Here is a 215853-nt window from a genome sequence, read left to right on the forward strand (position 1 = left end):
CGTGGGTGGCGGGCGGGAGTGGGACTGTCCGCCGGAGTCGGTGGGGCCCGCGTCGCCGGGTGAGGTGCTGCGGGAGCGGGTCGGGCGGCTGAACCGGCAGGCCCGGCTCCGGGAGGCGGTCGAGTCGCCGGCCCGGGATGTGCCCCGAATCACATGACGTCCTGTCCGGGCGCGGAATGTGCGACGCTGCGAGAGCGGTTTACTTAAGAAGCTTCACCAATGCGTATGCACATACCCGCCGGTTAACCGAGCCCTTCACGAGGAGCCCCCCACGTGACCGTCACCACGCCCGCCGCCTCCCGTGCGGCCCAGATCCTTTCCCGGCCGATCGCGCTCAACGGACTCACCGTCCCCAACCGGATCGTGATGGCCCCGATGACCCGCATGTTCTCGCCGGGCGGCATACCCGGCGAGGACGTGATCTCGTACTACGCCCGCCGCGCCGCCGCGGGCGTCGGCCTGGTCGTCACGGAGGGCACCTACGTCGGCCACGACTCGGCCGGCCAGAGCGACCGCGTACCCCGGTTCCACGGCGAGGAGCAGCTGGCGGGCTGGGCGAAGGTCGCCGAGGAGGTGCACAAGGCGGGCGGCACCATCGTCCCGCAGCTGTGGCACATCGGCATGGTCCGCAAGGACGGCGAGGCGCCCTTCCCGGACGCTCCCGCGATGGGCCCGTCCGGCCTGGTCACCGAGGGTGCCGAGGTCACCGGTAAGGCGATGACCCAGCAGGACCTGGACGACGTCGTCGCCGCGTTCGCCGAGGCCGCCGCCGACGCCGAGCGCATCGGCTTCGACGGTGTCGAGCTGCACGGCGCCCACGGCTACCTCCTCGACCAGTTCCTGTGGGAGGGCACCAACCGCCGCACGGATGCGTACGGCGGCGACCCGGTGGCCCGTACCAGGTTCGCGGCGGAGATCGTCGCGGCGGTCCGGAAGGCCGTGTCCCCCGAGTTCCCGGTCATCTTCCGGTACTCGCAGTGGAAGCAGCAGGACTACGCCGCCCGTCTCGCCGAGACCCCGGAGGAGCTGGAGGCGATCCTCACGCCGCTGGCCGCCGCCGGTGTCGACGTCTTCCACGCCTCCACCCGCCGCTACTGGGAGCCCGAGTTCGACGGCTCCGACCTGAACCTCGCGGGCTGGACGAAGAAGATCACCGGCAAGCAGGTCATCAGCGTCGGCTCGGTCGGCCTCGACGGCGACTTCATCAACGCCTTCCAGGGCGAGGGCTCCCCGGTCAAGGGCATCGACAACCTCCTGGACCGCCTGGAGGCGGACGAGTTCGACATGGTCGCCGTCGGCCGCGCGCTGCTCCAGGACCCCGAGTGGGCGGCCAAGGTGCTCGCCGACCGCTTCGAGGAGCTGAAGCCGTACGACGCCGCCGCGATCAAGACGCTGAGCTGACGCGGCGCGCCGGTCCGGGCACTCGTGATCGCCGTCGTGCGTTCTCCTGACGACCAGTGAGGAGTGAGCGTGACGATGAGTGAGTCCCGGGTGCCGGGGACCGAGACCGCCGGACCCGTGGTGCGCACCGCCTCCGGGGCGGTGCGCGGCCGCCACGAGGACGGTCTGGCGGTCTTCCGGGGCATCCCCTTCGCCGAACCGCCCGTGGGCGACGCCCGTTTCCAGGCCCCGCGCCCCGCCCGGCCCTGGGACGGCACCCGGGAGGCTTACGCGTTCGGTCCGCCGCCCCCGCAGGAGCCCGGCATCATGGGCCGCAAGGACGTCCCGGTAGCGGGCCCGACGGGCGACGACTGGCTCACGGTGAACGTCTGGACCCCCGACCCCGACCCGTCGTCCGCCCGCCCGGTGATGGTGTGGATCTACGGCGGTGCCTTCAAGATGGGCCACGCCGGCCAGCCGGGCTACGACGCACAGCACATCGCCAGGGACGGCGACGTCGTGGTCGTCACCTTCAACTACCGCGTGGGCATGGAGGGTTTCGCCCTGCTCGACGGCGCCCCGGCGAACCGGGGACTGCTGGACCAGCTGGCGGCCCTGGAGTGGGTGCGGGAGAACATCACGGCGTTCGGCGGCGACCCCGGGCAGATCACCGTCTTCGGCGAGTCGGCCGGAGCGGGCTCGGTGGCCTCGCTGATGGCGATGGAGCGGGCCCGCGGCCTGTTCCGGCGGGCGGTGGCACAGAGCGTGCCGGGCACGTTCTTCTCCGAGGCGCTGGCACGCGACATGGCGGCGGCCCTCGCGGCCGAGGCGGGGCGCCGTCCGACCGCGGCCGACCTGGCGACCGTGGACCCCCGCCGGCTCACCGCCGCGGGCCAGTCGCTGAGCGCCAGGATGCTCGGATACACGGACCGATGGGGGCAGGCGGCGCCCACGGTGACACCGTTCGCCCCGGTCGTCGACGGCGACGTCCTGCCCACGACCCCCTGGCAGGCCCTCGCGGCGGGCGCGGCCCGGGACGTGGACCTCCTGGTCGGACACAACCGCGACGAGTTCCGCCTGTTCCTGGCGATGGGCGGCCTGCTCGACGAGATCACGGAGGACCAGCTGACCGCCGCCCTGCGGCTGCTGGCCCCCGGCGGCGGCGCGGGCGAGCGGGCCTACCGCGCGGCCTTCCCCGAGGACACCCCCAGCGACCTGTACGAACGCGTGCAGACCGACTGGCTGTTCGCGATGCCGTCGCTGCACCTCGCCGAGGCCCAGCGGGCGGGCGGCGGCAGGGCGCACGTCTACGAACTGGCCTGGTCGGCCCCCGGCAGCCGGTACCTGGGAGCCTGCCACGGCCTGGACATCCCCCTGCTCTTCGGCACCTTCCGCGCCGACCTGGGGATGCTGCTCTTCCCGGGCGCGGACGTCCCGGACGCGGCGCAGGAGCTGTCGTCCCGCTTCCGCCGCTCGTGGACGGCGTTCGCCAGGACCGGCGACCCGGGCTGGCCGGCCTACGACCCGGAGGAACGCCTGGTCCAGGTCCTGGACGAGAAGCCGACGGTCACGGCGTACCCGAGAGAGACCAGCAGACGCATCTGGGAAGGGCACGCATTCCTGCCCCTGCCGCTGCTGGGCTGAACGGCCTGCCCTAGAGGTTGCCCATGGGCTCGATGTCCACCTGGACCGGCGTCCCCCAGATCCGCAGCACCTCGTAGTCGGTGAACTCGTGCACGAGCCGGTACGCCATGGCGGCCCGCGACCCGCGCCGCTGAGCGGCCAGATACGCCTCGGCCTCCCGCCGGTCCCGCCGGGGCGTGCCGCACAGCTGCCACTCGCGCCCGTTCCACGCCTCCGGCAGCCAGCGCTGCTGCGGCTGCGGACGGTCGGCACGCACGCCGTACCGGGACGGGGCGGTGGCGACCGGCTCCACGGCCTGCGGCCTGCCCTGGAACTCCGAGCGGCGGGCGGCCCGGCGCCGGGTCTCGCAGAGCAGGCATCCGTCGGGGGCGCTCTCGTCGACGGGCCCCTGCGGATGCTCGGGGCACCGGGTGGTGGGCGCGCCGGCCCCGACGCTCTCGTCCAGCAGGTCGAGGGCCCGCCGCAGATCGGCCTTGATCTCGTGCAGCCGGGCGTCCGGGGCGTCGGCCGTGAGGGCTTCTCCGTGCTCCCCGAGGAGCCGGAGCGCTCGGCCGAGAGCGGTGAGCTGGGCGTGGTTCATGTCAGCCTGCGCAGTCCTTGAGTGTCTCGCGGTCCTTGTGCGTCTCGCGGTCGTCGAGATCCTCGCGGTCCCTGAGTCCTCCGAGTCCCCTGTGGCCACCGATGGTACTGAGTCACGGAGCCGCGGCGCCTGTGCTGGACTGGGGCGGTGAAGACGATCTCCGTGGCCCGCCTCCTCGACGCCCTGAACCGCTTCAACGCCGCGCACCCGTGGTCGCACAACGCCCACTACCACCCCTGGCTGCTACGACAGCTGCCCCGCCGTTTCCCCGCGGCGCTGGACGTGGGCTGCGGCAGCGGCGATCTGGCGCGGCTGCTGGCCGGCCGGGCCGAGCGGGTCCGGGCCGTCGACGCGGACCGGGAGATCCTGGACCGCGCGCGGGAGTCGACCGCCCCCTCGGCCCCCGTCACCTACACCCTGGCCGAGGCCCCGTACGGCCTGCCCGCCGGCCCCTACGACGTCATCACCTGTGTCGCCGTCCTCCACCACCTGCCCTTCGCCGACACCCTGACCCGGCTCCGGGCGGAGCTGGCCCCGGGCGGGACCCTGGTCGTCGTCGGCTGCGCCCGGGCCGAGAGCCCCGGGGACCATGCGCTCGGTCTGCTCGCCCTGCCCCTCAACGCGGCCATGGGGTGGCTGAGGAACCGCGGCCGCACCCGGCCCGCGCCCCTCTCCATGACCGCTCCCACCCGCGACCCCGAGATGACCTTCGCGGAGGTGTCGCAGCAGGCCGGCCGGCTGCTCCCCGGGGCCCGTCTGCGCCGCCGGCTGTTCTGGCGCTACACCCTCGTGTGGCGCGCTCCCACGGTCGGCTGAGCCGACACTCTGCTGCGGCCGGCCGAGTCGGCGGGGCATGCGGGCTCGGCCGACTGGGCGGGTCACGTGAGTTCGGTCGACCGGGTGGGGCGCGTGGGCTCGGCCGGCCGGCCGGGTTGCGGGGGCTCGGCCGAGCGGGGGCGGCGGGTGAAGCCGAAGACGTACGTGGCCGCGAAGCCCACCGCATAGCCGGTGAGCAGCCCGCCCCCGTAGACGGCCGCCGCCACCCACGGACCGCGGTTCCCCGCCAGCAGCGGGAACAGCGCCCAGCCCGACGGGCCGATCGCCGTCGCCCCGACCTTGTCCCCGAGCATCGCGAAGAAGCCGACGAAGGCCCCGCCGGCCGCGCCGCCCGCGCAGGCCGTCACGAACGGCCGGCCCAGCGGCAGCGACACCCCGTAGATGAGGGGCTCGCCCACGCCCAGCAGGCCCGCCGGGAGCGCCGACCTGATCGTCGTGCGCAGCGACGTGTCGTGGCGCAGGCGGACGTACACCGCGAGGGCCGCGCCGACCTGCCCCGCGCCCGCCATGGCCAGCAGCGGGAGCAGCACCGTGTAGCCCTGCTGCTCGATGAGGGTGGTGTGGATCGGGATCAGCGCCTGGTGCAGGCCCAGCATCACCAGGGGCAGGAACAGGCCGCCCAGGACCAGCCCGGCGAAGGCACCGGTCGTCGTCAGGAGCCAGTCGGCCGCCGTGCCGATCGCCGACGCGACCGCGCCCGCCGCGTACATCAGGCCGTAGAGGGTGACCAGACCGGAGACGAGGACGGTCACCGTCGGGGTCAGCAGGACGTCCAGCGCGCCCGGCACCCGGCCCCGGCACCACTTCTCCACCCGCGTGGCCAGCAGGGCCGCGGCGAGCGCACCGAGCACCCCGCCCTGTCCCGGAGCCAGCTGGACACCGAACGCCGTCACCTTCGCCACGCCCGGATACACGACCACGGCCGCCACCGCCCCGCCGAGCACGGGAGTGCCGCCGAACTCCTTCGCCGTGTTGTATCCGACGAACACCGCGATCAGCGCCATGAAGGCGGAGGCGACGGCGGCCAGCGCGGGGGTCAGGCCGGGCAGCCACCCCGCGTTCAGCAGCAGCCCGTTGAGCCCGGCGAGGATGCCGCAGCCGATCAGGGCGGGGATGAGCGGCACGAAGACGGCAGCGACTCGGCGCAGGGCGGTCTTGAAGGGGGTGGCGTTGCGCCTTTGGAGCTGCTCCTTCAGCCGGTCGCCCGTGTCACCGGGCCGCTCCGCCGCATGGCCGGCCGCCGCGTCACCGGGCTGCTCCGCCGCCTGGTGGCCGGCGCCCACGGGCTGCTTGGCCTCCCGGTGGCCGGTACCCACGGGCTGCTCCGCCTCCCGGTGGCCGGCATCGACGGGCTGCTCCGCCACCCGTTCCCGGACCGCGGCCGTGACCTCCACGACCACCCCGGGACCCAGGACGACCTGCAAGGACGACTCCCCGTCCCGTACCAGTCCGAGTACCTCGGGCAGCGCCCGCAGCCCCTCCTCGTCCACCGCCGCCGGATCCGCGACGCCGAGCCGCAGCCGGGTCATGCAGTGGGTGACGGACAGGACGTTCGCAGGACCGCCGACCCGGGCGAGGACGGCGGCTGCGGTGGAGGCGGTGGAGGCGGGGTCGTTGCGCACGCCCCGAGCGTGCGGGTCAGCCGCCCGCGATCGCCAGCGCGGCACGCAGATGTCCGCCGGACTCCTCCAGAAGGCGGGCGGCCGTCGGGCCGTCGACACCGGCGAGAAGGGTCAGAACGGCGTTCTTCACCTCGCCGCCGGTCTCGGTGAGCGCCGCGTCGATCTCCTCGTCGGACGCTCCCGTGGCGAGGGACACGATGCGGCGGGAGCGGGCCCGGAGCTTGTCGTTGGAGGCGCGCACATCGACCATCAGGTTCCCGTACGTCTTGCCGAGCCGGATCATCGTGATCGTCGAGACCATGTTGAGCACCAGCTTCTGCGCCGTGCCCGCCTTCAGCCGGGTGGACCCGGTGAGCAGCTCGGGGCCGACGACGACCTCGATGCCGTGCTCGGCGGCGGCCGCGAGCGCGCTGTGCTCGTTGCAGGCCAGCCCGATGGTCAGCGCGCCCAGGGCGCGGGCGTGCTCCACGGCGCCGATGGCGTACGGGGTGCGGCCGGAGGCGGAGATGCCGACGACGGTGTCGTCGGGCGTGAGCTTGAGCGCGTCCAGGTCCCGCCCGGCCAGCTCCCCGGAGTCCTCGGCACCCTCGACCGAGGTGACCATCGCTTCGGGCCCGCCCGCGATCAGGCCGACGACCTGGGCCGGGTCGGTGTTGAAGGTGGGCGGGCACTCGGAGGCGTCCAGCACACCGAGCCGGCCGGCGGTACCCGCGCCGGCGTACACAAGGCGACCACCGCTGGCCATGCGCTCGGCTACGGCGTCGATGGCGGCGGCGATCTCCGGCAGCCGCGCGGCGACGGCGGCGGCCACACCCGCGTCCTCACCGTTCATGAGCCGCGCGATGTCCAGGGTGGGCAGCCGGTCGATCTCGGCGAGGTCGGGACGGAAGGCTTCGGTGGTCAAGGAGGCGAGTTCGGCCTGCAGCCGACGGGGGGTGGAAGTCATGGGTAACGGCTCTTTCCAGTGGGGGGTCCTGCAATTCCCTGAGGGGCGCGGGGAACTGCGCGACAAGCCACGACGGACCCGCAGATCCCCACAACATGTCAGTCCTACGGTCTACCGCGGAGCACTCCGGTGCCGATGCGCCAACGCCTCGTAGGAGGCGGCCAGCGCGGGCGCCGCATCCTCGTAGGTCCGCTGGGCGACACCCACGAACAGGCAGTCCACCACCAGCAGCTGGCTCGTCCGGGAGGACATCGCGGCGGGCCGCAGCTCACTCTCGCGCGAGGTCGACGTCGCCAGTACGTGATCGGCGTACTGCGTCACCGGCGAGTCGGGCCGCCCGGTGATCGCGACGGTGGTCGCCCCGTGCTCGAACGCCACCCGCAGCGGCTCTATGACGTCCCCCGTCGAACCGGAATGCGTGATCGCGATCGCCACGTCGCCCGACCGCAACTGCACCGCGTTGGTCACCGCGAGATGCGGGTCGCTGTGCGCGTGGGCTATGAGCCCTATGCGCAGCAGCTTCTGCGTGAGGTCCTGGGCGACCAGACCGGACGCACCGATGCCGTACACATCGGTGCGGCGGGCGCCGGCGAGCGCGGTGACGGCCGCATCCAGCTGGACGGTGTCGAGCCCGGCGGCCGTGTCGGCGAGGGTCTGCTGCTCCTCGTAGGCCAGTTTGGTGACGACGTCGGCTATGGGGTCGTCGACCGCGATGTCCGTGGTGATCGCGGGTGCGCGGCCGGACTGCTGCTGCGCGGCGAGACCCGCGAGGGCGAGGCGCAGATCGCGGTAGCCCGGATAGCCGAGCAGCCGCGCGGTGCGGACGACCGTCGCCTCGCTGGTGCCGGTCAGCTCGGCCAGGCCGGTGACGGTGAGCGCGGCGCAGCCGGCGGGGTCGTGCGCCACGGCCTCGGCGACACGCTGCATGGACCGGGTCAGGGACGGGGCGAGGGTGCGCACCTTGGCGGCGAGCGAGCCGCCAGGACTGCCGAAAATTTCCTTCACGTCCTGGGTCACTCATGAAAGATATTTTCGGTTCGATGCCGCGGTCAAGAGTGCGCACAATGGGACCATGAAGTCCCTGAGCCCGCTTGAACAGACGCTGCACGCTGCCCGCGCGCTGGTGCTCTCCGACCTGATCGCGGGCGGCGTCGCAGAGGCGGACGTGGTCTCCATGGTCGAGGACTCCGTCTCCCAGCGGCGCTGGTGGGTCGAGCAGTGGCCGCAGGGCGCCCACTACGTGGCCGGGCTGGTCGCACAGGACGTGCAGGACGCCCTGCTGGAGCGGTACGGCCGCTGGCCGCTGTGCCCGGTGTGCGGCTCGGGCGACCCGCACGCGCTGGACGTGGAGCCGGAACTGGGCCCCGATCCGCACTGGGTGTGCCACAAGGCGGGGGTGAAGGTCGCCGCGGTGGGCGGGCTGGGGCGGGCCGCGGGCGGGACGGCGTCCTCGTGAGGCGCCCGTGACGCTGTACATCGACCCGCCGACCTGGCCCGGCCACGGGCGCATGTGGTCGCACCTGGTGAGCGATGCGTCGTACGCCGAACTGCACCTGTTCGCCGAGGAGCTGGGCGTACCCCGCCGGGCCTTCGAACGCGACCACTACGACCTCCCGTCCCACCGGTACGCGGACGCGGTGGCCGCCGGGGCGGTGCAGGTCAGCAGCCGTGAGGTGGTGCGGCTGCTCCAGGCGTCGGGACTGCGCAGGCGCAAGGGGCGCCGGGCGCGGCGGGCGTAGCGGCGCGGCGGCGTACCGGACGTGCAGGGCGGGTGTGTCAGGCGCGGCGGATGTAGAGCAGGAGCCCGGCCTCCATGTCGTACTCGTCCTGCGCGATCCGCTCCTCGTCCACGGTCGCCCGGGTGAACCCCGCCCGGGACACCACGCGCTGCGAGGGGATGTTGGCGTGCTCGATCGTCGCGAACACCATGTCGACGTCCTCCCGGGCCAGCGCCCACTGCGCCAGGGCGCCCAGGGCCTCGGTGGCGTAGCCCCGGCCGCGGGCGCCCTCCACGAGGTCGTAGCCGATCTCCACGCGGCCCTCCTCGTCCGGGACACCGTGGAAGCCGATGCCCCCGATCGCCCGGCCGTCCTCGTGCCGGACCAGGGCGAAGATCCCGAACTCGGGCCGGTGCACGCCCGATTCATACGCCTTCACCATGGAGGACGAGGCCTCCCGCGTGCCCTCGTACGGCTCGCCGTCGAGCCACTCGAAGCCGCCGTCGCCGCCGAGGCGCAGATCGCGGGCGGCGGCCGGGCGGATGCCGGTCAGGGTGAGGCGTTCGGCGGGGATGACCAGGTTGTTGCGCCAGCGCCAGTCCGTCACCGGCGCCCGGCCGGGCAGCTCCCCGCGGCCGGTCGCCCACAGCAGCGTCGGCCAGGGCGCGGGGCCGGGCTGCACATGCGGAAAGAGCGAGGTCAGGACGGACTCGGCGAGCTCCTCGGACGGCTCGTAGGGCAGCCCCAGGCCCAGGGCGACGTCATACGTGTGCAGCAGCACCTCGGCGACACCCATCGCGGCGAAGCCCTCGCGGTCGGCGCTGCCGAAGGGGTACGGGTGGAAGGCGCGGGCCCCGCGCGGGGCGGCACGGACGGTGGCGGCGAGGAGGGCGCCGGTCGACCGGATCACGTCCAGCACACCGGCGTTGTCGGTGTCCTCCTGGATGCTGACGCCGAAGGGGAGACGGCCCTGGGCGCCGACGGCGAGCCGGCCGGCGTAGCCGATCATGTCGTCGGCGATGTGCTCGGCCGCCCTGCGGCAACTCCACTCCAGCCGACCGGCCCTGACGCCTTCCCAGTCCCGGTCCACCGCCGCCCGCAGCGCCGCCACGCACCCCGCAACGGCTTCGTCCACCTGGTCCCCGCTCAACGGTCGCATGCGCGCACAGTACGGCGTGGGCTCACCCGTGGCGACGGCATTTCCGGCTCGGCCGGATATCGCGCCCCTGAAGCGCGAGGCGGCCTGAGTCCACCCAAGCCGTGCATGGCGCTCGGGGCCGGGAGGTTCGCCTCAGGCCGACAGCATTTCCAGTTCCGTCGTCAGGTTGTAGCGCGCGGTTGCCTCCCAGTGCTCGCGGCCGTGCGGCGTGCGGAACAGGTGTGGCAGGCCGAGGAGTTGGCGCAGGATCGCCGCGCGGCCCTCGTGGAAGGCGTCGTTCGGGACGAAGTGGTATTCCTGGCGGACCTCGGCGGTGTAGGTCGCGTAAGCCGACGGGGGCGCTGCCAGGATCGCGAGGTCCGCGTCGCACAGGACCTGGCCGTCGCGGTCGTCGTCGGCGGGGTCGTGGGTGACGGTGAGGCGGACCAGGCGGGCGACCTCGGCCGTCCTCGCCGCCGACACGCCGGCCTCCGGCAGCGCGCGCTCCGCGAGGTGCGCGGACCGCTCCTCGTTCTCGGAGCGGTCGGGGAGGTAGACCGCGTCGTGGAACCAGGCGGCCAGGCGTACGACGTCCGGGTCGGCCGCGTGCTTCTCCAGGACGTCGATGTGGTCGAGGACCGCGGTGAGGTGGGTCAGCGTGTGGTAGTGACGTTGCGGCTCCTGCCAGCGGGTGAGGAGGTTGCCGGCGTAGGGGGCGGGGTCGGGGCCGCCGCCGGGGGCGCGGGCTCCCTCCAGGGCGCGGGCGAAGCGGAGGCGCAGGGCGTCGAGGTCGGCCATGCGCTCATTCTTCCGTTCTTCCGCGACGAGTGCTTCCGTTGTTTCGGGGGCGAGTGCGTCCGTTCTTCCCTGACGGGCGCTTCCGTTCCTTCGCGACGGGTGTGTCCGCTCTTCCGTAACGGGTGCTTCCGTTCCTTCGCGACGGGTGCCTCCGTTATTTCGCGCTTCCGTGACGGGTGCCTCCGTTATTTGGCGACGAGGTCCGTTCTTTCGCGACGAGGTCCGTTCTTTCGCGACGGGGCCTTTCGATCCTCCGCGGCGGGGGGCGATTCCTTCGTGACGTGTGCCCGGCGTCGCCCCTAGCGTGGTTTCCATGACTCACGCAGAGGAAGCACGTGACCCCGAACCTCCCGGCCGGCTGCTGTCCGTCGAGCGGGACGCCCTGATACCGCTGCTGCGTTCGCGCCCCGACGCGGACTTCGCGCTGCCGACCGCCGCCTGTCCGGGGTGGACCGTGCGGGACGTGCTGGCGCACTGTTCCACCGCGTTGACGCGGGTGGTGGAGAGCCGGTTCGAGAAGGGGGTGTTCTCGCCCGAGTCGAACGACCGGGACGTCGCCGAGCGGGCAGGCTGGACGAACGCGCAGGTCGTGGACGAGCTGGAGTGCGGGATGACCGAGGCCGGGCCCGTGATCGCCAAGGCGGGCGGGGTGCTGGACATGATCGCGCTGGGGTGGGGGTCCCCCCACGCCTTTGAGGCAGTGGGGGAGGGTGCACGCCGGTGACGTGCGGGACGTCTTCGGTGAGCCGGGGGCGTACGCGGGGGCCGGTCTGCCGGACGCTCTGACCCTGCTCGCCCGCGTCACCCGTGAGAGGGAGCACACGCCGTTGCACGCCGACCTCGACGACGTGGACGAGCCGCTGCGGCTGGGCGCCGCGCGGGCGGGAGGCCCGCCCGCCCGGTACATCGGCGACGCCGCCACCCTCGTACGGCTGTACTCGGGGCGTCCGCTGGACGGGGCGGCGTACGAGCTGGTGGGTGCGGCGGCGGGGGAGCTGAACATCTTCGGGTGAGGCGTGGCCCGGGCCGGCGCGGGGCAGGCGTAGTCTTGAATTAGACTAGACCTGTAGTCGGCCGATGAATGGGGTGCCATGAGCAAGCGTGCAGTCCTGGAGGTGATCGCCCTCGGCGTCGAGGACGCGGTCGCCGCCCAGGCCGGAGGCGCGGACCGGCTGGAGCTGGTCACCGACATGGCGGCCGACGGGCTCACCCCGTCCGCCGCCACCGTCGCCGGGATCCGGGCCGCCGTCGGCATCGATCTGCGCGTGATGCTGCGGCCGGCGGACGGGTTCGCGGCCGGAGACCCCGAGGACGTCGAGCGTCTGGTCCGGGTGGCGGGCGAGCTGCGGGAGGCCGGGGCCGATCAGTTCGTGCTGGGCTTCCTCGGCGCGGACGGCGAGCCCGACCTGGCGGCCATGGAGCGGATCGTCGGCGCGCTCGGCGGCTGCCGCTGGACCTTCCACCGGGCCATCGACCGGGCCGCCGACCGGGACGCCCTGCGCAAGCAGCTCGCCGACCTGCCCGGCCTGGACACCTACCTCACGGCCGGGGCGGCCGAGGGCGTGGACGAGGGCCTGCCCACCCTGCTCGCCGAGGCGGCCCGGCAGGGCGAGCCCGGCTACGAGCAGACGATCCTCGTCGGCGGCGGCCTCCGCCTGGACCACGTCCCCGCTCTGCGCCGCGCCGGCATCGACGCCTTCCACATCGGCGGGTCGGCGCGTCCGCACGGCTGGGACAGACCGGTCTCGGCGGAGGCGGTCGCACAGTGGCGTGCGGCGCTGGACGGCGAGTCCGCCTGAGGCCATCGCAGGCACGGCCCTACTTCAGCGGGTGCAGGCACAGCGTCTTGTCGCCGCTGCTGCTGTACTCCGGGTACGCGAGATAGTCCCCGGACGGACAGGAGCCGGTCCCCGGGTCGGTGACCCGGAGCTGGGCGAGAGCGGAGTCGCAGGACACCGGTGCGAGGTCCTGGTGGGGCCAGTCGTCGTTGTTGAGGGCGCACGAGCCGACCTTCAGGGTCGGGTGGCTGCTCGTGTCGTCACTTCCGCTCGGCCCGGCCACCAGACCGATGAGCATGAGGATCGGCACGGCCAGGACCAGCAGGGCGAGCCCGGTCAGCGGGACGAGGGCCAGGAGACCGGCCGGACGCCGGAACACCGGCCGGCCCGGGTCCAGCGGCGGCCGCCAGCCGGCCGTGACCGGCTCCGGGATCCGCTTGATGCCCGACAGGGCACCGAGGTTGACCAGCAGCGTGAACGGGGTGATGAGGACCGACAGCGGTCCCCACCAGCCCTGGATCATGGTGTCCGCCTGCATGTCCCGGAAGACGGCCAGCGCACAGGTGCGGCAGAACGTCCCCTGCCGGCGCAGGAACCGCATGATCACCAGCATGCCCTGGTGGCCGCGGACCGACACGGGCGCGGCGGGCGACGCCCCGCACAGCTGGCACCCCGCCGGCACCCCGCCCATCGGCATCGCGCCCGCCGGCATCGCGCCCATCGGCATCCCGCCGTCGTACGGCTGCTGCTGCGGCGGCGGCCAGGCGGAGCCGGGCGCATGCGGTCCGGGTGCCTGCGGGTACGGCCCAGGTGCCTGCGCGTACGGGGCGGGTGCCTGCGGGTACGGCCCAGGAGCCTGCGGGTACGGTCCGGGAGACTGTGGGTACGGTCCGGGGCCCTGCGAGTACGGGCCAGGTGCCTGCGGGTAGGACCCGGGACTCTGCTGGGGCGGGGGCTGCGGCGGGTAGGTCAACGCGGGCCTTTCCCAAGGGGACATGACAGAACGGCTCAGCACCCTACTCGGCGAGTTGCGAGGGCAGCGGCGCCGCATGCGTCACGATCAACCCCGACACTGCCCGGGTCAGCGCCACGTACAGGCGTCGCAGGCCCGTGCGTTCGTCGGGCTCGCCGTCCACCACCGCCCGGGGCTCGTCCAGGACCACGTAGTCGTACTCCAGACCCTTGGCGAGGGAGGCCGGGACGAGGGTGAGGCGGGTCTCGCGGGTCGTCTCCTCGCCCGGGGCCAGGCAGGTGATCCCGGCCGCCGTCAGGGCCTCGGCGAGCGCCGGGACGCGCGCGTCGGCGGCGATCAGGCCCGTCGAACCCTCGTTGCGCAGCAACTCCTCGCAGGCGGCGACCACTTCGGCCGTCTCCGTCGCCGTGCGGACCTCGAAGAAGCCCGGGTTCTCACGGACCGAGGCGACCGGGGTGAGGCCGGGCGCGATGTGCGGGAGGAGGCGGGAGGCGTAGGTGATGACGTCCGTGGGGACGCGGAAACCCGCCGTCAGCTCCTCGATGATCCCCTCGCGCTTGCCGAGATGGGCCAGCGCCTCGTCCCAACTCCGGGTCGCCCAGGGGGTCGTGCCCTGCGCCAGGTCGCCCAGGACGGTCGCGCTGCCGGTGGTGCAGCGGCGGCCGACGGCCCGGTACTGCATGGGGGAGAGATCCTGGGCCTCGTCCAGGACGACGTGCCCGAGCGAGTGGGTGCGCTCGGTCAGGTCGGTCGCCTCGTCGATCAGCACCGCGTCGGCCGACGACCACTTCGCGGACTTCACGCTGCGCACCGGCTTGGCCCACAGGATCGTCTTCTGCTCGTCCTCGTCCAGGATCCCCTCGGCGTGCGCGGCCAGGAAGTCGGCCTCCGTCAGCAGGCGCAGCACCAGCTTCGCCGGGTCGACGGCCGGCCAGAGGGCCTTCACGGCGGCCTTGACCGCACTGTTGCGGGCCACCGCGTCCTGCACCCGGTCGTCGGGCGCCTCCCCGGCCCGCTCCATCTGCACCAGCACCGTGTGCGCGATGCGCTGCGGCAGGGCCTCGCGGGCGGCGCCGTAGCGGATGTCCCGGTCCAGCAACTCGCGGACGATGTCCTCCAGTTCGTGGGCCGCAACGCGCCAGCGCCGCGAACCGCGCACCACGACGACCGCCTCGGTCGGCATGGTCACGTGCGCGTACAGGGCCCGGCGCAGCACCTCGGCCATCCGGGCGTCGCCCTTGACGACGGCGGCGGCCGCGTCGTCCGTCCCGCGCACCTCCACGTGGGCGACCAGGTCGTCCACGGTCGCCTGCTGCACGGTCAGCTCGCCGAGGGCCGGGAGGACCTGCTCGATGTAGTGGAGGAAGGACTTGTTCGGGCCGATGACGAGCGTGCCGGTGCGGGCGAGCCGCTCCCGGTGGGCGTAGAGGAGGTAGGCGACCCGGTGCAGGCCGACGGCGGTCTTTCCGGTGCCCGGGCCTCCCTGCACGCACACGGTCCCGCCCAGACCGCTGCGGACGATCTCGTCCTGCTCGGGCTGGATGGTGGCCACGATGTCCCGCATGGGGCCGACGCGGGGCCGCTCGATCTCCTGCTGGAGCAGCTTGCTGGTGGTGGCGGCCTCCGACGGACCGGCCGGGTCGGACAGGTGCTCGTCCTCGTACGCGGTCAGGTCGCCGCCGGTGTAGCCGAAGCGGCGGCGCAGCCCGATGTCCATCGGGTCCTTCTTGGACGCACGGTAGAACGGCTGCGAGACCGGGGCGCGCCAGTCGATCACCATCGGGTCGCCGTCGGCGTCGTGCACGTGCCGCCGCCCGATGTAGAACCTCTCGCCCTCGGCTCCCTCGGCCTGCTCGGCGCCCGGGGCGTGCTGGTAGTCGAGCCGCCCGAAGAAGAGGGGGGTGTCGCTGAGGTCGGCGAGCGCCTTGATGCGGTCGTCGATCTGGCGGGCGAGCACCTCGGCGTTGACCCAGTTCGCGGTGACGTCGCGGATGTCCAGCGCCTCGACGTCCTCGCGCATGGCGCGCAGGGCGGCCCGGGACGCACCGAGGTGGGAGCGCTCGCGGGCGAGGGGATTCGCGGGGGAGGCGTCGAGCGGTTCGTGGGCGCGCGTGGACAAGGGGGTGCCTCCGGTCGGCCTGCTGGTGCGGAGCGAGCGTGCTGTGACGAATGCCGTCCGGTTTCCGGCCGGACGGCGGCTCTCCATGAGGAGGCGGGCAAGAGCGGAGATTTTAGGTGAAGTGGCCGGGAGGGGGCCAACGAATTTCCGTGGAGTGTCCCGCACCGGGCCCCGGAGGGACCGTCCGCCGGCCATGAGGGTCTGTCCGGCGGCCTTGGAGGGTCTGTCCGCCGACCCTGTATGTTCCGTCCACAGGCCCGGAGGCTCCGACCGCCGCCCCTGCACCCCTGCCCACCGGCCAGGAGGCCTCGTCCCCTAGGGGGCATGGCACTACCGGTGGAGGGGTGCGGTCCACCCGGAGATCTACGCGGAGGTCCGCGGAATTGGACCCGGAGACCGATACCGGATCGATACCCGACGTTCCACCATGGAGACATGAGCGCAGCAACCGTCTCTCCAGCCCCTGTCCGGCCCCCGTCCGGTGCCACCGCCGTGGACGGCCCCCACCACCACCCGCTGGGCAACGCCCTGCGCGCCGTCAAGGTGTTCGTGGAGGCCGCGTTCAACGTCGTGATCCTCGGCGAGTACGGCGAGGAAGCAGGCATACACCGCAAGTAACGGCATAGGGTCACCTCCGTGCGGAAACGGACGGTGACGCCTCTCCCTGCCCTGCTGTCCCTGCTCCTCCTCGTGGTCTCTCTCGGCTCCTTCACCGCCCTGTGCGTCCTGCAGCGGGCCCCGATGGCCGACCTGCTGGTCTACCGGGCCGAGGGCGCGGCCGTCGCCCACGGCGGCGACCTCTACGGTTTCACGGTCACCGAGTGGCGGCTCCCGGCGACCTACCCGCCCTTCGCGGCGGTCCTGTTCGTGCCCACGGCCTGGATCCCGGTCGCGGCCCTGAAAGCGGTGTTCCTGGCGGGCAATGTGCTCCTGCTCGCCGGCCTCGTCGCCCTCTCCGCCCGCCTGGCCTCCCGCCCGCTGTCCCTGCCCCTCCTGTGCACGGCCACCGCCCTCGCCCTCTGGCTCGAACCGGTCTTCCAGACGCTTCTGTTCGGCCAGATCAACCTGGCCATCGCCTGCCTGGTCCTGTGGGACCTCACCCGCGCCCCCCGCACCCGCACCAGGGGCCTGGCCCTCGGCCTGGCGGCGGGGATCAAACTCACGCCGGCGATCTTCATCGCCCATCTGTTCCTGAGCGGACGCCGGCGGGAGGCGGCCACGGCGACAGCCGCCTTCACCGCCACGGTCCTCCTCGGCGCCCTGCTCCTGCCCTCCGCCAGCGCCGAGTTCTGGACCAGACGCCTCTACGAGACCGGAAGGGTGGGCAAGCCATGGATCGTGGACAACCAGTCGCTGCAGGGCCTGGTGGCCCGCGCGCTGCACGACCCGGCGCCGGGCCTCGCCTGGGCCCTTCCGGCGGTGGCCGTGGCGGCGGCGGGCCTGGGCCTGGCGGCCCGCGCCCGCGAGGACGGCCTCGGCATCCTGCTGACCGCTCTGACCGCCCTGCTGGTCTCCCCGATCAGCTGGTCCCACCACTGGGTGTGGTGCGTACCGCTGATCGCACTGCTCCTGGCTCGGTCACGCCCCCGCCTCGCGGCCCTGACGGCGGCGCTCTTCACCGCCCGCACCCTGTGGCTGATCCCCCACGCGGGCGACCGCGACCTGCATCTGCCCTGGTGGCAGCAGCCGCTCGCCGCGCCGTACCCCTTGCTGGCCCTGGCGCTCCTGGCGGGGACGGCGCTCGCGGTGGCTCAGCCGGTGCCGCCGGCGAGGATCTCGTCCGCGTCGACGATCCGGTAGGCGTAGCCCTGCTCGGCCAGGAAGCGCTGGCGGTGGGCGGCGAAGTCCTGGTCGATGGTGTCGCGGGCGACGACCGAGTAGAAGTGGGCCTGGTGGCCGTCGGCCTTGGGGCGCAGCACGCGGCCGAGGCGCTGGGCCTCCTCCTGCCGGGAGCCGAAGGTGCCGGACACCTGGACGGCGACCGTGGCCTCGGGCAGGTCGATGGAGAAGTTGGCGACCTTGGAGACGACGAGCACGCTGATCTCGCCCTCGCGGAACGCGTCGAAGAGCTTCTCGCGCTGCGCGTTGGACGTCTCGCCCTTGATGACGGGGGCGTTCAGATGCTCCCCCAGCTCGTCCAGCTGGTCGATGTACTGGCCGATGACGAGGATCTGCTGCCCGGCGAACCGGCGGACGATCGCCTCCGTGACCTTCCGCTTGGTCGCGGTCGTGGCACAGAAGCGGTACTTCTCCTCGGTCTCGGCGGTCGCGTAGGCCAGCCGCTCGGAGTCGGTCAGGTTCACCCGGACCTCGACGCAGTCGGCGGGCGCGATGTAGCCCTGCGCCTCGATCTCCTTCCAGGGCGCGTCGAACCGCTTGGGACCGATCAGCGAGAACACGTCCGACTCGCGGCCGTCCTCGCGGACCAGGGTGGCGGTCAGGCCGAGGCGGCGCCGGGCCTGGAGATCCGCCGTGAACTTGAAGACGGGCGCGGGAAGCAGGTGCACCTCGTCATAGAGGATCAGACCCCAGTCCCGGGAGTCGAACAGCTCCAGGTGCGGGTAGATGCCCTTCCGCCTGGTCGTCAGCACCTGGTAGGTGGCGATGGTGACCGGGCGGATCTCCTTCCTCGTCCCGCTGTACTCGCCGATCTCGTCCTCGGTCAGCGAGGTCCGCTTCACCAGCTCGTGCTTCCACTGCCGGGCCGAGACGGTGTTGGTGACCAGGATGAGAGTGGTGGATTTCGCCTCGGCCATGGCTCCGGCACCCACCAGCGTCTTTCCGGCACCGCAGGGAAGCACGACCACACCGCTCCCGCCGTGCCAGAAGTTCTCCACGGCCTGCTTCTGGTACGGCCTGAGCGCCCAGCCGTCCTCCCGCAGCTCGATGGGATGCGCCTCGCCGTCCACATAGCCGGCGAGATCCTCGGCCGGCCAGCCGAGCTTCAGCAGCATCTGCTTGATCTGCCCGCGCTCGGAGGGGTGCACGACGACGGTGTCCGGATCGAGGCGGGCGCCGACCAGGGGTGTGATCCGCTTGGACTTCAGCACCTCCTCCAGCACCGGCCGGTCGGTGCTGGTGAGGACCAGCCCGTGTGCGGGGTGCTTGCTGAGGGTGAGCCGCCCGTAGCGGTCCATCGTCTCGGCGATGTCCACGAGCAGCGCATGCGGCACCGGATACCGGCTGTACTGCACCAGTGCGTCCACGACCTGCTCGGCGTCGTGCCCGGCGGCCCGCGCGTTCCACAGGCCGAGCGGTGTGACCCGGTAGGTGTGGATGTGCTCGGGGGCCCGCTCCAGTTCGGCGAAGGGCGCGATGGCCCGACGGCAGTCGTCGGCCCGCTCGTGGTCGACCTCAAGCAGCAGGGTCTTGTCCGACTGGACGATTAGGCAGGACACACATACCTCCGGAGATAAGGTCGTCTCATGACAGAAGCAACGCCTGTCACAGCACGGGCTATGCCCCGTGCCCGACGCCGGAAGGGCGTCCCGGCCAGCGCGCCGGGGATGCGCGCCGCTATCTATGTTCGCCTATCGCGCGAAACAGACGAGACGACTTCGCCGGAACGCCAGCGCGCGGCTTGTGAAGCGTTGTGCGAGGCACGCGGCTGGGAGGTCGTAGCCGCCGAGGAAGACATCGATGTCTCGGGCTTCTCGCGCGGGCTCGACCGGCCGGGACTGCAACGCATCCTGACCAGGCTCGCCGAGCTGGACGTGATCGTGTTCTTCAAGATCGACCGGCTTGCGCGCTCCACGGTCGACTTCGCGGAGATCATGAGACTCGCCGAGCACCAGAGCGTTGCGCTCGCGTCGGCGACGGAGCCGCTCGACCTCACGTCGTCCATGGGCCGGTCCATGGCAAAGGTGATCGCGGTCTTCGCCGAGCTGGAGTCCGACACCATCGGGATGCGGGTGTCCAGCGCGCACGAGCACCTGCGCCGCGAGGGCCGCTACACCGGCGGTCGGGTCCCGTACGGGTACATGGTCGTCCCCAACCCCAGCGGGGCGGGCAAGGTCCTTGCGGTCAACGAGGACGAGGCCAAGACGATCAAGCGGATCGTAGAGCGGGTCCTGTCCAAGGACTCGCTCATGCAGATCATCAACGACCTCAACAACGAGGGCGTCCCGTCGCCCGGCCACTCCTCACGCCAGACCACGGGCAAGCGCAGCGACTCCAAGCAGTGGTACACGACGACGCTGCGGACCTTGCTGGGCAACCCCCAGTTGCTCGGCCAGGTCATCGAGGACGGAAAGCCGATCCTGCGGACGGACGGCCTACCGCTGGTCAACCGGCCGCCGATCCTCGACACGGACACCTGGCAGGCGCTCCAGGACGATTTGGAGCGCCGGGCCAACCCCGGTGAGAAGCGCCGGGAGGGGACGTCGCTGCTGCGCGGCATCATGCACTGCGGAGTCTGCGGCGAGCGCATGTACACCTTCAGCGGGCGCAACGGTCAGCTTCGGTACCGGTGCATCGGCCCTCTGAAGTACCGCCAGCGGGCAGCCAAGGGGGAGGAGAAGCCAGGAGTGAAGTGCTACGGGCCGAGCGTGGCAGGGGTGACCTCCGAGGAGTACGTCACCGAGCAGTTCCTCGCGAAGTACGGGCACCTCGCCGTGATGCGGATGGTCCAGGAAGCGGGCGAGGATTTCCGCCCGCAGATCAGGCAGGCCGCGGAAGCGTTGGCCGATCTGCAAAAGGATCGCTACGACCGGGGCCTGTTCAGGGGCGACGACGGAGCGATTCGGTACGCGGAGCAGTACGCCAAGCTGGAAGAGCGATTGGCGAGCCTGAAGGAGAGGCAGCGAACGGCGAAGCCCGGCGGCGTGAAGGCGGAGCCGACCGGAGAGACGCATGCCGAGCAGTGGAAGCGCTCGGACGTGGCCGGTAAACGAGATTTGCTGTTGAACGCGGGCGGCTATGTGGAGGTGGCACCCGCGCGGCGTGGCGGCAAGAAGCTGGACACGTCACGTCTATCGGTGTACTTCGGCGAAGAGGGGCACATGCGGCGGGCGGCAGCGGCGAAGGAGAGCGAACAGGAGACCGAGGCGGCTGACAGCCAGGGCTGACGCCGACGTCACCGGACACACGCAGCGGCGCCCCCACCGGACGGACGAGTGGGGGCGCCGCTGTCGGTGTTCAGGTCAGGCGGCGTGCTGGTCGGGGTTGTGCCAAGGGCCGATGACCTTGATAGATGGGCGGCAATACGACAGCGCCGCACCGTCGCGGGTTGTGAACTCAACTGTCTCCGCAATGAGTTCGCAGAGGGCGTCCCCGTCCGTCTCGGACAGTGCCGTCCTCAGCGTGGGGACGGACTCTGCCAGGTCCCAGGAGGCGGAACTGAGGCGAAAGCCGCCGAGGGCGTGCGCTGGCGCATCGAGCACGACTACCGCGAGATGAAGCAGGCCCCTGACTTTCGGTGGCTCAGGACAGAACGGGGAACGGGACAACCGGACGCACGAGGGTGGCCAGCGGGGTGTCGGCGGGCAGGTTGGACAGCCAGAACTGGACGGGTGCAGGCTCGGTGGCGGGCCATTCGGCCAGCAGCCGGCGCACCGGCAGTTCCGGGCCGTCGGCGGCCTTGCGGATCTCGCGTCCGGCAGGCCGCAGGCGCAGGGCCACGAACCGTGAGTACATGCGCTTCACACCGCTGCGGCCGCTGCCGGGCCGGGAGCCTTCCCGCCACTGCACCGGTTTGGCGGCCCGCTTGCCTGCCTCGATGACCAGCTTCTTCACCGTCTGCGCCGACTCGGGGTAGGCGGGCTGAGGCCGTGGGCCGCGACCGTCATAAGGCGGGGTGTGCGGCCGTGCCGTTTCCGGCTGGGCGGTGGTCGTGGTGGAGATGCCCACCACATAGCCGAGCCCGCGTTCTTCCAGACCCAGCCGGAAGGCTGCCGCATCGCCGTAGCCGCCGTCGGCGACATCGACTGGCTGGTGTCGGTCGACTCCACCGTCGTCCGGGCCCACCAGCACGCGGCGGGAGCCCGAAAAGGGGGCTCCGCAGTCCCGGTCTCGGACGCTCTCGAGGCGGGCTGCGGATGATCGCTCCGGGCGCTGTGACCACGTGCCCCGGCGCGGGTGCCGGTCCGGGGCAGCGGCGCGGGGGCCGGTCCGGAACAGCGGCAGGGGGGGTCCCCGCCTCAATCGTCCGCCAGCTCCGCGACCCCGGTGATCCGGTGCAGCGGATATGTCCGCACCTCGTCGGCCGTGTGGTCGTACGCCGTCACGAAGCCGCCCTCCACGCGGATCGGGGCGATGACGCGCTGGCTGGCCGAGCCCTCGGCGTTGACGTAGCCGATCCACAGGGACCCGCCGGTCAGCACGGCGGCCTGCATCGTGGCCAGGGTCTCCGCGGAGGACGTGCGGGGCAGCTCGCCGCCCGCGAGCGGGGCACCCGCGGCCCCGGTGGACCCGGCCGCCTTGCGCGGGGCGGTGGCGGCCAGGTCGCCCGCCCGGATGGCACGGATCGCGGCCGACAGGAGCGTGGCGTCGGGCGGCGGCGGGCCGTCCGGCACCGGCTCGGGCGGGGTGCGCGGCGGGGTGCGGTGGGCGTTGGCGCGGGTGATCAGCACGTCGCCCTCGGCGGACTCGGCGGCGGGCGCGTAGCCCATCGCGCGCAGGCCCTCCAACAGGGCCGCCGGGTCCGACTGGGCGGCCAGGACGGTCGGGGCGAGACGGCGCAGCCGCAGGGCGGCGGCCCGCTTGTCGGCGAGGATCTCGTTCAGCAGGGCGTCGTCGTCGCAGCGCACGTACGCCGAGGCCGCGCCCACCCGTAGGTGGCCGTGCTTGCGGGCCACGTCGTCGATCAGGTACGCCAGCGGCTGCGGGACCGGCGTACGGGAGTGCGCGGTGAGGAAGGCGTGCAGGTCGGCGGCGGCCCGGCCGGCGTCCAGGGCGCGCCGGACCGAGGCCGGGGTGAAGCGGTAGACGGTCGCGCCGCCCTTGGACTCGACGTCCGCGAGGACGTCGAGCGTGTCGGCGAGCGGACGCCGCAGCGGGCCGGGTGCCACGGCCGTCAGGTCGGCCTGCAGCAGCACATGGTCGAGGGGTTCGGGCAGCAGGGGCGCGAGAAGGCGGGCAGCGGCGGCGGTGTCGACGGCCTGCTCTGCGGGCGAACGGGGCTCGACGGGAGGGGCGGGACGGTGGTGGACGGGGAGTTTGTCGCCGGGACCGAAGGACTCGGCGGAGGCGGCCGCGCCGGCCGATGCGGCCGAGGCAACTGATGCGGCCGAGGCAACTGATGGGGCCGATGCCGACGTGACTGATGAGGCTGATGTGACTGATGCGGCCGATGCCCCCTTCGACGCGCCGATCAGCGCCCGCCCGTGCGCGGACAGCGCCCCGCGACCGGTGACACCGAGCAGTTCCGCCTCCGAGAGGGTCCAGCGGGCCAGCCGGGAGCGCAGATCGTCGTCCCCGGCGTCCTGCTGCTGACCGCGCAGCGCCCGCTCCCAGCGCAGCCGGGCCAGCACCGCTTCGGCGCGGGGGGCCGCTCCCTGCGGCAGCGCGGCCAGCAGGGCCAGCACCCGGTGCCGTACCTCGGGGGCGGCGGACCGGTCGAGTCCCGGCCCCAGCGCGGACAACGCGCGGTCCTTCGCGTCCCGCCCGCCGACCAGTCCCGCCGTCCGGGTGGCCGACAGCCAGACCTCGGCGAGCCGGCCCCAGCGCTCGGCGGGAGGCCGCTCCAGCCACTCCTCGTAGAAGGGGGTGGCCGCGTACCGCTCGTCGGCCTCGCCGTCGGAGGCCAGCAGGCCGGCCGCGTACGCCAATTCGACCCAGAAGGCGGCGACCGGCTCCGGCACGTCCAGGGCGACGGCGGTCCGCTTCAGGTCCCGCACGCTCAGCCCGCCGGCCCGCAGCACGGCCGGGCCGCCCTCGTCCCAGTCCTTCAGCAGCTCCTCGACGGTGGCCAGCGCGGTGTACGCCTGTCCGGCGGCGGTGGCGTCCACCACCTGGGGGGCGTGGGTGGCGTCCGGTCCGACGGCGGGCGGCAGCGGCTCGGGCGCACGGTGGGCGCGGCCCTCGCGCAGATGCAGGGCCACCTCACGGGGCAGGACGACCGTGCCCGGGGCGGTCGGCAGCAGCAGGCCCCGGTCCAGCAGCCAGCGCAGATGGGCGGCGGGGTCGGCGGTGACCTGCCCGTACGGCGGCCCCCAGACCAGGCGGGACAGGACCTCGCGGGAGGCCTCGGGCGCCTCGCCGAGCAGCGCGGTCATCTTCTTCCGGTCCGAGAACAGGCCGGTGAGCGCGGTCACCGCCGAGACCGAGTCGTGGGTCGAGGCCAGCCCGGCGGCGGCGACGATCTCCTGGATCCGCCCCGGGGACATGCCCGAGGTGGCCTCCTGCACGGTCGGGCCGAGGCCGGTCGGCGAGGGGTGCTGCGCGGACGGCGCGAGCAGCTCCCGCGCGGTGCGCACCAGGCGCATCCGTTCGTCGTCGCCCCACACCAGGGCCTGTTCGCGCAGGGTGCCGACGGCGCGGGGCAGCGCGTCCGCCACGGTCTCGTCCCCGGCGTCCCCCGCCATCAGGCCGAGGAGCGTGCCGTACGACGCCGGGTCCGGGGCCACGGCCAGGGCCTCCGCGGCCTGCAGCGCGAACCGGTCCAGCCGCTCCAGCGCGCGCAGCACCGAGGCGCGGGTGCCCGCGCGGGTGGCCAGCTGGGTGAGGTCGGTGGGGACGGGGGTGATGAGATCGGGTCGGCTGCGCAGCAGCGCGGCCAGCGAGGCGTCGTCCCTCATACGGAGCGACTCGGCGAGGGACCGGGGGGCTGAGTGGGCCTCGGGGCTCATCCGGTCAACGGTAGCCGACGGGGCGGGCGCAGCGGCTCCGAGCGGCGGGGAAGAGGCGGTACCTTCCTCAGCGGGGTTCATCGGCACCACCCCGGAGGGGCTGCGTGGGGATCGAAAGCGACCAGGTCGTCTACGAGTATCTGAGCCGCGTCGGCGATGTCGCTCACCAGCGGCAGCTGCCGTCGTCCACCCGGATGCGGCTGGTGTCGGACCTGCGGAACGAGATCGACCGGTGCCGGGCCGGAATGACGGTGGACACTCCCGCCGCCGTGCGCCGCATCCTGGAGCGGCTGGGCACCCCGGACGAGGTGGTCGAGGCGGCCGGTGGCACCGCGGGCGGTGGCACCACGGGCGGCGCCGGCCGGCCGCAGCCTCCGTCGGCCTCCGTTCCCGTCCAGCGGGAGACGGACCGGCCGGACGCCGGGGAACGGCCCAAGGGGCTGCGCAGGATCGTCCCCCGGCCGCGCCCCGCCGAGCCGGAGCCGCCCGCGCCGCGCACCGGACCCTCCCCGCCCCACCTCGCCGCCGCCCACGAACTCGGCGACAGCGCGGTGCAGCCCGACTGGTGGCGGGTACAGGGCAGCCCGCTCGACGAGGCGGCCGACGCCGACTCCGTACCGGGCTTCGTCGGCGGGGTGGAGATCCCCGACCTGTTCAGGCAACCGCGCAGGGATCCGGAGGGCCCCGAGGTCCCGAAGGGGACGGGGGAGGCGCCGGAGAGGACGCCGGACCGCACGGACCAGCAGCCCGCCGCCCGGCAGCCCGCCCGGCGCCGCCGTCTGTTCGGCCGCCGCGCCGCACCCGTCGCCCCGGCCGCCCGCCGTCTGCTGCCGGGCCCCGCCGCCGGCTGGACCAACCCCCTCCTTCTGCTGGCCGCCGCCGCGCTGGTCGCCGGTGCGGTGCTCGGCAACTGGTTCGCGCTGGCCCTGGGCTGGCTGATCGCCTACGGCTCCCGGCGGCTGACTCCCGCGGAGACCAAGTGGGCGGTGCTCGGTGTACCCGGTCTCGCGCTCGCGTCCGGCGTGATCTGGCTGTGGGGCCGCGCGAGTGGGCACTGGGGTGCTCCCATACCCCAGGGCCACGTGAACGACGCGGTCGCCGGGACGTGGCCCTGGATGATCCGTGGCGCGGCGGTGGCCTCGGCGCTGTTTCTGGTCTGGCGATCCCAGCGGAAGCGGTAGGGGTTTCGCCGACAGGAAGGATTCGACCCGGCGGGCCGGTGGGGGCTGGTCGCGCGGGATCCGCGGGCCGGTGGGGGCTGGTCGCGCAGTTCCCCGCGCCCCTGGTGGGGCGTGTGGCCCCCGGCTCCTTGCGATGCGCAGGTTTGTCGCCTTCTCAGGGAGGATTTGAACCCGCGGGCCGGTGGGGGCTGGTCGCGCAGTTCCCCGCGCCCCTGGTGGGGCGCGGGTACCTTGGCGTCGTGCCGGATGCGGTGTCGCACAATGGGGCCCATGCCTTTCACCGTCGGCTTCGACCTGGACATGACTCTCATCGACTCCCGCCCGGGCATCCACGCCTGTTACGTGGCCCTGGCGGAGCGGACCGGGACGTACATCGACGCCGATCTGGCGGTGACCCGTCTCGGGCCCCCGCTCGTGGAGGAGCTGGTCAACTGGTTCCCGCCCGAGCAGGTCCCCGCGACGGCCGATCTGTACCGGGAGATGTACCCGTCCATCGCGGTCGCCGCGACCCCTGCCATGACGGGCGCCGCGGAGGCGATCGAGGCGGTGCGCGCGGCCGGCGGCCGGACGATGGTGGTCACCGCGAAGTACGAGCCGAACGCCAAGCTGCACCTCGGCCACCTGGGCCTGGAGCCCGACGTGGTCGTCGGTGACCTGTGGGCCGAGCAGAAGGCGCAGGCCCTGCGCGAGTACGGTGCGGGCGTCTACGTCGGCGACCACGTCGGCGACGTCCGCGGGGCCCGCACGGCGGACGCCCTGTCGGTGGCCGTGGCCACCGGCCCCTGCGACGCCGACGAGCTGCGGGCGGCCGGCGCGGACATCGTGCTCGACGACCTCACCGCCTTCCCGGCCTGGCTGACCGCCTACCGCGAGGCGCCCGGGGCGGCCTTCCGCGCCTGACGCCGCCCGGCGGCGACCGAGCGCAGCACGCCCGCCCCGGCCACCAGGAACCCGACGGCCATGAGCATGCTCAGGCCGTACATGTATGTCGGAAAAGGCTTCATACCGAGGAACAGCGGGACCACGGTGACGAGGGTGGCCACGGCTCCGAGGAAGAACACCACGGCACCGGCACGGATCAGTCCGTCACCGGGCCCGGCGGAATTGGTTTGGGTTTTGTCACGCACCGGACCAGGGTAGTTCCCAGCGCGAGAGAACAACCGGGGGACGTCTTGTCACCCGCCCGAAGACCATTAGCCTTGGTAGCGGCGGGTCATGGTCGACCCGCTCTAGTGCTATCAAGAGCCGTTTCCGAAGTAGTTTTCCCAACGAGGACGAGGACGAGGACAGACGTGCCTACCGGCAAGGTCAAGTGGTTCAACAGTGAGAAGGGCTTCGGCTTTCTCTCCCGCGACGACGGCGGTGACGTCTTCGTCCATTCCTCGGTTCTCCCCGCCGGAGTCGATGCTCTCAAGCCGGGACAGCGCGTGGAGTTCGGCGTCGTCGCCGGTCAGCGCGGCGATCAGGCGCTCTCCGTGACCGTGCTCGACCCGACGCCGTCGGTCGCGGCCGCGCAGCGCAAGAAGCCGGACGAGCTGGCTTCCATCGTGCAGGACCTGACGACCCTTCTGGAGAACATCACGCCGATGCTGGAGAAGGGCCGCTACCCGGAGAAGGCATCCGGCAAGAAGATCGCGGGCCTGCTGCGCGCGGTCGCGGACCAGCTGGACGTCTGAGCCGTACCCAGGAGCCGGCCGCAGGAGACCGTGAGCCCGGGCCGCAGGAGCCCGTAGAAACCCGGCCGCCGGAGACCGCAGAACCCCAGCCGCAGGGAGAACCGAAGCCCGGTCTCAGGGGAAAGCAAGAGCATCAGGGCCGAGGGGCGGCAGCAGCCCCTCGGCCGCCGCACGCGTGAGCAGCCCGCGCACGGCCGCGTAGCCGTCCTCGCCGAGGCCGGCGGTGAACTCGTTGACGTACAGCCCGATGTGCTGGTCGGCGACGGCCGGGTCCATCTCCTGGGCGTGCTCCATGACGTACGGCCGGGAGGCCTCCGGGTCGTCCCAGGCGGCCAGCACGGAGGCGCGGACGGCGTCCGCGAGCCGGCCCAGGACCTCGGCCCCCAGCGACCGCTTGGCGATGATCGCGCCCAGCGGGATCGGCAGCCCGGTGGTGCGCTCCCAGTGCTCGCCCATGTCGGCGAGCTTGTGCAGCCCGTAGTTCTGGTACGTGAAGCGGGCCTCGTGGATGACGAGTCCCGCGTCCACCTTCCCGTCGCGCACGGCCGGCATGATCTCGTGGAACGGCATGACGACGATCTCGCCGACCCCGCCGGGCACCGTGTCCGCCGCCCACAGCCGGAACAGCAGGTAGGCGGTCGACCTCTCGCTCGGCACCGCGACCCTACGGCCCGTCAGCCCCTCACCGCCCGCGGCGTGGGAGGTGCCCCCGACGCCGTCCTCCCGCGTGAGCACGAGCGGCCCGCACCCCCGCCCGAGCGCACCGCCGCACGGCAGCAGCGCGTACTCGCCGAGGACGTACGGCAGCACCGCGTACGACACCTTCAGCACGTCGAACTCGCCGCGCTCGGCCATGCCGTTGGTGATGTCGATGTCGGCGAAGGTCACGTCCAGCGCAGGCGCGCCGGGGACGCGGCCGTGGGCGAGGGCGTCGAAGACGAACGTGTCGTTGGGACACGGGGAGTACGCGATCTGCAGGGTCTGCTGCTCACTGGTCGTCATGCGGGTTCCAACTCTCCAATGCGGGCGCGAGCTTCCCGAAACCCTCGGTGAGGGCGGCGAGCGCGTCGCCGATGCGCCAGGCGGCGCGGTCGCGCGGGCCGACCGGGTTGGACACCGCGCGGATCTCCAGCACGGGTACCCCGTGGGCGGCGGCCGCCTCGGCCACGCCGAACCCCTCCATGCCCTCGGCGAGGGCCTGCGGGTGGCGGGTGCGCAGTTCGGCGGCGCGGGCGGCGGTGCCGGTGACGGTGGAGACGGTCAGGACGGTGCCGGGGCGGGCACCGATGGCCTCGGACACGCGCCGTACGAGTGAATTCGGCGGCAGATGGGTGACGGTTCCGAAGCCGAGTCCGGTGACCGGGAGGAAGCCGTCGGCGGTCTCGGCGCCCAGGTCGGCCACGGTGATCGCGTCTGCGACGACGAGCGAGCCGAGCGGCGCCTCCGGCTGGAAGCCACCACCGATCCCGGCGGACACGACGAGGTCGTACGGGGTGCCGGCCAGGGCGGCGGCGGTGAGCGCGGTGGCGGTGGAGGCGGCGGCGAGGGCGGGCCCGACACCGGCGGCCAGCACGTCGTACCCGGCGCCCGTCCGCACCACGGAGAGCCCGAGGACCTTGAGGACACCAGGGACCCCGAGGGCACCGGGGACCCCAGGGACCCCGGGGAGGTCAGTGGCGCCGGGGCCACGCGGACCTCTTGGATGTCCCGGACCTCCCGGGACTTCCGGGCCTCCCGGTACTTCCGGGACTTCCGGCGCCTGCCGGACCTCCGAGTTCTCGGAAGCCGCGGGAACCTCGGGAGACCGCCGATCGCCCAGCAGCCGTATCGCCTCGCCCGCGCCCGGAAACGCCCGTGCCACCGCGTCCCGTTCGGCCGGGACCGCGGTGGCTACGAGGGTGCGTACGGAAGGCGTGATCAGGCCTTGTTCAGCTTGAAGGACCACAGGCCCTTGGCCGGGGACTGGCCCATCTGGATGGAGAGCGTGTTCGTGTCGCCCTGGGTGCCGTACTGGGCGTTGAAGAACGCGCTGCCCGGGATGGTGGTGTAGGTCTTGGTGCTCTTGTCCGTGAACTGGCGGCCGTTCACGAGGAGGAACCAGCCGGAGTCCGCGATCTTCGGGTCGACCCCGACACGGACGGTCTGGTCCGGATCCACCTTGATCGACTTGATGTCGCCGGCCTTCTTGGCGCACTTCGCGAGCGACTTGGCGTCCAGCGCCTTGCCGTCGTTGTAGCAGATCGCCTCGGAGTTGACCGAGTTTCGGCCGACGGTGATCGTCGCGACGGGCGTCGGCTTCTCGCAGGCAGACAGGACGAGCAGTCCGGCGGAAACGGCGCCGGCGACGGCGACGGCGCGGCGGCGTCGCACAACGGATTGCAGCGTGGTCATGGCCGAAGGCTATCGGGCACCCGGAGCCGTCCGCCCATGTGGGGTGCGGCGTGCCCGGTTCGTTACGCCACTCGCGCCCGCGGCCTGGTTCCGTGCCGCGCCGAGGAGAGCAGTCCGCGCAGCGTGGCCAGCCACCCGGCGGCCACCATCGCCGCGGCGACCACCAGCCCCAGAGTGCCGTTGAGCGGCATCACGATCCCGACCGCGCCGCCGAACACCCACGCCATCTGCAGCAGTGTCTCCGACCGGGCGAAGGCCGACGTCCGCACCAGCTCGGGCACGTCGCGCTGGATCAGCGCGTCCAGGGACAGCTTGGCCAGCGCCTGCGCGAACCCGGCGACGGCGGCCAGGCAGGCCACGAGGACGGTCCCGAAGAACAGCGCGGCCACGATCGCGGTCCCGAGGGCCACCGCCACCACGGTCACGATGATGATCTCCGGCGCCCTGGATTTCAGCCAGGCGCCGACGGCCGTGCCCAGCGCGTTGCCCGCGCCCGCCGCCACGCCCACGATCCCCAGCGAGACCGCGGCGCTCTGCCCGGCCAGCGGGTGCTCGCGCAGCAGGAAGGCGAGGAAGAAGATCAGGAAGCCGGACAGGCAGCGCAGGGCCGCGTTGGCGCCGAGGGCGTGGGTGACGGCCGGCCCGACCGTGCGCAGCCCGGGCCGCTTGGCCTGTTCCTTGCGGTGCGGCCCGTGCAGATGCTCCTCGTCGGCCGCGAGCAGGGCCCGGGCCTCGCCCTTGGCGGAGTCCACCTTGGGCGGCAGCGAGAACGACAGGAACGTCCCTGCAACGAAGATCACGAAGGCGCCGTACAGCGGCCAGGGATCCCCGACGGTGTGCAGCCCCGCCCCGATCGGCGCGGCCACACCGGTGGCCAGGAGCCCCGCGAGAGTGACCCGGGAATTGGCCTTCACCAGGGAGAACCGGGGAGGCAGCAGCCGCGGCACGACGGCACTGCGCACCACCCCGTACGCCTTCGACGCCACGAGCACCCCGAGCGCGGCGGGATACAGCTCCAGACTGCCGCTGGCCACGGCTCCCGAGATGATCAGCGCGAGCAGGGCCCGGGCGAGCATCGCCCCGGCCATTGCGGCCCGTCGCCCGTGCGGCAGCCGGTCGAGGAGGGGGCCGATGACGGGGGCGAGGACGGTGAAGGGGGCCATGGTGATGGCGAGATACAGCGCGACGCGCCCGCGCGCCTCGTCGGTCGGCACGGAGAAGAAGACGGTCGAGGCCAGGGCGACGGTGATCATGACGTCACCGGCGCCGTTCACCGCGTGCAGCTCGATCAGTTTGCCCAGCCCCGACTCGCCGGCGCCATGGGCGTGGGTGGCTTTCCGGATCCCGCGCGCGGTGCCGGTCACGGGGAAGTGCAGGGCACGGCCGACCGAGCGGACGGCCCCACCGACCCGACCCGAACCGCCGCCCCGAACGCTCCCCCTGTCCGCGCCTGCCACGTGGTTCATAGTGCCCCGAGACACCGCCCGATAGTGCGGTTTGAACCCAAGCGAGTCGGGAGCAAGCCCCGCAGAGGAGTTTCTCCTTGACCGCCGACACCCCGCACCACCGGGGCTGTCCCTCGGAGACCGGGGACGAGGGGCGGGGGTGTTTCTCGGCGTCGGGGGGTGAGGCTGCGGTGCGTTTTCCGGCGGCGGCGCGGGCCGGATACGGGGTGTTTTCCGGTGCTAGGGGGGAGGCACTGGGCGTTTCTCGACGTTGGGGGACAAAACGCAGGGACGCTCTTCGGCTTTCGGGGCCCGGGCACGGGGGTCGCTTCCCGGTGGCGGGGCCCGTGACGCCGGGGCAACTTCCCGGTAGGCCGAGTCGAGTGGGTGGGTGGGAAACATCGCCGCGAAGCGGCGGACTGTCCCCGACCACCGACGACGGGGTAGCGTGCGTATCTCAGCCAGCCATCAAGCACAATAGATGGCAGAGGTGCGCCCGAGCGCGATCGGAGTGCAGACGTCGATGCGGTCCCCAGGTCCGCTCCGTCCGCTCCACCGCCGGAGGCAGCCGCACTCAGAGACGGCGTAGGAGAGAAGCGATACCTGTGAGCGCAGCGACAACGCGAAGCCGCACCCCCGACCGCCTGTGCGCCGAGGCCGTCGACCTCGCCCGCGCCGCCGCCGAGGAGGCGGCCGCCCCCGGCGTGGTGGGTGAGCACGTGGGCCTGGTTTCGGAGGGCGACCGTGTTGTCACGCACTTCTTCGAGTGCAAGGAGCTGGGCTACCGCGGCTGGCGCTGGGCGGCGACCGTGGCCCGCGCCTCCCGCGCGAAGATCGTGACCCTGGACGAGGTGGTCCTCCTCCCGGGCTCGGACGCCCTCCTCGCCCCCGAGTGGGTCCCCTGGAGCGAGCGCCTGCGCCCCGGCGACCTCGGCCCCGGCGATCTGCTCCCCACCGACCAGGAGGATCTGCGCCTGGAACCGGGCTACACGGGCGACGAGCAGCCCCCGTCGAACTCGGTCGTGTCCGAGGACATGGCGGAACTGGCGGAGGCCGAGGACGCGGACGTCACCCCGGGCACCCCGGCCGTCCAGCCGACGGCCCCCATGCGTGGCTCGATCGCCGCGCTGGCCGAGGAACTGGGCATGCGCCGCGCCCGGGTCCTGTCCCGCTACGGCCTGCACACCGCCGCCGACCGCTGGGAGGAGGCGTTCGGCTCCAAGACACCGATGGCCCAGGCGGCCCCGGCGACGTGTATGACCTGCGGTTTCCTCTCCCCGATCGGCGGTTCGCTCGGCCAGGCCTTCGGCGTCTGCGCGAACGAGTTCTCCCCGGCCGACGGCCGTGTGGTCTCCCTGTCGTACGGCTGCGGCGGCCACTCGGAGGCGGCGGTCATGCCGAAGCCGCCCCAGCCGGCCCCGCCGGTGATCGACGAGATGAAGGTCGACGCCTTCCCCCTCCGCCCGTCCCGCGATTCGGGCTCGGTGCCCGAGCCGGGCGACGCGGAGACGGCGGAGCTGGGCCACTCGTAGCGCCGCCCGGTGCGCGGGCGCGCCGGGCGGCCTGGGCCTCGCTGTCCGGGTCGGGCGGGAGCCGCGCATCCGGTCGTGCGTGTTCCCGAGCCGCCGCACTCAGCGCATCCAGCGCATCCAGATGCATCCAGGCGCAACCGGGTACTTCTGGTGGCTTCCGGGTGCTTCTGGGCGCTTGCGCGAGGGGCCGGAAAAAATTCTTGGCGGCGATGTCGAGAATCCCGTGACCGGCTCCGTCCCCGGGGTGAACGCGACGACAATGGGTCGCACCAGCACCGAGGAGAACCACCATGGCCAAGTACCTGCTGCTCAAGCACTACCGCGGCGCTCCGGCTCCGGTCAACGACGTGTGCATGGACCAGTGGACGCCGGAGGAGATCTCGGCGCACATGCAGTACATGCACGACTTCGCGGCCCGGCTGGAGAAGTCCGGAGAGTTCGTCGACGGTCAGGCGCTCGCGGCCGAGGGGGCGTGGGTCCGGTACGACGGTGAGGGGCGCCCGCCGGTCACCGACGGCCCGTTCGCCGAGACCAAGGACCTCATCGCCGGCTGGATGGTGATCGACGTCGACTCCTACGAGCGTGCCGTCGAGCTGGCCGGGGAACTGTCGGCCGCTCCCGGGGCGGGCGGGAAGCCGATCCACGAGTGGCTGGAGGTGCGCCCGTTCCTGGCCGCGCCGCCCACCATCACGGAGTGACCTCACCGATGGACGAGGCCCTGCTCAGGAGCCTCACGCCCGGCGTGCTCGCCATTCTCGTCCGCCGCGGAGCAGACTTCGCGGCGGCCGAGGACGCCGTGCAGGACGCGCTGGTCGAGGCGATCCGGGTCTGGCCGGCCGATCCGCCGCGGGACGCGAAGGGCTGGCTGGTCACGGTGGCCTGGCGCCGGTTCCTCGACGCGACCCGGTCGGACGCCGCCCGCCGTCGGCGCGAGGACCTCGTGGACGAGGAGCCGGCGCCCGGGCCCGCGCCCGCGGTGGACGACACCCTCCAGCTCTACTTCCTGTGCGCCCACCCGTCGCTGACGCCGGCGTCCGCGGTGGCGCTCACGCTGCGCGCCGTCGGCGGTCTGACCACCCGTCAGATCGCCCGGGCCTACCTGGTGCCCGAGGCGACCATGGCGCAGCGCATCAGCCGGGCCAAACGCACCGTCTCCGACGTGCGGTTCGACCGGCCCGGCGATGTCGCCACCGTGCTGCGCGTCCTCTACCTGGTCTTCAACGAGGGCTACTCCGGCGACGTCGACCTCGCCGCCGAGGCCATCCGGCTCGCCCGGCAGCTCGCGGCCCGGGTCGACCACCCCGAGGTGGCGGGGCTGCTCGCGCTCATGCTGCTCCACCATGCCCGGCGCGCCGCCCGGACCGCGCCCGACGGCAGCCTGGTGCCGCTCGCCGAGCAGGACCGCGGCCGGTGGGACACGAAGCTGATCGCCGAGGGCGTCGGGATCCTGCAGGCGGCTCTCGCCCGCGACCGGCTCGGCGATTTCCAGGCCCAGGCCGCCGTCGCGGCTCTCCACGCGGATGCGCCCACCGCCGAGGAGACCGACTGGGTGCAGATCGTGGAGTGGTACGACGAGTTGGCGCGCCTGAACGACAGCCCGGTCGTCCGGCTCAACCGCGCGGTGGCCGTCGGAGAGGCGGACGGACCGCGCGCCGGGCTGGCGGCACTCGCGGAGCTGGACCCTTCGCTGCCCCGCCACACCGCGGTGGCCGCATACCTCCACGAGCGCGACGGCGACCTGGTGACGGCGGCACGGCTGTACGCCGAGGCGGCCCGCAGGGCACCCGACCTCGCCGAGCGCGACCACCTGACCCGCCAGGCGGCCCGGCTCAACACCCGCCGGTCCCGCTGACCGTGCGCGCCCGCACTCTCCCGCAGCACGGATTCCCGGGTTCCGGTGCGAGGCCGATCTCCGCCCACACCGTCTCCCGTCACGGCCGCTTCCAACGGCGGCCCCCGGGAGTGCAGTTGCTCGCAGGCGAGGAGCCGGGCGAGGCGGGCGCCGCGGGGCGTGGGGGACAGACGCACGCAGAAGTCGGGGATGTGAGTGGAGATTTCCCCGTTCACATCACTCGGCGTGGCCGTGCATGCGTACGGCGAACAGTGGCGAAGCAGATGTGCACAGTCACTGTCCGGGGTTGGCCGGTGGTGTCCGGTCTGTCGTGACGGTGCGTACGGGCAGGGGGCGCGGCGGCGCGGCGGCGGGGCGTTCCGACGGCGCTTTCCACGGCCGCCCCTTCGAGCTACAGCAGTGGCCCCCAGGGCGACTCCTGCGGGGAGATGGCCCCCGCCCCCGAAACCCTCCACGTCCGCGGCTCCGAGCAGACCGGCGGAGCCGTCCTCGGGCTCGCGCCCGTCACCTGGACGGAGTTCCCGGCTCACGCCGCCGGGCACCGACCCGCACCGTCCTGACCTCTCCCTTCGGTCCACCGGCCGCCCGCGCTGTACGGTCATCCTCACGTCGACGAGGAGAGTGAACGTGAGCAAGTACGTGCGGCCGGCCGCCGAGGGCGCCGACCCCTTCGGCACCGCCCGTCTGCGCCGCGGTGTCCTCGACGCCTGGGCCACCAGCCCCGCCCGGTTCCGTGAGGACGCCAACGCCGAGGAGGACCTGGTCCTCGGCGGCTACCGGGACCGGCTCGTGGTGGAGCTGGCCCAGAACGCCGCCGATGCCGCCGCCCGGGCGAAGGTGCCGGGCCGGCTCCGTCTCACCCTCCGCGACGGCGTGCTGGTCGCGGCGAACACCGGTGCCCCGCTGGACGCGGCCGGTGTCGAGTCGCTGTCCACCCTGCGCGCCTCGGCCAAGAGGGACGTACAGGACACGCATGGTGCCGTCGGCCGGTTCGGTGTCGGCTTCGCCGCCGTCATCGCCGTCACGGACGAGCCCGCGCTCGTCGGCCGGCACGGCGGGGTCCGCTGGGCGCTGGCCGAGGCGCGGGAACTGGCCGCCGAGACCGCCCGGCACAGCCCCGGTCTCGGGGACGAGATCCGGCGCCGGGACGGGCACGTACCGCTCCTGCGGCTCCCGTTCGCCGCCGAGGGATCCGCCCCGGACCCGTACGACACCGCCGTCATCCTGCCGCTGCGGGACACGGCCGCCGCCGACCTCGCCGAGCGTCTCCTCACCGCCGTCGACGACGCGCTGCTCCTCGCCCTGCCCGGGCTGGAGGAGGTCGTGGTGGAGGTGGCGGACCAGGAGCCGCGCACCCTTCGGCGCCGCAGCGAGGGCGCCGTCACCGTCGTGGAGGACTCGCGGAACGGGGTCACCCGCTGGCGTACCGTCTCCGCGCACGGGCCGCTCACGGCGGACCTGCTCGTCGACCGGCCGGTCGAGGAGCGGCTGCGCCCGCACTGGTCGCTGACCTGGGCGGTGCCGGAGGACGCGGACGGCCGCCCGGCGCGGCCGCGGACCACCGCCGTCGTGCACGCACCCACGCCGAGCGACGAGCCCCTCGGCGTCCCCGCCCTCCTGATCGCCTCCTTCCCGCTGGACACCACCCGCCGGCACCCGGCACCGGGTCCGCTGACCGACTTCCTGGTGCAGCGGGCGGCCGACGCCTACACCGGGCTGCTCGCCGAGTGGCGTCCGGTGAGCGAGGGCGTCATCGACCTCGTACCGGGGCCGCTGGGCAAGGGCGAGCTGGACGGCGCGCTGCGCCAGGCGATCCTGGAGCGGCTGCCGCGGACCGCCTTCCTGCCGCCGGCCCTCGACTCCAAGGGCGACGACGAGCTTCCGGAGGTGCTGCGGCCGCGGGACGCCGAAGTGGTGGAGGGCGCGGGCGCGGACACCGTACGGGTGCTCGCCGAGGTGCTGCCGACGCTGCTTCCCGCCGGGCTCGAACGCCGGGTGGAGCTGCGCACCCTCGGGGTCGCCCGGCTCTCGCTCGCCGACGCCGTCGACCGGCTCGCCGGTCTGGAGAAGGACCCCGACTGGTGGTGGCGGCTCTACGACAGCCTCGCCGGCGTCGACCCCGACCGGCTCTCCGGGCTTCCGGTGCCGCTCGCGGACGGCCGTACCACCATCGGCCCTCGGCAGGTCCTGCTGCCCACCCCGGACGCGGCCCTCGTCCACCCCGACGTGCTCGGCCGGCTCGGGCTGAAGGTCGCCCACGAGGACGCCACCCACCCGCTGCTGGAGAAGCTGGGCGCGCTGCCCGCGACCCCGCGCGCGGTGCTGACCACCCCGCAGGTGCGGGCCGCCGTGGCCGCCTCGCTGGAGGACGAGGGCGGGGCGCTGTGGGAGGAGGACGCCCCGGACGCGGAGGAGCTGGCCGAGACCGTCCTCGCCCTGGTGCGGGACGCGGGTCTGGAGCCCGGTGACGAGCCGTGGCTGGGCGCTCTCGCCCTGCCCGACGAGGACGGCGAGCTTGCTCCGGCGGGTGAGCTGGTCTTTCCCGGCAGTGCCTTCGCCCGGGTGATCCGCCAGGACGAACTGGCCGCGGTGGACGGCGAGATGGCGGCCAAGTGGGGCGAGCAGCCTCTCACCGCCTGCGGGGTTCTCGCGGACTTCGCGCTCGTCCGCGCCACCGACGTCGTCCTCGACCCGGACGAACTGGAGCCCCGCGAGGGCGACTTCGCCGAGCCCGACGACGCGGGTCTGCTGGATGCCGTGGACGTGTGGTGCGAGGACATCCTCGACCGCTTCCCGGACAGCCCGGTGCCCCCGGTCGCCACCGAGCTCGTCGCCGTGCGCGACCTCGACCTGGTGGACGACGACCACTGGCCCGAGGCGCTCGCCCTGCTGGCCCGGCCGCCGCTGCGCGACGCGCTCACCCAGCCGGTGCGCATCCTGCTGCCCGACGGCACCCACGAGGCCGTACGGCCGTACACCGCGTGGTGGCTGCGCGGGCATCCCGTCCTGGACGGGCGCCGGCCCGCCGGTCTGCTCGCGGCCGGCGGGGACCCGCTCCTGCGCGGCCTGTACGAGGAGGCGGACGCCACCGGATTCGAGGACGAACAGGTGCTGCGCGCACTGGGCGTGCGGACCTCGGTGGCCGCCCTGCTGGACGAGCCCGGCGGCGCCGCCGAACTGCTGGACCGCCTTGCCGACCCCGAACGGTCCGTCACCCCGGCCCAGCTGCACGGACTGTACGGCGCGCTGGCCGAGACGGACCCGGAGCAGGTGACCCTGCCGGAGGACCTGAGGGCCGTGGTCGACGGCGGTGAGACGGTCGTGGACGCCTCCCGTGCCGTGGTGGTCGACTCGCCGGACCTGCTGCCGTTCACCTCCGGTGTCCCGCTGCTGCCCGTCCGGCCGTCCCGGGCCGCCGAGCTGGCCGAGCTGTTCCAGGTGCGGCGACTGAGCGAGTCCGTCACCGGCGAGGTGCACTCCGAGGGCGCCGAGCACGACGTACCGGAGTCGGTGCGGGTGCTGCTCGGTCCGCGCACCCCGGACACCTATGTCGAGCACGAGGAACTGGTCGTGGACGGCGTGGAGATCGACTGGCGGCTGACCGACGACGGCGTTCTGCACGCGGCCACCCTGGAGGGCGTCGCAGCGGGCCTGGCGTGGGCGGCGGGCCAGTGGCCGCGCCGCTTCGAGGTGGCGGCGCTGCTCGAAGACCCGTCGCGCGCCGAGGAGTTGGCGCGGGACCGCTGGTTCGACTGATCTCGACGACTCTCACAAGGAGAAGTCCGGTTCCTTGAAGTCGGTCAAGGCGGACTCCAGGGGCAACCTGAAGACCACGACCAAGGCCACGGTCGACGGCGACTACGGCTTCTCCTTCGCGGGCAACTCGTCCACCGCGGCGGTCAACGCCACGGGTGACTTCGTTCGACGTGCGATAGGTCCGGCGTCTCGGTATCTCCGGCATCTCGGGGGATGTCCTGCATCTCCGGGGCCCCGGCATCTCCGGCATCTCCGGCATCGCCGTCAGGGATGCGTAATTGGCTGGATTGATCCGAACGTCTGTACAACCATTGATCCATCTCGGGGATCTGATCATGGGAGCCGGACCGGCTCCCGTGATCACTCGGACCCTGTGTCCATCCAGCTTCACCCAGGGGAATACATGCGCATTCGTGCCACCGTGGCCGCCGTCTCCGGCGCCGTGGCCCTGTCCGCCTTCGCCATTCCGGCTGCCCACGCCGACGAGGCCCACGGCGACACCAAGATCTCGAACGTCGTGGTGAACGGCGGCAAGTCCGTCGTCGTCGGCGCGACCGGGAGCAAGACCTTCTCCGTGTCCTTCACCGTCACGGACAACTCGGGCGTCAAGTGGGGGCAGGCCGTCCTGTTCCACGGCTCGGACCTCGACCACGCCGACAGCGGTGCGGTCGCCAACACGAGCGACCACCGCTCCAGGTGCACCAAGGTCAGCGCCACCAAGTCGACCTGTACCGCGACCTACACGCTGAAGGCCGGCTCCAACCTCATCAACAAGGTGGCCGGCACGTGGAAGGTCTGGGCGATCGCCCAGGCCAACGACAACAACTACGTCCAGAAGGACGCCGTCAAGACCTTCCGGGCCCAGCGCCTGTCCAAGCTGACGGTCAACGCCGCCCCGGAGCCGGTGAAGAAGGGCAGGACCCTCACCGTCACCGGCGCCCTGACCCGGGCCAACTGGGACGCGGCCACGTACTCCGGCTACGGCTCGCAGTCGGTGAAGCTGCAGTTCCGCATGAAGGACTCCAGCAGCTACACCACCCTGAAGACCGTCAAGGCGGACTCCAGGGGCAACCTGAGGACCACGACCACCGCGACGGCGGACGGTTACTACCGCTTCTCCTTCGTGGGCGACGCCGGCACCCCGGCGGTCAGCGCCGCGGGCGACTTCGTCGACGTGCAGTAGGGCGCGGCGTAGTCAGGGTGTGAGCGTACGGGTGTTCCGGGGGCGGATTCGTCGGAACACTCGTACAACCATCAACCTTCTTCGCGGGTCTCACCGTCGAGTCAACAGACTCCACGATCACCTGGGCCTCGTGCCCACTCTTCTCCCTTCAGGGGAACACATGCGCATTCGTGCCACTGTGGCCGCCGTCTCCGGCGCCCTGGCTCTCTCCGCCTTCGTCGTGCCGGCCGCGCAGGCCGCCGACGCCGGCCCGTCCTACCGCACCGAGGTCGCGAAGGTGCTCTCGCACTCCGCCTCCGGCAGGACCGCGTTCACCGCCACCTCCGCTCCGGTGGGCGACCTGGACGTCTCCTTCTCCGACTTCAAGATGGTCAAGGCGATCAAGGTCGGCACGTCCGCCCACGTCAACACGTTCGTCACCTACACGCTGACCCACGGTGCCGACGTCGACATCACCGCCGACACCTTCCTCACCGGCCCGGTGCTCTACCGCGGCTCCTCCGACGACCCGGACAACGTCCTGGGCGGCGACGCGCCGGCGAGCTGCGTCAAGGTGACGGCGACCACCGCCTCCTGCAAGGGGCCGATCGACATCTACCCCAAGGGCGAGTTCAGCTCGGGGCTCCGGAACTCCGAGGCCGGCACCTGGCACGCCGCCGCGCTCGCGGTCGACGTCGACAGCGAGAAGAGCGCCATCCAGTTCGGCCTCGGCTCGACCCTGGTGCAGCGCAACTCCAGGCTGACGGTCAACGCCTCCCCGGAGCCGGTCCAGAAGGGCAGGACCATCACGGTCGCCGGCAAGCTGTCCCGGGCCAACTGGGAGGACCACCAGTACCACGGCTACACCGGCCAGGCGGTGAAGCTGCAGTTCCGCAAGAAGGGCTCCAGCACCTACACCACGCTGAAGACCGTCAAGTCGGACTCCACGGGCAACCTGAGGACGACGGTCAAGGCCACGGTCGACGGCTACTTCCGCTACAGCTTCGCGGGCACCTCGACCACCCCGGCGGTCAACGCCACGGGTGACTTCGTCGACGTGAAGTAGGCGAAACGGGCGGTACGGATCCGGACCCGGAGCATGTCCCCTCCGGGTCCGGAACCTCTCTTCTCACTTGTGTCATGGACTGGCAATGCGCGATCAAAATCCGGCCGGAAATCGTTTCTGACGTACAACCAGTCACGCCCCTCACGGATCTGATCGCGTGAGTCAACCGACTCCACCATCACTTCTCCCTCCAGGGGAACACATGCGCATTCGTGCCACCGTGGCCGCCGTCTCCGGCGCCCTGGCCCTCTCCGCCTTCGCCGTCCCGGCCGCGCACGCCGCCGCCGCGGCGCCGAACGTCACCTTCTCGAACATGAAGGTGAACAGCGGTACGGCCGTCACCCTCGGCGCGACGTCCACGGCCAAGGTCAAGGCGACCTACACCGTGACGCACCCCTCCACCGTCTCCATGACCAACATCCTGACCGGCCCGGTGCTCTACCGCGGCACCTCGGCCCAGGACGCCGACACGCAGGTCGTCAGCGACGACCCGGGCACCTGCACCAAGGTCAGCTCCACCACGCTGAACTGCTCGGCCACGATCACCCTCCCCGCGAACGAGCTGTACAACTCGGACGCCGGCACGTGGAAGACGGGCGGTGTCGCCTTCGACACCAAGGCCAACACCCAGAAGTGGCAGAGCGACCTGGGCACCATCCCGGTCCGCCGCGCCGCCAAGCTCACCGCCGACGCCACCCCCGAGCCGGTCAAGAAGGGCGCGACCCTCACGATCACCGGGAAGCTGACCCGTGCCGACTGGCAGCACGGCACGTACACCGCGTTCGGCGGCCAGTCCGTCAAGCTCCAGTTCCGCAAGGCGGGCACCAGCACCTACAGCACCGTCAAGACGCTCACGACGTCCTCCACGGGCGCTCTGAAGACCACGGTCACGGCCGGCTCCGACGGCTACTACCGCTACAGCTTCGCGGGCGTGTCGACGACGTCGGCGGTCAGCGCCGCGGGCGACTACGTCGACGTGCAGTAAGCCCGTCCCGCACGACAGACGGCCGCGCCACCGGAACCGTACCGGTGGCGCGGCCGCCTTGTTCGTCCCCGGCCCTCACGCCGGAAAGCGGCGGTCGACCCATCTCCAGAGGTACTCCAGAACGATCGCCGCCACCACCGCGATGCCGACCGCCGTCCACGGCATCGCCACGCCGACCAGCTTCAGCGCGAAGAAGGTCTGCAGGGCCGGTACGGCGAGAACGAACACGAACGCCACGCCCATCGAGGCCACCAGCAGGACGCGCCACCAGGTGTAGGGGCGGGCGATGATCACCAGGACCCACATGGAGATCAGGAACAGGGTCAGGGTCGCCGCACTGGTCTCCGCGTCCAGGGAACCCGGCCCCGTGTAGTAGTGCCGGGCGACCAGGTACGTCACGAAGGTCGCCGCTCCGGCCACCACCCCGCCCGGGATCGAGTAGCGCATCACCGTGCGCACGAAGTGCGGCCTGGCCCGCTCCCTGTTGGGCGCAAGCGCCAGGAAGAAGGCCGGGACGCCGATGGTGAGGGTGGACAGCAGGGTCAGGTGGCGTGGCAGGAAGGGGTATTCGACCTGCCAGCACACCACCAGCAGCGCCAGCAGCACCGAGTAGACCGTCTTGACCAGGAACAGCGTCGCCACCCGCGTGATGTTGCCGATGACCCGGCGGCCCTCGGCGACCACCGAGGGCAGCGTGGCGAAGCTGTTGTTCAGCAGGACGATCTGCGCGACCGCACGGGTCGCCTCCGACCCCGAGCCCATCGAGACACCGATGTCGGCGTCCTTGAGGGCGAGGACGTCGTTCACACCGTCGCCGGTCATCGCGACCGTGTGCCCACTGGACTGCAGCGCGCCGACCATGTCCCGCTTCTGCTGCGGGGTGACCCGCCCGAACACGGTCCCCTCGTCCAGCGCGCCCGCCATGCCCTCACGGTCGGCGGGCAGCCGGCGCGCGTCCACCGCCGTACCGGACAGGCCCAGCTTGGCGGCGACCGCGCCCACGGACACCGCGTTGTCACCGGAGATGACCTTGGCGCGCACCTTCTGCTCGGCGAAGTAGCGCAGGGTGTCGGCGGCGTCGGGCCGCAACCGCTGCTCCAGCACCACCAGGGCGGTGGGGCGGGCGCCGCGGGCCGGTTCGGGGTCGTCCAGGTCGCGGGTGGCACGGGCCAGGAGCAGAACCCGAAGCCCCTGTTCGTTGAGACGACCGGTTTCGGCCAGGGCCGGGTCGTCGGCGCCCAGGAGCACGTCGGGGGCGCCCAGCAGCCAGGTGCTGGCCTCGCCGTCGCCCTCGCTGAAGGCGGCACCGCTGTACTTGCGGGCCGAGGAGAACGGCAGCGACTCGATGCAGCGCCACTCCTCGCTGTCCGGGTAGGCGTCGATGATCGCCTGGAGGGAGGCGTTGGGCCGCGGGTCGGACTCGCCGAGCGCACCGAGCGCCCTGCGTACGTACGTCTCGTCGGCCCCGTCCAGCATCCTGAGGTCGGTGACGTCCATGCCGCCCTCGGTGAGCGTGCCGGTCTTGTCCAGGCAGACGGTGTCGACACGGGCGAGTCCCTCGATGGCCGGCAGCTCCTGCACCAGGCACTGTTTGCGGCCCAGCCGGATGACGCCGATCGCGAAGGCGACGGAGGTGAGGAGCACCAGCCCCTCGGGGACCATCGGGACGATGCCGCCGACCGTGCGGGCGATCGCGTCCTTCAGGTCGTTGTTCTTGACGACGAGCTGGGTGACGACCAGGCCGATCGCGGCCGGGACCATCATCCACGTCACGTACTTGAGGATCGTGGAGATGCCGCTGCGCAGCTCGGAGTGGACGAGCGTGAAGCGTGAGGCCTCCTCGGCGAGCTGGGCGGCGTACGCCTCCCGGCCCACCTTGGTGGCCTGGAACGCGCCGCCGCCCGCGACCACGAAGCTGCCGGACATCACCTGGTCGCCGGGGTGTTTGACGACGGGGTCGGCCTCTCCGGTGAGCAGCGACTCGTCGATCTCCAGGCCGTCGGCCTCGGCGCACACCCCGTCCACGACGACCTTGTCGCCGGGGCCTATTTCTATGAGGTCGTCCAGGACGATCTCGTTCGTGGCCACCTCGGTGGCGTTGCCGTCGCGGCGGACGGTCGGCCGGGACTCGCCGATCACGGCGAGGGAGTCGAGGGTCTGCTTGGCGCGCCACTCCTGCACGATGCCTATGCCGGTGTTGGCGAGGATCACGAAGCCGAAGAGGCTGTCCTGGATCGGCGCGACGAACAGCATGACCAGCCACAGGACGCCGATGATCGCGTTGAACCGGGTGAAGACGTTCGCGCGGACGATCTCGCCCAGGGAGCGGCTACTACGCACCGGCACGTCGTTGACCTGCCCACGCGCGATGCGCTCCGCGACCTGGGCACCGCTCAGACCGGCCGAGGGCGTGCCCGGCAGGGCGACCGGATGCACGGGGTCCAGCTCGGCGCCCGCGTCTATATGGGTCATGCAATCGACGGTACGTGCCCGTCTGCCCACCCGCCCACCCGACTCGGTCGGCTGGAAGGCGGGCGTTCGGGGCTGGAGGGGTGCGGTTGAGGCCGAGTGAGTCGGGTGCGCAGGTGGGCGACGGGGGTCCGGGGGGCGGAGCCCCCGGTGGGCCGGCCCGGCCGACGGCGCTGTTCAGCTCACGACGCTGTTCAGCCCAGGGCGCTGTTCAGCTCACGGCGCTGTTCAGCCCAGGGCGCTGTTCAGCTCACGGCGTTATTCGGCCGCCGCCGCCTTCAGCGAAGCGTCCCTCTTGATCGCCGCGTCCCGCCTGCGGACGTACCAGATGCCGATCAGGCCCAGCCCGCCGCCGGCCAGACAGGTCCACAGCCACCAGGTGCGGTCGTGGTCGGCGAACCAGCCGTAGAAGGGGAGCTGGACGAGGAAGAGGACGAACCACACGATCGTGCCGCCGGTGATGGTGGCGACCACGGGGCCTTCCAGGGGCTCCGGCGCCTCGTGCTTGGGGGTCCACTTAGCCATGGGGCACAGCTTAAGGGTCTGGCACGTCTACGCGCGGAGATAGCGATCTCGCGTTCATACGTTCATACTGAAACCGTTTGTCTTTGACCACTTCTGCTCGTATGAAACTCCAACGGTGCTCGGGGGAACCCCGTCGGTGATGAGGTCCCGCATGTCCACCCCGGCTCCCGCCAAGGTCCCCGCCCCTGAACAGCCAGGTGGCGAACCCGCCTACGGCGCCCTGGATCGCTACTTCAAGATCTCCGAGCGCGGCAGCTCCGTCGCCCGCGAGATCCGCGGTGGTTTCGCCACCTTCTTCGCGATGGCGTACATCATCGTGCTGAACCCGATCATCCTCGGTAGCGCGAAGGACATGTACGGGCATCACCTGGACAACGGTCAGCTGGTCACGGCGACCGCCCTGACGGCGGCCTTCACGACGCTGCTGATGGGTGTCATCGGCAATGTGCCGATCGCGCTCGCCGCCGGTCTCGGCGTGAACTCGGTCGTCGCGCTCCAGCTGGCACCCCGGATGTCCTGGCCGGACGCCATGGGCATGGTCGTGCTGGCCGGCTTCGTGGTCATGCTGCTGGTCGCCACGGGCCTGCGCGAGCGCGTGATGAACGCGGTGCCGTTCGGCCTGCGCAAGGCGATCTCCATCGGTATCGGCCTGTTCATCATGCTGATCGGCCTGGTCGACTCCGGCTTCGTCAGCCGGATCCCGGACGCCGCACAGACCACCGTGCCGCTCCAGCTCGGCGGCAACGGGCACCTCGACGGCTGGCCGGTGCTGATCTTCATCCTGGGCACGCTGCTGACCTTCGCCCTGATCGTCCGCAAGGTGCCGGGCGCGATCCTGATCTCCATCGTCGGGATGACGGTCCTCGCGCTGATCATCAACTCGGTCGCCACGGTCACCACCTGGGGCCTGACGGTCCCGAAGTGGCCGGGCAACCCGGTGTCCACCCCCGACTTCGGCCTGATCGGCCAGGTCAGCCTGTTCGGCGGCTTCTCCGAGGTCGGCATCCTGACCGGGATCCTCTTCGTCTTCACCGTCCTGCTGTCGTGCTTCTTCGACGCGATGGGCACGATCATGGGCGTCAGCGACGAGGCCAAGCTGACCGACGCCGAGGGCTACATGCCGGGCATCAACAAGGTCCTCTTCGTGGACGGTCTCGCGGTCGCGGCGGGCGGTGCCAGCTCCTCCTCGGCCACCACCGCGTTCGTGGAGTCCACGGCGGGCGTCGGCGAGGGCGCGCGCACCGGCTTCGCGAACGTCGTCACGGGCGCCCTCTTCGCGGTGGCCCTCTTCCTCACCCCGGTCGCCACGATGGTCCCGTCGCAGGCGGCCACCCCGGCCCTGATCACCGTGGGCTTCCTGATCCTGTCGAACTCCGTGAAGGAGATCGACTGGGCGGACTACACCATCGCGATCCCGGCCTTCGTCACCATGCTGATGATGCCGTTCACGTACTCGATCACGAACGGCATCGGCATGGGCTTCATCACCTTCGTGGTCCTGCGCCTGGCCGCCGGGCGGGGGCGGGAGATCCCGGTCCCGATGTACGTCGTCTCGGCGGTCTTCGCCTTCTACTACCTGATGCCGGCCCTGGGGCTGACCTGAGCCGTCCCCGGGCCGACCCGAGCCCCCAGGTGACTCAGGTGACCCCGTAGAACTTCTCCGTCTCCTCGACGGCGGTCTGGAACCGCTGGTCGAAGTCGTCCCGAATGAGCGTGCGGACCACATAGTCCTGCACGCTCATTCCTCTTTTCGCCGCGTGGTGGCGGAGCCGTTCGAGCAGCTCCCCGTCTATGCGCAGGCTGAACACGCTGGTCCCCATGGACACGAGGGTCGCGGCACCGATCCGGCCGGTGTGTCACGTTCCGCCTCTCGATCACCCAAATGAGTGATATCCCGGTTCAGTGGCCGGGGTCACGGGCACGCGGCCGTATCCCGCTGGTCTTTAGAGAGAGTAATGAGTTACTCTAAAGAACATGTCGGACCTTACCCATGGCGACGACGCTGCCGCCGTGAACGCCCTCCGCTCCTCCGTGATGCGGCTGTCCCGTCGGCTCAAGCACCAGCGGGTCGACGAGTCGCTGAGCCCGACCGAGATGTCGGTGCTCGGCACCCTCTCCCGCTGCGGCCATGCCACGCCGGGCGAGCTGGCCCGCAAGGAGCACGTCCAGCCGCCGTCGATGACCCGCATCGTGGCGCTGCTCGAGGCCAAGGGCCTGGTCCGTCTGGACCCGCACCCCGAGGACCGGCGCCAGAAGGTCGTCACCAGGACCGAACAGGCCGAGGCGATGCTCGAGGAGAGCCGCCGCAAGCGCAATGCGTTCCTGGCCGGCCTGGTCGAGGGCCTCGACGAGGACGAGTGGGCCAAGCTGCGCGCTGCCGCCCCCGTGCTGGAGAAGCTCGCGCACCTGTAGGAAACCGTCGCACCGCGAGTGAGCCGAAGGGCCGTGCCGGTGCCGGGAGGACGTACGCGCAAAAGCCCCGAGGGCTGCGCGCGAGGAGCCTGCCGACACCGGCCGACAGCGCCCGGCGGGCGAACGAGCAACCAGAAGAGGAGGCGAACCCCTTTGAGTACGGGACCCGGAGCACCTTCCGCCCCCGCACCGACACCTACTACCCCCGTATCCCGCAGGTCCTCGATGTTCAGCTCGCTGAGGATCAGGAACTACCGCCTGTTCTTCGTCGGACAGGTCGTCTCCAACACGGGCACCTGGATGCAGCGCATCGCCCAGGACTGGCTCGTACTCAGCCTCACCGGTTCCTCCGCGGCCGTCGGCATCACGACGGCCCTGCAGTTCCTGCCGATGCTGCTGTTCGGACTCTACGGCGGCGTCCTCGTCGACCGGCTGCCCAAGCGGCCCACGCTGCTCGTCACCCAGACGTCCATGGCCGTCACGGGCCTGGCGCTCGCCTTCCTCACCCTCTCCGGCCACGTCCAGGTCTGGCACGTCTACCTCGCCGCCTTCGCCGTCGGCATCGCCACGGTGATCGACAACCCGGCGCGGCAGTCCTTCGTCTCCGAGATGGTCGGCCCCGAGCAGCTGCAGAACGCGGTCAGCCTGAACTCCGCGAACTTCCAGTCCGCCCGCCTGGTCGGCCCCGCCGTCGCCGGCCTCATGATCACGGGCGTGGGCACCGGCTGGGCGTTCCTCTTCAACGGCCTGTCCTTCGTCGCCCCCGTCGCCGGCCTGCTGCTGATGCGCGCCCGCGAACTGCACGTGGTCGACCGCGCGCCGCGTGGCAAGGGCCAGCTGCGGGAGGGTCTGCTCTATGTCGCCGGCCGCCCGGAGCTGATCTGGCCGATCGTCCTCGTCGGCTTCATCGGCACGTTCGGCTTCAACTTCCCGGTGTGGCTGTCGGCCTACGCCGACGACGTCTTCCACGCCGGCGCCGGTGCCTACAGCCTCTTCAACACGCTGATGGCCGTCGGCTCCCTCGGTGGCGCCCTGCTGGCGGCCCGTCGCGGCACCGCCCGGCTGCGCGTCCTGATCGCCGCCGCGGTGGCCTTCGGCACGCTGGAGACCGTGGCCGCGCTGGCCCCGTCGTACTGGCTGTTCGCGCTGCTCATGGTCCCGATCGGGATCTTCGGCCTGACGGTCAACGTCACCGCCAACACCGCCGTGCAGATGGCCACCGACCCGGCCATGCGCGGCCGGGTGATGGCCCTGTTCATGATGGTGTTCATGGGCGGTACGCCGCTCGGCGCCCCGGTCGTCGGCTGGGTCACCGACACCTACGGCCCCCGGGTCGGCTTCGCCCTCGGCGGCATCGTCTCCGTCGCCGCGGCCGCCTCCGTCGGCCTGGTCCTCGCCCGCATCGGCGGCCTGCGCCTGTCGGTGGGCTGGTACCACGGCCACCCGCGGGTGCGGTTCGTCCCGCGGGACCGGGAGCAGCTGGCCACGGCGGCCTGAGCCCCACCCGGCACCACGGGGCAGGGCGCGAGGCCCGGAGGGCGCCCGCCGCGGTGCGCGGCGCGAGGCCCGGAGGACGGCCGCCGCGGGGCGGCACGCACGGCCCGCAGGACGCTAGAGCACTCTCCGGGCCAGTACCTGCCCCGGCCACGCGTCGTCCCCGGGCACGCCGACGGTGAAGGACTCGGTCGGGATGAAGCCGTTGCGCTCGTAGAAGGCGACCAGCTTGCCGTCGTCGCCCGCGTAGCAGTCGACGCGCAGCAGCGAGATCCCGGACCGGCGGGTCTCCTCGGCCGCGCGGGCGAGGAGCGCGGCACCCGTGCCGAGGCCCTTGAAGCGGCGGTCCGAGGCGAGGATGTGGATGAACCGCTCGGGCTCGTCGGCCGCCTCCAGGTACTCACCGGGCGCGTCGGTCAGCGTGAGCGTGGCCGCCGGGACACCGTCGTACTCGGCGATGTACGGGCTGCCCTCGGTGACGTACCGGGTGATCATGGCCACCGCTCTCGGGTTCTGCGACCAGGGGGTGGTGCCCCACTGCCGGGTGCGCCCCTGCGCCACCAGCCACTCCACGGCGCTGTCGAACATGCCGAGTATCACGGGGATGTCGTCGGGCCCGCCTTCTCTGATGCTGATCTTCCCGTTTTTCTCCATGCACCTGATCATTGCGGCCCGGGCGCCCCGGGGCAGCCGCTTTGTGCGTTCCGGCCCGTTCCCTGCCAGGGTGACGGCATGAGACTCTTCGCCGCGGTACTGCCCCCGGAGGACGTCATCGACGAACTCGCCGCCGAGGTAGCCCGGTTGCGCCGCCTGCCCGGCGCCGACGGACTGCGCTGGACGGGCCGGCCCGGCTGGCACTTCACGCTCGCCTTCTACGGTGAGGTCGGCGACGACCTCGTACCGGACCTGTCGGACCGGCTGGCGCGCGCGGCCGGGCGCACCGAGCGGTTCTCCCTCGCCCTCTCGGGCGGCGGGCAGTTCGGGCACGGGCGGGCCCTGTGGGCGGGCGCCGCCGGCGATCTGGAGACCCTCCGCCTGCTGGCCGACCGGGCGGAGTCGGCGGCGCGCAGGGCGGGGGTGCCGATGGGGGAGCACCGGCGGTACAAGGCCCACCTGACGGTGGCGCGCAGCCGGGACGCGGTGGACGTGCGGCCGTATGTGCAGCTGCTCGGCGAGTTCAGCGGCCGGACCTGGACCGTGGCCGACCTGGCGCTGGTCCGCAGCAACCTGCCCACGTCCGGGGTGCCCGGGGAGCAGCCCCGGTACGAGGTGGTCGACCGCTGGGCACTCGGCGGGGCCGGTTAGGCTCGGGGACGTGGAACCGAAAACCCGGAACCGGATCATGGCCGGTGTGCTTGTGCTGATGTTCGTGGTGGTTGCCGTGTCGGCGGCGCTCAGGTAGGTCCCCGGCGGTCATGGCCGGGGCCGGGGCTGGGGCACTGCGGCCTGTGCGTCGGCTGCGGGCCGTGTGTGGCCGGCCGCGCCCACGCGGCAGGGCCGCAGGTCGGTACCGCCCCGAGCCCCTGGCGGGGCGCTACCAGGCGAAGGCCTCCGGGGAGGGGCCCGGGCCCGGGAAGATCTCGTCCAGCCCGGCCAGCAGTTCTTCGCCCAGCTCCAGCTCGACCGCACGCAGCGCGGACGCCAGCTGCTCGGGCGTGCGCGGGCCGACGATCGGGCCGGTCACTCCGGGGCGGGTGAGCAGCCAGGCCAGGGCGGCCTCGCCGGGCTCCACGCCGTGCTTGTCGAGCAGGTCCTCGTACGCCTGGATCTGCGCGCGGGAGGCGGGGTCGGCGAGGGTGTCGGCGGCCCGGCCGGAGGCGCGGCGCCCGCCCTGCACCTCCTTCTTGATCACGCCGCCGAGCAGGCCGCCGTGCAGCGGCGACCACGGGATGACCCCGAGGCCGTAGTCCTGCGCGGCCGGGATGACCTCCATCTCGGCACGGCGCTCGGCCAGGTTGTACAGGCACTGCTCGCTGACGAGCCCGATGGTGCCGCCGCGGCGGGCGGCGATCTCGTTGGCCTGGGCGATCTTGTAGCCCGGGAAGTTGGAGGAGCCGACGTAGAGGATCTTCCCCTGCTGGATCAGTACGTCGACGGCCTGCCAGATCTCCTCGAAGGGAGTGTTCCGGTCGATGTGATGGAACTGGTACACGTCGATGTGGTCGGTCTGCAGCCGCTTCAGGCTGGCGTCGACGGCCCGCCGGATGTTGAGCGCGGAGAGCTTGTCGTGGTTGGGCCAGGGGTCGCCGTCGGCGGCCATGTTGCCGTACACCTTGGTGGCGAGCACGACCTTGTCACGGCGGTCGCCGCCCTTGGCGAACCAGTTGCCGATGATCGATTCCGTACGGCCCTTGTTCTCGCCCCAGCCGTACACGTTGGCGGTGTCGAAGAAGTTGATGCCCGCGTCCAGTGCCGCGTCCATGATCGCGTGGCTGTCGGCTTCATCGGTCTGCGGGCCGAAGTTCATGGTGCCGAGGACAAGTCGGCCGACCTTGAGTCCCGTGCGTCCTAGCTGTGTGTACTTCATGGTCCACCAGCCAACGGCTTGGAGTGGACTCTAGGCAAGCACCTCAGTCGTGGGGGAACTCGTCGGTGCTGAGGGTGAGGCCGACGACCGTGTCGGTGAGGTCCAGGTCGCTGCCGAACGGCACCGTGGTCTCGATCTCGTAGTCGCCCTCCTTGGGCTGGGTGTAGACGTGGCACCGGCGCTGGTAGGGGTCGGCGACGACGTAGACCGGGACCTCCGCTGTGGCGTATGCGGTCTTCTTGGGCCCGTAGTCGTTCGCGGCGGTCCCCTTCGAGATGACCTCGGCGACGAACTCGACGTCCTCGTGACGCCAGTGGCCGCCCTCCGTCTTCTCGGCGCCCTCGGCCATCACCGTCACGTCCGTGGCGAAGCCGTTGAGGTGGCCCGGGTAGTCGATCCGGACGTCGGACTTCACCCGTTTCCGGGGGTACTTGGTGCGCAACTGCTCGTAGAGGTCGGCGATGATTTCCCAGTGGGTGTCCCGCTGCGGCGACATGTAGACGGTCCCCTCGACGATCTCGACCTTGTATCCCTCGGGGGTGGTCCGCTCAAGCGACTCGAACAGTCCGTCCAGAGTCAGCTCGCCGCTCTCTTCGGCCATCTCGATCCTGTCTTCGAGGACGGTCATCGTGGCGCTCCTCCCCGGCTGCCCCACGCACGAGTGCAGCCGCGCGGTTCAACGATACGCACCGTGACCGGGAGGCGCCGGGATCAAGTCAACTTGTTCCAGCCGCGTACGCCTGTCCGAACCCCCACGCCTCCCACATCGCCCCCGCGAACGCCCCCGCGATCCGGTGCTCCCCGCTCGCGTTGGGATGCGTCCCGTCGTAGGTGTCGGCGTCGATGTCGTACGACTCCGGCGGCGAGGCGAGCAGGATCGGCGAGCGCGGCTCGTCCAGGTCGGCCACCGCCTTCGCGAGCAGGACGTTGAACCGGTCCACCTGTTCGGCGAAGGGCGCGTCCGTGAGGGCGCGGATGTTCGGGATCACCGGGAGGAGGACCATGCGGATGCGCGGCCTCGCTTCCCGGGCGGCCGCGACGAAGGCCCGCACGTTCTCCGCCGTCTGCTCGGCGTTCGTGTAGAACCCCAGGTCGATCAGGCCGAGGGAGACGAGCAGGACGTCGGCCCGGTGCTCGCGCACCGCCTCGCCGATCAGCGGGGCCATGTGCAGCCAGCCCTCGCCCCAGCCGGCCAGATGGGCGCGGGGGAAGCCGGGTTCGGCGTACGCGGACGACGTCGGTGCGTCGGTTGTTTTGTCGTACAGCTCCTCGCGCGGGCCGACGAAGGTGAACGGGCCGTCGTCCGCCTCGGACAGATGCCGCCACAGCCGGTAACGCCACGTGTGTTCGCCCGCGCTCCCGATCGTCATGGAGTCACCTACGGGCATGAACCTGAGCATCCGCTCATGATGGACGATCACGCGCGCGTGTGGGGTGTGAGGCCCGCCACGCCCCCTGAACCACCGCAGGCAATGGCACGCTTGATGCATGCGTCGACCGTTCGCCCTGCTCGCCGGGGCCCTGCTCGTGGGTGCCTGCGCGCTGCCCGCCTCCGCCGCCGACAGCCGCCGTACCGGTGACCAGGGGTTCACCATCAAGGACCCGAGGATCACCGAGTCCAGCGGGCTGGCCGCCTCCACCCTGCACCCCGGCATCTACTGGACGCACAACGACAGCGACGACGGGCCGTACATCTACGCCGTGGACAGCAGGACGGGCAAGACCGTCGCCACGCTGACCCTGCGCGGCATCGGCTCCCCCCGCGACGTCGAGGCCATCTCCATCGGGCCGGACCACCAGATCTACGTCGGTGACATCGGCGACAACCTCGGCGGCAAGTGGCCGTACGTCTGGATCTACCGGCTGCCCGAGCCGAAGGTGCTCAAGGACCAGACGGTCAGGGCCACCCAGTACGTCGTGAAGTACTCGAACGGGCCCCGGAACGCCGAGTCGCTCCTCGTCCATCCCCGGACCGGGCGCGTGTACATCATCGACAAGAACGAGGACGGCGGGCATCTGTACGAGGGGCCCGCGACGCTGTCCGCCTCCGGCGCGAACATCTTCAGGCCCGTCGCCACCGTCGACCTCTGGGCCACCGACGCGGCCATCTCACCGAACGGCCGGCAGCTCGCCGTACGGGGGTACTTCGGCGGCATCTACTACGACTGGAACGGCGGGAGCATCAAGCGCAAGGGGCGGCTCGACGTGCCCCTGCAGGGGCAGGGCGAGTCCGTCTCGTACTCTCCCGACGGCACCAAGCTGATGTACGGCAGCGAGGGCGCGGGCAGTTCGGTCGAGGCGAGGGACGCGCCGGGCGGGGCGTCGTCGGGCAAGACGCCCTCGGGGGGCGGCAGTTCCGCCTCCCGGGCGGGCGGCAGCGCCACGGTCGGCGGGAGTTTCAAGGTCGGCGCGGTCGTCGTCGCGGTCCTGGCCGCGGCCGTCTTCGGGCTGCGGCGGCTGCGGCGACGGGGCTGAACACCTCGCCGCGGAGCCGGAGGAACACGAGGGCGCCCGGTGCGGACACCGGGCGCCCTCATGCCTGTCACTGCTGCGTCCGAGAGGTCAGAGCTTCTCGATGACGTGGTCGATGCACTTGGTCAGGGCCTCGACGTCCGCCGGGTCGATCGCGGGGAACATGGCGATGCGCAGCTGGTTGCGGCCGAGCTTGCGGTAGGGCTCGGTGTCCACGATGCCGTTCGCGCGCAGGACCTTGGCGACGGCGGCGGCGTCGATCTCGTCGGAGAAGTCGATCGTGCCGATGACCTGAGAGCGCTTGGCCGGGTCCGTGACGAACGGGGTGGCGTACTTGGATTCCTCCGCCCAGCTGTACAGGCGGGTCGAGGAATCCTTGGTACGGCCGGTGGAGAAGGCCAGGCCGCCCTGGCCGTTGAGCCACTCCAGCTGCTGGTTCAGCAGGAAGAGGGTGGCCAGCGCCGGGGTGTTGTACGTCTGGTTCTTGCGGGAGTTGTCGATCGCCGTGGGGAGGCTGAAGAACTCCGGGACGTGACGGCCGGAGGCGTGGACGCGCTCGGCGCGCTCGATCGCGGCCGGCGAGAAGACGCCGATCCACAGGCCGCCGTCGGAGGCGAAGGACTTCTGCGGGGCGAAGTAGTAGACGTCCGTCTCGGCGATGTCGACGGGGAGGCCGCCCGCACCGGAGGTGGCGTCGACCAGGACGAGCGCGCCCTGGTCGGCGCCGGCGACGCGCTTGATGGGCATGGCGACGCCGGTGGAGGTCTCGTTGTGGGTGAGGGCGTAGACGTCCACGCCCGCCTCGGCCTGTGCTTCGGGGTGGGTGCCCGGGTCCGTGGAGACGACCGTCGGCTCGGCCAGCCAGGGGGCGAGCTTGGCGGCCTTGGCGAACTTGGAGGAGAACTCGCCGAAGCTGAGGTGCTGGGACTTGTTCTCGATCAGTCCGTGGGTGGCGATGTCCCAGAAGGCGGTGGAGCCGCCGTTGCCGAGGACGACCTCGTAACCCTCGGGGAGGGAGAACAGGGAGCTGATGCCTTCGCGGACCTGGCCCACGAGGTTCTTGACCGGGGCCTGGCGGTGGGAGGTGCCGAGCAGAGAGCTTCCGGTGGCGGCCAGGGCGTCGAGCGCCTGGGTGCGCACCTTGGAGGGGCCCGCGCCGAAACGTCCGTCGGCGGGCTTGATGTCAGCGGGAATCTGGATGTCGGCCACGGGTCGGAGGGTATCGGCTAGACGAAACGGGACGGAACCATGTCCGTCCGATGAGACGAGAGCGTCGAGCCCTGGACCCTGTGGAGTTGTACGACGATATGCGTGCTGCTGTGGACAAGTCCGGGTGACTGAGCGTGAGCGGATGCATCCTGGACGCATGACGGATCTCTCGGGCCTGGAGACGGAGCTGCGCGGGATCGTCCGGGGTGAGGTCGGCTTCGACGTCACCGCACGGGCGCTCGTGACCATGGACGCGTCCAACTACCGGCGTGTCCCGGCGGGGGTGGTGGCCCCGTGGGACGCCGACGACGTGGCGGCGGTGCTGGAGGTGTGCCGGGCGCGCGGCGTGCCGGTGGTGGCGCGCGGCGGCGGCACGTCGATCGCGGGGCAGGCGACCGGCACGGGCGTGGTCCTGGACTTCACCCGGCACATGAACGGGCTGCTGGAGCTGGACCCGGGCACGCGCACGGCCGTCGTGCAGCCCGGCCTGGTCCTCGACCGCCTCCAGGAGGCCGCCGCCCCGCACGGCCTGCGCTTCGGCCCCGACCCGTCCACCCACAGCCGGTGCACGCTAGGCGGAATGATCGGCAACAACTCCTGCGGCTCGCATTCGGTCGCCTGGGGGACCACCGCGGACAGTGTGCGGGAGCTGTCCGTCCTCACCGCGCGCGGGCAGCGGCTGCGGCTCGGGACGCAGTGGGCCGGCGCTCCCGACGGGCTGCGGGCCCTGGCCGAGGGCGACCTGGCCCGTCTGCGCACGGGCTTTCCGGAACTGCCCCGCCGTATCTCCGGCTACGCCCTGGACGCCCTGCTGCCCGAGAAGGGCGCCGACGTCGCCCGCTCCTTCTGCGGCTCCGAGGGCACCCTCGGCATCCTGACCGAGGCGGTCGTAGGGCTGGTGCAGGCCCCGCGCGCACGGGCCCTCGCGGTGCTGGCGTACGGCGACGAGTCCGGTGCCGCCGAGGCCGCCGCCGGACTCCTGCCGTTGGGCCCGCTGACGGTGGAGGGCATGGCGGCCGACCTGGTGCGCTCGCCGGCCGGGCTGCCCAGGGGCGGTGCCTGGCTGTTCGTGGAGACCGGTGGCCGGACGACGGCCGAGGCACACGCGCGTGCGGAGGCGATCGTCCGCGCGGCCGACGTCGTCGACTCCCTCCTGGTGACGGACGCGGCGGCCCAGCGCGCCCTGTGGCGCATCCGCGAGGACGCGAGCGGTACGGCCACGCGCCTGCCCGACGGCACGGAGGCCTGGCCCGGCTGGGAGGACTGCGCGGTGCCGCCCGCCCGGCTCGGCCCCTATCTGCGGGACTTCCGCGCCCTGCTCGGCGCCCACGGCCTGCGCGGCACCCCCTACGGCCACTTCGGCGACGGCTGCATCCACGTCCGCATCGACTTCGACCTGCTCACCGAGGCGGGCATCGGCCGCTTCCGGCGCTTCTCCGAGGAACTGGCCGACCTGGTCGTCGCCCACGGCGGCTCGCTGTCCGGGGAGCACGGCGACGGACAGGCCCGGGCGGAACTGCTGCCGCGCATGTACGGCGACGAGACGGTACGGCTCTTCGAGCGGGCCAAGGCGGTGTGGGACCCCGACGATCTGCTCAACCCCGGCATGCTGGTCCGCCCGGCCCCGCTGGACTCGGGCCTGCGCTTCTCCGTCCTGCCCCGCCGCCCGGTGGACGTGACCTTCGGATACCCGGCCGACGGCGGCGACTTCCGGGCCGCCGTCCGCCGCTGCGTCGGCGTCGCCAAGTGCCGTACGAGCACCGCGGCCGGGCCCGCCGTGATGTGCCCCTCCTTCCGGGCGACCGGCGAGGAGGAGCACTCCACACGCGGCCGGGCCCGGCTGCTGCACGAGATGCTCGCCGGTGAGCTGGTCACGGACGGCTGGCGCTCGGCACAGGTCCGCGACGCGCTGGACCTGTGCCTGTCCTGCAAGGGCTGCCGCTCGGACTGCCCGGTCGGCGTCGACATGGCCACCTACAAGGCCGAGTTCCTGCACCACCACTACGAGGGCCGGCGCCGACCGGCCGCCCACTACTCCATGGGCCGGCTGCCGCTGTGGCTGCGCTGGGTGGCCCGGACCCGCACCGCCCCGCTGCTCAACAGGCTCGCTTCCGTGCGGCTCCTGGCGCGGGCGGCGAGACGGCTCGGCGGGATCGCGGCGCAGCGGGAGATCCCGGCGATCGCGAGGGAACCCTTCAGCCGCTGGTGGCGACACCGGCAGCGGCGCACCACGGGGGACCTGCTCGTCCTGTGGCCCGACACCTTCACCGAGCACCTCTCGCCCTCGGTCGGGCAGGCGGCCGTGCGGGTGCTGGAGGACGCCGGGCTCAGAGTGGAGCTGCCCCCGTCCCGGCCGGTCGGAGGCCAGGTCTGCTGCGGCCTGACCTACGTCTCCACCGGCCAGCTCGACCGGGCCCGCGCGGTGCTGCGCCGCACGCTGGACCTGATGGAACCGGTGCTGCGCAGAGGCATTCCGGTCGTCGTCCTGGAGCCGAGCTGTGCGGCGGCCCTGCGCGGCGACCTTCCGGAACTGCTGCACGACGACCCGCGCGCGCCCCTGCTGGCCTCGGCGGTCCTCACCTTCGCCGAGGCGCTCGAACGGCACGCGCCCGGCTGGACCCCGCCCGCCGTGGACCGCCCGGTCGCCGGGCAGACCCACTGCCACCAGCATGCGGTCCTGGGCGACGGAGCAGATCGCGCACTGCGGACCGCCGCGGGCCTGACCGGCGAGCTGAGCGGCGGCTGCTGCGGCCTCGCGGGCAACTTCGGCTTCGAACAGGGCCACTTCGAGGTGTCGAAGTCCTGCGCGGAGGAGCAACTCCTGCCGTCGGTCCGGCAAGCGCCGAAGGACGCGCTGATCCTCGCGGACGGCTTCTCCTGCCGGACCCAGCTGGAACAGCTGGCCGGGATCCGGGGGCGGCATCTGGCGGAGGTTCTGGCGGAGGCGCTGGAGGCACCGGAAGGGAGACGCGGGCCGGGAAGCGAGTGAGAGTACGGCCGTTCGGCGGTCCTCCCGGCGGGGAGGGCCGGTCTTCTTAGAGTGAGGGGATCAGCGACCTCGAAGGAGTTCCGCGTATGACCTTCACCCTTCGCCCCATCAGCCGTGCCGAGCACCTGGACTTCGTGGCCTCCCTGCCCTCGGCCAGCCACATGCAGCTGCCGTCGTGGGGGGACGTGAAGCCCGACTGGCAGGCGGAGAGCCTGGGCTGGTTCGACGGGGCCGGGCGGCCGGCCGGTGTCGGGCTGGTGCTGCTGCGGCCCCTGCCGAAGGTGAAGCGGTATCTGGCCTATCTGCCCGAAGGGCCCGTCATCGACTGGCACGCGCCGGACCTGGAGCGTTGGCTGGAGCCGATGCTCGCGTACCTCAAGCGCCGGGGCGCCTTCTCGGTGAAGATGGGGCCGCCCGTGGTGGCGCGGCGGTGGAGCCCCGAGGCGGTCAAGGCCGCGATCGCCGACCCCGGCGCACACCGGCTGCGGGACGTGGAGGCGACGTCGTACGAGCCGGGCGCCGGGCAACTTGCCGAGCGGCTGCGCGGCCTGGGCTGGCGGCAGGCCGAGCCCGGCGGTGAGGAGGGCTTCGCCGCGGGCCAGCCCCGGTACGTGTGCCAGATCCCGTTCGCCGGGCGGTCGCTGGAGGACATCCACCGAGGGCTCAACCAGCAGTGGCGGCGCAACATCAAGAAGGCCGAGAAAGCGGGCGTGAAGGTCGTGCGCGGGGGCTACGAGGACCTGCCTGCCTTCTACGGCCTGTATGCCGAGACCGCCGAGCGCGACCGGTTCATCGCGCGCCCGCTGCCGTACTTCCAGCGCATGTGGACGGCCCTGGCCGCCGAACACCCCGACCGGATGCGCCTCTACCTCGCCCACCACGAGGGCGACGTCCTCGCCGCCGCCACCATGCTGATCGTCGGCGGCCACGTCTGGTACTCCTACGGAGCCTCCACCGGCCGCAAGCGCGAGGTCCAGCCCAACAACGCCATGCAGTGGCGGATGATGGCCGACGCCCATGAACTCGGCGCCCACGTCTACGACTTCCGGGGCATCACCGACACCCTGGAGGAGTCCAACCACCTGCTGGGGCTGCTCCGCTTCAAGGTGGGCGCGGGTGGCGAGGCCGTGGAGTACGTGGGCGAGTGGGACTTCCCGCTGAACCGCCTGCTGCACAGGGCACTCGACGTCTACATGGCCCGCCGCTGAGCACCCTCAAGCAATTCTCAGGTATTCCAAGGGCAATCACAGGGCACCTGTGTAGCTTCTTCGGTGTCGGGAGCCGGACACGGAATTCCCGGACCGAGGAACTACGAAAAAACAGGAGTAGGAATGAGCTTCAAGAAGCTGGCCCCGCTGCCCCCCAAGCCCAGGTCGAAGCAGCTTCCGCCGCCGCCGAAGCCGAAGCCGAAGAAGCACGCGCACAAGCCGCTGCCCAAGCCGCTGCCCGGCCGGGACCACTGATCCGACGCTGAGCAGGAAGGGGCCGACGGTGCACCGTCGGCCCCTTCCTCATGGGTTCCCAGATTACGGCGGGACCGGTGAAAGAAAGCGGAGGAAATGTGTATGGAAATCGATGAGATCGATACGGGCGAGGAATTCGAACGCGAGGACACCCCCACCATTCCCGCCCGCACCGCGTTCCGTCGTTTCTGGCCGCTGACCAGAGGGCTGCGGCGCCGGCTGCTCCTCGTCTGGGTGTGCACGGTGATCGCGGCGCTCGCCGAGACCGAGGCCGTCCTGCTCTTCGGCGACCTCACCGACCACGCCCTGCAACAGGGTTCGCTCGGCGCGTTCTGGGCCCCGGCCGTCAAGTGGCTGGGCGTCGCCGTGGTCGGCGCGCTGGTCGCGTACGCGGGCAACTCCCTGGCCGCGTGGGTGACCGAACGCTTCGTGATGCGGCTGCGCGAGCACGTCTTCGACCATGTCCAGCAACTGCCGCCGCACTTCTTCCAGCGTCACCGCCAGGGCGATCTGCTCTCCCGCCTGACCGGAGACGTCGAGGCGATCGAGACGATGGTCGTCTCCGGTCTGGTGGGCGCCGCCTCGGCCGCCTTCTCCGCCCTCTTCTACGCGGCCGCCGCGTTCTGGCTGCGCTGGGACCTGGCGGCCGCCACCTTCGTCCTCGCCCCCCTGTTCTGGCTGGCCGCGCGCCGCTTCTCCGGCTCCATCAAGGACGTCGCCCGCGCGGGCCGGGTCGCCGACGGCGCGATCACCTCCGTGGTCGAGGAGTCCCTCGGCAACATCGTGCTCACCCAGGCGTACGGCCGCCGGGACGCCGAGCGCCGGCGGCTGCGCCGGGAGGCGAACGCCTGGTTCCGCGCCTCGGTCCGCTCCACCCGGCTGGGCGAGGCCTACGAGCAGCTCGTCCAGGTCATCGAGACGGTCTGCGTGCTCGCCGTGATCGGCATCGGCGCCTGGGAGATCTCCACCGGCCGGATGACGCTCGGCCAGCTGCTCGCCTTCGCCGCGTTCCTCGGCTACCTCTACCCACCCGTGCGGGGCCTGGCCCAGCTCGGGCTCACGGTCACCGCGGCCACGGCGGGTGCCGAGCGGCTGATCGAGATCCTGGACGCGAGGCCCTCGGTCACCGACCCCCGGCACGGCACCGGGGCCGGCCGCCCGGACGGCACGGTCGAGGTGCGGGACGTCTCCTTCCGCTACCCCGGCGCCGACAGGACCGCCCTCGAAGGCCTGTCCTTCACCGTCAGCCCCGGCGAACTGGTGATCATCACCGGCCCGAGCGGCGCCGGGAAGTCCACCGTCTCCAAACTCCTGCTCCGCTTCTACGACCCGGACGCGGGAGACGTCCTCCTGGACGGTGTGCCTCTGCGCGACTTCCCGCTGGCCCGTCTGCGCGAGTACGTGACCCTGCTCCCGCAGGAGACCCTCGTCCTGCACGACACCGTCCGCGCCAACATCGCCTGTGGCCGCCCCGGCGCCAGCGACCGGGCGATCGTGGAGGCGGCCCGGGCGGCCGACGCGCACGACTTCGTCGTCCGGCTCCCCGACGGCTACGACACCGCGGTCGACCCCAACTCGGCCCGGCTGTCCGGCGGTCAGCTCCAGCGCCTGGCCATCGCGCGCGCCATCCTGCGCGACGCGCCGGTACTGGTCCTGGACGAGCCGACCACCGGCCTGGACGCGATGTCCGCCCGCCGCGTGGTCAAGCCACTGCGCCGGCTGATGGCGGGCCGTACGACGATCATGATCACGCACGACCTCAACCTCGCCCCCGACGCCGACCGCATCCTCGTCGTCGACCGTGGCCGCATCGTCGAGACCGGCCGCCACGAGGAACTGCTCGCGCGGGGCGGGGCCTACGCGCGGCTGCACCGTTCGCAGAACAACGCGTCCATGGACACGGGCGAACTGCGGCTGCCGCTGTTCGAGGAGGAGCCGCCACCCGCGCCGGGACAGGCGACGGGGTATGCACACGCACCCGAACACGGCGGGGCGTACGGCTTCGGGGCGTACGGCTTCGGGACATACGACTCCGGGACATACGACTCCGGGCCGGACAACTCCGGGTCGTACGGTTCCGGATCGTATGGTTCCGGCCCGTACGCCGCCGCCCGGGAGCAGCCGTGGCCCGGTGGGTGAGGGCGGCCGGGGACCGGAATGTGAGAGGGGTCGGGGCCCGGTATCCGAGAGGGGCGCATCTCACCATCCAGGACAGTTCCATCAGCGGTTCACACCCCTGACGAAGTCCATTACCCTGGACTCGGTAGTACATGGAGATGCACATGATCTGATTCGAGCCAGCACAGGACCGCCGTGAGCACCGTCAACACCCCCAGCGCCGCCGCCCCGACGTCATCGACGCCGCCGCAGTCCCCGGGCACCCCCGGCCGCCCAGGCTCGCTGGGTTCCGTCGGCCTGGTGCTGGCCGGTGGCATCTCGGTGCAGTTCGGCGGCGCCCTCGCGGTGACGCTGATGCCGAGGGCCGGTGCCCTCGGAGTCGTCACCCTGCGCCTGCTCGCGGCGGCGGTCGTCCTCCTGCTGGTCTGCCGTCCCCGGCTGCGCGGCCACTCCCGCACCGACTGGGGCACGGTGATCGTCTTCGGTATCACCATGGGCGCGATGAACGGCCTCTTCTACGAGGCGGTGGCCCGCATCCCCCTCGGGCCTGCCGTCACCCTGGAGGTCCTCGGCCCCCTGACCCTGTCCGTCCTGGCCTCCCGCCGCGCGATCAACGCGCTCTGGGCGGGGCTGGCCCTCGCGGGCGTGTTCCTGCTCGGCGGCGGAGGCTTCAGCGACCTCGATCCCACGGGTGTCGCCTTTGCCCTGGGCGCCGGCGCCATGTGGGCGGCGTACATCGTCTTCAGCGCGCGTACGGGCCGCCGCTTCCCGCAGGCGGACGGCCTGGCGCTGGCCATGGCGATCGCGGCCCTGCTCTTCCTCCCCCTCGGCGTCGTCGAGGCCGGCAGCCGGCTCCTCGACCCCACGACCGTCGCCCTCGGCTCGGCAGTGGCCCTGCTCTCCTCGGTCCTGCCCTACACCCTCGAACTCCTGGCCCTGCGCCGCCTGCCGGCGTCCACCTTCGCCATCCTGATGAGCCTGGAGCCGGCCATCGCGGCGACGGCCGGATTCCTGATCCTCGACCAGGCCCTGTCCGCCGCCGAGGCCGCCGCGATCGCCCTGGTCATCGGCGCGAGCATCGGCGCGGTGCGCACCCAGGTGGGCCGGGGCAAGGTGCCGCCCCTTCCGGCCGAGGGCCAGTAACCGGGGATCGGCGGCAGCTCCGCCAGGAAGCCGACGGCCGGGTCCACGACGTCGGGGGCGAACATCTCCGCGGACGACTCGTCGTAGCGCGCCGCGACCGACTCTCCGAAGTAACCGTCGCCATCGAGCATCGCACGACGGTACTGCGCCGACTGCCCGCACCGCGGCCCGATTTCCGGCCCGTGCACCAAAGACCCGGACCCGGCGTCGTCCCGGCTCCCGCCCGGGCCCGACCGGCAGGGGACGGGCAAGGGGGACGGGCCAGGGAGAACGGGTGAGGGGACGGGCAAGGGGACGTACAGGGAGGCGGTCGAGGTGAAGCGCAGGGGGACGGGCAGGGGGACGGGTGAGGGCCGCGGGGATGATGGGATGACCGTCGGCGGGCCCCTCGCAGCGCTGTGCGAATCCTGATGAAAGGTCCTCATGAACATCGTCTCGGTCGTGACTCCTGTGCACGGCGACGCCGCGCGCTTCCTTCCCGACGCGTACGCGTCCCTGCTCTCCCAGGACCTTCCCGACGGGTGGTCATGGGAGTGGTGCGTGCAGGAGGACGGGAGCGGCGTCCGTGCGCGGTCGCATCTCCCGGCGGACGATCCGCGCGTCCGGATCTCGGCGTCGCGGGCCGGCGGCCCGCACGTGGCGCGAACGATGGCGTTCGCCCGGTCGACAGGCGCCTACGTCAAGACCCTGGACTCCGACGACCAGCTCGCCCCGGGGGCTCTCGCGCGCGATGTCGCCGTACTGGAGGAGCACCCCGAGGTGGGCTGGACCACCTCCCGGGTCGTGGATCTCCTGGAGGACGGCAGCACCGTGTCGTTCGAGCTCAGCGATCCGCAGCCGGGCCGGCTTCCCCGGGGAAGCGCCTTCGGTTTCTGGGCCGAGCACCGTCGCCCTCAGGTCCACCCCGCCACCCTGTGCGTCCGGCGCTCTCTGATGGCACTGCTGGGCGGGTGGATGGCCCTGCCCGCCTCGGGCGACACCGGACTTCTCCTCGGTCTGGACGCACTGGCCGACGGATGGTTCCTCGGCGACACCGGATTGGTGTACCGCAAGCACGGCGGTCAGATCACAGCGCACCCTCAGCACCGCAACGGGGATGAGTGGGAGGCGCGCATGTCGTTGATCCGGGAGCACGCGGAGGCTCTGCGGGCCTGGGCCGGCGGCACGCCTTCCGCAGCCCCGCGTGCCGAAGGCGGCGGCCCGTCCCTCTGACACCGCCGCCTGCGACGGTACGTCACATTCGGTGCATGGCCCCCATGTTCGGGTGCCCGGCCGCGAGGCGCGCCCACCGAGGGCGAGGGACGAATGGACGCGGCAACCGTCATCGCGCGGCCGGTCCCGTATCGCGCCGCCGGCTCCGCGAAGGCGGACCCGCGCCGCGGCGGGGCAAAATGGACCAAGAGGGGTGAAGCCAGTGACCCCCAGCGCGACCCCGCACCCGCCGGTGGAAGCCGTGTGACGGGGTGGCCGCCGGTGGAAACGGCGTGGTGGAGAGGCCGGCGGTGGATGCGTGCGAGGGAGAAGCCGCTGGTGGAAGCCGTGTGACGGGGAGGCCGCCGGTGGAAGCCGTGTGACGGAGGCGTGGCGGGGGAGGGCGGCAGCGGCCGGCTTCCGGCCGAATTCATGCAAGCACGCTTGATTGTTTCTGGCGGCGCTGCCATGCTCCCCTCCATGTCCGACCCGACGCCCGTCTTTGACGACCTGCGTGAGGAAACCGAAGAACTCGACCGGCTGGTAGCCGAGTTGACCGAGGAGCGGTGGGCGCTCGCAACGCCCGCGCCACGCTGGACCATCGCCCACCAGATCGCCCATCTGCACTGGACCGACAAGGCCGCACTGCTCGCCGTGACGGACCAGGACGGATTCCAGGAGGCCGCGAAGCAGGCGCTCGCCGCCCCCGACACCTTCGTGGACGACGCCGCCGAGGAGGGCGCCCGGCTCCGGCCCGCCGAGCTGCTGTCCCGCTGGCGGGAGGGCCGCACCGCGCTGGACACGGCGCTCAGGGCGGCACCGGGCGGCACCCGGTTCCCCTGGTTCGGGCCGCCCATGTCGGCCGCCTCCATGGCCACCGGCCGTCTCATGGAGACCTGGGCCCACGGCCAGGACGTCGCGGACACCCTCGGTGTGGTCCGCGCACCCACCGACCGGCTCCGGCATGTGGTCCGCATCGGGGTGCGTGCCCGCGACTTCGCCTTCGGGGTGCGCGGACTGCCCGTGCCCCAGGAGGAGTTCCGCGTCGAGCTGACCGCCCCGTCCGGCGAGGTGTGGAGCTACGGACCGGCCGAGGCCCGCCAGCGCGTCACCGGCCCCGCCCTCGACTTCTGCCTCCTGGTCACCCAGCGCGCCCACCGCACCGACCTGGCCCTGACCGCCGAGGGCCCCGACGCCGACCGCTGGCTCGGCATCGCCCAGGCCTTCGCGGGCCCGCCCGGCACCGGCCGCCCGCCGAAGGAGAGCGCCCGGTGAACCCGTTGCGCATCGGCAACTTCTCCGGCTTCTACGGCGACCGCGCCGACGCCCTGCGCGAGATGCTCACCGGCGGCGAGGTCGACGTCCTCACCGGCGACTACCTCGCCGAGCTGACCATGCTGATCCTCGGCCGGGACCGGCTGAAGGACCCGGCCGCCGGCTACGCCCGCACCTTCCTGCGCCAGCTGGAGGACTGCCTCGGCATCGCCCACGAGCGCGGGGTGCGGATCGTCACCAACGCGGGCGGCCTCAACCCGGCCTCGCTCGCCGACGCCGTACGGCAGTTGGCCGGCCGGCTCGGCATCCCGGTCCGGGTCGCCCACGTCGAGGGCGACGACCTCGCCCCGGCCCTCCCCCAGGTTCTCGACTCCGCCCGACCAGGGGGGACCCCCACCGGCACCCTCGCCGCCCATGCCTACCTCGGCGGCTTCGGCATCGCGGAGTGCCTGCGCTTTGGCGCCGACGTCGTGATCACCGGCCGGGTGACCGACGCGGCGCTCGTCACCGGGCCCGCCGCCGCCCACTTCGGCTGGCAGCCCGGGGAGTACGACCGCCTCGCGGGCGCCGTCGTCGCCGGGCATGTGCTGGAGTGCGGGACGCAGGCCACCGGAGGCAACTACGCCTTCTTCGGGGAGGGGGACGTCCGCCGTCCCGGGTTCCCGCTCGCCGAGATCCACGCGGACGGCACCGCCGTCATCACCAAGCACCCCGGCACCGGCGGTTTCGTCGACGTCGGTACGGTCACCGCCCAGCTGCTGTACGAGACGGGCGGCGCCCGCTACCTCGGCCCCGACGTCACCACCCGGCTGGACACCGTACGGCTGAGCCAGGACGGGCCGGACCGGGTGCGGATCGAGGGCGTGCGCGGAGAGGCGCCCCCGCCGACCCTCAAGGTGGGGCTCAACCGGCTCGGCGGCCACCGCAACGAGGTCACCTTCGTCCTCACCGGACTCGACATCGAGGCCAAGGCGGCCCTCGTGCGCGAGCAGCTGACGGACGCGCTCGCCAAGTCGCCGCCCGCCGAGGTCCGGTGGGACCTCGTCCGCACCGACCGGGCCGACGCCGACACCGAGGAGAGGGCGAGCGCGCTGCTGCGGCTCGTCGTACGGGACCCGGACCAGCAGGTCGTCGGGCGCGCCCTGACCGGGGCCGCCGTGGAGCTGGCGCTGGCCAGCTACCCCGGCTTCCATGTGCTGGCCCCACCCGGAAAGGGCGCTCCCTATGGGGTCTTCGAGGATGTGTACGTGCCCCAGGGCGCCGTCGACCATGTGGCCGTCCTCCCGGACAACCGCCGGGTGAGTGTGACGCCTGCCCAGGACACCCTCGTACCCGAGGACGTACCGCGGCCGCCCCTGCCCGACCCGCTTGTGCCCGGGCCGGTCCGTCGTGCCCCGCTCGGCCTGGTCGCCGGCGCCCGCAGCGGGGACAAGGGCGGCAACGCCAACGTCGGCGTCTGGGCCCGCAGCGACGACGCCTGGCGGTGGCTCGCCCACGAGCTGACCTGCGAGCGCTTCCGGCAGCTCCTCCCCGAGAGCCGGGACCTGCCCGTCACCCGGCACCTGCTGCCGAACCTGCGCGCCGTCAACTTCGTCGTGGAGGGCATCCTCGGCGCGGGCGTCGCCGCCCAGCACCGCTTCGACCCGCAGGCCAAGGCCCTCGGCGAATGGCTTCGCTCCCGCCACCTGGACATCCCGGAGGCCCTGCTGTGACGGTCCTTTCCTCCGCCCTGGACATCAACGCCCCGGACTACCGGAGCCATCGCGAGGCCATGCTCGGCAGGCTCGCCGACCTGGAGGCCGAGCACGCCAAGGCCCTCGCGGGCGGCGGCGAGAAGTACGTCCAGCGGCACCGGGGGCGGGGCAAGCTGCTCGCCCGCGAGCGCATCGAGCTGCTCCTCGACCCGGACACCCCGTTCCTGGAGCTGTCCCCGCTGGCCGCCTGGGGCAGCGACTACACCATCGGCGCCTCCCTGGTCACCGGGATCGGCGTGGTCGAGGGCGTGGAGTGCCTGATCACCGCCAACGACCCGACCGTGCGCGGCGGCGCCAGCAACCCCTGGAGCCTGAAGAAGGCCCTGCGCGCCAACGACATCGCGCTCGCCAACCGGCTGCCCTGCATCAGCCTGGTGGAGTCCGGGGGCGCCGACCTGCCGTCCCAGAAGGAGATCTTCATCCCGGGCGGCGCCATCTTCCGCGACCTCACCCGGCTGTCCGCCGCCGGCATCCCGACCATCGCCGTCGTCTTCGGCAACTCCACCGCCGGCGGCGCCTACGTCCCCGGCATGTCCGACCACGTGATCATGGTCAAGGAGCGGGCGAAGGTGTTCCTCGGCGGGCCGCCTCTGGTGAAGATGGCGACCGGCGAGGAGAGCGACGACGAGTCGCTGGGCGGCGCGGAGATGCACGCGCGCGTGTCGGGCCTCGCCGACCACTTCGCCGTGGACGAGCAGGACGCGCTGCGCCAGGCCCGCCGCGTGGTCGCCCGCCTCAACCACCGCAAGGCGTACGAGGATCCGGGCCCGGCGGCCCCGCCCGAGTACGACCCGGAGGAGCTGCTCGGCATCGTCCCCGGCGACCTGAAGATCCCGTTCGACCCGCGCGAGGTCATCGCCCGGATCGTCGACGCCTCCGACTTCGACGAGTTCAAGCCGCTGTACGGCACGAGCCTCGCCACCGGCTGGGCGAGCCTGCACGGCCACCCCGTCGGCATCCTGGCCAACGCCCAGGGCGTCCTGTTCAGCGAGGAGTCGCAGAAGGCCGCCCAGTTCATCCAGCTCGCCAACCAGCGGGACATCCCCCTGCTCTTCCTGCACAACACCACCGGCTACATGGTCGGCAAGGAGTACGAGCAGGGCGGCATCGTCAAACACGGCGCGATGATGATCAACGCGGTGAGCAACAGCCGCGTGCCCCACCTGTCCGTCCTCATGGGAGCCTCCTACGGCGCCGGGCACTACGGCATGTGCGGGCGGGCCTACGACCCCCGCTTCCTGTTCACCTGGCCCAGCGCCAAGTCGGCCGTCATGGGCCCCCAGCAGCTCGCGGGCGTGCTCTCGATCGTCGCCCGGCAGTCGGCGGCGGCGAAGGGCGCGCCGTACGACGAGGACGCGGACGCGGCCCTGCGCGCCATGGTGGAGCAGCAGATCGAGTCCGAGTCGCTGCCGATGTTCCTGTCCGGGCGGCTGTACGACGACGGCGTCATCGACCCGCGCGACACCCGCACCGTCCTCGGCCTGTGTCTGTCCGCCATCCACACCGCCCCCTACGAGGGCGCGCGCGGCGGCTTCGGCGTCTTCCGGATGTGAGGAATCACGTGATTTCGACCGTACTCGTCGCCAACCGGGGCGAGATCGCCTGCCGGATCTTCCGCACCTGCGCCGAGCTGGGAATCCGGACGGTCGCCGTGCACTCGGACGCGGACGAGAACGCGCTGCACGCGCGCGTGGCCGACACCGCGGTGCGGCTGCCGGGGGCGACGCCCGCCCAGACGTATCTGCGCGGCGACCTGATCGTGAAGGCGGCCCTGGCCGCCGGCGCGGACGCCGTGCACCCCGGATACGGCTTCCTGTCCGAGAACCCCGAGTTCGCCCGCGCCGTCCTCGACGCCGGCCTGCTGTGGATCGGCCCGCCGCCGGAGGCGATCGAGGCGATGGCGTCCAAGACACGCGCCAAGGAGCTGATGGGGCTCGCGCCCCTGGGCGAGGTCACCGAGGCCGACCTGCCCGTGCTGGTGAAGGCCGCCGCGGGCGGCGGGGGGCGCGGCATGCGGATCGTGCGCCGCCTTCAGGACCTGCAGACCGCGCTGGACGGCGCGCGCGCCGAGGCCGCGAGCGCCTTCGGCGACGGCGAGGTCTTCGTCGAGCCCTACATCGAACAGGGCCGCCACGTCGAGGTGCAGATCCTCGCCGACACCCACGGCACGGTCTGGACGCTCGGCACCCGCGACTGCTCCCTCCAGCGCCGCCACCAGAAGGTGATCGAGGAGGCACCCGCGCCGGGTCTGCCGTCCGAACTCACCGAGGAGCTCTACGCGCTGGCCGCCCGCGCGGCCGGCGCCGTCGCCTACGTCGGCGCCGGCACCGTCGAGTTCCTGGTCGCCGACGGCAGGGCCCACTTCCTGGAGATGAACACCCGCCTCCAGGTCGAACACCCCGTCACGGAGGCGGTCTTCGGCCTCGACCTGGTCGCCGAACAGATCCGCATCGCCGAGGGCCACGCCCTCCCGGCCGACCCGCCCCGCGCCCAGGGCCACGCCGTGGAGGCCCGCCTGTACGCGGAGGACCCGGCCCACGACTGGGCCCCGCAGACCGGCACCCTGCACCGCCTCGCCGTACCCGGCGGAGTCCGCCTGGACACGGGCTACACCGACGGCGACGAGATCGGCGTCCACTACGACCCGATGCTCGCCAAGGCCGTCGCCCACGCGCCCACGCGTGCCGAGGCGCTCCGCAAGCTCGCCGGAGCCCTGGAACGGGCAGCGCTCCACGGCCCGGTCACCAACCGCGACCTGCTGGTCCGCTCGCTGCGGCACGCCGAGTTCGCCGGCGCCCGGATGGACACCGCCTTCTACGACCGCCACCTGCCCGAGCTGACCGCACCCGCCACCGACCCCTTCGCGCCCCTCGCCGCGGCCCTGGCCGACGCCCACGCCCGTTCCCGCTTCGGCGGCTGGCGCAACGTGCCCTCGCAGCCGCAGGTCAAGCGGTACGCGATGGCGGCGGAGGAGCACGAGGTCCGCTACCGGCACACCCGGCAGGGCCTTTCCGCCGACGGGGTACGGGTCGTGCACGCCGACGCCCGTCTGGTCGTCCTCGACGTGGACGGCGTCCGGCGGCGCTTCGAGATCGCCCGCTACGGCGACCAGGTCCACGTCAACTCCACCGCTCTCACCGCCCTGCCCCGCTTCCCCGACCCCACGGACCAGCCGGTCCCCGGCTCCCTGCTGGCCCCGATGCCCGGCACGGTCGTCCGCATCGCCGAGGACCTCACCGAAGGCACCCCGGTACAGGCTGGCCAGCCCCTGATCTGGCTGGAGGCGATGAAGATGCAGCACCAGATCTCGGCACCGGTCGCAGGCACACTGACGGCCCTCCCGGTAGCTCCTGGACAGCAAGTGGAGGTGGGGACGCTCTTGGCGGTGGTCGAGAGCAGCCAACCCTAGGGGCCCGGGGCCGTATCGATATGCGGCTGCCGCCGCGCGAGCGCGAGCAACCACACACCACCCGCACGCGGAGGAATCGCATGACCACCCTCATCGAGTCCGAAGAGCACCAGGCACTACGCGAAGCAGTGGCCGCCCTCGGCAAGCGCTACGGCCGCGACTACCTCACCCGCACCGTCGCCGCAGGAAAACCCCTCACCGAACTCTGGTCCGAGGCAGGCAAACTCGGCTACCTCGGCGTCAACCTCCCCGAGGAGTACGGCGGCGGAGGCAGCGGCATCGCCGAACTCTCCATCGTCCTGGAGGAGCTGGGCGCCGCCGGCTCCCCCCTCCTCATGCTCGTCGTCTCTCCTGCCATCTGCGGCACGGTCATCTCCCGCTTCGGCACCGAGGAGCAGAAGCGCGCCTGGCTGCCCGCAATAGCGGACGGCACCCGCCTCATGGCCTTCGGCATCACCGAACCCGACGCCGGCTCCAACTCCCACCGCATCACCACCACCGCCCGCAGGGACGGCGCCGACTGGATCCTCACCGGCCGCAAGGTCTTCATCTCCGGTGTCGACATGGCCGACGCCGTCCTGATCGTCGGCCGCACCGAGGACGCCCGCACCGGACGCCTCAAGCCCTGCCTGTTCATCGTCCCCACGGACGCGGAGGGCTTCCACAAGAACCCCATCGACATGGAGCTCAACGCCGCCGAGAAGCAGTTCGAGCTGGTCCTGGACGACGTACGCCTGCCCGCCGATGCTCTCGTCGGCGACGAGGACGCCGGTCTGCTCCAGCTGTTCGCCGGGCTCAACCCCGAGCGCATCATGACCGCCGCCTTCGCGATCGGCATGGGCCGCTACGCACTCTCCAAGGCCATCGAGTACGCCCGCGACCGCACCGTCTGGAAGGCCCCCATCGGCGCCCACCAGGCCATCGCCCACCCCCTCGCGCAGGCGCACATCGACCTGGAACTGGCCCGGCTGATGATGCAGAAGGCGGCCCATCTGTACGACGCGGGCGACGACGTCGGCGCGGGCGAGGCGGCCAACATGGCCAAGTACGCGGCGGGCGAGGCCTGTGTGAAGGCCGTCGACCAGGCCGTGCACACCCTCGGCGGCAACGGCCTCACGCGCGAGTTCGGGCTCGCCTCGTTGATAACGGCCTCGCGCGTGGCTCGTATTGCTCCGGTGAGCCGGGAGATGATTCTCAACTACGTTTCCCACCAGACCCTGGGCCTGCCCAAGTCGTACTAGGTCGCCGCAGCCGCTTGGAGGAACCGTGTTCCGCAGCGCGTACGCAGACGTTCCGCCCGTAGAACTGCCCATCCACGAAGCCGTCCTGGGCCGCGCCGCCGACTTCGGCGACCGGCCGGCCCTCGTCGACGGCACGGACGGCACCACCCTCACGTACGAACAAGTGGACCGGTTCCACCGGCGGGTCGCCGCCGCGCTCGCCGACGCCGGAGTGCACAAGGGCGACGTCCTCGCCCTGCACAGCCCCAACACGATCGCCTTCCCGACCGCCTTCTACGCCGCCACGCGCGCGGGCGCCTGTGTCACCACCGTGCACCCGCTCGCCACCCCCGAGGAGTTCGCCAAACAGCTCGCCGACAGCGCGGCCCGCTGGATCATCACCGCCTCCCCGCTGCTGCAGTCCGCCCGCCGGGCCGCCGAGATCGCGGGCGGGGTACGGGAGATATTCGTGTGCGACAGCGCGCCCGGACACCGCTCGCTGATCGACATGCTCGCCTCGGCCGCCCCCGAACCACGGATCGGCTTCGACCCTGCCGAGGACATCGCCGCACTGCCGTACTCCTCCGGCACCACCGGCGTCCCCAAGGGCGTGATGCTCACCCACCGGCAGATCGCCACCAACCTCGCCCAACTGGAGCCCCCCGTCCCGACGGGCCCGGGCGACCGCATCCTCGCCGTACTGCCGTTCTTCCACATCTACGGCCTGACCGCCCTCATGAACGCGCCCCTGCGCAAGGGCGCCACCGTCGTCGTCCTGCCCCGCTTCGACCTGGAGACCTTCCTCGCCGCCATCGAGAACCACCGCATCACCGGCCTGTACGTCGCCCCGCCGATCGTCCTCGCCCTCGCCAAGCACCCGGCGGTGGCCCGCTACGACCTCTCCTCCCTGAAGTACGTCATCAGCGCCGCCGCCCCGCTGGACGCGGCGCTCGCCGCCGCCTGCTCCGAACGGCTCGGCCTGCCGCCCATCGGCCAGGCCTACGGCATGACCGAACTCTCGCCCGGCACCCACGTCGTCCCGCTGGACGCCCTGCACGAGGCCCCCGCCGGCACCGTCGGCAGACTCGTCGCCGGCACCGAGATGCGGATCGTCTCCCTGGACGACCCCGGCAAGGACCTCGGCACCGGCGAGGACGGCGAGATCCTGATCCGCGGCCCGCAGGTGATGAAGGGCTACCTCGGCCGCCCCGACGCCACCGCCGCCATGATCGACCCCGAGGGCTGGCTGCACACCGGGGACGTCGGCCACGTGGACGCCGACGGCTGGCTCTTCGTCGTCGACCGGGTCAAGGAACTCATCAAGTACAAGGGCTTCCAGGTGGCCCCCGCCGAACTGGAGGCGCTGCTGCTCACCCACCCGGACATCACCGACGCCGCCGTCATCGGCGCCTTCAACGAGGACGGCAACGAGGTCCCGCACGCCTTCGTCGTCCGCCGGCCCACCGCCGACGGCCCGAGCGAGAACGAGATCATGCTCTACGTCGCCGAGCGCGTCGCGCCCTACAAACGCATACGCCGGATCACCTTCATCGACACCGTGCCCCGCGCGACCTCCGGGAAGATCCTGCGCCGACAGCTCAGGGAGCACACGTGAGCACACCGATCGGACGCACGCGCACGCGCGGCGTCGAAACCCTCAGCCTGGACGCCACCGACACCCGCAACGCGCTCTCGTCGGCGCTCGTCAACGACCTCGCGAAGGCCCTGGCCGACTGCGCCGAGGACCCCGAGGTCCGGGCCGTCGTCCTCACCCACACCGGCACCACCTTCTGCGCCGGGGCCGACCTGCGCGACCCGCCCGACCCGGACGCGCTGGTGGGCCTGCTGCGGCAGATCGTGGAACTGCCCAGGCCCGTTCTCGCCCGGGTCACCGGACACGTCCGCGCGGGCGGCCTCGGCCTGCTGGCCGCCTGCGACATCTCCGCCGCCGCGACCGGAGCCACCTTCGCCTTCACCGAGGTCCGCATCGGCGTGGCCCCCGCGGTGATCTCCCTGCCGGTCGTCCCCCGCGCCGACCCCCGCGCACTGGCCCGCTACTACCTCACCGGCGAACGCTTCGGCCCCGCCGAGGCCGTACGCCTGGGTCTGCTCACCGTCACCGGCGACGACGTGGACGACGCCCTCGCCCCCGTCCTGGACGGCCTGCGCCGCTCCTGCCCCCAGGCCCTGGCCGAGACGAAAGCGCTGCTCACGGCTAGGGTGCTGGAGACATTCGACCGGGACGCGGCGGAACTGACCGCGCTCTCGGCCCGGCTGTTCACCTCCGCCCAGGCCCGGGAGGGGATGACGGCCTTCCTCCAGAAGCGGGACGCGGCATGGGTGGTGTGAGGACGTGAGCACGACGGCGGAACGCGACCGCCTGCCCGGACAGGACCCGAAGCCGGACCGCAGCCCCAAACAGGACCGCAGCCGGGCCACCCGGCAGCGGCTCCTGGAGGCCGCCGTGGCCTGCCTGGCCGAGCACGGCTGGGCAGGCTCCACCGTCGCCGTCGTCGCCGAACGCGCCGGTGTCTCCCGGGGCGCCGCCCAGCACCACTTCCCGACCCGCGAGGACCTGTTCACGGCAGCCGTCGAGTACGTCGCCGAACAGCGCTCCACCGCCCTCAGGGAACTGTTCCCCGACGGCGCCGCCGACCGCCGCGCCGTCGTCCTGGCCCTCGTCGACCTCTACACCGGCCCCCTCTTCCGGGCCGCCCTGCACCTGTGGGTCGCCGCCTGTGACGAGGAGCAGCTGCGCCCGCGGGTGACCGAGCTGGAGGCCCGCGTGGGCCGCGAGACCCACCGCATCGCCGTCGACCTCCTCGGCGCCGACGAGAAGCGCCCCGGCGTCCGCGAGAGCGTCCAGGGCCTGCTCGACATGGCCCGCGGCCTCGGCCTCGCCAACCTCCTCACCGACGACACCGCCCGCCGCGAGCGGGTGGTGGCCCAGTGGGCCGTGCTCCTGGAGGAAGCACTGGGCTGAGAGGGACGGCACCGGGCCGGGGAGCAACTGCGGGAGCGAGTTACTCTTGGCCCCATGCCTCTGATGCTCGTTCGCCGTCGCCACGTGGACTACGTGCGCGTCACGAGCATGGGCTGTCGGCTTTCGGCCTGATTCAGCCCTTTTTTCTCCCTCTTCTTACGGCATTCTGGGCGCCGCCCTACCCTCGGCGGCCTGCCCGTGGCCCACACACCCTGTGGACGCATTCATGACGACGCACACCGCGACGACCCCGTCGTACGAACAGCTCCCGATCATCGACCTGTCGGCCGCGGACCGCGGTCCCCAGGCCCGCGCCCTGCTCCACGCCCAGCTGCACAGCGCCGCCCACGACGTCGGCTTCTTCCAGCTCGTCGGACACGGCGTGCCCCGGGCCGAGACCGACGCGCTGGTCACCGCCATGCGTGCCTTCTTCACCCTCCCCGAGGCCGACCGGCTCGCCCTCGACAACGTCAACTCCCCGCACTTCCGCGGCTACACGCGCACCGGCGACGAGCGCACCCGCGGCGCCCGCGACTGGCGCGACCAGCTCGACATAGGCGCCGAACGCCCCGCGCACGTCCCCGGCCCCGGCGAGCCGCCGTACTGGTGGCTGGAGGGCCCCAACCAGTGGCCGGCCGCCCTCCCCGAGCTGCGCACGACGGCCCTGGCCTGGATCGACAGACTGAGCGCGGTCTCCCAGCGCCTCCTGCACGAACTCCTCACCGCCATCGGCGCCCCCGCCGACTTCTACGACCCGGTCTTCGGCGCGCACGCCCACCCGCACCTCAAGCTCGTCCGCTACCCGGGCAGCGCGGGCGACGGCACCGACCAGGGCGTCGGCGCCCACAAGGACTACGGCTTCCTCACCCTGCTCCTGCAGGACACCGTCGGCGGCCTCCAGGTCCAGCGCGAGGACGGCCTCTTCCACGACGTGCCCCCGCTGCGGGACGCCTTCGTCGTCAACCTCGGCGAACTCCTCGAAGTGGCCACCAACGGCTACCTGATCGCCACCAACCACCGGGTGATCAGCCCGCCCGGAGCCACCGAACGCTTCTCGGTCCCGTTCTTCTACAACCCCCGCCTGGACGCCAAGGTCGAGCCCCTGCCCTTCCCCCACGCCTCCGCGGCTCCCGGCATCACCACCGACCCGGCCAACCCCCTGTTCGCCGAGTACGGCTACAACGAACTGAAGGGCAAACTGAGGGCCCACCCCCTGGCAGCCGAGCGGCACCATGCGGATCTGCTCGTGGTGGCGTGAAAATCAGGGCGCGAAGCGCCCGAATTCCAGGGGCGCGGGGCTGTGCTGAGGTGCGGCTCCGCCGCGTGGGCGCGACAAGCCACAACGCAACCGCAGTCGCCCGCGCTCCGCAGCCGCCCCTCCACCGCACGCGTGCGGCCCCGGCAGCCTCTCAGGGACTCAGCCGCTCCGCCATCCACCCCCCGTCCGGCCGAACCGCATACCGCACACGGTCGTGCAGCCGGTTCTCACGCCCCTGCCAGAACTCGACGGTCTGCGGCGCGATCCGGAAACCGCCCCAGTGCGGCGGCACCGGCACCTGCTCGCCCTCCGGGTAGCGCGCGCCCAGCTCGGCGTAGGCGGCCTCCAGCCCGTCGCGGGACGGGATCACCGAGGACTGGTCGCTGGCCCACGCGCCGAGCTGGGAGCCGTGCGGGCGGGAGCGGAAGTAGGCGGCGGTCTCGTCCCGGCCGGTGCGGCGGGCGATCCCCGTCACGATCACCTGACGGGCGACCGGGTGCCAGGGGAAAAGCAGCGAGATGTACGGGTTGGCGGCCAGCTCGCGGGCCTTGCGGGAGTGGTAGTTGGTGTAGAAGACGAAACCGTCGGTGTCGTACCCCTTCATCAGGACCGTGCGGGAACTGGGCCGGCCCGCCGCGTCCGCCGTGGAGACGATCATCGCGTTGGGCTCGTAGAGCGTGCCGTGCACGGCCGCCCGGGCGGCGTCCTCGAACCAGCGCGAGAACTGGTCCATCGGATGCGCGGCGAGGTCCTTCTCGTCGAGGCCCTGGGCCCGGTACTGCTTGCGCATGGCGGCGGGATCGACGACGGGGTCGAGGCTGAGGTCGCGGTCGGTCACCCGGTCATCCTGCCGCATCGCACGCATGGCACTCAGTGTCGTATGGCCTCCCCAACTATGGCACTCGGCGCTATCGTGCAGGTCCCCCCGCGGATTGGGTGACCACCGGTCGATCGGGGCATCACCGGGGTGACCGCCGCCGACACTTTCATGAGGAGCCGCCTGATGTCCGACTTCGTACCCGGGCTCGAAGGAGTCGTCGCGTTCGAGACGGAGATCGCCGAACCCGACAAGGAAGGCGGCGCCCTGCGCTACCGCGGCGTCGACATCGAGGACCTGGTGGGGCACGTGTCCTTCGGGAACGTGTGGGGACTCCTGGTCGACGGCGCGTTCAACCCCGGACTGCCGCCCGCCGAGCCCTTCCCGATCCCCGTGCACTCCGGCGACATCCGCGTGGACGTGCAGTCCGCGCTCGCCATGCTGGCCCCGGTCTGGGGCCTGAAACCGCTCCTCGACATCGACGTGTCCCAGGCCCGCGCGGACCTCGCGCGCGCCGCCGTCATGGCGCTGTCCTACGTCGCCCAGTCCGCACGCGGGCAGGGACTGCCGATGGTGCCGCAGCGGGAGATCGACAAGGCGAACTCGGTCGTCGAGCGCTTCATGATCCGCTGGCGCGGCGAACCGGACCCGAAGCACGTCGCGGCCGTGGACGCCTACTGGACCTCGGCTGCCGAGCACGGCATGAACGCGTCCACGTTCACCGCCCGGGTCATCGCCTCGACCGGCGCGGACGTCGCCGCCGCGCTCTCCGGAGCCGTCGGCGCCATGTCCGGCCCGCTGCACGGCGGCGCCCCCTCACGGGTGCTCGGCATGATCGAGGAGATCGAGCGGACCGGCGACGCCGAGGCGTACGTCAAGCAGGCGCTGGACCGCGGCGAGCGGCTGATGGGCTTCGGCCACCGGGTGTACAGGGCCGAGGACCCTCGCGCCCGCGTCCTGCGCCGCACCGCCCGCGAGCTGGGCGCTCCCCGCTTCGAGATCGCGGAGGCGCTGGAGAAGGCGGCGCTGGAGGAACTGCACAACCGGCGGCCGGACCGGGTCCTCGCCACCAACGTCGAGTTCTGGGCCGCGATCATGCTGGACTTCGCGCAGGTCCCGGCGCACATGTTCACGTCGATGTTCACGTGCGCCCGCACGGCCGGCTGGTCGGCGCACATCCTGGAGCAGAAGCGCACGGGGAGGCTGGTGCGCCCCTCGGCCCGCTATGTGGGCCCCGGACCGCGCAGCCCGCAGGACATCGAGGGCTACGTGGACATCGCCCACTGACCCCTCGCCCGGGCGGCCACACCGCACACACAGACGACCGGCGAGCCCGGCCGCACACACAGACGACCGGCGAGCCCGGCCGCACACACAGACGACCGGCGAGCCCGGCCGCACACACAGACGACCGGCGGGTTCGGCCGTACACGCAGACGACCCGCGAGCTCGGTTCCCTCCGCCTCGGCGGGGGAGCCGGCCGGACGTACCGGCGAGCTCGCGGGTCGGGTGACTGCGTTGGATTAGGCCGGCTGCGTGTTTGTCTCACACGCTGGTCCGGCACCGCACATGTGTGGTGGCAGGCCGCTAGCCCGCAGCCACCTCGCGCGTCCGGGTTTCACTCATTTACCCGATCACCTCCCTTCGACGTAAGGCCCACCCTAAGAAGCTGCCTGGGCGGGTTCAACTGTTTTTTGGGGGGCGCTGACGGAACTGCTTCCGGCCGGAGGCGGTAGCCGTACCCGTCGCCCCGCTGGAGCAGCCGCAGATACCGGTGAGAGACGTTGATCCGGCCGATGCGCAACTGCACGCCGTCGACCTGTCCAGGAACGGACCCCCGCTCATGCCCCGTCATCCCGCACGAGCCCGGGAACTTCTCCGGAAGGGGCGAGCCGCAGTCGTACGCCACGGTTGACGCACGATGTCCGTGGCGATTCGCTGCTCGCATGACCGATCTTCGTATCGAGGTCGTCGGCAGCGACCTCCAGCTCGAACACTGGCGGCACGTCCACAACGTGATCGTCCCGCCCGCCGCCATGTCGATGGAGGACGCCCGGCAGCGGCGTGCCCGGTACCGGCTGGAGAACGCGTATCTGGGGGACGTGCTCGTCGGCTGTTCGACCGTCCGGCCGCCGGAGGGCGAGGACGCCGTCGCCACGGTCATCGCACGCGTACTGCCCGGGTTCCGGCGGCGAGGCTTCGGTGCGGCCCTGTACGAGAACGGGCTCGCTCACGCGCGCGTGCTCGGTGCGAGGGCGGTCGAGACGTGTGTGCTGGCCGTGAACGAGGACGGGCTGGGGTTCGCCCGGAAGCACGGGTTCGTGGAGGTCGAGCGGTACGTGCTGGACGGGGAGAGCGACGAGTGGGTCGATCTGCGTCTGGAGCCCTGTCCGGAGCCGAATCCCGGCGGCGGGCATTGATTGCTGCAATCTGCGGGAACAGGATGTGGGCTGTGTCACGTTCCAGTTGAATGAAGGCCACTGAGCGAAACGAGCGCAGTACGTGCGCCGACGCAGCCTCCAGGGGGTCCAGGTGAGTGCTTCCCGGCGAAGTGGGACCACCGATGAGCTGGGGCCCGACGAGCCCGAGCCGGACGGTCCGCACAGCCCTGACGGGCCGGAGGAGTCCGGCGGCTCCGATCTGCTCGCCGCGCTCCTGGACGGCATGGACGCGGCTCTGTGCGCCTTCGACGCGGACGGGGTCGTCACGCACTGGAACCGCGAGGCCGAGCGGATCCTCGGCTGGAGCGCCGCCGAGGCGGTGGGGCGGCACGGGTTCGCCGGGTGGGCGGTGCGCAGTGCCGACGCCGAGGACGTCCAGGAACGCCTGATGTCGGCCATGCACGCGCCCGGCCGGCAGGTGCACGAGTTCGCCCTCGTCACCAAGGGCGGCGGCCGGGTGCTCGTACGGACCCAGTCCGCCGCCGTGCGCGGGCCCGAGGGGAAGCCGGCGGGTGTGTACTGCGCGTTCAGCGAGGTGCACGCGCAGATCGATCTGGAGCGGTCCATCGCGCTGAGCGAGGCGCTGTTCGAGAACGCGTCCTGGGGTGTGGTCCTGGTCGACGCCGATCTGCGGCCCGCCGTCGTCAACGCGCATGCGGCGCGGGCCCTGGGCATCGGGCGTACGTCCGCGCTCGGCCGGCCGCTCGGCGAGCTGCTGGCGCAAGGGGTGGAGGAGCTGGAGAGCGCGCTCACCCATGTCCTGGCCGAGGGCGCTCCGCCCGCGCCCGCCGAGATGTGGGTGTCCGTGCGCTCGGCCGAGGGCGAGAAACGGCGCTGCTGGCGCAGCGGGTTCGTACGGCTGGCCTCGCCGCTCGCCGAGGAGCCCGTACCGCTCGGGGTCGGCTGGCTGTTCCAGGACGTCACCGAGGCCAAGCAGGGCGAGCAGGAGGCGGCCCTGCTGCGCTTCCGCACCAACCAGCTGCACCGCGCGGCCCGTGCCGCCGCCGAGTGCGAGGATCCGGTGGAGGCGGTCACCGTCCATCTGGACTTCGCCCTCGCCGGTTTCGCCGACCACGCCCTGCTCGACCGGGTGGCGAGCGCCCCGCGCGCGGAGGGCGACGAGGAGCTTCCGGTACGGCTGGTCCGGTTCGCGGCCACGCCCGCCGGGGCACCCGGGCCGAGCGCGCTCACGGGCGCGGCCGGGCTGCCCGTGCGTTACGAGGAGGGGCACCCGGCGCTGAGCTGTGTCGAGCGGGCGGGCAGCGTGCGCGCGGACGCCGGGTCGGTTTCGGCCGAGCGGGCGCGTGAGTGGGCGCTGGCCCGGCAGTGGCCCGGCGACACCGTGCACGCCCTGTGCTCCGTGCTGCGCAGCCGGGGCCGGACGCTGGGGGCGGTCACCTTCCTGCGCGGGGCCGGCCGCAGCCGCTTCGAGCGTGCGGACGCGGCCTATGCGGAGGACGTGGCCGTACGGATCGCGGCGGCGCTGGACCTGGCCGAGGTGCTGCGGGAGAAGCCGGAGGGGTGAGTCCTGCGGGGTGCGGCCGTGGGAATGCGGCCGGCGGAGTCTGGCCGGCGGTGGTCGGGGGAGGCCGCGCCGCCCGCCGCCCGTCGGCCCCACACACAGCCTCAGGCCATGAGCTTCAGGGCATGAGCTTCAGCGCCACGAGCTTCAGGGCGTGACCGTTTTGCGCCATGAGCCTCAGGCCGTGCCGGCTCAGCGCCGGTAGAAGATCCGGTCCCCGTACTCCTCCATGACCCGTGCGTTCCAGTCGTGGCCGCCGTCGACGTTGCCGGAGCGCAGCAGCGGGGGCTCGATGCCGCGGTCGGCCAGCGTGGCGGCCGCGGTGGCCACAACGGCCTGCATCAGGGCGCTGGTGACCACCGTGGAGGCCGGGGCGAAGGGGGCCGGGATGGTGTCCAGGGTGAGTTCCGCGTCACCGACGGCGATCTTCGAGTCGAGGACGATGTCGCAGTGGTCCTTCAGGAAGGTGCCCGAGGTGTGCCGGGACCTGGTCTGCGCGGCGTACGCCACCGAGGTCACGCCGATGACCTTCACGCCGAGGGCGCGGGCGTTGAGAGCCATTTCCACGGGCAGCGCGTTGCGGCCGGACAGGGAGATGATCACGAGGGCGTCGCCGGCGCGGACGGGCGAGGTGTCCAGGACGGCGCTCGCGAGCCCGTCGACCCGTTCCAGCGCGGAGCCGAGGGTGGCGGGGGTGACGTCGACCCCGACGACTCCGGGAACGGCGAGCAGGTTCATCAGGGCGAGTCCGCCCGCCCGGTAGACGACGTCCTGGGCGGCCAGCGAGGAGTGTCCGGCGCCGAAGGCGAACAGGCGGCCGCCGGCGGTCACGGTGTCGGCGAGCAGCGCGCCGGCCGCGGTGATCGCTCCGGCCTCCTCCTCACGGACCCGTTGCAGCAGGCCGATGGCGGCGTCGAAGAACAGGTCGGCAGGCCTGCCGTCGCTCATGCGGTGCCCCTTCGCAGCGTCTGTGTCGCGGATCACCCTGCGGTCTGGACCAATGCGGTGTCAATACGGCCGTGGGGCCGTCGTCGCGCCACCGGCCGGGCTGCGCACCCGGGTTGCCGGGCCGCGGACCTGCACGGTGGCCCCCTGCTGGCCGCCGTTTGCGCAGTGGCCCCCGCATGCCAGTGGGATCCGGCAGAATTGATGGTAGGGCCAGCGCACGCGCCGGGCTTCCGGCAGAGGTAATCGAGGGGCACGTATGTCCGGACTGATCGACACCACGGAGATGTATCTCCGCACCATCCTCGAACTGGAAGAGGAAGGCGTCGTCCCCATGCGCGCCCGCATTGCGGAGCGGCTGGACCAGAGCGGGCCGACGGTGAGCCAGACGGTGGCGCGGATGGAGCGCGACGGTCTGGTGTCCGTGGCCAGCGACCGACACCTGGAGCTGACCGACGAGGGCCGCAGGCTGGCCACGCGGGTGATGCGCAAGCACCGCCTCGCGGAGTGTCTGCTGGTCGACGTGATCGGCCTGGAGTGGGAGCAGGTGCACGCCGAGGCCTGCCGCTGGGAGCACGTGATGAGCGAGGCCGTCGAGCGGCGCGTGCTGGAGCTGCTGCGGCACCCGACCGAGTCGCCCTACGGCAACCCGATCCCGGGCCTGGAGGAGCTGGGCGAGAAGGACGGCGCCGACCCGTTCCTGGACGAGGGCATGGTGTCCCTGGCCGACCTGGACGCGGGCTCGGACGGGAAGACGGTCGTGGTCCGTCGTATCGGCGAGCCGATCCAGACGGACGCGCAGCTCATGTACACGCTGCGGCGGGCGGGCGTGCAGCCCGGCTCGGTGGTCAGCGTGACGGAGTCGGCGGGCGGGGTGCTGGTGGGCAGCGGCGGCGAGGCGGCCGAGCTGGAGGCGGACGTCGCCTCGCACGTGTTCGTCGCCAAGCGCTGAGCACGAGAGGGCCCCGGCGCCGTCCGGCGCCGGGGCCTGTCCTCCCCTGTGCTGACCCGGAGCCCCGAGCTCCCAGGGTCATTCCCCTCGGACCGCTTTTCCCCGAGCGGTCCGCCTCCCGCCAGAAAGATCCCCTCGGCGGCGGCGATCATTCCTTGAGGGGTGTCACTCAAATGAGGGGTGTTGTCCGCAGAGGCAGCATCTTCGAATGAGCATTCGATAGTCTGCGGCGGCAGTACGACGGCGGCAACGGCGTGCACAGCGCATACGGTGCATTTAAGGCATGCAGCGGCTGCGGAGACAGTGACAACGACGGCAGTACACCGGTACGAGGCAGGCGGAGCTGGGGGGTGCCGGACCGATGGCACGGCGTATCGATGTGACGGGAGCGGGCGGGGTGAGCCTGGCCGCCTGGGAGTTCGCGGACCCTCCCAAATCGGAGACGGAGCCCGGGGCCCCGGGCGTGCTGTTACTCCACGGCCTGATGGGCCGGGCCTCGCACTGGGCGTCCACCGCCCGCTGGCTCGCCGAGCGCCATCGCGCCGTCGCGCTCGACCAGCGCGGCCACGGCCGGAGCGACAAGCCGCCCCAGGCCGCGTACACCCGCGAGGCCTACGTCGAGGACGCCGAGGCCGCCCTGGAGCAGCTGGCTCTCGCCCCTGCCGTCCTCATCGGCCATGCCATGGGTGCCCTGACCGCCTGGCAGCTCGCCGCGAAACGCCCCGACCTGGTACGCGGCCTGGTCATCTGCGACATGCGGGCCTCCGCGCTCGGCGCGGCCTCGCAGCGCGAGTGGGCCGCCTGGTTCCGGGCCTGGCCCGTCCCCTTCGCCACGCTCGCCGACGTCCGCAAGTGGTTCGGCGAGGACGATCCGTGGGTGGAGCGGACGAGCACCGCCCGCGGCGCCTTCTACGCCGAGGTCATGCACGAGTCCGCCGACGGCTGGCGCCCCGTCTTCGAACCGGACCAGATGCTCGCGACCCGGGAGAGCTGGGTGTACGACGCGCACTGGGAGGAGCTGGCCCAGGTGCGGTGCCCCGCCCTGGTCGTCCGCGGCCTCGACGGCGAGCTGGGGCGGGCCGAGGCGCAGGAGATGGTGCGGGTGCTGCCTCTCGGGGAGTATGCGGAGGTGGCCGAGGCGGGGCACCTTGTGCACTATGACCAGCCCGAGGCCTGGCGGGGGGCTGTCCAGCCGTTCCTCGATGCGGTGCTCGGTGATTGAGCGCCGTTTCGCCCTCTCGTGTGCGTGGTCCCGGTGCGTCGGCTAGTGCGGGTGCGTCGTGGTTCCTCGCGCAGTCCCCCGCGCCCCTGAGACGTTGCAGAAGCCCGGCGTCGAACGGTCCCGTCAGCCCTTGCTCACTGCCGCGAGGATCTCCGGCAGGCGGGCCGCCGTGCGGGGGGCCGCGAGCCTCAGGCCCAGGTAGGTGAGCGTCGCCCCGTACGCCACCCCTACGGGCAGCAGCACCCAGGTCCACGCGTCGCCGCCCGCGCTCACGTTCAGCCAGATGGTCGCGGCGATGACGGGGGAGCAGAGCAGGGCGGCCGCGATCATGCCGCCGAAGATGGAGATCCAGGCGAGGCCGGCCTGTCCGGGGGCCACGTTCTTGTGGCCCTCCTGCGGGATGGAGTACGGGAAGCTGGCCGAGGCCCACGCGCCGGTGGCCAGCATCGCCCCGAGCAGGGCGAACGACAGCCCGAGCACCTCCGGCAGCCGGTCCCAGTCGTCCAGCAGCGCGGTCGTCAGGACGGTCACGATCGCGGCGTAGGGCAGGGTGATCACCAGTAGGGCCAGGGCCCGCCCGCGCAGCTCGGTGTACGCGTCCCGGGGCGAGGAGATGGTCAGGGCCACCATCCAGAAGGCGGAGGTGTCCTGCCCGAACTGGTTGTACATCTGGATGCCGAGCATCCCGGCGGCGAAGCACGCGAAGTAGGGGGTCCCGGTGCCCTGCACCGCGTTGTACACCGGCACGATCACGCCGATGGCCAGCGAGGTCACCCAGGCGGCCTTGGTCTTCGGATCGCGCCAGACGTAGCGCAGGGTGCGTTCCATGACCGTGCCCGTGCGCCCACCGGGCAGCAGCCGGCCGAGCCCGGCCGAGGAGCGGTCCCGGCCCCCGGCGACGGCGGCCTGGAGCGTGGACGCGTCGGGGGAGGTCATCAGCCGGGTCAGGTTCCGCGCCCACACGACGAGGAGTCCCGCCAGCGCGGCCACCGACACGGCGAGCCGGGCGACGGCGATGCCGTACGATCCCTCGCTCGCCGCTCGTACCGCCGCCACGGCCGACGCGGGCGGTACCCAGGACAGCACGTCCGCGGCCGGTTGCAGCCGCCCGAGGCCCCCCGAACCCAGCTGGCCCGCGCCGAAGTTGACCACCTGTATGCCGAGGGCGACGAACAGCCCGCTCAGGACGGCCAGGTCGCGTCCCTTCCTGCTGGTGAGCAGTCGTACGTTGGCGGCGGCGACGGCCCGTGCGAGCGCCACGCAGACCAGCAGCGCGACGGCGACGGCGACGAGGGAGAAGGCGTACGACGCACCCGAGTGCGCCAGCGCCAGCGCACAGCCCGCCAGCACCAGCAGCGTGTACAGCGGCCCGATGCCCACCAGCGAGGCGGCCAGCAGCGCCCGGACCAGCGGCCGGGGCTGCAGCGGCAGCAGCACCAGCCGGGTCGGGTCCAGCGTCTCGTCCCCGCTCGGGAAGAACAGCGGCATCACCGCCCAGCCCAGGGCCAGCACGGCGGCACCCGGCACGGCGACGGTCTCGGCGTGCGCATGCTCGCGCAGCGCCAGGAGGCCCAGCAACTGCAGCACCGCGAACAGCAGCGCGACGACGGCCGAGGCGAGGAACGCGGCGCGCCGGCCGGTCGATTGCCTCAGCCCGCCCCGGAGCAGGGACAGCTTCAGCCGTACGACGGTGGAGGTCAGGCTCGTCATCGGGCCGCTCCGCCGCCCAGCCAGTCCAGATCGGACCCGGCGTCCCGGCCACGGGCCCCCACCAGTTCCAGGAACGCGTCCTGCAGCGTGGTGTGTTCGCCGCGGACCTCGGCCAGGCTCCCGGTGGAGCGGATGCGCCCCGCGGCCATGACGGCCACCCAGTCGCACAGGGACTCGACCAGTTCCATGACGTGCGAGGAGAACACGACGGTGGCGCCGGAGGCGGTGTACCGCTCCAGCACCCCGCGGATCGTCTGCGCGGACACCGGGTCGACACCCTCGAACGGCTCGTCCAGGAACAGCACTTCGGGATTGTGGAGGAGAGCGGCGGCGAGCCCGATCTTCTTGCGCATGCCGGTCGAGTAGTCCACGACGAGCTTGTGCTGCGAACCGGCGAGGTCGAGCACGTCCAGCAGCTGGGTGGCCCGCTTGTCGACCTCGGCGCCGGGCAGGCCGCGCAGCCGCCCCGAGTACCCCAGCAGTTCCCGCCCCGACAGCCGCTCGAACAACCGCAGCCCCTCGGGCAGGACCCCGATCCGGGCCTTGACGGCCACCGGGTCCCGCCACACGTCATGCCCGACGACCTCGACGGACCCCTGGTCGGGCCGCAGCAACCCGGTCACCATGGACAGCGTGGTGGTCTTCCCGGCCCCGTTGGGCCCGACCAGCCCGATGAACTTCCCCGCGGGCAGATCGAGATCGATCCCGCCCACGGCCACCTGCTGCCCGAACTGCTTCCAGAGTCCCTGTATGCGAACTGCCGCCTCGGTCATGCGTGAACCCTACGACCACTGCAGCGCGCCAAGGGGCGCGGGACCGTGCTGACATGCGGCTCCGCCGGGTGGGCGCGACAGGCCACAGCCACCCCGCAGCCGCCGGATCGCCGAAACCAGGCAGACGCGGGGGCGGGACGGCTACCGGTCCCGCCCGCACGCATAGGCGAGCGGCGAGATCAACTCCTCCGCGTCCGGCAGCCACCGGTTCGCGGCGGTCGGCCGGCAGGCCCACTGCACGGCACCACGCGATCCGAACCGGGTGGGAGGAGCGGCCACGTAGCTGCCCTCCCCCAACGGCACGAGATCCAGCGAGGCCAGCGACCACCCCAGCTTCCGCACCAGGTCCGGGACCTTCGCGGAGGCCCCCGGCAGCACGAGGAACTGCATCCGCCGGTCGGGAGTGAGTGTCACCGGCCCCAGGGTCAGCTCCATCCGCTCCATGCGGGCGAGCGCCAGGAACCCCGCACTCTCCGGGACGGACAGCGCATCGAACGTGCGCCCCGTCGGCAGCAGGATCGACGCCGTCGGCTGCTTCTGCCACATCCGGCGTGCCACGGTCGCGCTGCCGGTCGCCAGCGTCGCCCAGTCGGGGCGCGTGGGGTGCGCACCCGGCGCGGGGCAGGAGGCGTCGCCGCACGAGCAGCGCTGCACCCCGTCGACGGCTTCCAGCCAGCTGCCCGGGAACACGTCCCAGTGCCGCTCCTCGGCGTAGCGTACGGCGGTTTCCAGCAGCGATTCCCCGCGCTGCTGCGGAATCTGAGCGGCTTCGGTGCCGGCGATCGTCTCTTCCACGCTCCACTCAACTCCCGCACTCACCTCGGGTTACGGCTGGAGCGTGCGCGGGGGAGGAGCATTGATTCCGCAAGTGGGGCGCATGGGTGCACATGCGGGGGCGCGCGGGAGGAACCGGGATGCGGCCTGGGTAGTCAGGGAGGGGGGTGGCATCAGCCTTTACCCCGGCAAACCGCACATGTCACGCATTGACGGTATGTCAGCTGGGCAGTGATCTTCAGGACCGGATCCTTCCGGCCGGATATCACGCTCCAGGGGTTCGCAGGGGGTAGCACATGGCCGCAAGGCCTCTCGTGGCGAGGCAGCCGAACGAACGGCTGCAGGCACTCATCCAGGAAGCGGGGTGCTCGAACGCCGGGCTGGCCCGGCGGGTCAACATGTGCGGCGCCGAGCACGGTCTCGACCTGCGTTACGACAAGACGTCCGTGGCCCGCTGGCTGCGCGGCCAGCAGCCGCGGGGCCGGGCACCGGCGATCATCGCCGAGGCGCTCGGGCGCAAGCTCGGCCGTACGGTCACGATCGACGAGATCGGCATGGCCAACGGCAAGAACCTCGCCTCGGGGGTCGGCCTCCAGTTCTCGCCGACGGTACTGGGGGCCATCGAGCAGGTCTGCGAGCTGTGGCGCAGCGACGTGGGCCGGCGCGACTTCCTGTCCGGCTCGTCCGTCGCCGCCTCCGCGCTGGTCGAGCCCAGCCGCGACTGGCTGATCTCGACGCCGGACGCCCAGGTGGCCCGGCAGGCGGGCCCGCGCGTGGGCCAGTCCGACGTGGCCGCCGTGCGGTCCATGACCCAGGCGCTGGTGGACCTCGACCACCAGTTCGGCAGCGGGCATGTGCGCCCGGTCGTCGTGCACTACCTCAACAGTGTCGTCTCCGGGCTGCTCGCGGGGTCGTACCGGGAGGCGGTCGGCCGGGACCTCTTCGCGACCGTCGCCCGCCTGACCGAGCTGGCCGGGTACATGGCGGTGGACACCGGGCAGCCCGGCCTGGCCCAGCGCTACTACATCCAGTCCCTGCGCCTCGCGCAGGCCGCGGGCGACCGCGGCTACGGCGGGTACATCCTCGCCGCCTCCATGAGCCACCTGGCCGCGCAGCTCGGCAACCCGCGCGAGATCGCCCAGCTGGCGCGTGCCGCGCAGGAGGGCGCGCGCGGGCGGGTGACCCCGCGCGCGGAGGCGATGTTCCATGCGGCCGAGGCCCGCGGGCACGCCCTGCTCGGCGACGCCCGTGCCGCCCAGGACGCCTCCGGGCGTGCGATCGCCTCGATGGAGCAGGCGGACGCTGCCTCCGGGGACGACCCGGTGTGGATCGCGCACTTCGACGAGGCCTATCTGGCGGACGAGCTGGCGCACTGCCACCGGGACCTGGGCCAGGCCGAGGCGTCGGCGCGGTACGCCGAGCAGTCGCTGGCCGGACACCCGAAGTCCCGGGCCCGGCGGCGCGCCATCGATTATGTGCTGCTCGCCACAGCCCAGGTGCAGCAGCGCGAGATCGAACAGGCCTGCAGCACCGGTCTGAAGGCCGTGGAACTGCTGGAGACGCTCCGCTCCAACCGGGGCGCCGAGTATCTGGAGGACCTCCAGCAGCGCCTGGAACCCTTCCGGGACGAAGCGGTGGTACGCGAGTTCGGGGCGCGTCTCGATCTCCAGCAGGCCGCCTGAACACCAGCCCCGCGGAAGCGTGAACGCACGGGAAACGGCACCCGGACGTGTGCCGGATCCCATGATCAGCGCACCGCGGGGCGGTTTTGTTACCGCTGTCACAGGGAACAAGATCGCCCCCCCTGACTGCGTGGCACCTGGCTCGGGGGACCCGGTAGCGTGAGCCGACGATTCCGAAGGTCCCCCATTCGTAGGAGTCCCGGTGACGCAGAGTGGACAGGGCGAGGAGCCCTCGGCGCGGCCCGCGCGCGAAGGCATCGTGCTGCCCTCCGACGGAGGCGAGCCGCTGGTGCCGGGCCTGACGGGCCCGGAGCCTGTCGGGCCGGCCGGCGGCCAGGCCTGGGGTGACCCGTGGGGCCCCGGCCGGCAGCAGACGCAGCAGCCCGACCAGGGCTGGCCCGCGGCCCCGGGCCAGCACTGGGGCACCCCGGAGCAGCAGCCCCCCTCCGGGGGCAACGGCCCCGGCCCGCTGCCCCCGGAGGCCGCACCGGCCCCGTCGTACGGCGGCCAGGCGTACAACGCCCAGGCCTACGGCGGGCAGGGGTACGGCTCCGGCGGCCAGGAACCGGCGTACGGCACCGCCGGCCCGAACCCGGCCTACGACGCGGCAGGAGGCCGGCCCCAGTACGGCGGCGGCCACCAGCCCGCGTACGGCGACCCCGCCGCCTACCCGCAGCAGCCCCCGGCCCAGGCCGCCCCGCTGCCGCCGGCCGTGCCGGACGCGTACCCGGCGCAGAGCCTGCCACACGGTGCGCCGCAGTCACCGGCCGACGGGGGTGCGACCCAGTACCTGCCGCCGGTGCCCGCCGCCTCCGCACCGCCCGCCGCAGCCGCACGGATACCCGGCTCCCCGCCCGCCCCCATGGCCGCGCAGGCTCCCGCTCCCGCGGACGAGGGTGCGACCCAGTACCTTCCCCCGGTCCCGGCGGCCCCCGCCGACGAGGGCGCCACGCAGTACATCCCGCCGGTGCCCTCCGGTGCGCTGCCGCCCGAGTCCGCCGGCGAGGAGACGCGGTACCTGGGGCGTGCGCAGCAGCCGGCCGCCCACTCCGACGCGGAGGCCACGCAGTACATCCCGCCGTACGCCGGCCAGGCGCAGGGCGGCGAGCGGCAGCCGCCCGCCGAGTTCGACAACCTGTTCCGCAGCGGGCCCGCCGGTGGCGAGAGCCCGGCCGGGGCCACGCAGCAGATGCCGCGCATCCAGCAGCCGAACGCCTACCCGGGCCCGGCCCAGCCGTCGTACGGCCGGCCGATGGACGAGGACGACGACGAGGGCCGCCGCGGCGGCCGCCGCTCCCGCGTGCCGCTGATCGCCGCCGCGGGCGTCGGCATCGTCGTCCTCGGCATCGGCGCGGGTGCGATGCTCAACGGCGGTGGCGACAAGGGCGACGACAACAAGACCGTCGCCGCCACCGGCCCGGCCACCCAGGACTCCGCCTCGGCCGCCGACCCGGCCAAGCAGCAGGCGATCGACCTCGACAAGCTGCTCGCCGACAGCGGCAGCAGCCGTGCCTCGGTGATCCAGGCGGTGGCGAACGTCAGGCGGTGCGACAACCTCGGCCAGTCCGCCGGCGACCTGCGGGACGCGGCCAAGCAGCGGGGCGGGCTGGTCACCCGGCTCGGCAAGCTGTCCGTCGACAAGCTGCCCGCGAACGCCGAGCTGACCCAGGCACTCACCCGGGCCTGGCAGGCGTCCGCCGCCGCCGACAACCACTACGCGGCCTGGGCCGACCAGGTGGGCGGCGGCAAGAAGGGCTGCCACAAGGGCCAGGCCCGCATCACCCCGCAGACGCAGGCCGGCAACCGGGAGAGCGGCACCGCCAGCGCGCAGAAGGTGAAGGCGGCCGCGCTGTGGAACGCCATCGCAACCAAGTACGGCCTGACCCAGCGCCAGCCGACCCAGCTCTGAGGACGGCCGCGAGAGCGGCGGGGGACCGCGGACCGTGCAGGTTCGGGGCCGCGTTCCCCGGTGCGCCCGAACGCGGCGCGGCCGGGGCGGGGTCGCCCGGTGACCCGGCCGTGAGATCTGCTGCGAGATCGCCTGCGGGGGCCGCGGGGACCGCGGGGTCCGCCGACCCGGTCAGCCCAGGTCCGCGTTCTCCAGCGTGTCCGTCATGTCGGTGATGCCGTCGATGCCCGAGCCCGCCGTCTTCTTCGCGGCGACCAGCCGGCCGTTCTTCACCATCTGAAGGGTCACGTCGGCGTTGACCAGCCGCGGGAAGCCGACTCCGGCGAGCTTGCCCTCGTAGGGCCAGTGCAGCTTCGGGGTCAGGCCGCCCGTGGACACCTCCAGGCCGTCGTCGAGGGTGTGCCGTACGGTGTCGGCGCTCACCTCGCCGCCGCCGATCTTCTCCAGGACGGCCCTGAGCACGGTGTAGGCGATCCAGGTGGTCTGCACTCCGGCGTCCGCGGGGTCGATGCGGTTGTCGCCGAAGGCCTCCTCGTTGATCACCTTCTTCATCGGGTCCCAGCGCGCGTCGGACGCCACCGGGTACCAGCTGGTGATGTACGCGCCTTCGTACGGCCCCGACGCCCCGCCCGTCGCGTTGATCACGGTCTGGTCGACGCTGCCCAGCACGGTCGCCGTCCGCACCGCGGCGTAGTTCTCCCGGGTCCGGCGGAAGGAGTCCATGAAGGTGTCGGTACGGTCGCCCAGCGCGGGCACCACGCACCCCTTCCTGGTCACGTCCTTGGTCGCGGACCGCAGCGCCTGGGCGGCCTGGTCGCTGTACTCCGTGGCGTCCTCGGCGGCGAGCTGGTCGGTGGCCGCCGTGTGCCGGCCGGCCTTCAGGCCCGAGTCGAGCAGCGCCGGCAGCTGGTCCCCGGCGATGCTGTCGGGGCGGACCAGGGCGACCGGGCCGCAGGTGCCCGCCAGCGCCCTGCCGAGGCCGGCCAGGAGGGCGGGCTGGCCCCCGTTGACCGGGTACGACATCGGCCCGGTGAACTCCTCGCCGGTGACGCCGTAGCCGCCTATGTAGGGGATGCCGGAGCTCTCCAGCGGGGCGAGATAGGAGTCGCCGAACTGGCTGTAGGAGCCGACGACCGCGACCACGTCCTCGGACGCCGCCCACCGGGCGCACTTCGCGGCGCCCACGCTGTCGTTGTGGTCGTTGCAGGTCAGAATGGAGAGCTTGCGGCCGTTGATCCCACCGTGGGCGTTGATCCACTTGCCGAAGGCGCGGGCCATCGCCGGCATGCCGGGCTTGTTGGTGGCGTCCGTGTTCTCGGGCGCCCAGGTCATGACCTTGATCGGGTCATCCCCGGAGCCCCCCGTGGCACCGGGGATGACCCCGCAACCGGCGGTGAGCGACGCACAGGCGGCCAGGGCGCCCGCGTGCAGGGCGGTGGCTCTGACGGGCCGGGAGAAGGTCTGGAGGATCGTGCGGGGGGTGCGTCGCCTGCCGGTCATGGACATGCACGATTCCCTCACACCGCTAACCACGGAGTCACCTCAGGTCAACGAAAAGTGACTCCCAGGTGAATTACGGGGGCCCGTGAGGCGCCTGTGGCGAAGAACGTACGATCGACGACTGTGCAAGGTTCGGAGAACTCTTCCCGTCGCGGCCGTCGCTCCTCCACCATGGGCGGCATGCCACTGAACGACATGCCGTGGTGGCGCTGGCGCAGCAATGTGCGCTCCGCGCTGCACATGCTCTCCGATCCGGTGTTCCAGCGGGACGTCTGGCTGGCCGGCGTCGAGGGATACGGTGACTTCACCGATGCCGTGTACCGGCTGGTGGAGGACACCTGGCTGGACAACTGGTCCGCCGAGAAGTACGTCGGCACCATATTCCGGGACTCGCAGGAGGCGGCGCTCGTCGACACGGCCGTCCTGCGGGTGCTGCGGATCATGCACCAGGTCGGCCCGGACGCGCCGGTCGCCGCCTATCTCGACCACCACGGGTGGCCGGAGGCGGTGCGAGCGGCCCGGGACGCCCATGTGCGCATGTCGGCGAGCGACGGGGACGACGCCGACGCGCCGCCGAAGAGCCTTGAGGTGCTGCGGATCCTCACCCGGTCCGCGTAGCAGGTCTCCACGGCCGGTCCGTGCGGCAGGTCCGCCCGGCCGTCTGTGCGGCAGGTCCGCCTGCGCGGTCCGTGGGGCGGGTCCGCCCGGCCGGTCCGCCCAGCGGACGTCCACGCTTCGGGCGGTGCGGACATGAGACCCTGTGGTGCATGAACGAGCAGCCCAGCCGAGACGCGGCTCCCGCCGATCAGTACGTCCTCACCCTCTCCTGCCCGGACAAGCAGGGAATCGTGCACGCCGTGTCGAGCTACCTGTTCATGACCGGCTGCAACATCGAGGACAGCCAGCAGTTCGGCGACCACGACACGGGTCTGTTCTTCATGCGCGTCCACTTCTCGGCGGAGGCGCCGGTGACGGTGGACAAGCTGCGGGCGAGCTTCGCGGCGATCGGTGACTCCTTCCACATGGAGTGGCAGATCAACCAGGCCGACGAGAAGATGCGCATCGTGCTGATGGTCAGCAAGTTCGGGCACTGTCTGAACGACCTGCTGTTCCGTGCCCGGATCGGCGCGCTGCCCGTGGAGATCGCGGCTGTGGTGTCGAACCACACCGACTTCGCGGAGCTGGTGGGCTCCTACAACATTCCTTTCCACCACATTCCGGTGACGAAGGAGACCAAGGAGCAGGCCGAGGCCCAGGTTCTGGAGCTGGTCCGCGACGAGAACGTCGAACTGGTCGTCCTCGCCCGCTACATGCAGGTCCTCTCCGACGACCTGTGCAAGCAGCTCAGCGGCCGGATCATCAACATCCACCACTCCTTCCTGCCGAGCTTCAAGGGTGCGAAGCCGTACCACCAGGCGCATGCCCGCGGCGTCAAGCTGATCGGGGCGACGGCGCACTATGTCACCGCCGATCTCGACGAAGGGCCGATCATCGAGCAGGAGGTCGAGCGGGTCGGTCACGATGTGACCCCCGACCAGCTGGTTGCCATCGGCCGTGATGTGGAGTGCCAGGCGCTGGCGCGGGCGGTGAAGTGGCATGCGGAGCGGAGGATCCTGCTGAACGGGCGCAGGACCGTGGTGTTCGCCTAGGGCGGTCATCTCCTTCGGCGGTCGGCGGTCGGCGGTCGGCGTCGGCGGCAGGCGGGTCGGTGGGCTTTCCTTCCGTGAGGGGACCTCGTCGGCGTGAAGGGGTCTTGTTCGCCCAAGAGGTGGGGGGCTTCTCGTCTCGCGCGGCTGCGGGTGCGTCGGGGCTGGTCGCGCAGTTCCCCGCGCCCCTTTGGGGGCGCTTGGCTGTGGGGTGCTGGGTGGCTGCGGGTGGAAGTGAATCCGACCCCGACCAGCCGCGGTACCGGGCGGGGGAAGGGCGGGCTCACATGCGGCTCAGGCCCGCTGCGGCGAACAGGACGTCTCTGATGGCCTCTCGGTCCCCCGCCTGTCCCGCCGCGGCCTCCTCCGGCGACACATGGCCGGCGGCCAGCTTGCAGAACTCCACCCCGTCCAGCGCGACATGGGCCACCTCGAACTCCGTGGAGCCCACCGCCGCGGGCGAGTCCAGCGGGATCAGCCACTCCCCGCCGGCCGCGCCCTCGATCTCCAGCCGCAGGCTCCGCCCCGGCGTCCCCGCCGGCACGAGATGCGGGGTCCGCCCGGGTGCGGACAGCCCCGCCTGCCGCCGCTCGGCGAGCGCCGCCGGCAGCATCCGGGCCGCCAGGTCGATCATCTTGTTCAGATGGCGCGGCGCGGGCGGGTCGTACGGGTAGTCCACCGCATCCGCGATGTCCTCCGCGTGTACCCAGCACTCGAAGGCGCGGTCCAGCATCGCGTCGTGCAGCGGCAGGTCGAAGTCGCCGTAGGACACCGTGAGCCCGCCGGCGCTGCTGCCCGTGAAGGACACCGTCCGTACGAGGCTGTGGCTCTGTTCCCGCCAGGGCGCCCGCACGGAGCGGGTCGGCGGGAAGTGCGACGCCCGCCAGAACGTCTCGGTACGCCCGGCCGGTCCCGCCGTCTCCCGCCCGCCGGTGCCGCTCTCGCCGGCGACCTCGGCCAGCGGGTCGTCGAGGCCGAGCGCCGCCGCGACCAGTCCGTCCACCGACAGCAGATGCGCGATCACCCCGGCCACCGTGGTACGACGGCTCGTCGGCCGGTCGGCCTCGAACCACCGCAGCCGCACGGGCGCGTGCCACTCGGCGTCCCCGAAGTCCTGCAGCAGCGCGTCCAGCCGCGCGGTCTCGGCGTCGTACGGAGCCGCCCACCCGGGCACCGGGATGCGCGGCGGGCGGCGGGTCAGGCAGCTGTCCAGGACCCGGGTGCGCAGCGCCGGATCCAGGTCGAGGCTCTCGGGCTGGTGCAGCAGACCGACGGCCTCGCGCAGCCGCCGCGCCTCGTCCGCGCAGGGCCCGCAGGCACCGAGGTGTTCCTCGACGGCCGCGGTCTCCGCCGCCGAGCAGGCGGCCAGGGCCCAGGCACCGAGGAGCGACTTCAGGACGTCGTGCGACAGCCGGAGCGGCGCGGGCGCGGGGCCTCCCGGTCCGTCGAGGCCGGGCAGCGGCTGCCCGCCGTCCTCGACGGAGGCGCGGGGCAGCGGTATGCGGGGCGGCCCGCCCGGACGGGGCCCGCCGGCCCCCGACGGCACGTCACCGGAACCGGCGCCGCTGCCGTCGTGTGCCTCGAACTCTCCCGCCCCGCTCACACCGCACCCCGGTATTCCGGCGGTGTCCCGGCGTCATGGGCGGTGGACAGCAGTTGCAGGCCGAGGCGGAGCCGGCGGCGGGCCTCGTCCTCGGTGACGCCGAGGTCGGCGGCGGTCTGGCGGTAGTCGCGGCGCTGGAAGTAGGCCAGTTCCAGGGCGGCGCGCAGCGGGGCCGGCATGGAGTGCACGATGTAGTCCGCGCGGGCGGCGACCGAGGCGCGGCGCAGCGTGCTCTCCAGTTCCTCCGCGGAGCCGCTCTCGCCCTGCGGGAGCGCGGCGGTCTCGGTGGCGCGCAGCCGCTGCACGGCCAGCCGGTGGGTCACGGCGGCGACCCAGGAGCGCAGCGGGCCCTGCTTGGGGTCGTAGGTGTCGGGGTGTTCCCACACGTGGGCGAAGACCTCGCGGGTGACGCCGTCGGCGGCCCGCTCGTCGCCGAGGACGCGGTGGGCGAGGTTGTGCACGAGCGAGGCGAACCGGTCGTACAGCTCGCCGAGTGCGGCCGCTTCCCCGCGTGCGAGCCGCTGCTGCATCTTGCGGTCCCAGCGGGGCGGTACGTCCTTGTGCGCCATGCGGCCCCTCCCCTCGCCCTCGTCCGGCCCGTTCAGCGTGTCTGCACCTTCATCCCGAATGTAGTCGGCACCTCTGACAACGCACGCCCCTTTGTGTCAATGTGCGCCCCCCGAGGCGCCGCAGGTGATAGGGCCTCCTTCACACGTTCTTCACTCTAGTGGCGTCCATCTCTGATCGAACAGGATCGATAGTGACTGAAACAAGCCCCTTGTCGATCGTGCGTCGTTTGCCCGCCGAAGTTTCAGGGAACGGCCGCTGGGCAGCCGCGCGGAAAGAATCGTAGGAACTGCTTCCGTTTCCGGGCGGTTCCGGGAGATCCGGCGAGCGGAGGGGCGTGGCCGTGGCGTTCAAGGTGACCGGCGTCGAGCGGGGCGAGTGGGCCGTGCTCCGCGTGTCCGGAGAACTGGATCTGATGACCTCGCCGGTGCTGCGCCAGCGGGTGCACGACGTGGTGGCCGAGGGGCACCACAGCCTGATACTGGACCTCTCCGAGGTCTTCTTCTGCGACTCCAGCGGGGTCGGCGTCCTGATCGCCGCCCGCCGGCTGATCCGTTCCTGCCAGGGCCGGCTGCGGCTGATCCTGCCGGACCGGGGTGCGGACGACGGTTCGCACGTCAACCGGGTGCTCGGCGCGCTCGGCGTCCGCCGCCTCTTCGACGTCCGCCCCGATGTCGAGACCGCGGTCGCCGACGAGGCGGGCCCGCTCTCCGCCTAGGGTCTGCCTTTCGCATCGGGCCGGCTTCGGGCCACGGCGCCCCATGGCGGACCCCGCGACCCCGGCAGGATCCGAAGGACGGGGCCCGGCTCCGGCCCGAGCCGCCGGGCGGCCCGTGTAGCACTGTCCCGGCCGGCGCCACGGAGTTGTCGCAGAATTCCCCCGGTCTTGGCACAGCCGCCGCTTTCCCGCCACATCGCCGTCGGGGGCGACGTACGCTCCACCCGGACCAACCCCACGTCAACGGAAGGCGGCCCGAACAGAGATGGTCAGCACCGAGTACGAGCGCAGGATCGCCGCCCGGTTCGCCACCTTCGACCAGGACGGCAACGGCTGGATCGACCGCGAGGACTTCAGCGCGGCGGCCAAGGCCCTGCTCGCCGAGTTCGACGTCCCGGCCAGGTCCGACAGGGGCCAGGCGCTGTACGCCGGTGCGGAGGCGTTCTGGCAGGGGATGGCGGGCATCGCGGACCGGGACGGTGACCAGCGCATCACCCGCGAGGAGTTCGTCACCGGCGCGGTCAAGCGCCTGCGGGACAACCCCGGACGCTTCGCCGAGATCGCCCGCCCCTTCCTCCACGCGGCCCTCGCCGTGGCCGACCCGGACGGCGACGGCCGCGCCAGCGTCCCGGACACCGTCCGCGTCCTGCGGGTCTTCCACGTTCCCGAGGAGATCGCCCGGGCCACCGCCGCCGCCCTCGACGCGGACGACGACGGGATGGTCGGCGAGCAGGAGATCGTGCCGGCGTTCGCGCGGTACTTCACGGTGCCCGAGTAGACGACTCCTCGGGGTGCAGTCCGGCCGTGCGTGCGCACGACACGTGGCATTCCCCGGCGCCGACCGGTTGGATCCGCTTCCGCCGGACCCAACTTGTCCAGACACCTTTTCTCCACGGAGTGATCGACCGGTGTTCCCGCGGCCGTACCGGTGAGTACCTGAAGCCGAGCTGTCATGTACGCGCACCGCCAGCCAAGCACGGGTCGGGGACGACCCCACTTCCACCTGGAGAGCGCATGGTCTCGCGCCGTACTGCCGCCGCCCTCACCTCCGCAGCGGCGGCCGCGCTGCTCGGCCTGGGCAGTTACACGGCCCCCGCCGCGACCGCGGCCACCGGCACCGACCTGTCGGTGTTCGCCTGGAACGTCGATCTCGGCACACCGATCGTCGACAGCACGCAGAACGAGAAGGCGGCCCAGCGCACCCCGGTCATCGAGTCGATCGTCCGCAAGCACAGCGCGGACGTGGTCGTGCTGGACGAGGACTTCAACAACACCTCGACCGCCGACATCACCGCCAAGCTCGCGGACCTGTACCCCTATCGCACGCCGGTGGTCGGCCAGACCTGCTCCGGCGGCGGCTGGACGGGCATCAGCGGCGACTGCTCCAACTCGTGGTTCGTCATCAACGGCGGCACCATGATCCTGTCCAAGTACCCGATCACCGCCCAGTACGCCCACGTCTTCAGCAACTCCACCTACGGCACCTGGGACTACCACGCCAACAAGGGCGCGGCGCTGGTGCAGATCGACAAGGGCGGCGTGAAGAGCTGGGTCGTCGGCACCCATCTGCAGGCCGACGAGTCCGACACCTCCACCGACACCACGCAGTCCACGCGGCTCGCCCAGCTCGGGGAGATCCGCTCCTGGGTGGACGGCATCGTCGGCTCGGGCGGCCCGGTGCTGATCGGCGGGGACCTGAACGTGGAGTACTACGGCGGCCGGTCGCGCGGCGACTACGCCAACGCCCAGAGTGCGGCGAACGGCGTGCTCGGCACCCCGGCCACCGACCCGGGCCAGAGCCTGCGGACCATGGACTGTCCGGTCTCCGCCTGGTGCCAGTACATGTCCGGCGTCGAGACCTTCCCGAAGGACTACCGGGACGACCTCGACTACCTCGGCTACCTGAACGCCCCGGGCCGTCCCGCACCGGCCGCGATGTCCGCCGTGAAGACGGACTTCGACCCCCAGAGCGGCTGGACCGCCGGCCAGACCGACACCAACGCCCCCAGCGACCACTACCCGGTCGAGGCGACCTTCCGGCTGAACTGACGCCGGCCCGCGGCGGCGGGTGAGGACGAGACCCCCGGGCCTCTGCCCCGGGGTCTTCCCGGGGCGGGCCCGGGGCACATGATCCGGGGGTCCGCCGCGGGCGGGTCAGGAGAACCGCTCCCGCAGCTTGTACTTGAGCACCTTGCGCAAGGTGTCGTTGCGCGGGAGGGCGTCCACCACCTCCAGCCGCTCGGGCAGTTTGTGGACGGACAGCCCGCCGGCCCGCAGGTGGGAGACGGCCTGTGCCAGCGTCAACCCGGCTGCGCCGGGCCGCCGTTCGACCACCGCGCAGACCATCTCCCCGCGCTCCGCGTCCGGCAGTCCGATCACCGCCGCGTCCCCCACCGACGGGTGTGTGGCGAGCAGGTCCTCGATCTCCTTCGCCGAGATGTTCTCGCCCTTGCGGATGATCACGTCCTTCAGGCGGCCGGTGAGCACGAGGTGCCCGGAGCCGGTCAGGCGGCCGAGGTCCCCGGTGCGCAGGAAGCCCTCCTCGTCGAAGGCGGCGGCCGTCTGGGCGGGGTCCAGATAGCCCTGGCAGACCGCCTCGCCGCGCAGTCGTACCTCGCCGTCCACGATCCGGATCTCCATGCCCCCGGGCGGGCGTCCCTCGGTCGTCGCGAGGTTCTCGGGCGTGTCCTCGGGGTCCCCCATGGTGATCATCGGCACCTCGGTCATGCCGTAGCCGTGGGTGAGCTGCACGCCCATCTCGCGGACGACCGCGTGGTAGACCTCGGGGGGCTTGGGGGCCCCGCCGCCCGCGAGCAGCCGCAGGGAGGGGATGACCTTCTCCCCGGGCCGCTTGCGCTGCTCGGCCAGGAACATCGAGTAGAACGCCGTCGAGCCACCGGCCACCGTGACCCCGTGCCGCCGGTACCCCGCCAGCGCTTCCGGCAGCGCGAACCGCTCGAACATCACCGCGGGGAAGCCGTAGAGAAGGAGCATGACCGTGTAGTCGGGGCCCGCGATGTGCGCGTACGGGAAGGCCATCGAGCCCACGTCGTCGGAGGTCAGACGCAGGGCGTGGGCGAGGCAGGAGCCGCCCGCGATCAGCGAGCGGTCGGTGTGCAGGACGCCCTTGGGGTCGGAGGTGGTCCCCGAGGTCCAGTAGATCCAGCGGACCGAGGTGCCGTCGGCCGGGGGAGCGGGCAGGACGGACGGGTCGCCGTCGGGGAGGGTGTCGTACGCCTCGAACACGCCCTTGGCGCCGAGCCGCCGGGCCATCTCCGTGTGGTCGTGGCCGCGCCAGCTGCCCGGCACGGCGAAGAACTCGGCCCTGGACTCGCGCAGCGCGAAGCCGACCTCGCGGTCCCGGTAGAAGGGGATGACCGGGGACTGTACGGCGCCCAGCCGGGCCAGCGCGAAGGACAGCAGGGCCGTCTCGATGCGGGTGGGCAGCTGCCAGGCGACCACCGTGCCGGGGCGCACGCCCATGCCGTACAGGCCGGCCGCGACCCGCTCGGCGCGCTCGCGCAGTTCGCCGAAGGTCAGCCGCCGCTCGTCCTGCAGGAGGACCGGGCGGTCCGGGGTGAGACGGGCCCGCCGGTCCACCAGCTCCCACAGGGTGCGCGAGGCGCTCAGGGCATGTGCGGTGTCGTTCACGGTCGACCCCCCGGATAGCTGACGGCTCGTCAGATCGTGGGCAGAGCGTAGGGCCGTGCGCCTTGTCGGTCCAGGGGTGCGGGGATAGCCTGCTGGATACGGATAATCTGACGGTCCATCAGATCGGTAGGTGGGGATCCATGACCGAACTGCCCCGCATCATCAGCGTCGACGACCATGTGATCGAGCCCGCCCACCTCTTCGAGACCTGGCTGCCGGCCAGGTACCGGGACCGCGGCCCCAAGCCGCTGACCGCCGGTATCGGGGAGCTGGCCTACGTCGGCGGGAAGTACCAGATCAGCATGGACCCCGACGGCCAGCCGACCGACTGGTGGATCTACGAGGACCTGAAGTTCCCGTACAAGCGCAACATCGCGGCCGTCGGCTTCGACCGGGACGAGATGACCCTGGAGGGGATCACCCGAGAGCAGATGCGGCGCGGCTGCTGGGACCCGAAGGCACGGCTCGCCGACATGGACCTCAACCACGTCGAGGCCAGCCTCTGCTTCCCGACCTTCCCGCGCTTTTGCGGGCAGACCTTCGCCGAGGCGCACGACAAGGAGGTCGCCCTCGCCTGCGTGCGCGCCTACAACGACTGGATGGTCCAGGAGTGGTGCGGGGACAGCGGGGGGCGACTGATCCCGCTGTGCCTGATCCCGCTGTGGGACGTGGAGCTGGCCGTCGCCGAGATCCGGCGGAACGCGGCGCGCGGGGTGCGGGCGGTTACCTTCTCGGAGATCCCCACCTACCTCGGGCTGCCGTCCATCCACTCCGGGTACTGGGACCCGTTCTTCGCGGTGTGCCAGGAGACGGGGACCGTCGTCAACATGCACATCGGCAGCAGCTCGCAGATGCCCGCCGCCTCCCCGGACGCGCCGCCCGCCGTCCAGGCCTCGCTCAGCTTCAACAACGCGATGGCCTCGATGATGGACTACCTGTTCAGCGGCGTGCTCGTGAAGTTCCCGGCCCTCAAACTCGCCTACTCCGAGGGGCAGATGGGCTGGATCCCGTACGCCCTGGAACGCGCCGACGACGTGTGGGAGGAGCACCGCGCCTGGGGCGGGGTGCGCGACCTGATCCCGGAGCCGCCCTCGACGTACTACTACCGGCAGATCTTCTGCTGCTTCTTCCGTGACAAGCACGGGGTCGCGTCCCTGGACGTCGTCGGCCGCGACAACGCCACCTTCGAGACCGACTACCCGCACGTCGACTCGACCTTCCCGCACACCAAGGAGGTAGCCCTCGACCATGTGAAGGGCCTCGACGACGAGACCGTGCACAAGCTGATGCGGGGCAACGCCATCCGCATGCTGGGCCTGGACCTCGACAGGTGATGGACCTCTCGTACACGCCCGAGGAGGAGGAGTTCCGGGCCCGGCTGAAGGAGTGGCTCGGCAAGGTGCTGCCCGCCCTGCCGGAAAAGCCGTCCCCGGACGACTGGCCCGGCCGGCGCGCCTACGACCTCGGCTGGCAGCGGATGCTCCACGACGCCGGGTACGCCCATGTCCACTGGGACGCCTCCCCGACCATACGGATGATCTTCCTGGAGGAGACCGAGAAGGCGGGCGCTCCCTATGTCGGAGCCAACTTCGTCGGGCTCCTGCACGCCGGGCCGACCGTCGCCGCCGAGGGCACCCCCGAGCAGCGGGCCCGCTGGCTGCCGCCGATCCTGCGCGGGGACGAGGTGTGGTGCCAGGGCTTCAGCGAGCCGGACGCCGGCTCCGACCTCGCCGCGCTGCGCACGCGCGCGTGGCGGGACGGCGACGACTACGTGGTGAGCGGCTCCAAGATCTGGACCTCGCACGCGGAGGTCGCCGACTGGTGCGAACTGCTGGTCCGCACGGATCCGCAGGCGCCCAGGCACAAGGGCATCAGCTGGCTGGCCATGCCGATGGACGCCGAGGGCATCACGGTCCGGCCGCTGCGCACACTCGCCGGGTCGGCGGAGTTCGCCGAGGTGTTCCTGGACGAGGTCCGGGTGCCGGTGGCCAACCGCGTCGGCGCGGAGAACGACGGCTGGCGCGTGACCATGGTGACGCTGTCCTTCGAGCGCGGCACGGCCTTCGTCGGCGAGGTCGTCGCCTGCCGCCGGGTGCTCGGCGAACTGGCCCGCACCGCGCGGGAGAACGGCCGCTGGGACGATCCGGCGCTGCGTCGGCGGCTCGGCCGGCTGGGCGCCGAGTTCCGGGCGCTGTGGCGGCTGACCCAGTGGAACGTGAGCGAGGCGGAGGCGAGCGGCGGGGTGCCGGGCGTCGGGGGTTCGGTCTTCAAACTGAGGTACTCGCACGCCCGCCAGGAGCTGTACGACACCGCCGCCGAGGTGCTCGGTCCGGAGAGCCTCGACCTGGACCGGCCCTGGGTCCTGGACCGGCTCTCCTCGCTGTCGTACACCATCGCCGCCGGCACCTCGCAGATCCAGCGCAACATCGTCGCCGAGCGCATCCTCGGCCTGCCCAAGGGACGGTGACCGTGCGGTTCCGACTCACCGAGGAACAGCGGGCGTTGCGGGCCGGCGTACGGCAGCTGCTGGAGCGCCGGTTCGGCGCGGACGCGCTGCGGGCGGCCGTGGCCCGGCCCGGGCACCTGGACCGGGAGCTGTGGCGCGAGCTGGGCGCGGCGGGCCTGTTCGCGCTCCGGTTGCCGGAGGAGGAGGGCGGGGTCGGCCTCGGCCTGCCGGAGGCGGTGCTGGTCTTCGAGGAGACCGGCCGTGCGCTGCTGGCCGGGCCCGTGCTGGCCACCCACCTCGCGGCCGGGACCGTACCCGGCGCCGCCACCGGGGAGCGGGTCGTGGCCCGCGCGGACGGGGCGCTGGTGGAGTGGCTGGACGCCGCGGACGTGGTGTGCGGGGACGCCTCCGGGGCCGTCCCCCTGCGCTCGGTGGACCCGCTGACACCGCTGCACCGGGTGCCCGGCGGCTCCGGGACCGGCGGTTTCGGGACCAGCGGTTTCGGCGGTTCCTGGACCAGTGGTTTCGGCGGCCCCGGCGGTTCCGTCGGTGCTGGTGCTGGTGCTGGTGCTGGTGCTGGTGCTGGTGCTGGTGCCGATGGCGATGCCGGTCCCGGAGCGCCGGATCCGGTGGCCGTTGTCCTGACCGCCGCCGAGCAGCTCGGCACGGCCACGCGCGCGTGCGAACTGGCCGTGCAACACGCCCGGGCGCGTGAGCAGTTCGGGCAGCCGATCGGGGCCTTCCAGGCGGTCAAACACCTGTGCGCCGACCTGCTGGTGCGCGCCGAGACGGCCCGCGCCGCGGTCTACGCGGCCGCCGTGACCGCCGACCCCTGCGACATCGCCGCCGCCCGGCTGCTCGCCGACGAGGCCGCCGTGCGCGGGATGCGCGACTGCCTCCAGGTGCACGGCGGCATGGGCTTCACCTGGGAGGCAGAAGTCCATCTGCATCTCAAACGGGCCTGGGTGCGGGCCCACCGTGGTGGCGGGGGTACACAGAGTGAGGATGCGCTTGCCGCCGATCTGGTGGCCTGACCGACCTGCGGCGCGCTGGGCTGGGCCGTCGGCGGGACGTCGACTCGGGATGTCGCGGATCGTGGCATACCGGAATCACGGAGCGTCGATACCGGGTTGTGTCCATCGCGTGACTTGTCACGTCCTGGAGTCGGGTGCCCCCTCCGGTACCTTGTGTGAGATGCGAGTGGCTGCGAGCACGAGCCGTGCCGTCGGTGCCCTTGGGGTGTCGCCGGACTGCGAGCTGTGCGCCCCTGCTCGCGGGGCGGTCAGGCCCTCTGCCTCCGCCTGTTCGACTCCCCGGCATGCGCCTCGCACAGTATGGCGCACCCGTACTCCTTCGCGCTGGAATATGCCCGAAGCGCTTGTTGGGGTGACTGTACGTCAACCATGCTGTCTCGCAAGGGAGTCACGGTCCGTGACCCTTGCTCTGGCCATTGTTCTGGCCATGCAGAAAGTGGCTACGATCGTGGCCCTCGTCGTGCTGCTCGCCGCGGCTTCGGCCGCGGCGTTCGGGTGGCGCAGGGTCATGTGTCCGCCGGTTCGGATGGTGTGAGCGGTGCAGGTGCTTCAAGTGCAGCTGGAGATCCGGCCCGACCCCGCGGAGGTGGGACGTGCCAGACAGTGGGCCCGCTCGCGCCTCGCCGGGCTCGGTATAGAGGCCGACGAGCCGTTGGCCGAGACCCTGGTCCTGCTCGTCTCCGAGCTCGTGACCAACGCCGTGGTGCACACCGGCCGCCCGGCCGTGCTGCGGCTGTCCCTGCCGGGCACGGTGGAGGAGACCGCCCAGGAGGCGGAGGCGGAGGCGGACGAGTCGGCCACCGTGCGGCTGGAGGTGGCCGACACCAGCTCCCGCCCACCTGTGCCGCGCTGCGTCGGCAGTGATGCCACCGGCGGCCGGGGTCTGGCGCTCGTCGACTGCCTCGCCGACCGCTGGGGCTGGAACGCCGAGGGCTCCGGCAAGAGCATCTGGTGCGAGCTGGACCGCTGCTCGCAGGCCGGTGAGGGCGCGGCGGTGGCGTACGGGGGCGGTCTGTCCGCGTACGAGGACCTGGCGTTCGAAGCGGTGTAGGCCTCCGGGCGCGGCGATGCGCCGGGGATGCATCCGTGCGCGGCCCGTATGAACGGGACGGCAGCAATAAACCCCTGTACCGGTGTTGACGACATGTGACCGTATGAACACGCTGGTGGGCAACGATTCGCCGCGAGGGGACGGCGAGGGCTCGGGTGACGACAGTCCTCGCCGAGTGTGGGTCGCACCGGATGGCGGCGTGAAGTCGTATGCAGGGGGCGCGCCGCCAACCGGACTCCACCCTTTGCCGATCCGGCGTCGCAGGGGTGGCCGACGCCGACGGGCCTCACGGGGCGGCCGCCACCGGACTTCCCGGACTCCTGGACTTCCCAGATCTCCCGGACCGCTCAGACCTCCCGGACCGCCCGGACCTCCCGGACTTCCCGGCCTCTCGGGCCTCCCGAACCTCACAGGACCGCCACCGGCGCCACCGGTGTCCCGGTCGCGCCGACGAACGGCTCGGGCATCGCCGACAGCAGGAACGCGTACCGCCCCTCTTGTCCACAGGCTGTGGACAACTCTTCGAGATTCCAGTTCTGGCCCTGGAGCATCCCCATCTCGACCAGGTCCAGGGCGTGCACGGGCAGCCATAGATTGTCGATCTCCGGCGGAAATATCTCAAATGTGAGCGTGTCGTTCGCGACCGCCGCCACGTCGCGCGCATGGAACCACTCCGGGCAGCGCACCGAGAGTCCCGGCGACGGATAGCCGTACCCGTGCTTGTCCCCGGCCAGATAGACCTGCACCTGGCCCGTGCGCACCAGGACCACGTCCCCCGCGCGCACCCGCACCCCGCCGAACTCCTCGGCCGCCGCCAGGTCCTCCGGTGTGACCGCGTGCCCGCCCGCGAGCCGGTCCACGCCACGCGCGCGTGCCACGTCGAGCAGCACCCCGCGCGAGACGATGTGCCGCGCCTTGTCGATGCCGGCGAACTCCGCACCGCCGTGCGCGGTCACCGTCCGCGCCGGACGGCCGTTGTAGAGCTTCCCGGAGTGCGAGACATGGGTCAGCGCGTCCCAGTGGGTGCCCGCCTGGAGGCCCATGGTCACCGCGTCGTCGCTGCACGCCACCGTGCCCGGCCCGAACAGCTCCTGGTTGATCTGCACCATCGCGTGCAGCGGGTTGACCCGCCCGGGGATCATTCCGGTCTGCACCCCGTCCTGTCTCAGCGGCAGCGCGAGCGGCACCCTGCGGCCGGTGCGGATGCAGGTCGCGGCCTCGCGCACCACCTCGGCGGTGATCAGGTTCAGGGTGCCGATCTCGTCGTCGGCCCCCCAGCGACCCCAGTTGTTGACGCGCTTGGCGATGTCGTGGAACTCGGCGGGCAGTGACATCGGTACCTCCCCGGGGCTTGTGTCCGCACATGCGACGCGCCATAAAATCTAACGGTCCGTCAGAAACCGCGGGAAGGGGCCGGACGTGGGGAACTTCTTGACAGGCAAAGTGGTCGCCGTGACGGGCGCCGGGCGGGGCATCGGGCGCGCGGTCGCGCTCGCGGCGGCCGCCGAGGGCGCGAAGGTCGTCGTCAACGACTACGGGGTGGCCGCCGACGGCACCTCGCCGACGAGCGAGGTCGCCGACGCCGTCGTCAAGGAGATCGAGGCGGCGGGCGGCGAGGCCGTCGCGGTCGCCGACGACATCTCCACGATGGCCGGCGGGCAGCGGGTCGTGGATGCCGCCCTGTCCTCGTACGGCCGTCTCGACGGGGTCGTGTGCGTCGCCGGGATCCTGCGCGAACGCATGCTGTTCAACATGTCCGAGCAGGAATGGGACCCGGTGATCGCCACCCACCTCAAGGGCACGTTCACCGTCTTCCGGGCCGCCTCGGCCGTCATGCGCCGCCAGAGGGCCGGCACCCTCATCGGCTTCACCAGCGGCAACCACCAGGGCTCCGTCTCGCAGGCCAACTACAGCGCCGCGAAGGGCGGGATCATCTCACTGGTCCGCAGCGCGGCCCTCGGGCTGCACAAGTACGGGGTGAGCGCCAACGCCGTCGCCCCCGTGGCCCGTACGCGGATGTCGGCGGGCGTCCCGATGGAGCTGAAGGAGATCGGCGAGCCGGAGGACGTGGCCGCGCTCGTGGTCTACCTGCTGTCCGACTCCGCAAAGGACCAGGGCATCACCGGGCAGGTGTACACCGTCGCCGGGCCGAAGATCGCGGTGTGGGCCCAGCCGCGGGAACTCCGTTCGATGTACGGGGACGGTCCCTGGACGCCGGAGAGGATCGCGGAGTCCCTGCCCGGCTCGGTGGGGGTGGACCCGATGCCGGTGCTTGCGCAGGTGGCGGCGATGGAGAGTGCGGCGCGGGACGGTTCTCGGCCGAACGCCTGAGAACCCGGGGCGCGTTGTCGTGGGGCGCCCGAGGGCTGTCTGTGGCCTGTCGCGCAATTCCCGCGCCCCTTGGGGGCGCTCATGTTGGCCGGTGATGACAAGGAGGCCCCGTGGACTTTGAATTCGCTGCCGAGGACGAGGTGTTCCGGACCGAGGTCCGTGGCTGGCTGGCCGCCCACGCCAACGGCGCCACGGACAGGCGTACGTGGGAGAAGACCCTCGGCGCCGCCGGCTGGATCGGGCTCGGCTGGCCCGAGTCCGGGTACGGGAACCGCACCGCCACCCTCACCCGGCAGGTCGTCTGGGCCGAGGAGTACGCCCGCTCGGGCGCGCCCCCGCGGTCCGGGCACATCGGGGAGAACCTGCTCGCCCCCACCCTTCTCGCCCACGGCAGCGCGGAACACAAGCGCCGTTTCCTGCCGCCCGTCGCCGCCGGCGAGGAGCTGTGGTGCCAGGGGTACAGCGAACCGGGCGCCGGGTCCGACCTGGCCGGCATCCGCACCTCGGCGGTGCGGGAGGGGACGTCCTACCGGATCACCGGACAGAAGATCTGGACCTCCCTCGCCCACGAGGCCGACTGGTGCTTCGTCCTGGCCCGCACCGAGCCGGACTCGCGCCGGCACCACGGTCTGAGCTTCCTGCTCGTCCCCATGGACCAGTCGGGCCGGATCGAGGTCAGGCCCATCCGCCAGCTGACCGGCACGAGCGACTTCAACGAGGTCTTCTTCGACGGTGCGCACGCGCGCGCGGAACACGTCGTCGGGGGAGCCGGGCAGGGCTGGCGGGTGGCGATGAGCCTGCTCGGCTTCGAGCGCGGGGTGTCCACCCTCGCCCAGCAGATCGGGTTCGCCGAGGAACTGGCACGGGTCGTACGAACCGCCCTGCGCACCGGCGCCGCCAACGACCCGGTCGTACGCGCCCGGCTCGTGCACCAGTGGGCCGAGCTGCGCACCATGCGCTGGAACGCCCTGCGCACCCTCGGCGGCTCCGGTGACGCGGGCGCGCCCAGTGCCGCCAAGCTCCTGTGGGCCAACTGGCACCAGCGGCTCGGGGAGCTGGCCGTCCAGGTCCGGGGCGCGGCAGCCGCCGCGGGACCCGCGGACTGGTCGCCGTCGGCGCCCTACGAACTCGATGCCGACCAGCACCTGTTCCTCTTCTCCCGGGCCGACACCATCTACGGCGGCTCGGACCAGGTCCAGCGCACGATCATCGCCGAGCGGGTGCTCGGCCTGCCGAGAGAGCCGAAGGGGGTCGCGTGATGCGTGGTGTGGTGTTCGACGGCAAGCAGGTCCAGGTGGTGGACGACCTGACGGTACGGGAGCCGGGGCCCGGCGAGGTGCTGGTGGCGATCTCGGCGGCCGGCCTGTGCCACAGCGACCTCTCGGTGGTGGACGGCACCATCCCCTTCCCGGTCCCCGTGGTGCTGGGCCACGAGGGTGCGGGCCTGGTCGAGGCCGTGGGCGCGGGCGTGAGCCATGTGGCCCCCGGCGACCACGTGGCCCTGTCCACGCTCGCCAGCTGCGGCACGTGCGCGGAGTGCGACCGGGGCCGCCCGACGATGTGCCGCCGGGCGATCGGCCGCCCGCAGCAGCCCTTCGCACGGGGCGACCGGACGGTGTACCAGTTCGCCTCCAACTCGGCCTTCGCGGAACGTACGGTCGTCAAGGCCGTGCAGGCGGTGCGGATCCCGAAGGACATCCCGCTGCGGGCGGCGGCCCTGATCGGCTGCGGGGTGCTCACCGGGGTCGGCGCGGTCCTCAACCGGGCCCGGGTGGACCGCGGGGACAGCGTGGTCGTCATCGGCACCGGCGGCATCGGGCTGAACGTCCTGCAGGGCGCGCGGATCGCCGGGGCGCTCAGGATCGTGGCCGTGGACGCGAACCCGGCGAAGGAGGCGGCGGCCCGGCAGTTCGGCGCGACCGACTTCCTGACCTCGACGGACGGCGTCCGGGACATCCTGCCGACCGGCGCCGACCACGTCTTCGAGTGCGTCGGCCGGGTGGAGCTGATCCGCCAGGCGGTCGACCTCCTCGACCGGCACGGACAGGCCGTCCTGCTCGGCGTGCCCGGGGCGGACGCCGAGGCGTCCTTCCTCGTCTCCTCGATGTTCCTGGACAAGGCGATCCTCGGCTGCCGCTACGGCTCCTCCCGCCCCCAGCGGGACGTCCCCCTGTACGCCGAGCTGTACCGCCAGGGCCGCCTGCTCCTGGACGAGCTGGTGACGGCGACCTATCCGGTGGAGGACTTCGAGAAGGCCCGGGCCGACGCGGAGGCGGGGCGGGTGGCACGGGCAGTGCTCACCTTCTGAGCCGGGCCGACGCCCACGCAGTCCCGTCGGCTCCACTCTCCCCGTGGTCCTGTCGCCTCCGCCCTCCGGCGGTTCCGTCGGGCTCGCTCTCCCCGTGGTCCCGTCGGGCTGACCCCCCGTGGTCCCCCGTGGTCCCCCGTGGTCCCCCGTGATCCCCTGTGATCCCGTGTGGTCCCGTCGGGTTCATCCCCGGGTGCTGCCCACGTCGCCCTACCGCTCACCGGGTCCGTCGGCCCCCGTCCGGAAGGTGCGCCGGTATGCCGTCGGTGTCACGCCGAGGGCCTGTTGCAGATGCTGGCGCATCGACTGGGCCGTGCCGAAGCCCGCGTCCCGGGCCACCTGGTCCACGGAGAGGCCGGTGGACTCCAGCAGGTGGCGGGCGCGTTCGACGCGCTGCCGGGTGAGCCACTGGCCCGGGCTGACACCGACCTCCTCTCGGAAACGGCGGGTGAAGGTGCGCACCGACATGGCCTCCTGCCCGGCCATGTCCCGCAGCTGGATCGGCTCGTGCAGCCGGCCGAGCGCCCAGGCGCGGGCGGCGGTCGTGGTGGCGAGCTGCGGGTCCGGGACCGGGCGGTGGATGAACTGGGCCTGGCCGCCGTCGCGGTGGGGCGGGACGACCGTGCGGCGGGCCACGTCGTTGGCGATCGCCGTGCCGTGGTCGCGGCGCACCATGTGCAGGCACAGGTCGATCCCGGCGGCCACGCCGGCCGAGGTCAGCACGTCGCCGTCGTCGATGAACAGCACGTCCGCGTCCACCTTCACCCGCGGGAAGATCCGCTGGAAGCGATCGGCGTCCGCCCAGTGCGTGGTCGCCGGACGGCCGTCGAGGAAGCCGGCGGCGGCCAGGACGTACCCGCCGGTGCAGATGGAGGCGAGCCGGGTGCCGGGCCGGATGCGGCCGAGCGCGGCGGCCAGCTCGTCCGTGAGCCTGCCCTCGTCGTAGACCGGGCCCAGTTCGTACGACGCCGGGACGATCACCGTGTCGGCCGTCTCCAGGGCCTCGGGACCGTGCGGCACCTGCACCGCGAAGTCGGCGTCCGTCTCGACCGGGCCGGGCGGCCGGACCGAGCACGTCACCACCTCGTACAGGAGCCGCCCCCCGGCGTCCCGCGGCCGTCCGAAGATCCGGTGCGGGATGCCCAGCTCGAAGGGGAGCAGGCCGTCCAGGGCGAGGACGACGATCCGGTGCGGGCGGAAATCCTGGCCGGCAGTCATGGCCCGATCCTAACGAATGCTGGCCTTCGGGCCACTCGATGCACAGGACCGGAAAACCGACCCTTGAGGGCGTGACTCATGACGTGACTCGGACGACCGAAGCCGCAGGCCCACCCCAGGCCCCGCCCGCCCGGCGCCGCCGTGTGCACCGCGCCTGGTTCGTCGCCGCCGTCACCTTCGTCACGATCATCGGCGCGGCCGCCTTCCGCTCCCTGCCCGGCCTGCTCATCGATCCGCTGCACCAGGAGTTCGGCTGGTCGCGCGGCACGATCGGCGCGGCCGTCTCGGTCAACCTCGCGCTCTACGGCCTCACCGCGCCCTTCGCCGCCGCGCTGATGGACCGCTTCGGCATCCGCCGGATCGTCGCCGTCGCGCTGACCGTGATCGCGCTCGGCTCGGGCCTGACCGTGTGGATGACGGCGGCCTGGCAACTGCTGCTGTGCTGGGGCCTGCTGGTGGGCCTCGGCTCCGGGTCCATGGCCCTCGCCTTCGCCGCGACGGTCACCAACCGGTGGTTCACCGAGCAGCGCGGCCTGGTCAGCGGCATCCTCACCGCCGCCTCCGCCTCCGGCCAGCTGATCTTCCTGCCGCTGCTGTCCTGGATGGTCGAGGCCTACGACTGGCGCCCGGCCGCCGTCACGGTCGCCCTGGCCGCCCTCGCCGTCGTCCCGTTCGTCTGGCTGCTGCTGCGCGACCACCCGGCCGACGTGGGCCTGAAGCCCTACGGTGCACGGGAGTTCGTGCCCAAGCCGCCGCCCGTCACCGGGGCCGCCCGCCGCGCGGTCACGGTCCTGCTCTCCGCCGTGCGCACCGGCCCGTTCTGGCTGCTCGCCGGCACCTTCGCGATCTGCGGGGCGTCCACCAACGGCCTCATCCAGACCCACTTCGTGCCCGCCGCCCACGACCACGGCATGCCCGTCACGGCAGCGGCCTCGCTGCTCGCCGTCATCGGCGTGTTCGACGTCGTCGGCACGATCGCCTCCGGCTGGTTCACCGACCGCTTCGAACCGCGCCGCCTGCTCGCCGTCTACTACGCCCTGCGCGGCATGTCGCTGCTGTTCCTCCCCCTGCTGCTGGGCCCGTCGGTCCACCCCCCGATGGTGTTCTTCATCGTCTTCTACGGTCTCGACTGGGTGGCCACCGTCCCGCCCACCCTGGCCCTGTGCCGGGAGCAGTACGGCGAGGACAGTGCCATCGTCTTCGGCTGGGTGCTCGCCTCCCACCAGGTCGGCGCGGCCCTGGTCGCCTTCCTCGGCGGCGTCGCCCGGGACGTCTTCGGCTCCTACGACATGGTCTGGTACGCCTCCGGCGCCCTGTGCGCGGCGGCGGCCCTGATGGCGCTGGTGATCAGGCGCCGCCCGACGGCCCGCGCGCTCGCCGCCTCCTGAAAACGCCTGCGCGGACAGGGGGTTCGCCGCGGTAGGTTCGCCCCGTGACGCGCTTCGCACGCCCCGGATCGGCCCGATGAGCGGCTGGTGGTCCTACCTGGAGGAGCGGACCCGCCAGGAGACCGACGAGAACGTACTGCGCGACCGGCGGATCATGGCGATCAAGGTCGTGTGTGAGGCGCTGCGCCCGCTGGGGCTCGGCCTGCGCGAGGCGGAACAGGTGGTCCTGCAGCGCTACGAGGCCCTCGGCGACCGTGTGCGGTACACGCCGCCCGATCCGCTCGACGTCCCCTCGCTCGCGGCCCGCGCGGCGGCCTGCCCGGGCCGGGTGGCCGCGGTCGAGGCGATCTGGGACGGCGACACCGTCCACGACTGGTTCGTGCTCCTGGTCGCCGTCCTGGACGACCCGCACGGCGAAGGCCATCTGGCGACCGTCTACCAGCGCCGTGGCGGACCCCGGCCGGCCACCGCCGCCGCCGAGGCGGGCCGCGCCCTGGCCCAGCACCTCGGGGTGCCGTTCCACTTCGCCTCCCCGGACACCCCGGACGACGAGGCACCACGCTGGCGGACCGTCCGGCCCCCGGCCGAGGGCGCGTAACCGGGTTCACGGTCGGCCGGGCCTGCGGCGGCACTCGGTCCACGGTCGGCCCGGTCCGGGGCCCGCTCGGTCTGCGGCGGGCGCGGGCCGCGACCGGCTCGGGCCATGACCGGCTCAGTCCGTGCCCGGCTCAGTGCGCTGCCGGCCGCCCGAACCGCCCCCGGTGGAAGAGCAGCGGCTCGTCCGGGCCGTCGGCGCCGAGTGCGGTCACCCGGCCGACGACGATCAGGTGGTCGCCTCCGGTGTGCACCGCGTGGATCGTGCAGTCGATCCAGGCCACCGCCCCGGCCAGGCGAGGGGCGCCGGAGACGGGCGCCGCGTCGTGGGCCACCCCCGCGAACTTGTCGGCACCGCTCACCGCGAAGGCCCGGCAGAGGTCGCCCTGGCCGGCGCCGAGGACGTTGACGCAGAAGGCACCGGCGTGGGCGATGCGCGGCCAGGTGGTCGACGTGCGGCCGACCATGAAGCAGACCAGGGGCGGGTCGAGGGAGAGGGAGGAGAAGGACTGGCAGGCGAAACCGGCGGGGGACGGCGCGCCCTCCGTGGGCGGTGCCGTCACCACGGTGACGCCCGTCGCGAAGTTCCCCAGCACGCGCCGGAACTCGGCCTGGTCCAGCGGCGCTCGCTCGTTCTCCCGGACGCACCGCAACTGCGGGCGCGGCAGTGCTTCCGCGGGCCCTGGGCCCGGTACCGACCTGAGGTAACGGACGGCGGCGGCCGCCGCCCCTGCGTGTCCCATCACGCCATCCATTGAAGCTGACGGACCATCAGATGGGAAGGGTTGTGCGGACAGGGGAAGGGCGCTGCGTAGGCTGCGCCCATGGGGTGGGAGAACATCCGCCAACGCCTCCGGGCCGCCGACCTGACCTGGCCGGGGGCACCGTGTGGATCCTCCAGCGGTCCGGCTGAGCCTCAGCGGCCCCGGAACTCCGCCTCCCGGCGCTCCACGAACGCCCGCAGGCCCTCCCGGGCGTCCTCCGTCGTCATGTTGATCTCCTGTGCCGCTGCCTCGGCCGCGAAGGCCGCGGCGCGGTCGACGTCGAGGGAGGCGTTCACCAGCTGCTTGGTCAGGGCCAGGGCGCGGGTGGGGCCGGCGGCCAGACGGGCCGCCCACGCGTGGGCGGTCTTCGCCAGTTCGCCGTCGGGGACGACCCGGTTGACCAGCCCCAGCCGTTCCGCCTCCGGCGCCGGGAGCGCGTCCCCGAAGAACATCAGCTCCTTGGCCCGGTGCAGGCCGATCAGCCGGGGGAGCAGATACGCCCCGCCGGCGTCCGGTACCAGGCCGCGCCGCACGAACACCTCGATGAAGCGGGCCGACTCGGCCGCCAGCACCAGGTCGCAGGCGAGGGCAAGGTGCGCGCCGAGCCCGGCCGCCGTGCCGTTCACGGCGGCGATCACCGGCTTCTCGCAGTCGAGCACGGCGGAGACGAGCCGCTGGGCGCCGAGGCGCAGCGTGCGGGACACATCACCCGGGATGCGCTCCCCGCCACCCCCTCCGCCGCGCAGGTCCGCGCCCGCGCAGAAGCCGCGGCCGGTGCCGGTGAGGACGACGGCCCGGACGTCCGGGTCCGCCGACGCCTCCTGAAGCAGGGAGATCAGGCGGTCCCGGTCCCCGGGGGTGAGGGCGTTCAGGGTCTCGGGGCGGTCGAGGGTGACGTACGCGACCCGACCGCGGGCCTCGTGGCGTACCGCGTCGCCGCTCATCGGCACATCACCAGCGCGTCCAGCGCCACCGCGCCCTGCCCGCGGGGCAGCACCATCAGCGGGTTGATGTCCAGCTCGGCCAGCTGGTCACCCAGTTCGAGCGCCATGCGCTGGACGCGCAGGACGACCTCCACGAGGGCGTCGAGGTCGGCCGGCGGCCGCCCCCGTACCCCGTCCAGCAGAGCCCGTCCGCGCAGTTCGGCGAACATGTCCCGGGCCTGCTCCTCGCCGAACGGCGGAACGCGTACGGCGGCGTCGCGCAGCACCTCCACCAGCACCCCGCCCAGCCCGGCGGTGACGGTCGGCCCGAACAGCTCGTCGTGGGTCACCCCCACGACCATCTCCACGCCCTGCTCGACCATCTGGCACACCAGCACACCGTCCAGCGAGACGCCCTCGTAGCGGGCGATGTCGGTCAGCTCGCGGTAGGCGTCGCGGACCTGGCTGGCCGAGGTGAGGCCGATCTTCACCAGGCCCAGTTCGGTCTTGTGGGCGATCTGCGCGCCGGACGCCTTCATCACCACCGGATAGCCGACCTGCGCGGCCGCCCGTACGGCCGCGGCCGCGCTGGTGACCAGTTGCTCGCGCGGCACCCGGATGCCGTAGGCGCGCAGCAGCTGCTTGGCCGCGTGCTCGCTGAGCTGCTGGCCCGGCCGCATCAGGGCCTCGGCCTTGCGGAAGGAGGGGGAGAGGGTGCGCGGGGCTTCGTCGAAGGGGGAGCGGTAGTCGCTCACGAAGCGGTGGTGGTCGAGCCAGGCGCGGACGGCGGTGAGGCAGTTGCCGACGGTGCGGAAGGTGGCCACCCGCGAGGAGCCGAGCAGGACCTCGCGGTACGCCGGCTCGGTGCCCACCGGTGATCCCCACACCACGCACACCAGCTTGTCCGTCTCCTCGGCCGCCTCGACCAGGTCGCGTACGAGCCGGTCGCTGAGCGGCGGGAAGGGGCCGGTGACCGGGCAGATCAGCACCCCGACCTGCGGGTCGGCGAGGATCGCGTCGATGATCCTGCGGCCGCGCCAGTCGCCGACCGGGTGGCCGCCGTTGTCCACCGGGTTGGCCACGCTCAGGTACTCGGGGATCCACTGGTGCAGCTCGGCCTGCTTGTCCGGCGACAGCGTCGGCAGCCGCAGTCCTGCCCCGGCCGCGAGGTCGGCGACATGGGCGCCGGTGCCGCCGGAGATGGAGCAGACGACGACGCCCTCGGCCCGCGGGGCCCGTGCCCGCGCCAGCAGGGCCGCCGTGTCCTGGAGTTCGTCGAGACCGTCGACGCGGACGACGCCGTACTGCCGCATGGCCGCGTCCACCACGTCGTCCGCGCCGGTGAGCTTGCCGGTGTGGGTGGCGGCCGTGCGGGCGCCGGCCTCGGTGCGGCCCACCTTCACCGCGACCACCGGCACCCCCCGGCGGGCGGCGCGGTCGGCGGCCAGCAGGAAGGCGCGGCCGTCCTTGAGCCCCTCGAGGTAGGCGGCGATGGCGCCTACCTCGGGCTGTTCGGCGAAGTAGGAGACGAAGTCGGCCGTCTCCAGGTCGGCCTCGTTGCCGGTCGGCGCCCAGTGGGAGAGCCGGATGCCCAGTTCCTGGAGGGAGAAGACGGGGCGGCCCTGGTGTCCGGACTGGGTGATCAGCGCGATCGCGGGGCCGTCCAGGTCGTCCCGGAACCGCTCGAAGGCGTTCAGGTTGGTGTTGGGTCCGAGCAGCCGCAGCCCCGACCGCCGCACCGCCCGGGCCAGCCGCTCCTGTGCCTCGGCCCCCTCCGCGCCCGTCTCCGCGAACCCGGAGGCGAAGGCCACGGCGAACTTCACCTTCGTCTCGGCGAGTTCCTCGATCACCGGCAGCGGGTCCGCGACCAGCAGCACGGCCAGGTCCACCTGTTCGGGCAGGTCGGCGACCGTGGCGGCGCAGGGGATGCCGAACACGGACGGCCGGGCCGGGTGCACCGGATGCACGCGCGCCCCCACCCGCTCGGCCCAGGCCAGCAGTTGCCGGGTGATCCCGGTGTTCGGCCGCCCCTCGGCGTCCGAGGCGCCGATCACGGCGAGCGACTCGGGCCGGAAGAAACGCGCCAGATCCGGTACGTCCGCGGACAACGGCCGCCCGCTGACGTCGACGTCGCCGACCTGGTCGTGTACGACGGGTCCGGGCCGCTGTTCGCCGCAGGCGATGACCCGGGCCCGGCGGGAGTCGGTGGTGAGGGTGCCGTGGGTTGATCCAAGCATCGTCCGCCCGCTCCTGTCGTGACTGGCAAGTAACTGACGCTGTGTCAGATTACTGAACTGACGCACTGTCAGGAACTGGTCGGACCGGCAAAGTTGTGGAGCGGCCGGGGTCGTTCTTCCGGACGGGGCCGACTTCGGGTCGCTGCGCATCGGGGCCGGCCCGAGCGGGGTCGGGTGTGCGTGCCGGGGTCCGCGACCCCGGCACGGTCCGGAAAGGGGGTCCTAGGCGAGACTCCGGGCCACCGACTTGGCGATCTTCTGTGCGTCGATCGCCAGCTCCCGGAGCATCCCGCTGATCGGATTGGTGAACCCGGTGAAGTACAGGCCGGGCGCGTTCGCCGGTGTGCCGGATCCGTGGGCCACGGGTCGGCCGTGCCCGTCGAGCACGCCGAGGTGCCCGACCAGCCCTTCCAGCGCGCGCGTGTAGCCCGTCGCCGCGATCACGGCGTCCGGCGCGAGGCGGCTCCCGTCGGCCAGGAGCACCTTCCCGTCCTCGAACCCCTCGACGGCGGCCACGATCTCCACCTTCCCCTTGCGCACGGCGTCGATCAGGCCGACGTCCTGGACGGGGATGGCGCCCTCCCGCACCCTGCTGTACAGCCCGGTGCCGGGGCGCGGCAGGCCGTGCGCGGACAGGTCGGGCGTGCTCAGCCTCGCCACGGGACGCGCGAGCCGGTCGACGAGCCGGACCGGCAGGCGCCGCACCAGCACCCCCGAGTACTGGGCGGCCCAGCCGAAGGACGAGCGGCGCACGATGTGCGGGACGGTCCGCACGGCCAGCCGCACCCGCGCGGCCCCGCCCTCCACCAGGTCGACGGCGATCTCGGCGCCGGTGTTGCCGACGCCGACGACGAGCACGTCCCGGCCCGCGTACGGCTCGGCGTTCCGGTACACGCCGGCATGCAGGAACTCCCCGTCGTAACCGTCCAGGCCCGGCCACGGGGGCACCCGCGGGGTGTGGTTGTGGCCGGTGGCGACGACCACCGCGCTGCCGGTCAGCTCGCGCCCGCCGGAGGCGTGCAGCAGCCAGCCCTCGCCGTCCGCGGACCGCTCGACGCGGAAGACCTCCACGCCGGTGACGATCTCCAGCTCGTGGTGCTCGGTGTACTTCTCCAGGTAGCGCACCACGTCGTCCCGGGACACCCAGCGCCCGAACCGGCGCGGTACCGCGAGTCCCGGCAGGGCGGACAGCCGGCGGGTGGTGTGCAGGCGGAGCCGGTCGTAGTGGTGCCGCCAGGAGGCGCCGACCCGGTCGGCCTTCTCCAGCACCACGGCCCGTATGCCCCGCGCGCGCAGCGCGTACGCGGCGGCGAGTCCGCCGGGGCCGGCCCCGATGACGTAGACGGGGCGGTCGGCGGGGGTCGACGAGAGGTGTACGGGAGTGGGACGGGAGGCGGCCATGAGCGGGAGCGTAATCACCCACCCGGTTGATGGGTCTCGGTCAAGACCGGAATTGGTTGCGGATTGATCACGCCTGTGGGAGGTGTGCGTGGATCAGGTGTCGTAGCCGTTCCGGATCGTCGGAAGCGATGCATGTCATGCACGAATGCCACGGTCCCCGCCGGTCGCGCCGGGGCGCCGGCCCGCCTTGCGCCTGCGGTGTCCGCGCAGCTCGGCGATCCACTCGATCCGGTGGCCGGGGCCGAGGCCGGGGCAGGTGCCTGTGCCGTGCCCCCGTGCCGACGGCGGAGGCCGTTCGCTTCGCCGCCGGGGCCGGAGGCGGACGCAGCGGGGACCGAGGACGGTCACAGCGTGGACCGGAGGCGGTCGCAGCATGGACCGGAGGCTGTCGCAGCCGATCGGCGGCGGACCCCTCGGCTTTCCCGGTGATCTGACGTACCGTCAGATGCCATGGACGCGATCTGGCTGGACGGCGCGGAATGGCTCGCGGTGCTGCGCATAGGCCTCGGTCTGTGGTGGCTGGAGAGCTGGCGGCACAAGGACAAGAAGGCCTGGTTCCAGCGCGGGGCGGGCATCGCCTGGGCGGCGGACGTGGCGGCGAAACACCGCTGGGCCCCGGTGCGGTCGGGCTTCGAGACGGTGGTGAAACCGCGGCCGAAGCTGATGGCGTACATCGTGGCGTACGCCGAACTCGCCCTGGGCCTGGGCCTGATCCTGGGCGTCCTGACCCCAGTGGCCCTGCTGGGCGGCCTGGCCCTGAACGTCCTCTACTTCGTCCTCATGATCCACGACTGGGCGGAGCAGGGGCAGAACTCGATGATGGCGCTGATCTCGCTGGTCGGCTTCTTCGGCATGGCGTGGCAGACGTGGTCGCTGGACGCGGCACTGGGGTGGTTCTGATGCGGGCGGCGGGCAGGGCGGCCGGGGGCGACGGGGTGGTTGTGATGCCGGCGCCGGGCGGGGCGGCCGGGCGCGGTGGGGCGGGCCCGATGCAGGCACCGGGGCGGGTCTGGTGAGCGGCGCACGCTTCGACGTCCCCGAGACCGACGCCTTCACCCGCCCGTACTGGGAGGCGGCCGCCGAGGGCCGGCTCCTGGTCCGCCGGTGCGGGGCCTGCGGCCGGGCCCACCACTACCCCCGGGAGTTCTGCCCGCACTGCTGGAGCGAGGAGGTGACCTGGGAGGAGGCGAGCGGCCGCGCGACCCTCTACACCTGGTCCACGGTCCACCGCAACGACCTTCCGCCCTTCGGCGACCGCACCCCGTACACGGCCGCGGTGGTGGACCTGGCCGAGGGGCCGCGGATGATGACGGAACTGGTGGAGTGCGCGGCGGGGGACCTGGCGGCCGGGATGCCGCTGCGGGTGATGTTCCGCGAGGGAAAACCGGTGTTCGGGCCCGGCGTCTGACCGCAATCATGCAGACATGCATCCGGACGCCTGGCATCTGACCCACGACCTCGACGAGTTCCTCGCCCGTACCGGTGGCTTCCTCGGCTCCCGGCCGGCCCTGCACACGGTGCCGCTGACGGTGACCGACGCGCTGCGCACGCGTGGACTGAACCTGTTCGGCGAGCGGGCACCGCTGTTCGGGGCGCTGGAGGACGAGAGCGGCGCGGTCCTGGCGGCGCTCCTGCACACCCCGCCCTTCCCGGTCCACCTCACCCCGCTGGGCACGCGGGAGGCCGAGGCGCTGGCGGCCCGGCTGGCGGATCTCGGCCACCCGGTCACCGGGGTCTCGGGCGAACGGGATGCGGCGGCCGCCTTCGCCGCGGCCTGGCAGCGGCGCACCGGCACGGCGGGCCGGATCCACAAGAACCAACGGCTGTACCGGCTGGCGGAGTTGAGCGTTCCGCAGCCGGTGCCCGAGGGCCGGGCGCGGGTCGCCGGGCCGGCCGACCGGGACCTGCTGGTGCGCTGGAAGGCTTCGTTCATGGCCGATGTCGGCGAGCCCCTGAACCAGGATCCGGGCGGCTGGGCCGACGCCCGCATCGGACACGGCGGCGTCACCCTCTGGGAGACCCCGGACGGGACCCCCGTCTCCATGGCGGGGGTGACCCCCGAGGCGGCCGGCCAGGTGCGGGTGGCTCCCGTGTACACCCCGGCGGACCGGCGTGGCCGCGGCTACGCGGGCGCGGTGACCGCCGAGGTGAGCCGTGCCGCGCGGGACTCGGGGACGGCGGAGGTCCTCCTCTTCACCGACCTCGCGAATCCCACGAGCAACGGGCTCTACCGGCGGATCGGGTACCGGGGCGTGGCGGACTTCGCGGTGTGGGAGTTCGGGGGCTGACGGCGGGCCGACCGGTGGGCCGGCGGCGGGGAACCCGGGGCCGGCGGCGGGGGAGGTCAGGGCCAGAGCAGACCGCGGCTCCAGCCGAACCCGGTGCGCCGGTACTCCAGCCGTACGTGCCGTCGCTCGGCGTCCCCCTGGAAGAACTCGACCACCTCCGGCCGCAGCCGGTACAGCGTCCAGGTGGGCGAGGGCTCGGCCGGATTCGCCCGAGCCTTCTCCCACGCCGCTTGCGAGGCCCGCCTCAGCTCCTCCACCGACGCCAGCTGTTCGCTCTGCCGCCCGGTGAGCGCCGCCGCCAGCGCGCCCGTCGAGCGGGCGTGCAGGTCGGCCTGGCTCTCCTCGCAGGGCGCGGACGTCACCGGCCCCCGCACCCGCACCTGGCGCCCCAGCACCGGCCAGTAGAAGGCCAGGGCCGCGTGCGGGTGGGCGCTCAGCGCCCGGCCCTTGCGGCTCGTGGCGTGCGTCGCGAACGACCAGCCCTCCCCGTCGGCACCGTGCAGCATCACGATCCGCACGTCCGGCCTGCCCTCCTCGTCCGTCGTCGCGAGCGACATCGTGTGCGGCTCCGGCTGCCCCGCCTCCACCGCCTGGGCGAACCAGCTCGTGAACAGGAGCAGGGGCGTCGGCGGGGCGGTGTCCGGGTCGAAGGGGCGCAGCTGCGTCACCTCGGGCGACCAGACCCGCAGCGAACGCAGCATCTCGTGGAGATCCTTGTGTGCCATGGGCCGAGTATCGCCTCGCCGCCCGGCACCGGGGCCGCCCCCGTGGTCGGCGGCCACCGGCCGGCCCGTCACCCGGTGGGCCGCACGCCGCGAGGCGCGCGAGTCCCTCCGGGTGCGGGGACGCCGGGCCGTGCGCACGCTGGGACCGTGGGCGCCGGGACCAACGGAGAGGGGCGATGATCGTAACGGTGGTGTCGATGCCGGAGGGGGGCGTCACGCGTACGGACGTGACGGAGGTACGTGAGCGCCTCGCCACATCCGATTTCCTGCTCGTCGACGTCGAACTGCCCGAGGCGCCGCCGGCCGAGGCGCCGCCGGTCTCGCACCAGCTCGGCCTGGAGCCGGAGAATCCGCTCTGGCTCGGCAGGGAGGGCGTACCGGCCCGGGCCGAGTTCCTCGGGGACCGGGCCGCTTTCGTCGTACCCGTGGTCAAGGGGGGCGAGGTCGCCCATGTCCATGCCCTGGTGACCGAGCGGTTTCTCCTCACGGTCCACCGGGGACAGGCCGGCCTGCGGGAGAGCATCACCGCGCAGCTGCAGAGCGAGCAGCCTCCCGACACCGTGGCCGTGCTCTTCCTGCTGCTCCAGGAGGCCATGGCGACCTACCGCCGGTCCGCCGTACAGGACCTGCTGCTGGTGGAGGAACTGGAGGACGAGATGTTCCAGGGACGACGCCCCGACCAGATCTACCGGCTGTCACAGCTGCGACGGCACTCCGCCCTCCTCCACCGCACGCTCCTGCCCTACCTCCAGGTGATGGACGAGATGTTCACCCGAAGGATGATGGACCGCAGCTTCCCCAAGGCGCGCCAGCGGCTCGCCCGCGAGTTCCAGCACGCGGCGAGGCTGGTGCACACGGACATCGAGTCCCTCCAGGACGCCTCCCGGCGCGCCTTCGCCAGCTACTCCACCCTCGTCTCCGGGGAGCAGAACGCCGTCATCAACCGGCTGGCCATCGTGTCGGTGATCTTCCTGCCGCTGTCGTTCCTGACCGGGTTCTTCGGCATGAACTTCAGCTATCTGACCGACGAGATGGAGAGCAAGGACGTCTTCTGGCTGCTCGCCATCGGCCTGCAGACCGTCGTCGTGCTCCTCGCGCTCTACGTCCTGCACCGCACCCGCATCTGGCGCAGGCTGCGGGACGACGACTGAGAGCCGGCCGGAAACCGGGTGCGGGCCGTCGGTGCGGTGGTGTGTGATCGGGGGCATGGCGATTGCGCTGGGCGAGCCGGGGGCCGACGGGTTGAGCGAGGCCGTGGGCGCGCTGCGGGAGTGGCAGTACGAGGGGGCGCCCATGCAACTGCATCCGGGCGATCTTGGCTGGTTCTGGCGGTTCGGTGCGCAGGCGACGGCCGCGGCGGTACGGACCTGGAGCCGGGGCGGGCGGATCCTCGCCGTCGGGCTGCTGGACGGCCCCGGGCTGCTGCGGCTGACGGTCGCGCCGGACGCCCGGCGGGACGAGGAGCTGGCGCAGCGGCTGGCCCAGGACGTGACCGTGCCGGAGCGGGGCGTACTGGCGGAGGGGACGGTGCACGTCGAGGCGCCCATGGACGCGCTGGTCCAGGATCTGCTGTCCGAGGGCGGCTGGCACGCCGACGAGCCGTGGACGCCCCTGTGCCGCGACCTCACCGAGCCGGTGGAGGACCCGGGCGTGCGGATCGGGGTGATCGGACCGGAGCAGGCGCACGTGCGGACCGCCGTGCAGCGGGCGTCGTTCGACAGGTCGGCGTTCACGGACGAGCGCTGGCACGCGATGGCGGCCGGACCGCCGTACGCCGACGCCCGGTGTCTGGTCGCGTACGACGACCGGGGCGACGCGGTGGCGGCGGTGACGGTGTGGTCGGCCGGTCCGGGCAGGCCCGGGCTGCTGGAGCCGACGGGCGTGCACCGGGAACACCGCGGTCACGGCTACGGCAGGGCGATCACCGTCGCCGCGGCGGCCGCACTGGGGGAGCTGGGCTCGTCGAGCGCGATCGTGTGCACCCCGAGCTCCAACACCGCCGCCGTCGCCACGTACACGTCGGCCGGCTTCCGGCCACGCCCCGAGATCCGGGACCTCCGCCGGGACGCCTAGGGTCCTGCCTCCGGATCGTCCGGCGTCAGGTCGCGACGGCTCCCGCCGGACCCGGTCACCGGCCGAGGATCACCGGCCGAGGATCACCGGCCGAGGACCACCGTCCCCGAGGAGCAGAACCAGCCGCCCGTCCCCGACGCCACTCCCAGCCGCGGCAACGCACCGTCCCGCGCGTGCACTTGGCGCTCACCGGCCTCGCCGCGCAGCTGACGCACCGCCTCCACCAGCAGGAACAGGCCCCGCATGCCGGGGTGCTGGGCCGACAGGCCGCCGCCGTCCGTGTTCACCGGCAGCTCGCCGCCGCGGACGAGCAGACGGCCCTTGTCCACGAACGCCCCGCCCTCGCCCTTCCCGCAGAAGCCCAGGTCCTCCAGGGTCACCAGGGTCATGTAGGTGAAGGCGTCGTAGATCTGCGCGAAGTCGATCTCGGACGGGCGTACCCCGGCCCGTTCGAAGGCGAGGCGGCCGCTCACCGCGGCCGGGGAGACGGTGAAGTCCTGCCACTCGGACATCGTGGCGTGGGAGAGGTGCTCGCCGGTGCCGAGGATCCACACGGGAGGCTTGCGGCAGTCCCGCACGTACTCCTCGGCCGCCAGCAGCACCGCGGCCCCGCCGTCCGAGCGGATGCAGCAGTGCAGCTTGGTGAACGGGTCGGCGATCATCGGGCCGGCGAGGACGTCGTCGACCGTGATCGGTTCGCGGAACATCGCCTGCGGGTTCAGGGCCGCGTTGGCCCTCGCCTGCACGGCGACCTCGGCCAGCTGCTCGATCGTCGTGCCGTGCTCGATCATGTGGCGGCGTGCGGCCATCGCGTACTTGGCGATCAGGGTGTGGCCGTAGGGGACCTCGAACTGGAGGGGGCCGCGTGCGCCGAAGGAGAGGTTTCCGGTCCTGCGGCCCGCCTTGATGTCGGCGCGTGCCGTGGAGCCGTAGACCAGCAGGACCGCGTTCGCGTGGCCCGCCGCTATCGCGTCCGCCGCGTGCGCCGCCATGACCTCCCAGGTCGAGCCGCCGACGGAGGTGGAGTCCGCCCAGGTGGGGTGCAGGCCCAGGTACTCGGCCACCTCCACGGGGGCCAGCGTGCCGAGGCCCGCCGAGGCGAAGCCGTCCACCAGGGCGCGGTCCAGGCCCGCGTCCGCGAGGGCACGGCGGGCCGCCTGGGCGTGCAGGGCGTACGGGGTCGCGTCGTCCACGCGGCCGCAGTCGGAGAGGGCCACCCCGGCCACGGCGACTTTCCGGTTCCCGGGCTTCATGGATCTGACGGTACATCAGATACCGCGCCTCGCGGCAGTGTCGTGCCTCTGTGCTTACCCCTCCGCCCGGCCTAATATGACGGACCGTCAGATCAGGTTCGGAGGGATCGGATCAGCCATGGACACGCGCCTCACCGCCGAGCAGGACGAGATCCGCCGCACCCTGCGCGAACTGCTGCACAAACGCTGCGGCACCGAGGGACTGCGGGCCGCCGTGGACAGCCCGGCCGGGTACGACCCCGCCCTGTGGACCGCCCTCGCCGACCGGCTCGGCCTGCCGGGGCTGGCGCTCCCCGAGGCCTACGGCGGCGTCGGCTGCTCGGTCACCGAACTCGCCCTCGCCTGCGAGGAGGTGGGGCGCACCCTCGCCCCCTCCCCGCTGCTGGCCACCGCCGTCCTCGCCGCCCCACTGATCCTCACCCTCGGCACCGAGGCCCAGCGTGCCGAACTGCTGCCCCGCCTCGCCGCCGGCACCCGCACCGCCGCCCTCGCCGTCCCCGGCCCCGCCCTCACCACCGCCCTCGCCCTGACCGGCGGCAACGACGGACAGTGGGCCGGCGGGGGACGGGCCGGCGGTGTGCAGGCCCGGTACGACGCGGACGGGTGGCGGTTGTACGGGCAGGTCGACCAGGTGCTGGACGGGCACAGCGCCGGACTGCTCCTGGTCGCCGCGCACACCGGTGGGTTCGCGCGCTCACGGACGCTGCTGTTCCTGGTCGCGGGGGACGCCGAGGGGGTGCTGCGGGCCCGGCAGACCGCGCTCGACGCCACCCGCCCGCAGGGGCGCATCCAACTGAGGGACGTTCCCGCCGAGCTGCTGGGCACCGCCGGCGCGGACGTGCTTCCCGCGCTCGCCGCACTCGGGGACACCGCCGCCGCCGTGCTCGCCGCCGAGGCCGTCGGGGCCGCCGACCGGGCGCTGGAGCGGACCGTCGAGTACGTCGGGCAGCGGGAGCAGTTCGGGCGGCCCATCGGTTCCTTCCAGGCGGTGAAGCACCGGCTCGCGGACGTGTACGTGGGGGTGCAGTCCGCCCGCTCGGCCGCCTACTACGCCGCCTGGGCGACCGCGAACGAATCAGAGGGTGCCGCGCGCAGCGTCCCCTCGCAAGGGCGGTGGCGGGAGACGGGCGGGCAGGTGGGCCGGCTCGCGCTCGCACAGGCGCTCCAGGCGCTGCGGGGCGCGGCCGCGGAGGCGATCCAGCTGCACGGCGGGATCGGGTTCACCTGGGAGCACGAGGCCCATCTGTACTTCAAGCGGGCGGCCGGCGACGAGCTGCTGTTCGGGCCGGTGCACCGGCTGCGGGACCGGGCCGCCGAGGCCGCCGGGCTGTTCGCGGGCGGGGAGGTGGCGGTCTGATGGCCGGCGTCGGCGTGCGGCTCGTGCAGAGGGTGTCCGCCACCCGGGCCTTCGCGAAGGTCGCCCCGCACGTGGTCCCGGCCCTGGACCGGGCCGTGCACCGGCTGACCCGGGGAAAAGTGCTGCTCAGCGCACAGATGCTGCCGGGCGTGATCCTCACCTCGACGGGGGCGAGGAGCGGGCGCGCGCGGCGGACCCCGCTGGCCTGCATGCCGGAGGAGGACGGACACGGCTGGCTCCTGGTCGGCTCCAACTTCGGCCGCACCGACCACCCCGCCTGGACCCACAACCTGCTCGCCCATCCGGAGGCCTCGATCAGCTGGAAGGGCCGGGACATCCCCGTCACGGCCCGGCTGCTCCAGGGCGAGGAGCGGGCTGCGGCCTGGAGGAAACTCCTGGCGTTCTGGCCGCCGTACGCCACGTACCAGGGACGGGTGGAGCGAGAGATCCGCCTCTTCCGCCTCACCCACCGCTAGCCCCAAGGACCTGAAGACCACCCCCAACGCCACGACGATCCCCCTCAGGGACGCGGCCAACAGCACGGCGTTCCCCTTCAGGGGCGCGGGGAACTGCGCGACCAGCCCCGGCGCTGCCGCAGACACCCACCGACCCCAGCCCACCCCCACCCCCCGGCCCCCAGCGAAGCTAAAGCGTTGCCAACCGCTCCACCAGCAAAAACGCGCCGATTCCAAGCATCGCCGCCCCCGAGGTGCGGGTGACCGCGCGAGCCGCCACGGGGCGGGCGGCGAGCAGCGCGCGGGCGAGTGCGCCCACGGTGAGGTAGACGGCCGCGCAGCACGCCATATGGAGCAGGCCCATCGCCGCCGTCTGCGCGGGTACGGGGAGATGGGCGCCCGTGAGGGTGAGGAACTGGGGAAGGACGGACAGGTAGAGCAGCAGGCCCTTGGGGTTCAGGCCGCTGATCGTGGCACCCCGCAGGAAGAGCCGGCGGCCGGTGCCGGGATCCTCGTCCGCGGCCCCCGGGACCACCGGGCGGCGCAGCACACCCCAGCCCAGCCAGAGCAGATAGCCGGCGCCCGCGACCGTCAGCGCGGTCAGCAGGCGCGGCGAGCCCGCCACCAGCACCGCGAGGCCCGCCGTCGCCAGCACCGTGTGCAGGGCGTATCCCGAGACCAGACCCGCCACCGCGCGCGGCACCGAGCTGCCGCGCAGGGCGGTCGCGATGACGTACGCCCAGTCGGCGCCCGGCACACACACCAGCAGCAGGTCAACGGCGAGGAAGGAGAAGAGCAGTCCCGAGTCCATGCTGGGGAGATTAGGCGCGAATGGCCCGAAAGTGTTCCCGAAGTTTGCCCATGATCGCAGCTTCTGAGCAAATATCTTCTTCATGGACGACGTAGACCGGAAAATCCTTGCCGAGCTGCAGCAGGACGGGCGGCTGACCGTGACCGAGCTGGCCGCCCGGGTGCGCCTGAGCGTCTCGCCCTGCCACCGGCGGCTGCGCGAGCTGGAGCGGTCCGGCGCCATCGAGGGCTACCGCGCGGTGGTCGACCCGGCCGCGCTCGGGCTGAACTTCGAGGCGCTGGTCTTCGTCTCCATGCGGCAGGAGGACCGGGAGACGGTCGTCGAGTTCGAGCGGGCAGTCAGCGAGCTGGAGCACGTGCTCGACGCCCAGCGGCTGTTCGGCGAGCCCGACTACCTGCTGCGGGTGGCCACCGCCGACCTCGCCGCCTTCCAGCGGCTGTACGACGAGCGCCTGGCGACCCTGCCGGGCGTGCAGCGCCTGACCTCGACGCTGGTGATGAAGCACGTGGTGCGGGACCGGCCGCTGCCCGCATAGCGGCGCAGGCGGTGGTTCACCCCATGTGAACCACCGCCTGCCAGACAGGACTTGGAACTTCCCGGAGCCGCAGAACCCGGGAGACGGAACCCGGCATCGGAAACCCGGCATCGGAAACTTGCATCGTAAAGCCGGAATCGGAAGCCTCGAAAACGGGATCCTGGAAAAGGGGCCGCTACTTCGTCGGCTTCTTGCCGGTCACGCCCAGGTGCACCAACAGCGCCAGGTTCGGCTTGAGTTCCGCCTGCTTGACGCCCCAGCTCTGGAAACCCTTCTGGTGCGAGGCCACCGCGGCGAGCATCGCGACCATCGAACCCGCGATCGCGGCCGGGTTCACGTCCTTGTCGACCCTGCCCTTGGCCTGCAGTTCCGCGATGGAGTCGGCAAGGGAGTTGTTCACCGAGTTCAGGATCTTCATGCGGATCTTGTAGAACCGTTTGTCCCCCTCGGCGGCGCCGAGGTCCACCACCCGCAGGATCGCATCGTTCTTCCGCCAGAACTCCAGGAATCCGTCCACCAGTTCCTGGGCGGTCTGCCAGCCCGCCTTGCCGGCCCAGGAGCGCCCTTCGAGCAGCTCGGTCAACCCGGCGCCCTCGGCGGCCATTTGCTCGGCGATCTCCAGGACGGCGCCCTCGACGTCCGGGAAGTACTGGTAGAAGGTCGCGGGCGAAGTGCCCGCCTTCCGGGCGACATCGATGACCTTGACGTCCCGGTACGGGGAGGAGCTGAGCATCTCGCTGAGGCAGTCGAGCAGCTTCTGCCGGGTCGCCTGCCCACGCCGGCCGGCCACGCGGCCGTCGACGGTACGCACTTGTCCTGTCATGCCGTCAGCTTACCGAGGGGTGATCGGAGCGCGATTCGGCCGACTGCAAATGGGGTGCACGGGTGCGCTGAGGGTGGTGTGGCTGGTCTGCGGGGTGCGCGCGGCGCGGTTACTTTGGCGGCATGGCCGAAAACAGGGCATCGGTGTACGGAGAGGGCGTCCCCTGCTGGGTGGACGCGCAGCTTTCCGACGTGGAGGCGGGCAAGCGGTTCTACGGGGAGCTCTTCGGGTGGACCTTCTCCGAGCCCGGGGAGGCCTACGGCTCCGCCGTGTGGGCCCGGCTGGACGACGAGCCCGTCGCCACGCTCGCCCGCAAGGCGGACGGCCGGATGCCCAGCGTCTGGACGGTGTACTTCGCGACGCCGGACGCCGTGGCCCTGGGGCGGCGGATCGTCGCGGGCGGCGGCCGGCTCATCACGGGCCCGGTGGCCCTGGGCGATCTCGGTGTCCACGCCCTGGCCACCGACCCCGACGGCGCGGTGTTCGGCCTGTGGCAGCCGGGCAGTCACGAGGGCTTCGGCCGGTGGCACGAGCCCGGCACGTTCGTCTGGGCCCAGCTGTACACGCGCGACACCGCCGTGGCCAACACCTTCTACGGCGACCTCTTCCACGAGGCCCTGTTCGGCGCCGACGCCGAGCCCGACTTCGGCCGCGCGGACGTCTCCGAGGTCTTCCCTGCCGAGATGCCCCCGCACTTCCTCGCCCACTTCGGGGTCGGGGACCTCGACGACGCCCTCGGGGCCGTGCAGCGGCTCGGCGGGCGGGTCCAGGTGCCGCGGTTCGAGGCGTCGTACGGACAGGTGGCGGTCGTCACCGACAATCAGGGGGCGTCGTTCGCGGTACTGCAGCGGTGATGCGCGGTACCGCAACGGTGCTGCACGGGACCGGCGCGACCGGCACGTCCGGTCGGCGGGACGAGAAATAACCCCATTCGGTCATATTCGGACCTTTTTGGCATGGGACACCCCGATTTATCACTGGGTTCGCCACCGGCCCTTTGGCCAGGAAGAATCGGGGTGCGTGCCACCGGGGCGGTGTGGTGGTGAGACGCTGCACTTCGGCCGCGTACATATGTAGGGTGGCGCGGCTCGTACGGGGAGGTGGCAGGCAAGTGGTGGATCAGCTGACGCAGCACGATCCGCGGCGGATCGGGCCGTTCGAGGTGCTGGGCCGGCTGGGCGCCGGCGGCATGGGGCTGGTCTATCTGGCACGCTCGGCCTCCGGCCGGCGCGTGGCGATCAAGACGGTCCGCACGGAGCTGGCCGAGGACCAGCTCTTCCGTGTGCGCTTCACCCGTGAGGTGGAGGCGGCCCGCGCGGTCTCCGGCTTCTACACGGCGGCCGTCGTCGACGCCGACCCGCGCGCCGCCGTCCCGTGGCTGGCCACGGCCTACGTTCCCGCGCCCTCGCTCGAAGAGATAGTGAACGATTGCGGGCCGCTCCCGGCCCAGGCCGTGCGCTGGCTCGCGGCGGGCGTGGCCGAGGCCCTGCAGTCCATCCACGGCGCCGGCCTCGTCCACCGCGACCTGAAGCCGTCCAACGTCCTGGTGGTCGAGGACGGGCCCCGGGTGATCGACTTCGGCATCGCCTCCGGCGTCTCGAACACCCGTTTGACGATGACGAACGTCGCCGTCGGCACCCCGGCCTACATGTCGCCCGAGCAGGCCAAGGACTCCCGCAGCGTCACCGGCGCCAGCGACGTCTTCTCGCTCGGCTCCATGCTGGTCTTCGCCGCGACCGGTCACCCGCCCTTCCACGGCGCCAACCCGGTCGAGACCGTGTTCATGCTGCTGCGTGAGGGCCCGGACCTCACGGGCCTGCCCGACGAGCTGCGCCCGCTCATCGAGGTCTGCATGCAGATGGAGGCCACCGGCCGCCCGAGCCCCGCCGACCTCCAGGCCCAGCTCGCCCCCCACCTCTTCGGCTCCGGCTCCGACGACAGCGGCACCGCCTCCGCCTGGCTGCCGGAGAAGGCGGTCGCCCTCATCGAGTCCCGCCGCGGCGGGCGCCCCGCCGCCAAGCCCGCCCCCGTCTCGTCCGGCCCCCGCAGCGGCGGCCGCTCGGCCGCCCCGCCGCCGCCCTCCTACGACCCCGCGATCCCGGCCTCCGCGCCGGTCGGCGCGGTGGGCGCCCCCGACACCGGCCCGGTCCGGCTGGCCGGCGCCCAGGTGCCCATCGGCCCCGGCCCGCGCGTCGCCGACGCCCGCGCCGCCGCCGTCAAGGCACCTCCGCCGGAGGCCGGCCTGGTCGCCAGCTGGTCCCGCCCCCGCCCCGGCGTCAACGGCGCCGACCCCGCCGGACCGCCCGTCCCGGCCGCACCCCCGGAGACGGCCACCGGATGGCGCCCCTGGCGCTTCAGGATGTCCAACGACGTCTGGGGCACCCCGTCCGTCGACGGCGACCTGGTCTACGTCAACTCCTTCGAGGTGCACGCGCTGGACGTCGGCACCGGCCGCCGCCGCTTCAAGACCCGGGACGTCGCCTGGTCCATGGCGGTCGCCGACGGCCGCATCCACGCCTCCGACGGCCCCACCCTCTTCGCCCTGGACGCCCGCGAGGGCACCGACCTGTGGCGGCTGTCCACCGACTCCTGGGTGTACTCCCTGCAGGCCGACCACGGCACGGTCGTCACCGGCACCCGCGGCGGCGGCGTCCAGGCCTGGGAGGCCGCCAACGGCCAGAAGCTGTGGGAGATCAGCGGCTGCCAGACCGACTTCGAGTCCCCCGAGGCGGGCCCCGCCGTCCACGACGGCACCGTCTACGTCTGGCAGGACGCCCGTCTGCGCGCCCTGGAGGCCCGCACCGGCGAGGAGCGCTGGTCCTACCCCATCGGCGACGCGGCCTCCTGCGGCGGCGTCCCGGTCCGTATCGCCCCGGCCCCCGACGGCTACGTCTACCTCTCCGCCGGCACCCGCGTCCTGGCCGTCGACGTGGCGAGCGGCATGGTCCGCTGGCACTTCGAGGCCCCCGCGGTGTTCCTGTGTCCGCCGGCCTACGCCCCGGGCCCGGCGGTCACCGGCGGCGGTATCTACCTGGCCGACTACCTCGGCACGGTCTACGCCCTGGACGCCACCGACGGCCGCGACCGCTGGCGCATCGCCACCGAGGCCCGCTCCTCCATCGAGCCCGTCCTGGTGGCGGCCGGACACGTCCACGTGGGCAGCGGCAAGGGCCTCTACACCCTGGACGCGGTCACCGGCACCCCCAAGTGGCGCTTCCAGGCCGGCGGCGACGTCGTCGGCGCCCCCTCGGTCGCCGAGGGCCGCATCCACTTCGGTTCCAGCGACCATCTGCTGTACACGCTGAAGGCCGACGACGGCCGGCTCAGGTGGAAGCTGGCCACGGGCGGCGAGATCACCGGCTCGCCGGTCGTCAAGGACGGGGTGGTGTACGCGTGCAGCAAGGACCGGTGCGTGTACGCGCTGGACGCGGAGAAGGGGACGGGCACGGCCCGCACGGCGTGAATGCGTGACGGCCGTCGTACCGGTGTACACGGAAGGGCTCCAGACGGCGGCCGTCCCACGGCTGACGCTACCCCCGGCACCGGCCACCCGCCAGGTGGTGCCGGGACGGTGGAGGACCGGTGGAGGGGCCCGGTCGGCGGGGGAGGGGCGAGAGGGCGGCCGATAGGCTGACCGCATGTTCGCACGGGGGCGCACACTCAGGTTCACGGCCGTACTGACCTTCGTGGTCCTCAGCCTCACCGGCTTCTCCTCCGGGCGGTACCACAGCCGCCACGGGCACGGCGGCGGGGGCGGCTGCAGCAGCTCCCACCAGGACCACGACACCTCGTCCTCGTCCTCGACGTCCACCTCGGGCGGCGGATCCTACGGCGGCTCGGACGACGACGGCTACGCAAGCAGCGGCACGAGCGGCAGCACCGGCGGCTCCTACCACCGGCGCCCCACCCACCGCTCCACCTCCACCCCGACCGGCAGCGGCAGCAGCACGCCGCTGCGGGACGGGACGGCGAGGCTGATCAGCTGCGCGACCGGCCGGCGCCCGTACGCGACGGTCGAGGTCACGAACCCGAACAGCCGCACGGCCGGCTTCCAGGTCCGCGTCACCTTCTACGACGCCGAGGGCACCGAGCTGCTGAACAACGCCTCCCCCGTGGTCTCCGTACCCGCGCAGGGCACGGCGACCACCCGGGTGACACTCGGCCCGCGCTTCCTGTCCTCGGTCGACCACTGCCGCACGGACCCGCAGGCCGGCGTCAGGCCCTAGTCGTGCTGTTCGGGCAGGTTGGTGATCAATGAGCATCCCAGCCTCCGGGGCGGGTGCCCCGTCTGGGGTACGGAGCCCGAGGGCCCCGGCTGCGTGCCCGCCGGGACCGTGTGTCAGAGCACGGCGAGCCGGTCCACCAGCAGCTCCACCCTCGGCTCGGCGTCCTCGGGCAGCAGGCGGCGCGCGCGGGTCAGGGTCGCAAGGCCGTGCAGGGCCGCCCAGAACACCTCGGTGAACAGCCCCGGGGGGACGCCGTCGCCGGCGACCTCGTCGAGAGTCTCCAGCAGGGCGGCGAAGGCGTCCTTCAGAGGCTCGGGGGTGTCCTCCTGTGCGTACGCCAGGCCGCCGTCGAGCTGGAACAAGGCGTCGTAGACCGCCGGGTTGCGTGCGGCGAAGTCGAGGTAGGTGCGGGCCAGGGCGGTGACCCGGGCGCGCGGGCCGTCCGCGGCGGAGGTCGCGGCCCGCACCGCCGCGGCCAGTTCGGCTGCCCCCTGAAGGGCGACGGCGCCGATGATCTCGCGCTTGCCGCGGAAGTGGCTGTAGAGGACGGGCTGACTGTATTCGATGCGCTCGGCGAGCCGGCGGGTGGTGACTGCGTCCCAGCCCTGCTGCTCGGCGAGTTCGCGGGCTGTTGCCACGATGAGGCGCTCGCGCTCCGCCCGTTCGCGTTGCTTGCGTTCCTGTACCGACATGAATCGATCCTAGCACCGCTAGACAATCGAGCGGCAGCAGTACTAGCGTTGCCTCATCGGCTAGCAACGCTAGTTCACGGAGGGATCGTCATGCTCGACGCACTTGAGGTCGTCACCACCGTCGTCGTGGGGCTGATGGTGGGGGTGGAGTTCTCCGTCGCCTTCATCATGAACCGGATCCTGGACGCGCTTCCCGAGGACAGCGGCCAGCTCGGCCACGCCCACGGCGGCCGGATGCTCGGCGCCCTGATGCCGTTCTGGTACATGGGCTCGCTCGTCCTCAGCGCGATCTGGGCCATCGCCGGATGGCACCACCACGGCGCCGGACTCGTCGTCACCGCCGCCGGCCTGCTGATCGTCAGCGTGGTCATGTCGATGCTGCTGCTCGTCCCGATCAACAACCGGAACAAGACCTGGACCCCCGAGAACCGGCCCGCCGACTGGAAGCAGCAGCTGCGCCGCTGGGACCGCTACCACTACGTCCGCGTCGCCGTCATCATCGCCGCCTTCACCCTGCTGGTCGCCGCCCTCACCTGATACCACCGCTGCCCCGACATGCACGGGTTCGCCCCTGTGCATCGACGGCTTTCGGCAAGCTGCGCCCCTCGATCAGCCGCGTCCACACGGCTGATCGGGCGCCCTACGACTCACCGGGTTCCACGAAGCTCACCAAGCCGACGAAGACTCGCAAGGAGAGGCACAATGTCGCTGAAGAAGATCAACACCGTCCTGGTCGCCGCCTTCATCCTCTTCATCCTCTGGTTCGGGACGGAATTCATCCTGAGCCCGGGGACGACGGCGCCGGGCTTCGGCCTGCCGAGCTGGCCGTCCGGCGACGGCGGCGGCTTCCTGATCATCAAGGGAATCCGCGACGTCGTCCTGGCCCTGGTCCTGGGCATCCTGCTGGTGACGGGCCACCGCCGGGCGCTGGGCTGGGTGCTGCTGGTGGAGGCCCTCGCCGCGTACGGCGACATGGCCACCGTGCTGGCCCACCACGGCTCCGTGGCCATCGCGCTCGGCGTCCACGGCCTGACCGCGACACTGATGGTGGTCAACGGCCTGCTGATCATGCGCGAGACCCGCAAGGTCGCGGCCGCTCGGGCAACACCCGCCCCGCAGCCCGTCTAGGGCACGCAGGCGTGGCGGGGCGTCGCCACTCGGTACGACAAGATCCCGGACAGCTGCCTCGCCCGTCTTCACCTGCGCGCCTCGATGATCTGGATCAAAGACCTCGCCAGAGCGACTCATTGATCACGACCCGATACGCGCCCTAGGAGTTGCCGTCAAAGTGTGACGCCTGGCCCGGACAGATGGACCACAGCCTGCGCGACGACTGGCTGGACCAGCAGACGGAGACGGCGTGGGCCCTGGCCGACGACCTCGAGGGCGTGGAGTGGTCCACGCTCTCCCTCCCCGTGGACGGGGTGGCGGCCTCGTTCTACTACCGGGAGTCCGAGTTCGGCTGGGTCCCGGCACGGCGGAGGCGGGCGTGCACCTGGGGGCGTACGGGGCGCGGGATGAGCGCGTACGGTCTGGGATCCGCCGTGGTCAAGGACATCGCCGCCTACGCCTGACCTGCCGGGCCCGGGTGCGCTGCCTCACCGGGCCCTGTGCGTCAGATTGACCCAGATCCCCGCGATGGCCACCGTCTGGACGAGGATCCAGGCGATCTGAATGGACAGGCCGCGCAGTTGGTAGACGAACAGCAGCAGGGCGAAACGGCTGGGTAGGTACTGCCAGTCCTTGCGGAAGGTCGTCAGGTCCATCCAGATGCTGGTGAGCGTCAGGACGCACAGGAGGAGCGCGGCGTACAGGAACAGCTGGCGGGGATCCGTGTCGATGACATGGATGAACGCGGCGGCCAGTACTACGGGGACGCCGAAGGCGGCGGTGAGGAGCCACGTCCGTGCCTGGCTCCGGCGTCCCGGCAGCAGACGCCACAGAGCCCCTAGCGTGAAGCCAGCCGCCGCCCATGCCATCTGGTAGAGAATCAGATCGGCGACGAATTCCGGAATGCCGACGGGGGTGAACAGAATCTGCGCTCGCCCGTAGGGATCCTGTGCCTGGTAGTAGAGCAGCAGCCCGGTGGCCGGCAGCCCGAACCGGAATGCCAGACGCGCCGCGCGGACCGCATTGGACCACCAGTGCCCGTCCGGTCCCCAGGCCAGGGCGATGTCCAGTACCGAGATCTGCTCCGGCGGATCGGCTCCCTCGCACCCGGTGACCAGCCAATTGCGCAGGTCTTCCAGCTCTTTTTCCAGCCCCTCGTAGGTCACCCCGCCTGCATGACCCTGGTCCACCAGGCGCATCTGGTGGTTGACGTTGAGGTAGTGGTGGGCCTTCTCCAGCAATTCGTCCCGGTGCGGCTCGGTGCCCAGCCTTTTCGCATAGAAACTCCCGCCCATCCGGCTCAACACGGACCAGCGGCGCCCGACGCCGAGGACGACGTACATGGCGGCGATGTTCAGCACCAGCCAGACGCCGTACAGTGCGCTGGCACCCGCGAACTTCGCCGCCCGCAGTCCGACGAAGAAGGCGAACAAGGAGACGATCAGCAGGAGATCCAGCTTGCTCGGCCCGGGGGAGAACCGCTCGAATCGGCGGCGGCCCCGTGTCCGGGCCGGCCTGTTGCGGTAACGCAGCAGCGCCAGCAGGGCGATGCCTGACAGTACCCAGCTGTAGGTGAAGATCCATTTCAGGTCACTGAAGAAGAAGTTCTCCAGCAGCTTGCTCTGGTACGCGTTGTACGCGGCAGGGTCGTACTGCTCGGCGAGCCAGTTGACGCGCCCCCATTGTTTCGCGTTCGCCTGCCAGGCGAACGCGAGCAGAATCCCGGCGACGGCCGTCAGCAGACATCCGACGACGGCCACGCACTGCGCCGGGACCCTGTTCCACTGCCGGGTCCAGCGCTCGCGCAGCAATCCTCCTTCGTGCGCGAATCGCCAGGCCCAGGCGAGCATCGCGGCCAGCCACAGCCACACGGTCGCCAGGCCGACCAGGACAAGCCCGATGCGGCCCGGGGCGGTTGTCGTCCCCGGCTCCAGGTTCTCCGGAAGACCGAAGACACCGTGGGCCACGATCACCAGCAGGGCGATCCCCGCGACAGCACACGCGGCTGCCGTGACGGCGCGAGCCTGACGACGCTGGATGCCGCGGACGCCGCCGGACCGGGCCGGCTCGTCAGGGCTGGCGCCAGGTGCGGTCTGTGGCGCGCCGAGTACCCAGGGGCGGGCGACGAGCACCAGGGCCAGGCCCGCGGGAATGCACAGGACGGCGTACGACCGGGGTGTGACTCCCTGCTGTGGGATGAGCAGCAGCAGCGCCAGAGCGACCGCCCCGCTGAGTACGGCCCACTCCAGCAGCGTCCGCGTGAAGCTCATGCTGTGTCCGGTGTCGGGGACGTCCGCCGCCGGTTGCTGGGCCACGTCCCCGACCGGTGGTGGGGGCGGCGTCCCGTGCGCGGCGGCTGTTCCGGTGCGCCGGGCACGGAGTGCGGCCACAGCGATCAGGATCGAGGCGCACACCCACCACGAGGCGATGCCCGCGGTGGCCCAGAGCGACTGAGTGAGCGTCGCCGTTAGCCGGCGCTGCCAGGGCGGATCGACCTCCACCTGGACCTCTTGGGGCAGCCTGTCCTTCCACACCAGCTCGTTCTCCGTGGAGGACGACGCCCGTTCCACCAGGTCGCTGAAGCCGAGGCCGCCCAGATCGGCCTCGATCCGCTTCCACCGGACGGTCTGAAGTGTCGGCGGCCACAGGTAGACCATCCACGTTCTCCCTGTGGGGACGATTTCCCAGGGGCCCACAAGGAAGGGCTTGTCGCTGGTGATCCAGTTGTACGCGATGTAGTGCACCTCGACAAAGGAGTCGGTGGCGGTCACCACGGGATCGCGGGGATGCCACTCGTTGCGCGAGCCGGGAGTCTCGTCGCCGAGCAGCAGGCACCGCATGGCCAGGCGGTACTGCGGGGACTGCACGCTGAACGTCAGCTGCTTGGAGAGCGGCCACAGTCTCGGCACCCGCACTGTCATGTCGGAGACGACCCAGGGATGCGACTGCTTGTGCTGCCGCAATCGCAAGGTGGCCTCGACGCTGCTGTCCTCGAGGCGTTCCGACTGGCAGCTGGTACCGGGGTCCCGCCGCTGTTGCGCCGACGCCGGGTCGCACGTCCACACGCATGACACCAGCACCACGAGTGACAGCAGCCGCCACCATCGAGTCATCGCCATAGGGCCGACACCTCTCCCTGTCCCCGGCGAATCTAGACAAAGCGTTGTATCTGTCATGCACAGACACACGTCGAATCCCTGACGCACACCCTCTTGGGTGTGCCAGTGGCATTTGCGGAGCCTGGTTCGGCGCCCGACAATGGAAGCCGGTGACCGTCAGCCGATTGACGGAGGACCCATGACCGACACCCAGGTGGGCGTCCCGCGCAAGTCGCTTCCCCGGTTCGAGGAGGCCGAAGGGCTGGGCCCCCAGGACGCAGAGTTCGTCGAGGACCTGGTGGCGGTACTGGCCAAGCACGGGAATCTGAACCGTTTCGGCCTGTGCCTGCTGCACGACCACTTCCCGCTCCGCGCGGACGAAGTGCTGGTGGAGACGAACGACCCCGAGACCCGCACGCTGCATGCCCACGTCGAGAGGGCGGACGGGACACGGCACGCCAAGGCGTCGCAGTGGCGGTTCGTGCCCCATGCCGACGGCGAGGCGTACGCGAAGTCGGCAGCAGGCCCCTGCCAGGAGATCATGCTGTGCACCACGCTCGACCTGTGCCCGGGGCGCGAGCACGAACGGCACGACCGCCGCTCCGACCACTAGGGCTGGGCTAGCGCAGCCGGTACTCCGGCCGCCTGCCGGCGAACAGCTCCGCCTGCCGCCCCGGCGGCAGGTTGCCGAGCGCGATCAGATGCGGTGCCTGCGCGAACGCCTGCGCACGTGCGGCCTCCTTCGCCGCCCACAGCGCCCGCACGGTCCCCTGTACCCCCTCCGTCGGGGCTCCGGCGACGACCACGGCACAGCGCACGGCCGCCTCCAGCGCCCGTCCCTCCTCCGTGAGTTCGGACACGAGCCCGATCTCGTGGGCGCGCTGCGCGCAGAGGCGCTCCGCGCTCCCCATGAGCATCATCCGAGCGACCTCCCCGTACGGCATCCGGTGCGCCATCAGCACGGACTCGTAGGCGCTGACCATCCCGTACGTCGTGTGCGGGTCGAAGAAGACGGCGGTGGTGTCGGCGACGACGAACTCGCTCTCCCCGAGCAGATAGAAGGCGCCCCCGCACGCCATCCCCCGCACGGCGGCCACGACCGGCTTCCACAGGTCGTTCGCCTTCGGCCCGATCGCCAGCAGCGGATCGTCCTGCATGTACGGCGAGGAGGGCTGCGGCACGGCGAAGTCCCGGTCGATGCCCGTGCAGAAGGCCCGCTCCCCGGCCCCCGTGAGCACGACGGCCCGCACCGAGTCGTCGAACCGCAACGCGCGCCACACTCCGCTGAGTTCCCGGACCATGTCCTCGTCGACGGCGTTCAGCCGTCCGGGCCGGTCCAGGGTGACGACGGCGACGCCGGTGTCCTTGTCGGCCGAGAGCCGCACCGTGCTCACGCCGGCACCCACTGCACACGTCCGTCGCAGAACACCGCCTGGACCCGGGCGCCGATCCTGATGCGCTGCGGATCGAGGGAGTCGAGCGGTGCCCCGGCGCGGCTCACCAGATTGCCGACGAGCCGTATCCGCGGCGCCTCCTCCAGCTCCACGACGACGACGTTGTACGGCGCCTGCTCCGCGTAGTCCGGCAGCAGCGGCGGATGCGGCACGACGTACGACCACACCCGCCCGCGCCCCGAGACCGGCCGCCACTCGCCGGCGAAGGACTGGCAGTGCGGGCAGCAGGGCCGGGGCGGGAAACGAGTCTCGCCGCAGTCGGCGCAGGCCTGGACCCGCAGCTCGCCGCGCGCGGCGTACTCCCAGAAGGGGGCGCCGTCGGTGTCGATGACGGGATTCAGCATGGGGAACCTCAACTCCTCAGCAACAGAGCGGACGTCGGCACGCCCTCGCCTGCCGTCACCAGACAGGTGGCGGCCCCGGGAACCTGCGCGGTACTGCTGCCGCGCAGCTGCCTCACCCCTTCGTTGATGAGGTTGAAGCCGTGCACATAGGCCTCGGAGAGCCCGCCTCCGCCGGTGTTGAGGGGCAGCCGCCCGCCGATCTCCAGGGCGCCCTGCTCGGTGAAGGCCCCGCCCTCCCCCCGCCCGCAGAAGCCGTAACCCTCCAGGGAGAGGGGTATCAGGGCGGTGAACGCGTCGTAGATCTGCGCCACGTCCACGTCCTCGGGCGTGAAGTCGGCGTGCTTCCACAGATGGCGGGCGGCGGTCCAGGCGGGGCCGGTGAGCGGGTCGTCGTTCCAGTAGTTGACCATGCCGTGGTGCTGGGCGGGCAGCCCCTGGGCGGCGGAGTGGACGTAGACCGGGGTCCGGCGGCAGTCCCGGGCGCGCTCCCTGCTCACGATCACGCAGGCGAGGGCCCCGTCCGTCTCCAGGCAGTTGTCGAAGAGGCACAGCGGCTCGCTGATCCACCGCGAGGTCATGTACATCTCGCGGGTGAGCGGCCGTTCGTACATCACGGCGGCGGGGTTCTGGTTGGCCCGGTTGCGGCAGGCGAGGGCGACGTTGAACAGGTGGTCGCGGGTGGCCCCGTACTCGTGCATGTAGCGGCGGGTGAGCATGGCGATCTCGTCGGCGGGCCGCAGCAGCCCGAAGGGCCGGGTCCACTGCGCCGGAGTGGGCAGCTGGACCGTGGTGCTGGTCCACGGCCGCACCCCGCTGCCGCGCTTGCGCGAGCGCCAGGCGACGCCGACGGTGGCCTGCCCGGCGGCGATCGCGGCGGCCAGGTGGGCGACGGTGGCGCAGGACCCGCCGCCCCCGTACCCCACCTTGCTGAAGAAGGTGAGGTCCCCGAAGCCGACCGCCTTCGCCAGCTCCACCTCGTCGGTCTCCTCCATCGTGTAGGAGGCGAGGGCGTCGACCTCGCCGGGGGCGATCCCGGCGTCGTCGAGCGCGGCGAGGACGGCCCGGCAGGCGAGCGTCTTCTCGTCCTCGGGCAGCTGCTTGGCGAACGCGGTCTGCCCGATCCCGACGATGGCGGTGGCGTCTTTCAACCCTGGTCCCGACATGGCCGACCCCCCTCTGCGAAGCCCCACTCGTGCTGACAGCCCGTCAGGTTACAGCTAATCTGACGGTCAGTCAGCTATGTGTGTGGGGGAGGTCTGCTGTGAGCGACTGGGACACCATTCCTCGTCTGGTGCGGTCGTCGGCCGAGCGGTACGCGGACACCGAGGCGGTGGTCGAGGGCCGTACCCGGATCACGTACGCGGAACTGGGCGCGCGGGTGGAGCGCGCGGCGGCGGCCTGCCTCGCGAGCGGTGTGCAGCCGGGCGACCGGGTGGCGATCTGGTCCCCGAACTCCCTGGACTGGATCGTCGCCGCACTGGGCGCGGTCTCGGCGGGAGCGGTGCTGGTGCCGCTGAACACCCGCTTCAAGGGGGCGGAGGCGGCGGACGTGCTGCGCCGCAGCGGGGCGAGACTGCTGTTCGTGACGGGCACCTTCCTCGGCACGTCGTACGTGGCGTCGCTGCGCCGGGCGGCCGGATCCCCCGGCGGCGCCGGGCACCCGCTCCCCGGGCACCCGCTCCCCGGGCTGCCGGCGCTGGAGCAGGCGGTGGTGCTGTCGGACGACGCCCCCCAGGACTTCCGCACCTGGAAGGACTTCCTGGCGGGCGGGGAGGGCGTGGCCGCGTCCGAGGTGCGGCGCCGCGAGGAGGAACTGGACGGCGGCTGTCTGTCGGACATCGTCTTCACCTCGGGGACCACGGGCCGCCCCAAGGGCGCGATGATCACCCACGAGCAGACCCTGACCGCCTACGACATCTGGGCGGACCTGGCGGGCCTGCGCAGCACGGACCGCTACCTGATCGTCAACCCCTTCTTCCACACCTTCGGCTACAAGGCCGGGGTGATCGCCTGCCTGATGCGCGGGGCGACGATGATCCCGCAGCCGGTGTTCAACGTGGACACGGCACTGGCCAACATCGCGGCGGAGCGCGTGTCGGTGCTGCCCGGCCCGCCGACGCTGCACCAGTCGCTCCTGGACCACCCGTCCCGGGACGCCCACGACCTGTCGGCGCTGCGCCTGGTGGTGACGGGCGCGGCCGTGGTGCCACTGCAACTGGTGGAGCGCCTGCGCGGCGAACTGGGCGTGCAGACGGTGCTGACCGCGTACGGCCTGTCCGAGGCCAGCGGCATCGTCACGATGTGCCGCCGCGGCGACGACCCCTCGGTGATCGCCTCCACATCGGGACGGGCGATCCCCGGTACGGAGGTCAGGGTGGCCGGCCCGCAGGGCACACCCGTGCCGGCCGGCACTCCCGGCGAGGTCCTGGTCCGGGGCTTCAACGTCATGCGGGGCTACTACGAGGACCCGGCCGCCACGGGCGAGGCCGTCTCGCCCGAGGGCTGGCTGAGCACGGGCGACGTGGGCGTCCTGGACGAGGCGGGCAACCTGCGCATCACGGACCGCCTCAAGGACATGTTCATCGTCGGCGGCTTCAACGCCTACCCGGCGGAGATAGAGCAACTGCTCGGCCTGCACCCGGACGTGGCCGACGTCGCGGTGATCGGCGTACCCGACGCCCGCCTCGGAGAGGTCGGCAGGGCGTACGTGGTGCGCAGGGCGGGCGCGGTCCTGACCGGCGACGACCTGATCGCCTGGGCGCGGCGGGAGATGGCGAACTACAAGGTGCCCCGGGCGGTGGAGTTCATGACGGAGCTGCCGCGCAACGCGAGCGGGAAGGTGGTCAAGGGGGAGCTGCGGGCGCGCACGGGCCGTCGGGCCTGAGCCGGTCCGCCACAGGCGGGTACGGAATCGCCCGGGGACGCGGTCAGTTCTTCAGGGCGATCAGCACGGAGGCGCCGCCGACGGCGACTTTGGCGAGCGCCGCGACCAGCACCGCCCCTGTCATATACCTGTACTTGAGCACCCGTGCCGACTGCGGGTTCCGGCGGTCGTACACCACGGGAACCTCGACCCCGGTCGCCAGGCCCATCCGGGTCCCCTCCACCGTGGGCGAGAACTCCACGCGGTGCCCCTGCTGGTCGACGAAGGCGATGACCGGCACCCAGTAGGTGCTGTCGGAGTCGGCGGGCGCCTTCTGGCGGACCACGAGACCCTGCGTGCGGATGCCGTCCCGATGCAGTCGCCGCACGATGACCGCCTCCCGCACCGCCGCGCCGAGCACCAGCAGGCCAAACGCACCGCACACCGCCGCACCCCACGAAAAGCTCACCGTGGACCGCCCTTTCCGCTGCGTCCGGCACCCCGAGTCCTCGCACACGGAGGGACGCAGCACCCCCGGGACCGGTTGCGGAACCGGACGCTCCGGCTCCCGGCCGTTGTGATCCGCCCCCGGACACACCTCGGCCGCGACGGCTCCCCCTCCGCGCCGCCGCGGCCGATCCCCCGTGCGAATCAAGGTGTTCAGGCAGGCTCGTCCGTCACGTGGATGTTGTCCGTGCTCGCCGTGCCGGTCTCCTTGGCGTCCGCCGCGAGCGGCTCGTCGGTGACGTGGATGTTGTTCGCGATGACGTCGTTCTTGCCGACGGGCTCGTCCGTGACGTGGATGTTGTCGGTGTGCTTCTTGTCGCTCATCTGCTGCGCTCCCCTGGCAGTGTCGTGCTGTGGATGCAAGATCCGTCCGGCTGCTCCCCCGAGCGCTGCCGGACGGATCTTGATGGACGGTTCACCCTAAAGGGACCGGCCGTATGCCGTGCCGTCTGCCCCCCGACGCGACGCTCCGGCATCCATGAGACTGCCGGGCCGCGATAAACGAACGATGAACGCCCTTTCCATGCCCGGCCCGGGGCCGGTTCAGGCGACCGACGCCGGCGTGAGCAGGCCGCGCACCTCGTCCGCCTCCGGCGCCTTCAGCGACTCGAAGATCTCCAGGGCCTCGCGCCAGCACACCTGGGCCCGGTCGAGGTGGCCTATTCCGTTGAGAGCGCGCCCGAGCACGGTGAGGGCGTTGCCGTGTCGCCAGTCCCCGCCGACGCCGCGCAGCAGCGTCAGCGCCATCTCGGCGTTCGCCGCTGCCTGCGCGGGGCGGCCGGCCGTGAGGTCGAGCTCGGCGAGGCGGAACACGGTCATGCCCTCCCACAGGCGCTGGCGGCTGTCCTGGAACACCTGCAGGGCCTGCTGGAGGCACTCGGTGGCCTCGGCGAGCCGCCCGCTGCGTGTGAGGGCCAGGCCCAGGGCGTACCGGCCGTTCGCCCCCTTCAGCGCATGTCCCATGGCGTCGTACATCTCCGTGCCCTGCTGGGCCAGGGCCACCGCGCTCTCCGTGCGGCCGGTGGCCAGGTGCGTGCGCGAGAGGTTGCACAGGGCGCTCGCCTCTCCCGGGCGGTCGCCCACGGCACGGAAGTTCTCCAGGGCGCGGGTGAAGTGCCGCTCGCTGTCTTCGTACCGGCTCTGGTACATCGCGATCGCGCCGCTGGCGTTCGACGACCAGCAGCTGGTGAGTGGATCACCGGCCGATTCGGCAAGCTCGATGGCTCGTTCGGCCTCCTGGCCGGCCTCGTCGAACCGGGTGCCGGAGATGTGGTGCACACAGGCCAGCGCCATGAACGCCCGTGCCTCGGAACGCCGGTCTCCGGCCTTCTTCGCCACATCCCGCAGACGGGCGGCAACCGCCTCGTACTCCCTGGAGTTGGTGCCCGACTCCGCCAGGTCCCAAGCCGCCCACAGGACGTCGACGGCACGCCGGAGCGTCGTGGGCTGCGCGGACTGGCGGACGCACGCCAGCAGGGACACCGCCTCGGCGTACAGCCAGTCCTGCGCCGTGTGCCGGTCGGAGAACGTCAGCCCCGGGTACTCGGTGCGCTCCAGGTGATCCACCAGCCGGTCCCCGGGGCGCTCGATCGCATAGACACCCGCCGCCGTCGCCAGATAGAAGTCCAGGAGCCGGGACATCGCCGCCACGCGTTCCCCGGCCGCCTGTTCGTCCCGTTCCGCGCACGCACGCGCGTAGAGACGGACGAGGTCGTGGAAGCGGTAGCGTCCCGGTGCCGCCGACTCCAGCAGGGAGGTGTCGACGAGGGACTCCAGCAGGTCCTCCGTCTCCTCCGGGGGAAGGTCGAGGACCGCTGCCGCGGCGGCGAGGGACATGTCCGGGCCGTCGGCGAGGCCGAGCAGGCGGAACGCGCGGGCCTGGGCCGGCTCCAGCTGGCCGTAGCCCAGTTCGAAGGTGGCCTTCACCGCCAGGTCCCCGGCCTGGAGTTCGTCGAGCCGACGGCGCTCGTCCGCCAGCTTCGCGGCGAGGACCGACACCGTCCAGGTGCGGCGGGCCGCCAGGCGGGAGGCCGCGATGCGGATCGCCAGCGGGAGGAAGCCGCAGGCGGCCACCACGTCCAGCGCCGCTTCCCGCTCCGCGGCCACCCGCTCCTCGCCCACGATCTTCGTGAACAGGGCGAGCGCCTCGTCCGGGGACATCACGTCCAGGTCCACCAGGTGGGCCCCGGCCAGGTCGACCATCCGGACCCGGGAGGTCACGAGGGCCGCGCAGCCCGCCGTGCCCGGCAGCAGCGGCCGTACCTGGGCCGCGTCCTTCGCGTTGTCGAGCAGGACCAGGACCCGGCGGCCGTCCAGGACGGACCGGTACAGGGCGGCGCGCTCCTCCAGGCTGTCGGGGATCGCCGAGTCCGCGGTGCCCAGGGCGCGCAGGAAGGAGCCCAGCACCGTCTCGGGTTCCGCGGCGCGCGAGCCCGCGCCCTGCAGGTCCACGTAGAGCTGCCCGTCCGGGAAGGCGGGGCGGGCCCGGTGGGCGACGTGGACCGCGAGGGTCGTCTTGCCCACGCCGCCGATCCCGGCCAGCGCGGAGACCGCCATGACCCGGCCCTCGGCCGCCGCCTCCGACGCCGACGCCAGCACCTCGCTCAGCTCGGAGACGGACGTGGAACGCCCGGTGAAGTCGGGGACGGACGCCGGGAGCTGGGCCGGGCGCACGGGTACCACCGTGGGCTCCGTCACCGGGGCGGACGGCTCGGCCAGTGCCGGGTCCGCCTGGAGGATGCGCTGCTGGAGTTCGCGCAGGCCCGGCCGCGGATCCACCCCCAGCTCCTCCGCCAGCAGGCGCCGCGTGTCGGCGTACACGGCCAGCGCCTCGGCCTGGCGGCCGCTGCGGTACAGCGCCAGCATCAGAAGTTCGCGCAGGCGTTCGCGCAGGGGGTGCTCGGCCGTCAGGGCGGTCAGTTCCGAGACCGTCTCCGCGTGGCAGCCCTGCTCCAGGTCCATGTCCAGGCGGGACTCCAGCAGTTGGAGGCGCCATTCATCCAGGCGGACCCGCTGCGCGTCGGCGTAGGGGCCGGGGACTCCGGCGAGCGGTTCGCCGTCCCACAGGCCGAGGGCCTGCTTCAGCACCTCGCGCGCATGGCAGAGGTCTCCCGCGCCGCGCGCCTTCTCCGCCTCCGCCGCGAGTTCCTGGGCCACCGCCAGGTCGAGCGCTCCCTCGCCGAGGGAGCGCACGGCGTAGCCGCCGGACTCGCTCACCAGGACCCCGGGGTCCAGCACCTTGCGCAGCCGCGAGGCGTAGGTCCGCAGCGCGGCCAGCGCCTGGGACGGCGGCTCGGTGCCCCACAGGGCGTCGATCAGCTCCGCCGCCGTCGCCGTACGGCCCTCGCGCAGCAGCAGGGCGGCGAGCAGGGCGCGCTGCTGGGGGGAGCCGGTGTTCAGCGTCTCCTCTCCGCGCCAGGCCCGTACCGGACCGAGCACGCCGAAGCGCAACGCCACCGGCTCCGCGACAACCGCGGAGCCGGGACGCCGCTGCTCAGGCACTCGCGGCCCACCGTCCATGCGTTCGCCCCCCTAGGCATCACGAACAACCCCGTCAGTTTGCCTTGTTCAGGGCGGTTGCGTCAGCCGTGGGAGACGCCGATCACAGACCGGCACACCTCAGTACACAAGGTCCTCACACGGTCTTCGCACACAGTCGGCCGACCACACTAGCTGACGGGTCGTCAGATCGGCGCTACGGTGAGCGCCATGGACACCCCGAGCGACTTCCCCCGGATCATTTCCGTCGACGACCACACGGTGGAGCCCGCGCATGTCTGGCAGGACCGGCTCCCGAAGAAGTACCTGGACGCCGGGCCGCGCATCGTCCGCGCCCCCCTGAAGGAAATGACCTTCCTGGGCGGGCGGTTCAAACCCGTCATGGGCGAGCCGGGGGGCGAGGGTCCCGTCGGCGACTGGTGGGTCTACGAGGATCTGCACCGGCCGCTCACCCGTCTCGACACCGCCGTCGGCTACAGCAGGGACGACATCAGGCTGGAGGTCATCACCTACGAGCAGATGAGGGCGGGGTCGTACGACGTCACCGAGCGGCTCGCCGACATGGACGTCAACCACGTCCAGTCCGCCCTCTGCTTCCCGACCTTCCCCCGTTTCTGCGGCCAGACCTTCACCGAGGCCCGGGACCGGGACCTCGCCCTGCTCTGCGTCCGCGCCTACAACGACTGGATGGTGGAGGAGTGGTGCGGGCCGAAGGCGCACGGGCGGCTCGTCCCCCTCACCCTCATCCCCCTGTGGGACGCCCGTCTCGCGGCCGAGGAGGTCCGGCGCAACGCCGCCCGCGGCGTCCGGGCGGTCGCCTTCTCCGAGATACCCCCGCACCTGGGACTGCCGTCGATCCACACCGACGAGTGGGATCCGTTCCTCGCGGCCTGCGACGAGACCGGCACGGTCGTCGCCATGCACATCGGCTCCAGCAGCAGGATGCCCTCCACCTCCGCCGACGCCCCGCCCGCCGTCGGCTCCACCATCACCTTCGCCAACTGCTGCTTCTCGATGGTGGACTGGCTGATGAGCGGGAAGTTCGAGCGCTTCCCGAACCTCCGGATCATGTACGCCGAGGGGCAGATCGGGTGGATCCCGTACATCCTGGAGCGCGCGGACGTCGTCTGGGAGGAGAACCGGGGCTGGGGCGGCGTCGCCGAGAAGGTCCACCGGCCGCCGTCCGAGCTGTTCGCCGGGCATGTCCACGGCTGCTTCTTCGACGACGCCTTCGGGCTCAGGAACCTCGACTCGATCGGCGTCGGCAACGTCCTGTACGAGACCGACTACCCGCACTCCGACTCCACCTGGCCCAAGTCCCGCGAGGTCGGCGAGGCGCAGATGGGCCACCTGCCGGCCGACGTGGTCGAGCGGATCGTCCGGGGGAACGCGATCGAACTGCTGGGGCTGACCGGGGACGGGCTCTGGCAGGGGTCCCGGTGAGCCGCCTGGAGTACGGCATCCAGCTGCCCGTCCAGTCGCAGAGCACCCTCTACGCCGAGGGCTGGGAGGCCGCCGCCGGGGCCGCCGACCTGGTCGCGATCGCCCGGGCCGTGGACCGGGCCGGGTTCGCCTACCTCGCCTGCTGCGACCACGTGGCCGTCCCGCGCCGGCTGGCCCCGTCCATGAGCACGGTCTGGTACGACCCCGTCGCCACCCTCGCCCACCTCGCGGCCGTCACCGAGCGCGTCCGGCTGCTCAGTCACGTGGCCGTCGTGGGCCTTCGGCATCCCCTGCTCACCGCCAAGCAGTACGCCACCCTCGACCATCTCAGCGGCGGGCGGCTCGTCCTCGGTGTGGGGGCCGGGCACGTGCGCGAGGAGTTCGAGGTCCTCCAGGTGGACTTCGAGCGGCGCGGGGCCGTGCTGGACGAGGCGATCGACGCGCTGCGGGCCGCGCTCGGGCCCGAGGAGTTCCCCGAGCACCACGGCAAGCTGTACGACTTCGCCGACCTGGGGCAGCTGCCCCGGCCCGCGCAGGAGCACGTCCCCGTCTGGGTCGGGGGCTCCTCGCCCGCCGCCGTCCGCCGCGCCGCGCTCAAGGGCGACGGCTGGCTGCCGCAGGGGGACCCGCGGGACCGTCTGCCCGCCCAGATCGCCCGGCTGCGGCGGCTGCGCGAGGAGCACGGCATCCGGGCGCCCCTCACCGTCGGGGCCATCACCGAGCCCCTGTACGTCGGCGAGGCCGGCTGGGAGGTCGGGCGGCGCACCCTCACCGGGGCGCCCGAGCAGATCGCCGAGTCGCTGCGGGCCTACCGCGCGATGGGCGTGCACCAGATCCAGGTGCGGTTCCGCAGCCGGGACCGCAGCGAACTCATCGACCAGATCACCGCGTTCGGCGCCGAGGTGGCGCCCCGGCTGGACTGAGGAGCGGACATGGGCAAGCTGGACGGGCGGGTCGTCATCATCACCGGTGCGGCGCGCGGACAGGGCGAGCAGGAGGCGCGGCTCTTCCGGGAGGAGGGCGCGCGGGTCGTCGTCGCGGACGTGCTGGACGACCAGGGGGAGGACCTGGCCAAGGAGATAGGGGCCCTGTACGTCCACCTCGACGTGGGCTCCGAGGACGGGTGGCGGGAGGCCGTCGGCGCCGTCGAGCAGGCGTACGGGCGCATCGACGGGCTGGTCAACAACGCGGGCATCCTGCGTTTCAACGCGCTGGTGGACACCCCGCTGGACGAGTTCATGCAGGTCGTGCAGGTGAACCAGGTCGGCTGTTTCCTGGGCATGAAGACGGTCGCACCGCGGATGGCGGACGGCGGGACCATCGTCAACACCGCCTCGTACACCGCGCTCACCGGCATGGCGGCCGTGGGGACCTATGCCGCCACCAAGCACGCCGTGCTCGGGCTGACCCGGGTGGCCGCGCTGGAGCTGGCGAGCCGCCGGATCCGGGTCAACGCCGTCTGCCCGGGCGCCATCGACACCCCGATGTCCAACCCGGCCCGGCTGGACCCGGACGCGGACCCCGAGGAGATGAGCCGGGCGCTGGACGAGCTGTACCGCAGGCTCGTGCCGCTGGGGCGGGTCGGCAGGCCCGAGGAGGTGGCCCGGCTGGCCCTCTTTCTGACCGCGGACGACTCCTCGTACATCACCGGGCAGCCGTTCGTGATCGACGGGGGCTGGCTGGCCGGGGTCAGCATCGTCTGACGCCGGATTCCGGCACAGCTGACCCGTCGTCAGCTATTGACGGTCGCGGCGGCCGGTGCGACAGTCGGCCAGCACACAACATCTGACGGAGTGTCAGAAACACTGAGGACGGTGAACCGCCGTGGAATTCGGGCTCTTTGTACAGGGATACGTGGGCAAGCGTGCCAAGACCGACCCGCTGGCCGAGCACAAGGCACTGATGGAGGAGACCGAGTACGTCATCCAGGCGGACCAGTCCGGCTTCAAGTACGCCTGGGCCTCCGAGCACCACTTCCTGGAGGAGTACTCGCACCTGTCCGCCAACGACGTCTTCCTCGGCTACCTGGCCCACGCGACCGAGCGGATCCACCTGGGCTCGGGGATCTTCAACCCGCTCGCCCAGGTCAACCATCCGGTGAAGGTCGCCGAGAAGGTCGCCATGCTGGACCACCTCAGCGAGGGACGCTTCGAGTTCGGCAGCGGCCGCGGCGCCGGCAGCCACGAGATCCTCGGCTTCCTGCCCGGCATCACCGACATGAACCACACGAAGGAGATCTGGGAGGAGACGATCGCCGAGTTCCCGAAGATGTGGCTCCAGGACGAGTACGCCGGCTTCCAGGGCAAGCACTGGCAGCTGCCGCCCCGCAAGGTGCTCCCGAAGCCGTACGGGAAGTCGCACCCGGCGATGTGGTACGCGGCCGGGTCGCCGCCGTCGTACGCCATGGCCGCGAAGAAGGGGCTCGGCGTGCTCGGCTTCAGCATCCAGAAGGTCTCCGACATGGAGTGGGTGCTGGAGAAGTACAAGACGGCCGTCGTGAACGCCGAGCCCGTCGGGGACTTCGTGAACGACAACGTGATGGTGACGACGACGGCGATCTGCGCCCCCACCCATGCCGAGGCGATCGACATCGCCGTGCACGGCGGGCTGCACTATCTGCCCTCGCTGGTGTTCCGGTACCACGACACCTTCCCGCGGCCCGAGGGGTTCCCCGTCTGGCCGGAGACGCTCCCCGAGTACACGCCCGAGTTCGTGGAGCTGCTCATCGAGGAGGAGCTGCTGATCTGCGGGGACCCGGACGAGGTGCTGCGGCAGTGCAAGCGGTGGGAGCAGGCCGGGGCGGACCAGCTGAGCTTCGGGTTGCCCGTGGGGGTGCCGAAGGAGGAGACGCTGCAGACGATCCGGCTGATCGGGGAGCAGGTGATTCCGAAGATCGATACGGATCCCGTGCACCGGACTTCGCGGTTCCGGGCTGCCGTGTGAGCGCCGTCGGCGGGTGCGGGTGCGTCGTGGCCGGTCGCGCAGTTCCCCGCGCCCCTTTTTCTGCGCCGGAGTTGAAAAGGGAGCCCCATGCTTGATCACCTCATCAAGGGCGCCACCGTCGTCGATGGCACGGGTGCGCCCGCCTTCACCGCCGACGTCGGGATACGCGGCGGCAGGATCGCCGCCGTCGGGCGGATCACCGAGGAGGCCCGCACCACCGAGGACGCCTCCGGCCTCGTCCTCACGCCCGGCTTCGTCGACCCGCACACCCACTACGACGCCCAGCTCTTCTGGGACCCCTACGCCACGCCCTCGCTCAACCACGGGGTGACGACCGTCGCCGCCGGGAACTGTGGGTTCACGCTCGCGCCGCTGAACCCCGCACGCCCCGAGGACGCCGACTACACCCGGCGGATGATGTCCAAGGTGGAGGGCATGTCCCTGGTCGCCCTGGAGCAGGGGGCGCCGTGGAGCTGGCACTCCTTCGGGGAGTATCTCGACGCCCTGGAAGGGCGGATCGCGGTCAACGCCGGGTTCATGGTGGGCCACTGTGCGCTGCGGCGGTACGTGATGGGGCCGGAGGCGATCGGCGGGCAGCCGGGCGAAGAGCAGCTGGAGCAGATGCTCCGGCTGTTCCACGAGGCCATGGACGCGGGGGCCTGGGGACTGTCCACCACCCAGTCCGGCACGCACTCCGACGGCGACGGGCAGCCCGTGGCCTCCCGGCACGCCGAGCCGCGGGAGCTGCTCGCCCTGGCCCGGGCCGTCGGCGAGCACGAGGGCACGCAGATCGAGGCGATCGTCGCCGGGTGCCTGGACCAGTTCAGCGACGCCGAGATCGATCTGTTCGTGGAGATGAGCGCGACGGCGGGGCGGCCCCTGAACTGGAACGTCCTGACCATCGACGCGGCCGTTCCCGAGCGGGTGCCCCGGCAGCTGAGCGCCAGTGAGCGGGCGCGGAAGGCGGGCGGGCGCGTGGTGGCGCTCACCATGCCGATCCTCACCCCGATGAACATGTCCCTGGGCACCTTCTGCGCCCTCAACCTCATCCCCGGGTGGGGACCGGTCCTCGCGCTGCCCGTGCCCGAGCGGATCGCCAGGCTCCGTGACCCCGCGACCGGGAGCGAGATGCTGCGGCGGGCCACGTCGAAGGAGGCGGGCGTCTTCAGGCGGCTCGCGAACTTCGGGCGGTACGTCATCGGGGACACCTACAGCGAGGCCAACCGCGGCCTCACCGGCCGGGTGGTCCGGGACATCGCCGCCGAGCGCGGGCAGGACCCCTTCGGCTGCCTGGTGGAGATCTGCGTCAACGACGACCTCCGTACGGTCCTGTGGCCGATGCCCAGCGACAACGACCCGGCCTCCTGGGCCCTGCGCGCCGAGACCTGGCAGCACGAGGACGTGCTGCTCGGCGGCTCGGACGCGGGCGCGCACCTGGACCGGATGTGCGGGGCGCCGTACACCACCCGGTTCCTCGGGGACTGTCTGCGGGGCCGCAGGCTGGTCGGCCTGGAGCAGGCGGTCAGGATGCTGACCGACGACCCGGCGCGGCTCTTCGGGCTGCGCGAGCGCGGCCGGATCCGCGAGGGCTGGCATGCGGACCTGGTCCTCCTCGACCCGGAGCGGATCGACGCGGGCCGGGCCACCCTGGTGCACGACCTGCCGGGCGACAGCCCGCGGCTGGACTCCAGGGCGCTCGGGGTGCGGGCCGTGTGGGTCAACGGCGTCGAGGCGATCCGGGACGACGTGGTGAGCGGCGCGGTACCGGGCCGGGTGCTGCGCTCCGGACGGGACACCGGGACGGTGAGCACGAGGTGAGCGACGGGCAGCGGCTGTTCATCGGGGGCGCGTGGGCCGAGCCGGACGGCGGGTACTACCCGGTGGTCGACCCGGCCACCGAGGAGACGGTCGGGCACGCACCCGAGGCCTCCGTGGCGCAGACGGAGGCGGCCTGCGCGGCGGCCCGGGAGGCGTTCGGGGCCTGGTCGCGGACCGGGCCCGAGGAGCGGGCGGCGGTCCTCGGGCGGGCCGCGGAGATCATCCGCGGCCGGCTCCTCCCGTACGCCGACCTGGCGCAGGCCGAGACCGGGGCGACGACGGGGACGGCCCGGGCGATGCAGGTCGGGGTGGCCGCCGCCCGGTTCCGCCGGTACGCCGCCGTGGAGCCCGCCGAGTGGGCCGTTGCGCCGCAGATCAACGAGGCGGGGCCGATGGGGAAGGCGGGAGTGATGGGGGCGCTGGCGGTGCGGCAGCCCGTCGGGGTCGTCACCTGCATCACCTCGTACAACAACCCCTGGGCCAACCCGGCCGGCAAGATCGCCCCCGCGCTGGCGATGGGCAACACGGTGGTCGTCAAACCGGCCCCGCAGGACCCGCTGTCCGTCTACCGGATGGCCAAGGCCCTCCAGGAGGCGGGCGCACCCGCGGGTGTGGTGAACGTGGTCTCCGGGCGCGCCACCGAGGTCGGTGCGGCCGCCGTCGCCTCCCCCGACGTCGACATGGTGAGCTTCACCGGCTCCACGGGCGTCGGGCAGCGCATCGCCGAGGTGTGCGGGCGGGACATGAAGCGCCAGCTGATGGAGCTGGGCGGGAAGGGTGCGGCCCTCGTCTTCGACGATGCCGACGTCGCCTCGGCGGTGGCCGGGATCGGGACGACGTTCTCCTTCTACAGCGGGCAGATCTGCACGGCACCCACCCGGGTGCTGGCCCAGCGCGGGGTGTACGAGCGGCTCGTCGAGCAACTCGCCGCCTACGCCACCCGGTTGAAGGTGGGCGACCCCAGGGAGGCCGGCACGGTCGTGGGGCCGCTGATCTCCGCCGAGCACCGGACCCGGGTGGAGGCGTACGTCGAGCTGGGCCGCAAGGAGGGCGCGACGGTGGTCGCCGGCGGCGAACGCCCGCCGCTGGAGCGGGGATTCCATGTCGCCCCGGCGGTACTGGCCGACTGCACGAACGACATGCGGGTGGTGCGCGAGGAGATCTTCGGGCCCGTGGTGTCGGTCGTCCCCTTCGACGAGGAGGACGAGGGCGTGGCCCTCGCCAACGACTCCGACTACGGCCTGATCGACTACGTCTGGTCGGGCGACGTGGCCCGCGCCTTCCGGGTGGCCCGGCGGCTGCGGGCCGGCGGTGTGGGCGTCAACACGGTCGGCCGCAACATGGAGGCGCCCTTCGGCGGCTTCAAGAAGAGCGGGGTCGGCCGGGACGTGGGCTCCTACGCCCTGCACGCGTACAGCGAGGTGCAGGCGATCGTGTGGCCGGGGTGAGCGGGCTCAGTCCGCGAGATCCACCCGCACCGTCAGCAGGTCGGTGCCGAAGGCCCGTACGGCCGCGCTGTTGAAGCGGGGCAGGGCGCGCAGCCGCGCCACGGCGTCGTCCTCGGGCAGCAGGTGGGCGGTGCCGTGGTGCCAGCGGCCGCCGATGCGGACGCGGACCTTCGGGTCGGCCTGGATGTTGCGCACGTACTGGGACTTGAACCCGAACTCCGAGACGATCCAGAAGGAGTCCCCGACCCGGCGCCCGCCCACCGGCGTGGGCCGGGGCAGGCCGGAGGAGCGGCCGGTGGTCTCCAGAAGGGTCTGGAACGGCAGGCGCCGGTTGAGCGGGTTGGCGAGGTGGCGCTGGAAGCGGGTGACGATCCGCTGCTTGAGGCCGGCCTGGGACGACATGTCTGGGACTCTCCTGATCTGCTGAGATCTGCTGAGATCATGCTGCACGGGCGCACCGCCCGGATGCCTTCGGCGGAAGCTGTGGCAGCCCTGTGGGGGCGGTGTGCTTCACGGACGGGCGTACGAGCGGCGCGTGTTAGCCTCCCCCGCGGTCATGATCTATCGCAACGGGGGAGCCTGATGGGCACGTCTTCGGACGGCTACACGGTGAAGTCCGGTATGTCCGGCCAGGCGAACGAACTGGACGGCGCCGGCGACGACATGGGGAAGATACGCACGGCGATCACCCCCGGTCTCTGCTACATGGACGACGCGCTGGGCGGCCCGGACTCGGCCGCGGCGTTCAACGCGTTCGCCTCGGCCTGGGAGGAGGAGGCCAAGACGCTGGAGGCGGCCCTGCACCAGCTCGCCGACAAGGTACGGCTCGCCAAGGGTGCCTACCGCGGCAGCGACGGGCTCGTGGACACCAGCGTGCGCAACGTGACCGTACCGGCCGGGGACAGCCACCTGACCACCATGCCCTCGTACGCCGGCCGCCCCTCGGCGCTGGCCGACGACAGCCACCTGACCACCATGCCGACGCAGGGCGACCGTCCCTCCGCGCTGGCCGGTTACTGAGGGGCCGGGCGATGACGGAGTCCACGACCGACCGCCGTAAGCGGCTGGCCGAGCTGAGCAAGAGCATCTCCTCGGCCGACAGCAAGAACGACCTGATCGACGCCATCGAGGACGCGCTCGGTGTGTCCGCCCCGGTGGGCGACACGGCGACCCTGGAGACCCTGGGCAAGCTCTACCAGAAGCAGGATCTCAGCGGCGTGTACGAGCGGGTCGACAAGGTGGCCCGCAAGGGCCTGCCCGAGGTGTGGGTCGGCGACACGAGCGTCCTCGCCTCCGATGCCGTGTCCGCCGCGGGGCGGGACGTGTCGGAGATGTCCCGGGCGACCTGGGGCGGCGGACTGGCGCTGCTCACGCTGGCCGACTCCCTCAAGGACGCCAAGTCCACGGACAGCGACGGGCGGCAGATGCTGCAGTCGGCGCGCACCACGCTCGGCGGCCGGGACGGTTTCTTCGACGACTGGTACGAGGACGACGACGAGGAGGCCGTACGGCTGAACGCCCGTTCGACCGCCTCGTACGGCGTCGGCCTGATGCACAAGGCCGCCGAGGCCGCCGACGACGCCGCCCGCAAGGCGGCCCGGGACCTCAACAAGTGGGCGTCCGAGGCGCGCGCCGGGAAGATGAAGACCGGTGAGCTGTCGCCGGTGGACCGTCTGATGCTCGCCGACACCAGCAACGCGGCCGGCGACCCCGCGTACAACGAGATCCTCAGCGCCAACGACCTCAAGCGCTCCGGCGAGCGGATGGACCGGCTGAGCGCCGCCGACCGCGCCCGCATGGACCGTCTGCTCACCGATGCGCAGACGCCGCAGGAGAAGGCCTACATCATGAAGGCCCTCGCCTCCGGGTACAGCGTCGACCAGGTCCAGGACTTCACGGGGAAGATCCACGGCAAGGACCCGGCGTGGCTGCAGCGGCACCTGTCGCCCGTCACCACGCAGGCGGACAGCATGAACAACGAGGGGCTCAACCCCGACGGCTCCAACCGCAACACCGACGACCAGGCGTTCGACGGCCAGAAGTGGATCCAGGGCGGCGACGGCCAGGAGGGCAGCTGCGTGGCCTCGTCCACGGTCACGGCCCGGGCGATGGTCGACCCCGTCTACGCCCTCGGGATCACCGGCGGTCCCAGCGGTCAGGAGGACGACCCGGCCGCCTTCCGCAAGCGCCTGGTCGACGAGCAGCACCGGGTGCACGAGGAGGGCGACGGCGACCACACCCACTTCTGGACGGACACGCCCGACGGCATGGACAACGACGGCAAGACGGTCGTCGTCAACAAGGAGATCAGCCCCCACACCGGCAGCGGGTACAAGTTCCAGGAGGTCCACGGCGCCGACGACCGACGTGCCGTGCTGCCGGACATCGAGAAGGCGGTGGCGGACGGCAAGCCGGTTCCCATCGGCATCGAGGGCCACGACAAGAACGGGGACCGCTCCGGCCACGCGGTGATGATCGTCGGCCAGGAGGGCGACAAGCTGGAGATCTACAACCCCTGGGGCACGACCACCTGGATCAGCGAGGACGACTTCGTCAACGGTGGCATGGCCAAGGCCAGTGACAACGACCTTCCCGACGCGTACGCCGTCCACATCCCCCAGGACTGACCATGACCCTCTCCACGAAAGCCCGAAGCACACGCGTACTCGGCGCTCTGCCCGCGCTGGCCGCACTGTCCGCCCTGACCGGCTGCGGCACCCAGGGCGGGGACGCCGAGTACGGCACCAAGGACCACGCCATCACGGTCGACGCCGGAAAGAAGTTCACGCTCAACGTCCCGGCGAACCCGGGGATGGGCCAGGACTGGTACCTCGCCGATCCCCACCCCGACGGGCATGTCCTGAAGTACCGCGGCAAGCGCAAGGACTTTCACGGCACCCCCCTCGACGGCGGATCCGACGGGACGCAGTACTTCGACTTCACCGCGGTGGCGTCCGGCACGACCGAGGTGAAGCTGCTCTACTGCGTGCTCGGCCGCTGCCCCGAGACGGGGAGGCCCGCCACCGGCTCCGCCGGCCCGGGCACGGCCTCTCCCTCGCCGTCCGCCGCGCCCACCGCCACCGGCAAGCCGGGCACGGAACCCGCGTTCTTCGTGTACGACATCACCGTCCGCTGACCCGGGCGCCCATCGACCTGCCCCGAGGGCCGGCGCACCGCCCGGCCTGCCACACCGGACCAGAACGAACCGAGGCATCCATGCCCCCCGCCACCCGTACCGACGACGAACTCCTCGCCGCCACCGACGTCGCCGTCCTCCTGCGCTACGGCCTCACCCACGACGCCTTCCGCACCGCCCTGTTCGGTGACGGCGCCATCGCGGCCGCGGTCACCCTGGACCGGCTCGGGGTGGTGCCGCGCTCGCTGTCGTTCGTCGCGAAGATCGTGCGCGCCGGCGGCCTGCGGTACGCCGTGGAGCTGCCCGAGCCGCTGCCCTCCCGCGAGGCGTCCGAGCTGCTGCGCGACTGGCTGGAGACCGCCGCGCAGGTCGCCGAGGGGCCGGAGGCCGAGGGGCGCGTCGCCCGCTGGCTGGACACCGTCGCCGAGATCGCGGGCCTGCGCCGCGCCGCCCGCGCCCGCGGCGACGACACTCCCTAACCGTCCCGGTCCGCCGGCCAGTTGCCGTGGAAGCCGAAGGGGGCCCGGGTGGGCAGGTGGACCGTGGCGACCGGCTCCGCGGCGAGGTCGTCGGCGTCCAGGACGACCAGGTCGCTGCGGTCGGTGGCGGCGTCGTGGACGTAGGTCACCAGCCAGCCGGGCCCGCCGGGCCGGTCTTCGGGTGGGCCGTCATCGCGGTGTGCAGCCGGCCGCCGAAGAATGAGTGCCCGCAGGCCGCGTCGGCCGGGTTCGGGCCGTTGCGCAGGTACCAGCCGGCCGGCTCGGGCGGGAGGGTGCCGGTCACCGGCAGGTCGTGCGCGGTGAGTTCCTCGGTGACCGGGGCGTAGTTTCCCGAGAGGTGCTTCGCGCTCATCGGGCCACCTGCCCGGCCTTGGCCTGGACGCGGGCGACGTAGCGCACGGTGAAGACCATCGGGACGGCGAAGCCGGCGATCTGGACGACGGTCGCGGGCGTCGAGTGGGCGTGCCCGGAGTGGGCCAGCACCGCGAGGACGGCGGCGGTCAGGACGAAGGCGGCGGTCCAGACGGCGGTGATGACGGTGTTGACCCGGATGAACGGCTTCAGGTTCCAGTACTCGCGCGGGGTGGTGCGCTTGGCGATGCCCAGGGTGAACGGCCGCCGGACGGCCAGCGAGACGCCGGCGACGACGGCGAGGGCGCCGGAGGAGAGGGCCGCGGAGTAGGTGTGCACGCCCGAGTGCGGGTCGGCGAAGGCGACGGCCGCGAGGACGGCGAAGAAGGCGGCCGAGCCGGTCTCGATGATCAGTGCGTCGAAGCCGGCGCCGGACCGCTTCTCCCGGGCGATGATCCCGACGGAGATCACCAGGGCGGCCAGGGCCCCCCACTGCCACTGCCCCGCGGGGATGACGGCGAAGACGATCCACGGCAGGAAGGTGCGCAGGTACGACATTGGGGTTCCCCCGGTCTCAGGTGTCTGTGCCGACATGTCAAAAGTAGAAGGTCGCACAGTGACATGTCAACAGTGGAATGTGGAAGGTAGGATGGAGGCATGAGCCTCAAACACGCACTGCTCGGCCTGCTCTCGGAGCGCCCCGCCAGCGGGTACGACCTGCTGAAGCGCTTCGAGACCTCCCTGGCCAACGTCTGGCCCGCGACGCAGAGCCAGATCTACACCGAGCTGACCAAGCTGGCGGGCTCCGGACTGATCACGGTCGCCGCCGAGGGCCCGCGCGGCCGCAAGGAGTACGCCCTCGCCGAGGAGGGCATGGCCGAGCTGCGCCACTGGCTGACCGAGACCAAGCCCCAGCGCAACACCCGCAGCGACCTCCTGCTGCGCGTCTTCTTCCTCGGCGTGCTGCCGCCCGATCGGGCCCGCGCCTATCTGACCGGCCTGGCCGACATGTCCGAGCGGGAGTACGAGCAGCTGAAGCAGCTCGACGCCGCCATCGACTGGGACGACGACAACCTCTCGGTCCACGGCCGGATCGCCCTGGAGTACGGGCTGCGCTTCAACGCCATGCGCCGGGAGTGGGCCGAATGGGCCGCCACCCAGCTCAAGTAGGGCCGAGGAAGACGGGGTTGGTGAACGCGGCCAGCGCTCCCGGCACCGGGCCCAGCGCCGTCTCGTGCCGCACCTCCGCCCGTACGTAGGCCGCGTACGCCGGGGTCGTACGCCACTCGGCGACCCCCTGGCCCGTCACCGGCAGCGGATCGCCGGTGAACAGCACACCCTGGTCGGTGACGAAGCGGACCGAGCAGCGCGGTGCCCCGGACACCTCCAGTCGGACCGTGACCGGGGTGTCGGCGGGCACCGCCAGCCGCTCGCCGACGCCCGCCCGTACGCCCTCGGCGGTACCCGCGGTGAGGGCCAGGGTCACCTGCCGCGACTCGGCCACGTACGAGCGGCCCGCGCGAAGGCCCTCCTGGATCGCCTCGCGGGTGAGGTCGTCGGCGAGGACGACCGTCTGGGGCATGCCGACCACGTCCGGGTCGCGGTGGGCGTCGCTGTTGCCCATCGCCGGCAGCCACTGCCGGTCCTCCCGCACCGAGGCGACCAGCCGGGCGTCCCAGGCGGCCAGCGCGACCTCGTCGTCGGGTGTGTACGGCCCGTTCCACACCTCGACCGCGTCCGCCTCCCCGTACCCGAACTTCCAGGCGCACCCGACACAGGTGGCGTGCGGATGGGCCGGCACGACCAGCCCCCCGGCCCGCCGGATCCGCCGCGCGAAGTGCCCGAAGCGGCCGTCCCGGGCCCGGTAGCGCCAGTCCACGAAGGTGCCCGGCTCGGTCCCGAGGGCCAGCACGTGCCCGTTCCTCGTGGTGACCTCCTCGCCCAGCATCACGAGCAGGTCCTCACCCGCCACGTCGGCCCAGTGGGTGTGCGAGGAGGTCGTGTTGTGCTCGGAGCTGTTGATGAAGTCCAGACCGGCCGCCCGGGCCAGCGCCGCGATCTCGGCCGGGGTGCGGCGCCCGTCGGAGTGCCAGGAGTGCAGATGGCAGTCGCCCCGGTACCAGGCGCGCCCCCGCCCGGCCGCCCGGCCGGGCGGATACACGGGCCGCGGGGTCCCGCCCGGCTCGCCCGCGGTGAGCGTGACCGTCACCTCGTACGACAGCCCCTGCGGCGCCACCGTGTAGGGGCCGAGCGCGATGTGCCAGGTCCCGGGGGTGAGCGGCCCGGGCAGATACCCGGGTGTCGCGTCGTCGGCCCGTACGGAGAACTCCGTCCGGGCCCCTCCCGACCAGCCGCGGAACCCCTGCCCGCCCAGCTCGGTCCCTCGCGGGTCGAAGAGCCCGATGTCGAGGGCGTTGCCGGGGGTGCCGACCGGGACGGCGGGCTTGTCGTAGGTGTAGGAGACGTGCAACTCACGGGTGCCGGGAGGTACTTCGAAGGGTACGTAGACATAGTCCGGTGAGCCCGGTGGGAGAGTGCCGCGCAATGTCGTCACACCGCCAACGTAAGCCAACCTCAGGGGCGCGGGGCAGTATCAATTGCGACTCCGCCGGGCGGGCGCGATCGGCCACGACGAACCAGCACCCGCCGACGCTGATCGGCCGCCCCCACAATAGGCACCCAAATCCCGACCAGTCGGTATGGACAGATGGGACGGCACCGGGTACAGAAGACCCATGCGCATCGCCGTCACGATTTTCCTCACGGACGAGACCATCACCCCCACGCGCCTGGCCCGCGAACTGGAGACCCGCGGCTACAGCGGCCTGTATCTCCCCGAGCACACCCACATCCCCGTGGAGCGCGCGACTCCGTACCCGGCCGGCGGCGATCTGCCCCGCGAGTACGGCCGCACCCTCGACCCCTTCGTCGCGCTCGGCCAGGCCGCCGCCGTGACCGAGGGGCTGGGCCTCGGCACCGGGATCACGCTCGTCGCCCAGCACGACCCGATCGGTCTGGCCAAGCAGATCGCGACCCTCGACCACCTCTCCGGCGGCCGCTTCACCCTCGGCCTCGGCTACGGCTGGAACGTGGAGGAGGCCGCCGACCACGGGGTCGAGTGGCGCACCCGCCGCGACCTGGTCCGGGACCGGATGGGCCTCATGCGGGCCCTGTGGTCCGAGGAACCGGTCGGCCACGACGGGGAGTTCGGCAGCGTGCGGCCCAGCTTCGCGTTCCCCAAGCCGGTGCAGAAGCCGCGCGGGCCGGTGGTCGGCCCCCGCACCCTCGTCGGCGGCGCGGCAGGTCCCAAGCTGTTCGCGCACATCGCCGAGTACGCGGACGGCTGGCTGCCGATCGGCGGCCGCGGGCTGTCCGAGTCGGTGCCGGTACTGCGCACGGTCTGGGAGGACGCGGGCCGCGCCCCGTCCGCCCTCCGGGTCGTCCCGTACGCCGTCCTGCCCACCCCCGGCAAGCTCGCCCACTATGCCGAACTGGGCATCGAGGAGACGGTGGTCCAGCTGCCGTCGGCGGGGGAGCCGGAGGTGCTGCGGCTGCTGGACGAGTACGGCACATTTCTGGCCGATGGCGTGGCATGACGCACAGGGGCTGCCGTGATCAGCCCGAACGTATGCTCAAGAGATGACGACTTCCGCGACCTCCGGAACCGGCCCGACCGAGAACTCCATGCGTCGCGCCCTCAAACGTGCCCGGGACGGCGTCGCTCTCGACGCCGCCGAGGCGGCGGTGCTCCTCCAGGCCCGCGGCGAGGCCCTGGCCGACCTCGTCGCGTCCGCCGCCCGGGTGCGGGACGCGGGCCTGGCGGCGGCGGGCAGGCCCGGCGTCATCACCTACTCGAAGAGCGTCTTCATCCCCCTCACCCGGCTGTGCCGGGACAAGTGCCACTACTGCACCTTCGTCACCGTCCCCGGCAAGCTGCGCCGGGCGGGCCACGGGATGTTCATGTCGCCGGACGAGGTGCTGGACATCGCCCGCAAGGGCGCCGCCCTCGGCTGCAAGGAAGCCCTCATCACCCTCGGCGACAAGCCCGAGGACCGCTGGCCGGAGGCGCGCGAGTGGCTGGACGCGCACGGCTACGACGACACCATCGCCTACGTCCGCGCCGTCTCCATCCGCATCCTGGAGGAGACCGGCCTGCTGCCCCACCTCAACCCGGGCGTCATGACCTGGACGGACTTCCAGCGCCTCAAGCCGGTCGCCCCGTCCATGGGCATGATGCTGGAGACCACGGCCACCCGCCTGTGGTCGGAGCCCGGCGGCCCGCACCACGGCTCCCCGGACAAGGAACCGGCCGTACGCCTCAGGGTGCTGGAGGACGCGGGCCGCTCCTCGGTCCCCTTCACCTCCGGCCTGCTGATCGGCATCGGTGAGACGTACGAGGAGCGTGCGGAGTCCCTCTTCGCCCTCCGCAAGGTCTCCCGGGCCTACCACGGCATCCAGGAGCTGATCATCCAGAACTTCCGCGCCAAGCCGGACACGGCGATGCGCGGCATGCCGGACGCCGAACTCGACGACCTGGTCGCCACGGTGGCCGTCGCCCGGCACATCATGGGCCCGAGCGCCTGCCTCCAGGCCCCGCCGAACCTCGTGGACAGCGAGTACGAGCGGCTGATCGGCGCCGGTGTCGACGACTGGGGCGGGGTGTCGCCCCTGACCATCGACCACGTCAACCCCGAGCGCCCCTGGCCGCAGATCGAGGAACTCACCGAGCGCTCCCGGGCCGCCGGCTTCGAGCTGCGCGAACGCCTCTGCGTCTACCCGGAGTTCGTGCGCCGCGGCGAGCCCTGGCTGGACCCGCGGCTGCGCCCGCACGTCGCCGCGCTGGCCGATCCGGAGACCGGTCTCGCCCTGCCGGACGCCGTGGTCGAGGGGCGTCCCTGGCAGGAGCCGGAGGAGGTCTTCGTGCCCGCCGGCCGCACGGAGCTGCACCGCACGATCGACACCGAGGGCCGTACGTCCGACCGGCGCGACGACTTCGACGAGGTCTACGGCGACTGGGAGGCGCTGCGCGAGGCCGCCGCCCCCGGCATGGCACCCGAGCGCATCGACACGGACGTACGCCAGGCGCTGCGCACGGCGGCCGACGACCCCACACGGCTCACGGACGCCGAGGCGCTGGCCCTGCTGCACGCGGACGGCCCGGCGCTGGACGCGCTGTGCCGGGTGGCGGACGACGTGCGCAGGTCGGCGGTGGGCGACGACGTCACCTACATCGTCACGCGCAACATCAACTTCACCAACGTCTGCTACACGGGCTGCCGCTTCTGCGCCTTCGCCCAGCGCCGCACGGACGCGGACGCGTACACCCTCTCCCTGGCGCAGGTCGCGGACCGCGCCCAGCAGGCCTGGGACGTGGGCGCGGTCGAGGTCTGCATGCAGGGCGGGATCCACCCCGACCTGCCGGGCACCGCGTACTTCGACATCGCGAAGGCGGTGAAGGAGCGCGTCCCCGGGATGCACGTCCACGCCTTCTCACCGATGGAGGTGGTGAACGGCGCGACCCGCACCGGGATGTCGATCCGTGAGTGGCTGTCCGCCGCCAAGGAGGCGGGGCTGGACTCCGTCCCCGGGACGGCGGCGGAGATCCTGGACGACGAGGTCCGCTGGGTGCTGACCAAGGGCAAGCTGCCCACGGCCACCTGGACCGAGGTGATCACCACCGCCCACGAGCTGGGCATCCGGTCCTCCTCCACGATGATGTACGGCCATGTCGACCAGCCTCGCCACTGGCTCGGGCATCTGCGCACGCTGGCCGGGATCCAGCAGCGCACGGGCGGTTTCACGGAGTTCGTGACGCTCCCCTTCATCCATACGAACGCACCCGTGTACCTGGCGGGTATCGCACGCCCCGGCCCCTCCATGCGGGACAACCGGGCGGTGACGGCGATGGCCCGGCTCCTTCTGCACCCCTACATCCCCAACATCCAAACAAGCTGGGTCAAACTGGGCGCCGAGGGTGCGGCGGAGATGCTCCGCTCCGGGGCGAACGACCTGGGCGGCACGCTCATGGAGGAGACGATCTCCCGGATGGCGGGCTCGTCCTACGGCTCCTACAAGTCGGTCCGGGACCTGGTGGCGGTGGCGGAGGCGGCCGGCCGTCCCGCGAAACCGCGCACCACCCTGTACGGCGAGGTGCCCGAGGAGCGGCAGCGGGCGGCGGAGGCCTCCGACGGGCACCTGCCCGACCTGCTGCCTGTCCTGGACTGAGCCCGGACTGAGTACGATGATCCGACCCTCGTGCCGAGAGGGGGACCCGTAGCGGAGGAGATGCGTGCCCGTGGCTGCCCGACTGCCCTCGTGGGCCTGGGTCTCCGGTCTGACCGCGGGGGCGACCGTGGCCGTCGTCGCCCTCGCCGTCCAGGCGGACCACGGTCCGCATCCCACGGCCGCGACGGTCAGACCCGGCGCGTCGGCGTCCACGGGCGCCCACGCGCCCGCCAGGCCGAAGACACCGCCGGGGCCGCCCGCGCTCCCGGAGGAGTCCGGCGAGGGCCGCCGGGTCGTCTACTCGCTGGGCGAGAAGCGCGTGTGGCTGGTGGACGCGACCGGCAAGGCGAACCGTACGTTCGCGGTGTGGCCGGGAACGGTGGGCCCGCAGACCGGTCGCTACTCGGTCACGCTGCGCATCCAGTCCATCAAGGGCTCGGACGGCGTGCAGATCGAGCACGTCATGTACTTCACCAAGGCCTCCGGCGTGAACATAGCCTTCTCCAACGCCCTCGACGGCGCCTCGCCGCCGCCACCGGAGAACGGGCAGAAGCTGGGCGGCATCCGCCTCCACAAGGAGGACGGAGCCGCACTGTGGGCCTTCGGGGATCAGGGGACCAAGGTCACGGTCGTCAAGTAGTCGCGTCCTGCGTGCGCCGCCCCGGCAACTGGTTGACGATCAACGCCACCCCGCTGATCACGAACACCCGGGTCGCCGCGTCCAGCCCGTTCCACGTCTTCGACTGCCACATCGCGAACCACTCACCGCCGATCGCGATGAACCCGGCACCGAAGAGGAGCAGCAGCATCAGCAGGCCGTAGGTGGAGAAACGGCGGGCGAGGTCGTCCCTGTGCCGCGCCCAGAGATACGTCCCCCAGATCAGGACGAGGGCCGCCACCGTCTCCCACACGATGATCGCGACGTAGGCGGTGTCCTGCAGGCCCGTACTGGTGATGGCCCGCCACATCAGGTCGTCGTCCTTGAACGTCGTGTCCATCGCCAGCACATGCCGTACGAACTGCTGGTTGGTCCCGAAGTCGGTGATGTTCCCGAGGGCGACCAGGGCGATGTAGAGGGCGAGTATGCCGGTGAGCACGCCGGCGGCAAGCCTGAGGCCGGAGTGTCTGGTGGGGGTGGTGGTCATGGCTGAATTCTCCCCTGCCGCGGACCGGCTCGGTGCGTGCGCATTGCGCCAGAATGTGGAGGCTGGCCTCGGGGGAAGGGCGTAGGGATGACGCGGGCACGGCGATCGATGCAGGAGCTGATCGGGCGGCGCAGGCGAGCCGGGTTCGTCGGGCGCGGCGGCGAACGGGCCGCCTTCCGGCAGAACTTGGACTTTCCGCCCGAGGACGAACGTCACCGCTTCCTCTTCCACGTCCACGGCAACGCCGGTGTCGGAAAGACGTTCCTGGTCCGGGAGCTGGAGCAGATCGCCCGGGAGCGGGGCGCGCTCACGGCGTACGTCGACGAGAACGTGGGGAGCGTGCCGGAGGCGATGGCGGCGATCAGCCGCGAATTCGCCGCACAGGGACACGAGTTGAAGAGGTTCGACCGTGCGCTCGCCGCCTACCGGGAGCGGCGCCACGAGGCGGAGGCGGTGGCTGCGGGGCTGGAGCTGGAGGGTCCTTCCGCGATGACGGCCACCGCCGTCCGCGCCGGGCTCGCGGGCCTGGGCCTGATACCGGGCGCCGGGCCGCTCGTGGGCGCGGTCGACCCGGCCCAACTCGCCCAGTACGCCGACCGGTTGAAACGAGTCCTCAGTGCCCGCTTCACCAGCCAGGACGACGTGCAACTCGTCCTGTCACCGGAACAGGTGCTGACCCCCAAGCTGCTGGACGAACTGGCGGACGTGGCGGCCGCCGTGCCGTGGATCGTGCTCTTCTTCGACACCTACGAGCGGATCGGGCCCTTCGTGGACGCCTGGCTCTACGAGGCGATGACGAGCGACCGGCACGGCGCACTGCCCGCCCACGTGGTCGTGGTGACCGCCGGCCAGCGCCCCTTCGACACCGCCCGCTGGGCCGGCTTCGCGGACTTCATGACGGACATGCCGCTCGGGCCGTTCACGGAGGCGGAGGCGCGGGGCCTGCTGGCGGACCGGGGAGTGGTGGCCGAGCCGGTCGTCGCGGAGGTACTGCGCCTGACGGGCGGGCTCCCCCTGCTGGTGTCCACCCTGGCCGAACAGCGCCCTGCCGACCCGGACGACATCGGCGACCCCAGCGCCACGGCCGTCGAACGCTTCCTGAAGTGGGAGCCGGATCCGGTCCGGCGGGGTGTGGCACTGGCCTGTGCCCTGCCCCGGAGACTGGACGCCGACGTCTTCCGGGCGGCGGTGGAGCGCCCGGAGGACGAGACCGAGGCCCTGTACGACTGGCTGCGCGGCCTGCCGTTCGTCGGCGAGCGCGGCGATCGGGCGCAGTACCACGACGTCGTACGCGCCTCGATGCTCCGCCTGCAGCGCCGCAGGTCGCCGAGGGGCTGGGCACAGCGGCAGCGCCGGCTGGCGGAGGAGTTCGGGCGGTGGCAGGAGGAGACGGCGGCGGGCCGCCCTGCCGATGAGCTGTGGGCGGACTCCCAATGGCGGGAGCTGCGGCTGGAGGAGTCGTACCACCTTCTGTGCGCGCTACCGGCCCGGGAGGCACTGCCCCTGCTGCTGGGCGACCTGACCGGCGCCTGCGCCGAGGGCGAGGCGGTGGCCCGCCGGTGGGTGCGCACCCTGGTGGAGGCGGGCGAGGACGCGGACAGCGAGGCCGTGCGCACCTGGGGACGGGACCTGCTCGGCGCACTGGAGGAGGGGATCTTCGAGGCGCTCGGGCTGCTCCTGCACCGGGGCGGTCTCGACACGCCGGCACAGGTGCTCGCGCGGGTGATGCGCGCCCGGGAGCTGAGACGGCGCTCCGCCTACGAGAGTGCTGTCGCCGAGTGCGAACACGCCGTGGCGGCCGACGCGGACAGCTGGCACGCGTACTACTGGCGCGCGCTGGTCCGGGTGGACCTCGGCGACCACGAGCTCGCGGTCGCGGACCTGGACCGCGCAGAGGAACTCTCGCCGGACAACGCCAGGGTCCTCTACGCGCGCGGCGAGTACCGGCGCGAGCAGGGCCTCTACGACGCGGCGCTCGGGGACCTGGACCGCGCCGTGGCCCTCCAGCCGGGCTACGGCGGGGCATGGGCGTCCCGGGGCGTCGCGCAGTACGCCCTGGGCCGCCTCGACCGGGCGCTCAGCGACCTGGACCGGGCCCTGGACATCGATCCCGAGAACGTATGGGCCCTGGCGAGCAGGTCCCGGGTCCGGCGCGCCCGGGGCGAACACGACCGGCAGCTCGCGGATCTGGACCGCGCCCTGCAACTCCATCCGGACTCGCCCTGGATCGCCTGCGTACGGGGCGACGCGCTCAGGAACGCGGGCCGCGACGAGGAGGCACTCGCCGAGTACGACCGCGCCCTGCGCATCAATCCCGACTACGCCTCCGCCCACGCCAGCCGAGGCGCCTCCCTGGCCAACCTGGGCCGCCACAGCGAGGCACTCACCGCGCTGGAGCGCGCCCTGGAACTCGTCCCCGACTATCCCTGGGCCCTGGACCGCCACACGGAGGTGTTCACGGTGCTCAACTCTCCACGGCGAACCTGAGGAACTCCACCCAGCTGCCGCCGGCAACGGCAAGCCGGGCGCCGTCCTTGTCCTTGGAGTCGCGGATGTGGATGGTGGCGGGGGTTATGGCCACCTCTACGCATTCAGGACCGTCGTTGCCGCTGTAGGTGCTCTTGAACCAGTCCAGCGCGACCTCGACACAGTCGGGGCCGTCATTGCTGCTGTAGGTGCTCCTGAACCACATCAGCGTGGAGGTCATGTCTCCCACTCCAGTACTTTCTCGATGAAGGCCAGTGACTCTCGGGGCGCGAGCGCCTGCGCCCGGACCATTCCATAGCGCATCTCCATGATCTGGGCTTCCCGGGGATCACTGATCACTCGGCTGTACAACTGGCCTTCAGTGTGTCCCAGGGTCTTGCCGCCCCGGAGTTTCAGCATCTGGATCGAGCCCATCATGCCGGCGTGATCGTCACAGTCAGTGGGCATCACCTGGATCACCACGTGCCGCAACTTGCTTACTTCCAGCAGGTGTTCCAGCTGTTGCCGCAACACCATTCTGCCGCCGATCGGCCGCCTGAGGGTCGTCTCCTCCTGCACGAAGGTGATCTCTGCCCGGGGTACGCGCTCGAAGACGGACTTCCTCGCCATACGCGCGGAGACGAGGCGGTCGATCTCCTCCTCGGTGTACGCGGGCCGTCGCATGGCATACAAGGCCTGCGCGTACTCCTCGGTCTGCAAGAGCCCGTGGATGTGGAGGGCGGCGTAGGCTCCCAACTCAACTGCCTCGCCCTCCAGCTTGGCCAGGTCCCGAACGCTCTTCGGATACCTGGCCTTCTCCACATCCCCCTTCATCGCAGACAACTTCCCGTCCGCACCCAGCACTTCATCGGACTTGTCGAGGAAGTCCGGCTTGGGGGTCCGGCGCCCGCGCTCGACCGAGGACACCATCTCCTCGCTGTACCCGATCGCGGCCCCCAACTCGGCCTGCAGCATCCCGGCCGACTCCCGCCACATCTTGATCTGCCGCCCGACCGCCTTGAGTACGGCCTCGGCCTCCTCGTCCTCCACCCTCGCCCCTCCTGACGTACGAGCCGTACGACCACGTCAACCGCCCGGACAATCACGCTGCGTACCGTGGTCGTCGCTGTTCAGAGTAGGGAGAGGCGGCCACGCTGGGTGACGTGAACCAGAAAAACCACCTTCGTGTCCAGCTGTCGGCGACCCGCAGAGGCGCCCGCCTCGCCCGCCTCCTCACGGAGCGCCATCTGGCCGACCTGGGCGTGCCGTTCGAGGAGGCGGTGCAGGTGGTGGCGGAGCTGGCCGCCAACGCCGTACTGCACGGGCGGGTCAGGGGACGGGACTTCCGGCTCGGTCTGGCACTGCGCGACGACGGCATGCTCCGCATCGAGGTGACCGACGCCCGGGGCGACCGGATCCCGCGCATCCAGGACCCGGCGGCTCAGGACCCGGCCGCTCGGGACCCGGCGGCTCGGGATTCGTCCTCTCGGGATCCGGCCGTTCGGGAATCGGAGAGCGGCCGGGGGCTGCTGATCGTCGCGGCCTACGCCCACCGCTGGGGCGTGGACGGAGCTCCCGCCCACGCCAAGACCGTCTGGGCCGAACTCACACCGGGACGCGGCGGGGCGTGACCCGGCGGCTCCCGACACAAAAGACCAAAGAACCGGGGAAAGGACCGAACCCACCCCGGCCGCCCCCGTCGATCACTCGCCGGAGTGAATATGCCCAACGCAGCTGGCGTGGCGGGTCAGTTGTGGTGCAGCGTCGGCGACAGAGAGTCCGCACATGCATCGGCCCTCGCCGGGACTGGCATCCCAGTGCGAGGGCCTGATCACCGAGGAAGAGGAAAGCTTCCCTGTGACTGAGAAGCAGCGTAACGCGTCCGCGCGCCCGAAGACCCGGCATTCCTCCGGCGTCACCCACGTGAACGAACCCCACCACGACAACTTCACCGTGGTCGGCAATCACCTCGCCCAGCACTCCGAGTTGTCCCTGGTGGCCATCGGCCTGGCGCTGCACATCCAGTCGTTGCCGGAGGGCGCCCCGATCGGCATCAAGGCGCTGGCGGCGAAGTTTCCCGAGGGTGAGATCCGGATCGCGGCGGCCCTCCGCGAGCTGGAGGAACACGGATACCTCGCGCGTCCCAGGGAGCGTCTTCAATCGGGGCAGGTGACGACCCGGACGATCTCGTACAACAGGCCGAGGGCAGCGATGGCCGCCGGGGCCCCGGCCGGCCCCAAGTCCGTGGCTCCGGCCGGCCCCAAGTCCGTGGCTCCGGGCGGCCTCAAGCCCGCGGCTGCTCCCAAGCCCGCGGCCGTGCCGAGGGCTCCCGCGCCATCCGGCAAGGCCACCGAACTGCTCGCCGACCTCCGGGCCCACGACTCCCGCCTGCTTCTCACCGAGCGGGACGTGATCCGCCTGGCTCCGGCTGTCTCCGAGTGGCTGGAGCGAGGCGTGCCGCCCACGGCCGTTCTGCGCACCCTGACGACCGGCCTGCCCCAGGACCCGATCAAGCACCCGGCGGCCCTCCTGCAGCACCGCCTCACCACCCAACTGCCGCCTCACCTCCCGGCCGTGCCACCTCGCCCGGCACCGACGAGTCGCCCGTCCCCGCTTCAGACCTGCGACGGCTGCGACCGAGCCTTCCGCGCCCCTCACCCGGGCCGGTGCCGCGATTGCCGTGTGTCGTCCGTGGCCGTGGCATGAGCGCCGCGTCACCGGCGTACCGCCGAGTCCACCGGTACCGTACGAGGACCGGGTCACTCGCACCGGAGGTCACTGTGAGCGCCCAGACCGACGGCCCGTACGGACCGCTGATCCCCATGCCCGAGCTGACGCCGGACGCATTGCGGGCGGCGGTCGCGCGCATCGCTCCGAGTCGGATTCCGGCGCTGACACAGCACCTCTTCGAAGCCACCACCAACGCCCAGCAGACGCAAAGCCTCGCGCCGCTGCGTAGCTTCGTTCACTCCTGGGCCGGGTTCGTCGCGCTCGAACGGCATCCGGAACGGGCTGCCCGCTTGCGTGAACTCGAGCGCATCGTGGATGCCGGCGAGCAGGACCCGGCGGCGGCCATCGCGGAGATCCGCGCGATTCGCGAGGCGGCCGAGGCGGAGGCCGGGCTGTGACGGACCGGGCCTGGGACTCCAACCCGAGCGCCGAGTACGTTACGGGAGGGCTGCCTCCGGGAGTGGTGGCGGAGGTGGAGCGGCTCGCGGCCGAGTTGGCAGCATTGGGGCACGATGCCGTCAAGGTGGGTCGGCCGGTCGACCGAGAGGGCGGACTGCGCGAGTTCGACATCCTCGGCGGTCGAGGCTTCATCAGCTTCCTCGCCGTGCCCCGTCATGACTGCATCTACGTCTGGAACGTCACGTGGTACGGCTGAACCCGCGTTGACATCCCGTCCATCGCCTCCTCCCGAGCTGCCGGTCGCGCACCGCGCCGGACTCACCTCTCCGCAGCCGGTACCAGGTCCGGAGCGAACCTGTAGGAGATCGACTCCATCAGCGGCCTGCGCTTGGTGTTCTGGAAGGCCGCTATGCGCCACTCGCCGTCGTGCTGCCGGACCAGGGTGTACGTCTGGATCTTGGTGAGCCTGTGGGGCCGTTTGCCCTTGTAGGTGTCGCCGCGGCCGTTCACCACGGCCGTGTCGGGTCCGTGGAAACGGATGCCGAGGACCTCGTCGGCGAGCCTGGTGCCCTTGAGGAAGCCCCCGAACAGGGTGCGGTGACTGCTCACGATGTCCCGGCGCCCCTGGTAGTAGGTGCCGACGTAGGTGATGTAGGTGGCGTCCTCGGTGAACAGTTCGCCGTAGGCGTCGGCGTCGTGACGTTCCCAGGCGGTGACGAGGTCGTTCAGGACGGAGGTGATGGCGGCGACGTCGGCAGTGGTGTTCGGCATTGGTGGAGGTCTCCTCTGCTCGCTAGACTGCATGCAGATTCTGAACGTAAGCAGTATCTGCATCTGTGCAGATAAATTTAGGAGAGGACTCCGGTGATGGCAACCCCCTTGGGCGGCGGCGACGAGCATGTGGTCTTCCGTCAGTACCTCGACGCGGTAGGTCTCCAGGGTCTGGCCAGCGCGGAAGCCGCCGGTCTGCACACGTCGGAGTGGTACGCGCTCAGCCTGATCGCGGCGGAGGGCGGGCTCACCTCGGGCGAGCTGGCCACCAGGACCGGGCTGACCACAGGTGCCACCACGCGCCTGATCGACCGCCTGGAGCGTGCCGGGTACGCGCGCCGCGCCTCGGACCCCAGGGACCGCCGGCGTGTGATCGTCGAGCCGGTCCCGGGCGCGCTCGGCCGCATCGAGGAGGTCGTGGGCCCCGCCCGCCGTCACCTCGCCGAGGTCCTGGCCCGCTACAGCCCCGAGCAGCGAGCCCTGCTCTTCGACTACTTCGAGCACGCCGCACCCGCGTTCCGCGCGGCCACCGAGGAGATCCGCAAGGCGACGGCGCCGAGGCGCAGGAGGGGCGCCCGGCTCCAGGGCGAGGGTTGACCCCTGGGTCGGAGTGCAACGACCCCTGTGCCGCAGTGCATGGCCCCCTGGTCCGGAGTGCTTCAGCGTGTCCCGGCTTCTCCCGTCACCACCGGCCGCACCCTGCTCAGCATCAGGTCCAGGAACCGGTCCGGGTACCGGAAGGCTGCGAAGTGGCTGGCCCCCTCGATGAGGGCGAAGTCCTTGACGGGGGCCGTGACGTCCTCGACGAAGCGGCGGGCCGGCTCCGGTGGGGTCAGGACGTCGCTGTCGCCCTGGAAGACGAAGAAGGGGAGGCGGAAGACGGTGCCTTCGGCGCGCTCGTCCACCGTCATCGCCCGGGGGCCGAGCTGCTCGGAGAAGTTCATGGCCTTCAGGTACGAGCGCAGCCCGCGCAAGGTGTGGAGCGGGGAGAACCAGAGCGAGCGGATCACCACCGTCTTCATCGTGTCGTAGGTGAGCGGATCGGTGGTCACCACCGTCTTCGCGTACTGCGACCACTGCTCGGCGCCCCAGGCCGTCCGGTCCGGGCCCATCGCCGCGATCCTCGCCCGCTCCTTCTTCCTGCCCCCCTTCTCCAGCCGGGCCAGCAGCGCCTCGTGGGACGAGGTGTCGTGGCCGCCGCCGATGATGTTCTGGTCGGTGCCGACGTACGCCGAGTACAGCTCGGGGTGGTCGCGGGCCAGGCGCAGGCCGGTGACGGTGCCGAAGCTGTTGGCGAGGAGGAGGAGCCGGGGGACGCCGAGGCGGGCGCGGACGTACTCCGTCACCTCCAGGGCGTCGGCGTAGAGGCGGTCGAGGGTCATCTCGCCCTGGCCGGCCGGGCCGCCCGCCGCGAACGTCCGGCCCGCGCCCCGCATGTCCCAGCGGACGATCGTGAAGTGCCGCTCCCAGGCGCGGGTGCGCGGAACGTGGATCAGGTTGGAGGCGCCGGGGCCGCCGTGGATCTCCAGCACCACGGGGTTCGACAGGTCCTCGCCGCGGATGGAGATCCACTGGTCGATGCCGCCGATGCGGACGTAGGACCCCTCGTCGATGCCGTTCGGTGCGGTGATGCGCAGCTTCTTCGCGAGCGAGACGCGCTTGAGGGCGCGGTAGGTGAGCAGCATGAGTGTTCCCCCTAAACTGTTTATGCCGTCAGCAGTTGTGTTTACGGTATATACAGTTGGTGGGCGGAGTCAACGGGCTGCGCCGGGGTCGAAGGGGAGGAACCGCATGGCCGCCCGGGACAAGGAGCAGGACAAGCCGCGTGACCCGCGGGCGAGCCTCGCGCTGCTGTGGGGTGAGCAGGAGCAGCCCACCCGCGGGCCCAAGCCGAAGCTGTCCTCGCGGCAGATCGCCGCCGCCGCCGTCGAACTGGCCGACGGGGAAGGCCTGGACGCCGTTTCCATGAGCAGGGTGGCCGGCGGGTTCGGGGTGTCCGCCATGGCGCTGTACCGGTACGTCCCCGGCAAGAGCGAACTCGTCGAGCTGATGGTGGAGGCCGTACTGGCCGAGGGCCCGGACCTGTCGGGCGTGCCGGAGGGGGACTGGCGGGCGGGGGCGCGGGAGTGGACCCGGCAGTGCGCGCGGGTCTACGCCGACCACCCCTGGCTGCTCGCCGCCACCGCGATGCGCCGCCAGGTCATGGGGCCGCGACAGCTGCGGTGGCTGGATGCGGCACTCGCCGTCCTGGAGGCGACCGGCCTCGGCGCCGCCCAGCGCCACCAGGTCTTCCTGCTCCTCGTCGGTCTCGTCCGCAATCTCGCCCAGCAGGTGTCCGACCACGACGAGGAGCAGGACCGGGAGTGGAACCGCCTCACCGGTGAACTGCTCGCCCGGCACGCGGACCGCTTCCCGGCGCTCACCAGGGCCATCGCCGAGGGTGCCTTCGGGCCGGCCGTCGAGCCCGCCTCCGTCGACCCGCTCGACTTCGGCCTCGGCCGGATCCTGGACGGCGTCGAAGCGCTCATGACTGTGCGGGAATGACCCCTCGGGGTCGATTTGCCCCCGTGAACCGATCGTCCCCGGTCGATTACAGTGCTGGACGTCGTACGTACGGGCGGTGCCGTGAGGAGGTCTGCGTGGGTGCCACGTCCGGTGCCGTCTGGGGCCGCGCCGAGCAGCAGGACTTCCGCAGCCGGGTGCGCGGCACGCTGCTGGGCTCGGCCGTCGGCGATGCGCTCGGCGGGCCGGCGGATGCGCTCGCCCTGGAGGAGATCCGGTCCGTGTACGGCGGGGAGGGCCTGCTCGACCTGGCCTACGGGCACGGAGGGCGCGGCACCGTCACCCACCACACGCAGCTCACCCTCTTCACGGTGGACGGACTGATCCGCGCCCAGGTGCGCCGGGACACCGGCGCCTGGCATCCGCCGACCGACCTGCACCGGGCCTATCTGCGCTGGGCGGCCACCCAGCGGGACTGGGGGCCCGACGAGCGGCGCAAGGACGACGGGTGGCTGGCGCGCGAGGAGTGGCTCTACGCCCGCCGCGATCCGACCCGGGCGCTGCTCACCGGCCTCGGCGACGACACCATGGGCACGCTGGAGACCCCGAAGAACCCCGGAGAACTGGGCCCCGAGGCGGTGGCCCGCTCCGCCCCCTTCGGCCTGCTGGTCGGCTGGGAACCCCAGCTGGTGATCCAGCTGGCCGTGGAGTGCGCGGCCCAGACCCACGGACACCCCATCGCCTACCTCTCGGCGGGCGCGTACGCCGTCGTCGTGCACGCCCTCGCCCGCGGCGAGAGCCTGGACGGCGCCGTGCAGCGGGCCCTCGCCCTGCTCGCCGTCCGCCCGGGCCACCAGCCGGTCTCCGATGCCCTCCAGCACGCGCTCGGCGCGGTGCGGCAGGGGCTGCCCGGCCCGTCCCGGGTGGAGGAACTGGCCGGCGACGGCACGGCGGACGGGCTGCTGGCCGCGTCCGTGTACTGCGCGCTGGTGGGGGAGGACGTACGGCACGGGCTGTGCCTCGCGGTGAACCAGAGTGGTCCCTCCGCCGCGGCGGGCGCACTGACCGGCGGCCTCCTCGGCGCCCTGCACGGCGAGACCGCCCTGCCGCCGGCCTGGCTGACCGAGCTGGAGGGCCGGCCGACGATCCTGGAACTCGCGGACGACTTCGCGATGGAGATGACCCAGGGCCCCGCCCTGCACGGCCCCGCCGGCTCGTCCCCGGGCTGGCTGGCCAGGTACCCGCGGGCCTGAGCGCCGCCCCGGATACGGCAAGGGCGGCCGCAGTGGAACCACCCTTCACGGCGGCGGACGCCGGTCCCGCGCCGATGGCGCGGGCCGCCCGCTCGAAGGCTCGCGAGGTCTCCCGCCCGTCCGCGGCGGTGGGTTCGCAGCCCGTTTCCCCCCCCCCGTCCGCGGCGGTGGGGTTCGCAGCCCGCTTCCCCTAGCGCGGTACGGACGTCTGCGGTGCCGGGATCACCGTCGGCACCCGCGCGTTTCGTGCGAGGCGCTGGCGGCGTGCCTCGTAGAGCACGACGGAGGCGGCGTTCGACGCGTTCAGGGAGCTGGCCGAGCCGGTCATCGGAATGCTGATCACGTGGTCGCAGAGGTCACGCCAGGCCGCACTGAGGCCCGCGGTCTCGTTGCCGATCAGCAGCAGGACCGGCTGGGTCAGGTCGAATTCCGAGACGTCGGCGTCCCCGTTCTCGTCCGTGCCGACGACGGCCACCGGCCGCCCCTGGACGCGCTCCTTCTCCAGCCACTCCATGACCTCGTGGTGCGACGGGCTGCGCACCACGGGCACGGTGAAGAAGGATCCCGTGGAGGCACGTACCGACCTGGGGTCGTAGGGGTCCGCGGCGTGCCCCGTCACGACGAGCCCGTCGGCACCGAACGCGTCGGCCGACCGCACGATGCTTCCGATGTTGCCGGGCTGCGTCGGCCGGTCGAAGAGCAGACCGAGGAAGTCGTCGTGGACCTTGATCCGCGACAGGCTGTCCGGTGCCATCCCGACCACCGCCAGCACCTCCGCGGCCCCGTCGGCCTTCTCGCTGAGCTCGGCGAGCAACTGCGGCGCCATCGCCACGCGTTCGGCATCGACACGGCGCAGGAGGTCCTCGGCCCACCGGGAGGGCGGGCGGTCGGCGTCGTAGAGCAGGGAGCGGATGGTCCAGCCGTGGTCCACGGCCATCGTGATCGGTCGTACGCCCTGGACCAGGAACTCTCTGGCACGCCCTCGCTTGGTGCGGTTGCCGAGCAGCGTCTGCAGCTGCTGGAAACGGGCATTGCGGGTCGAGATCCGCTGTACGGCCACCCGTCCTCCAAGCCGAAGATGGTCGATGCGAGTGCAGTGCGGTCGTTCCGGGCCGGTGATCACGCGAGTGCCGAAGCCGTACGAGTACCGGGCGGGTCCGTGCCTGCACCCGCATCCTCTCTCATGCCTTGCGCGGTGGGCCAGTTGAGGCGGGCGAACCGGAACTGCGCGGGGGCGCGGGGGGACTGCGCGAACCGTCCCCGCGCGCCCGCCGGCGGCACACGGCCCGCAACCCGTCGGTGCCGGCCTCGGGCCCGTGCCCCGGTGCGCACCGCCCTCCCGGTCGCCCCCGGGCACCGTCCTACAGAGGCTGGTTGGGCGCCCCCACGATGTTGTCGCCCGCCGCGGCCGGTGCCGGGACCGCCGTCGCGCCGTCGCCGTCCGTGTTCACCCGTTCGATGATCGCCAGGCGCTCGGGGGTGTCCTCGGGCTTCAGGTAGCCGATCAGGACGTACAGGACCAGGGAGACCGCCAGCGGGACCGAGACCTGGTACTGGAGGGGGACCCCGCCGTCGACGTTCCAGCTGATGGGGTAGTTGACCAGCCAGAAGGCCAGCAGGCCCGCCGCCCAGCTGGTGAGGGCCGCCGTCGGGCCGGAGCGGCGGAACGGGCGGAGCAGCCCGAGCATCATCGGGATCGCGATCGGGCCCATCAGGCCCGCGACCCACTTGATCACGACGGTGATGATGTCCTTGAAGGCGGGGGAGTTGACCTGGGTCGCCACCGCCATCGACAGGCCGAGGAAGACGACCGTCGTCACGCGGGCGGCGATCAGGCCCGAGCGGTCGCCCCAGCCGCGGGCCCTCTGCGACAGCACGGGCGCCACGTCACGGGTGAAGACCGCGGCGATCGCGTTCGCGTCGGAGGAGCACATGGCCATCGTGTGCGAGAAGAAGCCGACGACGACCAGGCCCAACAGCCCGTGCGGCAGCAGCTGTTCGGTCATCAGCGCGTAGGAGTCGGAGCCGTCCGGCTTGTTGGCGTGGACGAGGAGCGGGGCCATCCACATCGGGAAGAAGAGGACCACCGGCCAGACCAGCCACAGGATCGCCGACAGCCGTGCCGAACGCTCGGCCTCGCGTGCGCTGCCCGTCGCCATGTAGCGCTGGGCCTGGTTGAGCATGCCGCCGTTGTACTCGAAGAGCTTGATGAACAGGAACGCGAGAAGGAAGACCGTGCCGTACGGTCCGACCAGCGGCTTGCCGTGGCCGTGCAGTGTGCTCTCGTCCCAGGCGCCGAAGAACCCGATGTGCTTGTCGTTCAGCTTCGCCACGACCGCGACGAACATCGAGATGCCGGCCAGCAACTGGATGACGAACTGGCCGAGTTCGGTGAGCGCGTCCGCCCACAGACCGCCGATCGTGCAGTAGACGGCTGTGATCGCGCCGGTGATGAGGATGCCCTGGTTCAGCGTCACACCCGTGAACACCGACAGCAGGGTGGCGATGGCGGCCCACTTGGCGCCGACGTCCACGATCTTCAGCAGCATGCCCGACCAGGCGAGCGCCTGTTGGGTGGGCAGGTTGTACCGGTTCTTCAGGTACTCCAGCGGTGAGGCCAGATGGAGCCTGGACCGCAGCCGGTTGACGCGCGGTGCGAACAGCTTGGAGCCGATGGCGATGCCGAGCGCGATCGGGAAGGACCAGGTGATGAAGGAGGTGACGCCGTAGGTGTAGGCGATTCCCGCGTACCCCGTGAACATCACCGCGCTGTAGCCCGACATGTGGTGCGAGATGCCGGACAGCCACCACGGCATCTTGCCGCCCGCAGTGAAGAAGTCACTGACGTCGTCCACGCGCTTGTGCGACCAGAAGCCGATCGCGACCATCACACCGAAGTAGCCGATCAGCACGGCCCAGTCGAGACCGTTCATGTGTCCCCTTCCAGCGTTCGCAACCAAGGTCAGGCATGTGAACTCTGGTTTCGAACATGGACGCACGACAAGGAAGGGGAAGGTCAAGAGAGGGTAAAGATGTTCGTTGTCGTGACTTCAGTTCATCCATATGAACGGATGTGTAGGGGTTCCGGCCGCCTCAGCGCATCAGCTCACCCGCGTTGACCAGCAGCGACTGCCCCGTGATGGCCCTTGCCCGGTCCGAGGACAGGAACACCGCCGCGTCGGCCACGTCCCCGTCCGTCGCCAGCTCCGGCAGCGCCATGCGCCCTGTCAGCCGTCCCAGCACCTCCGCCTCCGGCACCCCCTCCGTCTGTGCGGTGAACTGCACGTACGCCTGCACCGGCGGGCCCCACATCCACCCCGGCAGCACCGTGTTGACCCGGATTCGGTGCGGCCCCAGCTCCCGCGCCAGCGAGTACATCGCGCTGGTCAGCGCCCCCTTCGAAGCGGCGTACGCGGCCTGCTTGACCTGTGAGGGCGCGGCCACCGCCGACTGCGTCCCGACGAACACCACCGACCCGCCCCCGCCCGCCTTCAGCGCCGGCAGACATGCCCGCGTCATCCGCAGCGTGCCCAGCAGGTTCACGTCGATGACCGACTGCCAGGTCGCGAAGTCCGCGTCCTCGACCCCGCCGAAGTAGGAGTCCCAGGCCGCCACGTGCACGACGGCGTCGACCGCCCCGAACCGCTCCCGCGCCAGCCGCGCCAGCGCCTCGCACTGCCCCTCGTCGGTGATGTCGGTCGCCCGGTACGCCGTGCGGGTCCCGTCCGGATCGATCTCGGCCGCGCTCTTGGCGAGGTTCGCCTCGGTGCGCGCTCCCAGTACCGCGTTCCCGCCGTCCCGCACGACGGCCGCGGCGACCTGGTGCCCGAGTCCGGCCCCGACCCCGGAGACGACGACGGTCTTGCCCGTGAGCAGTGACATGGCGGACCTCCAGCTGTCCTGACTCTGGCGCATCATCTGACGGAGCGTCAGAGTATGGGCGAGCGCAGAAGGACGGAAGGGGAGGAGCGTTCATGCCCGAGGAGACTGGCACACGGGGCGAGACCGGAACGCGGGGCGAGACCGGAACGCGGGGCGAGACCGGAACGCGGGGCGAGACCGGAACGCGGGGCGAGACCGGCACCCGCGGTGAGCTGTACGCCGAACTGGCCGCCGTGGGCCCCTACGGCGTCCACCCCGGCCACGCCCTGATCACCATGGTCGAGCCGCACCCCGGCCACGAGTACGCCTACAACCGCTGGTACGAGGACGACCACTACTACGCCGGCGCGATGGCCATGCCCTGGATGTACGCCGGCCGCCGCTGGGTCGCCACCCGCGACCTGCAGCTCCTTCGCTATCCCGAGAAGTCGGCCGTCGCCCGGCCGGTCACCGCCGGCTGCTACATCTCCACGTACTGGATCACCGACGGCCGCTACGACGATCACATGAAGTGGACGGTCGCCATCAACAAGCGCCTCAACCGCGACGCCCGCGTCCACCACGCCCGCACCCACGTCTTCACGGCCTTCCAGGACCACGCGACGACGGTCTACCGGGACGGTGCGGCGGGCCCGAGGGACTTCCACGCCCTGGACCATCCGTACGCGGGCCTGGTGGTGGAGGTGATCGACGCGGAGTCGGCGGAGCAGCGGGCCGAGCTGCTGGAGTGGCTGCGGACCCGTCACCTGCCCCGCCGTCTGTCGGGGTCCCCGGCCGCGATGGTCACCGTCTTCCGGCCGACGCCCCTGCCCGGTGACCGCATGACCTACGTCAAGCAGGTCGAGGGCGTCGACACCCGGCTGACCCTGTTGTGGTTCCTGCAGACGGATCCGCGGGAGTGCTGGGAAGGGCACTTCACGGGGCTGGACGAGCAGGTGGGGGAGTCGGGACTGGGCCGGGTGGAGCTGGTCGCACCCTTCATCCCCACGATCCCGGGCACCGACCGCTACGTGACCGAACTACGCGTCACCCCATAACCCCGCCCCACCCACCCAACCCTTCGACCGACCGACCGACTCCCGCGACGCCGGACATCCCTGCCCACCCGGGTCCTGCCCGGCAACTCGGCCTGCCCGGGTCCTGCCCGGCAGCCCCGGCTTACCCGGGTCCTGGCCGGCAGCCCCGGCCTACTCGGGCCCTGGCCGGCAGCCCCGGCCTGCCCGGCACGACTCCTCGGCCGACCGAGTCGCAGGGGGTCGGGCAGCATCGTCCCGCCCTCGCCCTGCCCGAGCCCGGCCGACTGAGTTGCAGGGTGCCGTGCAGCCTCGCCCTCGTCCTGCCCGGGCGGCTCTCGGCCGACCGAGTGGCAGGTCTGCCCCGCGCTGCCCGGCCGGCTTGTCCGTCGATCGAGTCGGGCGGGCGGGCAGACGGGCGGGCAGACGGGTGGGTGGACGGGTGGGTGGTACGGAGTGCCGGGTGGCCCCGGTCCGCCCCTGGTCCACCTGGCCGGCTTTTCTGCCGAACGAGTCGGGTGGGTGGTGGGAAAGCGGGGGGCGGGGGCGGAGCCCCCGGGGGTCACTTCAGCTCATCGGGGCAGGGTGTACCGCGGGGCAACTGGTACGGCGCGGCCAACCGGTACGTCCCGGCCTTCGGCGCGAGCAGCATCGTCCACTTGTCCCCCTTCGCATCCTCCGGCGTCTCCATCAGACACCCGTTGACGTTGTCGTACGTCTTCGGCATCCCGTCGGCCCGATGCTTGGACGCCTCCGTCTCCTGCGGCGCCTTCAGGCTCTTGCCGTGCGCGTCGACGACGCTCAGCCACGGCGAGTACGGGATCCTGATCAGTATCCGCCCGGCCTTGTGGACCTCGAGCGTCATCTCACCCTGCTCGGCCCGGTCCACCACCGCGTTGGGCTCGGCCATCGGCGCCGGGTCGGTCACCTTGAACAGCTGCCAGTTGGCATCGCCCCAGATCTGCTTCAGGTACGGCATCCCGCGCCGCAGCAGCGTCCGCTCGCGCTCGCCGCCGTCCCCGTCCGGGTTGTCCTTCGGCAGCACGACGAAGTGCACGGCCCACCGCTGCAGCCACTCGTGGTAGTTCGCCGAGTTCAGCGTGTCGTCGTAGAAGAGCGGGTTGAGTCTCAGGTCGGCCTGCCGGTTCCAGCCGCGGGCCAGGTTGACGTACGGCGCGAGCGCGGAGGCCTCGCGGTGCGAGCGTGCCGGGACCACCTCGACCCGGCCCTTCTCGGCGCCGACGTGCTGCAGCTCGTTGACCAGCGGGGCCAGCTCACGGGCCCAGGACGCCGCCGGGGTGGTGTGGATGATGTCGTCGACGGACTTGAAACCGATCCAGCCGGCGAAGCCCAGGAAGGCCAGCACGGTCACGTACCACTTGCGGGTGCGGGGCACCGTGTACGGCAGTGTCGCGATCAGCGTCGCGCCCGCGAACAGCATGGGGAGCCGGGATATGTTCGAGCCGATCTGCGAGCTGATCAGCCAGACCAGGACCACACCGAGGCTGTAGACGGCCGCCGTGAGCCGTACGGTGATCCACTCCTTGGGGACGAGGAACAGGCACAGCAGGCCGTACGACAGGGGCAGGATCACCGAGCCGATCCCCATCGGCTGGGTGCCGGAGAACGGGAACAGCAACGCCGAGACGGCGACGACCGCCGTGGGGGCGAGCCCCAGCGCCCAGGCGCCGGGCCGCCGCTTCTGCAGGAACAGCGCGGCCGCGATCAGGCCCACGAACAGCCCCGCGACCGGCGAGGCCATCGTGGCGAGCGCCGCCAGCGGGGCCGCGACCAGGGCCTTCGCCCAGCGTTTGTACCGCCACCGGTGGGGCCAGCAGAAGACGGCCGCGACCGCGCCGAGCGCGAACGCCGTGCCGAGCCCGAAGGTCACCCGCCCGGATATTGCGTTGCAGAGCAGCGCGAAGACCCCGGCGAGCGCGGCCCACAGCGGGTTCTTCACGGCCCGGCTGCGGATGAGGATCATCGTCAGCAGGCCCGCCGAGATCGTCCCGGCGATCATCATCGTCGTACGGACGCCGAGCACGGACATCAGATACGGCGAGACGACGCTGTACGACACCGGGTGCATGCCCCCGTACCAGGCGAGGTTGTACGCCGAGTCCGGGTGCCGGCCGACGAACTCCGCCCAGGCGTCCTGGGCCGCGAGATCACCGCCGCTGTTGGCGAATGTGAAGAACCAGATGATGTGCAGGACGCCGGCGAGGGCGGTCATGGAGAGCACGGGGTGCAGCAGGAGCCGCTGCCGCAGGGGCTCGGCCGCGGCGAGAAGACGAGCGAGCCGGCTCTCCGGACGCGCCTGCGGACGTGCGGCCGGCTCTGCCTTCGGGTGTGCCTTCGGACGTGCGGCCGGTTCCGTCCCCGGACGTGCCTGCCCACGAACCTCCGGACGTGCCTGCCCACGAACCTCCGGACGTGCCTGCCCACGAACCTCCGGACGTGCCTCCGCACGAACCTCCGGACGTGCCTCCGCACGAACCTCCGGACGTGCCTCCGGACGGTCGTCGGCATGACCGTCGATGCGGCTGTCCGGGTCAGCCGCGGACAGGCGTATTCGGCCGGATCCCGGGTCCGGGTCGGCGTCGTCGGCGCGTGTCGGCTCGGCTGTGGCCACCTGAAGGCACTCCCCGTGATCCCGTCTTCTGTTCCCGGCCGCTTTCCTCAGTGTTCCCGGCCTTTTCCCGTCCAGTTCGCGGCCCTGTCCCGTGACCGGCGACCTGCCCCGATTCGTGACGCTAGCACGCACCCCGCCGCGGGGCTCCGTCGGCGGGGTGCGGTAGTGCTGGACCAGGGGGCGTGGCTCAGCCGAGGCGGGTCAGCTTGTCCGTGAAGCCGGGTTCGGCCAGATCCTTCTGGAGAGCCACCGGCACCTTCACGGCACCGGCCGTACCGTCACCCACGGTGAGCGTGCCGACCGTGGTGCCCGCCTTCGCGGTGTGCGGCACGGTGTCGGAGGTGAAGGACAGCTTCACCTTCAGGCCGGCCCAGCCGACGGCGGAGACGTCCTTGGTGAGCACGATCGGGGTGTGGCCGCCGAGCTGGTCGTCCACATAGCCGACCACGTCGCCCTTCTTCAGGATCTTCGACGAGGTCAGCGCCTCCTGGGCGGCGAGCAGCGCGGTCTTGCTGACCGCGTTGACCGTTTCGAGGATCTTCGGCTTGTGCTGACCGAGGATCGCGCCGACGATCGTCACCGTCTGGCCGCCGACCTGCTTGCGGGAGGCGAAGAGCAGGTTGCCGCCGGCCGCCGTGGTGCTGCCGGTCTTGATGCCGATCGCGCCGATCCGGTACGGCAGCTCGTTGACGTTGTTCCAGAAGTGGCCGGTGGGGTCGGTCCAGCTCGCCGCGCTGGTGATGGCGACCAGGGCCGGGATCTTGGTGACCGCGCGGCCGAGCTTCACCTGGTCCTCGGCGGTGGAGACGGTGGTCTCCTTCAGGCCCGAGGGATCGGTGTACTTCGTGTTGGTCATCCCCAGTTCCTTGGCGGTGTCGTTCATCTTCTTGACGAACGCCGCCTCCGAGCCCAGGTCCCAGCGCGCGAGCAGACGCGCGATGTTGTTGGCGGAGGGGATCATGACGGCGGACAGGGCCTGCTTCTCGGTGAGGTAGTCGCCGGCCTTGACGGTGTTGAGCGTCGACTCGCCGGCCTTGTAGTAGCCGCCCTCCTTCTCCGCCGTCGGGTCGATCTTGATCTTGGGGCCCTCTTCCCCCGGCTTGAGCGGGTGGTCCCTGAGGATGATGTACGAGGTCATGGTCTTGGCGACCGAGCCGATGGCCACGGGCGTCTGCTTGCCGAAATTGCCCATGTTGCCGATGCCGTCGCCGTCGACCCAGCCCTGGCCCTCGTTCGGCCAGGGCAGCTGCAGCTTGTCGCCGCCGAACGTGTAGCTGTCCTTGGCGGAGAGCGCGAGGGTGGGGGACGGCAGCGGGCGGAAGGCCTGTACGACCGCGAAGACGATCACCAGGAGGAGGGCCAGAGGGGTCCAGATCTTGACCCGGCGCACGATCGTGCGGACCGGGGTCTCCGCGGGCGGGGGCGTGTTCGTCAGCTCGGCCAGCAGGTCCAGCGGAGGCTTGGGCGGGAGCGGCTGCTGGGTGGTGCGCTCGGGGCCGACGTGGGGGACGGACGTGGTGACGTCCGGGTTCTTCAGCGGGACGAACTTGCTGTCGCCCAGCTTGAGCATGGTCGTCGGCTGGTCGACCTCGGGCTTCTTCGGGCGGACGGACTTGAAGACAGCCGTGGGCTGATCGACGCCACCCTTGGGTCCAGCGCCCTTGGCTTCAGCGCCCTTGGCTTCAGCGCCCTCCGCCTCGGCTTCGCCCTCGGCCGCCTCCTCTTTCCCACCCGCACCACCCGTGCGGGTCTCGTCGTCGGCTGCGGGTGGCCCCTGCGGGGTGTCCTCGCCGTCGGCGGCCGTCGGCTCGTCCTCATCGGCTGCCTTGTCCGCGGCGACAGCCTTCGTCTTGTCAGCGACAGCAGCCTTCGTCTTGTCAGTGACAGCAGCCGTCGTCTTGTCCGCGGCGGCAGCCTTGTCCGCGGCGGCACGCTTGGCCTTGCTCGCGGCGGCCGCCTTCGCCCTGTCCACAGCGGCGGTCTTCGCCTTGTCCGCAGCAGCAGTCTTCGCCGCATCCGCGGCGGCAGCCTTGGCCTTGTCCGCGGCGGCACTCTTCGTCGCGTCCTCGGCGGCCTTCGAGGCGGCGCCTGCGCCCACCTCCGCCTTCGTGTCTGTCTCCGCGTCCATGTCGTCCGCGGGGCCTTCTATCTCCTCGCCCGACTCCGAGGCGGCATCAGTCTCCGCGTCCGCCTCGGCCTTGGGGCCCGAGTTCGGGTCCGAGGCGGCGTCAGCCTCCGCGTCTGCATCAGCCTTTGCATCTGCGTCGGAGCCAGAACCGGAGCCGGAGGCGGACCCAGAACCGGAGCCGGCATCCATGTCCCTGTCCGTATCCGTGTCGGCGTCAGCGCGCGTGTCCGGCTTCGGCTTCGGCTCGGCCTCGGCGGCGGTCTCGGCGTCCGACTCCGAAGCGGACTCGGCCTGCTGCCCGGGCTCTGAGGACCGGTCTTCGGTCTTCCCGGTGTTCCCGGTGTTCCCGGTCTTCCCCGACTCCTCGGGCTTGTCCGACGTCTTTGCAGATGCGTCGGCTTCGGGCTTCGACTTCTTCGTGGTGTCCGCCGAGCGGACCCATGCCGAGACCGCCTCACGCAGGTCGGCGTCCTCGTCCCTGGAGGCCTCGGGCTTCCTGCCGTCCTCGGACTTCCTGCCGTCCTCGGCGGAGCCGGCGGCTTCCTTCACGTCCCGTACCGACAGGACCTTCGTCGCCGTATCCACCGCGGCGCCCGAGGAATCCTTTTCGCGGGAGACGGCGAGACGCGGATCGCGGGTCTCGGGAACCGAACCCGCGCTCCCCGACGTCGGTTCCGACGACTTGTGCTGCTTCGACCTGTCGGGGGACTCGCCCGCCACCGATGCCTCCTCCGTGCGCCGCACGCGTCCGCGCGCGCCCTGTCCGAACCATGTACCAGTGTCCTGTGTGAGGGCTTGGCCCCTGTGCTAGACGAGAACGACATACCTACCGGTTCCCTCACGAACCGGTCACGCACCCTCGACAGACCAATGTGAGAGGGGTCACCCTGTCATTCATCCACGCGGGGAGGCATGGATGGGCAGGAGCCGCAGAACACTTCCGGAGGAGCTTCTGCTGCTGGCATTGGACCCGGCCACGGGTACCACTGCACAGCCGCAGTCGCTCGACCTTGGTCTGGCCGGAGCACAGCTAGTGGAGCTGGCGCTGGCCGGACGGATAGCCCCAGACGGGGATCGTATCGCCGTGGTGGTACCACGGCCGACTGGAGATCCGACTTTGGACTGCGCGTTGGAGTTGCTGCGAAGGCGCGGCGCTCCGGTACGTGCCGTCCATTGGATCGGCGGGCCCCGGCTGGGGCTGCGCCAGATCTACCTCTCGCATCTCGAACGGTGCGGCATGGTTTCCGCCGTACCGGGGCAGATGTGCGGGGTGCTGCCGACGACTCGCTATCAGGCGACGGACACCGCCATCAGCCGGGAGATCCGATCCCGGCTGGATTCCGCGATCCGCACCGGCGTACCGCCGGACCCGCGGACCGCGGCGCTCGCCGCCCTGGCACACGCCGTCGGCCTCGGCAAGCACCTGTATCCGGGGAACGAGGGACGTTCGTCCCGGTCCCGGCTGCGGGACCTGATCCGGCACGACCCCATGGGCGGGCTGGTCGCGCATGCCGTGATGGACGTACAGAACGGCGCTGCGGCCCAGCCGCGGCGCGGTCCGGCCACGGCCGGGCGCCCGGCAGGCCCCACGGCCAGGGCTACGGCGGAACCCGCACGCGGGGTTCCGATGCAGCCGCGCCACGGGTCCATGGCACGCGCCGTGGCCCACTGAACCGCACCGTCAGTTCCCAAGTGCCGGTACGGGAGCCGCTGGTTCGAGCGGGGCGGCGGGACCCTTGTGGTCCTGCCGCCCCGCTCGACCGCATTGGCGCGTCCGCAAATCCGTGCCCGAACTGACGCGTACGCGCCGCATATCCAGTGTTTCCCAGCGGTACAAAGCACCTTGGTGGCAGTCTGCTCAGCAGCAGATACGCAAAGTGTTAGGTACAGGCAGGCAGCCGGAGGTGCACGTCCCGTGGCGTCCAATGTCAATCCAACCGTCAGGCGACGCCGGCTGGGCCAGGAGCTGCGCAGGCTCCGTGAGCTCAAGGGCATGACGGCCGAAGAGGTGGCGGAACGGCTGCTCGTGTCGCAGTCGAAGATCAGCCGGCTGGAGAACGGCCGCCGAAGCATCAGCCAGCGCGATGTACGCGATCTGTGCGGGGTGTACGAGGTCGAGGACCAGCGGATCGTCGACTCGCTGATGGAGATGGCCCGGGATTCGAGACAGCAAGGGTGGTGGCACACCTTCGGCGACATCCCGTACAGCGTCTACATCGGTCTGGAGACCGACGCGGAGTCGCTGCGGGTGTACGAACCCCAGCTGGTGACCGGTCTGTTGCAGACCCGCGCCTATGCGGAGGCCCTGGTGCAGGGCGCGCTGCCGGAGACGTCGACGGCGGAGATCGAGAAGCGCGTGCAGGTGCGCATGCGCCGACAGGAACGTATCACCGCCGAGAACAACCCGCTGCGGCTGTGGGTGGTCCTGGACGAGGCGGCGCTGCGCCGGGTCGTCGGCAGCCGGCTGGTGATGCGGGAGCAGCTGGAGCACCTGATCGAGATGTCCCAGCTGCCGCACGTCACCGTGCAGGTCCTGCCCTTCGAGGTGGGCGCGCACCCGGGGCTCAACGGGCAGTACGCGATCCTGGAGTTCACGGACGCGGCCGACTCCAGCGTGGTCTACCTGGAGGGCGTCACCAGCGACCTGTACCTGGAGAAGGCGCAGGACGTCCAGAAGTACGCCGTGATGTACGAGCATCTGCGGGCACAGTCCCTCAATGTGGAGCAATCCCGGCAATACATCTCCGATGTGGCGAAAACCTACGCGGATTGAGTACTGCTCCACAGGAAGCGCCGGATCGTACACCGTGACTCCGCTTTCGCGGAAGGCTCAGTTGGAATATGCCATCCGCTTGAGTGAACGACTGCTCCGGCAGGAGCGGTTGCCCGGTAGCGTCGATCACGCCAATCAGACGACACGGTTGGCGTGAACCGCACCACCAGCAACTCGCAACAGGAGTGGACATGGCACTGATTCAGGGCGCTTCGGAGACGTGGATGAAGTCCTCTTATTCCGCGGGCAACGGCGCCTGCGTCGAGGTCAAGTCGCCCACCACCGCGGAACTCGCCGTACGCGACTCCAAGGTCATCGAGGGGCCGATCCTGGCCTTCCCCACCGAGGCGTGGAACGCCTTCGTGGCCTCGGTCAAGGCGTAAGGAGCCCTCTCTGACGCTCCCTCGTAGGCACGTCCGACGACAACTGCACAAGCAACACCCGCGCAGAGCCCTCTCGACGAGTCGCCGTCCTTGCCGAGGGGGCTCGGCCCTTGTCTCCCGGACTCGGTCCCCCTCCGGGGCTCGGTCCTCTTCTTCGGGTCAGGTCCGCCTCCGGGGCGCCGCAGTGTCGATGGCGCCCACCGGGCTCCCCCTCGGCCTCACCCGTCGACGGCGGTCACCGGACCTCTTCCCGGCTCACCCGCCGTCGGCGGTCACCGGACCCCTTCCCGGCTCACCCGCCGTCGGCGGCCCTCTGTGGGCGCACGGGGAAAGCCACGTCGCAGACCGGGTCCCCGGCTCCCGCCGCCTCCCAGTCCGCGAAGTACACCTCACGGCAGGGGCCGGCCATCTCCAGGCCCTCCTGGGTCATCCAGTGCTCCACCGCCTCGAAGGCGGCGAGGATCTGCGGGTGCGCCACCTGCGCCTTGCTGATCCGGGTGTAGGCCAGCCGGGCCGCCGGCTCCACCCGCACCCGCGTCGCCCAGGGACCGCCGTGCCGCTCCACCCAGGCCCGGGCCGCCGCCTCGTCGGTCACCGGCACACAGGACTCGGCGGGCCCGTCGCTCTCCATCGACACCTCGGAGTGGTAGACGACGAACGGCGCACCGGCGACGCCCCCGCACTCCCGGGCGGCCTTCTCCAGACGGCCCAGCGACGCGCCGATCCACGTCGGCAGCTCGTCCGCCAGCGTGTGCCGCGACTCGGTGATCACGACCCGAGCCGGCACGTCCACCGTCTCGACCACGAACTTCTCGTACATCTCGGAGCTCCTCCCCGACAGTCGTCCACGGAGGTACTCGGCGAGGGTCCGCTGCCCGGCCATCCGGGTCTCCACGGCCGCCCAGTAGGCGCCGAGCCGGTCGGCAGCCTCGGCGCCCTCGGCCCCGACCACCTCGGTGATCCGGGCCAGTGGCATGTCCAGCTGCCGAAGCAGGGCCACCGTACGGGCACGTTCCACCTGGTCGGCGCGGTAGTAGCGGTAACCGCTGGCCTCGTCGACCCGGGCCGGTTCCAGCAGCCCGAGCCGGTCGTACAGCCGTAGTGCCTTGGCCGACAGGCGGGCCCGCGCGGCGAACGCGCCGATGGTGAGCAGCTCCTCGTCCACGATGTCATCCTCCGTCACCGGGCGGCTCTTTCCGCCCGGTGACAGGGACGCTCTCCCTTGCCCCAGGGGCAAGGTCAACCGGTCAGGCCAGCTGCTTCTCGATGGCCGCCACGACCTCGGCGGACTCCGGCTCGGTCTGCGGGGAGAACCGCGCGACGACCTGTCCGTCGCCGCCGACCAGGAACTTCTCGAAGTTCCAGCGGATGTCCCCGCTGTGCCCCTCGGCGTCGGCGAAGCCCACCAGACGCTCGTACAGCGCGTGCCGTCCCTCCCCGTTCACCTCGACCTTCTCGGTCAGCGGGAAGGACACGCCGTACGTCGCCGAGCAGAACTCGGCGATCTCCTCGGCGGTGCCGGGCTCCTGCCCGAGGAACTGGTTGCAGGGCACCCCGAGCACGGTGAAGCCCTGCCCGGCGAACCGCTCCTGCAGCCGCTCAAGTCCTGAGTACTGCGGGGTCAGCCCGCACTTGGAGGCCACGTTCACGATGAGCACGGCCTTGCCCGCGTACTGGGGCAGATTCGCGGAGCCGCCCTTGAGGGCTCCGATCTCGGTGTTCAGCACGGAGCCGTTGTGGTCAGTAGTCGTCATGGTCCGGATGCTAGCCCCGACGGGTTACGGCCCCGGGTTACGGGCACCTTTCCAGCCTCTGTCGGCTCCCGTCGGCTCACGTCGGCTCCGGCCCTCCGTTCGCCGTCCCCGTCCCCGTTCCAGCCCCCGTTCCAGCCCCCGTCTCCGTCCCCGTCCCCGTTTCCGCTTCCGCTTCCGTTCCAGCCCCCGTCCCCGTCCCCGTCCCCGTTTCCGCTTCCGCTTCCGTTCCAGCCCCCGTCCCCGTCCCCCGTTTCCGCTTCCGTCCGGCCCGTCACGGCCTCCATCAGCACCTGGCCCGCCGGCGTCCGCGAGTAGAGCACCGACCGCCCGGCACGCCACCGCTGCACCAGACCCGCCTCCCGCAGCACCTTCAGATGCCGGCCCACCGAGCCCAGCCCCTGTCCGGTGATCGCGGTCAGCTGGGTGGTGGACACCGGGGAACCGAGGAGGACGAGCACGGCGGCCCGAGCGGGTCCGAGCAACGCGCCCAGACTCGCGGGCACGGCGCGCTCGCCCTCGCCCGCGAGGACACCGGCGCAGGGGTAGACCACGGCGTACCGCTCGCCCTCCTCCCAGGCCACCCACCCCGTCCGCTGCGGGGTCACCGGCACGAAGAACAGCTCGGAGCCCGAGATCTCGCGGGGCGGGTACTCGTGCTGGTTGACCTGAAAGCGGTTGTCCCCGAGCCATCGCGTCCCGCCGGGCCTCAGGGAGTCCAGCACGCTCGCCCAGCCGCCCCGGCTCACCTGGGCGGTCCGCGCCATCACGTCCGCCTCCAGCACCCGCCGGCGCCGCTCCCAGTACGGCCGTACCGTCTCCTCCCACACCCACTCCAGCAGCACGGCCGCCCGCTGCGGCAGGTCGTCCCGGTCCAGTGCGGCGGGAAGCGGACCGGCGAGTGAGAGCCGCAGATGGGCGCGGGCTGCGTCGGGCCCGGCCGCGCGCACCCGGGCGACCTCGTCGGCGAAGCCCTCCCCGGGGCGGGCGGTGGGCGTGAGGAAGTCGGCGATCCAGTCCCGGCCGAGCCCCGCTCGCACCAGCCGGGCCGTCACCTCGTCGGCGGCGAGCCGGGCCCGGTAGCCGGGCAGATGGGTGCGCAGCCACTCCCGCTCACCGGGGTGCGCACCCTGCCCTGAATGCAGCAGCTTCAGGCTCGCGAAGGTCTCGGCGAGCGGGGACAGCACGAACCGGCTGCGGGCCAGGGTGTCCGCGTTCAGCTGCCACCAGCCCACGGCACCCTCTCTCCCCGATCCTCTGCTACGACCTCTCGCCACGACCTTTGCCGCGAGCTCGGGACCGATCTTGGGCACGACCTTTGCCGTGGCCTTGGGGCGCACGATCTCTGCCGCGACCTTGAGGTGCACGATCTTTGCCGCGGCCTTGGGCACGATCTCTGCCACGCCCTGGCACGACCTTTCGCGCGACGGCGAAACAATAACGGGGTCCGCCGGGTCCGTCCGAGACTCCGGGGCATGCCCAGCTACCGATCCCTGTTCCGGGTCCCCGAGTTCACCCCGCTGTTCCTCGGTGCGGCCGCGAAGACCGCCGCCCAGACCGTCGGCGGCCTCGCCCTCGGCACGCTCGTGTACCGGGCGACCGGCTCCCCGCTGCTGTCGGCGGTCAGCATGTTCGGCCCGTCGCTGGCCCAGGTGGTGGGCGCGACCTTCCTGCTCTCCGGCGCCGACCGCCTGCCCCCGCGCGCGGCCCTCGTCGCCGTCTCCCTCGCCTTCGCGGCCGGTACGGCCCTCCTGGCGCTGCCCGGCCTCGCGACCGGCGCCCTCTTCACCGTCATCCTGCTGCTGGGCCTGGTCGAGTCCCTCGCCGGCGGGATCCGCTGGGGTCTGCTGAACGAGATCCTCACCAAGGACGGCTATCTGCCCGGGCGTTCGCTGTTCAACATGATGAGCGGGCTGATGCAGATCACCGGGTACGCCACCGGTGGCGCCCTGCTGACCGCGCTGTCCCCGCGGACCTGTCTGCTCCTTGCGGCGGCCCTGTATCTGACGGCCGCGCTCGTCCTGCGTCTCGGACTCACCGGCCGCCCGCCCCGCGCCGACGGCCGCCTTTCCCCGACGGCGACCTGGCGCACCAACGTGCTGCTGTGGTCCGCCCGCCCGCGCCGCCTCACCTATCTGGGCCTGTGGCTGCCCAACGGTCTCGTCGTCGGCTGCGAGTCGCTCTACGTGGCGTACGCCCCCGACGCGGCCGGGACCCTGTTCGCCTGCGCGGCGCTGGGCATGCTGGCCGGGGACGTGACGGTCGGACGGCTGGTCCCGGCCGCCGTACGGCCCCGGCTCGCGACGCCGCTCCTGCTTCTCCTGGCGACGCCGTACCTGCTGTTCTGCGCGCACCCGCCGGTGGCCGTGGCCGCGGTGTGCGTGGCGGTGGCCTCCGCCGGGTTCGGCGCGAGCCTGGTCCAGCAGGAGCGGCTGATGAGCCTGACGCCCGGAGAACTGGCCGGTCACGCCCTCGGGTTGCACTCGGCGGGAATGCTGACCCTGCAGGGCGTGAGCGCGGCAGTGGCCGGCTCGCTGGCCCAACTCGCCCCGCCGGGCCGGGCGATGGCCGTGATGGCGGTGGGCTCGATGGCCGTGACCGGCTCGCTCGCTACGGCCGGCCGTCGTTCTCCTGCGGCTGCTGTTCCGGAAGGCTCTTCGCGATGAAGTCGGCGGCGAGGCCCAGGGCCTTCTGCGCGGTGGGGCTCTCCACGGCGGGGTTCTGCGCGCCTGCGATCTCCGAGCCTGCGATCTCCGCCTCGCCGTTCTGCGCGCCGGGGTGCTGAGGGCCGGTGCTCTGGGGGCCGGGGTTCTGCGTGCCGGTGTTCTGGGCGCCGAGGTTCGCGGCGGCGCGGTCGAAGTACCGCAGCAGCTCGACGGGGAAGGGCATCACGAGCGTGGAGTTCTTCTCGGCGGCGACCTCGACGACGGTCTGGAGGAGCCGCAGCTGCATGGCCTCGGGGGTGTCCGACATGATCCTCGACGCGTTGGCCAGCTGCCGGGCCGCCTGGAACTCACCGTCCGCGGTGATGACCCGGGCCCGCCGCTCCCGCTCCGCCTCGGCCTGCCGCGACATGGACCGCTTCAGCGACTCGGGGAGCTGGACGTCCTTGATCTCGACGCGGTCGATGTGGATGCCCCACCCCGCGGCAGGGCTGTCGATCATCAGTGCCAGCCCCTCGTGCAGCCGCTCCCGGTCGCTCAGCAGATCGTCCAGGTCGCTCTTGCCGATGATCGAGCGCAGGGAGGACTGGGCGACCTGTCCGACGGCGAAGTGGTAGTCCTGCACCTCGATGGCGGCCCGCAGCGGGTCGGTCACCCGGAAGTAGACGACGGCGTCGACCTTCACGGACACGTTGTCCTTGGTGATGCCCTCCTGCGTGGGCACCGGCATGGTCACGACCTGCACGTTCACCTTGCGCATGCGGTCGGCGAACGGGATGAGGAAGGTGATTCCCGGCTGCCGGTGGCTCGGCAGCGCCTTGCCCCACCGGAACACGACCCCGCGCTCCACCTGGTTGACGACCCGCATCCCGCTCTTCAGCACGATCAGCCCGAGCAGGGCCAACAGCACCACTGCGACGACAGTGCCTTCCATGGCACTCCATTCTCCGACGCGACTTCCATCCGGTTCCGGACAAGGGGGAGGACACCACAGCGGCGGCCCGTGGATGCAGACGCGGTGTCAGGGATCCGTAAAGAAACCGACACGTGTGCGCCGCCGGCCGCCCCGCACGAAGAACCCCGCCGCATCCCTGATCGTCTTCCAGTCGGCCGCGCGGTGCACCTTGCGGACCGCCGAGCGCCGAACGAGCCGGAACCAGCCGAACGAGCCGGCACCAGCCGGAACAGGCTGGAACCGGCCGAACGAGCCGAACGAGCCGAACAAGCCGGAACCAGCCGAACCGGCCGGAACCATGGGGGACACATGCACGACCCGAATCCGACGCCCGAGGCCTCGGCCTTGTCCGAGCCGCGGCAGGAGACCGGCACTCCGCCGCCGGAGGCCGGCCCGTTGTCGCCGGAGGCCGGCACCGTGCCGCCGGAGGCCGGGACTCTGACGCGCTTCCTCGCGGCCGACCCGGACTGCCGGGTCCGTCTCGCGCCGGCCGTGGCGGAGGCGGTCGGTGCGGACACCCTGGAGCAGGTCGTCGGGACCACACTCGCCCGCACCGGGACCCCCGTCACCGTCACGGACAGCCCCGACGGGCTGATCGTCGCCGGCCCGCACGACAAGGTCCGCGCCTGGGTCAAGCAGACCCCCGACGGTGAGGAGATCACCGGCCTGCTCCTCGAAGGAGTCCCGTACAAGCCTCGGACGCGTGGCGGACCCTTCGCGGAATCCGCCCCCTGGCTGGTGTACCTCCTGCTGATCACCCTCTGGAACGTCTCCACGATCTGGACCGCCAACGACCGCACCTCGTGGTGCGCGGGTACGGCCACCCTCGCCGCCCTCTTCGTCTTCGTCGAGGGCCGCGGCGCCCCCGCGCAACAGCCACGCCTACGGCGCCGCGCGGTCCAGGTGCTCGCCCTCACCTGCCTCCTCTCGGCCTACCGTCTGCCCTCCCTGCCGGCCGGGCACTTCACCCCGGCCCTGGGCATCGCCCTCGCGTTGCTCGTCGCAGGTGTGCTCCTGGTGGCCAGGGCACGCGTCCACCGCTGGGGGACCCCCGTCTCCCGGCCCCTGCGCTTTCCCCTGGACGGCACCTGGTACGTCCTCCAGGGCGGCGGCCGTCTCATCAACCACCACGCCGACGTCCCGGAGCAGCGCGGCGCCCTGGACCTGGTCGCCCTCGGTCCCCACGGAACCCGCACCCGCCCCGGCCACGACCTGACCGCATACGCCGCCTACGGTCGGCCGCTCCATGCCCCCTGCCACGGCCAGGTCGTCTCGGCCGCCACCACCTTCCCCGACCAGCGGCCCGGCGAGATCCGCTACGAACCGCCCTACGGCAACCACGTCTTCCTCGACACGGGCAGCGAGATCATCAAAATGGCTCATCTGCGGCCGGGCTCGGTCACCGTGAAGCCGGGCGACGTCGTCGAGGAGGGCCAGCTGCTCGGCGAGGTGGGCAACAGCGGCAACACGACGGAACCGCACCTGCACCTGCATGCGGAACGGGACGGGGTGGGGCTGGATCTGCGCTTCACCGGGGTCAGGGGGCGGTTCTACCGGGGGCGCAGGATCCGCGGGGACGGTGCGAAGAGGGACGCGGGGTGAGCCGGGCCCAGCGCGGGGCCGACCGACTCCCGGTCAGCCCAACCCCAATTGCCTGACTTGTTCTATTAATCCAGACTCGGCCGTAATGGCACCATCCCCTGAAGGAAGGAGTATCCAGATGGCCCTCATCGACACCCTGCTCGGTGTAGTCGCCGGCCTCCTCGGCGGCCTGCTCTAAGCGGTCACCGGAAGCTCCATTCGGCGTAATGCCGGCCCAGCCCCGTCGTGTCCTTGACGGGGCCGGACGCCTTTGCCGGGGAGGTGGCGCCGACATGCACCCATGAGCTCCTCGGGTCGCCGGGCGAAGACTCCTCCGGTCGCCGAGCAAAGACAGAGAGTGCCTGCGACCACCGGGCGACCTCCCGGCGACTATCCGTTGCGCCCCGCGCGGTGGCGCTCGATCTCCAGCGCGAGGTCACCGCGCTCCCTGCGGGCCGTGTCCGCCTCCTCGCGCACCTTGTCCAGGCGGTCCTCCAGCTGGCCGACCCGCTCGCGGTAGCGTTCGAGCTCGGCGCGCACGAACTCGGCGTCGGCCACCTGCTGCGCGGCGTCCTTGCGGATCTTCTCCGTCTCCTCCTCGAACCTCTGCCTGGCCTCGTCCAGCTCGGCGACGGCCAGGTCCGCGGCCTCCTCCGCCAGCGCGGTGCGCTGCTCGGCCGCCAGCGTCCGCTGGGCCGAGGCCTTGGTCACCGTCTCGATGCGTGCCTCGGCGGCGGCCGAGTCCGTGATGATGGCCAGCTCTTCGATGTAGACGGGCAGGTCGGTGGCGAGTTGGGACATGAGGGCCAGGAGGTCGTCGCGCCCCGCGGCCGGGTCCTGCACGGTTTCCGCCGCTCCGTGCACGGCTTCCATCGCCCCCTGCACGGTCGTCGTCCCCTGTACGGATTCCGCCGTCTCCTCGGCCGGTGCGAGGTTCAGGTCGGGCACCTGGGCTGCGGACACCGGTGTCGCGGACGCAGCGGGGGGACCGGCCGCGGCGGTCGCCCTGGCAGCCTTCTTGGCCTCGGCCACCTGACGCTTCTCCTCCTTGCGCTGCTGCCTCTTGGCGCGGAACTTGCGGAACGCACCCAGCGCGTTGTGCTCGGGGTGGGCGCAGTAGCGAGGCGCCGGGTCGTCGGCCGTCGGCGCGACGGGGTGGTTGGTGCATTCCGGGTAAGCGCAGACCTCAAGCGTCTCGACAGTCATCTTCCGCCCTTCCAGCGATATGGATGGTTCCCGATGCCGAACCGGCACATCGGCACATCGGCGCAACTGCACGTCGGTGCAACTGCACACAGGCACACCGGCGCCGACCGGCCGCACACGGGGATTCACCGATCACGCTAGATGCGGACAGGGCCTTACGGGCGTCACGCGGGGTGCTCGTCAGCAATCGGTAAGATCACCGGTGACCACAACCACTGCCGCACAACTGGCCCGTTGAGTCACTGAGTCCGCGGTTCGGCGGCGTCCTTGTCGCGGCCGAATCCCAGCCGTTCGGCAAGCAGCCCCAGGGCGACGCCGGCCGTCGCCACGGCCACCGCCGGGGTCATCGAGTGGGCATCCACTCCCGGCGTCCACGCGAACAGCATCAGACCGACGAGGAAGTACGTCACCCAGCTGAATGCGGCGTCCACCGCATTGCCGATGGCGGGCGAAAGCGAAAGACCGAATGCGGCACGCACGAGATGCCGTACCGGCATCGTGACAGCCATGGCGATGGCCGAGCACGGAGCAAGGAGCAGTAGTGCCCAGAACACCGGTGCTGTGCCTTCGAGTTCGACGGCCCTGGGAAAGAGGGCAGCGGTGACGAGCAATATCAGGAGGAGGACGAGGCCGACGGGTACCACGGCGAACGACAGCACACCGCCGAGGGCGGCTCGCGCCAGAAGCTTTTCGCCGGAGGTCATCGGCTCGTCGCCGGCGTCGGTGTCACCCATGTCATTGGTGTCATCCGCAGGTACGGATCGCTTGTCCATGCAGGACTCCACTCCCGCATTCCCGGCGGGCGGCAGGGCCCCAGAACGCGGCCGCAGCCGGCGCGCGCCGATATGCGTAACTTCCCCGAAAGTGAATTGAACAGCTCTGGATCAGCTCTGAAACAGCTCTGGATCGGCTCCTGGTCAGGGAGCGGAACGTGCGCACAGGGGGCTCTCTTTGTCCGTGAGCCGGGTGGTGCGTACTCGCCAGTTGTACCTGTTGTGGATCTTGTGATGCAAGCGGAGGAGACTTGTATCTGCCGTGGCTGGACGGGAATTGGGGATTGCTGAGCATCGACACCCGACGTGCGATCCGCTGTGCTGGGTCGGCGTCTTCGGACAAGGTCGCGCAGTGGACGTCGTGGCCGATCATCCGAAGGTGTCGGGCCGTCGACCGCGTCGCACCTGGTCGGCCGGTTCGAGTGTCTTGTCCGGCGCACAGAACTCGCACGGGGCGAGGATCCCGAGGGGATCGCGGAGCCCGAGGCGGATCTGATGCGGAGTGGTGGGTGTTGCCCTGCGTTGGATCATGGTGCAGTCGGCCAGGTGGTAGAGCGCCGGCAGCGGGTGTGCCGGGTGCTTCTTCGGCTCGATGACGTATCCGGTCGCCGGGCCCCCACCGGCGGCGGATTCACCGGAACCGGATTCACCGGAGCCGGGTGCGGTGGAGTCGACTCCGGTGGGGCCGACTCCGGTGGGGCCGACTCCGGTGGGGCCGACTCCGGTGGGGCCGACTCCGGTGGGGCCGCCGACTCCGGTGGTGGAGTCGGGGCCGGGGGAGTGGGGTTCGGCGGTGCGGGACGCGGGGCGCCGTGGCCGGGACGGTCGCGGCTGCTCGGTTGCGGCCCGTTCTTCGGCGGCGGCGACGGCCTTCCGGGCGGCCTCGCGCCGGAGCCGCAGGTAGACGCCGACGGTCTCGTTGTCCGTGACCTGCCGGTCGAGGTACGCCAGGATCGCTCTCAGGCGGGGTAGATCGGGCGGCAGCTCAGACATGTGTTCGATTCTATGCCTGCGAGGCACCTGCGGACGCCCCGCGATCCCGGAGGTGCGTGTGCACGTGGACAGCGACCCGACCCGTGGACGTCAAAGGCCCCGGACCATGATCGGTCCGGGGCCTTTGCCCGTGTGCCCGCGGCAGTGATCGATGCTCGGAGGACTCCGTACGTGCAGAGACCCGGTCGCCGCCCCCGGTCGACTAGTCGACGTCCACCGGACCGTCGTTCGACTTCCTCCCCTTGCTGGTGGGCAGCTGGAGCAGGCCGTTGCCCTCGCTCTCTGCGGGGCGGCGGCCGTCGGAGTCCTGGCCGCTCAGGTTCTGCCGGACCGAGTCGAGGATCGTCAGGCCCTGGGACACCAGACCGGCGGCGATCTCGCCGAGGCCGTCCGCGCCGTTGAGGACGTTGACATTGGCGCCGGCGAGGCCGCCGGCGGCCTCCTTGACGATCTGCGGGAGCTGGTCGATCAGCATCCGGTCGAGCGCGACCCTGTCGTACGAGGCAGCCGCCTCTGCCTGGATCTTCATCCGCTGCGCCTCGGCGGCCGCGAGGATCCTGACCCGCTCGGCCTCGGCCTCGGCGGGCTTCACGACCTCGGCGACCAGCTGCTGCTGGCGCAGCTTGGCCTGGCGCTGGGCCAGCTCCGTCTGGGCGGCGAGCACCTCCTGCTGGGCGTGCGCCTGCGCCAGCGGTCCGGCCTGCGCGGCCTGCGCCTGGGCGCGGTCCACCTCGGCCGAGTACTCGGCCTTGACGATCGCGGTCTGCCGGGCGTACTCGGCCTGGTTGCGGGCCGCCACCTGCTCCGCCTCGACCGAGGCCTGGGTGGCCTGCGCCTGGGCGATCTGGGCCTGCCGCTGGATGGCCGCCTTGTGCGGCGCGGACATCGCGTCGATGTAGCCGGTGTCGCCGTCGTCGATGGACTGGATCTGCAGCGAGTCGACGATCAGGCCGATCTTCGCCATCTCCAGCTTCGACGTGTCCAGCACCTCCGCGGCGAGCTTCTGCCGCTCGGTGACGATCTCCTCGACCGTCATCGAGCCGATGATGGCCCGCAGGTGCCCGGCGAAGATCCGGCCGGTGAGCACCGACATCTGCTCCTGGTCGGAGAGGAACCGCTGACCCGCGTTGATGATGCTCTCGTGGTCGTTGCCGACCTTGAAGGCGATGACCGCGCGGACGTGCAACGCGATGCCCTGCCTGGTCACACAGGTCTCGGTGACCTCGGACTCACACATGGACAGCGTAAGGAACCGGACCTTCCGGAAGACCGGCAGCACAAACTTGCCGTGCCCCGTGACCACTCGGAACGGCGCACCCCCCAGTCCCCGCCTGCCCCCCGAGATCAACATCGCCTCGTCGGGAGCGGGGACGCGATATCCGAACATGCCTGTACTCCTCAGCCGGCCTCGGCGCTGTCGCCGAGCGCGTCCAATGGATCCACCCACTCGATGACGCCGACCTCGCGGCATCCACGTGATTCGATCACGAGCACCGTCGCGCCTACGGGCAGGGGTTCCTCCGACCAGGCGAGGAAGGTCTCGGAGCCGCCTCGGACCCGCACCAGGACCTCGCCGGGGCCCGTGGACCCGCGAGTACCGATGAGCACCTTCCCCGTGCAGCCGATCACGGCCTCGTCCTGCGGCATCACCGGCCGTCCTCCTCGTCCTGGCCCCATGATTCCGACGATAGACCCAGTCCGGCCCGGACCCAACGGGCAGGAGGACCCGGCCTGCGCCACGGGCCGCACGGGGCCCGGCGGCGCTCCCGGACCATGCGTCGGGGGTGCGGGTACCCGGGCGACGACCGCACGGTGCGACACATGGCCGGAGGGTCGAAGACGGCACATGGCCGGAGGGCCGAAGACTGCAAGGAGAACAGTCTTCGGCCCTCCGGCCTGGGCGCAGGGGCAGCGCCGGCTATGACGACGGGTGGCAGAGGGCGTGGGCCTCCGCGTCACGGCACGGCATGCAGGGCGGGCTAGCGGCGGCCGAGGTAGCGGTCGTGGTCCCGGTCCCAGCCACGGTGCAGGTCCCGGCCGTGGTATCCGCGCCGGTCGCGGTCCCAACCCCGGTCCCGGTCCCAACCCCGGTCCCGGTCCCAACCGTGGTGTCCGCGCCGGTCGCGGTCCCGGTCCCGGTCGCCGAAGTGGCCGTCGCGGTCGTTCCTGTGGCTGTGCGAGTAACCCCTCCCGTTGTCGCGGTCATGGCCGGGTCCGGCGGCCAGAGCCGGCATGGCGGCCGCGCCGACGAGTGCGCCCGAAGCCACACAGGTGGCAATCAGGCGGACCGCCCTACGAGAAACAGACATGAATCTGTCACCTCACGTTCGTGCACATCGACCCTGGTCGGGGCCGGGTGTGCCAGCCGAAATTCCCGGCTCGGTGCCGAGGCCCCACACTGTGGCCCTCGGCGGCGACATCGGACCGAAAAAAGGATTCGCGTTACAAAGTGCAGATATGTCCGTAACTCTCGCTTGTATGGGCCATTGATATTGGGGAGAGGTCTGGGCGCAGGCCGTTTCCCAGCTTGGAATCACGCCGAGAGCAAGGAAAAGAGCAGCCGACGGGCCCGTGACCCTCTTGGCTGTTTCTCTGCCTCGACTCCTTCGAAAGGCCCAACGGATTCAGTAACGACGGGAAGCCTCTGTTCGGGGGACCCGTTGCGGTCGACGGCGACCTGGCCGGCCTGGCCGACCAACTCGACCATGCCCAGGAGTGCCAGGTCCCCCCGCGCCCCGCCCTGCCGGGGGATCGGCAAGTCCGTTGACAGGCGAGTGCCGGGTGCTGCGCGTGGTCAGGGCCTGACCGCGAACACCATGCCGATGTCGCCGGCCTGCTGCACCGGGTCCTGCTCGGTGCTGACCGTGAAGCCGTGCGCGAGGAGGACCTCGCAGACCGTGTCGCGGTTCTGCTGCCAGCGCTCCACCTCGACGACGGCCTGGCGGACCAGCGGCCAATGCCGTTCCTCGATGCCTTTGAGCACATCGAGTTCGGCGCCTTCCACATCGACCTTGAGCAGGTCGATGTGGCCGATGCCTCGCTCGTCGAGCACTGATGACAGGGGCCTGACCTTCACCCGGTGCGTTTCGAGCCGCCGCATCACCCGCAGCTTGCGGCTGACGAGAAGAGTGAGGAGGGGAGCGGGTACGCGGCGCAGGGCCGGCCCCAGGCCGCCCTGGCGGATCATTTCGACAACGCTGGCGGCGACCCGCCGCCGCTCAGCCTCGATGTTCCCCTGATCCCGCGATGAGGACGAGAAGATCGTGGCGGCCGGAATGTAGCTGAAGTCGAGCTCGTCGTCACGGGACGCCAGGCCGTAAGGGAGCGCGGTCAGGCGTCCGTTGAAGAATTCGCGGGCGTTGCGTTCGAGCGTCGCGTGGAGTGGCGGCACCGGCTCGAAGGCGTAGATCCGTACGTCCCCGTCCAGCCGCTCATAGACGGCCGCCGAGAACACACCGATGTTGGCGCCCACGTCGAGTACCGTCGCGCCCGGCGTGCACTCGACGCCGTGGGTGAAGTAGGCGCCCACCTCCTCGCGCAGGAAGGACGCCTCCCAACGATTGATACTGTGCAGTTCAATCGTATTCATGGCCATGACAAGATGATGTATCAGGGTTGGAGCCAACAAGCCAGCCCACAGGCTTCACTTTGACCGCGTCCCTGATCCACAGGGTGTGACACCACCCCGTTCTCATGACAGTGAGAGGAACTGCGTCGCGATCGTCCGGACGACTTCACCGTCGGGCCCGAGAGGTACGGCCGAGTTCCTCGTCCTGATCGGCGCCCCCGGGACAGCCGTACAAAGCACCAGCGTCTGTCGGCCGGCCTGCAAGAGTGCTCGGACGGCCGGCCGGCAAAAGTGCTCGGACGGCCGGCCGGCAAGAGCGTTCGGACGGCCGTCTCGAGCATGTGGCTGAAGCCGTCCTCGACGGCGAGCCGCGTTCCCGCTCGGGAATGCAATCAACTCCAGGGCGTGCTGCGGAGCGGATACCCCGGACCGCGGAGCGGATACCCCGGACCGTGGAGCGGATACCCCGGACCGCGGCTCGGCGTCATGGTCGGTACCGGCGGTGCGGCGCTCGGTTGGTCGGCGGGGCCGGTCACCGTGCCCGGGGCCTGCCCGAGTCCGGAGGCCCACACCTGGTCGACACGCGAGCGCTCGGCGGCGTTCGGGTAGCGGCTGGTGCAGGACGGGCCGGCGCTGCCGCCCGACATCAGCTCACTGCACGGCCCGCCGTAGTCGTCCGACAGGCCCAGCACGTGCCCGGTCTCGTGGGTGACGACGCGGACCGAGTCGTACTGCCGGCTCTGGGTGTAGTCGAGGAAGACGTAGCCACTTCCGTGGCCGTTGGTGGAGGCGTAGGACCCGCGTGGGTCGTTGCCCTCTCGGTAGGAGAAGTCGGCACCACCGCTCGACGCCTCCTGGAGCTTGACGTTGGACTCGGAGCTGTTCCAGATCGAGGCCGCGCTCGATATCTGCGAACGGAAGCTCGGTGCCTGGGAGGCGTCGTAGTGGACAGTCACCGCCTGCGCGTTCGGCTGGGCGGCCTGCTTCTCGGCGACGGACTTGACTACGGCCGCGAAGAACGCCTTGTTGTTCGCGGCCTCCTCGGCCGACCCTGCGTACCGTGCCACGGAGGTGGCGGCGGCAGCGGACGGAGTGGCGGCAGCGGACGGGGTGGCGGCCGTCTGGGCGCTCGCCGGCACTGCCGCGCCCAGCGCGCTGGAGGCCAGACCCAGGCCGAGAGCAAGGGCGAAAAGTCTCGCGGACCTACGGGACGACTTCATGTGGGGGGACTCCTACTCACTCGGTGACGCCGAGCGCCCGGTGCGCGGTCGCCTTTGTGTGAACACCGGTTCCGAACTGCGGCGACGTCCTGTGGGTCGTCATTCTTAGAACGGCTCGACAGGGAGCGCAAAGGGGTCCCGCCACTACGTCGCCTCGTAGGTCCCGGGACCTGCGCCAGGGCGGCGCACGGCTCTCCGGTCCCCACATGGCGGCAGGAGAAAAAGCTGTCGCGGCGTCAGAAGCCTTACGTCACGGGGCAACGGGCGCGCGGGTCGGCCGGGCGCAATCCCGGGACGCGCGACGGAATCCGTATCCGGGTCAAGACGGACAAATCCTTAGATGTCTGCCATGCCGCGTCTACTAAGTGTGCCGGTTTGTTGGAGGGGCGCTGTGACCGACGTCATAGAACGTGAGCTTCCGCTTCTCTCGCGCCCCACCGGCCCCGGGGCGCCCGCTCAGGGAGTCACCCTCGGCGCTTGGCGGCATCCCTCACCGCCGAGCCGCCGCCGCTCAGGCCTGATCAGGACGGACGCCGGGGCCACCGGCCGGGCCCGCCGTGCAGCCCGGCGAGCGGCGCGGGGGAGAGGCCGGTGGGTTCCTCGCCCGCCTCCAGCGGCGTGTCCGCCGCACCCGGTGGCTTCGGGACTGTGCGGGCCGGGCTGTCGTCAGCCACGTGAACGAGGTGCGTGCCCGTCGTGGAGTGCCGGCTGCGCTCCGGCCCCTTCCGCCGGCTGAACTCGCCGACCTGATGGAGCGGTCTGGTCCGGATCTTCTCCGTCTCGGGCGCCGTGCCGGCCTGCTTCGCCGCCCGCTACGCCGACGTCGTCTTCACCGACCAGCGCGACCTGCCCGGCGTCACCACGGTCAGGCGGGGGTCCGGCGGCAGGCCCTCCGACCGCCGCATGAAGGCGGTGACACGGTGCCCGTTCAACAGCGCACGGTAGACGACCTGGCGGCCGATCCCGCCCTTGGCACCTACGACGAAGAGACGCAATGCGGCACCTCCTCAGCACTCACGGCCGGTGGGCGGCACGGGGCTCATGACGTCCTCGGCTGCCGGGACCGATGACGCGGGCTCTGCGCGCAGCGCCGCGACCACCTCGACCTCGACAGGTACTCCGGTGCAAAGAGGGCGGGCACGCCCACGAGCGTGCTCGCGGGGCCTGGGAGACACCCGCTCGCAGCGGTCCGAAGATCGCGGGCAGCAGTGCGGGGCTGTAGTCCACGACGTAGACGGTTTCCTTGACGATGTCGTCGCGGGTGGCGCCGACCGCCGCGAGGGCCGCCTCGATGTTGCGGACGATCTGCGTGGCCTGGGCCGCGTGGTCGCCGGGCCCGACGGGCGTGCCTTCGGCGTCCGAGGCGACCTGGCCCGACAGGTGCACCAGCCGCTCTCCGTCGGTGGTGACGACCTGGCTGATCATCCCGGACGGACTGTGCACGGGCGGCGGGTGGACGCGTTGTACGGACATGAACGTGTCCTTCCGGCACTCAGGAGGGCGTTCCGGCCCAGGCGGTCAGCGCCGCGCGCCGCTCGTTGCGGCGTGCGGCGAGGTCGGCGGTGCGCGTGGCCCAGGCGATGTGGCCGTCGGGGCGTACGAGGACCTCGGTCACTCCCTCCAGGGCCGCGTGGTCGTCCCGCTCCGTGACGGTCACGGCGGTGACGCGTGAGCCCCAGCCCGTGACGACCGCCCCGGGCTCCGGGTCGCCCGCGAGACCGAGGTGGACGAACCGGCCCTGGGGCAGCAGTTCGTAGACCCGGATGGCCTCCGACGCGGTGGCGGTCAGCCCGATGTCAGGCATCCGCCGCCCCGCCAGTGGGTCGGCGCCGGGGGCCGCCGGCGGATAGGCGGTGCCGAGCGCGGAGACCTGAGCGGCGAGCTTGCGGTTGACCTCCTCCATGCGCAGGAGGTCGTCGAAGAGCTTGCGGAGGGCCGCGGCGGGACGCTGGTACTGGCGGACCAGCGTCAGCTCCGCGAGCAGCGTCTGCACCTCGGTGTTCTCGGTGACCGCCTGGCCGACCGGGTTGCGCTCCTCGTCGTAGCTGTCCAGCAGCCCGGGCGGCGCCCAGCCGTTGACAGTGGCGGCCAGCTTCCAGCCGAGGTTCATGGCGTCCTGGAGACCGGTGTTGAGTCCCTGGCCCGCCGCGGGGAAGTGGATGTGGGCGGCGTCACCCGCCAGCAGGACCCGGCCGGAGCGGTAACTCTCCGCGAGCCGGGTGGCGTTGCCGAAGCGCGAGAGCCAACGGGGCTCGGAGATGCCGCAGTCGGAGCCGCAGATCCGGATCAGGGACGCACGGAACTCCTCCAGGGTCACGGGCTCCCGGGCCGGCACCCGCATCCGCTCCGGATCCACGTAGACCAGCCGGGTCAGGCCGTCCTCCAGTGGCGCGACCAGGACGCCGGATGCCCGGGCCGCGCCGAGGAGCGCCGGGGCGGCGTCGAGCACGGCGAAGTCGCCGAGCACACCGGTGAGCGTCTCGGCGGTGCCCGGGAAGCCGATCCCGGCGGCCTCCCGCGCCACACTGCGCCCGCCGTCACAGCCGACCGCGTACCGGGCACGGACGGTCTCGACGCCGCCGGGACCCCGCACCTGCACCTCGACCCCGTCGCCGTCCTGGCTCAGACCGGTGACCTCGTGTCCGCGCAGGACCTCCACACCCAGCTCGCGGGCCCGCTCCGCGAGCAGCGCCTCGGTGCGCGCCTGGGCGATGAAGAGCGTGTAGCCGTGCCGGGAGTCCAGCGCAGAGAAGTCGAGTTGGGTGGGGAGCTGGGCGAAGTGCCAGCCGGGCACGGTCCGGCCGAGCGACAGGAACCGCTCGAGCAGCCCGCGCTGGTCCATCAGCTCCACGCTGCGCGGATGCAGGGTGAGTGCCCGCGAGTCCCGCTGCGGCTCGGTGCGCCGCTCCAGGATCCGGGTTCGCACACCGGCCAGCGCCAGCTCGCACGCGAGCATCAGCCCGGTCGGTCCCGCACCCACCACGATCACATCGGCGTCCATCGGAGTCACCCCTCCCTAATTAGTGAACGACGTTCACGTGAACGCCGTTCACTATAGTGAGGCACATGAGCTCCACGTCAAGCCCCACCCGAGGCCGGCCGCCACGACTCGACCGTGCGCGCACCCTGCAGACAGCCCTTGACCTGCTGGATCAGTCAGGGCTCGACGCACTGACCATGCGGCGGCTCGCCGATGCGATGGACGTGCAGGCCGGCGCGCTGTACCGCTATTTCGCGACCAAGCAGGACCTGCTGACGGCGATGGCCGAGCGGATGATGGACGGCGTCGCGGATGCCGCCGCTGAGGCGCGCGGCGGCGACTGGAGCGAGCGGCTGGCCGCCCTCGCCCGCGCGATGCGTGCGGCCCTGCTCGCCCGCCGTGACGGTGCGCGGGTGTTCGCCGGTACGCACTCGACGGGGGCGAACATCCTGGGCTTCGCCGACACGGTCGTCGGCGTCATGCGCGAGGCGGGCTTCCCCGACGACGACGCGGCACGGACGCTCTACACCCTGGCCAACTTCACCGTGGGCCACACCCTGGAGGAGCAGGCCGCCCTCCAGCCGGGAAACGGAGACCCGGCGGACCCGGGTGTCCTCGCCGACGCGGTCGCGGCTGGGGCGTACCCGCACCTCGACGCAGGCCTGCCCACGCTCACCAGCACGGACTTCACCCGGCTCTTCGAGTTCGGACTGGACCTGCTCATCGAGGGGCTGAGGGCGCGGCGCTGAGTCGCGGCCGACGCGCCCCCAGGACCTGACCGGGACGCCACGCCGGGTGCAGAGGCGGCCCGGGAGGGGCCCAGGGTTCCGATGAGACGCTCGAACCGGGAGCGCGAGCCGGCCTCCGGTTCCCTGGAACCGGATCCGGCCGCCGCCCTCAACCTTGCGCTCGGCCACCCGGTCGACGCCCTGCGCCGTTGGCACCAGCCTGACCCGGCCCTGGGACGTTAGGGGCAGCCCGGCAGGGCCCGGTAGTCGGTGGCGCGCTCGTTGCCCGGGGTGTCGGGCTTCAGCTTCTGGTGCTCGTTGCCGTCCCGAGCCTCCTCCAGCAGGCCCCAGCGGGTGCCGTTCACCGACTTCCAGATCTCCCGGTCGTGGACGGGTTCCAGCGACCCAGCCCGCCAACGGGTGTCAGGGGAGCGGTGCTGCTTGCTTCTGCCTAAACGGCAGAGGCAAGCAGCATGCATCGCCGTTTTTCGCCGTTCCGCCGTACGCGTGCGATTCACACCCGCACAGCGGGAGGAGTCCGTCCTGGGCCGTGATCGCCCCCGGTGAAGGAGGACGGGACTTCTCCGGCTGCGTCGACCGGCAACGCGGGGGAGGATGGTCGCTGGGGGGGAGGGGGCTACGCGGCCGGGGTCTGGAGGCCTTGTCCTCGATGCTGTTGAGCGAAGTGGTGCCGATATGCCCGAACCATCACAGAGCCCTGTCTGGCGGCGGATCCCCGAGGACATGGCCGGCGCGGCGGCCACGGTGGCACGGGCCGCCGGGCGCGCAGTCCTGCATCCCATGTCCACGATCGATCGCGCGCGCCATCTGCCCGAGATCGTGCCCGCGCTGGGTCAGGCCGTGAAGCCGATCCTGACGGGGCGCATGGACGACTGGCGTGGTGAGTACGCCTACACGCTCGGTGAACAGGCGTTCGTCTATGGGTTTCCGTACATCTACAACGCCCAGCTGAGGCACGACTGGGTGACGCAGCCGCGGAGCCCGTCGACGGTTCCGTACGCGCCCGTCAACCACTTCTGGCACGCCGAGAATCTGCTGGACGCGACCTACCGCGACGGCGGGTGTCCCAACAATGACACGCTGTATTCAGCGGCCTGGGTGAATCTCGGCAGCGAGCCGGTCATCCTCTCCCATCCGGACATGGGTGATCGGTACTTCACCTTCGAGCTGGTGGGGATCACGTCCGACAACTTCGACTACGTCGGTCAGCGCACCACTGGTTCCGGCGCGGGCAGCTTCGCCCTCGTCGGCCCGGACTGGGAGGGAAAGGGAAAGCTTCCCGCCGGGGTGCGGCGTCTGAAGAAGGCCCCCAGCCCCTGGGTTCTCGTCCTCGGCCGCACCCTCGTCAGCGGCCCGGACGACGTGCCACACGTCCGGGAACTTCAGGAGCAGTTCCGGCTCATCCCGCTCAGCCTGTTCGGCAAGCCGGACGGGAAGGTCCCCGATGACCGTGACGTCCTGACGCCGATCCCGGCGGAGGAGGATCCCCTGGGGCCGTGGAAGACCCTGAACGCGATGCTGGCCGAGAATCCTCCACCGCCCCATCACCACGTCCTTCTCCAGCAGTTCGCCCAGATCGGCATAGGTCCCGGCCTCGACGTCGAGGCTCAGCCCGACGCGGTCAAACGAAGCCTGATCCGGGCCGCCGCTGTCGGCGTGCCCCTGCTCAAACAGCAGATCCTCAGCGGCGACTGGGCCCACCTTGTCCACGGCTGGCGCTACCCGCCCCCGCAGATGGGACGCTTCGGCGACGACTTCCTCAAACGCGCCGCCGACCAGTCGCTGATCGGCATCGCCGCCAACGACCCTGCCGAAGCGGTCTACTTGCTCAACTTCGACGACGCGGACGGCAACAAGCTGGCCTCCGAAGGCCGGTACGAACTGTACTTCACCAGCGGCGCCCTGCCACCGGTCGACGCCTTCTGGTCGTTGACCGCCTATGGGGAGGACATGAACCTCATCCCCAACCCGCCCGACCGCTACTCGGTGGGAGACCGCAGCACCGGCCTGCAGTGGGACGCGGACGGCGGACTGACCATCCACCTGCAGAGTGAGCCGCCCGGCCAGGGCAAGGAAGCCAACTGGCTGCCCACCGCGAAGGACGGCACCTGGTTCGTGGCCCTTCGCATGTACCGGCCCCGCCCCGAGGTGATCGACGCGACCTGGGAGTGTCCCCCGCTGACCCGTGTCGCCTGACGATTCAGCACTCGGCTGAGCCACCACCGCCCCGGCGAGGAGTTCGATCCCGCGCCTGCGTGGCTGCGGTCCAACGCGTGCGCGTGTGCCATTGCCGGACGCTGCCGTATGCCGCCGTCCGGGCTCGTTGACGTCAGCGTTGGATGTCAGCGGAACAGCTGCGGCAGCTGGGTGACGGCCCCGCCAAGCAGCTGACGGCCCCGAGACGGCCCCAGCACGGCATCAAGCCCCCACCGACGGAGAACCCGTTGGTGGGGGCTTGATCAGTGCGTGATACCTCTGTCTACCGCACGTCTACGTAGTCCCCGGCGGTCTTGACCGTCGCGGTCGTGCTGGTGCCGGAGAAGTAGTAGCGCCAGTAGCCGTCGCTGGCAGCTGTCGCGGTGGTCTTCAGGTTGCCGGTGCTGTTGGTGTACACGGTTTTGACCGTCGTGTAGGTGTCTGTTCCCGCTTTGCGGAACTGCAGCTTGACCGGCTGATTGGTGTAGCCACGGTAGTCGTGGGTCTCCCAGTTGGCGCGGGTCAGTTTGCCGGTGACGGTGATGGTCTTGCCCTTGGCGACCGGCTCCGGCGAAGCGTTGACGCTGAGCTTCGAGTAGCGCTGGATGTTCGTGTACTTGTAGGCATCTAGGGAGATGCCGCCGTTGCCCTTGTCGAAGGCGTCGACGCCGACCTTCCACTGCCCGGCCCAAGAGTTCTTCTGCAGGTCGCGGGGGTTGAGGGTGAAGGGGACGACGCAGGTCTTCGTCGCGGCGTCGACGGCTGTGCACGTAGGACGGCCGAACGGCACCGTCATGTCCGTGTCTTCTTCCTTGGGGCCGCCGTGCCACACGAACACGCGGGCCGTTTCGATGCCGTCCGGATCGGTGGCGGTCACCGAAGCCGAGAAGGTGACCGTGTTGGAGATGCCGACCACGATGGGCTTGCCGCCGTCGACCGTGACGCTGGTGATCGTTGTGTCGCCGCCCCACGACTCGTCGGCCTGAGCCGTTGGAGCGCTTGCGACGGCGAGTGCCAGGGCGCCGGACAGAGCGGCACCTATGGCGATTGAGCGCATGTAGTCCCCAGGAAAATCAGGCCTGCCGGTCGAGCCCCCGCCGCAGGCACCACGATAGATAGCGGGAGCGTACTGCGTTCACGCCAACTTGGCTGATTGTCCACCTGTACGTCAGTCGCCACACCCAGCGCGACCAACATCGCGGAAAACCGGACCACCTGCACGACGCCCCGGGGCACACCGCGGACCGCAAGCTCACAAGGGCCAAGCCTCCAGGGAGGCAGGTCCCGAGACGCGATCACTCCGTTCTCGTCCGATCGTTCCCCGTCTTTACTCGGCCTTCCATTCCCATGAGGTTCCCATTGAGGGCTCCACGAGCCCGTGGGAACGAGGGCGGGGGAGTCGGCCGACACCGGCTGCAAGGCCGGTGTGGGCGCCACCTCTGCGGCGCGCGCCGTGCAGCGGGCCGGCACGAGAAATCCCACAACTGCCCGGCGGGGGACCACATCGGTATCGCTGGGCGGCTTACGTGGCTCAAGCGTGGCCGTCTGCGGTCACAGCGGTGGCACTCCCCTTCGGGCCGCACCCCATTCCCCACGAAAAAGTGCCCTCGCGTGACTGCGCGAGGGCACTTACCAAGGCCTGGTCAGAGGGCGTCGACGCCGCTCACCTTCCAGCCGTCGGAGGTGCGGGTGAGCGTCATACGCACCCGGTTCAGGTCCAGCCGGGGCTCCGGGACCCGGGTGCTCTGGGTGACCTGGTTGACGAAGAGCAGGACGACGGCCTGGTCCGGTGTGGCCGACACGACGGAGACCGCCGGGGCGCCGCCGTCGGCGGGTGTGGCCACGGTCGCCTTCACCACGCCGTGGTACTTCGTCGCGGTCGGCGCGACCACCGCCTTCGTGGTCTTTCCGTACTGGTCGCGGAAGTGCCCGGTCAGCAGGGCGCGGGCTCGGGAGAAGTCCCGTTCCAGGTGCCGGTAGTCGTACGACAGCACGACCGGCGCCGCCTTCCGCGCGGCCGCGAGGGCCTCGCCGCGGGCCTGCTCAGCCTGGCGCCCCTGCCGGTCATGCCACCCGAGTACTGCGGCCGCAACCAGGGCCGCCACGAGGACGACGCCCAGCGCCGCGGTGAGCATGCCCCGCTCGGCCTTGCGCGGGGGCGCGCCGTCCTCCGGCTCCCCCTCGAACGACTCGGGCGACTCGGGCTCCGGCGGATCCTCCCAGCCGTTCGCCGGGGCCTCGACGAGCAGGGTGCGCCCGGAGGGAGTCTGCTCTTCCTGGCGGGCACCGCGCTCGGGGCGCGCGGGCCGCCCGGTGCGCTTGGCTGCCGCGCGGGCGGCCGCCGTCATGGTGCGGCGGGCCGGTGAGCCGGTGCCGCGGGTGCGGGAGGTCGGGTTCGCCACGGTGTCTCTCCTCATCGATGGCCTCACGAGTGGGTCAGCCCACGAACGCGACGTCGGAGGTCAGCCAGCGGCCGGCCACGCGCGCGAGGTCGAGCTGGAGCCGGTAGGTGCGCGCCTGGCCCTCGGGCGCGGCGGTGTTGGTCACCTTGCTGTCGGCCACGACCAGGACCCGGGCCGAGCGCGCGTCGGACCGCACGATGCCCGCTTCCAGGACCTGCCCCTCGGACACCGACTTGTTCTGCGCGACCAGCTTCGTCAGTTGTGCGGTCTGCGCGGCGAACTCCTTCTTGAACTCGCCGGTGGCACCCTTCAGCACATTGCCGCTGTCCCGGTCGTAGTGCCGGTAGTCGAGCGAGGTGAAGCTCAGCGCCGACTGGCGAGCCGCCGCCAGGATGTCCTGGCGGCGCTGTTCCGCCGCGTGCTGGTCGGACAGCTTCAGGCCCAGCCAGACACACGACACGCTCGTCAACACGGTCGCGGCGACGAGCCCCGCCGACAGCAGCCTCATGCGTCCGCCCCTCACGCCATCGGTCCCACGAGCAGCCATTGCCACGACTCCTTTCCGAACACGGTCTGTTCCCCGCCCGTCGAGCCGATCTCGACGGGCGTTCCGTCCGGGCCGGTCACGGTGCCGGTCTCCGGGTCGTACGGGGCCACGAACGCGGCCTGGTCGGCGCTGTACCGACCGGTCGTCGCGCCGGGCGCGTTCTGCGCTCCGCGCACCGAGGTCTTGCTGCCGCGCGGTGCCGTGCAGTGCGCGGCGGTGTTCGCCGGGCGCGTGCCGGTGTCGGCGGGGTCGCGCCGCTGGGTGCCGTAGCCCTGGGTGCATGCGGGAGGGTTGTCGGCGTTCACGGTCAGCCCGAAGTGGGTGGTGCCGTCGCCGGGGATGACCGTGTAGCTGCCCGCGACATTGAGCGGGAGCGTGACCAGGGCCTGTTCGACGCCGGGCAGCCGGGCCACGGTGATCTGGCCGCCGCTGATGAGGTTGGCCAGGAGGACCGGCACGTGCGGCCGCGTGGACTTCAGCAGGGAGTCGACCTCCTGCGCGGCGGGCACAGTGGTGTCGATCAGCCGGCGCAGATCGCCGTCGCTCGACTTCAACTGCTCGGTGAGCGCGGCAAGATCGCGGGAGAACGACTTGATGGCCGAGCCCTGGTCGGCCTGTGTCCTGAGCACCTTCCGCGAGTCGTCGATCAGCGAGACCGTCTGGGGGAGCGACTCGGATGCCGACTCCACCAGCGCGTCGCCGGAGTCCACCAGCCGGCTCAGGTTCGGTCCGGTGCCGGCGAACGCCTTGCCCAGCTCGTCGACGGTGACCCGCAGATCGTCCTTGCCCACCGAGTTGACCAGCCGGTCGAGGCTGAGGACCAGGTCGGTGACCGGCAGCGGGGTCCGGGTGCGGCTGCGCGGGATCGGGCTGCCGTCCGTGAGGTACGGCCCGCCCGACCGCCGTGGCTGGAGGTCGACGTATTGCTCCCCCACCGCCGAACGGTCGGCGACGACCGCGAGCGTGTCGGCCGGGATCTTCGGAGCGCCGTCTTCGATCTTCAGCGCCACCGAGACCCCGGACCCGGTCAGCTGCAGGTCGCCCACGCGGCCCACTGGTACACCTCGGTAGGTGACTTCGGCGCCGGGGAAGACGCCTCCGGACTCGGCGAAGTCGGCGCGCACGGTGTAGCCGCGGTGCAGGACGTCGTCCACCAGGCCCGTGTATCGGGCGCCGACGTACGACACCCCGAGGGCGGTGACGGTCGCGAAGGCGAGCAGCTGGGCCCTGACCGTACGTGTGATCACGGCAGCATGCCCTTCAGCATCAGCTCGGCGAGTCCGAGATCGACCCCCGGCGGGAGGCGACGCGAGCCGCCCCCGGTGCCGTAGGCAGCGGTGCACACCGGCGGGCACAGCAGGGTGCTGCCGTCGGAGGGTGCCGAGGGCACCACGGGCGCGGAGGGTACGGAGGGCACGGACGGGGTGCCAGGCAGGGACGGGGTGGACGGGAGAGGGGTGGGAGTGGGAACGCCGGGAAGATGCGGCGTCCCCGGCGCCGGGGACTTCCCGCCCTTGCCCGGCTTGCCGGTGACGTTGCCGTAGAGGTCCGCCAGGTCGAGGTCGGCGGTGATCTTCAGGTTGACGTAGTCGCCCTTGACGGCGTCCGTCGCGTTGCGCGGGAACGGGTAAGTGGTGAGGATTTCAAGGGAGTTGGGCAGGTCGTCGCCCGCCTTGTTCAGCTCCTGCAGGATGGGCTGGAGATTCTTCAGGTTGGCGACGGCGTCGTCGTGGGTGGCTTTCACCACCCTGGTGCCGGTCTTGCCGAGCCTGGACAGGGCGGTGAGCATCTTCGTCAGGTCCTTGCGCTGGTCGGCGAGGGCCTTCAGGGCGGGCGGCATGGTGTCGACGGCCAGGGCGATCGTCTTCTTCTCCTTCTTCAGCCGCTTTGCGAGCCGGTCGACGCCCTTCAGCGCGCGCACGATCTCCGCCCGCTGGTCGTCGAGGCCGCCGAGGAACGTGTCGAGCTGCTTCAGCAGGGACCTGACCCGGTCCTCGCGGCCGCTGAGGGCCTTGTTCAACTCGACGTTGATCGTCTTCAGCTGGGCCACCCCGCCTCCGTTGAGCAGCGCGGACAGGGCCGACAGCACCTCCTCGACCTCCGGGTTGCGGCCGCTGCGGGACAGCGGGATGCGGTCGCCGTCGCGGAGCCGCCCGACGGGCCGCGTGCCGGCCGCCGCGGACAGGGCGACGTACTTCTCGCCGAGCATGCTGGTCTGCCTCAGATCGGCGACCGCGTTGCCGGGCAGCTTCACCGAGTCGGCGATTCTGAGCCGCACGCGGGCGTGCCAGCCGTCCAGTTCCACCTTCTCGACCGTGCCGACGGTGACGTTGTTGACCTTGACCGCCGACTGCGGCACCAGGTCCAGGACGTCCCGGAACTCGACGGTGACGTGGTAGGCGTGACCGCCCGAGGCGGCGCCGCCGGGGAGCGGGACGTCGTACCAGCCGTTGAACTCGCAGCCGGTCAGTAGCAGCGAGCCGACCGCCATCCAGGCGGCCACCCGCCCCTTGCGCTGCACGCTCATGCCGGTGCCCCCAGAATTCCGCCGAGGGTCTTGTCGACCGTGCCCGTCGACGCCGGGGCCGACGGAACCTTGGGCAGGGAGTCGAAGAGCTTCTTCAGCCCGGCACAGTTGTCGTGGTCGTCGCCGGTCGTCTTCAGGATCGAGCAGAGAAGGGATGACGGATCCTGCGAGGCTTGTCCGTTGTTGCGGGTGTCGAGGGTGCCGGCGGCGGGGTTGTAGGCGTTCTGCAGGTTCGACAGGCCTGTGGGGGCGACGGTCAACAGCTCCTCCAGAGCGTCCCGTTGGGTGACGAGGACCTCGGTGACCTTGGCCAGGCCCTTCACGTCCGAGGTCAGCGCCTTCTTGTTGCCCTTCACGAAGCCGGACACGTCGCCGAGTGCGGCGGCCAGGTACTTCAGCGTGGCCGCGAGATCCTTGCGCTCTCCGGCGAGCTGCCCGGCCACGTCGGCGAGGTCGGTGTTGAACGACCGCACGCTGGTGTCGTCCGCCGCCAGCGCGGCCGTGAACACCTGAAGGTTCCGCACGGTCCCGAACAGGTCGCCGCGTCCGTCGGACAGTGTGGTGACCGCCTGGGACAGGTCCTCCACTGTCTGGTTGAGGTTCTCGCCCTGCCCGTGGAGGTTGTCCGCGCTCACCCCGAGCAGCCGGGACAGCGAGCCCTTCTCGTTGGCGCCGTTCGGGCCGAGCGCCTCGGCGGTGGTGTGCAAGCTGTCGAAGATCCGGTCCAGCTCGACGGGGACGGCCGTACGGGACTCTGGGATGACGTCTCCGTCCCGCAGCACCGCGCCCTTGCGGTACACCGGCAGCAGCTGCACGTAACGGTCGCTGACCACCGAGGAGGTGACGATAGCGGCCTGTGCGTCGGCGGGGACCTTGCGGCCCTGGTCGTATTCCAGCTCCACCCGCACCCGGTCGCCCTCCGGCGTGATCTTCCTGACCTCGCCGATGCGGACGCCGAGGACGCGGACGTCGGAGCCGGGGTAGATGCCGACGGTGCGTGGGAAGTACGCCGTGACGCGGACGGGGCCGGCGCTCGGCCACAGGACGACGGCGAGGCCGACGACGATCGCGAGCACGGTGAACAGGGCCGGGAGTCTGCGGGTCATCGGGTGCCTCCCGTCCGTGGCGTGACCGGGGCGGCGACCAGGTTCTGGATGTAGGAGTCGAACCAGCGGCCGTTGCCGAGGGTGTTGGTGAAGAGCCGCACGTAGGGGGCGAGCAGCCGGACGCTGCGGTCGAGGGTCGCCTGGTTGTGTTCGAGCATCGTCACGAAGGTGTTGAGGTTCTTCAGTGCGGGCCCGATCTCCTTGCTGTTGTCGTCGACCAGGCCGGACAGCTCGATGCCCAGCAGCGCGGAGCTCTTGAGCAGCTTGTGGATTGCCGCGCGCCGCTTGTCGATCTCCTTGAACAGGGCGTCACCGTCCTCCACCAGGGCGGAGAAGTCCTTCGTGTGACCGGCCAGCACCTCGGTGACTCCGTTCGCATGGTCGAGGAGCCCGCGCAGCGCCTTGTCACGGGCGGCGACGGTCCGGGAGATCCGCGCCAGCCCCTTGACCGACGCCCGCACCTCCTCGGGGGAGTCCTGGAAGGTGACAGAGATCGTGTCCAGTGCCTTCGCGAGCCGGTCCGTGTCGACCTTTTCGGTGGTGGTCGTCAGGTCGCTGAAGGCTTGGACGACGTCGTACGCCGACACGGTCCGCCGGAGCGGGATCTGGCTGCCCGGCTTCAACTGGCCGGGCCCCTTCGGGTACAGGGCCAGGTACTTCGCGCCAAGGATCGTCTTGACACGGATCGACGCACCCGTGTCGGTACCGAACGTCGGACGGACCTTCACTTTGAAGGTCACCTTGACGTGGTCGCCGTCCAGGTCGACGCCCTCGACCTTGCCGACCTTGACCCCGGCGATCCGTACCTCGTCGCCCGGCTTGAGCCCGCCGGCCTCCGAGAAGGCCGCGCTGTAGGTGTCGCCGCCGCCGATCAGCGGCAGGCTGTCGGCGTTGAAGGCGGCAAAGGTGAGCAGCGCCAAGACGGTGAGGCCGACGGCGCCGACGACGACCTGGTTGCGCTCGCGGAAGGGCTTCAGGCGTGGGCGCTCGAGCCGGATCCTGGGCAGCTTCGGCGGCAGGACGCGTACCTTCACGAGGGGTTCGGGGCGGGGTTTGCGTTTCGGGAGCAGCCTGGGAAGTTTCGGCAGCTTCGGCGGCAGGACGCGTACCTTCACGAGGGGTTCGGGGCGGGGTTTGCGTTTCGGGAGCAGCCTGGGAAGTTTCGGCAGCTTCGGCGGCA

At 71.8% G+C, this 215853-nt stretch carries 198 protein-coding genes and 7 pseudogenes; 113 read left to right on the forward strand and 92 right to left on the reverse strand.

Going from position 1 to position 215853, the window contains the following annotated elements:
- Positions 1–273: 273 nt before the first annotated feature.
- Together ACFZCP_RS04525 and ACFZCP_RS04530 are read left to right on the forward strand one after the other, a co-directional pair.
- Positions 274–1401, forward strand: coding sequence for an NADH:flavin oxidoreductase (locus tag ACFZCP_RS04525; RefSeq protein WP_391423978.1), 1128 nt, complete (start codon positions 274–276; stop codon positions 1399–1401).
- Positions 1402–1476: 75 nt separating this feature from the next.
- Positions 1477–3024, forward strand: a complete 1548-nt coding sequence (locus ACFZCP_RS04530) for a carboxylesterase family protein (protein WP_391424694.1) — start codon at positions 1477–1479, stop codon at positions 3022–3024.
- Between the two features lie 10 nt (positions 3025–3034).
- Here ACFZCP_RS04530 and ACFZCP_RS04535 read toward each other — a convergent pair whose 3' ends face one another.
- On the reverse strand, positions 3035–3604 hold the full coding sequence (locus tag ACFZCP_RS04535; protein WP_391423980.1) for a hypothetical protein: 570 nt from the start codon (positions 3602–3604) through the stop codon (positions 3035–3037).
- 147 nt (positions 3605–3751) lie between these two features.
- Here ACFZCP_RS04535 and ACFZCP_RS04540 point away from each other — a divergent pair, with 147 nt between their 5' ends.
- Positions 3752–4420, forward strand: a complete 669-nt coding sequence (locus ACFZCP_RS04540; RefSeq protein ID WP_391423981.1) for a methyltransferase domain-containing protein — start codon at positions 3752–3754, stop codon at positions 4418–4420.
- 62 nt (positions 4421–4482) lie between these two features.
- Here ACFZCP_RS04540 and ACFZCP_RS04545 read toward each other — a convergent pair whose 3' ends face one another.
- The 3 genes from ACFZCP_RS04545 to ACFZCP_RS04555 all read right to left on the reverse strand — a co-directional run bounded on the left by ACFZCP_RS04545 (position 4483) and on the right by ACFZCP_RS04555 (position 8026).
- The gene (locus ACFZCP_RS04545) at positions 4483–6063 is read right to left on the reverse strand and encodes a PTS transporter subunit EIIC (protein WP_391423983.1); all 1581 of its coding nucleotides are present in this window, start codon (positions 6061–6063) and stop codon (positions 4483–4485) included.
- Positions 6064–6079: 16 nt separating this feature from the next.
- Positions 6080–7009, reverse strand: coding sequence for an N-acetylmuramic acid 6-phosphate etherase (gene murQ / locus ACFZCP_RS04550; RefSeq protein WP_391423984.1), 930 nt, complete (start codon positions 7007–7009; stop codon positions 6080–6082).
- A gap of 111 nt (positions 7010–7120) precedes the next feature.
- Entirely contained in the window at positions 7121–8026 is a 906-nt protein-coding gene (locus ACFZCP_RS04555; RefSeq protein ID WP_391423985.1) for an SIS domain-containing protein, read from the reverse strand.
- A 55-nt stretch (positions 8027–8081) separates the two neighbouring features.
- Between ACFZCP_RS04555 and ACFZCP_RS04560 the strand changes: the two genes are divergently transcribed.
- A complete protein-coding gene (locus tag ACFZCP_RS04560; protein WP_391423986.1) occupies positions 8082–8465 on the forward strand; it encodes a hypothetical protein in 384 nt (127 codons plus the stop codon).
- 7 nt (positions 8466–8472) lie between these two features.
- Complete coding sequence (locus ACFZCP_RS04565) at positions 8473–8748, forward strand: DUF4031 domain-containing protein (protein WP_362681444.1); 276 nt, start codon at positions 8473–8475, stop codon at positions 8746–8748.
- 37 nt (positions 8749–8785) lie between these two features.
- Here ACFZCP_RS04565 and ACFZCP_RS04570 read toward each other — a convergent pair whose 3' ends face one another.
- Complete coding sequence (locus tag ACFZCP_RS04570; RefSeq protein ID WP_391423987.1) at positions 8786–9886, reverse strand: GNAT family N-acetyltransferase; 1101 nt, start codon at positions 9884–9886, stop codon at positions 8786–8788.
- A gap of 132 nt (positions 9887–10018) precedes the next feature.
- Positions 10019–10663: a hypothetical protein gene (locus ACFZCP_RS04575; protein WP_391423988.1), complete on the reverse strand. Its 645-nt coding sequence runs from the start codon at positions 10661–10663 to the stop codon at positions 10019–10021.
- 313 nt (positions 10664–10976) lie between these two features.
- Here ACFZCP_RS04575 and ACFZCP_RS04580 point away from each other — a divergent pair.
- Together ACFZCP_RS04580 and ACFZCP_RS04585 are read left to right on the forward strand one after the other, a co-directional pair.
- Positions 10977–11676, forward strand: a pseudogene (locus ACFZCP_RS04580) (maleylpyruvate isomerase family mycothiol-dependent enzyme).
- 78 nt (positions 11677–11754) lie between these two features.
- Positions 11755–12462, forward strand: coding sequence for a copper homeostasis protein CutC (locus tag ACFZCP_RS04585; RefSeq protein WP_391423990.1), 708 nt, complete (start codon positions 11755–11757; stop codon positions 12460–12462).
- Positions 12463–12481: 19 nt separating this feature from the next.
- Here the strand turns inward: ACFZCP_RS04585 and ACFZCP_RS04590 are convergent, their stop codons facing one another.
- Both ACFZCP_RS04590 and ACFZCP_RS04595 read right to left on the reverse strand, forming a co-directional pair.
- Positions 12482–13168 (reverse strand): hypothetical protein, encoded by a 687-nt coding sequence (locus tag ACFZCP_RS04590; protein ID WP_391423992.1) that lies wholly within the window; start codon positions 13166–13168, stop codon positions 12482–12484.
- A gap of 289 nt (positions 13169–13457) precedes the next feature.
- Positions 13458–15533, reverse strand: a complete 2076-nt coding sequence (locus ACFZCP_RS04595; protein ID WP_391423994.1) for a UvrD-helicase domain-containing protein — start codon at positions 15531–15533, stop codon at positions 13458–13460.
- A gap of 435 nt (positions 15534–15968) precedes the next feature.
- On the opposite strand from ACFZCP_RS04595, the gene ACFZCP_RS04600 reads away from it, so the two are divergent.
- Entirely contained in the window at positions 15969–16151 is a 183-nt protein-coding gene (locus tag ACFZCP_RS04600; protein WP_391423995.1) for a hypothetical protein, read from the forward strand.
- Positions 16152–16169: 18 nt separating this feature from the next.
- Complete coding sequence (locus tag ACFZCP_RS04605) at positions 16170–17333, forward strand: glycosyltransferase 87 family protein (protein ID WP_391423996.1); 1164 nt, start codon at positions 16170–16172, stop codon at positions 17331–17333.
- On the opposite strand, the gene ACFZCP_RS04610 is transcribed toward ACFZCP_RS04605, so the two are convergent.
- The gene (locus ACFZCP_RS04610; RefSeq protein WP_391423997.1) at positions 17285–18931 is read right to left on the reverse strand and encodes a DNA repair helicase XPB; all 1647 of its coding nucleotides are present in this window, start codon (positions 18929–18931) and stop codon (positions 17285–17287) included. The two genes, ACFZCP_RS04605 and ACFZCP_RS04610, sit on opposite strands and share 49 nt — an antisense overlap.
- A gap of 27 nt (positions 18932–18958) precedes the next feature.
- Between ACFZCP_RS04610 and ACFZCP_RS04615 the strand changes: the two genes are divergently transcribed.
- Positions 18959–20599, forward strand: a complete 1641-nt coding sequence (locus ACFZCP_RS04615; RefSeq protein ID WP_391423999.1) for a recombinase family protein — start codon at positions 18959–18961, stop codon at positions 20597–20599.
- Positions 20600–20954: 355 nt separating this feature from the next.
- Here the strand turns inward: ACFZCP_RS04615 and ACFZCP_RS04620 are convergent, their stop codons facing one another.
- Complete coding sequence (locus ACFZCP_RS04620) at positions 20955–21497, reverse strand: transposase (RefSeq protein WP_391424696.1); 543 nt, start codon at positions 21495–21497, stop codon at positions 20955–20957.
- On the opposite strand from ACFZCP_RS04620, the pseudogene ACFZCP_RS04625 reads away from it, so the two are divergent.
- A pseudogene (locus ACFZCP_RS04625) lies at positions 21435–21565 on the forward strand (IS5/IS1182 family transposase); the annotation flags it as partial. The gene ACFZCP_RS04620 and the pseudogene ACFZCP_RS04625 sit on opposite strands and share 63 nt — an antisense overlap.
- Positions 21566–21670: 105 nt before the next feature.
- Here ACFZCP_RS04625 and ACFZCP_RS04630 read toward each other — a convergent pair.
- Positions 21671–24319: a helicase-associated domain-containing protein gene (locus ACFZCP_RS04630; RefSeq protein WP_391424001.1), complete on the reverse strand. Its 2649-nt coding sequence runs from the start codon at positions 24317–24319 to the stop codon at positions 21671–21673.
- Positions 24320–24423: 104 nt separating this feature from the next.
- Between ACFZCP_RS04630 and ACFZCP_RS04635 the strand changes: the two genes are divergently transcribed.
- On the forward strand, positions 24424–25500 hold the full coding sequence (locus ACFZCP_RS04635; protein WP_391424003.1) for a hypothetical protein: 1077 nt from the start codon (positions 24424–24426) through the stop codon (positions 25498–25500).
- A 270-nt stretch (positions 25501–25770) separates the two neighbouring features.
- A complete protein-coding gene (locus ACFZCP_RS04640; protein WP_391424005.1) occupies positions 25771–26400 on the forward strand; it encodes a haloacid dehalogenase-like hydrolase in 630 nt (209 codons plus the stop codon).
- On the opposite strand, the gene ACFZCP_RS04645 is transcribed toward ACFZCP_RS04640, so the two are convergent.
- Positions 26364–26627 carry a hypothetical protein gene (locus ACFZCP_RS04645; RefSeq protein ID WP_391424007.1) on the reverse strand — a complete coding sequence of 88 codons (264 nt, stop codon included), beginning with the start codon at positions 26625–26627 and terminating at the stop codon, positions 26364–26366. The genes ACFZCP_RS04640 and ACFZCP_RS04645 overlap by 37 nt on opposite strands.
- 165 nt (positions 26628–26792) lie before the next feature.
- Between ACFZCP_RS04645 and ACFZCP_RS04650 the strand changes: the two genes are divergently transcribed.
- Positions 26793–27176 carry a cold-shock protein gene (locus ACFZCP_RS04650; RefSeq protein WP_189985524.1) on the forward strand — a complete coding sequence of 128 codons (384 nt, stop codon included), beginning with the start codon at positions 26793–26795 and terminating at the stop codon, positions 27174–27176.
- A gap of 114 nt (positions 27177–27290) precedes the next feature.
- Here ACFZCP_RS04650 and ACFZCP_RS04655 read toward each other — a convergent pair whose 3' ends face one another.
- The 4 genes from ACFZCP_RS04655 to ACFZCP_RS04670 all read right to left on the reverse strand — a co-directional run bounded on the left by ACFZCP_RS04655 (position 27291) and on the right by ACFZCP_RS04670 (position 31033).
- Positions 27291–28178, reverse strand: a complete 888-nt coding sequence (locus ACFZCP_RS04655) for an MqnA/MqnD/SBP family protein (protein ID WP_391424009.1) — start codon at positions 28176–28178, stop codon at positions 27291–27293.
- The gene (locus ACFZCP_RS04660; protein WP_391424011.1) at positions 28165–29121 is read right to left on the reverse strand and encodes a futalosine hydrolase; all 957 of its coding nucleotides are present in this window, start codon (positions 29119–29121) and stop codon (positions 28165–28167) included. Before ACFZCP_RS04660 ends, ACFZCP_RS04655 begins: the two co-directional genes overlap by 14 nt.
- Positions 29094–29567: a DUF2771 domain-containing protein gene (locus ACFZCP_RS04665; RefSeq protein ID WP_362681397.1), complete on the reverse strand. Its 474-nt coding sequence runs from the start codon at positions 29565–29567 to the stop codon at positions 29094–29096. Before ACFZCP_RS04665 ends, ACFZCP_RS04660 begins: the two co-directional genes overlap by 28 nt.
- A 62-nt stretch (positions 29568–29629) precedes the next feature.
- Positions 29630–31033: an MFS transporter gene (locus ACFZCP_RS04670; protein WP_391424013.1), complete on the reverse strand. Its 1404-nt coding sequence runs from the start codon at positions 31031–31033 to the stop codon at positions 29630–29632.
- Positions 31034–31617: 584 nt separating this feature from the next.
- Between ACFZCP_RS04670 and ACFZCP_RS04675 the strand changes: the two genes are divergently transcribed.
- The 3 genes from ACFZCP_RS04675 (at position 31618) to ACFZCP_RS04685 (ending at position 34396) form a co-directional block, all read left to right on the forward strand.
- Positions 31618–32544 carry a DUF3027 domain-containing protein gene (locus ACFZCP_RS04675; protein ID WP_391424015.1) on the forward strand — a complete coding sequence of 309 codons (927 nt, stop codon included), beginning with the start codon at positions 31618–31620 and terminating at the stop codon, positions 32542–32544.
- A 290-nt stretch (positions 32545–32834) separates the two neighbouring features.
- Complete coding sequence (locus ACFZCP_RS04680) at positions 32835–33242, forward strand: YciI family protein (RefSeq protein WP_362681388.1); 408 nt, start codon at positions 32835–32837, stop codon at positions 33240–33242.
- Positions 33243–33250: 8 nt separating this feature from the next.
- On the forward strand, positions 33251–34396 hold the full coding sequence (locus ACFZCP_RS04685; protein WP_391424698.1) for a DUF6596 domain-containing protein: 1146 nt from the start codon (positions 33251–33253) through the stop codon (positions 34394–34396).
- An 83-nt stretch (positions 34397–34479) separates the two neighbouring features.
- Here the strand turns inward: ACFZCP_RS04685 and ACFZCP_RS04690 are convergent.
- Positions 34480–34611: pseudogene (locus ACFZCP_RS04690) on the reverse strand (ATP-binding protein); the annotation flags it as partial.
- A 183-nt stretch (positions 34612–34794) separates the two neighbouring features.
- On the opposite strand from ACFZCP_RS04690, the pseudogene ACFZCP_RS04695 reads away from it, so the two are divergent.
- From ACFZCP_RS04695 to ACFZCP_RS04720, 6 genes and pseudogenes are all read left to right on the forward strand, one after another.
- Positions 34795–34956: pseudogene (locus tag ACFZCP_RS04695) on the forward strand (DUF397 domain-containing protein); the annotation flags it as partial.
- A 67-nt stretch (positions 34957–35023) separates the two neighbouring features.
- Entirely contained in the window at positions 35024–38152 is a 3129-nt protein-coding gene (locus tag ACFZCP_RS04700; protein ID WP_391424017.1) for a sacsin N-terminal ATP-binding-like domain-containing protein, read from the forward strand.
- A 31-nt stretch (positions 38153–38183) separates the two neighbouring features.
- A pseudogene (locus tag ACFZCP_RS04705) lies at positions 38184–38318 on the forward strand (calcium-binding protein); the annotation flags it as partial.
- A gap of 237 nt (positions 38319–38555) precedes the next feature.
- Positions 38556–39335 carry a calcium-binding protein gene (locus ACFZCP_RS04710; RefSeq protein ID WP_391424018.1) on the forward strand — a complete coding sequence of 260 codons (780 nt, stop codon included), beginning with the start codon at positions 38556–38558 and terminating at the stop codon, positions 39333–39335.
- Positions 39336–39495: 160 nt separating this feature from the next.
- Entirely contained in the window at positions 39496–40380 is an 885-nt protein-coding gene (locus ACFZCP_RS04715; protein WP_391424020.1) for a hypothetical protein, read from the forward strand.
- A 202-nt stretch (positions 40381–40582) separates the two neighbouring features.
- Positions 40583–41365 (forward strand): hypothetical protein, encoded by a 783-nt coding sequence (locus ACFZCP_RS04720; RefSeq protein ID WP_391424022.1) that lies wholly within the window; start codon positions 40583–40585, stop codon positions 41363–41365.
- Between the two features lie 75 nt (positions 41366–41440).
- Here the strand turns inward: ACFZCP_RS04720 and ACFZCP_RS04725 are convergent, their stop codons facing one another.
- Both ACFZCP_RS04725 and ACFZCP_RS04730 read right to left on the reverse strand, forming a co-directional pair.
- Positions 41441–43837 carry an HAD-IC family P-type ATPase gene (locus tag ACFZCP_RS04725; protein WP_391424025.1) on the reverse strand — a complete coding sequence of 799 codons (2397 nt, stop codon included), beginning with the start codon at positions 43835–43837 and terminating at the stop codon, positions 41441–41443.
- A gap of 255 nt (positions 43838–44092) precedes the next feature.
- Positions 44093–44359 carry a DUF2530 domain-containing protein gene (locus ACFZCP_RS04730; protein WP_362681367.1) on the reverse strand — a complete coding sequence of 89 codons (267 nt, stop codon included), beginning with the start codon at positions 44357–44359 and terminating at the stop codon, positions 44093–44095.
- 151 nt (positions 44360–44510) lie between these two features.
- Here ACFZCP_RS04730 and ACFZCP_RS04735 point away from each other — a divergent pair, with 151 nt between their 5' ends.
- Positions 44511–45962 (forward strand): solute carrier family 23 protein, encoded by a 1452-nt coding sequence (locus ACFZCP_RS04735; RefSeq protein WP_391424027.1) that lies wholly within the window; start codon positions 44511–44513, stop codon positions 45960–45962.
- 34 nt (positions 45963–45996) lie between these two features.
- Here ACFZCP_RS04735 and ACFZCP_RS04740 read toward each other — a convergent pair whose 3' ends face one another.
- A complete protein-coding gene (locus ACFZCP_RS04740) occupies positions 45997–46179 on the reverse strand; it encodes a ribbon-helix-helix protein, CopG family (RefSeq protein WP_391424029.1) in 183 nt (60 codons plus the stop codon).
- A 154-nt stretch (positions 46180–46333) separates the two neighbouring features.
- Here ACFZCP_RS04740 and ACFZCP_RS04745 point away from each other — a divergent pair, with 154 nt between their 5' ends.
- Both ACFZCP_RS04745 and ACFZCP_RS04750 read left to right on the forward strand, forming a co-directional pair.
- Complete coding sequence (locus ACFZCP_RS04745; protein WP_391424031.1) at positions 46334–46771, forward strand: MarR family transcriptional regulator; 438 nt, start codon at positions 46334–46336, stop codon at positions 46769–46771.
- 225 nt (positions 46772–46996) lie between these two features.
- A complete protein-coding gene (locus ACFZCP_RS04750; RefSeq protein WP_391424033.1) occupies positions 46997–48268 on the forward strand; it encodes an MFS transporter in 1272 nt (423 codons plus the stop codon).
- 114 nt (positions 48269–48382) lie between these two features.
- Here ACFZCP_RS04750 and ACFZCP_RS04755 read toward each other — a convergent pair whose 3' ends face one another.
- Entirely contained in the window at positions 48383–48919 is a 537-nt protein-coding gene (locus ACFZCP_RS04755; protein ID WP_391424034.1) for a GNAT family N-acetyltransferase, read from the reverse strand.
- 78 nt (positions 48920–48997) lie between these two features.
- Here ACFZCP_RS04755 and thpR point away from each other — a divergent pair, with 78 nt between their 5' ends.
- Positions 48998–49570 (forward strand): RNA 2',3'-cyclic phosphodiesterase, encoded by a 573-nt coding sequence (thpR, locus tag ACFZCP_RS04760; RefSeq protein ID WP_391424036.1) that lies wholly within the window; start codon positions 48998–49000, stop codon positions 49568–49570.
- Positions 49571–49799: 229 nt separating this feature from the next.
- Here the strand turns inward: thpR and ACFZCP_RS04765 are convergent, their stop codons facing one another.
- The 3 genes from ACFZCP_RS04765 to ACFZCP_RS04775 all read right to left on the reverse strand — a co-directional run bounded on the left by ACFZCP_RS04765 (position 49800) and on the right by ACFZCP_RS04775 (position 52192).
- Complete coding sequence (locus tag ACFZCP_RS04765; protein WP_391424038.1) at positions 49800–50792, reverse strand: aldo/keto reductase; 993 nt, start codon at positions 50790–50792, stop codon at positions 49800–49802.
- 43 nt (positions 50793–50835) lie between these two features.
- Positions 50836–51420 (reverse strand): Uma2 family endonuclease, encoded by a 585-nt coding sequence (locus ACFZCP_RS04770; RefSeq protein ID WP_391424040.1) that lies wholly within the window; start codon positions 51418–51420, stop codon positions 50836–50838.
- 88 nt (positions 51421–51508) lie between these two features.
- On the reverse strand, positions 51509–52192 hold the full coding sequence (locus ACFZCP_RS04775; protein WP_391424042.1) for a GDSL-type esterase/lipase family protein: 684 nt from the start codon (positions 52190–52192) through the stop codon (positions 51509–51511).
- Between the two features lie 88 nt (positions 52193–52280).
- Between ACFZCP_RS04775 and ACFZCP_RS04780 the strand changes: the two genes are divergently transcribed.
- Positions 52281–53267, forward strand: coding sequence for a WD40 repeat domain-containing protein (locus ACFZCP_RS04780; RefSeq protein ID WP_391424044.1), 987 nt, complete (start codon positions 52281–52283; stop codon positions 53265–53267).
- An 87-nt stretch (positions 53268–53354) separates the two neighbouring features.
- Here ACFZCP_RS04780 and serC read toward each other — a convergent pair whose 3' ends face one another.
- Positions 53355–54473 carry a phosphoserine transaminase gene (serC, locus tag ACFZCP_RS04785; protein ID WP_391424046.1) on the reverse strand — a complete coding sequence of 373 codons (1119 nt, stop codon included), beginning with the start codon at positions 54471–54473 and terminating at the stop codon, positions 53355–53357.
- Between the two features lie 157 nt (positions 54474–54630).
- On the opposite strand from serC, the gene ACFZCP_RS04790 reads away from it, so the two are divergent.
- From ACFZCP_RS04790 to ACFZCP_RS04860, 15 genes are all read left to right on the forward strand, one after another.
- Entirely contained in the window at positions 54631–57462 is a 2832-nt protein-coding gene (locus tag ACFZCP_RS04790; protein ID WP_391424048.1) for an FAD-linked oxidase C-terminal domain-containing protein, read from the forward strand.
- Between the two features lie 86 nt (positions 57463–57548).
- On the forward strand, positions 57549–58670 hold the full coding sequence (locus tag ACFZCP_RS04795) for a peptidoglycan bridge formation glycyltransferase FemA/FemB family protein (protein ID WP_391424050.1): 1122 nt from the start codon (positions 57549–57551) through the stop codon (positions 58668–58670).
- Between the two features lie 123 nt (positions 58671–58793).
- Positions 58794–58925, forward strand: coding sequence for a hypothetical protein (locus tag ACFZCP_RS04800; protein ID WP_362681328.1), 132 nt, complete (start codon positions 58794–58796; stop codon positions 58923–58925).
- A gap of 102 nt (positions 58926–59027) precedes the next feature.
- The gene (locus ACFZCP_RS04805; protein ID WP_391424052.1) at positions 59028–61064 is read left to right on the forward strand and encodes an ABC transporter transmembrane domain-containing protein; all 2037 of its coding nucleotides are present in this window, start codon (positions 59028–59030) and stop codon (positions 61062–61064) included.
- Between the two features lie 174 nt (positions 61065–61238).
- Positions 61239–62186: an EamA family transporter gene (locus tag ACFZCP_RS04810; protein ID WP_391424054.1), complete on the forward strand. Its 948-nt coding sequence runs from the start codon at positions 61239–61241 to the stop codon at positions 62184–62186.
- Positions 62187–62609: 423 nt separating this feature from the next.
- Positions 62610–63398: a glycosyltransferase gene (locus ACFZCP_RS04815; protein WP_391424055.1), complete on the forward strand. Its 789-nt coding sequence runs from the start codon at positions 62610–62612 to the stop codon at positions 63396–63398.
- Positions 63399–63857: 459 nt separating this feature from the next.
- On the forward strand, positions 63858–64652 hold the full coding sequence (locus tag ACFZCP_RS04820; protein ID WP_391424057.1) for a TIGR03084 family metal-binding protein: 795 nt from the start codon (positions 63858–63860) through the stop codon (positions 64650–64652).
- Positions 64649–66364, forward strand: coding sequence for an acyclic terpene utilization AtuA family protein (locus ACFZCP_RS04825; RefSeq protein WP_391424059.1), 1716 nt, complete (start codon positions 64649–64651; stop codon positions 66362–66364). Before ACFZCP_RS04820 ends, ACFZCP_RS04825 begins: the two co-directional genes overlap by 4 nt.
- A complete protein-coding gene (locus ACFZCP_RS04830) occupies positions 66361–67959 on the forward strand; it encodes a carboxyl transferase domain-containing protein (protein ID WP_391424061.1) in 1599 nt (532 codons plus the stop codon). Before ACFZCP_RS04825 ends, ACFZCP_RS04830 begins: the two co-directional genes overlap by 4 nt.
- 8 nt (positions 67960–67967) lie before the next feature.
- Positions 67968–69815 (forward strand): biotin carboxylase N-terminal domain-containing protein, encoded by a 1848-nt coding sequence (locus ACFZCP_RS04835; protein ID WP_391424063.1) that lies wholly within the window; start codon positions 67968–67970, stop codon positions 69813–69815.
- An 80-nt stretch (positions 69816–69895) separates the two neighbouring features.
- Positions 69896–71056 carry an acyl-CoA dehydrogenase family protein gene (locus ACFZCP_RS04840; RefSeq protein WP_391424065.1) on the forward strand — a complete coding sequence of 387 codons (1161 nt, stop codon included), beginning with the start codon at positions 69896–69898 and terminating at the stop codon, positions 71054–71056.
- Between the two features lie 25 nt (positions 71057–71081).
- The gene (locus tag ACFZCP_RS04845; RefSeq protein WP_391424067.1) at positions 71082–72650 is read left to right on the forward strand and encodes an AMP-binding protein; all 1569 of its coding nucleotides are present in this window, start codon (positions 71082–71084) and stop codon (positions 72648–72650) included.
- On the forward strand, positions 72647–73384 hold the full coding sequence (locus ACFZCP_RS04850; protein ID WP_391424069.1) for an enoyl-CoA hydratase family protein: 738 nt from the start codon (positions 72647–72649) through the stop codon (positions 73382–73384). Before ACFZCP_RS04845 ends, ACFZCP_RS04850 begins: the two co-directional genes overlap by 4 nt.
- 4 nt (positions 73385–73388) lie before the next feature.
- Complete coding sequence (locus ACFZCP_RS04855; RefSeq protein WP_391424071.1) at positions 73389–74018, forward strand: TetR family transcriptional regulator; 630 nt, start codon at positions 73389–73391, stop codon at positions 74016–74018.
- A gap of 226 nt (positions 74019–74244) precedes the next feature.
- Positions 74245–75276, forward strand: coding sequence for a 2-oxoglutarate and iron-dependent oxygenase domain-containing protein (locus ACFZCP_RS04860; RefSeq protein WP_391424073.1), 1032 nt, complete (start codon positions 74245–74247; stop codon positions 75274–75276).
- Positions 75277–75427: 151 nt separating this feature from the next.
- Here the strand turns inward: ACFZCP_RS04860 and pdxH are convergent, their stop codons facing one another.
- Positions 75428–76132, reverse strand: a complete 705-nt coding sequence (gene pdxH / locus ACFZCP_RS04865; RefSeq protein ID WP_391424075.1) for a pyridoxamine 5'-phosphate oxidase — start codon at positions 76130–76132, stop codon at positions 75428–75430.
- 147 nt (positions 76133–76279) lie between these two features.
- Between pdxH and ACFZCP_RS04870 the strand changes: the two genes are divergently transcribed.
- From ACFZCP_RS04870 to ACFZCP_RS04885, 4 genes are all read left to right on the forward strand, one after another.
- Entirely contained in the window at positions 76280–77380 is a 1101-nt protein-coding gene (locus ACFZCP_RS04870) for a citrate synthase (RefSeq protein WP_391424077.1), read from the forward strand.
- 487 nt (positions 77381–77867) lie between these two features.
- The gene (locus ACFZCP_RS04875) at positions 77868–78008 is read left to right on the forward strand and encodes an RRXRR domain-containing protein (RefSeq protein ID WP_391424079.1); all 141 of its coding nucleotides are present in this window, start codon (positions 77868–77870) and stop codon (positions 78006–78008) included.
- A 31-nt stretch (positions 78009–78039) separates the two neighbouring features.
- Positions 78040–78513: a GNAT family N-acetyltransferase gene (locus tag ACFZCP_RS04880; RefSeq protein WP_391424080.1), complete on the forward strand. Its 474-nt coding sequence runs from the start codon at positions 78040–78042 to the stop codon at positions 78511–78513.
- A gap of 112 nt (positions 78514–78625) precedes the next feature.
- A complete protein-coding gene (locus tag ACFZCP_RS04885) occupies positions 78626–80059 on the forward strand; it encodes a PAS domain-containing protein (protein WP_391424082.1) in 1434 nt (477 codons plus the stop codon).
- A 189-nt stretch (positions 80060–80248) separates the two neighbouring features.
- Here the strand turns inward: ACFZCP_RS04885 and ACFZCP_RS04890 are convergent, their stop codons facing one another.
- Positions 80249–81004: a sugar isomerase domain-containing protein gene (locus tag ACFZCP_RS04890; RefSeq protein ID WP_391424084.1), complete on the reverse strand. Its 756-nt coding sequence runs from the start codon at positions 81002–81004 to the stop codon at positions 80249–80251.
- 256 nt (positions 81005–81260) lie between these two features.
- On the opposite strand from ACFZCP_RS04890, the gene ACFZCP_RS04895 reads away from it, so the two are divergent.
- Together ACFZCP_RS04895 and ACFZCP_RS04900 are read left to right on the forward strand one after the other, a co-directional pair.
- Positions 81261–81953, forward strand: a complete 693-nt coding sequence (locus ACFZCP_RS04895; RefSeq protein ID WP_362681271.1) for a metal-dependent transcriptional regulator — start codon at positions 81261–81263, stop codon at positions 81951–81953.
- Between the two features lie 361 nt (positions 81954–82314).
- Positions 82315–83175, forward strand: a complete 861-nt coding sequence (locus ACFZCP_RS04900) for an alpha/beta fold hydrolase (RefSeq protein WP_391424086.1) — start codon at positions 82315–82317, stop codon at positions 83173–83175.
- Positions 83176–83298: 123 nt separating this feature from the next.
- Here ACFZCP_RS04900 and ACFZCP_RS04905 read toward each other — a convergent pair whose 3' ends face one another.
- From ACFZCP_RS04905 to ACFZCP_RS04915, 3 genes are all read right to left on the reverse strand, one after another.
- Positions 83299–84885, reverse strand: coding sequence for a transporter (locus ACFZCP_RS04905; RefSeq protein WP_391424087.1), 1587 nt, complete (start codon positions 84883–84885; stop codon positions 83299–83301).
- Positions 84882–85658 carry an ABC transporter ATP-binding protein gene (locus ACFZCP_RS04910; protein ID WP_362681263.1) on the reverse strand — a complete coding sequence of 259 codons (777 nt, stop codon included), beginning with the start codon at positions 85656–85658 and terminating at the stop codon, positions 84882–84884. Before ACFZCP_RS04910 ends, ACFZCP_RS04905 begins: the two co-directional genes overlap by 4 nt.
- Before the next feature lie 141 nt (positions 85659–85799).
- Positions 85800–86453: a bifunctional DNA primase/polymerase gene (locus ACFZCP_RS04915; protein WP_391424089.1), complete on the reverse strand. Its 654-nt coding sequence runs from the start codon at positions 86451–86453 to the stop codon at positions 85800–85802.
- A gap of 275 nt (positions 86454–86728) precedes the next feature.
- Here ACFZCP_RS04915 and ACFZCP_RS04920 point away from each other — a divergent pair, with 275 nt between their 5' ends.
- Together ACFZCP_RS04920 and ACFZCP_RS04925 are read left to right on the forward strand one after the other, a co-directional pair.
- A complete protein-coding gene (locus ACFZCP_RS04920; protein ID WP_362681256.1) occupies positions 86729–88114 on the forward strand; it encodes a transcriptional regulator in 1386 nt (461 codons plus the stop codon).
- Positions 88115–88316: 202 nt separating this feature from the next.
- Positions 88317–90023, forward strand: a complete 1707-nt coding sequence (locus ACFZCP_RS04925; RefSeq protein ID WP_391424092.1) for a hypothetical protein — start codon at positions 88317–88319, stop codon at positions 90021–90023.
- Between the two features lie 171 nt (positions 90024–90194).
- On the opposite strand, the gene ACFZCP_RS04930 is transcribed toward ACFZCP_RS04925, so the two are convergent.
- Positions 90195–91523 carry an ABC transporter substrate-binding protein gene (locus ACFZCP_RS04930; RefSeq protein ID WP_391424699.1) on the reverse strand — a complete coding sequence of 443 codons (1329 nt, stop codon included), beginning with the start codon at positions 91521–91523 and terminating at the stop codon, positions 90195–90197.
- Between the two features lie 171 nt (positions 91524–91694).
- On the opposite strand from ACFZCP_RS04930, the gene ACFZCP_RS04935 reads away from it, so the two are divergent.
- The gene (locus ACFZCP_RS04935; protein WP_362681247.1) at positions 91695–92141 is read left to right on the forward strand and encodes a hypothetical protein; all 447 of its coding nucleotides are present in this window, start codon (positions 91695–91697) and stop codon (positions 92139–92141) included.
- Between the two features lie 149 nt (positions 92142–92290).
- Complete coding sequence (gene purU / locus ACFZCP_RS04940; RefSeq protein WP_391424094.1) at positions 92291–93172, forward strand: formyltetrahydrofolate deformylase; 882 nt, start codon at positions 92291–92293, stop codon at positions 93170–93172.
- Between the two features lie 280 nt (positions 93173–93452).
- On the opposite strand, the gene ACFZCP_RS04945 is transcribed toward purU, so the two are convergent.
- Entirely contained in the window at positions 93453–94772 is a 1320-nt protein-coding gene (locus ACFZCP_RS04945; protein WP_391424097.1) for a maleylpyruvate isomerase N-terminal domain-containing protein, read from the reverse strand.
- Positions 94769–95341 (reverse strand): sigma-70 family RNA polymerase sigma factor, encoded by a 573-nt coding sequence (locus tag ACFZCP_RS04950; protein ID WP_391424098.1) that lies wholly within the window; start codon positions 95339–95341, stop codon positions 94769–94771. The genes ACFZCP_RS04945 and ACFZCP_RS04950 overlap by 4 nt, the downstream gene beginning before the upstream one ends.
- 335 nt (positions 95342–95676) lie before the next feature.
- On the opposite strand from ACFZCP_RS04950, the gene ACFZCP_RS04955 reads away from it, so the two are divergent.
- From ACFZCP_RS04955 to ACFZCP_RS04965, 3 genes are all read left to right on the forward strand, one after another.
- Entirely contained in the window at positions 95677–96057 is a 381-nt protein-coding gene (locus tag ACFZCP_RS04955) for an anti-sigma factor antagonist (protein WP_391424100.1), read from the forward strand.
- A 265-nt stretch (positions 96058–96322) separates the two neighbouring features.
- Positions 96323–96835 carry an EF-hand domain-containing protein gene (locus tag ACFZCP_RS04960; RefSeq protein ID WP_391424102.1) on the forward strand — a complete coding sequence of 171 codons (513 nt, stop codon included), beginning with the start codon at positions 96323–96325 and terminating at the stop codon, positions 96833–96835.
- Positions 96836–97071: 236 nt separating this feature from the next.
- Positions 97072–98106 (forward strand): endonuclease/exonuclease/phosphatase family protein, encoded by a 1035-nt coding sequence (locus tag ACFZCP_RS04965; RefSeq protein WP_391424104.1) that lies wholly within the window; start codon positions 97072–97074, stop codon positions 98104–98106.
- Positions 98107–98211: 105 nt separating this feature from the next.
- Here the strand turns inward: ACFZCP_RS04965 and ACFZCP_RS04970 are convergent, their stop codons facing one another.
- A complete protein-coding gene (locus tag ACFZCP_RS04970) occupies positions 98212–99708 on the reverse strand; it encodes an AMP-binding protein (protein WP_391424106.1) in 1497 nt (498 codons plus the stop codon).
- Positions 99709–99848: 140 nt separating this feature from the next.
- Between ACFZCP_RS04970 and ACFZCP_RS04975 the strand changes: the two genes are divergently transcribed.
- The 5 genes from ACFZCP_RS04975 to ACFZCP_RS04995 all read left to right on the forward strand — a co-directional run bounded on the left by ACFZCP_RS04975 (position 99849) and on the right by ACFZCP_RS04995 (position 104239).
- The gene (locus ACFZCP_RS04975) at positions 99849–101042 is read left to right on the forward strand and encodes an amidohydrolase family protein (RefSeq protein ID WP_391424108.1); all 1194 of its coding nucleotides are present in this window, start codon (positions 99849–99851) and stop codon (positions 101040–101042) included.
- Positions 101042–102175, forward strand: a complete 1134-nt coding sequence (locus tag ACFZCP_RS04980) for an acyl-CoA dehydrogenase family protein (RefSeq protein ID WP_391424110.1) — start codon at positions 101042–101044, stop codon at positions 102173–102175. The genes ACFZCP_RS04975 and ACFZCP_RS04980 overlap by 1 nt, the downstream gene beginning before the upstream one ends.
- Positions 102176–102177: 2 nt before the next feature.
- Positions 102178–103188 carry an acyl-CoA dehydrogenase family protein gene (locus tag ACFZCP_RS04985; RefSeq protein ID WP_391424112.1) on the forward strand — a complete coding sequence of 337 codons (1011 nt, stop codon included), beginning with the start codon at positions 102178–102180 and terminating at the stop codon, positions 103186–103188.
- A gap of 397 nt (positions 103189–103585) precedes the next feature.
- Positions 103586–103723, forward strand: coding sequence for a hypothetical protein (locus ACFZCP_RS04990; RefSeq protein ID WP_362681217.1), 138 nt, complete (start codon positions 103586–103588; stop codon positions 103721–103723).
- Between the two features lie 18 nt (positions 103724–103741).
- Positions 103742–104239 carry an ATP-binding protein gene (locus ACFZCP_RS04995; RefSeq protein ID WP_391424701.1) on the forward strand — a complete coding sequence of 166 codons (498 nt, stop codon included), beginning with the start codon at positions 103742–103744 and terminating at the stop codon, positions 104237–104239.
- Positions 104240–104646: 407 nt separating this feature from the next.
- Here the strand turns inward: ACFZCP_RS04995 and ACFZCP_RS05000 are convergent, their stop codons facing one another.
- Positions 104647–105573, reverse strand: coding sequence for a cyclase family protein (locus ACFZCP_RS05000; protein WP_391424114.1), 927 nt, complete (start codon positions 105571–105573; stop codon positions 104647–104649).
- An 85-nt stretch (positions 105574–105658) separates the two neighbouring features.
- Between ACFZCP_RS05000 and ACFZCP_RS05005 the strand changes: the two genes are divergently transcribed.
- The 3 genes from ACFZCP_RS05005 to ACFZCP_RS05015 all read left to right on the forward strand — a co-directional run bounded on the left by ACFZCP_RS05005 (position 105659) and on the right by ACFZCP_RS05015 (position 108878).
- Positions 105659–106570: an SDR family oxidoreductase gene (locus tag ACFZCP_RS05005; protein ID WP_391424116.1), complete on the forward strand. Its 912-nt coding sequence runs from the start codon at positions 105659–105661 to the stop codon at positions 106568–106570.
- A 110-nt stretch (positions 106571–106680) separates the two neighbouring features.
- Positions 106681–107829, forward strand: coding sequence for an acyl-CoA dehydrogenase family protein (locus ACFZCP_RS05010; protein WP_391424118.1), 1149 nt, complete (start codon positions 106681–106683; stop codon positions 107827–107829).
- A complete protein-coding gene (locus ACFZCP_RS05015; RefSeq protein ID WP_391424120.1) occupies positions 107829–108878 on the forward strand; it encodes an alcohol dehydrogenase catalytic domain-containing protein in 1050 nt (349 codons plus the stop codon). Before ACFZCP_RS05010 ends, ACFZCP_RS05015 begins: the two co-directional genes overlap by 1 nt.
- Positions 108879–109088: 210 nt before the next feature.
- Here ACFZCP_RS05015 and ACFZCP_RS05020 read toward each other — a convergent pair whose 3' ends face one another.
- Positions 109089–110096, reverse strand: a complete 1008-nt coding sequence (locus ACFZCP_RS05020) for a helix-turn-helix domain-containing protein (protein ID WP_391424122.1) — start codon at positions 110094–110096, stop codon at positions 109089–109091.
- Positions 110097–110179: 83 nt separating this feature from the next.
- Between ACFZCP_RS05020 and ACFZCP_RS05025 the strand changes: the two genes are divergently transcribed.
- Together ACFZCP_RS05025 and ACFZCP_RS05030 are read left to right on the forward strand one after the other, a co-directional pair.
- Positions 110180–111484, forward strand: a complete 1305-nt coding sequence (locus ACFZCP_RS05025; RefSeq protein WP_391424703.1) for an MFS transporter — start codon at positions 110180–110182, stop codon at positions 111482–111484.
- A gap of 76 nt (positions 111485–111560) precedes the next feature.
- Positions 111561–112082, forward strand: coding sequence for a hypothetical protein (locus ACFZCP_RS05030; protein ID WP_391424124.1), 522 nt, complete (start codon positions 111561–111563; stop codon positions 112080–112082).
- Positions 112083–112212: 130 nt separating this feature from the next.
- On the opposite strand, the gene ACFZCP_RS05035 is transcribed toward ACFZCP_RS05030, so the two are convergent.
- The 4 genes from ACFZCP_RS05035 to ACFZCP_RS05050 form a co-directional block, all read right to left on the reverse strand.
- A complete protein-coding gene (locus ACFZCP_RS05035; RefSeq protein WP_391424126.1) occupies positions 112213–112821 on the reverse strand; it encodes a flavin reductase in 609 nt (202 codons plus the stop codon).
- Positions 112822–112994: 173 nt separating this feature from the next.
- Positions 112995–113786 carry an enoyl-CoA hydratase-related protein gene (locus ACFZCP_RS05040; RefSeq protein ID WP_391424128.1) on the reverse strand — a complete coding sequence of 264 codons (792 nt, stop codon included), beginning with the start codon at positions 113784–113786 and terminating at the stop codon, positions 112995–112997.
- On the reverse strand, positions 113783–116002 hold the full coding sequence (locus ACFZCP_RS05045; RefSeq protein WP_391424129.1) for an acetate--CoA ligase family protein: 2220 nt from the start codon (positions 116000–116002) through the stop codon (positions 113783–113785). Before ACFZCP_RS05045 ends, ACFZCP_RS05040 begins: the two co-directional genes overlap by 4 nt.
- Before the next feature lie 222 nt (positions 116003–116224).
- On the reverse strand, positions 116225–117403 hold the full coding sequence (locus ACFZCP_RS05050; protein WP_391424131.1) for an NAD(P)-binding domain-containing protein: 1179 nt from the start codon (positions 117401–117403) through the stop codon (positions 116225–116227).
- A 450-nt stretch (positions 117404–117853) separates the two neighbouring features.
- Here ACFZCP_RS05050 and ACFZCP_RS05055 point away from each other — a divergent pair, with 450 nt between their 5' ends.
- The 3 genes from ACFZCP_RS05055 (at position 117854) to ACFZCP_RS05065 (ending at position 119691) form a co-directional block, all read left to right on the forward strand.
- Positions 117854–118303: a DoxX family membrane protein gene (locus ACFZCP_RS05055; RefSeq protein WP_391424133.1), complete on the forward strand. Its 450-nt coding sequence runs from the start codon at positions 117854–117856 to the stop codon at positions 118301–118303.
- A gap of 112 nt (positions 118304–118415) precedes the next feature.
- Entirely contained in the window at positions 118416–118811 is a 396-nt protein-coding gene (locus tag ACFZCP_RS05060; protein WP_391424135.1) for an OB-fold domain-containing protein, read from the forward strand.
- 16 nt (positions 118812–118827) lie between these two features.
- Positions 118828–119691 (forward strand): GNAT family N-acetyltransferase, encoded by an 864-nt coding sequence (locus ACFZCP_RS05065; RefSeq protein ID WP_391424136.1) that lies wholly within the window; start codon positions 118828–118830, stop codon positions 119689–119691.
- A 56-nt stretch (positions 119692–119747) separates the two neighbouring features.
- On the opposite strand, the gene ACFZCP_RS05070 is transcribed toward ACFZCP_RS05065, so the two are convergent.
- Positions 119748–120416 (reverse strand): pyridoxal 5'-phosphate synthase, encoded by a 669-nt coding sequence (locus ACFZCP_RS05070; protein ID WP_391424138.1) that lies wholly within the window; start codon positions 120414–120416, stop codon positions 119748–119750.
- A 176-nt stretch (positions 120417–120592) separates the two neighbouring features.
- Between ACFZCP_RS05070 and ACFZCP_RS05075 the strand changes: the two genes are divergently transcribed.
- Positions 120593–121567 carry a CorA family divalent cation transporter gene (locus ACFZCP_RS05075; RefSeq protein WP_391424140.1) on the forward strand — a complete coding sequence of 325 codons (975 nt, stop codon included), beginning with the start codon at positions 120593–120595 and terminating at the stop codon, positions 121565–121567.
- Positions 121568–121622: 55 nt separating this feature from the next.
- Complete coding sequence (locus tag ACFZCP_RS05080; protein WP_391424142.1) at positions 121623–122489, forward strand: GNAT family N-acetyltransferase; 867 nt, start codon at positions 121623–121625, stop codon at positions 122487–122489.
- A gap of 83 nt (positions 122490–122572) precedes the next feature.
- Here ACFZCP_RS05080 and ACFZCP_RS05085 read toward each other — a convergent pair whose 3' ends face one another.
- Positions 122573–123742: an acetyl-CoA acetyltransferase gene (locus ACFZCP_RS05085; protein WP_391424143.1), complete on the reverse strand. Its 1170-nt coding sequence runs from the start codon at positions 123740–123742 to the stop codon at positions 122573–122575.
- Positions 123743–123860: 118 nt separating this feature from the next.
- Between ACFZCP_RS05085 and ACFZCP_RS05090 the strand changes: the two genes are divergently transcribed.
- Positions 123861–125099 carry an acyl-CoA dehydrogenase family protein gene (locus ACFZCP_RS05090; RefSeq protein WP_391424145.1) on the forward strand — a complete coding sequence of 413 codons (1239 nt, stop codon included), beginning with the start codon at positions 123861–123863 and terminating at the stop codon, positions 125097–125099.
- Positions 125099–125575 carry a nitroreductase family deazaflavin-dependent oxidoreductase gene (locus ACFZCP_RS05095; protein ID WP_391424147.1) on the forward strand — a complete coding sequence of 159 codons (477 nt, stop codon included), beginning with the start codon at positions 125099–125101 and terminating at the stop codon, positions 125573–125575. The genes ACFZCP_RS05090 and ACFZCP_RS05095 overlap by 1 nt, the downstream gene beginning before the upstream one ends.
- A 169-nt stretch (positions 125576–125744) precedes the next feature.
- On the opposite strand, the gene ACFZCP_RS05100 is transcribed toward ACFZCP_RS05095, so the two are convergent.
- Positions 125745–126365 (reverse strand): LysE family translocator, encoded by a 621-nt coding sequence (locus ACFZCP_RS05100; protein WP_362681157.1) that lies wholly within the window; start codon positions 126363–126365, stop codon positions 125745–125747.
- An 82-nt stretch (positions 126366–126447) separates the two neighbouring features.
- Here ACFZCP_RS05100 and ACFZCP_RS05105 point away from each other — a divergent pair, with 82 nt between their 5' ends.
- Positions 126448–126900 (forward strand): Lrp/AsnC family transcriptional regulator, encoded by a 453-nt coding sequence (locus ACFZCP_RS05105; protein ID WP_362681155.1) that lies wholly within the window; start codon positions 126448–126450, stop codon positions 126898–126900.
- A gap of 175 nt (positions 126901–127075) precedes the next feature.
- Here the strand turns inward: ACFZCP_RS05105 and ACFZCP_RS05110 are convergent, their stop codons facing one another.
- Positions 127076–127723, reverse strand: coding sequence for a TetR family transcriptional regulator (locus ACFZCP_RS05110; RefSeq protein ID WP_362681152.1), 648 nt, complete (start codon positions 127721–127723; stop codon positions 127076–127078).
- Positions 127724–127845: 122 nt separating this feature from the next.
- On the opposite strand from ACFZCP_RS05110, the gene ACFZCP_RS05115 reads away from it, so the two are divergent.
- From ACFZCP_RS05115 to ACFZCP_RS05125, 3 genes are all read left to right on the forward strand, one after another.
- Positions 127846–128577, forward strand: a complete 732-nt coding sequence (locus tag ACFZCP_RS05115) for a VOC family protein (RefSeq protein WP_391424150.1) — start codon at positions 127846–127848, stop codon at positions 128575–128577.
- 257 nt (positions 128578–128834) lie between these two features.
- A complete protein-coding gene (locus ACFZCP_RS05120; protein WP_391424152.1) occupies positions 128835–131186 on the forward strand; it encodes a PQQ-binding-like beta-propeller repeat protein in 2352 nt (783 codons plus the stop codon).
- Positions 131187–131361: 175 nt separating this feature from the next.
- Positions 131362–131949, forward strand: coding sequence for a hypothetical protein (locus tag ACFZCP_RS05125; protein WP_391424154.1), 588 nt, complete (start codon positions 131362–131364; stop codon positions 131947–131949).
- A gap of 113 nt (positions 131950–132062) precedes the next feature.
- Here the strand turns inward: ACFZCP_RS05125 and ACFZCP_RS05130 are convergent, their stop codons facing one another.
- Positions 132063–132641: a WHG domain-containing protein gene (locus ACFZCP_RS05130; protein ID WP_391424156.1), complete on the reverse strand. Its 579-nt coding sequence runs from the start codon at positions 132639–132641 to the stop codon at positions 132063–132065.
- Positions 132642–132731: 90 nt separating this feature from the next.
- Here ACFZCP_RS05130 and ACFZCP_RS05135 point away from each other — a divergent pair, with 90 nt between their 5' ends.
- The 3 genes and pseudogenes from ACFZCP_RS05135 to ACFZCP_RS05145 form a co-directional block, all read left to right on the forward strand.
- A complete protein-coding gene (locus ACFZCP_RS05135) occupies positions 132732–133178 on the forward strand; it encodes an anthrone oxygenase family protein (RefSeq protein ID WP_391424158.1) in 447 nt (148 codons plus the stop codon).
- A 165-nt stretch (positions 133179–133343) separates the two neighbouring features.
- Positions 133344–133769 (forward strand): DUF4267 domain-containing protein, encoded by a 426-nt coding sequence (locus ACFZCP_RS05140; RefSeq protein ID WP_391424160.1) that lies wholly within the window; start codon positions 133344–133346, stop codon positions 133767–133769.
- 170 nt (positions 133770–133939) lie between these two features.
- Positions 133940–134215, forward strand: a pseudogene (locus ACFZCP_RS05145) (hypothetical protein); the annotation flags it as partial.
- Positions 134216–134239: 24 nt separating this feature from the next.
- Here the strand turns inward: ACFZCP_RS05145 and ACFZCP_RS05150 are convergent.
- Positions 134240–136870, reverse strand: coding sequence for a DUF6185 family protein (locus ACFZCP_RS05150; protein WP_391424162.1), 2631 nt, complete (start codon positions 136868–136870; stop codon positions 134240–134242).
- A gap of 178 nt (positions 136871–137048) precedes the next feature.
- Here ACFZCP_RS05150 and ACFZCP_RS05155 point away from each other — a divergent pair, with 178 nt between their 5' ends.
- A complete protein-coding gene (locus tag ACFZCP_RS05155; RefSeq protein WP_391424163.1) occupies positions 137049–137462 on the forward strand; it encodes a hypothetical protein in 414 nt (137 codons plus the stop codon).
- 7 nt (positions 137463–137469) lie between these two features.
- On the opposite strand, the gene ACFZCP_RS05160 is transcribed toward ACFZCP_RS05155, so the two are convergent.
- The 3 genes from ACFZCP_RS05160 to ACFZCP_RS05170 are packed head-to-tail and all read right to left on the reverse strand — an operon-like array spanning position 137470 to position 139810.
- Complete coding sequence (locus tag ACFZCP_RS05160; protein ID WP_391424164.1) at positions 137470–138255, reverse strand: enoyl-CoA hydratase-related protein; 786 nt, start codon at positions 138253–138255, stop codon at positions 137470–137472.
- Positions 138240–138647 (reverse strand): OB-fold domain-containing protein, encoded by a 408-nt coding sequence (locus tag ACFZCP_RS05165; RefSeq protein WP_362681128.1) that lies wholly within the window; start codon positions 138645–138647, stop codon positions 138240–138242. Before ACFZCP_RS05165 ends, ACFZCP_RS05160 begins: the two co-directional genes overlap by 16 nt.
- An 8-nt stretch (positions 138648–138655) precedes the next feature.
- The gene (locus ACFZCP_RS05170) at positions 138656–139810 is read right to left on the reverse strand and encodes a lipid-transfer protein (protein ID WP_391424166.1); all 1155 of its coding nucleotides are present in this window, start codon (positions 139808–139810) and stop codon (positions 138656–138658) included.
- 98 nt (positions 139811–139908) lie between these two features.
- Between ACFZCP_RS05170 and ACFZCP_RS05175 the strand changes: the two genes are divergently transcribed.
- Positions 139909–141531, forward strand: a complete 1623-nt coding sequence (locus ACFZCP_RS05175) for a FadD3 family acyl-CoA ligase (protein WP_391424167.1) — start codon at positions 139909–139911, stop codon at positions 141529–141531.
- A gap of 43 nt (positions 141532–141574) precedes the next feature.
- Here the strand turns inward: ACFZCP_RS05175 and ACFZCP_RS05180 are convergent, their stop codons facing one another.
- From ACFZCP_RS05180 to ACFZCP_RS05190, 3 genes are all read right to left on the reverse strand, one after another.
- Positions 141575–141955, reverse strand: a complete 381-nt coding sequence (locus ACFZCP_RS05180) for a DUF3592 domain-containing protein (RefSeq protein WP_391424169.1) — start codon at positions 141953–141955, stop codon at positions 141575–141577.
- 215 nt (positions 141956–142170) lie between these two features.
- Complete coding sequence (locus tag ACFZCP_RS05185) at positions 142171–142341, reverse strand: hypothetical protein (protein WP_391424171.1); 171 nt, start codon at positions 142339–142341, stop codon at positions 142171–142173.
- Positions 142342–142560: 219 nt separating this feature from the next.
- A complete protein-coding gene (locus ACFZCP_RS05190) occupies positions 142561–145536 on the reverse strand; it encodes a BTAD domain-containing putative transcriptional regulator (protein WP_391424173.1) in 2976 nt (991 codons plus the stop codon).
- Positions 145537–145725: 189 nt separating this feature from the next.
- Here ACFZCP_RS05190 and ACFZCP_RS05195 point away from each other — a divergent pair, with 189 nt between their 5' ends.
- The 6 genes from ACFZCP_RS05195 to ACFZCP_RS05220 all read left to right on the forward strand — a co-directional run bounded on the left by ACFZCP_RS05195 (position 145726) and on the right by ACFZCP_RS05220 (position 153167).
- The gene (locus ACFZCP_RS05195) at positions 145726–146958 is read left to right on the forward strand and encodes an amidohydrolase family protein (RefSeq protein ID WP_391424175.1); all 1233 of its coding nucleotides are present in this window, start codon (positions 145726–145728) and stop codon (positions 146956–146958) included.
- Complete coding sequence (locus ACFZCP_RS05200) at positions 146955–147881, forward strand: TIGR03619 family F420-dependent LLM class oxidoreductase (RefSeq protein ID WP_391424176.1); 927 nt, start codon at positions 146955–146957, stop codon at positions 147879–147881. Before ACFZCP_RS05195 ends, ACFZCP_RS05200 begins: the two co-directional genes overlap by 4 nt.
- Positions 147882–147890: 9 nt before the next feature.
- Positions 147891–148661, forward strand: a complete 771-nt coding sequence (locus ACFZCP_RS05205; RefSeq protein WP_391424178.1) for an SDR family oxidoreductase — start codon at positions 147891–147893, stop codon at positions 148659–148661.
- Positions 148662–148782: 121 nt separating this feature from the next.
- Positions 148783–149901, forward strand: a complete 1119-nt coding sequence (locus ACFZCP_RS05210; protein ID WP_391424180.1) for an LLM class flavin-dependent oxidoreductase — start codon at positions 148783–148785, stop codon at positions 149899–149901.
- An 87-nt stretch (positions 149902–149988) separates the two neighbouring features.
- Complete coding sequence (locus tag ACFZCP_RS05215; RefSeq protein ID WP_391424182.1) at positions 149989–151719, forward strand: amidohydrolase family protein; 1731 nt, start codon at positions 149989–149991, stop codon at positions 151717–151719.
- The gene (locus ACFZCP_RS05220; RefSeq protein ID WP_391424184.1) at positions 151716–153167 is read left to right on the forward strand and encodes an aldehyde dehydrogenase family protein; all 1452 of its coding nucleotides are present in this window, start codon (positions 151716–151718) and stop codon (positions 153165–153167) included. Before ACFZCP_RS05215 ends, ACFZCP_RS05220 begins: the two co-directional genes overlap by 4 nt.
- A gap of 6 nt (positions 153168–153173) precedes the next feature.
- Here the strand turns inward: ACFZCP_RS05220 and ACFZCP_RS05225 are convergent, their stop codons facing one another.
- Positions 153174–153569: a nitroreductase family deazaflavin-dependent oxidoreductase gene (locus tag ACFZCP_RS05225; RefSeq protein WP_362681100.1), complete on the reverse strand. Its 396-nt coding sequence runs from the start codon at positions 153567–153569 to the stop codon at positions 153174–153176.
- Between the two features lie 180 nt (positions 153570–153749).
- Here ACFZCP_RS05225 and ACFZCP_RS05230 point away from each other — a divergent pair, with 180 nt between their 5' ends.
- The 4 genes from ACFZCP_RS05230 to ACFZCP_RS05245 all read left to right on the forward strand — a co-directional run bounded on the left by ACFZCP_RS05230 (position 153750) and on the right by ACFZCP_RS05245 (position 156782).
- Positions 153750–154187, forward strand: a complete 438-nt coding sequence (locus tag ACFZCP_RS05230; RefSeq protein ID WP_391424186.1) for a hypothetical protein — start codon at positions 153750–153752, stop codon at positions 154185–154187.
- A gap of 11 nt (positions 154188–154198) precedes the next feature.
- Positions 154199–155794, forward strand: coding sequence for a peptidoglycan-binding protein (locus tag ACFZCP_RS05235; RefSeq protein ID WP_391424188.1), 1596 nt, complete (start codon positions 154199–154201; stop codon positions 155792–155794).
- A 2-nt stretch (positions 155795–155796) separates the two neighbouring features.
- Positions 155797–156303 (forward strand): protease inhibitor I42 family protein, encoded by a 507-nt coding sequence (locus ACFZCP_RS05240; RefSeq protein WP_391424189.1) that lies wholly within the window; start codon positions 155797–155799, stop codon positions 156301–156303.
- Positions 156304–156383: 80 nt separating this feature from the next.
- A complete protein-coding gene (locus ACFZCP_RS05245) occupies positions 156384–156782 on the forward strand; it encodes a hypothetical protein (RefSeq protein WP_391424190.1) in 399 nt (132 codons plus the stop codon).
- On the opposite strand, the gene ACFZCP_RS05250 is transcribed toward ACFZCP_RS05245, so the two are convergent.
- The 3 genes from ACFZCP_RS05250 to ACFZCP_RS05260 are packed head-to-tail and all read right to left on the reverse strand — an operon-like array spanning position 156779 to position 157712.
- On the reverse strand, positions 156779–156931 hold the full coding sequence (locus ACFZCP_RS05250; RefSeq protein ID WP_391424192.1) for a carotenoid oxygenase family protein: 153 nt from the start codon (positions 156929–156931) through the stop codon (positions 156779–156781). The two genes, ACFZCP_RS05245 and ACFZCP_RS05250, sit on opposite strands and share 4 nt — an antisense overlap.
- Complete coding sequence (locus ACFZCP_RS05255) at positions 156928–157155, reverse strand: hypothetical protein (RefSeq protein WP_391424193.1); 228 nt, start codon at positions 157153–157155, stop codon at positions 156928–156930. Before ACFZCP_RS05255 ends, ACFZCP_RS05250 begins: the two co-directional genes overlap by 4 nt.
- Positions 157152–157712, reverse strand: coding sequence for a hypothetical protein (locus ACFZCP_RS05260; protein WP_391424195.1), 561 nt, complete (start codon positions 157710–157712; stop codon positions 157152–157154). Before ACFZCP_RS05260 ends, ACFZCP_RS05255 begins: the two co-directional genes overlap by 4 nt.
- 99 nt (positions 157713–157811) lie before the next feature.
- Here ACFZCP_RS05260 and ACFZCP_RS05265 point away from each other — a divergent pair, with 99 nt between their 5' ends.
- A complete protein-coding gene (locus tag ACFZCP_RS05265) occupies positions 157812–158324 on the forward strand; it encodes a helix-turn-helix transcriptional regulator (protein ID WP_391424197.1) in 513 nt (170 codons plus the stop codon).
- Here ACFZCP_RS05265 and ACFZCP_RS05270 read toward each other — a convergent pair.
- Positions 158317–159708: a CehA/McbA family metallohydrolase gene (locus ACFZCP_RS05270; protein ID WP_391424199.1), complete on the reverse strand. Its 1392-nt coding sequence runs from the start codon at positions 159706–159708 to the stop codon at positions 158317–158319. The genes ACFZCP_RS05265 and ACFZCP_RS05270 overlap by 8 nt on opposite strands.
- 181 nt (positions 159709–159889) lie before the next feature.
- On the opposite strand from ACFZCP_RS05270, the gene ACFZCP_RS05275 reads away from it, so the two are divergent.
- The 3 genes from ACFZCP_RS05275 to ACFZCP_RS05285 all read left to right on the forward strand — a co-directional run bounded on the left by ACFZCP_RS05275 (position 159890) and on the right by ACFZCP_RS05285 (position 164019).
- Positions 159890–160750, forward strand: coding sequence for a TIGR03619 family F420-dependent LLM class oxidoreductase (locus ACFZCP_RS05275; protein ID WP_391424201.1), 861 nt, complete (start codon positions 159890–159892; stop codon positions 160748–160750).
- 43 nt (positions 160751–160793) lie between these two features.
- Positions 160794–163379, forward strand: a complete 2586-nt coding sequence (locus tag ACFZCP_RS05280) for a bifunctional FO biosynthesis protein CofGH (protein ID WP_391424202.1) — start codon at positions 160794–160796, stop codon at positions 163377–163379.
- 70 nt (positions 163380–163449) lie between these two features.
- A complete protein-coding gene (locus tag ACFZCP_RS05285) occupies positions 163450–164019 on the forward strand; it encodes a hypothetical protein (RefSeq protein ID WP_391424204.1) in 570 nt (189 codons plus the stop codon).
- Here ACFZCP_RS05285 and ACFZCP_RS05290 read toward each other — a convergent pair.
- The gene (locus ACFZCP_RS05290) at positions 164012–164524 is read right to left on the reverse strand and encodes a DUF2165 family protein (RefSeq protein WP_391424206.1); all 513 of its coding nucleotides are present in this window, start codon (positions 164522–164524) and stop codon (positions 164012–164014) included. The genes ACFZCP_RS05285 and ACFZCP_RS05290 overlap by 8 nt on opposite strands.
- A gap of 87 nt (positions 164525–164611) precedes the next feature.
- On the opposite strand from ACFZCP_RS05290, the gene ACFZCP_RS05295 reads away from it, so the two are divergent.
- Complete coding sequence (locus ACFZCP_RS05295) at positions 164612–167011, forward strand: tetratricopeptide repeat protein (protein ID WP_391424208.1); 2400 nt, start codon at positions 164612–164614, stop codon at positions 167009–167011.
- Here the strand turns inward: ACFZCP_RS05295 and ACFZCP_RS05300 are convergent.
- On the reverse strand, positions 166989–167231 hold the full coding sequence (locus tag ACFZCP_RS05300; protein WP_391424210.1) for a DUF397 domain-containing protein: 243 nt from the start codon (positions 167229–167231) through the stop codon (positions 166989–166991). The two genes, ACFZCP_RS05295 and ACFZCP_RS05300, sit on opposite strands and share 23 nt — an antisense overlap.
- Positions 167228–168040, reverse strand: coding sequence for a Scr1 family TA system antitoxin-like transcriptional regulator (locus ACFZCP_RS05305; RefSeq protein WP_391424211.1), 813 nt, complete (start codon positions 168038–168040; stop codon positions 167228–167230). Before ACFZCP_RS05305 ends, ACFZCP_RS05300 begins: the two co-directional genes overlap by 4 nt.
- 104 nt (positions 168041–168144) lie before the next feature.
- On the opposite strand from ACFZCP_RS05305, the gene ACFZCP_RS05310 reads away from it, so the two are divergent.
- From ACFZCP_RS05310 to ACFZCP_RS05325, 4 genes are all read left to right on the forward strand, one after another.
- Entirely contained in the window at positions 168145–168621 is a 477-nt protein-coding gene (locus ACFZCP_RS05310) for an ATP-binding protein (protein ID WP_391424705.1), read from the forward strand.
- Positions 168622–168847: 226 nt separating this feature from the next.
- A complete protein-coding gene (locus ACFZCP_RS05315) occupies positions 168848–169696 on the forward strand; it encodes a helix-turn-helix domain-containing protein (RefSeq protein ID WP_391424213.1) in 849 nt (282 codons plus the stop codon).
- A gap of 74 nt (positions 169697–169770) precedes the next feature.
- On the forward strand, positions 169771–170118 hold the full coding sequence (locus ACFZCP_RS05320; protein ID WP_391424215.1) for a DUF6247 family protein: 348 nt from the start codon (positions 169771–169773) through the stop codon (positions 170116–170118).
- A complete protein-coding gene (locus ACFZCP_RS05325) occupies positions 170115–170375 on the forward strand; it encodes a hypothetical protein (protein WP_391424216.1) in 261 nt (86 codons plus the stop codon). Before ACFZCP_RS05320 ends, ACFZCP_RS05325 begins: the two co-directional genes overlap by 4 nt.
- A 62-nt stretch (positions 170376–170437) precedes the next feature.
- Here ACFZCP_RS05325 and ACFZCP_RS05330 read toward each other — a convergent pair whose 3' ends face one another.
- Positions 170438–170890: an SgcJ/EcaC family oxidoreductase gene (locus ACFZCP_RS05330; protein WP_391424218.1), complete on the reverse strand. Its 453-nt coding sequence runs from the start codon at positions 170888–170890 to the stop codon at positions 170438–170440.
- A gap of 96 nt (positions 170891–170986) precedes the next feature.
- Here ACFZCP_RS05330 and ACFZCP_RS05335 point away from each other — a divergent pair, with 96 nt between their 5' ends.
- The gene (locus tag ACFZCP_RS05335) at positions 170987–171487 is read left to right on the forward strand and encodes a MarR family transcriptional regulator (RefSeq protein ID WP_391424219.1); all 501 of its coding nucleotides are present in this window, start codon (positions 170987–170989) and stop codon (positions 171485–171487) included.
- A 62-nt stretch (positions 171488–171549) separates the two neighbouring features.
- Here the strand turns inward: ACFZCP_RS05335 and ACFZCP_RS05340 are convergent, their stop codons facing one another.
- Entirely contained in the window at positions 171550–172575 is a 1026-nt protein-coding gene (locus ACFZCP_RS05340) for an alpha/beta fold hydrolase (protein WP_391424220.1), read from the reverse strand.
- Between the two features lie 106 nt (positions 172576–172681).
- Here ACFZCP_RS05340 and ACFZCP_RS05345 point away from each other — a divergent pair, with 106 nt between their 5' ends.
- On the forward strand, positions 172682–173434 hold the full coding sequence (locus ACFZCP_RS05345; protein ID WP_391424222.1) for a TetR/AcrR family transcriptional regulator C-terminal domain-containing protein: 753 nt from the start codon (positions 172682–172684) through the stop codon (positions 173432–173434).
- A gap of 95 nt (positions 173435–173529) precedes the next feature.
- The gene (locus ACFZCP_RS05350; RefSeq protein WP_362681038.1) at positions 173530–174645 is read left to right on the forward strand and encodes an ADP-ribosylglycohydrolase family protein; all 1116 of its coding nucleotides are present in this window, start codon (positions 173530–173532) and stop codon (positions 174643–174645) included.
- A gap of 190 nt (positions 174646–174835) precedes the next feature.
- Here ACFZCP_RS05350 and ACFZCP_RS05355 read toward each other — a convergent pair whose 3' ends face one another.
- The 3 genes from ACFZCP_RS05355 to ACFZCP_RS05365 form a co-directional block, all read right to left on the reverse strand.
- On the reverse strand, positions 174836–175705 hold the full coding sequence (locus ACFZCP_RS05355) for a TrmH family RNA methyltransferase (RefSeq protein ID WP_391424224.1): 870 nt from the start codon (positions 175703–175705) through the stop codon (positions 174836–174838).
- A 301-nt stretch (positions 175706–176006) separates the two neighbouring features.
- Positions 176007–177578, reverse strand: a complete 1572-nt coding sequence (locus tag ACFZCP_RS05360; RefSeq protein ID WP_391424226.1) for a sodium:solute symporter family protein — start codon at positions 177576–177578, stop codon at positions 176007–176009.
- A 160-nt stretch (positions 177579–177738) separates the two neighbouring features.
- Positions 177739–178527 carry an SDR family oxidoreductase gene (locus ACFZCP_RS05365; RefSeq protein WP_391424228.1) on the reverse strand — a complete coding sequence of 263 codons (789 nt, stop codon included), beginning with the start codon at positions 178525–178527 and terminating at the stop codon, positions 177739–177741.
- A 92-nt stretch (positions 178528–178619) separates the two neighbouring features.
- On the opposite strand from ACFZCP_RS05365, the gene ACFZCP_RS05370 reads away from it, so the two are divergent.
- The gene (locus ACFZCP_RS05370) at positions 178620–179564 is read left to right on the forward strand and encodes a hypothetical protein (RefSeq protein WP_391424230.1); all 945 of its coding nucleotides are present in this window, start codon (positions 178620–178622) and stop codon (positions 179562–179564) included.
- Positions 179565–180102: 538 nt separating this feature from the next.
- On the opposite strand, the gene ACFZCP_RS05375 is transcribed toward ACFZCP_RS05370, so the two are convergent.
- Positions 180103–182172: an MFS transporter gene (locus tag ACFZCP_RS05375; RefSeq protein WP_391424232.1), complete on the reverse strand. Its 2070-nt coding sequence runs from the start codon at positions 182170–182172 to the stop codon at positions 180103–180105.
- Positions 182173–182359: 187 nt separating this feature from the next.
- Complete coding sequence (locus tag ACFZCP_RS05380; RefSeq protein WP_391424233.1) at positions 182360–185020, reverse strand: D-alanyl-D-alanine carboxypeptidase; 2661 nt, start codon at positions 185018–185020, stop codon at positions 182360–182362.
- 196 nt (positions 185021–185216) lie between these two features.
- Here ACFZCP_RS05380 and ACFZCP_RS05385 point away from each other — a divergent pair, with 196 nt between their 5' ends.
- From ACFZCP_RS05385 to ACFZCP_RS05395, 3 genes are all read left to right on the forward strand, one after another.
- On the forward strand, positions 185217–185972 hold the full coding sequence (locus tag ACFZCP_RS05385) for a GPP34 family phosphoprotein (RefSeq protein WP_391424235.1): 756 nt from the start codon (positions 185217–185219) through the stop codon (positions 185970–185972).
- 243 nt (positions 185973–186215) lie between these two features.
- Positions 186216–187073, forward strand: coding sequence for a helix-turn-helix transcriptional regulator (locus tag ACFZCP_RS05390; protein ID WP_362681014.1), 858 nt, complete (start codon positions 186216–186218; stop codon positions 187071–187073).
- A 191-nt stretch (positions 187074–187264) separates the two neighbouring features.
- Positions 187265–187456, forward strand: coding sequence for a DUF397 domain-containing protein (locus ACFZCP_RS05395; protein WP_391424237.1), 192 nt, complete (start codon positions 187265–187267; stop codon positions 187454–187456).
- A gap of 292 nt (positions 187457–187748) precedes the next feature.
- Here the strand turns inward: ACFZCP_RS05395 and ACFZCP_RS05400 are convergent, their stop codons facing one another.
- From ACFZCP_RS05400 to ACFZCP_RS05410, 3 genes and pseudogenes are all read right to left on the reverse strand, one after another.
- Positions 187749–188639: a MerR family transcriptional regulator gene (locus ACFZCP_RS05400; RefSeq protein ID WP_391424239.1), complete on the reverse strand. Its 891-nt coding sequence runs from the start codon at positions 188637–188639 to the stop codon at positions 187749–187751.
- Positions 188640–188703: 64 nt separating this feature from the next.
- Positions 188704–189210, reverse strand: a complete 507-nt coding sequence (locus ACFZCP_RS05405; RefSeq protein WP_391424241.1) for a glutathione peroxidase — start codon at positions 189208–189210, stop codon at positions 188704–188706.
- 266 nt (positions 189211–189476) lie between these two features.
- Positions 189477–190442, reverse strand: a pseudogene (locus ACFZCP_RS05410) (ArsR family transcriptional regulator); the annotation flags it as partial.
- Positions 190443–190682: 240 nt separating this feature from the next.
- On the opposite strand from ACFZCP_RS05410, the gene ACFZCP_RS05415 reads away from it, so the two are divergent.
- Entirely contained in the window at positions 190683–191873 is a 1191-nt protein-coding gene (locus ACFZCP_RS05415) for an MFS transporter (RefSeq protein ID WP_391424242.1), read from the forward strand.
- On the opposite strand, the gene ACFZCP_RS05420 is transcribed toward ACFZCP_RS05415, so the two are convergent.
- Positions 191818–192804, reverse strand: coding sequence for an SPFH domain-containing protein (locus ACFZCP_RS05420; protein ID WP_391424243.1), 987 nt, complete (start codon positions 192802–192804; stop codon positions 191818–191820). The genes ACFZCP_RS05415 and ACFZCP_RS05420 overlap by 56 nt on opposite strands.
- Positions 192805–192891: 87 nt before the next feature.
- Positions 192892–193125, reverse strand: a complete 234-nt coding sequence (locus ACFZCP_RS05425) for a hypothetical protein (RefSeq protein ID WP_391424245.1) — start codon at positions 193123–193125, stop codon at positions 192892–192894.
- 9 nt (positions 193126–193134) lie between these two features.
- Between ACFZCP_RS05425 and ACFZCP_RS05430 the strand changes: the two genes are divergently transcribed.
- On the forward strand, positions 193135–194427 hold the full coding sequence (locus ACFZCP_RS05430) for a peptidoglycan DD-metalloendopeptidase family protein (protein WP_391424247.1): 1293 nt from the start codon (positions 193135–193137) through the stop codon (positions 194425–194427).
- A 369-nt stretch (positions 194428–194796) separates the two neighbouring features.
- Here the strand turns inward: ACFZCP_RS05430 and ACFZCP_RS05435 are convergent, their stop codons facing one another.
- From ACFZCP_RS05435 to ACFZCP_RS05490, 12 genes are all read right to left on the reverse strand, one after another.
- Positions 194797–195612 carry a hypothetical protein gene (locus ACFZCP_RS05435; protein WP_391424248.1) on the reverse strand — a complete coding sequence of 272 codons (816 nt, stop codon included), beginning with the start codon at positions 195610–195612 and terminating at the stop codon, positions 194797–194799.
- A 239-nt stretch (positions 195613–195851) separates the two neighbouring features.
- A complete protein-coding gene (locus ACFZCP_RS05440) occupies positions 195852–196385 on the reverse strand; it encodes a hypothetical protein (protein ID WP_391424249.1) in 534 nt (177 codons plus the stop codon).
- Positions 196386–196754: 369 nt separating this feature from the next.
- On the reverse strand, positions 196755–197378 hold the full coding sequence (locus ACFZCP_RS05445; RefSeq protein ID WP_391424250.1) for a DUF6233 domain-containing protein: 624 nt from the start codon (positions 197376–197378) through the stop codon (positions 196755–196757).
- A 202-nt stretch (positions 197379–197580) separates the two neighbouring features.
- The gene (locus tag ACFZCP_RS05450; protein ID WP_362680983.1) at positions 197581–198765 is read right to left on the reverse strand and encodes an SPFH domain-containing protein; all 1185 of its coding nucleotides are present in this window, start codon (positions 198763–198765) and stop codon (positions 197581–197583) included.
- Positions 198766–198776: 11 nt separating this feature from the next.
- A complete protein-coding gene (locus ACFZCP_RS05455) occupies positions 198777–199025 on the reverse strand; it encodes a hypothetical protein (protein WP_263209826.1) in 249 nt (82 codons plus the stop codon).
- A gap of 332 nt (positions 199026–199357) precedes the next feature.
- A complete protein-coding gene (locus ACFZCP_RS05460; protein ID WP_391424252.1) occupies positions 199358–199687 on the reverse strand; it encodes a hypothetical protein in 330 nt (109 codons plus the stop codon).
- A gap of 485 nt (positions 199688–200172) precedes the next feature.
- Positions 200173–200973 (reverse strand): FkbM family methyltransferase, encoded by an 801-nt coding sequence (locus tag ACFZCP_RS05465; protein WP_391424254.1) that lies wholly within the window; start codon positions 200971–200973, stop codon positions 200173–200175.
- Positions 200974–201338: 365 nt separating this feature from the next.
- Positions 201339–202166: a snapalysin gene (gene snpA / locus ACFZCP_RS05470; protein ID WP_391424255.1), complete on the reverse strand. Its 828-nt coding sequence runs from the start codon at positions 202164–202166 to the stop codon at positions 201339–201341.
- A gap of 521 nt (positions 202167–202687) precedes the next feature.
- Positions 202688–202840: a hypothetical protein gene (locus tag ACFZCP_RS05475; protein ID WP_391424256.1), complete on the reverse strand. Its 153-nt coding sequence runs from the start codon at positions 202838–202840 to the stop codon at positions 202688–202690.
- A 138-nt stretch (positions 202841–202978) separates the two neighbouring features.
- Entirely contained in the window at positions 202979–203161 is a 183-nt protein-coding gene (locus ACFZCP_RS05480) for an NAD(P)H-binding protein (protein ID WP_391424257.1), read from the reverse strand.
- Between the two features lie 19 nt (positions 203162–203180).
- Positions 203181–203639 carry a Rid family hydrolase gene (locus ACFZCP_RS05485; protein ID WP_391424259.1) on the reverse strand — a complete coding sequence of 153 codons (459 nt, stop codon included), beginning with the start codon at positions 203637–203639 and terminating at the stop codon, positions 203181–203183.
- 19 nt (positions 203640–203658) lie between these two features.
- Positions 203659–205167 carry a monooxygenase gene (locus ACFZCP_RS05490; protein ID WP_391424260.1) on the reverse strand — a complete coding sequence of 503 codons (1509 nt, stop codon included), beginning with the start codon at positions 205165–205167 and terminating at the stop codon, positions 203659–203661.
- A 65-nt stretch (positions 205168–205232) separates the two neighbouring features.
- On the opposite strand from ACFZCP_RS05490, the gene ACFZCP_RS05495 reads away from it, so the two are divergent.
- Both ACFZCP_RS05495 and ACFZCP_RS05500 read left to right on the forward strand, forming a co-directional pair.
- Positions 205233–205895 carry a TetR/AcrR family transcriptional regulator C-terminal domain-containing protein gene (locus ACFZCP_RS05495; protein ID WP_391424262.1) on the forward strand — a complete coding sequence of 221 codons (663 nt, stop codon included), beginning with the start codon at positions 205233–205235 and terminating at the stop codon, positions 205893–205895.
- 81 nt (positions 205896–205976) lie between these two features.
- Positions 205977–206117 (forward strand): hypothetical protein, encoded by a 141-nt coding sequence (locus ACFZCP_RS05500; RefSeq protein ID WP_391424264.1) that lies wholly within the window; start codon positions 205977–205979, stop codon positions 206115–206117.
- On the opposite strand, the gene ACFZCP_RS05505 is transcribed toward ACFZCP_RS05500, so the two are convergent.
- Complete coding sequence (locus ACFZCP_RS05505; protein ID WP_391424265.1) at positions 206114–206239, reverse strand: hypothetical protein; 126 nt, start codon at positions 206237–206239, stop codon at positions 206114–206116. The genes ACFZCP_RS05500 and ACFZCP_RS05505 overlap by 4 nt on opposite strands.
- Positions 206240–206675: 436 nt before the next feature.
- Between ACFZCP_RS05505 and ACFZCP_RS05510 the strand changes: the two genes are divergently transcribed.
- Positions 206676–208091 (forward strand): DUF1254 domain-containing protein, encoded by a 1416-nt coding sequence (locus ACFZCP_RS05510; RefSeq protein ID WP_391424267.1) that lies wholly within the window; start codon positions 206676–206678, stop codon positions 208089–208091.
- A gap of 283 nt (positions 208092–208374) precedes the next feature.
- On the opposite strand, the gene ACFZCP_RS05515 is transcribed toward ACFZCP_RS05510, so the two are convergent.
- The 7 genes from ACFZCP_RS05515 to ACFZCP_RS05545 all read right to left on the reverse strand — a co-directional run bounded on the left by ACFZCP_RS05515 (position 208375) and on the right by ACFZCP_RS05545 (position 215671).
- Complete coding sequence (locus ACFZCP_RS05515; protein ID WP_391424269.1) at positions 208375–209148, reverse strand: calcium-binding protein; 774 nt, start codon at positions 209146–209148, stop codon at positions 208375–208377.
- 586 nt (positions 209149–209734) lie between these two features.
- On the reverse strand, positions 209735–210493 hold the full coding sequence (locus tag ACFZCP_RS05520) for a hypothetical protein (protein ID WP_391424271.1): 759 nt from the start codon (positions 210491–210493) through the stop codon (positions 209735–209737).
- Between the two features lie 34 nt (positions 210494–210527).
- Positions 210528–211001 carry a hypothetical protein gene (locus tag ACFZCP_RS05525; RefSeq protein ID WP_362680960.1) on the reverse strand — a complete coding sequence of 158 codons (474 nt, stop codon included), beginning with the start codon at positions 210999–211001 and terminating at the stop codon, positions 210528–210530.
- Positions 211002–211012: 11 nt separating this feature from the next.
- Complete coding sequence (locus ACFZCP_RS05530) at positions 211013–212287, reverse strand: MCE family protein (RefSeq protein WP_391424273.1); 1275 nt, start codon at positions 212285–212287, stop codon at positions 211013–211015.
- Positions 212284–213567 carry an MCE family protein gene (locus ACFZCP_RS05535; protein WP_391424274.1) on the reverse strand — a complete coding sequence of 428 codons (1284 nt, stop codon included), beginning with the start codon at positions 213565–213567 and terminating at the stop codon, positions 212284–212286. Before ACFZCP_RS05535 ends, ACFZCP_RS05530 begins: the two co-directional genes overlap by 4 nt.
- Positions 213564–214673, reverse strand: coding sequence for an MCE family protein (locus ACFZCP_RS05540; RefSeq protein WP_391424276.1), 1110 nt, complete (start codon positions 214671–214673; stop codon positions 213564–213566). The genes ACFZCP_RS05535 and ACFZCP_RS05540 overlap by 4 nt, the downstream gene beginning before the upstream one ends.
- Positions 214670–215671, reverse strand: coding sequence for an MCE family protein (locus tag ACFZCP_RS05545; RefSeq protein WP_391424707.1), 1002 nt, complete (start codon positions 215669–215671; stop codon positions 214670–214672). Before ACFZCP_RS05545 ends, ACFZCP_RS05540 begins: the two co-directional genes overlap by 4 nt.
- Positions 215672–215853: the final 182 nt, after the last annotated feature.

The sequence above is a fragment of the Streptomyces sp. NPDC007971 genome (genome assembly GCF_042958635.1).
In the GTDB taxonomy this organism is placed as follows: domain Bacteria; phylum Actinomycetota; class Actinomycetes; order Streptomycetales; family Streptomycetaceae; genus Streptomyces.

Bases quoted from the DNA above. Each gene is read 5' to 3' on its own strand.
- ACFZCP_RS04530 (WP_391424694.1), top strand. From the start codon at position 1,477: ATGAGTGAGTCCCGGGTGCCGGGGACCGAGACCGCCGGACCCGTGGTG.
- ACFZCP_RS04535 (WP_391423980.1), bottom strand. From the start codon at position 3,604: ATGAACCACGCCCAGCTCACCGCTCTCGGCCGAGCGCTCCGGCTCCTC.
- murQ (WP_391423984.1), bottom strand. From the start codon at position 7,009: ATGACTTCCACCCCCCGTCGGCTGCAGGCCGAACTCGCCTCCTTGACC.
- ACFZCP_RS04560 (WP_391423986.1), top strand. From the start codon at position 8,082: ATGAAGTCCCTGAGCCCGCTTGAACAGACGCTGCACGCTGCCCGCGCG.
- ACFZCP_RS04570 (WP_391423987.1), bottom strand. From the start codon at position 9,886: ATGCGACCGTTGAGCGGGGACCAGGTGGACGAAGCCGTTGCGGGGTGC.
- ACFZCP_RS04575 (WP_391423988.1), bottom strand. From the start codon at position 10,663: ATGGCCGACCTCGACGCCCTGCGCCTCCGCTTCGCCCGCGCCCTGGAG.
- ACFZCP_RS04585 (WP_391423990.1), top strand. From the start codon at position 11,755: ATGAGCAAGCGTGCAGTCCTGGAGGTGATCGCCCTCGGCGTCGAGGAC.
- ACFZCP_RS04590 (WP_391423992.1), bottom strand. From the start codon at position 13,168: ATGCCGATGGGCGCGATGCCGGCGGGCGCGATGCCGATGGGCGGGGTG.
- ACFZCP_RS04600 (WP_391423995.1), top strand. From the start codon at position 15,969: ATGAGCGCAGCAACCGTCTCTCCAGCCCCTGTCCGGCCCCCGTCCGGT.
- ACFZCP_RS04615 (WP_391423999.1), top strand. From the start codon at position 18,959: ATGACAGAAGCAACGCCTGTCACAGCACGGGCTATGCCCCGTGCCCGA.
- ACFZCP_RS04630 (WP_391424001.1), bottom strand. From the start codon at position 24,319: ATGAGCCCCGAGGCCCACTCAGCCCCCCGGTCCCTCGCCGAGTCGCTC.
- ACFZCP_RS04640 (WP_391424005.1), top strand. From the start codon at position 25,771: ATGCCTTTCACCGTCGGCTTCGACCTGGACATGACTCTCATCGACTCC.
- ACFZCP_RS04655 (WP_391424009.1), bottom strand. From the start codon at position 28,178: ATGACGACCAGTGAGCAGCAGACCCTGCAGATCGCGTACTCCCCGTGT.
- ACFZCP_RS04665 (WP_362681397.1), bottom strand. From the start codon at position 29,567: ATGACCACGCTGCAATCCGTTGTGCGACGCCGCCGCGCCGTCGCCGTC.
- ACFZCP_RS04670 (WP_391424013.1), bottom strand. From the start codon at position 31,033: ATGAACCACGTGGCAGGCGCGGACAGGGGGAGCGTTCGGGGCGGCGGT.
- ACFZCP_RS04680 (WP_362681388.1), top strand. From the start codon at position 32,835: ATGGCCAAGTACCTGCTGCTCAAGCACTACCGCGGCGCTCCGGCTCCG.
- ACFZCP_RS04685 (WP_391424698.1), top strand. From the start codon at position 33,251: ATGGACGAGGCCCTGCTCAGGAGCCTCACGCCCGGCGTGCTCGCCATT.
- ACFZCP_RS04710 (WP_391424018.1), top strand. From the start codon at position 38,556: ATGCGCATTCGTGCCACCGTGGCCGCCGTCTCCGGCGCCGTGGCCCTG.
- ACFZCP_RS04715 (WP_391424020.1), top strand. From the start codon at position 39,496: ATGCGCATTCGTGCCACTGTGGCCGCCGTCTCCGGCGCCCTGGCTCTC.
- ACFZCP_RS04720 (WP_391424022.1), top strand. From the start codon at position 40,583: ATGCGCATTCGTGCCACCGTGGCCGCCGTCTCCGGCGCCCTGGCCCTC.
- ACFZCP_RS04725 (WP_391424025.1), bottom strand. From the start codon at position 43,837: ATGACCCATATAGACGCGGGCGCCGAGCTGGACCCCGTGCATCCGGTC.
- ACFZCP_RS04730 (WP_362681367.1), bottom strand. From the start codon at position 44,359: ATGGCTAAGTGGACCCCCAAGCACGAGGCGCCGGAGCCCCTGGAAGGC.
- ACFZCP_RS04735 (WP_391424027.1), top strand. From the start codon at position 44,511: ATGTCCACCCCGGCTCCCGCCAAGGTCCCCGCCCCTGAACAGCCAGGT.
- ACFZCP_RS04740 (WP_391424029.1), bottom strand. From the start codon at position 46,179: ATGGGGACCAGCGTGTTCAGCCTGCGCATAGACGGGGAGCTGCTCGAA.
- ACFZCP_RS04745 (WP_391424031.1), top strand. From the start codon at position 46,334: ATGTCGGACCTTACCCATGGCGACGACGCTGCCGCCGTGAACGCCCTC.
- ACFZCP_RS04750 (WP_391424033.1), top strand. From the start codon at position 46,997: ATGTTCAGCTCGCTGAGGATCAGGAACTACCGCCTGTTCTTCGTCGGA.
- ACFZCP_RS04755 (WP_391424034.1), bottom strand. From the start codon at position 48,919: ATGGAGAAAAACGGGAAGATCAGCATCAGAGAAGGCGGGCCCGACGAC.
- thpR (WP_391424036.1), top strand. From the start codon at position 48,998: ATGAGACTCTTCGCCGCGGTACTGCCCCCGGAGGACGTCATCGACGAA.
- ACFZCP_RS04765 (WP_391424038.1), bottom strand. From the start codon at position 50,792: ATGAAGTACACACAGCTAGGACGCACGGGACTCAAGGTCGGCCGACTT.
- ACFZCP_RS04770 (WP_391424040.1), bottom strand. From the start codon at position 51,420: ATGACCGTCCTCGAAGACAGGATCGAGATGGCCGAAGAGAGCGGCGAG.
- ACFZCP_RS04775 (WP_391424042.1), bottom strand. From the start codon at position 52,192: ATGCTCAGGTTCATGCCCGTAGGTGACTCCATGACGATCGGGAGCGCG.
- ACFZCP_RS04780 (WP_391424044.1), top strand. From the start codon at position 52,281: ATGCGTCGACCGTTCGCCCTGCTCGCCGGGGCCCTGCTCGTGGGTGCC.
- ACFZCP_RS04790 (WP_391424048.1), top strand. From the start codon at position 54,631: ATGACGGATCTCTCGGGCCTGGAGACGGAGCTGCGCGGGATCGTCCGG.
- ACFZCP_RS04795 (WP_391424050.1), top strand. From the start codon at position 57,549: ATGACCTTCACCCTTCGCCCCATCAGCCGTGCCGAGCACCTGGACTTC.
- ACFZCP_RS04800 (WP_362681328.1), top strand. From the start codon at position 58,794: ATGAGCTTCAAGAAGCTGGCCCCGCTGCCCCCCAAGCCCAGGTCGAAG.
- ACFZCP_RS04805 (WP_391424052.1), top strand. From the start codon at position 59,028: ATGGAAATCGATGAGATCGATACGGGCGAGGAATTCGAACGCGAGGAC.
- ACFZCP_RS04815 (WP_391424055.1), top strand. From the start codon at position 62,610: ATGAACATCGTCTCGGTCGTGACTCCTGTGCACGGCGACGCCGCGCGC.
- ACFZCP_RS04820 (WP_391424057.1), top strand. From the start codon at position 63,858: ATGTCCGACCCGACGCCCGTCTTTGACGACCTGCGTGAGGAAACCGAA.
- ACFZCP_RS04840 (WP_391424065.1), top strand. From the start codon at position 69,896: ATGACCACCCTCATCGAGTCCGAAGAGCACCAGGCACTACGCGAAGCA.
- ACFZCP_RS04860 (WP_391424073.1), top strand. From the start codon at position 74,245: ATGACGACGCACACCGCGACGACCCCGTCGTACGAACAGCTCCCGATC.
- pdxH (WP_391424075.1), bottom strand. From the start codon at position 76,132: ATGCGGCAGGATGACCGGGTGACCGACCGCGACCTCAGCCTCGACCCC.
- ACFZCP_RS04870 (WP_391424077.1), top strand. From the start codon at position 76,280: ATGTCCGACTTCGTACCCGGGCTCGAAGGAGTCGTCGCGTTCGAGACG.
- ACFZCP_RS04880 (WP_391424080.1), top strand. From the start codon at position 78,040: ATGACCGATCTTCGTATCGAGGTCGTCGGCAGCGACCTCCAGCTCGAA.
- ACFZCP_RS04890 (WP_391424084.1), bottom strand. From the start codon at position 81,004: ATGAGCGACGGCAGGCCTGCCGACCTGTTCTTCGACGCCGCCATCGGC.
- ACFZCP_RS04895 (WP_362681271.1), top strand. From the start codon at position 81,261: ATGTCCGGACTGATCGACACCACGGAGATGTATCTCCGCACCATCCTC.
- ACFZCP_RS04900 (WP_391424086.1), top strand. From the start codon at position 82,315: ATGGCACGGCGTATCGATGTGACGGGAGCGGGCGGGGTGAGCCTGGCC.
- ACFZCP_RS04905 (WP_391424087.1), bottom strand. From the start codon at position 84,885: ATGACGAGCCTGACCTCCACCGTCGTACGGCTGAAGCTGTCCCTGCTC.
- ACFZCP_RS04910 (WP_362681263.1), bottom strand. From the start codon at position 85,658: ATGACCGAGGCGGCAGTTCGCATACAGGGACTCTGGAAGCAGTTCGGG.
- ACFZCP_RS04920 (WP_362681256.1), top strand. From the start codon at position 86,729: ATGGCCGCAAGGCCTCTCGTGGCGAGGCAGCCGAACGAACGGCTGCAG.
- ACFZCP_RS04930 (WP_391424699.1), bottom strand. From the start codon at position 91,523: ATGACCGGCAGGCGACGCACCCCCCGCACGATCCTCCAGACCTTCTCC.
- ACFZCP_RS04935 (WP_362681247.1), top strand. From the start codon at position 91,695: ATGGGCGGCATGCCACTGAACGACATGCCGTGGTGGCGCTGGCGCAGC.
- purU (WP_391424094.1), top strand. From the start codon at position 92,291: ATGAACGAGCAGCCCAGCCGAGACGCGGCTCCCGCCGATCAGTACGTC.
- ACFZCP_RS04950 (WP_391424098.1), bottom strand. From the start codon at position 95,341: ATGGCGCACAAGGACGTACCGCCCCGCTGGGACCGCAAGATGCAGCAG.
- ACFZCP_RS04960 (WP_391424102.1), top strand. From the start codon at position 96,323: ATGGTCAGCACCGAGTACGAGCGCAGGATCGCCGCCCGGTTCGCCACC.
- ACFZCP_RS04965 (WP_391424104.1), top strand. From the start codon at position 97,072: ATGGTCTCGCGCCGTACTGCCGCCGCCCTCACCTCCGCAGCGGCGGCC.
- ACFZCP_RS04975 (WP_391424108.1), top strand. From the start codon at position 99,849: ATGACCGAACTGCCCCGCATCATCAGCGTCGACGACCATGTGATCGAG.
- ACFZCP_RS04980 (WP_391424110.1), top strand. From the start codon at position 101,042: ATGGACCTCTCGTACACGCCCGAGGAGGAGGAGTTCCGGGCCCGGCTG.
- ACFZCP_RS05000 (WP_391424114.1), bottom strand. From the start codon at position 105,573: ATGTCACTGCCCGCCGAGTTCCACGACATCGCCAAGCGCGTCAACAAC.
- ACFZCP_RS05015 (WP_391424120.1), top strand. From the start codon at position 107,829: ATGCGTGGTGTGGTGTTCGACGGCAAGCAGGTCCAGGTGGTGGACGAC.
- ACFZCP_RS05020 (WP_391424122.1), bottom strand. From the start codon at position 110,096: ATGACTGCCGGCCAGGATTTCCGCCCGCACCGGATCGTCGTCCTCGCC.
- ACFZCP_RS05030 (WP_391424124.1), top strand. From the start codon at position 111,561: ATGAGCGGCTGGTGGTCCTACCTGGAGGAGCGGACCCGCCAGGAGACC.
- ACFZCP_RS05035 (WP_391424126.1), bottom strand. From the start codon at position 112,821: ATGGGACACGCAGGGGCGGCGGCCGCCGCCGTCCGTTACCTCAGGTCG.
- ACFZCP_RS05040 (WP_391424128.1), bottom strand. From the start codon at position 113,786: ATGAGCGGCGACGCGGTACGCCACGAGGCCCGCGGTCGGGTCGCGTAC.
- ACFZCP_RS05045 (WP_391424129.1), bottom strand. From the start codon at position 116,002: ATGCTTGGATCAACCCACGGCACCCTCACCACCGACTCCCGCCGGGCC.
- ACFZCP_RS05050 (WP_391424131.1), bottom strand. From the start codon at position 117,403: ATGGCCGCCTCCCGTCCCACTCCCGTACACCTCTCGTCGACCCCCGCC.
- ACFZCP_RS05055 (WP_391424133.1), top strand. From the start codon at position 117,854: ATGGACGCGATCTGGCTGGACGGCGCGGAATGGCTCGCGGTGCTGCGC.
- ACFZCP_RS05065 (WP_391424136.1), top strand. From the start codon at position 118,828: ATGCATCCGGACGCCTGGCATCTGACCCACGACCTCGACGAGTTCCTC.
- ACFZCP_RS05070 (WP_391424138.1), bottom strand. From the start codon at position 120,416: ATGGCACACAAGGATCTCCACGAGATGCTGCGTTCGCTGCGGGTCTGG.
- ACFZCP_RS05075 (WP_391424140.1), top strand. From the start codon at position 120,593: ATGATCGTAACGGTGGTGTCGATGCCGGAGGGGGGCGTCACGCGTACG.
- ACFZCP_RS05080 (WP_391424142.1), top strand. From the start codon at position 121,623: ATGGCGATTGCGCTGGGCGAGCCGGGGGCCGACGGGTTGAGCGAGGCC.
- ACFZCP_RS05085 (WP_391424143.1), bottom strand. From the start codon at position 123,742: ATGAAGCCCGGGAACCGGAAAGTCGCCGTGGCCGGGGTGGCCCTCTCC.
- ACFZCP_RS05090 (WP_391424145.1), top strand. From the start codon at position 123,861: ATGGACACGCGCCTCACCGCCGAGCAGGACGAGATCCGCCGCACCCTG.
- ACFZCP_RS05095 (WP_391424147.1), top strand. From the start codon at position 125,099: ATGGCCGGCGTCGGCGTGCGGCTCGTGCAGAGGGTGTCCGCCACCCGG.
- ACFZCP_RS05100 (WP_362681157.1), bottom strand. From the start codon at position 126,365: ATGGACTCGGGACTGCTCTTCTCCTTCCTCGCCGTTGACCTGCTGCTG.
- ACFZCP_RS05105 (WP_362681155.1), top strand. From the start codon at position 126,448: ATGGACGACGTAGACCGGAAAATCCTTGCCGAGCTGCAGCAGGACGGG.
- ACFZCP_RS05110 (WP_362681152.1), bottom strand. From the start codon at position 127,723: ATGACAGGACAAGTGCGTACCGTCGACGGCCGCGTGGCCGGCCGGCGT.
- ACFZCP_RS05115 (WP_391424150.1), top strand. From the start codon at position 127,846: ATGGCCGAAAACAGGGCATCGGTGTACGGAGAGGGCGTCCCCTGCTGG.
- ACFZCP_RS05125 (WP_391424154.1), top strand. From the start codon at position 131,362: ATGTTCGCACGGGGGCGCACACTCAGGTTCACGGCCGTACTGACCTTC.
- ACFZCP_RS05130 (WP_391424156.1), bottom strand. From the start codon at position 132,641: ATGTCGGTACAGGAACGCAAGCAACGCGAACGGGCGGAGCGCGAGCGC.
- ACFZCP_RS05135 (WP_391424158.1), top strand. From the start codon at position 132,732: ATGCTCGACGCACTTGAGGTCGTCACCACCGTCGTCGTGGGGCTGATG.
- ACFZCP_RS05140 (WP_391424160.1), top strand. From the start codon at position 133,344: ATGTCGCTGAAGAAGATCAACACCGTCCTGGTCGCCGCCTTCATCCTC.
- ACFZCP_RS05150 (WP_391424162.1), bottom strand. From the start codon at position 136,870: ATGGCGATGACTCGATGGTGGCGGCTGCTGTCACTCGTGGTGCTGGTG.
- ACFZCP_RS05155 (WP_391424163.1), top strand. From the start codon at position 137,049: ATGACCGACACCCAGGTGGGCGTCCCGCGCAAGTCGCTTCCCCGGTTC.
- ACFZCP_RS05165 (WP_362681128.1), bottom strand. From the start codon at position 138,647: ATGCTGAATCCCGTCATCGACACCGACGGCGCCCCCTTCTGGGAGTAC.
- ACFZCP_RS05170 (WP_391424166.1), bottom strand. From the start codon at position 139,810: ATGTCGGGACCAGGGTTGAAAGACGCCACCGCCATCGTCGGGATCGGG.
- ACFZCP_RS05185 (WP_391424171.1), bottom strand. From the start codon at position 142,341: ATGAGCGACAAGAAGCACACCGACAACATCCACGTCACGGACGAGCCC.
- ACFZCP_RS05190 (WP_391424173.1), bottom strand. From the start codon at position 145,536: ATGGACGGTGGGCCGCGAGTGCCTGAGCAGCGGCGTCCCGGCTCCGCG.
- ACFZCP_RS05195 (WP_391424175.1), top strand. From the start codon at position 145,726: ATGGACACCCCGAGCGACTTCCCCCGGATCATTTCCGTCGACGACCAC.
- ACFZCP_RS05205 (WP_391424178.1), top strand. From the start codon at position 147,891: ATGGGCAAGCTGGACGGGCGGGTCGTCATCATCACCGGTGCGGCGCGC.
- ACFZCP_RS05215 (WP_391424182.1), top strand. From the start codon at position 149,989: ATGCTTGATCACCTCATCAAGGGCGCCACCGTCGTCGATGGCACGGGT.
- ACFZCP_RS05225 (WP_362681100.1), bottom strand. From the start codon at position 153,569: ATGTCGTCCCAGGCCGGCCTCAAGCAGCGGATCGTCACCCGCTTCCAG.
- ACFZCP_RS05230 (WP_391424186.1), top strand. From the start codon at position 153,750: ATGGGCACGTCTTCGGACGGCTACACGGTGAAGTCCGGTATGTCCGGC.
- ACFZCP_RS05235 (WP_391424188.1), top strand. From the start codon at position 154,199: ATGACGGAGTCCACGACCGACCGCCGTAAGCGGCTGGCCGAGCTGAGC.
- ACFZCP_RS05240 (WP_391424189.1), top strand. From the start codon at position 155,797: ATGACCCTCTCCACGAAAGCCCGAAGCACACGCGTACTCGGCGCTCTG.
- ACFZCP_RS05245 (WP_391424190.1), top strand. From the start codon at position 156,384: ATGCCCCCCGCCACCCGTACCGACGACGAACTCCTCGCCGCCACCGAC.
- ACFZCP_RS05255 (WP_391424193.1), bottom strand. From the start codon at position 157,155: ATGAGCGCGAAGCACCTCTCGGGAAACTACGCCCCGGTCACCGAGGAA.
- ACFZCP_RS05260 (WP_391424195.1), bottom strand. From the start codon at position 157,712: ATGTCGTACCTGCGCACCTTCCTGCCGTGGATCGTCTTCGCCGTCATC.
- ACFZCP_RS05265 (WP_391424197.1), top strand. From the start codon at position 157,812: ATGAGCCTCAAACACGCACTGCTCGGCCTGCTCTCGGAGCGCCCCGCC.
- ACFZCP_RS05275 (WP_391424201.1), top strand. From the start codon at position 159,890: ATGCGCATCGCCGTCACGATTTTCCTCACGGACGAGACCATCACCCCC.
- ACFZCP_RS05280 (WP_391424202.1), top strand. From the start codon at position 160,794: ATGACGACTTCCGCGACCTCCGGAACCGGCCCGACCGAGAACTCCATG.
- ACFZCP_RS05290 (WP_391424206.1), bottom strand. From the start codon at position 164,524: ATGACCACCACCCCCACCAGACACTCCGGCCTCAGGCTTGCCGCCGGC.
- ACFZCP_RS05295 (WP_391424208.1), top strand. From the start codon at position 164,612: ATGACGCGGGCACGGCGATCGATGCAGGAGCTGATCGGGCGGCGCAGG.
- ACFZCP_RS05300 (WP_391424210.1), bottom strand. From the start codon at position 167,231: ATGACCTCCACGCTGATGTGGTTCAGGAGCACCTACAGCAGCAATGAC.
- ACFZCP_RS05330 (WP_391424218.1), bottom strand. From the start codon at position 170,890: ATGCCGAACACCACTGCCGACGTCGCCGCCATCACCTCCGTCCTGAAC.
- ACFZCP_RS05335 (WP_391424219.1), top strand. From the start codon at position 170,987: ATGGCAACCCCCTTGGGCGGCGGCGACGAGCATGTGGTCTTCCGTCAG.
- ACFZCP_RS05340 (WP_391424220.1), bottom strand. From the start codon at position 172,575: ATGCTGCTCACCTACCGCGCCCTCAAGCGCGTCTCGCTCGCGAAGAAG.
- ACFZCP_RS05345 (WP_391424222.1), top strand. From the start codon at position 172,682: ATGGCCGCCCGGGACAAGGAGCAGGACAAGCCGCGTGACCCGCGGGCG.
- ACFZCP_RS05360 (WP_391424226.1), bottom strand. From the start codon at position 177,578: ATGAACGGTCTCGACTGGGCCGTGCTGATCGGCTACTTCGGTGTGATG.
- ACFZCP_RS05365 (WP_391424228.1), bottom strand. From the start codon at position 178,527: ATGTCACTGCTCACGGGCAAGACCGTCGTCGTCTCCGGGGTCGGGGCC.
- ACFZCP_RS05370 (WP_391424230.1), top strand. From the start codon at position 178,620: ATGCCCGAGGAGACTGGCACACGGGGCGAGACCGGAACGCGGGGCGAG.
- ACFZCP_RS05385 (WP_391424235.1), top strand. From the start codon at position 185,217: ATGGGCAGGAGCCGCAGAACACTTCCGGAGGAGCTTCTGCTGCTGGCA.
- ACFZCP_RS05395 (WP_391424237.1), top strand. From the start codon at position 187,265: ATGGCACTGATTCAGGGCGCTTCGGAGACGTGGATGAAGTCCTCTTAT.
- ACFZCP_RS05405 (WP_391424241.1), bottom strand. From the start codon at position 189,210: ATGACGACTACTGACCACAACGGCTCCGTGCTGAACACCGAGATCGGA.
- ACFZCP_RS05415 (WP_391424242.1), top strand. From the start codon at position 190,683: ATGCCCAGCTACCGATCCCTGTTCCGGGTCCCCGAGTTCACCCCGCTG.
- ACFZCP_RS05420 (WP_391424243.1), bottom strand. From the start codon at position 192,804: ATGGAAGGCACTGTCGTCGCAGTGGTGCTGTTGGCCCTGCTCGGGCTG.
- ACFZCP_RS05425 (WP_391424245.1), bottom strand. From the start codon at position 193,125: ATGGTTCCGGCCGGTTCGGCTGGTTCCGGCTTGTTCGGCTCGTTCGGC.
- ACFZCP_RS05430 (WP_391424247.1), top strand. From the start codon at position 193,135: ATGCACGACCCGAATCCGACGCCCGAGGCCTCGGCCTTGTCCGAGCCG.
- ACFZCP_RS05435 (WP_391424248.1), bottom strand. From the start codon at position 195,612: ATGACTGTCGAGACGCTTGAGGTCTGCGCTTACCCGGAATGCACCAAC.
- ACFZCP_RS05440 (WP_391424249.1), bottom strand. From the start codon at position 196,385: ATGGACAAGCGATCCGTACCTGCGGATGACACCAATGACATGGGTGAC.
- ACFZCP_RS05445 (WP_391424250.1), bottom strand. From the start codon at position 197,378: ATGTCTGAGCTGCCGCCCGATCTACCCCGCCTGAGAGCGATCCTGGCG.
- ACFZCP_RS05450 (WP_362680983.1), bottom strand. From the start codon at position 198,765: ATGTTCGGATATCGCGTCCCCGCTCCCGACGAGGCGATGTTGATCTCG.
- ACFZCP_RS05455 (WP_263209826.1), bottom strand. From the start codon at position 199,025: ATGCCGCAGGACGAGGCCGTGATCGGCTGCACGGGGAAGGTGCTCATC.
- ACFZCP_RS05460 (WP_391424252.1), bottom strand. From the start codon at position 199,687: ATGTCTGTTTCTCGTAGGGCGGTCCGCCTGATTGCCACCTGTGTGGCT.
- ACFZCP_RS05465 (WP_391424254.1), bottom strand. From the start codon at position 200,973: ATGGCCATGAATACGATTGAACTGCACAGTATCAATCGTTGGGAGGCG.
- snpA (WP_391424255.1), bottom strand. From the start codon at position 202,166: ATGAAGTCGTCCCGTAGGTCCGCGAGACTTTTCGCCCTTGCTCTCGGC.
- ACFZCP_RS05485 (WP_391424259.1), bottom strand. From the start codon at position 203,639: ATGTCCGTACAACGCGTCCACCCGCCGCCCGTGCACAGTCCGTCCGGG.
- ACFZCP_RS05490 (WP_391424260.1), bottom strand. From the start codon at position 205,167: ATGGACGCCGATGTGATCGTGGTGGGTGCGGGACCGACCGGGCTGATG.
- ACFZCP_RS05495 (WP_391424262.1), top strand. From the start codon at position 205,233: ATGAGCTCCACGTCAAGCCCCACCCGAGGCCGGCCGCCACGACTCGAC.
- ACFZCP_RS05500 (WP_391424264.1), top strand. From the start codon at position 205,977: ATGAGACGCTCGAACCGGGAGCGCGAGCCGGCCTCCGGTTCCCTGGAA.
- ACFZCP_RS05510 (WP_391424267.1), top strand. From the start codon at position 206,676: ATGTCCACGATCGATCGCGCGCGCCATCTGCCCGAGATCGTGCCCGCG.
- ACFZCP_RS05515 (WP_391424269.1), bottom strand. From the start codon at position 209,148: ATGCGCTCAATCGCCATAGGTGCCGCTCTGTCCGGCGCCCTGGCACTC.
- ACFZCP_RS05525 (WP_362680960.1), bottom strand. From the start codon at position 211,001: ATGAGGCTGCTGTCGGCGGGGCTCGTCGCCGCGACCGTGTTGACGAGC.
- ACFZCP_RS05535 (WP_391424274.1), bottom strand. From the start codon at position 213,567: ATGAGCGTGCAGCGCAAGGGGCGGGTGGCCGCCTGGATGGCGGTCGGC.
- ACFZCP_RS05540 (WP_391424276.1), bottom strand. From the start codon at position 214,673: ATGACCCGCAGACTCCCGGCCCTGTTCACCGTGCTCGCGATCGTCGTC.